The sequence below is a fragment of the Bacteroides sp. FSHCM14E1 genome (assembly GCF_019633785.1).
GTDB lineage: Bacteria > Bacteroidota > Bacteroidia > Bacteroidales > Bacteroidaceae > Bacteroides > Bacteroides hominis.
Map to the genome: position 1 here is coordinate 57,672 of NZ_JADKYL010000004.1, position 230,686 is coordinate 288,357.

General features: G+C 46.2%; 160 protein-coding genes, 1 tRNA gene and 6 pseudogenes (2 of these 167 only partly in view). 75 read left to right on the forward strand and 92 right to left on the reverse strand.

The annotated features are described in order from the left end of the window. Together ISX59_RS08020 and ISX59_RS08025 are read right to left on the reverse strand one after the other, a co-directional pair. A protein-coding gene (locus ISX59_RS08020; RefSeq protein WP_005807822.1) for a hypothetical protein crosses the window boundary here: on the reverse strand, positions 1 to 293 show its 5' end (the start). Its footprint begins 841 nt before the window's first position; the window shows 293 of its 1,134 coding nt (coding positions 1-293); it begins with the start codon at positions 291 to 293; the stop codon falls past the left edge of the window. Between the two features lie 33 nt (positions 294 to 326). After that, complete coding sequence (locus tag ISX59_RS08025) at positions 327 to 1,526, reverse strand: FimB/Mfa2 family fimbrial subunit (protein WP_032529987.1); 1,200 nt, start codon at positions 1,524 to 1,526, stop codon at positions 327 to 329. Between the two features lie 678 nt (positions 1,527 to 2,204). Between ISX59_RS08025 and ISX59_RS08030 the strand changes: the two genes are divergently transcribed. The 4 genes from ISX59_RS08030 (at position 2,205) to ISX59_RS08045 (ending at position 6,446) form a co-directional block, all read left to right on the forward strand. Then, positions 2,205 to 2,477, forward strand: a complete 273-nt coding sequence (locus ISX59_RS08030; protein ID WP_005780804.1) for a co-chaperone GroES — start codon at positions 2,205 to 2,207, stop codon at positions 2,475 to 2,477. A 42-nt stretch (positions 2,478 to 2,519) separates the two neighbouring features. Further along, positions 2,520 to 4,157: a chaperonin GroEL gene (gene groL, locus ISX59_RS08035; RefSeq protein WP_005780800.1), complete on the forward strand. Its 1,638-nt coding sequence runs from the start codon at positions 2,520 to 2,522 to the stop codon at positions 4,155 to 4,157. 243 nt (positions 4,158 to 4,400) lie between these two features. Then, the gene (locus ISX59_RS08040) at positions 4,401 to 5,672 is read left to right on the forward strand and encodes a carboxypeptidase-like regulatory domain-containing protein (RefSeq protein ID WP_032542947.1); all 1,272 of its coding nucleotides are present in this window, start codon (positions 4,401 to 4,403) and stop codon (positions 5,670 to 5,672) included. Between the two features lie 195 nt (positions 5,673 to 5,867). Beyond that, positions 5,868 to 6,446: a flavodoxin family protein gene (locus ISX59_RS08045; protein WP_005807817.1), complete on the forward strand. Its 579-nt coding sequence runs from the start codon at positions 5,868 to 5,870 to the stop codon at positions 6,444 to 6,446. 103 nt (positions 6,447 to 6,549) lie between these two features. Here the strand turns inward: ISX59_RS08045 and ISX59_RS08050 are convergent, their stop codons facing one another. After that, a complete protein-coding gene (locus ISX59_RS08050) occupies positions 6,550 to 8,289 on the reverse strand; it encodes a thiamine pyrophosphate-dependent enzyme (RefSeq protein ID WP_032529991.1) in 1,740 nt (579 codons plus the stop codon). 240 nt (positions 8,290 to 8,529) lie between these two features. Here ISX59_RS08050 and ISX59_RS08055 point away from each other — a divergent pair, with 240 nt between their 5' ends. Next, positions 8,530 to 8,748, forward strand: coding sequence for a winged helix-turn-helix domain-containing protein (locus ISX59_RS08055; protein WP_005780792.1), 219 nt, complete (start codon positions 8,530 to 8,532; stop codon positions 8,746 to 8,748). A gap of 68 nt (positions 8,749 to 8,816) precedes the next feature. Here the strand turns inward: ISX59_RS08055 and ISX59_RS08060 are convergent, their stop codons facing one another. Next, on the reverse strand, positions 8,817 to 9,242 hold the full coding sequence (locus ISX59_RS08060) for a DUF6249 domain-containing protein (protein ID WP_005807813.1): 426 nt from the start codon (positions 9,240 to 9,242) through the stop codon (positions 8,817 to 8,819). A gap of 134 nt (positions 9,243 to 9,376) precedes the next feature. Between ISX59_RS08060 and ISX59_RS08065 the strand changes: the two genes are divergently transcribed. The 3 genes from ISX59_RS08065 (at position 9,377) to ISX59_RS08075 (ending at position 11,591) form a co-directional block, all read left to right on the forward strand. Continuing rightward, positions 9,377 to 9,928: an RNA polymerase sigma factor gene (locus ISX59_RS08065; RefSeq protein WP_122330555.1), complete on the forward strand. Its 552-nt coding sequence runs from the start codon at positions 9,377 to 9,379 to the stop codon at positions 9,926 to 9,928. Then, positions 9,928 to 10,299 (forward strand): hypothetical protein, encoded by a 372-nt coding sequence (locus ISX59_RS08070; protein ID WP_050496807.1) that lies wholly within the window; start codon positions 9,928 to 9,930, stop codon positions 10,297 to 10,299. The genes ISX59_RS08065 and ISX59_RS08070 overlap by 1 nt, the downstream gene beginning before the upstream one ends. Positions 10,300 to 10,577: 278 nt before the next feature. Next, the gene (locus ISX59_RS08075; RefSeq protein WP_005807807.1) at positions 10,578 to 11,591 is read left to right on the forward strand and encodes a low specificity L-threonine aldolase; all 1,014 of its coding nucleotides are present in this window, start codon (positions 10,578 to 10,580) and stop codon (positions 11,589 to 11,591) included. Between the two features lie 114 nt (positions 11,592 to 11,705). Here the strand turns inward: ISX59_RS08075 and ISX59_RS08080 are convergent, their stop codons facing one another. Together ISX59_RS08080 and ISX59_RS08085 are read right to left on the reverse strand one after the other, a co-directional pair. Then, the gene (locus tag ISX59_RS08080) at positions 11,706 to 13,922 is read right to left on the reverse strand and encodes a TlpA disulfide reductase family protein (protein WP_032535623.1); all 2,217 of its coding nucleotides are present in this window, start codon (positions 13,920 to 13,922) and stop codon (positions 11,706 to 11,708) included. An 860-nt stretch (positions 13,923 to 14,782) separates the two neighbouring features. Next, the gene (locus tag ISX59_RS08085) at positions 14,783 to 17,293 is read right to left on the reverse strand and encodes a glycoside hydrolase family 9 protein (protein ID WP_220575798.1); all 2,511 of its coding nucleotides are present in this window, start codon (positions 17,291 to 17,293) and stop codon (positions 14,783 to 14,785) included. 284 nt (positions 17,294 to 17,577) lie between these two features. On the opposite strand from ISX59_RS08085, the gene ISX59_RS08090 reads away from it, so the two are divergent. From ISX59_RS08090 to ISX59_RS08110, 5 genes and pseudogenes are all read left to right on the forward strand, one after another. Further along, positions 17,578 to 18,798, forward strand: coding sequence for a BamA/TamA family outer membrane protein (locus tag ISX59_RS08090; protein WP_217737784.1), 1,221 nt, complete (start codon positions 17,578 to 17,580; stop codon positions 18,796 to 18,798). After that, positions 18,785 to 20,485: a phosphoethanolamine transferase gene (locus ISX59_RS08095; RefSeq protein ID WP_032540216.1), complete on the forward strand. Its 1,701-nt coding sequence runs from the start codon at positions 18,785 to 18,787 to the stop codon at positions 20,483 to 20,485. Before ISX59_RS08090 ends, ISX59_RS08095 begins: the two co-directional genes overlap by 14 nt. Before the next feature lie 141 nt (positions 20,486 to 20,626). Further along, positions 20,627 to 22,265 (forward strand): annotated as a pseudogene (locus ISX59_RS08100) (PAS domain-containing sensor histidine kinase). Between the two features lie 73 nt (positions 22,266 to 22,338). Then, entirely contained in the window at positions 22,339 to 23,280 is a 942-nt protein-coding gene (locus ISX59_RS08105) for a DnaJ C-terminal domain-containing protein (protein WP_005807793.1), read from the forward strand. A 15-nt stretch (positions 23,281 to 23,295) separates the two neighbouring features. Further along, positions 23,296 to 23,607: a chaperone modulator CbpM gene (locus ISX59_RS08110; protein ID WP_005780772.1), complete on the forward strand. Its 312-nt coding sequence runs from the start codon at positions 23,296 to 23,298 to the stop codon at positions 23,605 to 23,607. Positions 23,608 to 23,749: 142 nt separating this feature from the next. Here ISX59_RS08110 and ISX59_RS08115 read toward each other — a convergent pair whose 3' ends face one another. From ISX59_RS08115 to ISX59_RS08190, 16 genes are all read right to left on the reverse strand, one after another. After that, on the reverse strand, positions 23,750 to 27,775 hold the full coding sequence (locus ISX59_RS08115) for a glycoside hydrolase family 2 TIM barrel-domain containing protein (protein WP_220575800.1): 4,026 nt from the start codon (positions 27,773 to 27,775) through the stop codon (positions 23,750 to 23,752). A gap of 235 nt (positions 27,776 to 28,010) precedes the next feature. Continuing rightward, positions 28,011 to 29,714: an acyl-CoA dehydrogenase family protein gene (locus ISX59_RS08120; RefSeq protein WP_005780768.1), complete on the reverse strand. Its 1,704-nt coding sequence runs from the start codon at positions 29,712 to 29,714 to the stop codon at positions 28,011 to 28,013. Positions 29,715 to 29,717: 3 nt separating this feature from the next. After that, on the reverse strand, positions 29,718 to 30,737 hold the full coding sequence (locus ISX59_RS08125) for an electron transfer flavoprotein subunit alpha/FixB family protein (RefSeq protein ID WP_005780766.1): 1,020 nt from the start codon (positions 30,735 to 30,737) through the stop codon (positions 29,718 to 29,720). Between the two features lie 15 nt (positions 30,738 to 30,752). Further along, a complete protein-coding gene (locus tag ISX59_RS08130) occupies positions 30,753 to 31,625 on the reverse strand; it encodes an electron transfer flavoprotein subunit beta/FixA family protein (protein ID WP_220575801.1) in 873 nt (290 codons plus the stop codon). A 150-nt stretch (positions 31,626 to 31,775) separates the two neighbouring features. Continuing rightward, positions 31,776 to 32,987 carry a 6-bladed beta-propeller gene (locus tag ISX59_RS08135; protein WP_032540213.1) on the reverse strand — a complete coding sequence of 404 codons (1,212 nt, stop codon included), beginning with the start codon at positions 32,985 to 32,987 and terminating at the stop codon, positions 31,776 to 31,778. 192 nt (positions 32,988 to 33,179) lie between these two features. After that, entirely contained in the window at positions 33,180 to 35,060 is a 1,881-nt protein-coding gene (locus ISX59_RS08140) for an alpha-L-fucosidase (RefSeq protein ID WP_032540212.1), read from the reverse strand. A 79-nt stretch (positions 35,061 to 35,139) separates the two neighbouring features. Further along, on the reverse strand, positions 35,140 to 36,828 hold the full coding sequence (locus ISX59_RS08145) for a RagB/SusD family nutrient uptake outer membrane protein (RefSeq protein WP_005807773.1): 1,689 nt from the start codon (positions 36,826 to 36,828) through the stop codon (positions 35,140 to 35,142). 13 nt (positions 36,829 to 36,841) lie between these two features. Then, positions 36,842 to 39,997, reverse strand: coding sequence for a TonB-dependent receptor (locus tag ISX59_RS08150; protein WP_032540211.1), 3,156 nt, complete (start codon positions 39,995 to 39,997; stop codon positions 36,842 to 36,844). A 1,592-nt stretch (positions 39,998 to 41,589) separates the two neighbouring features. Beyond that, positions 41,590 to 43,512: a glycoside hydrolase family 97 protein gene (locus tag ISX59_RS08155; protein WP_220575802.1), complete on the reverse strand. Its 1,923-nt coding sequence runs from the start codon at positions 43,510 to 43,512 to the stop codon at positions 41,590 to 41,592. 20 nt (positions 43,513 to 43,532) lie between these two features. Continuing rightward, positions 43,533 to 46,343 (reverse strand): NPCBM/NEW2 domain-containing protein, encoded by a 2,811-nt coding sequence (locus ISX59_RS08160; RefSeq protein WP_122296694.1) that lies wholly within the window; start codon positions 46,341 to 46,343, stop codon positions 43,533 to 43,535. 17 nt (positions 46,344 to 46,360) lie between these two features. Next, a complete protein-coding gene (locus ISX59_RS08165) occupies positions 46,361 to 47,797 on the reverse strand; it encodes a sialate O-acetylesterase (protein WP_122296695.1) in 1,437 nt (478 codons plus the stop codon). Positions 47,798 to 48,022: 225 nt separating this feature from the next. Next, positions 48,023 to 49,696: a RagB/SusD family nutrient uptake outer membrane protein gene (locus tag ISX59_RS08170; protein WP_122296696.1), complete on the reverse strand. Its 1,674-nt coding sequence runs from the start codon at positions 49,694 to 49,696 to the stop codon at positions 48,023 to 48,025. A 17-nt stretch (positions 49,697 to 49,713) separates the two neighbouring features. Then, a complete protein-coding gene (locus ISX59_RS08175) occupies positions 49,714 to 53,049 on the reverse strand; it encodes a TonB-dependent receptor (RefSeq protein ID WP_255580141.1) in 3,336 nt (1,111 codons plus the stop codon). A gap of 235 nt (positions 53,050 to 53,284) precedes the next feature. Beyond that, the gene (locus ISX59_RS08180) at positions 53,285 to 54,250 is read right to left on the reverse strand and encodes a FecR family protein (protein WP_032540204.1); all 966 of its coding nucleotides are present in this window, start codon (positions 54,248 to 54,250) and stop codon (positions 53,285 to 53,287) included. 67 nt (positions 54,251 to 54,317) lie between these two features. Further along, complete coding sequence (locus ISX59_RS08185) at positions 54,318 to 54,866, reverse strand: RNA polymerase sigma-70 factor (protein WP_032540203.1); 549 nt, start codon at positions 54,864 to 54,866, stop codon at positions 54,318 to 54,320. A gap of 93 nt (positions 54,867 to 54,959) precedes the next feature. Further along, positions 54,960 to 55,640, reverse strand: coding sequence for a transporter (locus ISX59_RS08190; RefSeq protein WP_005780751.1), 681 nt, complete (start codon positions 55,638 to 55,640; stop codon positions 54,960 to 54,962). 233 nt (positions 55,641 to 55,873) lie between these two features. Here ISX59_RS08190 and ISX59_RS21415 point away from each other — a divergent pair. Continuing rightward, positions 55,874 to 56,991 (forward strand): annotated as a pseudogene (locus ISX59_RS21415) (sensor histidine kinase). Next, complete coding sequence (locus ISX59_RS08205; protein ID WP_005780748.1) at positions 56,988 to 57,725, forward strand: LytTR family DNA-binding domain-containing protein; 738 nt, start codon at positions 56,988 to 56,990, stop codon at positions 57,723 to 57,725. Before ISX59_RS21415 ends, ISX59_RS08205 begins: the two are co-directional and overlap by 4 nt. 91 nt (positions 57,726 to 57,816) lie before the next feature. Here the strand turns inward: ISX59_RS08205 and ISX59_RS08210 are convergent, their stop codons facing one another. Beyond that, entirely contained in the window at positions 57,817 to 59,001 is a 1,185-nt protein-coding gene (locus tag ISX59_RS08210) for an aminopeptidase C (RefSeq protein WP_005807760.1), read from the reverse strand. A gap of 119 nt (positions 59,002 to 59,120) precedes the next feature. Here ISX59_RS08210 and ISX59_RS08215 point away from each other — a divergent pair, with 119 nt between their 5' ends. Continuing rightward, positions 59,121 to 59,579 (forward strand): copper resistance protein NlpE, encoded by a 459-nt coding sequence (locus ISX59_RS08215; protein WP_220575805.1) that lies wholly within the window; start codon positions 59,121 to 59,123, stop codon positions 59,577 to 59,579. Position 59,580: 1 nt separating this feature from the next. Here the strand turns inward: ISX59_RS08215 and ISX59_RS08220 are convergent, their stop codons facing one another. After that, a complete protein-coding gene (locus ISX59_RS08220; protein WP_122330548.1) occupies positions 59,581 to 60,786 on the reverse strand; it encodes a hypothetical protein in 1,206 nt (401 codons plus the stop codon). After that, positions 60,783 to 62,108 carry a DUF4270 family protein gene (locus tag ISX59_RS08225; protein ID WP_220575806.1) on the reverse strand — a complete coding sequence of 442 codons (1,326 nt, stop codon included), beginning with the start codon at positions 62,106 to 62,108 and terminating at the stop codon, positions 60,783 to 60,785. The genes ISX59_RS08220 and ISX59_RS08225 overlap by 4 nt, the downstream gene beginning before the upstream one ends. Positions 62,109 to 62,303: 195 nt before the next feature. Between ISX59_RS08225 and ISX59_RS08230 the strand changes: the two genes are divergently transcribed. The 6 genes from ISX59_RS08230 (at position 62,304) to ISX59_RS08255 (ending at position 68,689) form a co-directional block, all read left to right on the forward strand. Next, positions 62,304 to 63,356 (forward strand): kelch repeat-containing protein, encoded by a 1,053-nt coding sequence (locus ISX59_RS08230; protein WP_220575807.1) that lies wholly within the window; start codon positions 62,304 to 62,306, stop codon positions 63,354 to 63,356. Then, entirely contained in the window at positions 63,343 to 63,669 is a 327-nt protein-coding gene (locus tag ISX59_RS08235) for a DUF4907 domain-containing protein (protein ID WP_232307369.1), read from the forward strand. Before ISX59_RS08230 ends, ISX59_RS08235 begins: the two co-directional genes overlap by 14 nt. A gap of 375 nt (positions 63,670 to 64,044) precedes the next feature. Continuing rightward, positions 64,045 to 66,234 carry a cation:proton antiporter gene (locus ISX59_RS08240; RefSeq protein WP_005780738.1) on the forward strand — a complete coding sequence of 730 codons (2,190 nt, stop codon included), beginning with the start codon at positions 64,045 to 64,047 and terminating at the stop codon, positions 66,232 to 66,234. Between the two features lie 37 nt (positions 66,235 to 66,271). Further along, on the forward strand, positions 66,272 to 67,111 hold the full coding sequence (locus ISX59_RS08245; protein WP_005780737.1) for a patatin family protein: 840 nt from the start codon (positions 66,272 to 66,274) through the stop codon (positions 67,109 to 67,111). Between the two features lie 136 nt (positions 67,112 to 67,247). Continuing rightward, complete coding sequence (locus ISX59_RS08250) at positions 67,248 to 67,958, forward strand: type 1 glutamine amidotransferase domain-containing protein (protein ID WP_217737772.1); 711 nt, start codon at positions 67,248 to 67,250, stop codon at positions 67,956 to 67,958. Between the two features lie 2 nt (positions 67,959 to 67,960). Then, positions 67,961 to 68,689: a nitroreductase family protein gene (locus tag ISX59_RS08255; RefSeq protein WP_220575808.1), complete on the forward strand. Its 729-nt coding sequence runs from the start codon at positions 67,961 to 67,963 to the stop codon at positions 68,687 to 68,689. Here ISX59_RS08255 and ISX59_RS08260 read toward each other — a convergent pair. From ISX59_RS08260 to ISX59_RS08290, 7 genes and pseudogenes are all read right to left on the reverse strand, one after another. After that, a pseudogene (locus ISX59_RS08260) lies at positions 68,686 to 69,950 on the reverse strand (MFS transporter). The gene ISX59_RS08255 and the pseudogene ISX59_RS08260 sit on opposite strands and share 4 nt — an antisense overlap. A gap of 217 nt (positions 69,951 to 70,167) precedes the next feature. Beyond that, complete coding sequence (locus ISX59_RS08265) at positions 70,168 to 72,480, reverse strand: ABC transporter permease (protein ID WP_220575809.1); 2,313 nt, start codon at positions 72,478 to 72,480, stop codon at positions 70,168 to 70,170. Positions 72,481 to 72,819: 339 nt separating this feature from the next. Then, positions 72,820 to 72,927, reverse strand: a pseudogene (locus tag ISX59_RS08270) (ATP-binding protein); the annotation flags it as partial. Positions 72,928 to 73,262: 335 nt separating this feature from the next. Continuing rightward, positions 73,263 to 74,300 (reverse strand): YhcG family protein, encoded by a 1,038-nt coding sequence (locus tag ISX59_RS08275; RefSeq protein ID WP_005821283.1) that lies wholly within the window; start codon positions 74,298 to 74,300, stop codon positions 73,263 to 73,265. A gap of 23 nt (positions 74,301 to 74,323) precedes the next feature. Further along, positions 74,324 to 74,962 (reverse strand): hypothetical protein, encoded by a 639-nt coding sequence (locus tag ISX59_RS08280; RefSeq protein WP_005821281.1) that lies wholly within the window; start codon positions 74,960 to 74,962, stop codon positions 74,324 to 74,326. Positions 74,963 to 74,979: 17 nt separating this feature from the next. Next, entirely contained in the window at positions 74,980 to 75,951 is a 972-nt protein-coding gene (locus tag ISX59_RS08285) for a hypothetical protein (protein WP_044301490.1), read from the reverse strand. A 187-nt stretch (positions 75,952 to 76,138) separates the two neighbouring features. After that, complete coding sequence (locus ISX59_RS08290) at positions 76,139 to 76,465, reverse strand: hypothetical protein (RefSeq protein ID WP_234058984.1); 327 nt, start codon at positions 76,463 to 76,465, stop codon at positions 76,139 to 76,141. 661 nt (positions 76,466 to 77,126) lie between these two features. Here ISX59_RS08290 and ISX59_RS08295 point away from each other — a divergent pair. Beyond that, positions 77,127 to 78,149 (forward strand): ISAs1 family transposase, encoded by a 1,023-nt coding sequence (locus tag ISX59_RS08295; protein ID WP_234060305.1) that lies wholly within the window; start codon positions 77,127 to 77,129, stop codon positions 78,147 to 78,149. Next, positions 78,146 to 78,676, forward strand: coding sequence for an IS110 family transposase (locus ISX59_RS08300; protein WP_005821273.1), 531 nt, complete (start codon positions 78,146 to 78,148; stop codon positions 78,674 to 78,676). The genes ISX59_RS08295 and ISX59_RS08300 overlap by 4 nt, the downstream gene beginning before the upstream one ends. A gap of 417 nt (positions 78,677 to 79,093) precedes the next feature. Here the strand turns inward: ISX59_RS08300 and ISX59_RS08305 are convergent, their stop codons facing one another. Beyond that, the gene (locus ISX59_RS08305) at positions 79,094 to 81,565 is read right to left on the reverse strand and encodes a hypothetical protein (RefSeq protein WP_005821271.1); all 2,472 of its coding nucleotides are present in this window, start codon (positions 81,563 to 81,565) and stop codon (positions 79,094 to 79,096) included. A gap of 1,337 nt (positions 81,566 to 82,902) precedes the next feature. On the opposite strand from ISX59_RS08305, the gene ISX59_RS08310 reads away from it, so the two are divergent. The 13 genes and pseudogenes from ISX59_RS08310 (at position 82,903) to ISX59_RS08370 (ending at position 99,929) form a co-directional block, all read left to right on the forward strand. Then, a complete protein-coding gene (locus tag ISX59_RS08310) occupies positions 82,903 to 83,088 on the forward strand; it encodes a hypothetical protein (RefSeq protein WP_044301493.1) in 186 nt (61 codons plus the stop codon). A gap of 419 nt (positions 83,089 to 83,507) precedes the next feature. After that, positions 83,508 to 85,196 (forward strand): hypothetical protein, encoded by a 1,689-nt coding sequence (locus ISX59_RS08315; protein WP_122296708.1) that lies wholly within the window; start codon positions 83,508 to 83,510, stop codon positions 85,194 to 85,196. 53 nt (positions 85,197 to 85,249) lie between these two features. Further along, positions 85,250 to 86,023, forward strand: a complete 774-nt coding sequence (locus tag ISX59_RS08320) for a BT1926 family outer membrane beta-barrel protein (RefSeq protein WP_203463124.1) — start codon at positions 85,250 to 85,252, stop codon at positions 86,021 to 86,023. A gap of 147 nt (positions 86,024 to 86,170) precedes the next feature. Then, on the forward strand, positions 86,171 to 86,527 hold the full coding sequence (locus ISX59_RS08325) for a helix-turn-helix transcriptional regulator (RefSeq protein WP_032535686.1): 357 nt from the start codon (positions 86,171 to 86,173) through the stop codon (positions 86,525 to 86,527). A 249-nt stretch (positions 86,528 to 86,776) separates the two neighbouring features. Continuing rightward, the gene (locus ISX59_RS08330) at positions 86,777 to 89,065 is read left to right on the forward strand and encodes a TonB-dependent receptor (protein ID WP_182424391.1); all 2,289 of its coding nucleotides are present in this window, start codon (positions 86,777 to 86,779) and stop codon (positions 89,063 to 89,065) included. 123 nt (positions 89,066 to 89,188) lie between these two features. Continuing rightward, entirely contained in the window at positions 89,189 to 91,057 is a 1,869-nt protein-coding gene (locus tag ISX59_RS08335; RefSeq protein WP_005807728.1) for a DUF4980 domain-containing protein, read from the forward strand. Between the two features lie 31 nt (positions 91,058 to 91,088). Continuing rightward, positions 91,089 to 92,255, forward strand: coding sequence for an MFS transporter (locus ISX59_RS08340; RefSeq protein ID WP_220575810.1), 1,167 nt, complete (start codon positions 91,089 to 91,091; stop codon positions 92,253 to 92,255). A gap of 172 nt (positions 92,256 to 92,427) precedes the next feature. Continuing rightward, positions 92,428 to 93,318 (forward strand): carbohydrate kinase, encoded by an 891-nt coding sequence (locus ISX59_RS08345; RefSeq protein WP_005780717.1) that lies wholly within the window; start codon positions 92,428 to 92,430, stop codon positions 93,316 to 93,318. 334 nt (positions 93,319 to 93,652) lie between these two features. Continuing rightward, a pseudogene (locus ISX59_RS08350) lies at positions 93,653 to 96,298 on the forward strand (substrate-binding domain-containing protein); the annotation flags it as partial. A 30-nt stretch (positions 96,299 to 96,328) separates the two neighbouring features. Continuing rightward, the gene (locus ISX59_RS08355; protein ID WP_044300992.1) at positions 96,329 to 96,664 is read left to right on the forward strand and encodes an MGMT family protein; all 336 of its coding nucleotides are present in this window, start codon (positions 96,329 to 96,331) and stop codon (positions 96,662 to 96,664) included. A 341-nt stretch (positions 96,665 to 97,005) separates the two neighbouring features. Continuing rightward, positions 97,006 to 98,232, forward strand: coding sequence for a glycine betaine/L-proline ABC transporter ATP-binding protein (locus tag ISX59_RS08360; protein WP_044300994.1), 1,227 nt, complete (start codon positions 97,006 to 97,008; stop codon positions 98,230 to 98,232). After that, positions 98,229 to 99,053, forward strand: coding sequence for a proline/glycine betaine ABC transporter permease (locus tag ISX59_RS08365; protein WP_005780712.1), 825 nt, complete (start codon positions 98,229 to 98,231; stop codon positions 99,051 to 99,053). Before ISX59_RS08360 ends, ISX59_RS08365 begins: the two co-directional genes overlap by 4 nt. Before the next feature lie 18 nt (positions 99,054 to 99,071). Next, positions 99,072 to 99,929, forward strand: a complete 858-nt coding sequence (locus ISX59_RS08370) for a glycine betaine ABC transporter substrate-binding protein (protein ID WP_032535692.1) — start codon at positions 99,072 to 99,074, stop codon at positions 99,927 to 99,929. 41 nt (positions 99,930 to 99,970) lie between these two features. Here the strand turns inward: ISX59_RS08370 and ISX59_RS08375 are convergent, their stop codons facing one another. From ISX59_RS08375 to ISX59_RS08400, 6 genes are all read right to left on the reverse strand, one after another. Then, entirely contained in the window at positions 99,971 to 100,474 is a 504-nt protein-coding gene (locus ISX59_RS08375; RefSeq protein WP_217737707.1) for a GNAT family N-acetyltransferase, read from the reverse strand. A 201-nt stretch (positions 100,475 to 100,675) separates the two neighbouring features. After that, positions 100,676 to 104,230 carry a pyruvate:ferredoxin (flavodoxin) oxidoreductase gene (gene nifJ, locus ISX59_RS08380; RefSeq protein WP_220575812.1) on the reverse strand — a complete coding sequence of 1,185 codons (3,555 nt, stop codon included), beginning with the start codon at positions 104,228 to 104,230 and terminating at the stop codon, positions 100,676 to 100,678. A 36-nt stretch (positions 104,231 to 104,266) separates the two neighbouring features. After that, the gene (locus ISX59_RS08385; RefSeq protein ID WP_022011288.1) at positions 104,267 to 104,839 is read right to left on the reverse strand and encodes a DUF4870 domain-containing protein; all 573 of its coding nucleotides are present in this window, start codon (positions 104,837 to 104,839) and stop codon (positions 104,267 to 104,269) included. 13 nt (positions 104,840 to 104,852) lie between these two features. Next, positions 104,853 to 105,380, reverse strand: coding sequence for a DUF4870 domain-containing protein (locus ISX59_RS08390; protein ID WP_005807718.1), 528 nt, complete (start codon positions 105,378 to 105,380; stop codon positions 104,853 to 104,855). A gap of 14 nt (positions 105,381 to 105,394) precedes the next feature. Then, positions 105,395 to 105,973 (reverse strand): DUF4870 domain-containing protein, encoded by a 579-nt coding sequence (locus ISX59_RS08395; protein ID WP_044300998.1) that lies wholly within the window; start codon positions 105,971 to 105,973, stop codon positions 105,395 to 105,397. Between the two features lie 18 nt (positions 105,974 to 105,991). Further along, complete coding sequence (locus ISX59_RS08400; RefSeq protein ID WP_165015586.1) at positions 105,992 to 107,170, reverse strand: ATP-binding protein; 1,179 nt, start codon at positions 107,168 to 107,170, stop codon at positions 105,992 to 105,994. A gap of 769 nt (positions 107,171 to 107,939) precedes the next feature. Between ISX59_RS08400 and ISX59_RS08405 the strand changes: the two genes are divergently transcribed. Next, a complete protein-coding gene (locus tag ISX59_RS08405; RefSeq protein WP_032529960.1) occupies positions 107,940 to 109,121 on the forward strand; it encodes a hypothetical protein in 1,182 nt (393 codons plus the stop codon). A gap of 8 nt (positions 109,122 to 109,129) precedes the next feature. Here the strand turns inward: ISX59_RS08405 and ISX59_RS08410 are convergent, their stop codons facing one another. Beyond that, on the reverse strand, positions 109,130 to 111,400 hold the full coding sequence (locus ISX59_RS08410; RefSeq protein WP_032535697.1) for an ATP-binding protein: 2,271 nt from the start codon (positions 111,398 to 111,400) through the stop codon (positions 109,130 to 109,132). 82 nt (positions 111,401 to 111,482) lie between these two features. Continuing rightward, the gene (locus tag ISX59_RS08415; RefSeq protein ID WP_032540179.1) at positions 111,483 to 113,000 is read right to left on the reverse strand and encodes a glycoside hydrolase family 10 protein; all 1,518 of its coding nucleotides are present in this window, start codon (positions 112,998 to 113,000) and stop codon (positions 111,483 to 111,485) included. A 266-nt stretch (positions 113,001 to 113,266) separates the two neighbouring features. Between ISX59_RS08415 and ISX59_RS08420 the strand changes: the two genes are divergently transcribed. The 3 genes from ISX59_RS08420 to ISX59_RS08430 are packed head-to-tail and all read left to right on the forward strand — an operon-like array spanning position 113,267 to position 115,440. After that, positions 113,267 to 114,712 (forward strand): carbon starvation protein A, encoded by a 1,446-nt coding sequence (locus ISX59_RS08420; protein ID WP_220575813.1) that lies wholly within the window; start codon positions 113,267 to 113,269, stop codon positions 114,710 to 114,712. Positions 114,713 to 114,719: 7 nt separating this feature from the next. After that, positions 114,720 to 114,950, forward strand: coding sequence for a hypothetical protein (locus tag ISX59_RS08425; protein WP_005807712.1), 231 nt, complete (start codon positions 114,720 to 114,722; stop codon positions 114,948 to 114,950). A 7-nt stretch (positions 114,951 to 114,957) separates the two neighbouring features. Further along, on the forward strand, positions 114,958 to 115,440 hold the full coding sequence (locus tag ISX59_RS08430; RefSeq protein WP_005807711.1) for an outer membrane beta-barrel protein: 483 nt from the start codon (positions 114,958 to 114,960) through the stop codon (positions 115,438 to 115,440). Positions 115,441 to 115,608: 168 nt separating this feature from the next. On the opposite strand, the gene uvrA is transcribed toward ISX59_RS08430, so the two are convergent. Continuing rightward, positions 115,609 to 118,386: an excinuclease ABC subunit UvrA gene (gene uvrA, locus ISX59_RS08435; protein WP_032540178.1), complete on the reverse strand. Its 2,778-nt coding sequence runs from the start codon at positions 118,384 to 118,386 to the stop codon at positions 115,609 to 115,611. 169 nt (positions 118,387 to 118,555) lie between these two features. Here uvrA and ISX59_RS08440 point away from each other — a divergent pair, with 169 nt between their 5' ends. Further along, positions 118,556 to 120,064 carry a glycoside hydrolase family 10 protein gene (locus tag ISX59_RS08440; RefSeq protein WP_005807709.1) on the forward strand — a complete coding sequence of 503 codons (1,509 nt, stop codon included), beginning with the start codon at positions 118,556 to 118,558 and terminating at the stop codon, positions 120,062 to 120,064. Positions 120,065 to 120,206: 142 nt separating this feature from the next. On the opposite strand, the gene ISX59_RS08445 is transcribed toward ISX59_RS08440, so the two are convergent. The 13 genes from ISX59_RS08445 to ISX59_RS08500 all read right to left on the reverse strand — a co-directional run bounded on the left by ISX59_RS08445 (position 120,207) and on the right by ISX59_RS08500 (position 141,434). Next, positions 120,207 to 120,755, reverse strand: coding sequence for a chromate transporter (locus ISX59_RS08445; protein WP_005780686.1), 549 nt, complete (start codon positions 120,753 to 120,755; stop codon positions 120,207 to 120,209). Between the two features lie 25 nt (positions 120,756 to 120,780). After that, on the reverse strand, positions 120,781 to 121,323 hold the full coding sequence (locus ISX59_RS08450) for a chromate transporter (protein WP_005807708.1): 543 nt from the start codon (positions 121,321 to 121,323) through the stop codon (positions 120,781 to 120,783). 29 nt (positions 121,324 to 121,352) lie between these two features. After that, positions 121,353 to 125,348 (reverse strand): two-component regulator propeller domain-containing protein, encoded by a 3,996-nt coding sequence (locus ISX59_RS08455; protein ID WP_032540177.1) that lies wholly within the window; start codon positions 125,346 to 125,348, stop codon positions 121,353 to 121,355. Between the two features lie 172 nt (positions 125,349 to 125,520). Further along, positions 125,521 to 129,225 carry a phosphoribosylformylglycinamidine synthase gene (gene purL, locus ISX59_RS08460; RefSeq protein ID WP_005807706.1) on the reverse strand — a complete coding sequence of 1,235 codons (3,705 nt, stop codon included), beginning with the start codon at positions 129,223 to 129,225 and terminating at the stop codon, positions 125,521 to 125,523. 238 nt (positions 129,226 to 129,463) lie between these two features. After that, the gene (locus ISX59_RS08465; protein WP_122200292.1) at positions 129,464 to 130,780 is read right to left on the reverse strand and encodes an LruC domain-containing protein; all 1,317 of its coding nucleotides are present in this window, start codon (positions 130,778 to 130,780) and stop codon (positions 129,464 to 129,466) included. Between the two features lie 274 nt (positions 130,781 to 131,054). After that, positions 131,055 to 131,831 carry an LruC domain-containing protein gene (locus tag ISX59_RS21215; protein WP_255580144.1) on the reverse strand — a complete coding sequence of 259 codons (777 nt, stop codon included), beginning with the start codon at positions 131,829 to 131,831 and terminating at the stop codon, positions 131,055 to 131,057. A gap of 6 nt (positions 131,832 to 131,837) precedes the next feature. Beyond that, complete coding sequence (locus tag ISX59_RS21220) at positions 131,838 to 132,344, reverse strand: DUF4841 domain-containing protein (protein ID WP_005807701.1); 507 nt, start codon at positions 132,342 to 132,344, stop codon at positions 131,838 to 131,840. Positions 132,345 to 132,572: 228 nt separating this feature from the next. Continuing rightward, complete coding sequence (locus tag ISX59_RS08475) at positions 132,573 to 133,847, reverse strand: TolC family protein (RefSeq protein ID WP_005807699.1); 1,275 nt, start codon at positions 133,845 to 133,847, stop codon at positions 132,573 to 132,575. 26 nt (positions 133,848 to 133,873) lie between these two features. Further along, entirely contained in the window at positions 133,874 to 136,909 is a 3,036-nt protein-coding gene (locus ISX59_RS08480) for an efflux RND transporter permease subunit (RefSeq protein ID WP_032543235.1), read from the reverse strand. Positions 136,910 to 137,051: 142 nt separating this feature from the next. Then, the gene (locus ISX59_RS08485; RefSeq protein WP_005807695.1) at positions 137,052 to 138,104 is read right to left on the reverse strand and encodes an efflux RND transporter periplasmic adaptor subunit; all 1,053 of its coding nucleotides are present in this window, start codon (positions 138,102 to 138,104) and stop codon (positions 137,052 to 137,054) included. Positions 138,105 to 138,381: 277 nt separating this feature from the next. Beyond that, complete coding sequence (locus ISX59_RS08490) at positions 138,382 to 140,697, reverse strand: family 65 glycosyl hydrolase domain-containing protein (RefSeq protein WP_217737735.1); 2,316 nt, start codon at positions 140,695 to 140,697, stop codon at positions 138,382 to 138,384. Positions 140,698 to 140,839: 142 nt separating this feature from the next. Continuing rightward, positions 140,840 to 140,935: a smalltalk protein gene (locus ISX59_RS08495; protein ID WP_005807693.1), complete on the reverse strand. Its 96-nt coding sequence runs from the start codon at positions 140,933 to 140,935 to the stop codon at positions 140,840 to 140,842. 28 nt (positions 140,936 to 140,963) lie between these two features. After that, the gene (locus ISX59_RS08500; RefSeq protein ID WP_370633247.1) at positions 140,964 to 141,434 is read right to left on the reverse strand and encodes an HU family DNA-binding protein; all 471 of its coding nucleotides are present in this window, start codon (positions 141,432 to 141,434) and stop codon (positions 140,964 to 140,966) included. Between the two features lie 371 nt (positions 141,435 to 141,805). On the opposite strand from ISX59_RS08500, the gene ISX59_RS08505 reads away from it, so the two are divergent. Further along, positions 141,806 to 142,051, forward strand: a complete 246-nt coding sequence (locus ISX59_RS08505; RefSeq protein WP_005807688.1) for a DUF4248 domain-containing protein — start codon at positions 141,806 to 141,808, stop codon at positions 142,049 to 142,051. 18 nt (positions 142,052 to 142,069) lie between these two features. Here ISX59_RS08505 and ISX59_RS08510 read toward each other — a convergent pair whose 3' ends face one another. The 5 genes and pseudogenes from ISX59_RS08510 to ISX59_RS08525 form a co-directional block, all read right to left on the reverse strand. Next, a complete protein-coding gene (locus ISX59_RS08510; protein ID WP_220575815.1) occupies positions 142,070 to 143,938 on the reverse strand; it encodes a bifunctional DNA primase/helicase in 1,869 nt (622 codons plus the stop codon). A 238-nt stretch (positions 143,939 to 144,176) separates the two neighbouring features. Further along, the gene (locus ISX59_RS08515; protein WP_220575839.1) at positions 144,177 to 145,127 is read right to left on the reverse strand and encodes an Rpn family recombination-promoting nuclease/putative transposase; all 951 of its coding nucleotides are present in this window, start codon (positions 145,125 to 145,127) and stop codon (positions 144,177 to 144,179) included. A gap of 408 nt (positions 145,128 to 145,535) precedes the next feature. Beyond that, positions 145,536 to 146,219 carry a hypothetical protein gene (locus ISX59_RS08520; protein WP_255580160.1) on the reverse strand — a complete coding sequence of 228 codons (684 nt, stop codon included), beginning with the start codon at positions 146,217 to 146,219 and terminating at the stop codon, positions 145,536 to 145,538. Positions 146,220 to 146,291: 72 nt separating this feature from the next. Continuing rightward, positions 146,292 to 146,513: pseudogene (locus tag ISX59_RS21225) on the reverse strand (Lin1244/Lin1753 domain-containing protein); the annotation flags it as partial. A gap of 115 nt (positions 146,514 to 146,628) precedes the next feature. Further along, a complete protein-coding gene (locus tag ISX59_RS08525; protein WP_234059284.1) occupies positions 146,629 to 146,943 on the reverse strand; it encodes a hypothetical protein in 315 nt (104 codons plus the stop codon). A gap of 338 nt (positions 146,944 to 147,281) precedes the next feature. Between ISX59_RS08525 and ISX59_RS08530 the strand changes: the two genes are divergently transcribed. From ISX59_RS08530 to ISX59_RS08540, 3 genes are read left to right on the forward strand one after another with little or no spacing between them, the layout of a single operon-like run. Then, a complete protein-coding gene (locus ISX59_RS08530) occupies positions 147,282 to 147,953 on the forward strand; it encodes a hypothetical protein (protein ID WP_044301008.1) in 672 nt (223 codons plus the stop codon). A 2-nt stretch (positions 147,954 to 147,955) separates the two neighbouring features. Continuing rightward, entirely contained in the window at positions 147,956 to 149,227 is a 1,272-nt protein-coding gene (locus ISX59_RS08535) for a DUF3575 domain-containing protein (protein WP_052510111.1), read from the forward strand. After that, positions 149,224 to 150,240 (forward strand): FimB/Mfa2 family fimbrial subunit, encoded by a 1,017-nt coding sequence (locus ISX59_RS08540; RefSeq protein ID WP_220575817.1) that lies wholly within the window; start codon positions 149,224 to 149,226, stop codon positions 150,238 to 150,240. Before ISX59_RS08535 ends, ISX59_RS08540 begins: the two co-directional genes overlap by 4 nt. Positions 150,241 to 150,379: 139 nt before the next feature. Here the strand turns inward: ISX59_RS08540 and ISX59_RS08545 are convergent, their stop codons facing one another. Next, positions 150,380 to 150,646: a hypothetical protein gene (locus ISX59_RS08545; RefSeq protein ID WP_137572281.1), complete on the reverse strand. Its 267-nt coding sequence runs from the start codon at positions 150,644 to 150,646 to the stop codon at positions 150,380 to 150,382. Positions 150,647 to 151,493: 847 nt separating this feature from the next. On the opposite strand from ISX59_RS08545, the gene ISX59_RS08550 reads away from it, so the two are divergent. From ISX59_RS08550 to ISX59_RS08565, 4 genes are all read left to right on the forward strand, one after another. Next, on the forward strand, positions 151,494 to 152,822 hold the full coding sequence (locus ISX59_RS08550; RefSeq protein ID WP_137572282.1) for a hypothetical protein: 1,329 nt from the start codon (positions 151,494 to 151,496) through the stop codon (positions 152,820 to 152,822). 133 nt (positions 152,823 to 152,955) lie between these two features. Next, the gene (locus ISX59_RS08555; RefSeq protein WP_137572283.1) at positions 152,956 to 155,607 is read left to right on the forward strand and encodes a hypothetical protein; all 2,652 of its coding nucleotides are present in this window, start codon (positions 152,956 to 152,958) and stop codon (positions 155,605 to 155,607) included. Positions 155,608 to 155,737: 130 nt separating this feature from the next. Further along, on the forward strand, positions 155,738 to 158,098 hold the full coding sequence (locus ISX59_RS08560; RefSeq protein ID WP_044301017.1) for a hypothetical protein: 2,361 nt from the start codon (positions 155,738 to 155,740) through the stop codon (positions 158,096 to 158,098). Between the two features lie 45 nt (positions 158,099 to 158,143). After that, positions 158,144 to 160,477: a BACON domain-containing protein gene (locus tag ISX59_RS08565; RefSeq protein WP_044301018.1), complete on the forward strand. Its 2,334-nt coding sequence runs from the start codon at positions 158,144 to 158,146 to the stop codon at positions 160,475 to 160,477. 155 nt (positions 160,478 to 160,632) lie between these two features. On the opposite strand, the gene ISX59_RS08570 is transcribed toward ISX59_RS08565, so the two are convergent. Both ISX59_RS08570 and ISX59_RS08575 read right to left on the reverse strand, forming a co-directional pair. Continuing rightward, the gene (locus tag ISX59_RS08570; RefSeq protein WP_220575818.1) at positions 160,633 to 161,949 is read right to left on the reverse strand and encodes an SLC45 family MFS transporter; all 1,317 of its coding nucleotides are present in this window, start codon (positions 161,947 to 161,949) and stop codon (positions 160,633 to 160,635) included. A gap of 151 nt (positions 161,950 to 162,100) precedes the next feature. Next, positions 162,101 to 163,111, reverse strand: a complete 1,011-nt coding sequence (locus ISX59_RS08575; RefSeq protein ID WP_005780657.1) for a LacI family DNA-binding transcriptional regulator — start codon at positions 163,109 to 163,111, stop codon at positions 162,101 to 162,103. A gap of 429 nt (positions 163,112 to 163,540) precedes the next feature. Between ISX59_RS08575 and ISX59_RS08580 the strand changes: the two genes are divergently transcribed. The 4 genes from ISX59_RS08580 to ISX59_RS08595 all read left to right on the forward strand — a co-directional run bounded on the left by ISX59_RS08580 (position 163,541) and on the right by ISX59_RS08595 (position 172,846). Then, positions 163,541 to 166,549 carry a TonB-dependent receptor gene (locus ISX59_RS08580; protein ID WP_220575819.1) on the forward strand — a complete coding sequence of 1,003 codons (3,009 nt, stop codon included), beginning with the start codon at positions 163,541 to 163,543 and terminating at the stop codon, positions 166,547 to 166,549. A gap of 11 nt (positions 166,550 to 166,560) precedes the next feature. Further along, the gene (locus ISX59_RS08585) at positions 166,561 to 168,180 is read left to right on the forward strand and encodes a RagB/SusD family nutrient uptake outer membrane protein (protein WP_022012327.1); all 1,620 of its coding nucleotides are present in this window, start codon (positions 166,561 to 166,563) and stop codon (positions 168,178 to 168,180) included. Between the two features lie 34 nt (positions 168,181 to 168,214). Continuing rightward, positions 168,215 to 169,813: a SusF/SusE family outer membrane protein gene (locus tag ISX59_RS08590; protein WP_220575820.1), complete on the forward strand. Its 1,599-nt coding sequence runs from the start codon at positions 168,215 to 168,217 to the stop codon at positions 169,811 to 169,813. 174 nt (positions 169,814 to 169,987) lie between these two features. Then, on the forward strand, positions 169,988 to 172,846 hold the full coding sequence (locus ISX59_RS08595; protein ID WP_220575821.1) for an alpha-amylase family glycosyl hydrolase: 2,859 nt from the start codon (positions 169,988 to 169,990) through the stop codon (positions 172,844 to 172,846). A gap of 208 nt (positions 172,847 to 173,054) precedes the next feature. Here ISX59_RS08595 and ISX59_RS08600 read toward each other — a convergent pair whose 3' ends face one another. After that, positions 173,055 to 174,581 (reverse strand): M48 family metallopeptidase, encoded by a 1,527-nt coding sequence (locus ISX59_RS08600; protein ID WP_005780648.1) that lies wholly within the window; start codon positions 174,579 to 174,581, stop codon positions 173,055 to 173,057. A gap of 202 nt (positions 174,582 to 174,783) precedes the next feature. Between ISX59_RS08600 and ISX59_RS08605 the strand changes: the two genes are divergently transcribed. Further along, the gene (locus ISX59_RS08605) at positions 174,784 to 177,144 is read left to right on the forward strand and encodes a HAMP domain-containing sensor histidine kinase (protein ID WP_032543182.1); all 2,361 of its coding nucleotides are present in this window, start codon (positions 174,784 to 174,786) and stop codon (positions 177,142 to 177,144) included. A gap of 90 nt (positions 177,145 to 177,234) precedes the next feature. Here the strand turns inward: ISX59_RS08605 and ISX59_RS08610 are convergent, their stop codons facing one another. Continuing rightward, complete coding sequence (locus tag ISX59_RS08610; protein ID WP_005780644.1) at positions 177,235 to 177,486, reverse strand: type B 50S ribosomal protein L31; 252 nt, start codon at positions 177,484 to 177,486, stop codon at positions 177,235 to 177,237. A gap of 362 nt (positions 177,487 to 177,848) precedes the next feature. On the opposite strand from ISX59_RS08610, the gene ISX59_RS08615 reads away from it, so the two are divergent. Both ISX59_RS08615 and ISX59_RS08620 read left to right on the forward strand, forming a co-directional pair. After that, on the forward strand, positions 177,849 to 178,868 hold the full coding sequence (locus ISX59_RS08615; protein ID WP_032540163.1) for an endonuclease: 1,020 nt from the start codon (positions 177,849 to 177,851) through the stop codon (positions 178,866 to 178,868). Between the two features lie 179 nt (positions 178,869 to 179,047). After that, positions 179,048 to 180,052: a class II fructose-bisphosphate aldolase gene (locus ISX59_RS08620; protein ID WP_005807673.1), complete on the forward strand. Its 1,005-nt coding sequence runs from the start codon at positions 179,048 to 179,050 to the stop codon at positions 180,050 to 180,052. 485 nt (positions 180,053 to 180,537) lie between these two features. Here ISX59_RS08620 and ISX59_RS08625 read toward each other — a convergent pair whose 3' ends face one another. The 12 genes from ISX59_RS08625 to ISX59_RS08680 form a co-directional block, all read right to left on the reverse strand. Beyond that, positions 180,538 to 182,133, reverse strand: a complete 1,596-nt coding sequence (locus ISX59_RS08625) for an MFS transporter (protein ID WP_005780639.1) — start codon at positions 182,131 to 182,133, stop codon at positions 180,538 to 180,540. Positions 182,134 to 182,137: 4 nt separating this feature from the next. After that, complete coding sequence (locus tag ISX59_RS08630) at positions 182,138 to 183,205, reverse strand: HlyD family secretion protein (protein ID WP_220575822.1); 1,068 nt, start codon at positions 183,203 to 183,205, stop codon at positions 182,138 to 182,140. Between the two features lie 14 nt (positions 183,206 to 183,219). Next, complete coding sequence (locus tag ISX59_RS08635) at positions 183,220 to 183,660, reverse strand: MarR family winged helix-turn-helix transcriptional regulator (protein ID WP_005807671.1); 441 nt, start codon at positions 183,658 to 183,660, stop codon at positions 183,220 to 183,222. 220 nt (positions 183,661 to 183,880) lie between these two features. Beyond that, positions 183,881 to 185,731 carry a glycoside hydrolase family 13 protein gene (locus ISX59_RS08640; protein ID WP_022012320.1) on the reverse strand — a complete coding sequence of 617 codons (1,851 nt, stop codon included), beginning with the start codon at positions 185,729 to 185,731 and terminating at the stop codon, positions 183,881 to 183,883. A 166-nt stretch (positions 185,732 to 185,897) separates the two neighbouring features. After that, positions 185,898 to 187,196 carry a tetratricopeptide repeat protein gene (locus tag ISX59_RS08645; protein WP_005807669.1) on the reverse strand — a complete coding sequence of 433 codons (1,299 nt, stop codon included), beginning with the start codon at positions 187,194 to 187,196 and terminating at the stop codon, positions 185,898 to 185,900. Between the two features lie 20 nt (positions 187,197 to 187,216). Next, the gene (locus ISX59_RS08650; RefSeq protein ID WP_005807668.1) at positions 187,217 to 188,551 is read right to left on the reverse strand and encodes a lipopolysaccharide assembly protein LapB; all 1,335 of its coding nucleotides are present in this window, start codon (positions 188,549 to 188,551) and stop codon (positions 187,217 to 187,219) included. Between the two features lie 152 nt (positions 188,552 to 188,703). Beyond that, the gene (locus ISX59_RS08655; RefSeq protein WP_005780630.1) at positions 188,704 to 189,864 is read right to left on the reverse strand and encodes a sodium ion-translocating decarboxylase subunit beta; all 1,161 of its coding nucleotides are present in this window, start codon (positions 189,862 to 189,864) and stop codon (positions 188,704 to 188,706) included. 2 nt (positions 189,865 to 189,866) lie between these two features. Continuing rightward, entirely contained in the window at positions 189,867 to 190,298 is a 432-nt protein-coding gene (locus tag ISX59_RS08660; RefSeq protein ID WP_005780629.1) for a biotin/lipoyl-containing protein, read from the reverse strand. Between the two features lie 25 nt (positions 190,299 to 190,323). Beyond that, entirely contained in the window at positions 190,324 to 191,238 is a 915-nt protein-coding gene (locus ISX59_RS08665; RefSeq protein ID WP_005780627.1) for an OadG family transporter subunit, read from the reverse strand. 19 nt (positions 191,239 to 191,257) lie between these two features. Next, positions 191,258 to 192,811, reverse strand: coding sequence for an acyl-CoA carboxylase subunit beta (locus tag ISX59_RS08670; RefSeq protein ID WP_005780626.1), 1,554 nt, complete (start codon positions 192,809 to 192,811; stop codon positions 191,258 to 191,260). A gap of 125 nt (positions 192,812 to 192,936) precedes the next feature. Then, a complete protein-coding gene (gene mce, locus ISX59_RS08675; protein ID WP_005780623.1) occupies positions 192,937 to 193,341 on the reverse strand; it encodes a methylmalonyl-CoA epimerase in 405 nt (134 codons plus the stop codon). 211 nt (positions 193,342 to 193,552) lie between these two features. Beyond that, positions 193,553 to 194,536: a GNAT family N-acetyltransferase gene (locus tag ISX59_RS08680; protein WP_005780621.1), complete on the reverse strand. Its 984-nt coding sequence runs from the start codon at positions 194,534 to 194,536 to the stop codon at positions 193,553 to 193,555. Between the two features lie 116 nt (positions 194,537 to 194,652). On the opposite strand from ISX59_RS08680, the gene ISX59_RS08685 reads away from it, so the two are divergent. From ISX59_RS08685 to ISX59_RS08710, 6 genes are all read left to right on the forward strand, one after another. Further along, a complete protein-coding gene (locus ISX59_RS08685; RefSeq protein ID WP_005780619.1) occupies positions 194,653 to 195,195 on the forward strand; it encodes a carbonic anhydrase in 543 nt (180 codons plus the stop codon). A 125-nt stretch (positions 195,196 to 195,320) separates the two neighbouring features. Next, positions 195,321 to 195,857 carry a nitroreductase family protein gene (locus ISX59_RS08690; RefSeq protein WP_005780618.1) on the forward strand — a complete coding sequence of 179 codons (537 nt, stop codon included), beginning with the start codon at positions 195,321 to 195,323 and terminating at the stop codon, positions 195,855 to 195,857. Between the two features lie 2 nt (positions 195,858 to 195,859). Further along, positions 195,860 to 196,192 (forward strand): hypothetical protein, encoded by a 333-nt coding sequence (locus ISX59_RS08695; protein WP_005780616.1) that lies wholly within the window; start codon positions 195,860 to 195,862, stop codon positions 196,190 to 196,192. Further along, a complete protein-coding gene (locus tag ISX59_RS08700) occupies positions 196,189 to 196,980 on the forward strand; it encodes a Rossmann-like and DUF2520 domain-containing protein (protein WP_005780614.1) in 792 nt (263 codons plus the stop codon). Before ISX59_RS08695 ends, ISX59_RS08700 begins: the two co-directional genes overlap by 4 nt. Before the next feature lie 18 nt (positions 196,981 to 196,998). After that, the gene (locus tag ISX59_RS08705; protein WP_005807661.1) at positions 196,999 to 197,520 is read left to right on the forward strand and encodes an HAD family hydrolase; all 522 of its coding nucleotides are present in this window, start codon (positions 196,999 to 197,001) and stop codon (positions 197,518 to 197,520) included. A gap of 31 nt (positions 197,521 to 197,551) precedes the next feature. Then, complete coding sequence (locus tag ISX59_RS08710; protein ID WP_005807660.1) at positions 197,552 to 198,133, forward strand: Maf-like protein; 582 nt, start codon at positions 197,552 to 197,554, stop codon at positions 198,131 to 198,133. A 152-nt stretch (positions 198,134 to 198,285) separates the two neighbouring features. Here ISX59_RS08710 and ISX59_RS08715 read toward each other — a convergent pair whose 3' ends face one another. The 5 genes from ISX59_RS08715 to ISX59_RS08735 are packed head-to-tail and all read right to left on the reverse strand — an operon-like array spanning position 198,286 to position 202,976. Then, entirely contained in the window at positions 198,286 to 198,678 is a 393-nt protein-coding gene (locus ISX59_RS08715; RefSeq protein WP_005807659.1) for a hypothetical protein, read from the reverse strand. Positions 198,679 to 198,721: 43 nt separating this feature from the next. Next, positions 198,722 to 199,792 carry a hypothetical protein gene (locus ISX59_RS08720; RefSeq protein WP_005807658.1) on the reverse strand — a complete coding sequence of 357 codons (1,071 nt, stop codon included), beginning with the start codon at positions 199,790 to 199,792 and terminating at the stop codon, positions 198,722 to 198,724. A gap of 18 nt (positions 199,793 to 199,810) precedes the next feature. Next, positions 199,811 to 201,193 (reverse strand): MBOAT family protein, encoded by a 1,383-nt coding sequence (locus ISX59_RS08725; protein WP_005807657.1) that lies wholly within the window; start codon positions 201,191 to 201,193, stop codon positions 199,811 to 199,813. 3 nt (positions 201,194 to 201,196) lie between these two features. Then, on the reverse strand, positions 201,197 to 201,439 hold the full coding sequence (locus ISX59_RS08730; protein ID WP_005807656.1) for an acyl carrier protein: 243 nt from the start codon (positions 201,437 to 201,439) through the stop codon (positions 201,197 to 201,199). A 13-nt stretch (positions 201,440 to 201,452) separates the two neighbouring features. Then, positions 201,453 to 202,976 (reverse strand): amino acid adenylation domain-containing protein, encoded by a 1,524-nt coding sequence (locus ISX59_RS08735; protein WP_005807654.1) that lies wholly within the window; start codon positions 202,974 to 202,976, stop codon positions 201,453 to 201,455. Between the two features lie 216 nt (positions 202,977 to 203,192). On the opposite strand from ISX59_RS08735, the gene ISX59_RS08740 reads away from it, so the two are divergent. Both ISX59_RS08740 and ISX59_RS08745 read left to right on the forward strand, forming a co-directional pair. Beyond that, positions 203,193 to 204,110 (forward strand): hypothetical protein, encoded by a 918-nt coding sequence (locus ISX59_RS08740; RefSeq protein WP_220575823.1) that lies wholly within the window; start codon positions 203,193 to 203,195, stop codon positions 204,108 to 204,110. A gap of 165 nt (positions 204,111 to 204,275) precedes the next feature. Then, complete coding sequence (locus ISX59_RS08745; RefSeq protein ID WP_220575824.1) at positions 204,276 to 205,112, forward strand: glycoside hydrolase family 16 protein; 837 nt, start codon at positions 204,276 to 204,278, stop codon at positions 205,110 to 205,112. A gap of 334 nt (positions 205,113 to 205,446) precedes the next feature. Here the strand turns inward: ISX59_RS08745 and ISX59_RS08750 are convergent, their stop codons facing one another. The 9 genes from ISX59_RS08750 to pheS all read right to left on the reverse strand — a co-directional run bounded on the left by ISX59_RS08750 (position 205,447) and on the right by pheS (position 216,064). Then, positions 205,447 to 205,956: a DUF3836 domain-containing protein gene (locus tag ISX59_RS08750; RefSeq protein ID WP_220390709.1), complete on the reverse strand. Its 510-nt coding sequence runs from the start codon at positions 205,954 to 205,956 to the stop codon at positions 205,447 to 205,449. Positions 205,957 to 206,173: 217 nt separating this feature from the next. Then, the gene (locus tag ISX59_RS08755; RefSeq protein WP_220575825.1) at positions 206,174 to 208,372 is read right to left on the reverse strand and encodes a tetratricopeptide repeat protein; all 2,199 of its coding nucleotides are present in this window, start codon (positions 208,370 to 208,372) and stop codon (positions 206,174 to 206,176) included. Between the two features lie 3 nt (positions 208,373 to 208,375). Beyond that, on the reverse strand, positions 208,376 to 209,566 hold the full coding sequence (locus ISX59_RS08760) for a DUF418 domain-containing protein (protein WP_005807643.1): 1,191 nt from the start codon (positions 209,564 to 209,566) through the stop codon (positions 208,376 to 208,378). An 11-nt stretch (positions 209,567 to 209,577) separates the two neighbouring features. Continuing rightward, the gene (locus ISX59_RS08765) at positions 209,578 to 210,612 is read right to left on the reverse strand and encodes a porin (RefSeq protein ID WP_005807639.1); all 1,035 of its coding nucleotides are present in this window, start codon (positions 210,610 to 210,612) and stop codon (positions 209,578 to 209,580) included. A 19-nt stretch (positions 210,613 to 210,631) separates the two neighbouring features. Next, a complete protein-coding gene (locus tag ISX59_RS08770; RefSeq protein WP_182423852.1) occupies positions 210,632 to 211,651 on the reverse strand; it encodes an ABC transporter substrate-binding protein in 1,020 nt (339 codons plus the stop codon). 7 nt (positions 211,652 to 211,658) lie between these two features. Beyond that, on the reverse strand, positions 211,659 to 212,918 hold the full coding sequence (gene pgk / locus ISX59_RS08775) for a phosphoglycerate kinase (protein ID WP_005807633.1): 1,260 nt from the start codon (positions 212,916 to 212,918) through the stop codon (positions 211,659 to 211,661). 89 nt (positions 212,919 to 213,007) lie between these two features. Then, positions 213,008 to 213,685, reverse strand: coding sequence for an endonuclease III (gene nth, locus ISX59_RS08780; RefSeq protein ID WP_005821162.1), 678 nt, complete (start codon positions 213,683 to 213,685; stop codon positions 213,008 to 213,010). Further along, positions 213,682 to 214,875: an MFS transporter gene (locus tag ISX59_RS08785; protein WP_005780580.1), complete on the reverse strand. Its 1,194-nt coding sequence runs from the start codon at positions 214,873 to 214,875 to the stop codon at positions 213,682 to 213,684. The genes nth and ISX59_RS08785 overlap by 4 nt, the downstream gene beginning before the upstream one ends. Positions 214,876 to 215,044: 169 nt before the next feature. Then, entirely contained in the window at positions 215,045 to 216,064 is a 1,020-nt protein-coding gene (pheS, locus tag ISX59_RS08790) for a phenylalanine--tRNA ligase subunit alpha (protein WP_005780578.1), read from the reverse strand. 546 nt (positions 216,065 to 216,610) lie between these two features. Between pheS and ISX59_RS08795 the strand changes: the two genes are divergently transcribed. After that, entirely contained in the window at positions 216,611 to 217,741 is a 1,131-nt protein-coding gene (locus tag ISX59_RS08795; RefSeq protein WP_255580148.1) for a hypothetical protein, read from the forward strand. A gap of 163 nt (positions 217,742 to 217,904) precedes the next feature. On the opposite strand, the gene ISX59_RS08800 is transcribed toward ISX59_RS08795, so the two are convergent. Further along, positions 217,905 to 217,978, reverse strand: a tRNA-Ala gene (locus ISX59_RS08800). 114 nt (positions 217,979 to 218,092) lie between these two features. On the opposite strand from ISX59_RS08800, the gene ISX59_RS08805 reads away from it, so the two are divergent. From ISX59_RS08805 to ISX59_RS08845, 9 genes are all read left to right on the forward strand, one after another. Then, positions 218,093 to 218,395 carry a DUF4286 family protein gene (locus tag ISX59_RS08805; RefSeq protein WP_044300076.1) on the forward strand — a complete coding sequence of 101 codons (303 nt, stop codon included), beginning with the start codon at positions 218,093 to 218,095 and terminating at the stop codon, positions 218,393 to 218,395. Further along, positions 218,392 to 218,958 carry a crossover junction endodeoxyribonuclease RuvC gene (gene ruvC, locus ISX59_RS08810; protein ID WP_005780571.1) on the forward strand — a complete coding sequence of 189 codons (567 nt, stop codon included), beginning with the start codon at positions 218,392 to 218,394 and terminating at the stop codon, positions 218,956 to 218,958. Before ISX59_RS08805 ends, ruvC begins: the two co-directional genes overlap by 4 nt. A 49-nt stretch (positions 218,959 to 219,007) precedes the next feature. Continuing rightward, positions 219,008 to 221,008, forward strand: coding sequence for a type I pullulanase (gene pulA, locus ISX59_RS08815; RefSeq protein ID WP_044300077.1), 2,001 nt, complete (start codon positions 219,008 to 219,010; stop codon positions 221,006 to 221,008). 179 nt (positions 221,009 to 221,187) lie between these two features. Further along, on the forward strand, positions 221,188 to 221,745 hold the full coding sequence (locus tag ISX59_RS08820) for an RNA polymerase sigma-70 factor (RefSeq protein WP_005807607.1): 558 nt from the start codon (positions 221,188 to 221,190) through the stop codon (positions 221,743 to 221,745). A gap of 89 nt (positions 221,746 to 221,834) precedes the next feature. After that, positions 221,835 to 222,833: a FecR family protein gene (locus tag ISX59_RS08825; RefSeq protein ID WP_044300078.1), complete on the forward strand. Its 999-nt coding sequence runs from the start codon at positions 221,835 to 221,837 to the stop codon at positions 222,831 to 222,833. Between the two features lie 137 nt (positions 222,834 to 222,970). After that, positions 222,971 to 226,408: a TonB-dependent receptor gene (locus ISX59_RS08830; protein ID WP_220575827.1), complete on the forward strand. Its 3,438-nt coding sequence runs from the start codon at positions 222,971 to 222,973 to the stop codon at positions 226,406 to 226,408. A 14-nt stretch (positions 226,409 to 226,422) separates the two neighbouring features. Further along, positions 226,423 to 228,288, forward strand: a complete 1,866-nt coding sequence (locus ISX59_RS08835; protein WP_005807600.1) for a RagB/SusD family nutrient uptake outer membrane protein — start codon at positions 226,423 to 226,425, stop codon at positions 228,286 to 228,288. A 104-nt stretch (positions 228,289 to 228,392) separates the two neighbouring features. Then, positions 228,393 to 229,949, forward strand: coding sequence for a beta-N-acetylhexosaminidase (locus tag ISX59_RS08840; RefSeq protein ID WP_005780558.1), 1,557 nt, complete (start codon positions 228,393 to 228,395; stop codon positions 229,947 to 229,949). Between the two features lie 15 nt (positions 229,950 to 229,964). Next, positions 229,965 to 230,686 carry the 5' end (the start) of an arylsulfatase gene (locus ISX59_RS08845; RefSeq protein WP_220575828.1) on the forward strand. The gene runs 793 nt beyond the window's last position, so 722 of the gene's 1,515 nt are visible here — the first part of the coding sequence; its start codon is at positions 229,965 to 229,967; its stop codon lies beyond the right edge, outside the window.

Genomic DNA, 230,686 nt, shown 5'->3' on the forward strand with positions numbered 1-230,686 from the left:
GCCAACAGAAATCGATAGATTCCTGTTGGCAATAAGATGTTTTTTTGCAAGTGTTCTTTCTCGGTAAACCATGGACTCTCTTGGATACTTTCTGTTTTGGTAAATTGGTTCTCTTCTTTTTTAAATATGAGAACTGACATTTCGTCGTCATCTCCTCCTTTGGTGGAAGGTGACTGTTGGGCCTTAAATGTGACATTGACGGAAGTATCTCCTTCGATTATTTCCCGGTGGTTAGTACAGGCACTTCCCAGCACAAGTGTTCCCAAAAGTAATTGTCCGATGTAGTGTTTCATCATATTAGGCTCTGCAGAAGGATTTTAGTGGATTTATTCGACATCAACATCCGTTTGATGGATACCGTCATAAGTTTTTTCTATTTCTACAATGAAAGTAGATTTTGGGTTGAATAGATGTTCGTCATCATTACCTTCACCATTGTTTTCGGCTTCAGTCGAAGAATTTAATTTAATGGTAATCACAGAAACATAGTTTTTGGTGACTGTGAACGAAGGGACTTTGATCGTTCTTTCCTGATTTGCTTTGTTAAGTTGAATGTTGGCGTTCAGCGTTTGAGAAACAGATGGTGAAAATGGTAGTAAGTAAGATCCCATAAAGTAGGCTCCACCGTTTGCTATACCATTTTTGATATTAGTTTCCATATTTTGGTTGATTGCATCTGCATCTTTAGGGAATGGTTGGTACTCTGTTGACTTTACTGCATCCGCGCCGGATTCTCCATATCGAAATGTAGGAGTATTGTAGGTTACTTCACATGGGATGCCTGCTGTATAGTCCGGATTTTCTCCATAAAGGTTATATTTGAGAGGGATATTTGTTGGCTTGAAGATCAACGATGTCAATGGGTTCGCCTCTGTACTTCCAAATATATTACCTGTTTTATATGGTACTTCTATTGTGGGATTGTTTGACGCTACTTTGATAAACTTAATATCTATGCGTGATACAATACGTGCCAAAGTTAATTCTATTTTTATTTCATTGTCATCTCCGCCTACACCACTGGAAATATTTATCTCTTCCGTATTACCACAGAAAATTTCATTCATGTCCGTTTGGTATTGGGAAGTGGTAGAGGGGTAATGGGTAATTACGATACTTTTTAATACAGTCTCCCAACTTATATTTTTTATGTTTTCTATAATTTCATTGAGATTAGTTCGGTTGCTTTCGTCCAGATTGTAAAATGCAATAAATTTATAGGTACCTACCGGAAATGCAGCATTATATTTCCAGGTTTCCCCATTAATGGCAGCTGCTGGGTGTTTAGCCTCTTCATAACTAAAGTTACCTTCTCCGTTTTTTTTGAATGCATACAGCACGAAATGGTCCTCGTCCAGACTTGTTGGTGCGGATCCTCTTGTTTGGGCGGAAGAATGAGTTGTTAATTGAGTGGTACAACTGATGTTTCTCAATTCTGTTTCAGGGATTTCTGTTGTAGCTTTTTCGCTGCAACTTAGAGTCATTGCAGACAATGCAGTAATAAACAATAGTTTTAATGTTTTCATAATGTTGAGTATTTGTTATTGCTTTGATGAATAATCGAATGGGAGATACTCCCCCCTTGTGTAAGTTGGCGTAATACAAAAACAGCAATGTTGAGGTTACAAAGCGTTTTGATAAGAAATTAAAAATGATTTGTTGATAAGGCACGCTACGCTCTTACCTCTTACAGAGGCGTTATACGATAACGTAATAATAAAGATTAGGAAAAGACTTTTCTCATACTTAATAGGTAAGAGAATTTATTTTATGGACATATGCTCTTACGGGTAGTTTTGAGTTAAATTCATAATCTCATGGCAAGAAACAGTCATATAGATATATATTATTTTATAATAAGGAATTATATTTACTTTAAAAATCATTCATAGATAACAATTTAATAAAAAGAACTGGTGTAAAAGGCAAATATTAAATAGTTTCATTTAAAAAAAAGAAAAGAAATATTTTGGATACATTAAAAATTATCCATACATTTGCAACGATAAAATGAATGACTTATCATTCTCTTACCTATTAAGTAAGCGCCTGTTTTTCCAATGTCATCAGTCATTTTGGCAGTCCTTCTCTGACAAACAATCATTCTTCCCTTTTGGCACACTTTTCGCAATAGGTTATTCGTCCTGCTAAAAGGACAAAATATTACTATAATAAGTATAACATATAAAAAATAAAAAGTAACTATGAACATTAAACCATTAGCAGACAGAGTGCTGATACTCCCTGCACCTGCAGAAGAAAAAACAATTGGTGGTATCATTATTCCTGATACAGCAAAAGAGAAACCTTTGAAGGGTGAAGTTGTGGCAGTTGGTCACGGTACGAAAGACGAAGAAATGGTATTAAAAACAGGCGATACGGTTCTTTATGGAAAGTATGCCGGAACAGAACTTGAAGTAGAAGGTACAAAATACCTTATCATGCGTCAGAGCGATGTTCTCGCTGTTTTGGGTTAATAAACGTAGTGTTTAATCAATTAATTAAATAGTAAAATCATTATGGCAAAAGAAATATTATTCAATATCGAAGCTCGCGATCAATTGAAAAAAGGTGTTGATGCTTTGGCAAATGCGGTAAAAGTAACACTGGGCCCGAAAGGACGTAATGTAATTATTGAGAAAAAATTCGGTGCTCCTCACATCACTAAAGATGGTGTGACAGTGGCAAAAGAAATTGAACTGACAGATGCTTACCAGAATACCGGTGCACAGTTGGTAAAGGAAGTTGCTTCTAAAACAGGTGACGATGCCGGTGACGGTACAACTACTGCAACTGTTTTGGCTCAGGCTATCGTAGCAGAAGGTTTGAAGAATGTAACTGCCGGTGCAAGCCCTATGGATATCAAACGTGGTATTGACAAGGCTGTTGTCAAAGTGGTTGATTCTATTAAAAATCAGGCAGAGAAAGTTGGTGATAACTATGACAAGATCGAGCAGGTTGCTACTGTTTCCGCTAATAATGATCCGGTTATCGGTAAACTGATTGCTGATGCCATGCGTAAAGTTTCTAAAGATGGCGTAATTACTATTGAAGAGGCTAAAGGTACTGATACTACTATCGGTGTGGTAGAAGGTATGCAGTTCGACCGCGGTTATCTGTCGGCTTACTTCGTGACTAATACGGAGAAGATGGAATGTGAGATGGAGAAACCTTACATCCTGATTTACGACAAGAAGATTTCTAACCTGAAAGATTTCTTGCCTATCCTCGAACCGGCTGTACAGTCAGGCCGTCCTTTGTTGGTTATCGCGGAAGATGTAGATAGTGAGGCATTGACTACATTGGTAGTGAACCGTCTGCGTTCTCAGTTGAAGATTTGTGCAGTAAAAGCTCCGGGCTTCGGTGACCGCAGAAAAGAAATGCTGGAAGACATTGCCGTATTGACCGGTGGTGTGGTGATCAGCGAAGAAAAGGGTCTGAAACTGGAGCAGGCTACTATCGAAATGTTAGGTACTGCTGACAAAGTGACTGTTTCTAAAGACAACACTACAATTGTAAACGGTGCCGGTGCTAAAGAAAACATCAAAGAACGTTGCGACCAGATCAAGGCTCAGATTGCTGCTACTAAATCAGATTATGACCGTGAGAAATTGCAGGAACGTTTGGCTAAGCTGTCAGGTGGTGTAGCTGTTCTTTACGTAGGTGCTGCTTCTGAGGTAGAAATGAAAGAAAAGAAGGATCGTGTGGATGATGCACTTCGCGCTACTCGTGCTGCTATTGAAGAAGGTATCGTACCGGGTGGTGGCGTAACTTACATCCGTGCAATCGATGCTTTGGAAGGTATGAAAGGCGACAATGCCGACGAAACAACCGGTATCGAAATCATTAAACGTGCTATCGAAGAACCGTTGCGTCAGATTGTAGCCAATGCCGGTAAAGAAGGTGCTGTAGTAGTTCAGAAAGTTCGTGAAGGTAAAGGTGACTATGGCTATAATGCCCGTTTGGATGTTTACGAAAACCTTCATGCAGCCGGTGTGGTAGATCCTGCTAAAGTGACTCGTGTGGCTTTGGAAAATGCAGCTTCTATTGCTGGTATGTTCCTGACTACCGAATGTGTGATTGTAGAAAAGAAAGAAGATAAACCCGAAATGCCGATGGGCGCTCCCGGAATGGGAGGAATGGGTGGAATGATGTAATTTATTCCCAGGATTGAAAAAAGGAAGCTGCTTTCGGAAACGGAAGCAGCTTTTTTTGTTGACCTTTGCGGATATTTTGCAGAACGTTTGGACGCGGTTATAGGATTGTGTATATTTGTAGATATAAACCAAAGCTAATTAAAATGGAGACACATAGTATTTCTCTATGGATTATTGCTTTTGTGGTGATTTTCATTTCTCCGGTTCGGGAATAATTGATGTGGATTATAATATAAAATGTGTATGCGTATAGTTTTATTCCTATGTATTCTTTTTTTAGAAATATCAGTCAGCAGGGCTCAGATCAGGGGGATTGTTGTAGATGGAAAAAAAGGACAGCCTTTGTCCGGTGTGAATATCTATATGCAGAAAGATTCCATAGGAATTGGAGTGACGGACATTAAAGGAGAATTTCGATTTGCACATAATAAGATGGGGCTCAGCGATACCATTATTTTCTCGTATGTCGGCTACTCGTCTTTTAAATGTACATTATCCGAGTTACGGCATCTTGAGTATAAAGTGTCCATGTATGAACTTCCCCAATTATTGCATGAAGTGGTAGTTAGTGGAGAGCGTCCACCCTTCTTTCTGGAATGGACTTCGTTGGCTTCTTTACCTAAACCTTTATATTCTTTTGGTGGGTTTCTGCACGATGGCAAAATTTATGTGGTTGCGGGGGATGAGACTCTTGTCCGAATGGTTTCCAATAAATACAGGCAAGGTACTGAAGCTTGGGAATATCGTTCCAATAATATGTATGTATATGACATTGCATCGGATGTGTGGAAAAAATGTGCGAAAGGTTTTGTGCCTCGTGCGGGACATACCGCTCAATTTTATAAGAATAAAATATTTGTTTTGGGTGGAAAAAGATTATCCACCAATCGACAGTTGGAATATACAGATGCTACAATGGAGGTTTATGATCTGAATAAAGATACTTTGTATGTTGATCCTGTGAATCCTCATCAGGCAGTTGACTTCGCTTCATTCATTTATGATGAATGCCTCTATGTGATGGGCGGGGCGGTAAAGGAGAAGATGTTTTCTAATCAGATACATATGCTTGACCTGAAAAGGGGTGTTTGGTATGAACAGGAAAACACAATTCCTGCCGAATGGTGTGGTAGGATGAATGGCATTCTGGTGGGAGATAAAGTTTACTTTTTTGGTGGTTACCGTACAGCACCGATGTGGTTTACAGTTAGTTATGACCTGCGGACAGGAAAATGGCAACGGTTATGTGATCTGAAAGACGGAGTTTCTTATCCCGGCCTGGCTTCTGATGGCGATTGTATCTATATTTTTGAGAATCGTAATTTACAAGTTTACGATATAAAAACAAATACCATGCGTATTTACGAACTGGCTGCTTTGGATTTAGAGAGCGCAGGACTTTTTTATTGGAAAAATACGCTTTACATAGTAGGCGGATGTACTCGCCGAGGAATATATGTAGCTCCTCATAAAGGTGTTATCGCTGTGGATGTGAGTCAGATAAATCCGCAATGAGGCGGGTACATTGCATCGTTTTCGTTTACCTTTATCTGGTTTGTAAATTTAGAGATCATCACGGTAAATTGTGTTAAATTGTGCCTGTGTATCAATAATAAAACAAAATAGGAGGGCCGGAACCAAGGGCACTTTTACTCTAACATATTTTACTAATTTATATTTGCATTTTAAACCTATAAAAGAACAGACAAAATGAAAATTGTGGCGTTTAACGGAAGTCCCCGTAAAGGTGGCAATACAGAGATGCTAATTAATGAAGTGTTTAAACCTATACAGGAAGCCGGTATAGAAACCGAATTGGTACAGTTGGGTGGGAAGTTGCTGCGTGGCTGTGCTTCATGTTATACTTGTTTCAAGACAAAGGACGGACAATGTGTCATCAAGACCGACCCAATGAATGAGTTTATCCGAAAAGCCCAGGAGGCAGACGGAATAATTCTGGCATCACCTACTTACTATGGTAGTGTGAGCGCGGAGATGAAAGCTTTTATGGACCGATTGGGGTTGACCACTATCGGACAAGGGCGTACACTGACACGTAAAGTTGGAGCTGCCGTGATTAGTGTCCGCAGAGGTGGTGCCGTAACGGTTTATGATGAACTTAACCGTTTTATGCTCGGAAGCGGAATGATTGTTCCCGGATCTACTTACTGGAACTTCGGTATTGGTGAAATGCCGGGAGAAGTTTATGATGATGCAGAAGGGTTGAGAAATATGAAAGACCTGGGAGTACAATTGGCGTGGTTGCTAAAGGCTGTACATGATAAATGATGAATGCTGAATGGTGTACGATGAACGCAAGGTGTGGATCATAATTATCCATTATTTGCCGTTCATCGTTTACCATTCATCATTCAACCAACCCTGTTCATCATTAAAATACCTCTCTGATATGTTTAAAGTTCGAATTGATCGTATCGATAACTTCCTGTGAGCGTCCGTTGATCAGTAGTTTATACATGGATTGGGCGAAGCCTACCATTTGGCCTAATTCTATTTTCGGAGGCATGGCCAAAGCATTCGGGTCGGTCATGATATTTACCAATACGGGACCTTCCAGTTCGAATGCATTACATAATGTATTTAATACCTCTTCCGGATCGGAAACATTGAAGCCTGTCATACCCATTGCTTCGGCTACTTGTGCAAAGTTAGGATTCAGCATATTCGTCTGCCAATCCGGCAGTCCGTCCACTTCCATTTCCAGTTTTACCATTCCCAAGGACCGATTGTTGAACACAATCACTTTTATAGGAAGTTTATATTGTACCACAGTCTCCAGATCTCCCAATGTCATGGATAATCCTCCGTCACCACAAAGGGCGATTACCTGTCTGTCCGGGCAAGCCAACGCTGCTCCTATAGCTTGGGGCAGGGCATTTGCCATCGAACCATGATTGAAAGAGCCCAGCATGTGCCGCTTTCCGGTCGCTTGCAGATAGCGGGCTCCCCATACACACGTCATACCTGTATCTACCGTATAGATGGCGTCATCGGATGAAATCTTATTGATTTCGGACATCACGTATTCCGGATGAATCTGATCCATTTTGCCTTTATCTTCCGTATAGGCAGCCAGATCTTTCTTTACTCCTTCGTAACGTTTCAGCTGTTTACGTAAAAAAGAGTCATCCTTTTTCTGTTGTAGCATGGGCAATAAGGCACGAAGAGTAGAGCGTATATCTCCACAAAGCCCCAGATCCACTTTGGCACGTCGTCCCAGTCTTTCGGGTTTAATATCCACCTGGACGATTTTTATATCATCGGGTAAAAAGGCGGAATAGGGGAAATCGGTTCCGAGCATGACAAGCACTTCTGCTTCGTGCATGCTGTAATAGCCGGAAGGCATACCCAGCAGTCCGGTCATACCTACTTCATAGGGATTGTCATATTGTACTTCCATTTTTCCTTTAAAAGTATACGCGACAGGAGCATTTAGAATCTCGGACATCCGGATGATTTCCTCATGTGCTCCTTTACAGCCTATACCACAAAACAAGGTGATGCGTCCGTAGTGATTCAGCATGCCGGCCATCCGGATCAGGTCTTCTTCGGCCGGACATACGGACGAAGCTAACGGATAAATCTGTTCAGAGGACTCTACTTGGGCTGCCGGTTTCTTTGCCAAGTCACCAGGAAGCCCGATTACGGCTACTCCTTTTCGGGTAGTGGCTGTTTGCAAGGCCGATTGCAGCATGCGGGGAAACTGTTGGGGAGTAGTAGCTACTTCGTTATAGAAACTACAGTCATTGAATAGCTTGATCGTATTGGTTTCCTGAAAATATTCAGTTCCGAATTCTCCGGTTGGAATAGTTGATGCAATGGCTATCACAGGAGCTCCCGAACGGTGAGCATCGTAAAGCCCATTGATTAAATGGACATGTCCCGGTCCGCTGCTTCCTGCACAACATCCCGGCAGTCCGGTCAGTTGTGCTTCCGCACCTGCGGCATACGCACCGGTCTCTTCATGACGTACATGTATCCACTTCATTGCTTCGTTTTGCCTGACGGCTTCATTCACTTCGTTCAGGCTGTCGCCTGTTACTGCATAAATTCTTCTGACGCCTGCCTCAATCAGAGTGTCGACAAGCTGTTCTGCTACCTTCTTTCCCATATCTATCATTCAGTTTAGGTTATTCAATGATGCAATAACAGGTGATTATATCAAAAAGTTGTATATTTAACGTATGCTAATAACCTTGGTATATTGGTATATAAGATAGATTTTATGTTAAAAATATCGTATGTAGTATGTTTTTAGTGTTTTTGTAGTAACAATGCTTACATAATTTTGTTAACTTACACCGCGTAAATAGTAACTTTATGTGTTTTAACCTTTAAACTTTTGTATCAAATGGATAAGAATGAAATTGGCTTGAATGCCGGAAAAGTTTGGCAATTGTTGAGCAACAATGACAAATGGAGTTATGGCAATCTGAAAAGGAAATCCGGGTTGAAGGATAAGGAATTGGGGGCAGCTCTGGGCTGGTTAGCCAGAGAAGATAAGATTGAGTTTGAACAAGAAGAGGAGGAACTTTATGTTTACCTCTGTGTAAATGTTTATATTGGGTAGATGATGCTGCTTATTGTGAAAAAAATCCCCGGAACAGTCCATTGGTATTGTATTCCGGGGATTATTTTTTATTCCTCTTTCTTTTTATTGCAGAAATTCCGTTCTATCAAAAAAGAAGTCACTAATCCAGCTCCTCCGAAGAGAAGTGTGCATGATCCGTAGATAACTCCTATCATTTCGCGGGTATATCCCCTGTCGAATCTACCAAAGTCATATGGAGAGATGCTTACATAACTGATAATGAAACCGGTTAATAGCCCCAGTCCTACTCCCAATAGCAGGCAGCCACCTTTCAAGGTTCCGAATGACAATTGAGAACGGTTATAGTCAGGCAAACAAATCTTCCCATTCAGTTCGAGATTGCCTTCTGACATTTTCTCTCCTAACTTTTCAATAAGAGTGATGCGTTCGCGTCTGCACGCAAAAAGTTCAAACAATTTGTAAATACCTAAGGTAATGATACCCACAACTAAGGGGACTGTAATGAAATCCATCATAATCGTATGTTTTTAAGTGAATAATTCCGTTCTTTGCACAGTTTGACGCAATAGACTACGGAAAGGTTACAAAGAAAAAAATATTTTTTTGCCTGTAACCTTTCTGATTCGTTTGCGTCTAACCGAATATCATGGTACAGAACGAAGAAACACAATACATAGCACGGATACTGAACGGGGACACAGAAGCTTTTTCTGTATTTCTCGACCGTTACAGCCGTCCGCTTTATGTGCTGATTGTGCAGATTGTCGGTTGTCCCGAAGATGCGGAAGAGTTGGTACAGGATGTTTTTCTGAAAGCCTTCCGCTGTCTTGACAGTTATAAGGGAGAGTGCCGCTTCTCTACCTGGCTTTATCGGATTGCTTATAATGCGGCTGTATCCGCTACCCGCAAAAAGAAACAGGAATTTCTTTATATTGAGGAAGGTACCATAAATAATGTACCCGATGAAAAGGCCGACGAAATACTTTGTCCTACCGATGACGAAGAACGGACTGCGAAACTGATGCAAGCCATCGACTTGCTGAATGTTGAGGAAAAAGCCTTGATTACACTTTTCTATTTTGAAGAGAAGTCGATAGAGGAGATAGGAGAGGTGCTGAAACTTTCATCGGGAAATGTCAAGGTGAAGTTGCACCGTACCCGCAAAAAGATTTATTTATTAATGAACGGAGATGAGTAATTATGGAAGCAAATAAGAAATGTACGGAAAATGCATTGAAGCAGGCCCTTCGGAAAAGACAACCTGGTAATCTGCCGTCCAATTTTAATTACCGGATGATGGAACAGGTTCGACTGGAGGCCGAAAAACAGCGGAAACGGAAAGAACGGACTATGCTTTGCGGCATGATTCTGGGTATATTGCTATTGATAGGGATGGCGGTCTATACACTCGTTTTCAAATTAGAATTCAACTTAAAGGAGTGTTTGTCCAGAGTCGATTGGTCCGATACCGCTTCTCCGATGATGGTTTTCTATAGCTATATTGCAACTTTGGTTCTGCTCCTGCTCGGATTGGATTATTGGCTGCGTAAGAAGAAGTTTCATTCCTGAGTGAGTTTGATTTCACTACAGATTACACAGATTTCCACAGATTAATAATTTATTCCGTTGATATTTAAAATTATTCGTTGATATTTAGGACTAAAGATTCGGTGAAAATTCGTGTAATCTGTGGTGGAACCGATTCATTCCTATTTTGGATTGTCCATTCATCAGCTGAGGATATAATATCAGAAAACCTCTGTGCCCTCCGTGTAGTCTGTGGGGAAATCTTTTCTTTTTCTGCGAATAATTTTCTTCCTTTGCAGAAAAATTTATCTTTATAGACTATGAGAAGTTTTGCCTCTGATAATAATTCGGGTGTACACCCTGCCATCATGGAAGCTCTGACACGGGCTAATCAAGATCATGCGCTGGGCTATGGTGACGATTCGTGGACAAAAGAAGCTGTCCGGAAAATTAAAGAAATATTTGTTGCCGACTGTGAGCCGTTGTTTGTTTTCAATGGAACAGGCAGTAATGTCATTGCTTTGCAACTGTTGACTCGTCCTTATAATTCTATTATTTGTGCTGAAACTGCACATATTTATGTAGACGAATGTGGTTCTCCGGTGAAGATGACCGGTTGCCAGATCCGTCCCGTAGCCACTCCCGACGGAAAATTGACACCTGAACTGATCGCTCCCTATCTGCATGGCTTTGGTGACCAGCACCATTCGCAGCCGGGCGCTGTTTATCTTTCGGAGTGTACGGAGTTGGGTACTATTTATACGCCGGAAGAGTTGAGAGCAATTACCTCACTGGCCCACCAACACGGGATGCGGGTACATATGGATGGTGCACGTATAGCCAATGCCTGTGCTGCCCTCGGCCTTTCACTGAAAGCATTGACCGTAGATTGCGGTATCGATGTGCTCAGTTTTGGCGGAACCAAAAACGGATTGATGATGGGAGAGTGTGTGATCGTATTTGATGATTCGTTGAAAGCGGAAGCTCGATTCGTACGCAAGCAATCGGCTCAACTGGCATCGAAGATGCGTTATCTTTCCTGCCAGTTCACGGCTTATCTGACAGAGGAACTGTGGTTGAAGAACGCAATGCATGCCAATGCGATGGCCAAACGTCTCTATGAAGCTTTGAAGCAGATTCCCGGTGTGCGTTTCACCCAAAAGGTGGAAAGTAACCAATTATTCCTGACCATGCCTCGCGCCGAAATAGATCGTATGCTGCAATCTTACTTTTTTTATTTTTGGAATGAAGAGGCGGATGAAATTCGTTTGGTTACTTCGTTTGACACAACGGAGGAGGACATCGATACGTTTATCCGGATATTGAAAAAATAGGATTGCATCCAATAGCGCCAGATGCTCACCACGGAGTAGCACAGAGTCTCACAGAGGGAGAATGATAGAAATTAAATTCTTTGGGATTCTGTGTTACTCCGTGGTGAAGTCTTCTTATTCTTTTCTTATTTTAGATTCTTTCAGGAATTGTTCGATGTTGTACATCGGAAAATCCCCGTTCAGCAGTTTTCCGTCCCGGTCCAGTAATACGTAACGGGGGATACCGTTAAAGTGGAATAGCTCCCTCAAATAGTTATAGTCGCTTTGCGGAAGGCGGAATATGACTTCTTCTTTCAGATTCTTCTCTACATAATCGTTGTAAGCTTTTTCAGGTGATTCACTGTCACTGGTGATGAAGATGAACTTGATATCCGGACTGTTCCGGTACTCTTTTCGCAAATCTGCATGATGCTCGATGCTGGCACGGCAAGGCCCGCAAGTAGTTGCCCAAAAGTCAATGACCACCAATTTTCCATGATAAGGTGCTACGATTTTGCGGATGATATCCGTTCCTTTCCCTGCCGGAAGTTCTTGTGGCTGGTTCCCTTGTGGCGGATAAATCTGACGGTACATACGTTCGGACTCTGCCATAAGGAATGGCTCGTGCAAATAGTTTTTCAGGATATTGAGTAGTGTGAAAGCTTTTTTCCCATCCTTGAGAGTTCCGGCCAGGAAGGGGTAAGAACGGGTGAGAATGAGTTCTCCGGCCATTGGGAATGGGATTCCTGTCGTGTCCTCCAATATCTCCTTTTTCTTTTGCCAGCTTTCCGCATATTTTTTCACATGGTCGTCTGTGCCGATCTTGATTTGCCAACTTGCCCGGTTTAAAGGGTTCATATACTCAAGTCGGTTGATGAAGGTTGAAAAAGAACTGCAACCGATGGCACGGACGTCATCGAGCGGCATTTCTTTCAGGAAATCATAATAGTCCGGAGCCTCTTTTATTTTTAATATCGCGTTGGTGGTATCTTTGTGGGCATTCATGTCTCTTTGCAGGATAAAATCGAGAAGCCAGCTGCCGTACATCATTTTCACATTATTCTTCAGCATTTGCATTCCTTCGGGTTGCAGCGTTTTTGATTGTTCCAACGAGTCGAGCCGATGCATCCACAGGTCGTACATCGGCTTTTGCTGTGCTTTAAATTCATCGGGAGTCAGCGTGCCGCATGCTTTCAACAGGATGTTGAAGTCTCTTGGGAAGAGCGGTTCACAAGGCATCAATTCTTGGTTGAAAGTGCTTGAAGCCCCCATATATTGAGTTTCTGTCAGCATGGGTTTCAACCTTCTTTGCCGGTTGTAGTCCAGCAGGTCTTCCCAACTGAGGTAAAGGATCAGTGTTTCGCCCGGTTTGACATAAAACCCTATCCAACAGCTGCCCAGACTAAGGTGATGTACCCCAGGATAATTGACAATGAAGTCCGACTCGAAACGTCCGTCCGGATGGATGGTCACCAGGGCGGGACTACTCTCGCGGGTGATATGATTGTCTGTATAGATCAGGGCGGTGGTAAATCCTAACTGCGGGTTGTATCCATCCAGAAAACCACGTATGTGAGCCGTATCTTTCCGGAAAAAATCAGTCCGGGGAGTAGTGGAAGCAGTTGTTACCGATGCGTAATTTCGATGGGGCAGTCCGGCGCGGATATACTTTTTCTCTTTTTCACCGTTTTTGCCGATGCGTATGTTGCCGTCTTTTTCTTGTGTTATTTCAAGTTGGCACTGTCCGTCAGTTTCATTCCTTAAATTCAGTTTGAGCTTTTTCCCCTGTTTCCGGCAAAGTTCATATTTCCAGAACCGGTTATCCATGATGGCAAGTGAATCGTAAATTCCGATGTCCCATCCGTTTCCTGCATCTGTCTGCTGCCAGTTTCCACGGATTTCGCGAAGGAAGGCCTGCTCTTTGGTCTCCTGCGGTTTCACCAGCAGAATGCCATAGGTGTTGGTTTCCGATTTAAGATCGTCCTCCATCCAATCTATCCGGGTTGTGCCTTCGGGCAGGGGAGGATAGGTGATGACACAGTCGTTTTCTATTATTCCTGAGGCGGGAGTCGTTACGCGTTCGCCAAATTTGCGCCCTTCTATGCGGAGAGGATAAAATTGCTTTCTGCTTTCGGGGGCATAAATATAAGTCAGGCTGTCGATGCTGGTCCACCATTGGGGGCGGAATACCGTCCGTATCGTGAGCCGGGTTTCTGTCGGAGATAGTTCTATCTTCGAGATGGTGTGTGCACTTCCCTGGCGTGTTTCGAAAGAAGGGTTTTCAATTACGGTTTGTGCTGCGGCATACGTACTTCCCAGAAGTAGCAGTAGCGGGAGTATCTTGTTTTTCATATCCGTATGATTAAAGTTGTGACGGTAAAGATAAATATTTCATGAGAGAAACCTTACTGTATAGCGTTTTATTTTTGTCCGGGAGGCAAATTCCTTCTCTTTTAGGAGATATGGCATACCAGTTGTGCAACTTGGCAAACAGATGTCTCGGAGAAACGGAGCCGGTCTTGGAGGGAAGGCATAATCACGGCTCTTTCATTTAACAACCGTCTTCCTCCCTTGCCCCCCACAAAACCTTCCATTCGCACACAGCCATGCGGAAGCAGCGCTTCGTTGTTTCTTTTTTAAGAAAGAATCCGGCCGACTATTACCGAAGAAATCCAGCAGATTAACCATTATCATATAACTCTTTATCCCAGCCCGTATACCCGGGCCGATGAGCCCGCATGCCCGGGCCGAGATAAGGATCCGACCATTTGCACTAAAGAGAGTAAGGGAAATGAAATGCTTTTAGAGAGATAAACGGATAAGAAATTGGACATATCCATTTGTTTTCCAAACCGTTACTACTGAAATATCCCCTAAAACAGCGGGTGGAAGATGGAAGATGGGGGTGGAAGATAAATGGCATAAAAACCGCATCTTCCACCAATCTATACATCTCACAATCAACGGAATGCACTCTAAAAGGTGGAAGATGGAAGATCGAAACGTGTTTTTTGTATGAGAAGAAGGCTGAGTATGAAAGAGCCGTGAGGGCATAATAAAGGTCCGGACCTTCGCAGGCGCGGACCTTCGCTTATTCAAACCACGCTCCTTGGGGGTGGAGGGGTTTGTTTACTGAAAACAATCCGGTCGATTGTCTACCTTAAATACCTATTATGATAACCTTCTTAACTAACCTTTATCTTGTAACTGAATTATATGCCAACGGCTTCTCGCAGTGGGACAAATTTATATCCTTTATTCTTCAGGACTTTAATCAACCGTTCAAGGTGACCTTTATAGAATTTATCCGTGCGGCGGGCGTCCGTCCCGAAATGGATCAGCATCAGGTGACCGTTCAATCCTTCGGCAGCTTCTACCGAAAGGATTTTATCGTAGATTGCCTGGCTGCTCCGGTAGTTCTTCATGTCCGGTGTGGTATAGTCGGCATTGCTGGCTGTGCCGGCGGTGAAGTTAACCACCTGGATGCCCATATTCTTTGCCCACGCTGCAATCTGCCGGTTGTAATATTCGTAAGGCGGTATATAGAGCGGAGCATCTTTAAATTCAATGCCGGCCTTTCGCATCACTTCGTAGCTTTTCAACAGATCTTTTTCAAACTCTTCGCGCGTCACCAGCAGCGAATCGCGGTTTCCCCACGGGCTGTACAGCAAATGTCCGTAACTGTGACTGCCGACGTAGTGCCCCTCTTTCAGCAGGCGTTGCACTACGTCCGGATAGAGTTCGTAAAATTCTCCGGTAAAGAAGAATGCCCCTTTGATACCTTGCTTTTTCAGGGTACTGATGATGGCGTCCGCTCCGTCCGCTCTATCGGCGGCGGTGAATACGAGCGTGATTTGTTTTTTGGACGGGTCGGTACGTACAATGCCGCCATTGCTGTAGATGTTCTTATCTGCTGCTGCGTTTGCCTGCTTCATTCCGTCTTTCTGCAAAGAAGATAAGTAGTAGGTCAGGCAAGCGGTTCCGTCCATGGTCGGTTCATTGGTCGAATAATCGTGGAGGGCGTCGTGATAGACCATTAAGTCCGGTTGGAAACGTTCGTAATCCTGTCCGGGCATTCCCGGAATGCCCTCCATGTTCACTCCCCGGAGACTTTCGAAAATGGTGCGGTATACCGGGCCGTCCACCAGTCCGCCGGTAGTGTTGCCTACTCCTGCGTTCAGCAATGAAGAGTGAGGCTGTATCGGATAATCTCCGGATAAAGGTAGCTCTACAATCATGCTGGTTCCCCACGGGTTGCACCCCAGGAGCCAGTCGCGCAGAGAGGCTTCCATCTCTTCATAAGTCGTGTCGCCTGTCAGCTCACGGTAAAGCCGGCATTGCGTAAGCATGGCGGTGGTCAGGTTATTCGAACACCAGATATAAGGTATGCCGTGCAGGAAAGGACTACCGACGGCTTTTTCATACGTTCGCTGTATTCCGGTTCGCAGGTTCCGGATAAATTCGTCGCGCAGGCGCTCGTTGCCCGAAGCTTTGGCTACCCAGTAGTGTCCCATGTTCATAAACGGATACCATTGGTAGTGGCGGGCACTGTCGGCACCCATCCACGGTGTCACCGGTTCACGCCTTCCGTATTCTACTGCCTGCTCCAGATATTTGGGGTCGCCGGTAGCTTTGAACAGTTCCATGGCTCCAAGTTCCATATCGTCCACCCAATTGTCTTCTTCATAAATATAAGGTGACTTTACCGAGGCCGTCTGGCAGGGACCGGGTTTCTTTATACCCTCCTGATAGGCGTTATCTGCTTTAGAGGCTATTTCTTGGGCGAAGTCCGGATAGAAATCTTTCAGTACCTTTGCCCCCAGTGCAAAGCAAGAGGCGAATTTGCCTGCGGTACTGGCCACTCCGGTGGTTGCATTCTTGAATTTGCCGCGAACCTGAGGCTCACCACTGCAAAAGTAAACCGGGCGCCCTTGTCCTCGTCCGTAGCCGTAGTCCACCGAATCTTTGCCGGGCAGGCGCATCCCTGCATGGTCCCGGTCATCGGCAATCTGGTTGTAAAGTTCTCCTTGGGCAGGGTTCATCCGGTTCAACCAGTCGAGCCCCCATTTTATTTCGTCCACAATGTCCGGGATGCCGTTAGCTCCAGGGTGTCCGGCAGCATCGTAAGCATCGCCGAAAGCTTCCGGGTTTTGCAGATAGGCAAACATCATCTGGTAAATGGCATTGGCCGAGGTTGTGGTATATTGCAGATAGTCGGTCGCGTCATGCCATCCTCCCCGGACATCGATGTGCTGTCCGGTCTTTGTGGGATGATACACGATAAAGCCGTCATGTACATGGCAACTGTCTTTCAGGAAGGGGTTGTAACCGCATCGCTGCTGGCGCATGTAATTCAGCAGGAAGTCGGCCGTTCCGTTGTATACGCGGTGGTTGATGGGGAAGTGAGGCGATACTGCTTTTCCGGCTTTCAGATAGTAGGTTCCGGGTGTATCAAAGGTACTGAAGTCCAGCCGGTAGGTTGATTTCATTTGTCCGATCGGGCCTGTCTTCCGGGGAGATGTGAAAGTGCGTACCGTTTTTCCGGTGAATACATCGACCAGTGAATAGTTGTTCACTTCAACCGGTACTTCACTCATAAATACGGCTACCTTTTTAGATTGGGGGAGGTAACCCAGTTGGTTGATCCGTATCCATTCACCTGCCTGAGCGTGCAGGGTGGAAAGCAAGAAAACAATGGCCAAAAGCCAGTAATTCCGTTTCATAATGGAAGCATTGTTTAAGGTTGGGGAATGTGTTAAGTTGTATAATGCAAATAAAGCGGATTTAATTTACTTAAAGAATAATAGGGTAGTTTTATTAGCTGATATTATGTGTCGTTTACAAGTTTTTAGAATTTGATGTTGCTTTATATGGCATATTCTGAACTTTTTTCGTTTATTAAGTGTTAAATGGAGGCAATAAATGATAAAAGAGAATGTAATATGATTGTAACAAGGAATGATAAAACTACTTTTGTAGATTGAGTTTTCTTAAGAGGGAACAATATATGAAACCTAAACACAAAAACTGGCTATTACTTGGATGCTTTTCCGCACTGTGGACTGTATCTTTGGCACAGGGGGAGAACTGCAACGATAGTCTCTCACCGATTACGTATATTCCTGTTGCGGAGGATTCCGCCTCTACTGCTGTCGTTGCCGACTCTGCTGCGGTGAAGCGTAGTTTTTTAAAGAAATTCCTTGATTACTTCAATGATGCCAATAAGGAGAAGAAGAACAAGAAGTTTGATTTCAGTGTAATCGGCGGTCCGCATTATTCCAGTGATACCAAGCTTGGGCTGGGACTGGTGGCTGCCGGATTATACCGTACCGACCGTGCCGATACACTTCTGCCGCTTTCCACCGTATCATTGTATGGCGATGTGTCCACTGTCGGATTCTATCTGCTGGGCGTTCGGGGCAATCATATCTTTCCGAAAGATAAATACAGGCTGAATTATAACCTTTATTTTTATTCTTTTCCCAGTTTGTATTGGGGAATAGGATACCGGAATGCGGTGAATGACGAAAATGAAAGCAGTTACAAGCGCTTCCAGGCACAGGTGAAAGTTGACTTTATGTTCCGTTTGGCAAAAAACTTCTATCTGGGACCTATGGCAAGTTTCGATTATATCGACGGACGCAACTTTGAGAAGCCCGAACTTTGGCAGGGGATGGACGCCCGTACGACCAACGTCAGTGCAGGGCTTTCCCTTGTGTATGATTCTCGGGACTTCCTCACGAATGCCTATAAGGGGTATTATCTGCGCATAGACCAGCGTTTCAGTCCTGCGTTTCTGGGGAATGACTACGCATTCAGCAGTACGGAGCTGACCACAAGCTACTATCGTAAGGTGTGGAAAGGTGGAATACTTGCCGGACAATTTCATACGCTGCTGACTTACGGCAATCCGCCCTGGGGATTGATGGCAACATTGGGAAGTTCGTATTCCATGCGCGGATATTACGATGGCAGATTCCGTGACAAGAATGTGGTGGATATGCAGGTTGAACTCCGGCAGCATGTATGGAAACGTAACGGAGTAGCTGTCTGGGTGGGAGCCGGAAATGTTTTTCCCGACTTTTCTTCGTTCGAGGTGAAACATATACTTCCCAATTATGGATTCGGCTACCGGTGGGAGTTCAAGAAGAGAGTGAATGTACGATTGGATTTAGGGTTTGGAAAAGGCCAGACCGGATTTATATTTAATATCAATGAAGCTTTTTAATAAGATAAAGAAATGGTTCGATAATCAGGAGAACTTGTTCTACCTGTTTTTGTTTGTGCTGATTGTGCCCAACATAGCACTGTGTTTCACGGAACCTTTACCGCTTGTGGCCAAGGTTGCCAACGTTCTGTTACCTTTGGGTTGTTATTATCTGATTATGACCCTGTCCAGGAATTGCGGAAAGATGCTCTGGATATTGTTTCTTTTTGTATTCTTCGGGGCCTTTCAGATCGTGTTGCTCTATCTGTTCGGGCAGTCCATCATAGCGGTGGATATGTTCCTCAATCTGGCTACGACCAATTCTTCCGAAGCCATGGAGTTGCTCGATAATCTGCTGCCGGCCCTCGTTACGATCGTGATACTGTATATACCCGCCCTGATACTGGGTATGATTTCCATAGTTCGTAAACGCAGGCTCTCTGTCGACTTTATTCGTAGGCAACGGAAACGTGCGTGGGGAGTACTTGCCATTGGCTTTCTTTCGTTGGGAGCTGCCTACTTGCTGGATAAGAAATATGAGATGACCACCGATTTATATCCGGTCAATGTGTGCTACAACGTGGTGCTTGCCGTAGAGCGCAACGCGCAGACCCTTGACTATGCAGAGACTTCGAAGGATTTTACTTTCCATGCTGTTGCCACCCATCCGGCGGAGGACCGCGAGATATACGTGCTGGTTGTGGGGGAGACATCCCGTGCTCTCAACTGGTCGTTGTATGGCTATGACCGCGAAACGAACCCAAAATTGTCGGAAACACCCAATCTTACGGCTTTCACGAATGTGCTGACCCAGTCGAACACAACCCATAAGAGCGTTCCGATGCTGATGTCCGCCGTTTCGGCAGAGAATTTCGACTCTATCTACCATCAGAAAGGTATTATTACGGCTTTCAGGGAGGCAGGTTTCAAGACGGCTTTTTTCTCCAATCAGCGTTACAATAATTCTTTTATAGACTTCTTCGGAAAAGAGGCCGATCATTGCGATTTCATCAAAGAAGATTCGCTGACCGCTGGTCAGAATCTTTCGGATGACAACCTGCTGGCATTGGTGAAAGAGGAACTTGCCAAAGGGAACCGCAAACAATTCATTGTGTTGCATACCTATGGTTCGCACTTTAACTACCGTGAGCGCTATCCTGCCGGGGCTGCGTTTTTCCGGCCCGACAGTCCGGCGGATGCCGAATTTAAGTATCGGGACAATCTGATTAATGCCTATGACAACTCCATCCGCTATACCGACGATTTCCTGGCAAGGCTGATCGGCTTGTTGCAGCAACAGGATGCCGGTTCGGCCATGCTCTATACTTCGGACCATGGAGAAGATATTTTTGACGACGACCGTCACCTTTTCCTGCATGCGTCGCCTGTGCCTTCGTATTATCAGTTGCACGTGCCGTTTATTGTCTGGACTTCGGATAAATACCGGGAGAAATATCCGGAGCATATCGCTGCTTTACAGCAAAACCGTCAAAAGTCTGTCGCTTCGAACCGGGTAGTGTTCCATTCGGTACTCGATCTGGCCGGAGTGACTACTGCCTATGTGAACGACTCGCTGTCCGTGGCAAGCCCGTCCTATACGGAGTTCCCCCGCTTTTACCTGAATGACCACAACGAGCCGCGGGCTTACGACGATATCGGATTGCGTAAGGAGGACTTTGAGATGTTCAGGAAAATGAATATTCGCTGAAAACGCATTTAAACTATAGACTCGGGGATATAAGTGTAGTATCTCGAAACTTTGTTCCCTACAGGTGCTTTTGTTTCATATTGTGGTGAAAGTCGGAGAATAATTTCTATATTTACCGTCAATTCATCACAATATGCAATTATGGCAACCAAACTACTATTGGTAATGGGGGGTAACCGATAATCTATGGCTTTATGTGTTATCCGTATTTTTGTTTCTGACCGTTTGCTTCCTGCTCTTTCAGAACTTCCGGCTTCGTAAATCGGCTTCGGCAGACGATGACTATCGTCGCTTCCTGTTTGAGATATTAGATAATCTTCCGTTTCCTATTATGGTGAAGGATATTCAGGAACAATTCAAGTACACGTACTGGAATAAGGAGGCCGAGTTGCAGTCGGGCATCAGCCGCAAAGATGCCGTCGGCTTTTCAGATGCCGATATTTTTGGTGAAGAACGGGGTAAACAGTACCGTAAAATAGATGAAGATCTCGTTAAAGCTGGAAAACCCTATAAAGCGGAAGAGAGGTATGTGACTGCCGATGGAAAAGTGCATGATACCCTTGTGGTGAAATCAATCATATCTTTGGGCAAACTGGGCAAATGGTTACTGGTGGCCCGTTGGGAGATCACTCAGCTTAAGATGTACGAAAGGGAGCTTTTGGCTGCCAAAGAGCAACTGGAGGGAGCCGTTCGTAAACAGAAACTGGCTTTAAGAAGTATCGATTTCGGCCTGATTTATATTGACCGAAATTATAAGGTGCAATGGGAAGAGACCAGTAATATAAAGAATCTGGTTGTCGGACGTCATTATATTCCCGGCACTACTTGCTACCGGACAACGGGGCGAGGGGACAAACCGTGTAAAAGATGTGCTTTTCAGGAGGCCATCAGTACCGGCAAAATGGTGAGGCATATTACCCATGTGGATCATGTAGACTTTGAAATTACCGCTACCCCCGTTTATAGTGATACGGGAGGTGAAATTATCGGTGGATTGCTGCGCTTTGAAGATATCACCGAGAAACTGAAAGTAGACCGTATGCTTCAAGAGGCCAAGGAGAAAGCAGAGGAGTCCAATCGGCTGAAGTCGGCCTTCCTCGCCAATATGAGCCATGAAATACGTACACCGCTCAATGCCATCATCGGTTTCTCCGACCTGATCTGCCAGACAGATGATGCCGAAGAGAAAGAGGAGTACATCCGGATTGTCACTTCGAATAACGAACTTTTGTTGCAGCTTATCGACGACATTCTCGACCTGTCGAAGATAGAAGCCGGAACGATGGATTTTTCCTATGCCCTGACGGATATCAACGAACTGATGGAGGACATCTGCCTGCAAATGCAGCAGAAGAACCAACACCCGGGGGTACAGATTCTGTTTACAGAAAAGGAGCCCTGCTGTGTGATCAATACGGATCGTTTGCGTTTGTCGCAGGTTATCATCAATCTGATGAATAACGCAATGAAGTTTACCGCCGAAGGTTCCATTACGTTGGGATACCGGCTGAACGGACAGAAGAATGAACTTTATTTCTTCGTGAAAGATACAGGCATCGGCATTCCCGCCGATAAAGCAGAAAAAGTCTTTGAACGTTTTGTCAAACTGAACTCCTTCGTTAAGGGCACGGGGCTGGGACTCGCCATCTGCCGGGTGATCATAGAGCGCCTGGGAGGAACGATCGGGGTCGATACGGCAGTAGAAGAGGGTGCCTGCTTCTGGTTCCGTCTTCCTGTTCAAGAGGACATACCGCTCGATATTCCTATTAATTTGTGCTAAAAATTGAACCTAAAACTCCGGTTGGCGTGTTGTTTGTATACACTTAATATAGAGGTTTAAATATATAAAAAACATGGCTTATATAGATTATTACAAGATTCTCGGAGTTGATAAGAATGCTTCTCAGGATGATGTCAAGAAGGCTTTCCGCAAATTAGCCCGTAAATATCATCCCGACCTGAATCCGAATGACCCAAGCGCCAAGGATAAGTTTCAGGAGATTAATGAAGCCAACGAAGTATTGAGCGATCCGGAGAAAAGGAAAAAGTACGATGAATACGGCGAACATTGGAAACATGCGGACGAATTCGAAGCGCAGAAGAAGGCCCGCCAGCATGCCGGTGCGGGTGGAGGCGGCTTCTCCGGCTTTGGCGGAGACGGTGGTTCCTATTGGTACTCGTCCGATGGAGAAGGATTCTCGGGTGGTGATGCCGGAGGATTCTCGGATTTCTTCGAGTCTATGTTCGGGCATAGGGGCGGAGGCGGACGAGGCGGCTCAGGTTTCCGCGGACAAGATTTTAATGCGGAACTACACCTGTCTCTTCGCGATGCGGCACAGACCCATAAGCAGGTGTTGAATGTGAATGGAAAGCAGGTTCGTATCACAATACCGGCCGGTGTAGCCGACGGACAGGTGATTAAACTGAAAGGATACGGTGGTGAAGGTATTAACGGTGGTCCGGCAGGCGATCTGTATATCACTTTCCGGATAGCCGAAGATCCTGTATTCAAGCGTCTCGGAGATGATCTGTACGTGGATGTGGAAGTCGATCTCTATACTGCCGTACTGGGTGGTGAAAAGGTGGTTGATACGCTGGAAGGTAAAGTGAAACTGAAGATAAAGCCCGAAACCCAGAATGGTACGAAAGTACGCCTGAAGGGTAAAGGTTTCCCCATATATAAGAAAGAAGGACAGTTTGGCGATTTGATTGTCACTTATTCAGTCAAGATACCTACGAGTCTGACAGATAGGCAGAAAGAACTGTTCAGAGAGTTACAACAGAGTATGAACTAATAATGAAAGAGCGCTATGCAGACCGAATTAATAATAGTCAGTGAATACTGTCACAAATGTCATATTGAGCCTTCATTTATCGACCTGTTAGAAGAGGGTGGCTTGATTGAGGTACGCACCGAGGGCGGCGAGCACTATCTGCTTGCGTCGCAACTTCCCGATGTGGAACGATACAGCCGTATGTATTACGACCTGTCCATCAATATGGAGGGTATCGATGCCATTCATCATTTGCTGGAAAGGATGGAACTGATGAGACGTGAAATCAGTACTCTCCGGAATCAGCTTATCGTCTTTAAAAGGGAAGGTGTAATGGAGGACTGGTAAAAGGTTTATTTTGTTGGATAAAGAGGCTTTTCCGGTTTCTATCAGAGCCTCTATATGATATAAACAGAACCTTTATCAAGGGTGGACAGAGTGTCTGTTCCGCCCCGATAAAGGCTCTGTTTTTTTATGCTTGGCCGTACTCTTATTCAGCCAGAATCGTCAGTTCGGCACCCGAAGCGTAGTCTTGTCCGCGTTGTTCACTCAGAGCGGTGAAGCGGATGTAACGGGCTTTTACAGGTTTCTCGAACATTACTTTCTTCTCTTTCAGGTCTCTTGCGAAAGTACCTTTCAGGATTGGTTCACCCCATTCTTTGCCATCCTGGCTTACGTGTATGGTGTAATCTTTCACATTACCGTTGCTGCTGTCCTGACGTGGAAGGTAAGTGAAACCTTTAATTGTTTTCACTTCACCGGCATCCAGGTCTACCCAGTGCGGGTGTTTAGCCACGGTTACAGAGAACATGGTGTGCCAGATGGTATTCGGGTCACCGTCGGTCAGGTTCTTGGCTTCGCCTCCATCCGATTCTTCGCTACTTGCATAGATCACTTCCGTCTGGATGCTTTCGATCTTGTCGAATGTCATGGTTGCTTTGATGAAAGGTGCATCTTTGAACCAGGCAGTCACTGTACCGCCATTGCGTAATGCGATCGGTTCGGTGTAAGTTTTGGGTTTACTCTTATCTACTGTGTAGAGGATAACCGCATCCTTTTTCTGTGATGATACAGATACTGCACCGGCACGGTTGCGGGTAATGGACAACGGCACCTCTCCGGCAGGGGCTACATTGGCTGTTGCAGTCAGGTCTTTACCCGCAGGGCGGATGATGAAACCTGTGTTGTGATGGCTGGCGAAGACACGGTCTTGTTCCAGCGGGCCACCTTGGCCGCAACTGTTGCCACCCAGGCCGGTTACGGCTGCATCCAGATGAAGATAAGTATCACCGGCTTTCGGCAACTGATACGGATGTGAAGCCAGGATCAGGTCGAGTGCGGAGTAGGGCAGAGCCGAAGCCGACAAGCGGTCGGTAGCTACAAACACAGCACCGTTGCCTGCGTTGTTGGTCAATGCACACCAGCGCACATCTTCGTGGTTACCCATATCCTGTGGTTTGGGGAAGTTGACGAATTCTCCGGCAACCGTGTTCTTATGTTGCTCGATGAACTGTCCTACCTTGCGGTCGGCATAGTTGTCAATAGGTCCGCGTCCGTAGTAAGTGAAGTTATCATATTGCTGAGGCACGCGTATCATATATCCCAGACGAGGTAATACGAGGCTCGGCTGATTGGATGTGATACTTGCTTCCAGTTCGATGGAGCCGTCTTTATAGACAGTCCATACCTGATTGGTGGTGAACTTGAAATCATTGCTGCCGAACTTCTTGTCCGTCAGTTCTTCAATTTTGTTCTTGCCGGAGCTCGTTCCACCCAAAATCTTAGCTGCGTTTGGAGCTTGGGATTTTACTGTGAATGACAATACGACTGTGCCATCTTCTTTGGTAGTCATATCGAAGCCGGTAGCTGAGTGCTTCAGGTTGTGCAGTCCGTTGTCGAACCACTGAGAGTAGAACCAGTTATCATTGTTCGTGAACGCGCGGAGCGCATCCAGTTTCGGACCGTTACCGTCAGTAATTACTTTTTCGTTTCCGTATGTCAGGCTGTAGATAGTACCTGTTTTGATGTCGAATTGAGCTGTGTAGCCATTGCCTTTAATGGTAATGATATCGCTCGCTTTAATCCTAATTATTTCCGGTTTGTCGCTTCCGGATGCTACAGTGTTGATGGCAGGACGTGCAGTAGCTTCCTTAACGAGTATCTGTTCTTCTGCCTGCGCAAAGTTCTTGTCAGCCCAAGGCATGCTGTCTTTCAGCAGGAACTGAATCTTCACGAAATATTCCGAATCGGCTTTCAGTTTACTGAACTGATAAGGAACCGTGATCTGCGTACGGGTACGCGGAGCCACTTCACCCATAGACAATATGCCCGATTGTGCTTCCTTACCGTTTTCGTAAAGTGACCATTTAACTTCATAGTCCGAAAGGTTTTTGAAGTAATACTTGTTGAATACTTCGAACTGTCCTTTTTCTACATCGATTGGTTGTACGCCGATGTGTTGGTACACTTTCTTCACTTCATAATATTGTGGTTTCGGTTCCAGGTCACCGAATACGATACCGTTCATAACGAACTGTCCGTCATTCGGAGTATCACCGAAGTCACCACCGTAAGCCAGATAGCGCTCTCCGGTTTTCTTATCGTAATTGTACATCGATTGGTCTACCCAGTCCCAGATAGCTCCACCACAGAAGAAGTTAGTCGACTCGATAGCTTCCCAATAGTCCACCAGGTTACCGCAGGCGTTACCCATAGAGTGAGCATATTCCGAAACATGGAACGGATATTTGATATCATAATTACCTTTCACGGCACCACGCATCCAGCCGATGGAAGGATACTGGTTGGAACCCATGTCGACGATGTCGTTGTTACGTTCGTACTGAACAGGGCGTGACAAGTCGAATGCTTTCAGTGCATCATAGGCTGCTACGAAGTTCTTTCCCGGTCCGGCTTCGTTACCCAATGACCAGATGACAATCGAAGGATTGTTTACGTTGGCATGAACCATTTCCATCACACGGGCTACGTGGGCGTTTTTCCATTCCACCGGATGAGACAGTGAAGCGGCTCCATAATAGTACTCGTGAGACTCGATGTTGGCTTCATCTTCCAGATAGAGTCCGTATTTGTTGCACAGATGGTACCAGTACGGATCGTCCGGATAGTGAGAGTTACGTACGTGATTGATGTTGGCACGTTTCATCAGCATTACCTCTTTCTCCATCATTTCGCGAGTGATGGCATGACCTACGGCAGGATTTGATTCGTGGCGGTTGACACCTTTCAGTTTCACGGTCTTGCCATTTACATAATAGTAACGGCCTGCCAGTCCGAATTCGTCTGCAGAAGCAGGGGTGTCTTTGATTTCCACTTTACGGAAACCTACAGTAGTTGAAACGGTTTCTATTGTTTTGCCTTTCTTGTCTTTCAATTCAGCAACGAGTGTATAGAGGTAAGGGAACTCAGCCGACCACTTGTTGGGTGACTGCACGTTCAATATCGCTTTTTCAGCCTCTGCGGTTTCGTTCGGGTTCACCAGGTCCACAGTAGCATTGGCAACCGCATTGGCAACGGGGGTATTTTCGTCCGAATACAGTTTGTTTGCATAAAGTGTATAAGCCATCTGGTATCCTTTGGCAGCTTTCTTGCCATAGTTACGGATGTCAGCGCTGATAGCCAATGAACCATTGGTGTATGTCTCGTCCAGATCGGGGATTACAACAAGGTCGCGTACCTGTACTTTCGGAGTAGAATAGAGGGCTACGGTACGGAAGATACCCGGCAGGCGGAACATATCCTGTGCTTCAAGGAATGAGCCGTCCGAGCTGCGGTATACTTCGGCAGCAACGGTGTTCTTTCCTTTTTGCAGGTAAGGAGTGATGTTGAAGTTGGCTGTGTTGCGTGAGTTCTTGGAGAAACCTACATACTGTCCATTGATCCAGAGGTAGAAGAAAGAGTCCACGCCGTCGAAGCTGATAAATACTTCACGACCGTCCCAGTCCTGCGGGATGTCGAAGTCGCGACGGAACGAACCCACTTCGTTACGGTCTTTATAAGTAGTCCAATTGGTCGGAGGGGTACGCATCACACCTCCGCGCCAGTCGTCTACTTTCACTTTGTGCATGAAAATTACAGGTTGGTTCACGTAGATGGGTACTCCGTATTTCAGGCTTCCGTCCTTCTGGATGCCATAAATATTCCAGCTTGAAGGAACAGGGATATTGTCCCATCCTGAAACATCGAAGGTTGTTTGATAAAAATCTTTAGGGCGGGAGTCCGGATCGGGTGCCCAATTGAATTTCCAGTCACCATTCAGTGACAACCAGTATTTACTGTTCTCAGGCAACACCTTTCGTGCGCTTTCCACATCCTGGAAGGAAAAGAACCAGGCGCGCGGTTGTTCTTTGTTGAGTGCTAAGTTTTCCGGTGATTCCCATTCGTTGCCCACCGGGGCTTTTTCCGAGGCATACTTAAATCCCTCTAAAGGTCTTTGACCGGCAAAGCAAAGCGTAACCATGCTGCATAGTATCAGACCTAACGTGATTTTCCGCATAATTGTTTTTCTTTTAATAGATTATTTACTGAAGTTTTTTCGTGTTATATTGATCCGTAATCCGGTATCTCTCTAATTTTGTTGCAATATTCGTAAAAACCAGTCACATAGCCAAATCATTTGACATTAATTGGGTATTTTCGGGAGATAAAAATAACTCGCCTCTCTCCGGTAGTAGAAAAAGAAAAGGGATTCGGTTGTCCGAATCCCTTTTTTTAGTCTTGAAGTAAACTCTTTACTTTCTGTAGTAAGCCAGATCGTCTTTATCGAATTTGCGAATAAAGTTGATATGTTTTTCTACTTCAGCCTCAGCATAACGTACGTATACCTGAGCCGATTCGGAGAACAGATCGCTCTTCGAAGCATCTTGAACCATCAGGTGACCCATGATGATGTGGGCAGCCATTTCTACCAGACGGCGTGCGCAGAAGTCGAGCAGTTCCTGGTCTTTTGCTTCTGTGATTTGAGTCACGCAGGCTGCATATTTGCTTGCCATACTTTTCAGGCGGTTCTGCAAGCCTTCCAGTTCTGGAGCTACCGGCATGTTCTCGTATTCTTGGATACGTGCCAGATAAGCACCCGTCGTTACGTAACGGATAGCAGCCACAACCTGCAACTGGGTGGTACCTTCGTAGATGGAAGTGATGCGTGAGTCACGATAGATGCGTTCGCAGGCGTAATCTTTCATAAAGCCCGAACCACCGTGAATCTGAATGCAATCGTAAGCGTTCTGGTTGGCAAATTCACTGCCCATGCCCTTGCCCAGCGGAGTAAAGGCGTCAGCCAGTTTGGCGAATGTTTTCTGTTCGGCACGTTCTTCCGGAGTCAGTTTGCGCTCCTTGGCAATGTCGTCCAGTGCTTTGTAAATGTCTACAAAACGAGCTGTCTCGTACAGCAGTGAACGGGAAGCATCCAGTTTAGCTTTCATCAAAGAAAGTATCTCGGCTACGGCAGGGAATTCGATGATTGCTTTGCCAAACTGTTTACGGTCTTTGGCATAAGCCAGGGCTTCATTGTAAGCTGCCTGTGACAAACCTACCGATTGTGCGGCAATACCCAGGCGGGCACCGTTCATCAACGCCATTACGTATTTGATAAGACCCAGTTTACGGTCACCGCAAAGTTCGGCTTTGGCATTTTTATATACCAGCTCGCAAGTAGGGGAGCCTTTGATACCCATTTTGTTCTCGATGCGGCGTACGTTAACTCCGCCATTGCGCTTGTCGTAGATGAACATAGACAGACCGCGTCCGTCGTGTGTTCCTTCTTCCGAACGTGCCAATACGAGATGAATATCGGCATCACCGTTTGTGATAAAGCGTTTCACGCCGTTCAGATACCAGCATTGGTCTTTTTCACTGTAAGTGGCTTTCAGCATGACAGATTGTAGGTCGGAACCTGCATCCGGTTCGGTCAGGTCCATTGACATGGTCTCACCTTGGCATACACGGGTGATGTAGCGCTGCTTCTGTTCTTCGTTGGCAAACTCGTAGATGGTTTCGGCACAGTCCTGTAGTCCCCAGAGGTTCTCGAAACCTGCATCACTGCGGCTCACGATATCGGCAGCCATGATGTATGGAGTGATTGGGAAGTTCAGACCTCCAAAGCGGCGGGGCATAGCCATACCCATCAGCCCGGCTTTACGGCAGGCATCCAGGTTCTGGGCAGTTCCGCTGGCATAAGTTACGCGGTTGTCGGCACAAACCGGACCTTCGTGATCGACGCCTTCTGCATTGGGAGCGATGATGTCACCACAGATTTCCCCTACAATTTCCAGTACTTTATCGTAGCTGTCCATTGCATCTTCGAAGTCTACCGGAGCATAGTCGAATTTATCTTTATCAGCATAGTTGCGCTCTTTCAGCTCAACAATTCTCTTCATTAACGGATGGTTCAAGTGATGCTTGAGTTCCGGAGTATCTAAATAAAAGTTAGCCATTTCTTACTTACTGTTTTGTTTATAATACTTAATCATCTTCGGTACAACTTCTTCGATTGTTCCGTTGATCACATAGTCTGCAATCGTATTGATCGGAGCTGACGGATCGTTGTTGATGGAGATGATGATACCGCTTTCCTGCATACCGGCAATGTGCTGAATTTGTCCGGAGATACCGCAGGCAATATAGAGTTTCGGACGTACTGTAACACCGGTCTGGCCGATCTGACGGTCGTGGTCAACGAAGCCTGCATCTACAGCGGCACGGCTGGCGCCTACTTCTGCGTTTAACACCTTTGCGAGATCGAACAGCAAGTTGAAGTTTTCTTTCGAACCTACACCGTAACCGCCGGCAATGATGATCGGAGAACCTTTCAGGTTGTTCTTGGCTTTTTCTACGTGGCGTTCGATGACTTTTACTACGTAATCGGTGTCGGCTACGTATTTCTTCACATCATGCTTAATGATTTCACCTTTGTAGTCGGCTGACAGAATGGCTTTTTTCATCACACCTTCGCGAACGGTTGCCATTTGGGGGCGGTGTTCGGGATTGACGATGGTAGCAACGATGTTACCTCCGAATGCCGGACGAATCTGGTAAAGCAGGTTTTTGTAAACCTTACCTTCTTTCTTATCCTCGTGATCACCGATTTCCAGTGAGGTACAGTCCGCTGTCAATCCGCTGGTCAGAGCTGACGATACACGCGGGCCGAGGTCACGACCGATCACGGTTGCACCCATCAGGCAGATTTGCGGCTGTTCTTCTTTGAACAGATTCACGAGGATTGAAGTGTGGGGAAGTGAAGTATAAGGATAGAGTCCTTCACCATCGAATACATGGAGTTTGTCTACTCCGTACGGGAGAATCTGTTTTTCAATATCTTTGAGACCGGTTCCGGCAACAACTGCTTCAAGCTGGCAGTTTAACTGATTGGCCAACGAGCGTCCTTTTGTCAGAAGTTCGAGGCTTACGTCTGCGACGATGCCGTCTTCTATTTCGCAATATACAAATAAGTTATTCATATCTTTTCTCTCCTCTTACCCTATAGTGTGGTTCTCCAACAGTTCAACAATCAGTTCTTCCACTTCACGGTCGCTGCCGCTGATGGTTTTACTCTCTTTCGCCTGGAACACGATGTTCTGGATAGCTTTTACCTTTGTCGGCGAACCGCTGAGGCCGCATTGTTTCAGATCACCGTTTACGTCTGCTACACTCCATTCCACCAGGTTCAGGTAGTCGCGGGTGTCGTAAAGGTCGGTATAGTCCAGGTTGCCCTGTTGCTTCTCGGTAACGGTTTTGGTGTGTTTGTACTTCTGAACCAGCTTTGCATTGCGCGGGCGGCAGGGAGCTGCACTTCCGTTGACAGTGATGACGATGGGCAGCGGGCCTTCTACGGTTTCCACACCACCGTCAATGTGACGCTTCACGGTAATGCTTCCGTCACCTACTTTCAGGATTTCTTCCGCATACGTAATCTGAGTCAGTCCTAACTTTTCTGCAACCTGCGGTCCTACCTGCGCCGTATCTCCATCGATAGCCTGACGACCACCGATGATGATGTCATATTCGCCTATTTTTTTGATGGCTGTTGCCAGAGCGTACGAAGTAGCCAGCGTATCAGCACCGGCAAAAGCACGGTCTGTCAGCAGATAACCATTGTCGGCACCACGGAAAAGTCCTTCACGAATAATGTCGGCTGCACGTCCCGGTCCCATGGTCAGGATGGTAACGGTAGAGCCTGGGTGGGCATCTTTCAGTCGGAGAGCCTGTTCAAGAGCGTTCAGGTCTTCGGGGTTGAAGATGGCAGGGAGTGCCGCACGGTTAATGGTTCCGTCGGCTTTCATGGCATCTTTCCCAACGTTGCGTGTGTCGGGAACTTGTTTTGCCAATACAACAATTTTCAAACTCATGTTATTAATTTTAGTATTAGTATTTCTACAAGTTAGCAGCCAGTAGTCAGTAGTAAGGTTCTTGCTATTCACTATCCGGTTAACTATCAGCCTGCAAATTTAAGCAAACGCTTGGTTCTGACAAGAAATCTGTCTGAAAAATGCACAAGTTTAAAGATTCTGAGCAACTTGTTTGGTTCTTACGATCATGAATACCGGGTTATCGTCGGCTTTCAGATCTTTTAATTCGGGGATGTTTTTCAGTTCCGGATCTTCTTCTGCCAACTCCAGTATGTCACTTGCTTCCCAATAATACAATAAAACATCATCTGCCACACGCATTGCCGGGTAGAAAGGGACTTTGCCATACATATCGTTCTGTATCATTCCGTCTTTTACACCGAATAGCTGTCCTTTCTGTTTGTCGTACATAGCCAGGCGGGGAGCTTCCGACTTGTCCGTTACGTTCCATGAAGTATAAGGGATGAACAGGTATCCGGGCGTTTCCAATATATCCGGACGGAGATAGTTGGAAGCCGTTGTTTCATAAACGTTCCAGTTGCCGTCGAGAACTTCGAAGCGTTTCTCTTTGGGCAATTTATATTTTCCAAGTTGTAGGATATAGCGGGGCAGGAGTGTATCCGGACGGACGGTAAATACTGTGTCATTATAGTATTCTTTCATGCAAACCTGATTCTGGAACTGGTATAAATATTTGTCGCATTTTCCCCATAAATAGAGGTTTAGTCCGCTGGGAATGGTGAAACGGTCGTATTGGGGAAATGAAGTCAGTGTATCGCCTTTAGAGTCGATTATTAATAATCTGAAAAGCCTGTTTCCCGTATTGTTGTAAATGTAGGACGCAAAAGTGCTGTCGTTCAGTGCCGAAAATTGCCAGGCAAATGGAAACTTACATTCATTCATGAACTCTCCGTTGCCGGAATATGCCAGTAGTTTTCCATGGTCCATCAGGAATACTTGTTTGGAAACATCGTCTGTTGATATAAAACGAATACCGGTATATTCTCCGGGGCCTTGTCCCATCCGGGCAACTGTCCGGACAAATTTACCTTCGTCCGTGAACTGAAAGACCTGTTTTTGCGTAGGGATGTATAAGTTATGTCCGCAGAGTGTAATGCTGTTTTTTATGATGGCCGGCAGTAAACATTGGTCGGTGGTTTCCAAAGGGATGATTTTCACTTCCCGGGCTATCTGGCTCAAGGTAACTGTTTGTTCCGTCCCGATTCCGGTTTCAAAAGGGAGAGTGACGGGAAATGTTGTTTCGGAAATTGGTTCTTGTGACGAAGAGGGTTTATTGGTACATCCCAAGAAGAGTAAACCGGAGGAAAGGAGTAAGCTGAAAAGGGTTGTGTTCGTTCTCATAGTCTATGCTTTTTAGTAAATGGCATAAAACTACGTAATATTCGTAACTTAAATCAAACCTGGTAGTTAAACTATGTTATCCTTCAGTGCTATCCTTCTTATAAGGAATATATAAAAAGGGAAAAAGGGTTGAATAATGGAGGTATGCCTCAGATTTATAATTACTTCTGACATACCTCCGGAGTACTGTTGTTATTGGATTCCTATTTCTGCAAATCCCATAGTTTCTCCTTCTGTTACCATTTTGGTAGGTTTCAGAGAAAGGTATCGTGCTTTCACCGGAGTGAAGTAGACAGACTGTAGAATCGGATTGTTTTTGATGTTTGAAAATTCCCCTTTAGCTACTATCTGGTTTACCGCATTTGCTTCGGTACCTACAGATAGTTCATAAGAGGAGATTAATCCTTTGTTATATTCGCTTTGATCCGGCAGATAATGGAAAGAGGTAATTGTGCGTTCTTCTCCCAGATCGATCACCAGTGCGTCCCCTTCAACAAAAGCAGTGGTGCTCTTGTCTTTATCCATACATTTCTTAGTCTCCTCTTCGGATACTCCTACGAGTGTAAATGGATAACTTTTTAATTCTTTGGCTTCTACGGTGAATGTGTCGGGTGTCTCACCTGCATAATAAGCCTCTATGTTGTTGATGCAAAGGCAGGCGCGTGCATCCGTGAAGCGTATGCGGAGTTTGTCGGTCGAAATGGTTTCAAAGCGCAACAAGCGTTTGTAGCCCACGGTCGTAGTCTCTTCATTCAGTTTCACCGGCAGCCATTTTCCATCTTTATCATATTCCACTACGAATGATTTGACACGTTGTCCCAACGGAATATATTCCTGGATCATCATACGGTTGACCTTCTCCGTTTTGGGGAAGTCGAACTCAATATCTGCGGCAGTCACATCGTCGTTGGTAGCCCAGTAAGTATCCCAACTTTCATCTGTTGCGGCTTTGGCTGAGAATTTTCCTCCACGTTCATCCGATACTTTCGGTTGGATACCTGCGAGCAGGTTGTGTGCCAATTGTTTCTGTACATTCTTGTGGAAGTTTACTGCGTTGGCCGAGTCGATCGGATGGATCAGCCCGTCGCGGTCAACCGGGAAGTTAAGCAAGAGGGTCGCGTTGTGTCCCACACTCCGGTAATAAAGGTCTGTTAATTGGTCTACGGTTTTTACTCGGTTGTCTTCTTCCGGATGATAGAACCACCCCGGACGGATAGAGACATCACATTCTGCCGGTACCCATTGGTTACCGTCAGCGTGTCCGTATTGCAGTTCGCGATATTTCGGATAGCCCGGATACACTTCGCCCGCACGCAGGAACGACCAGTTGGTAGCTCCGGCAAATCCGTTCTCGTTACCTACCCAACGGCAACCGGGACCTCCGTCGGAGAAAACAATGGCCTGTGGTTGGAGTTTATCCAGTATTTCATAGATACGTGGATAGTTGTAGTAAGTCTTGCGGTCGATGGTACGGCTGTCTTTGGCTCCGCCATACCATCCGTCACCGCCGTTGGCACCGTCAAACCAAACCTCGAATACTTCGCCATAATTGGTCATCAGCTCAGTCAGTTGTTTATGGAAATAATCTACATATTCCGGTGTACCGTAGTTAGCCTGGTGTCTGTCCCAGGGAGAGAGATAAACAGCGAATTTAATGCCGTATTTCTTACAGGCGGCTGCCAGTTCACCTACAATATCTCCTTTACCGTCCTTGTAAGGAGAGTTACGGATACAATATTCTGTCAGTTCGGTAGGCCACAAGCAAAAGCCATCATGGTGTTTGGCGGTAAGGATTACTCCTTTCATACCCGATTCTACAAAGGTTTTCACCCATTGTTCGCAGTCCAGCTTGGATGGGTTGAACGTTTTCGGGTCCGAATCTCCGTATCCCCATTCACGGTCGTTGAAAGTGTTCAGACCGAAGTGAACGAAAGCATATGTTTCCATTTTCTGCCATTCCACTTGTTTTTCTTCGGGAACAGGTAAGATAGCTTCGGGAGCTTTCACAGCAGGAGCACAAGCGCCAAGTAGGGTCAGGGCAGCTCCGGCATACAGTAGTTTGTTTATTTTCATGATATGTTAAAAGGGTTAATGATGCAAAGATAAAAAAATCCCCGGAAACTCGTTCCGGGGATTAACTAAAAAGCAATTATTACCATCCCGGATTTTGCGGGAGAAGGTTCTCGTTTCTCTGAAGTTCCCCGGTCGGTATCGGCCTCAGGTAAAGCCTGTCATTCCAGGTGCGGCTTTTGCCTGCTTCATAAGAGTAGTCGGCATTGGTATAGGCAGGATATACGACTGCGTACTTGCCTTCCTTATAAGGTTCACGTTTTCCGACGTATGTCTTCACATTATCACATATTTTTCCGGCTTTCCAACGGGCCAGGTCGTCCCAGCGGAATCCTTCACCAGCCAACTCAATGCGGCGTTCGCGGCGGATTTCCTGTAATAGCGGGCTAAGGCTGTATCCCCAGGCGGGCCAGTTCGGATCGGTGAAACCTACTTCCATAGTCAGGTGAGGCATACCTGCACGGTCGCGCAATACATTGATGGTCTTGTTCAAGTCCGCTTGTGTAATCGTACCCAGTTCGGCTTTAGCCTCTGCGTTGATCAACAAGGTTTCTGCATAACGATAGGCGATGCCGTCATAAGTATTGTTGTTTGCCTCAAAGGCTTTATCTGTCGGAATAAGGTATTTGATGGACTTATATCCGGTCAGGCAGTATTGCGAAATGAAATCTTCTTCCTTTTCAACATACGTACTGTCGTTGGTGGCCACAGTCACCCGTGTAGGGAAGTCCCAGGTCAGGATGGTCTGCTTCAGGCGTGGGTCGCGGTCGGTAGTTTCATTTTTCATATTGTCATCCCCTTTATATTGGTCGTTTCCTGTAATGGGTTTACCGTTGAGACACAGATAACTTTCTACAAAGTCTTTTGAAAAGCCGGTATTGGCTTCGGACAACGTACGGCTCATACCGTGTTTTCTTTTGCCATCCAGATAGATCACCGGTAAGATAGCCTCTTTCAGGTTTGTTTTGTCTTCCATTACAAATACGTCGTAATAGTCTTTTTCCGGATGTCCGGTGTTATAGATCTCGTATTTGCCGGTTGCCATGATTGCATCTGTTTCGTCGGCTGCCATTTTCAGCAGACGGTCTGCTTTGTCTGCCCATCCCAATTCGGTGTGATATTTATAATATGTACCTTCGTGCAGACAAGTCCTGGCTTTCAACTGGCGTGCTACATCTTTTCCGATGCGTCCGGTAGCCGGTTTCTCGGGTAACCATTGGATGGCAAAATCAAATTCTTCAATGATTTTATCCATCACTTCATACCGTTTCAGTTTCGGTCCGTAAAGAATATCCGTATCACCCGTGCCCAGGTCTTTATCCAGCCAGGGGATATCGCCGAACGTTCTCATCAATCCGGCATATTGCATCGCTTTGAAGAAGCGGACTTCTGCTACATATTGGTTGATTTCCGACTCCTTGCCGCTTACCGTCTGATAGTGGGTCAGGAAGTAGTTTACCAGCCGGATCGGCTGCCATCCGCCTTTGCTCCAGTTACACCAGCTTGCTGCCTCTGCGGGGGTGCTCAACTGATTCCAGAAGAACTGGGGGATGCTGTTAGGTACTTGATTATCGCTCTCACCGTCTGCTATTGAGGTTACACCTCCGGGGAGGTAACTATAGAATTGATTGGCATATGTTTCCAAATCTCCTGTGGTATTCCAGAAGGTTTTGTCATTGATTGCTTCCGGGGCTCTTTCCAGGAAACCGTCGTTACAGCCCGATAGGGCGAGTGTTGCCACTCCGATATAGAATAAATATTTGATTTTCATAAGATGCTTTGTATTAGAATGTGAGATTTAAACCAACAGATAATGATCTTTGCATCGGATATTTGTATGGGTTATCCAATTCCGGATCGAGTCCGTCGGGAGTGTCTGAAATAGTGAAAAGGTTTTCACCGGTAAAGTAGATACGTATCTTTTCGATCGAAGCTTTCTTGGTCAATACTTTAGGTAATGTATAACCAATGCTGAGCGATTTCAGACGACAGTAAGAAGCGTCAACCAGATAGCGTGTCTGAGCCTGATTGATGGCCGAACCACCATTGAAGCGAGCGCGTGGGAAGTAGGCTCCGGTGTTCTCTTCAGTCCAGTAATCGTTGTTGTAGGCTGAAGGTACCTGCCATTCGCTTCCGTAATGGCTGCGGAATGAAGTGCCCGGCAGATAGAGGTCACGTTTGCCCACACCCTGGAAGAAGATACCCAAGTCGAAGCCTTTCCAATCGGCTCCCAGATTGATGCCGTAATGATAACGCGGAGTGCTGTTACCGATAATTTTCATATCGCCCGGATTATCAACAGTGTTGTCACCCCAGTCAATAACGCCATCGTTGTTGCGGTCTACAAAACGGATGTCACCCGGCATCAGTTTGATACCTCCTGATACTTTATCCTGATTGGCGGCTCCGGCTATTTCTTGTTCGGACTGGAATAAGCCATAGGTTTCATAACCCCAGATTTCTCCTTGTTTCTGTCCCACATACCAGTTGCCCAGTTCTTTTGACTTATTATCGAACTTGGTAACTTCCGATTGATAGTCGGACAGATTGAATCCGACTGTGTAGTGGAACCCGCTTGCCAACTGGTCGTTCCAGCTGATCTCAAATTCCCAACCTTTCGTCAATGATTCGGCTGCATTTTCCTGAGGTTCGTTGGCACCCAGGATACCCGGCAGGATTTTACCTGCGGCAAGAATATCCGATGTACGTCTCTGATAATAGTCGAAAGCACCTTTCAACCGGTTGTTCAGGAAGTTGAAGTCAAGTCCCAGGTCCCATTGTGTTACGGTCTCCCAAGTGATGGACGAGCTGACAAGTCCACCCGGAACCACATACTGCGGTTGGTTGCTGCCCATAATCCAACTGGTCTGTCCGGTACTGTAATTAGAGAGATAAGCATACCATCCATTGTCGAGTGCCTGATTGCCTAAGCTACCATAAGAACCTCTGATTTTCAATTCGTCAAAGAAACTGTTTGTCCAGTTCTTGAACCAGCTTTCATTGGATAGCCTCCAGGCTGCCGAGAAAGAAGGATTGAACACGGCACGGTCGTGTTTGGGGAATTTGGAAGAGAGGTCGTAACGGCCGTTTACTTCAAGTAAATAACGGTCGTCATATCCATAGTTGAGGCGGAAGAAGCCGCTTCGGGTAGCCCAGGAGTTGTCATAGCTGCCTACCAAACGGTCGCCTGTGGCATAGCTCAATGAACCCAAGTCATTTGAGATCAGTTGTTCGCGTCCGGCATTGAATCCGGTGGTGTGCTTGCTTTCCTGATTGTAACCGATCATTCCCTTCAGGTAATGTTTGCCCAACGTCTTTTCATAATCGCCGAAAAAGTTGAAAGCATTGTAGGTATCGTTGGCTTGTGACTGGGACACAGAGTTCGGATTGGTCCATGCAAAAGTTTGCAGGAATTGTCCGTTGGCTCCATATTCGTCGAATGACTTCATGTGTACCTTATTATTCTCACTATAGTAATTGAACGTATAGTCCATGTTGATGCTCATACCTTTAATAGGAGTCAGCTTCATCGTGATCGTGTTCCAAAGGTCATTTTTGTTGGTTTGCCGGTTACCGCCGTCTTCAAGAATGGCAGGGAAGTTGGTAAAGTCGCCCTGTCCGGCCCAATTTCCGTCCGGGTGTTTCACCGGCATGATAGGACGCGTATCACCTCCCATAAAATTATCGCCATGCACGTTATCCTGATTCAATCCTCTCAGCTTGGTGCGGTTGAAGCTTGTTTTCATGGAGAGGTGCAACCATTCGTTTATGTCATAGTTGATGTTGTTCATCACATTGAACTTCTTGAACTGTTCGTTACCGAAACGAATTAGAGATCCCTGGTCGGTATATCCTAAAGAAGTGTAATAGGTAGCCTTCTTACCGCCGCCACTGATATTGACATTGTACTTCTGGACAGGATAATTCTTCTTATACATCTCTTTCATCCAGTTGGTGTTACCGGCATACGTGTATTTGGTGCCGTTTTTACTGATACTCGGATCTGAGTGGATAAATACCGGAGAGTTGTTTGCCGGATCTTTATAGTAAGCTTCAATGTGTTGCATCCATTCAGCATCGAAATAGTCTCGTCCCACTGTGTTTTGCTGTGCGGTGTTCATCCAGGTAGCATATTGCATGGAGTTCATATAGGTGGGGCGCGTAGTAGGTCCGTTGAAAGAAACCGAAGCATCGAATGATACTTGTGTCGGCTGGTCCTTGCGTCCTCCTTTGGTTGTGATCAATACAACGCCATAAGCCGCACGTGCACCATAGATAGATGCGGAGGCGGCATCCTTCAGTACGGAGACACTTTGCACGTCTTGCGGGTTAATGAGGTTCGGGTCCATTTCCACGCCATCGACCAATACCAGCGGTGAACTTCCACTCATGGCAGTGGTACCACGGATATTGAAACTTGAACCTTCGCCCGGACGACCACTGGTGGTTACGTTTAAGTTGGGGATAGCACCTTGCAAACCTTGTCCGAGATTGACAATCGGGCGGTCTTCCAGCACCTTACTGTCCACAGCTGATACGGCTCCGGTCAGGTTGGCTTTTTTCACGGTGGCATAACCAACGACTACCACCTCTTCCAATGCCTTGCTGTCTTCAGCAAGCTTCACTTGAATGGGCTTTCCGGTATAAGGAATTTCCTGTGTGACATATCCGATGTAAGATATTACAATAATATCTCCTTTTTTCACGCCATCCAACGAGAATTTACCTTCTAAATTTGTGATGACGCCGTTAGTCGTGCCTTTTATCATGACACTGGCACCAATAACCGGGCCCATCGCATCTTCAACCGTTCCTGTTACTTTTTCTTGAGTAACTTCAGGAACCAATGCTTCTGTGGCTTGCGTTGCATACGAATAAGCTGGGAAGCTTAGTGCACCGGCGAGCAAGAGCAGAGTAACTTGTCTAGTGATTTTTAACATAACAATTTTGTTTTAGATTAATAATAAAGGTTTTGTTCGGTTCTTTTACATTTCACTTTCTCCATTCATCTGCCTTTCCTTTTTCTTTAAAATAGGATTAGTTCTAACAGAACTTGGTGTACTGTAAGGCGTTTATTATCACAGGGTATGCGCATTTATGTACAGCTCTGCTTTTATTGTGAATAGTTTTGTAGACGGGAAATAAAAGATTGAAATGGCCTGTTGTTCTACTAAATGACCGATTATCTTGTTTGGTATTTAGTGTTTTATGACAAACTGAAGACTTTTTGCAATCCTCTCTGTCTACCCTGACATATATCGAAGTTTGTTTCTCTTGATTTGTTTCCGGAAGGAGCGTAGAGGGTGAGGAATATTGGGTTAGAATCACGGCTCTTTCATTTACCCCGCCTTCCTCTCATACAAAAAACACGTTTCGATCTTCCATCTTCCACCTTTGAGAATGCATGTCGTTGATTGTGAGATGTGTATATTGGTGGAAGATGCGGTTTTTATGCCATTTATCTTCCACCCCCATCTTCCATCTTCCACCCGCTATTTTAGGGGATATTTCAGCAGTAACGGTTTGGAAAACAAATGGATATGTCCAATTTCTTATCCGTTTATCTCTCTAAAAGCATTTCATTTCCCTTACTCTCTTTAGTGCAAATGGTCGGATCTTTATCTCAGCCCGGGCATGCGGGCTCATCGGCCCGGGTATGCGGGCTCATCGGCCCGGGTATGCGGGCTCATCGGCCCGGGTATGCGGGCTAATCAGCCCGGGTATGCGGGCTGGGATAAAGAGTTGTATGACAATGGTTAATCTACTACACTTCTCCGGTAATAGCCGGCCGGATTCTTTCTTAAAAAAGAAACAACGGAGCACTGCTTCCGCATCGCTGTGTGCGAATGGAAGGTTTTGTGGGGGGACAAGGGAGGAAGACGATTGTTAAATGAAAGAGCCGTGGGTTAGAATGAAAAAAACTTTTGTGATTATTATCTATTTTTAAAATAATCGCTATATTTGCATCATTATTAATCTAAAAAACAAAAAATATTCTGTTCTTTTTTAATACATTATAAAATGTATTTCTTTAAAACCGATTAATATGGTTATAGTTCTGTTAGGAATAATCTGTATTTTATTATTTTGTCTTTAGTTAATCTGTTGTGTAATAGGAGTATATGCGTTAGGTAGGGGGTGAATCGAATTCTGGTTCTGTATGTTGTAACAATCTGTCGGTTACAAGAAAGAAGGTGTGAATCTCGATGAAATATTCGAAATTTTTGTGATTGAATGTCCGATATTTGTTATGTTGGTTCTATTTGTGTGTTCTTTTTTCCTCTGGCGATCCTGTTTGAATTGCTAAATGTGTTCTGTTTACAGTGGGCGAAGTGTTTTTAATCTTGAAGGTGTGTCATAACTCTTTTTACCACGGAGTGCCACAGAGTATCACAGAGTATTTTGTTAATAATCAATAACTTTAAATCGCCTCCGTGTTACTCTGTGACCTCTGTGGTGAGTGCTGACACACACTCAGGTTGATAGATCACATTATTTCTTTGACAATGTGTTGCAGGGGATTAGTTTTATGCTATTTGTCGGTTCTTTCAAATTTGGCTAAATAACCTCCTCCCGATAATAATTTTATTTTTAGCGTTTTACCCGATTTTATTTTTCGATTGTTTATCACAATCTTTTTTCTGTTTTCTCCGTCATCGGATGCATAAGTCATGCGGTAGTTGCCTTTGGGCAAAAAGTCCAATTCGATTTCTTGGGTAACAGCCTTTTCTCCATTTAAGATGGAAAGATACCATATATCCCCTTTTCTCCTGGATAATGCGGCCAATTCGCCTATCCGGCTTTCTTTTAGAATTTTTGTCTGATCCCAGACGACTGGTACTTCTTCAATAAACATACGTCCCGGACATGTCAGCATATCTTCCATGTCGGCTGCAAAGATCAGCATGGGCGATGTGAACGTGTAGATACTCGCCAATTGATGCGTGAAAGTGACAGATGGAGGGCAGAATTGGCGGAAGTTCAATGGGGTATAGTCGGCAGGACCTGCCAGCCAGCGGGTAAAGGGTAACACCGTATTGTGATAAGGCCACGGTGGGCCTGGAGCCCAGTTATTTTCTCCACCTACGGACTCTAAACCGCGTACAGCCTCTTTGGCCAACAGGTTGGGATACGTATAGCTGTCGCCTGTAGGTTTATTCACCCCATGGAAAATAACCATCAGATGTGCTTTGGCGGCATCTTTCAATATATTCTCCATAAAATTGACTGTAAATAGATTCTCTGTGTGGAAGAAATCTATTTTTAATCCTTTTACACCGATTTCCGCACATCTTTTCATAAAATTGTTGCGTTCGTCCGCATCCAGCAAGCCGACATCGGATTTATTACCATATCTTGGAGAAGAAGGCCGCCATACCCAGATATCTACGTTTTTGCTGCGGGCATAATCGACTAACTCTTTGAGTAATTCCCATTTGGTACGTCCATTGGCATTTTTCTCTGTTTCCGGCCAAAGTTCCCAGCCATCATCCACCACAACAGATTCCAGACCTAACTCGGCTGCTCCGTCAACATATCTTTTGTGAGTCTCTACGCTCAGCCTGTTCTCTCCTTCCACTAACCAGGTGAAAACCGAACGTCCCGGTTTAATCCATTGGGTATTTTTTCCTTCGGGGAAAAGTGTACGCTCCGGCTGGTCTGATACTTGGGCTATGATACGATTATTAACCAATCCATCCAGATTCTCCGATAACATCAGGATACGCCAGGGAGTGATTATTTCCTTACTACCGTTGCGGGGAGAGACGATCCAAGGGGAGTTGCGTACTTCTTCATGCCAGTATTTACTGGCCGGAATACCTGTGATTATTCCTGTTTCCAGATGGCCTTTGTTGTCTACATAGCCTAATTGTACCCTGTTGTTTTTATGTCCAAACAATACTGCACCGTGAAAATTAAACAGATTGGCCTCGGTGATGGCAGCATAGGTACCGTTGGGAAGACGGAAAGTGGCGGGAGGGGCCAACAGCTCGTTTTCTATCTTGTCGGTGGTGCGATCCTGGTAAGCTTGTATCCATCCGTATTGAAAAGGGCCGCTGGCGTACCATACCCGGGTTCCCGCTGGAAATGTGAAAGACGTCTCTTCACCATATACACAACGGCTGCCTGTAGATGGAATGCGGTATCTTAAAGCTATTCCGTTATCAAATTCGCGGATGTCAAGGTGATAAATGTCCCCATCCTTTTTTTCTATTGTATACGTTTTGTACTCCGCATCTGTTTGTTCGACCGACTTTATTTCGACCGATTTACCCAGATCTATATTGTCAATGTTCATGCCCAAGGGCGATGAACTGATGGTTGGTTCGCCTTTATAGGTTACTTCGAAACAGAGTCGGCCGGTTGCCGTGCTGAGGTTTATCTTTGTCTGCTGGGCTCCGGCAAAACCGGGAAAGCAGAGGGAGAATAAGAAAATTGTTAGTTTACTTTTCATATATTAATTTTTATGTGTGGCTATTCAATGACATACCATGTGTATCCGCCGGCAGGAATTCTGACAGTCAGTTCTACTGAGTAATCCCGTTGTAAGGTATGGGTAGTGGGCGTTCCCTCCTGTTCTCTTATCTGTGCGGTTTTTGTCAGGCCGGTATAATATAAAGGTAACCGGATGCGGCGGATGATTTCTTTGTCTGTGGGATTGAAGAACATGGCTAACCCTTTTTCTTTTTCCGCAGGGTTGGCATGCATGATGCCATCCCAATCGCGCGCATCGGGTTTGCGTAGATGGATAATGTCGCTATTCAGTATGTTTCTGTATTTTTTATACCAGTTAATCACTTCCACGACTGCCTTCTTGGTTTCTTCCGTATCGTAAAGGCGGGGGCCGCGGTAGCAAGCTTGTATACCGGCACCGTAGTTTTGAAACATCAATGTCTTATACTCATACAAGTGTTCGCTCAACGGCTCTAATGTGGCAGCCGATCCGCCTCCTTGATATTCTACTAATGGGACAAAGCTCCAAAGTGAGGAAGGAATGCGTTCCCATGTACAGTCATAGTTCAACTGGCGGGTATGGATCAGCTGACGATCGCGTGGAAGCGACCAGTTGGCTTCGCGATAGCCGATACCTACTTTAGTAGAACCGTTCAGGAAGTAAAAGTCGGGTACATTGATGTATATTCCGTTCTCACACATCCAATGATAAAGCTCCGTAATCTTATAGAATTGGTTCCATTGTGAGTCCTCCAATCCTTTATGATGGGTATGGGCAGTGGAAGCACAAAAGTCTCCGGGATAAGAACCATCGTGCTCAAAACAACGCATGCCGGTTTTTTCAAAGAAAATTTTTATCTTACGGAAGTATTCGTAGCCCCAATCACTACTGAGGCAAGGAGAACTACCAAATCTCATGCCCCCACGTTTACCTGTCTTTGGATTGATAACGTCTGTCTCATCACTGATCCAGCGGCTGGCAAGTAGTGAGTAGCAACCCATTTCAATACCCTTGCTACGGGCGTAATCCACAAATGCTTTGTATTTTGCTATATTGGCATTAGAAATATCTTCTGCATTCAGTCCGGAGCCAAAGCTGAGGATAATCATTTCGTAACCTGTTTCGGCACATTGGTCGATGGCACGGTACACCACCTTCGGATCCGTGGAAGTGAGATGCATAAAGATTGGATTTTCTGTGCTCCACGGTGCTATCGTGCGGTATAGTTTCCGAGTGAATAAGCCTTTGCGCTCCCGGTCGTAGCTGTCGAACGGCATTTCGTATACACTGAAAGACTGGAATGTACCGTTGGGTTGCAAACGCTGGTCGGGACCTATCGGAGGAGAGACATCCAGCACGCAAGGGGTTTGTAACATATAGTTGCGCTGAGATGTATAGGCAGGATCGGTTACCCACTTTTCCGTAATATCCGTTTCTTTCTCAGTAAAACTTCCGCCGCAGGCGTAATCACTTTCTATGTGAATATTGGGTAAAAGGAATTTGGTGGGATCGCCCCCTCCGGGAGATTCCGGTTCGGAAAAGGCCAGGTATTCCACTTGAAAGGCATCGATATTGACAGGAAGAACAGAGTGGTTCACTAATTCAAAACGTTTGCGAATAACAGGAATCTTGTCATAAACGGAAACATGGAGCTTCACTGTGACATCCTTTAGTTCCTTATCGCCACGCAAAGTGAATATGATTTCGCAGCCTGTTGCCGCCTCCTTATTCAATGCCCAGCGGCTACGTGCCCATTTTATATCTTCTTTGATAGGGAGTATTTCAAAGTCTTCTATGAGGAAAGATTCGGGAATGGTGGTCATTTTTTCTATCCATTCTTCTTTTAAATAACCTCGTTCCGGTTGTCCGGTCAAGCCGCCTATCATCCATTTCTTGCCATCAATTTGTATACTCCCTTCACTGCTGACAGCGCGTAGCATACTCTCTCCTGTCATTCGGTTGATGAAGTTGGTCGTTGCCAGATTGGGGAATATCCGGAAAGTGCGTGACACCATCGGATTGGCCACAATGATACTCTTTTGATCTGCCGATGCGTAAATGCCCGCTTTTGACTTCTCGGAACTGATCAGCCAGTCAAAGTTGGTTTGACTGGAAACCGGTTCGGATAAAACAGGGAGTTTACTTATTTTTTTCGCCAACAGAGTGGAGATGGTCTTTGTCATTTCAGGACCTTTTCCGGCATATCCGGCATCGAGGGTGCATGGGCGATCGGATTGATATTCTATAGTTGGCGCAATCCATAAAGCGTTGTCGCCGCTTGCACCGTCATTGGTCGGTTCTACTGCCAATTCCAGAACCCGAACTCCCTTCAGGCTTACATCAATGGACTGGGGAGCCTCGTTACCACGCACAATGCCGCTATTGTAAAGTTCTTTGTTGTCGCCTTTCAAGACGAACCGAACTGATCCATTTTCTATTTTTCCACTTTTACCGGCCAGTCCTATGAACTGTTTGTCATCTCCTTCTTTGCGGAAATAGAGTTTCGTTCCATTAACTAACGGAAGGATGGTCAGGCTTTTGTCTGAGACCTCCACCTGAGAATCGGCAACTCCCACTTGGGCATGAAAGCGTGTGGCATTGCCGTGCAGATCTATTTTTAAGATACTTTGGGCATGGGTGCCTATCACGTCCTTAAAAGTCTGTCTTTGGATGGTGGCTGGTTCTCCGCTTACCGATTTCCCGGTTTGTACCTTTCCGTATTCTTGCCACAATTTAGATAAGTCCAGTTCGGACAGTTTGATGGTGTGCTGGGCTTGTCCACATAAGCATGTGAAAAGAGTACCCATAAGAAGTAATATTTTTTTATCCATATAATTTTAATGTGTTTTTATTGATTGTTACATCGTTTGTTACTATCCGTTCGGAACGGAGCGACAGGCAATCCTTCTTGATTGAATAAATTTCCGATAGTGGCATCATCGAAGCAATAGCGGACGGCTACCGGATGTTTTACTTTCGGTGAGTAAACCGTTATCTTGTTGCCTTTTATCTGCGCTTTGGCTTCTACGAAGCGCCCGTCTTCACCGGCTATGAGCAGTCCCCTGATTTCCTTCTCCGGACAGACCAACCCTTTGGAGGCATGTTTAAAAGTAAGTATGGCTTTTTTCTTGTCAACAACCATTTGTTCCAAGGTGGGGCTTTCGTATCCGTCTTTCAGTAAACCGTACTTTTTGCCCAGCGCCATGTTGGCTAATCGTACGCCTACTTCTTGTTTCTGAATCGGATGAATGGTTTTCGGATCGCCTTTGTCTGTGATAACGACGAGCGCCGTGTTGCGAACCTTGCGTGTTATCTCTTCTTGCGCTTCACGTATAAGCGCAGGTCCGTTATGGGTTGAACCGTAGTTGAATGGAGCTATTTGAACCATGTAAAAAGGAAATTCTTTGCCGAATCCACTTCTCCAGCTTTCAACCATTTTCTCTATCAACGTCGTGTATGAAGAGGGGTTGTCTCTGTTTGATTCACCCTGGTACCATATTGTTCCGGCTATGTCGTAAGGCATCAAGGGATGGATCATGCTGTTATAAAGCACACCGGGCTCTACCGGCCACCAGGGATATGTCTTGTCAATGATCGCGTCTTTTATTAGGGGGGTGCCCATGACTACCTCTCGTGGTGTCCATACTTCTGCCGGAGTTCCTCCCCAGGCTGAAACGATCAACCCTATCGGAACATTCAGCTTCTGTTGCAGGTGCTTACCGAAGAAATAGGCGACAGCACTTCGTTGTCGCATGACTTCCGGTGTACATTTTTCCCATTGCGCATAGCAGTCTTCCTGTAAGGTTCGGCTACCTTGCTTGTTCAGGCTGAAAAAACGAAGGTTGGGGTGTATGGCTGTCGCAATTTCCTCTTGTTGATTGGGGATGCCGTTATTGGGACACCATTCCATATTCGACTGCCCGCTGCATAGCCATACTTCTCCCAACATAACGTCTTTCAACTCGATTTTATTTCCTTTCATGTTGCTAGAAAATAGTTGTAGGGTATAAGGACCGCCATGTTGGGTGGTGGGTATTTGGGTTTTCCAATGCCCGCAGTCGTCAATAAGAGTCTCGATAGTGTCTTTTTGCGCCCAACTTCCTACTATTTTAACTTTTGTGCCGGCTTCTCCCCATCCCCAGATGGGGGCTGAACTTTGTTGCTGGAGTACGATATGATTCGAAAAGATGGCAGGCAAAGATAGCCGGGTAGAAGTTTGCCCTTTGATAATCAGGCTGCTGCATAGGACTAAAGATAAAAATGTAATTCTTCTGGAAACATTCATAATGCTATATTACTAAGGTGAATATATAAAGGTATTATTAAAGCAAACAGCTTTGCTTTAAATTCGTTTGTAAAGAAAGAGAATAGAATGATATAAATCAATGTACTTTTGTAAAAAAAAGATGGATGATTTTCTTTTTACCGGAGACTTTATTCTCCTTTTAGAAAGACAGAGATGTTTTTTCAAGGCATCTCTGTCTTTTGTCTACCGTTATCTTATTCTATATTATTCGTAAGGATTGAATGTCCCATTATCCCAGCCTTGTGTCTGCTGCAATTTAGAGTTTTGCTCCAGATGCTTGTTAGGAATGGCATAAAAATAGTAATTATCTTGAAAATCAATTTCATATTTCTGATCCAATACCACTATTGAGTCTTTAAAATAAGTGGTATAGTCTTTCTCTATATCTACTTTATCTTTTAGATTATCAAATTCTGTTGGAGATCCTTTTAGTTTGGGTAAAAGGCCATGGCGCTTGATTCCATTCATTTCGGAAGCAAACATGCGCCGACGGCGTAAGTCCCAATATCGTTTTCCTTCATAGGCAAATTCTATCTTGCGTTCCAGCATGATAGCGGCTATCATTTCATTGTGTGACATGTTTTCTTTTAATCCGTACATATTATTGTCTCCGGCTGTTATTCCGGCGCGTTTACGGATACGTTTCAATACACTATATGCTTCATCGTATTTCTGAGTTTCGGCAGCGCATTCGGCGTAATTCATCAGCACTTCGGCAAAGCGTATTTCCACCCAGTCCGTACTACTTCTTTCGGTATCATAAGGGGTGAAATTTACGTTGATGGCTTTCCGGCAGTAGAATCCGCTGGCAGAGGGGTTGAGGGTGGAACTGCCTTGGTAAGTCCATTGGATTCTGTCTTTTTTGCCACTAAGTTCCCATAGGCAGCCGTTGTAGGCTATCGTACTGGTAAACCGTGGATCACGATTTCTCCAGAAATGAAGCGGATCATAATCTGCTGATTCTGTGATAGGAACGCCTGTGATCATTGGGTAAGATTCTACCATTTCCTTAGTGGGTTGGTTGGCTCCCGAATAATTCTGAGCTTCCGATAACGGACGGGTTGCCGCATCCCAGTGATGTACGATGTCGGGTTCTTGATAGCGCGTCACGAACAAAACTTCCTTATTCATTTCATCGAACCAGATATTTTCATAGCTTTCATACAAATCATAACCGTTCGTTTCTATTTGTTCGGCAGCCTTCTTGTTATAGGCATAAGCTGTTTCCCAGCGTTCCGCTTTATTTTCCGGATTAAATTGCGGACTGGCATAATACAGCAAGATGCGACCTTTTAGTGCTATGGCTGTGGCTTTGCTGAAACGTCCTTCGTCATCGCCTGTCCATTTCCATGGCAAATCTTGAATGGCTTCATCCAAATCCTGAATGATCAAATTGATACACTCTGAGGTCTTGTTGCGGGTAACATACAAATCATCGGTCAGTGCCTGCGGTTCCATGATCATCGGCACGCCTCCATATTGGCGCACCATCTGGAAATACCGCCATGCCCTGAGCACTAAAGCCTGTGCCCTTAAGGAGGCTTTGGTTTCTGCATCCAGATCGCCGGTCTTAATGCTGTTCAGCATGATATTAATGTTACGAATGCTGCTGTAATTCCAAGTATCTATGGAATTGGTGGTAAGTTGTCCGTACAATATACCGGTCTCTCCATAAGCCTCGTCCGAATAACCTGCTACATCCTGATCCCATCCCGGCAGATTGTCACGATATAGCTTATTAAGATAGGCTGTGGCATATTGGGCATTATTCCATACGTCCTTTTCTGTGATGGCAGATAAGTCTTTCTTATTTAATACATCTATACAGCCAGAAAGAATGACTGTCAATACTAAGATTGCTATATATTTTGTTTTCATAATAATTTAATATTATATTAGAAACTAACATTAACACCGAATGAATAGGTTTTCATTAACGGGTAATTCATGATACTTGAATTTTCAGGGTCATAGTCTTTTATTTTATCTTGTAATAGGAACAAATTAGTTCCTATCAGGAAGAATCGCATTTGTGAGAGCCCCCATCTTGAAACCAATGGTTGCGGGAGTTGATAAGTGATGCTCACGTTCTTCAAGCGTAGGAAAGAAGTATCTTGAATCCAGAATGTTGATGCTTCTCCGGCTCCGTTTTCCCATCCGGCTGCGGGATATTTGGCATCCGTGTTCTCAGGAGTCCAGTAGTCTGCCCTGAATGCGTATGACGTTTCTTCCATTCCACCCCATTCTATACGTTTGTCATAGAAACGTTTTCCACCGGCTACACCCTGGAAGAACAGGTCGACGCTCAGTCCTTTCCATGATCCTCCTACGGAGAAACCGTAATTGATTGGAGATTTGGTGTGTTTGATTACCCATTCCTGATCATTACTATCGATCTTTCCATCCGGTTCATCAGAGTTGGCACCTCTGATATCTTTATAGTTCAACATTCCCAATTCGGGCTTTTTACCAAAGATGGTATATCCTTCGGGCAGGGCATCGAGTTCGGTTTGTGTACGGATAATGTCTGTAGCTACATAGCCCATTTGTCGGTCCGTATTGTATCCTAACTCTGATTTGTAAGGACGAATATTTTCAGCTTCGTCTTTGGTAATTAGTTCGTTGACTGCATATCCGAGGTTTCCGCTTATGTTGTAACTGAAATCGTCCCCTATCTTATCCTTATATGAGAGCTCTATTTCGAAGCCTTTGGTATCGATGGTGGCATAGTTTTCTTTGGGCATGGTGCCACCAAAAGTAGAAGGCAGGCTGGCCAGGCGTTCACCTAAAATGTCGTAGGTATGTTTGTAAAATCCACCGACACTTAATGACAGACGATTACGTAGAATTTGCATATCAAATCCATAATCTATATCCAATGATTTTTCCCATGTAATTTCTGTATTGGGGATTACACTGGCTGATACCCCGTTGCTCAACGAACCGAAGTAGGCGCCTGAGTTGAGGTTATAGCGTTGCATCCACTGCCAGCCGCCTACAGCATCGTTACCTAGCAAACCGACTGATCCGCGAAGTTTCAGGTAGTCTATAAACCCGATGTTGTTTTTAAAGAAATTTTCTTCTGAAATACGCCAGGCGACAGATGCGGAAGGGAAGAAGCCCCAGCGGTGTTTTGGATCGAAATTGACAGAACCGTCATAGCGGAAAGAGGCTTCCAGCAAGTATTTACTATCATAAGTATAGCCCAGCCGGCCTACATACGAAAGACGTCCGCCTTCTGAACCACTTCCGTTTAGTGTCGAATTCTTTGGATCGGAACTACCTGCGAATATTTGATCTACGGCAGAGGAGATGAAATAATTTCGTTGCCCGTCCAGCCAGTCGTTAGTACCTTCATACTGTTCGTATACAAACAATGCGTTGATATCGTGTTTGCCGAAGGTCTTGTTGTAGGTAACCATGGCGTTCAACTGATAACTGTTATCATTATTGTATTTCTCATACAGAAAGTCTCCATCATCTCTGGTTTTGACATAATCAATTTCATTGGTTGGGATATGATTGTGTGCGCCGGTTGTTTTAAATACGTACAAGTCGTAGGGGCGACTGAAACGTTTGATGAAAGTATGCCGCTCATACCGGTTGTATGACAGTTTCAGGCTTAAGCCTTTAATGAAAGGAATATCGTATTGGAGAGCTACATTTATCTCGTAGTTGGAATAACGCTTTTTATTATAACCGCTATTCCCGTTAATAACCTCCATGGGGTGCCATGCCAGGAATGTCCCGTTGGGTTTTCCATCGATATAGGGGGCAAAAAGACCACGGCGTAATAGTCCGTTATAGAGATTACCCATGTTGTCATTGTCGTTATCCCATTTCCAGTAAGGTTTGCGATCGTTTCGGGTGTCCATATTCAGGTGTAAAGAAGCCTTCAGTCCCTTTATAATATTGACATCGATATTGCTTCGGATGCTATATTTTTTGAAATTAAGATTGTCAAACGAACCTGTTTCATAATAATAGTTCCCTCCAATGAAGTATTGCACTCTGTCATTTCCTCCGTTTACATTCAAAGAGTGGCGGGTAACGATGGGAGATTTCCATGCTTCGTCAATCCAGTTGTAAGAATTGTCTTTAAAATATTGTAGTTCATCGTCAGTGTAATATTGCATGTCACCTTCGGGCACCCGGGCATGGCGCAAGGCATCGTTGGTATATAGCGCTTGTCGATACGTATCGAATACTTCAGGTATCTTAGTTGCATCTGAAATACCAACTGATCCGGTGTAGTTGATAGTCGGTTTTCCTATTTTACCTTTTTTAGTAGTTACCAGAATAACTCCATTGGCTGCGCGTGAGCCATAAATAGCAGCGGAAGCACCATCCTTTAGTACGGAAAGGTTCTCTACTTCGCTGGCATCCAATCCGTCGAATGCAAATTTATCGCGAACTACACCATCGATGACATAGAGTGGAGTCGTTTGATTCCACGTTCCATCGGCACGGATGGAAACAGACGAACCTCCGCCCGGTTTTCCGGCAGTTTGGGTGATATTGACCCCTGCCAACCGTCCGCTCAAAGCATTTGAGAGATTGGCGGCGGGAACATTTTCGATGGTTTTAGAATTAATGGAGGCTACCGATCCGGTCAGGTTAACCTTCTTTTGAGTTCCGTAACCTATTACGACTATTTCTTCCAGCTCCTGTGAATCTTCTTGCAGTGTAATTGTAATTGATTTCTTTCCATTCAAAGAAACCGTCTGGTTGACATAGCCTATATAGGAAATGGTTAGAGAAGCCTTGTGAGTTACTTCAAGATTAAATCGGCCGTTAATGTCGGTAACGGTTCCGTTAGCTTCTGTACCTTGCTCAAGCACGGTGGCACCAATAATAGCTTCTCCGTTTTTATCAAGAACGATGCCGGTTATCTTAATTTTATTTTGTTGTATTGTATGGATTCCATTTACTTTTTTTGAAAATATGATGTAATCATTTGTATGCTCATACTTCAAATCTGTATTTTTCAGCAGTTCTTTCAGCATGTCGCTCACTTTGGCCTTCTTGTGCGATAGCGTAATCATCGTTTTCACATCCAATTCATGGCTGGCGTATACCACCAGACACTTGGTTTGTTTTTCGATTTCAGAAAATAATGTCTCTATTGTTATAGAGTTAGAAGGCAGTTCGATTATTGCGTTTTGTGCTATTCCGCTCGAAGCATACAGTTGAAAAGCACAGGTGAACATCATAAACAGGGCTGTTTTCATAATATTTAATGTTCTGTTTTTCATTTTTAGGTACAAAAGATGTACTAACAAAGGTTTTATTTTCATATCTTTGTATTCAATTAAGTTAATGATTCTGTCTTTGAAAGAATTTCGGAATGCCTTGCTTAATCCCGGTCGGTAGGTGTTGGCGCACCTATCGACTTTTTAGGATTGCAATGGGTAGTGGTGTTTGTTTATGGACTCATAGTTTTTGATTTTTTAGTTTGACAATTAGTTAACGGTATAATATAATTTCATTCGTGTTTTCATTTTTCTTTATTTTGAACGGATGTATTTTCCGGATGATCTGCAATACTTCCATTACGCCATCGCGTTGTCGAAATTTTCCAGTGTATTCGTATTCCTGGATAGATGTGTCTTTGATGGTAATTTTTATATCGTAATATAATTCCAGCTTTTTCACTATATCTTTTAATTTCTGTTTCTCAAAAGTATAGAGACCTTCTTTCCAAAGGACAGGGTTTTGCGTGATAGGTTTCACAGAGAAGTGTCCTTGAGTTTCGGTCAGTTTCTGTTTAGGTTGCAATACCATTCCGCATTGTTCTTTGTGTGGGAGATAAACCCTCACGGAACCTTCGAGCAGGGATACTGTCAGATCTTCTTCCGGATAATTGAATACATTGAATTGTGTTCCCAATGCTTTTATGTCTACTTTCCCTGTGGATACTATGAAAGGTGTGGGGCTTTTGGCTACCTCAAAGAATGCTTCTCCAGTTAGCTTCACCCGACGCTCTTCACTGAATGCCGATGGATAAGTAAGGACCGAATTTGCGTTTACCCATACTTTACTGCCGTCCGGCAATGTGATATGTGCACGTTGCCCTGCCGGGACAGATAATTTCTGGGTGAGTGGATGGGGGGCATCTGCCTTGCCGGGTGAAAAGGTAGTCCACCACCATGTGACGCTTATACAGAGGACGACAATTGCGGCATAACGTAAAAAAGACAGCAACACTCTTCTTCCTTTTTCAGCTTGGCGCACTTGCAGGAAGTGCCTGAGGCTCTCTTCACCTATTATTTCCTGTTTCTCTTGCGGGTGTAGCTTCATCAGCGATTGCAGTTGCTGACAGTACATCATCTCCTTTTTCAATTCTTGGTTGGAAAAGGCTTCTTGCAGTAAAGTTCTCCTTTCTTCTTTGCTGAGTTCTCCTGCGTAATATTTTATAATTCGATTATCCATTTCGGGCTTGTCTATATTATGTAAACAATGGAAGTGAGAAAATCCGCTAAAATAAAAATAAAAAAAATTAAGATAGGACAAATAAAAAGAGAAATAGAGGTAGGTTATCTTTTAATTCTTCCCGTAACCTCTTGTAGGCAATGGCCATTTGAGACTCTACGGTATTGATGGAAATTTGTAGTTCTTCAGCGATTTGCTTTTGTTTTTTTCCTTCCAGTTTGTTCATGATGAAGATTTTCCGACATCGTTCAGGAAGTGTCTGAAAGGCATTGTCTAATAGTTCCTCTATGCAGGTTTCATCGGGGAAATGGGTGTTAAGTATTTCTAAAGAATCATATTTCATGCGCATAGCCATATTGAATTCATTTTGCATATCAAGTACAGCTTCTTGCTCGAGCATTCTTTTACGTAAATAGTTCAGACAGCTGTTTTTAATGGAAGTGAAAAGATAAGCTGTCAGGTTAGCGTATGCGTCCAGCAGGTCACGCCGTTCATATAAATGTAGAAATACATCTTGGACGATATTTTCCGCATCATCTTCGGAGTATACATATTCGTTTGCGAAGTGTTTGGCCCGTGAATACCACGTGGTATAAAATTTTTCAAAATCTATCATTTACCCGAATATTGAATTAGTATATGGCAATTTGCTTATATTGATAAGGACTGATGTTGCAAAGATAAAAAGAAATATGGAAATGCCAATTGTCTACAAACTTATTCCGAAAACAAAATAGAGTTGGTTTTCGTATGGATTAGCTATCAGTTTACCAAAAACAGATGGAGTGAATCCGGATGAAATATTCAATGTTTTGGTAGCCGAAAGTCCGACATTAACTACATTAAATTTGTCAGCGTATTCTCCTTCCCATGGGGTGAACCCGGCTTCGACAGCCAAGTCTACTCCCTTTACAGTGAATGGATAGCTGAGTTCGCAATAACTGGACCAGGCACGTCTTTCATTTTCCCGGTAATCGTTTCCGGCAAAGGTGGTATACCAGGCCAACGATAACGGGAAACTTTCACTAATGGTATAGACAGCTCCTGCTTCAAAGGTGTGACCTGTGGTGCGGGGAGTATAGTGGAAATAGTTGAATGGTTCGTCTTCACTTTGGTAAAAGTAGTTATTAAGGCACAGTTGGAGGTTTTTATATTCATACTCCAGCGTAAGGTCTATTTCATTATTCTCGTTTCTGAATTCTGTCGATCCCCATGCCGATAGGGTCCATCCTTTCCACTCTACACCGAGAGTAGGCTGTACGGAAGCATTTCCATTCTTCATTCCACGCCAGATGTAACTGCTTACCAGGTCGGCATTGATAAATACTTCTTGTGCCTGTATGGCAAAAGGGCAAAAGATGAAAGCTGCAAGTATGGCTAATTTCTTCATTAAAATGGCGGATTATTTTTTCGGGCTGCAAAGATAGGTAATTACTGGCAAAATTCGTGGCTGAGGGGCATCGATCTTTTCAGGGTAACGAATAAATGCACCGGCGGAGAAAAGGGAAGTTCATGATTTACCATGCTTTATCGTCAAAACGTCCCTCTTTGTCGAGTTCTTTTGTCGGGTATGGACAAAAGGGGGTATTTTTGTGGACTAATCTTCAGAAAGACTTTATCATAATGAAACAGATTAATAAGCAGCAATTACTGGAGCAGGTGGTTTATCTCGTCATCTGGCTGACTGTTATCTTCGTACCGTTGGTGGGCGACTATCTGTTTTCATCCATCAGTTCGATACATACCTTCAGTTGGCAGACCATACGGGTGGCATGGCTGTTGACGTTACCCTTTTTTCTGCTTTTTGTAGTGAACAACTATTTACTCGCCCCCTGATTGTTGCTTCGGAAGCGATATTGGCAGTATGCATTTTCGTTGATAGGAGTCATTGTTCTGCTTTTTTTCTTATATCCCTCCTTCAGCCGGCCGAGGCACAGGCAGTTCAACAACCCGATGCCCGTTCCTCCCGGTTATATTTATGAAGAACATTCGTCTCAACCACCCATGCCCAAGCGAGTGATGGATCCGCTCCGGCAGGGGCCTTATCCTTTGCCGGGCTATCTTTTTGGACGTTTCTCACTGGCTTTGCTGGTGGTGGGGTTGTGGCTATCAAGCTTCTATTCAAGTCCATGCGGGATGAAGAGGCACTGAAAGAGTTGGAACACCAGCATCTGCAATCGGAATTGCAATATCTGAAGTATCAGATCAATCCGCATTTTTTTATGAATACGCTCAACAACATTCATGCACTGGTCGATATGGATGTCGGGAAAGCCAAGAAGACCATTGTCGAACTCTCTAAACTGATGCGTTATGTGCTTTACGAAGCAAGTAATAAAACGATTTTGCTTTCGCGTGAGATACAGTTTCTCGATAACTATATTACCCTGATGAAGCTTCGTTATACCGATAAGGTTTGCATCATGTGCGACATGCCCGGCGAAATACCAAAAGTACAGATACCGCCTTTACTCTTTATCTCTTTTGTAGAGAATGCGTTTAAGCATGGAGTGAGTTATCAGAAAGAGTCGTTCATACGAGTTGCCATGACTGTAGAAGATGGGAAACTTGCGTTTCGCTGTTCCAACAGCAATTGGGGAAAATCCGGTGAACAGAATCATGGCATCGGATTGGAAAATGTCCGTAAGCGGTTGAGGCTTTTGTTCGGGCAGGACTATACCCTGTCTATCAACGAGCGCGAGGGTAGTTTTAACGTTTTATTAATCATTCCTCTGTTATGATAAAATGCATTGCTATTGATGACGAGCCGTTGGCGCTTGAACAATTGGTAGGTTATATTTCACGTGTCCCCTTCCTGCAACTAATTGCTTCCTGTCAGGATGCTTTCGGTGCCATGCAGGTGCTTTCTGAAGAAGAAGTCGACTTGATGTTCGTCGATATTCATATGCCGGACCTGAACGGACTCGATCTGGTGCGTTCATTGGTGGTGAAACCTCTGATTGTGTTTACTACCGCCTATCCGGAATATGCTGTTGAAGGTTTTAAAGTGGATGCGGTGGACTATCTGTTGAAGCCGTTCGAGTTTCAGGATCTCCTGAAGGCGGCGGACAAGGCACGCAGGCAGTTTGAGTATCATTTGCAGGATTACGGGGGAGGGGCGGAATCGGATTTGCTGGAACGGGACGGTTCGTTGTTTGTGAAGTCCGAATCCAGGATTATCCGTATCAATGTGGCGGATATTTGTTATATCGAAGGCATGAGTGAGTATGTGCGCATTTACACGAATATGGCGGATAAGCCGGTAGTCACTCTGCTGAGTATGAGAAGACTGGAAGAGCGTCTGCCGCAAGAAATGTTTATGAGGGTACATCGCTCCTATATCGTCAATCTCCGGAAAATAACGGAGGTCTCACGGTTGCGCATCATTTTTAATAAGAATATATACATACCTGTCGGCGATAATTATAAGGAGAGGTTTACAGAATATATCAACAAGATTTGTATCAGCAGTTAAGGTCGGGTTACAGGCCATAAGAACGGGCTGTAATCTACAAGTGGATTACACCTTGCAGACTACAGCCCGTGGCTCTGTAACTTGTAATTTCTTACTTGATTCCCAGTTTCTTTGCGATATCTTTAGGAAGCGCATCTTTGTGAACCAGAATATTCATAGTCTTGTAAGCAACGAAAGCTTTAGAAGCATACCAGGTACCTTTGTACTTGTTATTAGTGCCCCAAGAGTTTTTCACCATAAAGTATTCTTTTCCGTTCTGATCTTTGGCGATGCCGTAGATAATCATTCCGTGGTCATCGGTTGTTTCCCAGTTATCGAAAGCCGTCTGGCGCATTTCCTGAGTAACTTTAATTTCCGGCAGTGGCTTTGAAGTCAGTTCTTTGCGTTTGTCGGCGGCGGTCATTCCGGTCCAGCGGGCCATATCCGAACCTGTCAGTTCAGCACCTTTGGCTGCGTCCGGCATTACGGCGATACCGTCACGGGTAAATCCTTCTTCGCTGACGTCACTACCCCATGCGAACGTGTATCCGTTCTTTACAGCATTGTCCATTACAGCCATGAATTCGTCAAGCGGCAGGTTGTATGACAATCCGTTGCGCCAGTTGTCCTGAATTTCGATGGCAAACTGTGAATAGAAGGGGTGGTGTGTGTATGAAGTCAGAGATACATAGTCGTCCGGATTCAAACCCAGAGACTGTGCAAAAGTCATCGGAGTATATTCTTTACCTTTGTAAGTGAAGTTCTCCGGACATTGTCCGAGGTAAGTGTCATAGATGGCGCAAAGACCCTTTTTCCATACCGGAGTCAGTTTCTTCAGTTTGCCTTTGGCAATGGCGTTTACATAACCTTCCGCTGTTGCATCCAGTTCGTTGTGAACGGGCAGTGAGTCACCATACATGATACCCGGCATGGCTTCTTGCGGAACAAGTCCGTAGTTCTTCATACAGAACATGATGTCATAGAAGCTTCCTCCCGGAGAGAAGGAGCTGTCGCCATGATAGCGGACATAGTTAACGGCGCGGTCAACCATTGTGTGGTGTACAACGAACATTTCAGAAAGATCGTATTCGCCTTTTCCCGTACGGAGCAGTTCCGATTCGAGGAAGCCGAGGCTCGAGAAGCTCCAGCAAGTGCTTGAACGATTCTGGTTTTTGATGGATGTAATCGGGTTTTCTTTCACTGTCGTGAAAACGAAGCCTTCTTCTTTTGGTTTGTCTTTGCCCAATGCGCTCAGACTGATCAAGCCTAAAGCGGCCAGGAGGATTGTCTTTTTCATTATTATGTCGTTTTTATTAATATTTATGCGACAAAGATAGCTGAATATCCTTAAATATGGAAATGAACGCCTATCTTTGCTATCATATTTTAATGTTTCATTTATAAAAACTTAAACCGATGAAAAAGAATCTTTATTGGATGGCAGCAGCATTTATCACTTTAACTGCCGTAGGTTGTACAAATGCGAAGAAAGCCGATGTGTCTGCGGCGGGTAACGATACCACCCAAGTGGTAGATATGCACACTGCCGAAACCTCTCTCGATTACTATGGAGTTTACAAAGGTACGATTCCGGCTGCCGATTGTCCGGGCATAGAACTGACTCTGACCTTGAAAAAGGATCGCACTTATACATACCACTGGCTTTACATTGATCGCAAAGATGCCGAGTTTGATGAAACCGGCACATTCACGGTAAAAGACAATCTGCTGACACTTACTGAAAAAGGAGGCGAAGTCTCTTACTTTAAGGTGCAGGAGGGCAGCCTGGTGATGCTGAACAATGAGAAACAACCTGCTACCGGTGCTTTGACTGATGCTTACGTTCTGAAGCAGGAAGAAGTGTTCCGTGATTAGTCTATTGTATTTTCGCCCGGTATGTCCGTTCCGAGAAGGTAAAGTTGAAGAAGAGTGCCAGCCCTTGTTCCCGTTGCATACCGTTGGGCAGATGGAGTTGATCACTGTATTTCACTCCTAACGAGAGGACATTTCCGTTATAGAGAGTGAAGTTGCTTCCTGCACTGATGTAGTAGTTGGTTGCTTTCTTCTTCTGGATGACCATATATGAATTGTTGACGCCCGCTCCGAGTAACAGTTTCATCGGATTGCGGTAGATATTGCCTGCTGTGTAGGCCATACCTGCCGATAACCGGTGTTGGTTTTCGAAGCGGACGTTGCTTTTTGAAGACTTCATGCGGCTCCAATCCGTATATTTGTATTCGGCTGTCAGCATCCAGCGGAGGCTATTGTATGATAATCCCGCCCCGATAAACTGCGGGAGGCATTGGCGCACATAACGTTGGCTTTCATCAATCGACTCGCTGCCCGACGAACTGCTCACCGACAGGTTGTTGTCTTGTGCCAGATCTTGTGAGTACCCGTATACAAACCCTGCTACAATGGACTTATCCCTATTTAGAGAAAACTTGTATTGCACGCCGAAATCGACATAAAAAGCATGCTTGTAAGAACTCTCTTCCACACTGAGACTTCCCTGAGTCTCTGTTTGTTTGATGGTTCCGGTCACGTACGAAAGATTAGCACCGACAGAGAAACCTTTGAAAAGGCGGTAGGCGGTACTGATACCCATTTTAGATAGCCCCCCTTCTCCTTCAAAAAGTGATGATACGGTGGAATTTCCGGTTCCCGTGATGTCCTGATCCAGTGTGATAGCGTATCCCATACTGCTGACCGGTGCCATAAATACAGCCCCGTACCAATGGGGAGTGAGACGGCAACCGATGCTGAGGTTATTCAGGTTTCCCACTACCGAATGATTGCTTGTTCCGGTTTGGGTGTAGATTTTGTATGCCCCCATCAGTCCGGCGTCTATCAGAAAACGTTGTCCTTCGATGGCGGTAAGTGAGGCAGGATTGGCAGTATTCAGGAAGTTATAGCTTTGCAGGGCGATTCCCGCTCCGCCCAGTCCGGCGTACTGTCCGCCTTCTCCGGTTGAAAGTTCGCCCAGGCCGAACATGGATGTAGGGGAATTGGTTGTGTTCTGACTATATATTAATAAGGTGGAGTGACAAAGCGTAAGCAGTAGAATCAGCTGTCTTTTCATGGGTTATATGTTTTATAAAGTATGGTTAGTTTCACGGGGCTACTGTCCGGATGGCCGGCATCTCCGAATACGACTCCACTCAGGGTGGTGAAAAACAAATTGTCCGGAAGCATCAGCTGAAGGATTTTCCGGTTGTATCCCACCGTCCCCAGATTGCTTTGCAGGAAAGAGGTAATATCGAAAGAGTAATAGGTCTCTTCTCCCATCATTTCGTCCGTTACCAGGCTTCCGGTTTGTACCGAACTGCCTGAAATATCCGTCACGACATCTTCCGTTACATTGTTTTCGTCGGCTGTATATAGTGTCAGCGATTCGGGGAGAGGATACCGTTCGCCATACGTCTCTTTTACCGGATAAAGGCGGAGGAGCGCACTTTCGATAGTTACCAGTCTGCCTTCGGCGCGCAAGTCATTGAGGAATGGGAAGTCGATGTTGAGATACATTCCCGTCAGTCCTTGCAGGTAGGCCTGGTGGTCGGACTTTTCCGAAGGAAGCCCGTTATTGATTCCGCTTTGTAAGGAGGAGAGGGCTGTCCGGCTACGGTCACAACTGACTTGGTTGAACCTCAAGTCGCTGTTGGCCGGGAAACTGGCGGACAGTTCCGTTGCGTCTGTTTTCGTCTGGTGATAATAAAGTGTGATGCACAGGCTTGAATCATTCACCATGAAACCGTTGATACAACTTCCTCCCTCTTCGGGAATGAATGCAATGCCCTTGAAATAGTCGCGGAAGTATTCCTGTGACTCCATCTCGCGTGATCCGTTTTGGAAACGTTCGAACCACTTGAGTCCCCATTCGTCGGAGAGGCGGATTTCGTGTTCCCGGGTGGTTTCGCCCGGAGTGGGAGTGAAGGTGAACGAAGCTAAGGGAGTGGCATGGTAAGCCACTGTCGATTTGCTATACAGGTATCCTTCGTCCAGCGACAGATTTTCTGAGAGGCTGTGCAGTGAGATGCGTTGCGGATTCAGAGTATCTCCCAGATAATTGCCCGAAGAGTAGAACCGGATGGTAATGGAATCGAAACCATAATCGGCATCTTCGCTGAATGAAACTCCCGGTACGTCATATTCTGCATAGAAAGCGGTCTTTATTTTGCCCCAGACGGGATCGTCAATGGTTCCTATCTGGCAGACTGTGTCGCCCGATGTGGCAAGAGAATCACTCAGGATAGTGCTGATGCGGACCGTGCAAGTATCGGTCTGCACCGTCCGCAGGGAACTTTCCACCCATTTGCCTCCTACTGTCGACAGTTCGTCCCGGCAAGAGGCAAGGAGGGATATTAAAAGAGTGATGAATAAAAATGATAGGGTTTTCTGTTTCATTAATCGGATAATTTTGCCGCAAAAGAAGTCGATTTCTCTTCCCTGTTAAAAAACTATCGACTAACCGGAATGATTTATCGACTGCATTTTGGTTGGTAGAGAGAATGTGCCTGTTAGTCGATCCTTTTTTTCACCCTTACTGATGTCGTCTACATTTGCGGTCAGTAATTAACGATTAAAAAACAGAATAAAAGGATGACTGGAATAGAAAAAACTGTAGCGAGTAAGTCCGCGTCCGGAGTATTGGTGCTTTGTGCCATACTCTTTTGTTTGTGTGCCTGTACGGAAGATGCTTCCTATACGGCCGGAGTATGGTACCGGCGTTCGGACTTTGACGGGGTAGCACGGACCGATGCTGCCGGTTTCACCATTGGTAATAAAGGGTACATCTGCGGAGGCTATAACGGAAAAACGACCCGGCTCGCCGATACCTGGGAATATGATATCGACAATGACTGGTGGACTCAGCGTGCCGATATGCCCGGTACGGTCCGCAATGCTGCCACCGGCTTCTCGGTAGGTAGCAAAGGGTATGTCACTACCGGATACAATCCCGATCAGAAATACCTGTCCGATACGTGGGAGTATAATCCGGAAACGAATAGTTGGAGGCAGATGGACGACTTCAAGGGAGGAGCCCGCTATTATGCCCTTGGCTTCGGGATTGATAATTATGGTTATGTGGGAACCGGTTACAACGATAATTACCTGAAGGACTTTTATCGTTTCGACCCTACTGCCGCAGCCGGTTCACAATGGACTATCGTGAACGGTTTCGGAGGACAAAAGCGTCAGGGAGGTACGGCATTTGTCATCGACGGGAAAGCTTATGTCTGCGGAGGGCAGAACAATAATTCCGATGTATCGGACTTCTGGTGCTTCGACCCTTCCGCTGCTACACCTTGGACACAATTGAGAGACATCGCCAATACGAGTGATGATGATTACGATGATGACTATACATCTATTGTCCGTTCCTATGGAGTCAGTTTTGTGATCGATGGAAAAGCTTATCTGACTCTGGGTTCCACTGCCGGAGGAAGCTATTATTCGAATTATTGGATTTATGATCCGGCAACCGATCTTTGGGAAGGTGACGACCTGACGGCGTTTGAAGGAAGTACCCGTATCCATGCTGTTTGCTTCTCTACCGGGACCCGGGGTATTGTTGCGACGGGTGGCAGTGGTTCGAGTTCTTACTTTGACGATGCCTGGGAACTGAAACCTTATGAATATGAAGAGGAATAAGAAGCTACTTTGTATGATATGCGTTGCCTGCGCTGTTTCAGTCCTCTTTTTCTATGATCGGCATGAAGCTTGTACGTATCGTCTCAAAGTAATTGAAACAGAAAATGGGAACGGATATGGTTATCAGATTCTTTGTGGCGACCGGGTAGTGATCTGCCAACCATACATACCTTCCCTTCCGGAGCGGAAAGGGTTTGCTTTGGAAGAAGATGCCCGGAAAGTAGGCAACCTGGTATTGGAACGGATCAAGCAGGGAAATGATTTTACAATATCGGCTGCCGACCTGAAGGGGCAGGGAATTACCGGCGATTAGTGAACAGGTGTTTTAGGATACATTCGAAACTATGTTCCCGTTAGTTTAAAACCAAAGTCCTCTGGGTTTTTAACTAACGGGTTTTACCTCTTAAATCAACAAGCCTTTGGTTTTAAATCAATTTTGTGTGTTGTTATAATCTTGTTTTCCTGTTGGTTATCTTTCTCTTTTATTCTTTCTTATTCCTCTGTATCTTCGTTTTACTGATGACAAACAGGAACTTTGAAGCGGAAATAAGGAAAGTAAACAGAGTGTCCATATATTCTTTTCAGTGCCTTTTTATATGAATCAATATTTAAACCCGCTCTAAAACTATTTTTTCTTTTGGTTTGTTTTATCTTTGCATAGACACACTTCACACAAAAACATGCTTGTATGCAGAGAGCCAAAAAAAATTATCTTATTTATGTAATCATGTTGCTCCTTTTCGGGGCACTTATTTACATGGCTATCGAGGAAGGTGACCGTTTTTCACACCATGTGGTAGCATCATCAGCTGTTGCGGAGGAGACTCCTTTCGCTATGTTTTGTCAGTTTGTCACCGACAACCTGCATCATCCGTTAAGTATATTGTTGATACAGATAATCGCTGTCTTGTTGATGGTGAGGCTTTTTGGTTTTCTGTTTAAACATATCGGGCAGCCGGGGGTGATTGGTGAGATTGTGGCGGGAATTGTGTTGGGACCTTCCGTGTTGGGCTATTTCTTTCCGGATGTATTCCAGGCCCTGTTCCCTCCGGAGTCCCTTACGAATCTTGAATTATTGAGCCAGGTCGGTCTGGTACTTTTCATGTTTGTGATCGGAATGGAACTCGATTTCAGTGTACTTAAAAACAAGATCAACGAAACATTGGTCATCAGCCATGCAGGTATATTGGTTCCGTTCTTCCTCGGCATCGTTGCATCTTACTGGATTTATGAAGAATATGCCGCTGCCCAGACAAGTTTCCTGCCGTTTGCCCTTTTCATCGGTATCTCTATGAGTATTACCGCTTTCCCGGTATTGGCCCGCATCATTCAGGAACGGAATATGACGAAAACTCCTTTGGGAACTTTGGCCATAGCTTCGGCTGCTAATGATGATGTCACTGCCTGGTGTTTGCTGGCTGTAGTCATAGCCATTGCCAAGGCCGGAACATTTGCCAGCGCTCTTTATGCCATCGGGCTGACTGCCCTTTATATCATAATCATGTTTATGGTGGTACGGCCGTTTCTCAAGAAAGTAGGAGAGGTGTATGCCAATCAGGAGGTGATTAATAAAACATTTGTGGCCCTGATTCTGCTGATTTTGATTATTTCCTCTACGCTTACCGAGATTATCGGTATTCATGCCCTGTTCGGAGCCTTCATGGCAGGAGTCGTGATGCCTCCCAGCCTGGGATTCCGTAAAGTGATGATGGAAAAAGTGGAAGACATTGCTCTTGTCTTTTTCCTTCCGCTTTTCTTTGCCTTTACCGGGTTGCGTACGGAGATTGGATTGATTAACAGTCCGGCGCTTTGGGGAGTCTGCCTGTTGTTGATTACGGTTGCTGTGGCAGGAAAACTGGGTGGTTGCGCCGTTGCCGCCCGTTTGGTGGGAGAGTCGTGGAAAGACAGTTTTACTATCGGTACGCTGATGAATACACGGGGATTGATGGAGTTGGTTGCATTAAACATCGGATACGAAATGGGAGTGCTTCCACCTTCTATTTTTGTAATCCTGGTCATTATGGCTCTGGTGACTACCTTCATGACCACCCCGTTGCTGCATTTTGTTGAACAGATTTTTGCCCGTCGCGAAGAACGTTTATCGGCTAAGTTGAAGTTGGTCTTTTGTTTTGGACGCCCGGAGTCGGGACGCAGCCTGCTTTCCGTCTTTTTCTTATTATTTGGAAAAAAGATGAAAGCTGCCCATGTGGTCGCTGCCCATTTTACGGTGGGGACGGACTTAAACCCATTGAATGCAGAGCAATATGCCCGTGATAGTTTCTCGCTGGTGGACGAAAAAGCTTCCGAGTTGGGACTTAGTGTTGAAAACCGTTACCGGGTGACCGATAAATTGGTGCAGGATATGATCCGGTTGGCACGAAAAGAGCGTCCTGACATGTTTCTGCTGGGAGCAGGAAGTAAGTACAGACCGGATGCTGCCGGAGGCAGCGGAGTGTTATGGCTCTCTCTGTTTCGTGATAAGATAGATGATGTGATGGAACAGGTGAAATGTCCGGTAGCCGTTTTTGTCAACCGTGGTTATAGCGGAAACGTCCCCGTCTCTTTTGTGTTGGGTGGGGTGATCGATGCTTTTCTGCTTACTTATCTTGAGAGTATGCTGGAGGGGGGCGCACAGGTACATCTTTTCCTCTTCGATACGGATGATGAGGCTTTCCGGCAGTCTACAGAGCCGATACTGGCCAAATATTCCTCCCGGATACGAACGCAATCCTTTAATAGCGCCGTTGATCTGGCTTCGGTAGCAAAGGACGGCTTGCTTGTGATGAGCCACCTGTCCTATACGAAGTTGTCCGAAGAGGAAGAAGTGTTCCGTGATTTTCCTTCCTTGTTAGTCATCCGGCGGCCTAAGAAAAACTAAGGTACTACTAATTTCTAACGATTAATTATTCTGAAAGATGACAATCGATAATCAAACCGGTCTGGTGCTTGAAGGCGGAGGTATGCGCGGAGTGTTTACCTGTGGGGTACTGGACTATCTAATGGACCATGATATTCGTTTTCCTTATACGATCGGGGTGTCTGCAGGGGCTTGTAACGGCCTTTCGTATATGTCCCGACAGCGTGGGCGTGCCAAGTACAGTAATATCGACCTGTTAGAAAAATATCATTATATCGGGCTGAAACATCTGCTTAAGAAACGGAATATTCTGGACTTCGATCTCCTCTTTACGGAGTTTCCCGAGCATATACTTCCATACGATTATCAGGCATACTTCAATTCTCCCGGGCGTTATGTGATGGTGACTACCAATTGCCTGACCGGAGAAGCCAATTATTTTGAGGAGAAAGAGGATAAAAACCGTGTGATCGACATTGTCCGTGCTTCCAGCAGCCTTCCTTTCGTTTGCCCCATAGCTTATGTAGACGGTATTCCCATGCTGGACGGAGGTATTGTCGACTCTATTCCTTTGCAACGTGCCATAGACGATGGATATCGGAACAATGTGGTTGTCCTTACCCGGAACCGCGGTTATCGGAAAGAGAATAAAGACATCCGCGTTCCCTCTTTTGTTTATCGTAAATATCCGAAGATACGTGAAGCGTTGAGCAGGCGTTGTGCTGTATACAACGAACAGTTGGAGATGGTTGAGCGTATGGAAGAAGAGGGAAATATAACTGTTATCCGGCCCCGGAAACCGGTTGTTGTCGATCGCATTGAACGTGACATTCATAAACTGACCGATCTGTATGAAGAAGGATACGAATGTGCGAAGCAGAAGTTTGAAGTTGGCTGATATCCCGGCAAAGAATGTGGATGTTTTAAGAAGCCGGGTCACAAGTGGTTGAAAATAAAGTTAAAAGTCTGATTGGTAAAGTAACAAGTAGGTTACAGCCATGTTCCTATATAACGTCACTATAAAAAGAATATATATGGATACCTTGAAAATGCTGGCTGTTGTAACGGGAACGGATATGTATGCTGATGGAAATCTGGAAACAGGGTTGTGGCTCAGTGAGTTGACCCACATCTATCATTGTGCGGAAGAAAAGGGATATGAAATAATCATAGCAAGCCCCAAAGGTGGCAACGTCCCTGTTGATCCGGAAAGTTTAAAGCCGATGGTTTTAGACAAACTTACGAAAGGGTATTGGGATGATCCTGAATTTAGGAATGAGTTGCGACATGCGAAGAGTTTGGACGAGGTTGCCGGAGAGCTGTTTGATTGTATCTATCTGGCGGGCGGACATGGTACGATGTATGATTTTCCTAATAATACCACTTTGCAGACGATTATTAAGGAGCATTATGAGCATACTAAAATAGTAGCCGCGATCTGCCATGGTGTAAGTGGGCTTTTGAATGTCAAATTGTCCAACGGAGAGTATCTTATAAAAGATAAAAGGCTCACAGGATTTTCCTGGTTTGAGGAAAGTGTTGCCAGGAGAAAGAAGGAGGTACCTTTTGATCTTGAAGCAGAGTTGAAAAAGAGAGGAGCCGATTACGAAAAAGCATTGATTCCGATGACCTCAAAAGTAGTGGTGGACCATAATCTGATAACGGGGCAAAACCCGTTCAGTTCAAAAGAAATGGCGGAGGTGGTAATGCAACAATTAAATGGGAAAAATAATTTGATCAGATAAAAATGAATTTAGAGGAAGTCTTAAATTATCGTCGTTCTGTACGGGTGTTTGATAGAGAGAAACAGTTGGATCCGGAAAAGGTGAAACATTGTCTGGAACTGGCAACGTTGGCACCCAACAGTTCAAATATGCAATTGTGGGAGTTTTATCAGGTCACACAACCAGAGTTGCTGGCAAAGATATCCAAAGCCTGTCTTGACCAGACTGCGACTTCAACAGCTTCAGAGATTGTCGTTTTTGTTACACGTCAGAATTTATATCGGAGCAGGGCCAGGTTTGTACTCGATTTTGAAAGAGGGAACGTCAGACGAAACAGTCCCCGGGAGCGTCAGGAAAAACGTATCAAGGACAGAGAACTCTATTATGGAAAGTTAATGCCGTTTCTTTATGCCCGCTTCTTTGGCATACTGGGTTTTTTGAGAGTTTTATTGACTAAAGCCATCGGCCTTTTCCGCCCTATTGTGCGTGAGGTTTCCGAGGGTGATATGCGTGTCGTCGTCCATAAATCTTGTGCGCTTGCCGCTCAGACATTTATGATTGCAATGGCCAACGAAGGGTATGATACTTGTCCCTTGGAGGGCTTTGACAGTAAACAAATGAAGAAACTGTTGAAATTGCCTCATGGTGCCGGGGTGAACATGGTGATTGCCTGTGGAATACGGGATGGAAATAAAGGAATCTGGGGTGAACGGGGCAGAGTACCGTTTAATGAAGTTTATCATAGAGTTTAATGTTGCTTGTATCCGTTTAGGCCATAATACAAAATGTAAGCTTCTCCGGCAATGACCAACAGCCATGTCCAAAGCCAGTTGCCACCCATCACATCGGCAAAGATTCCTTGCAGAAGAGGAATAATACCTCCTCCGATGACTCCCATTGTCAGCACTCCGGATGCCTTAGTGGTATATTTCCCCAGTTTGTCGGTTGCCAATGTAAAAATGGCCGGCCACATGATAGAGTGAAAAAGCCTATCAACGTCAAGATCCAGGGATTGGCCGTCAACATCGCAAGCACGAGTAGTATGATGGCCCCGATAGAGGCTGTCACCAATTGCTTTTCAGAAGGGATTCGCCTGATAAAGGAGCCTAAGAAGCGTCCCAATAGCAGAAATCCCCAATATAAAGCGGCCATATGCGTGGCATTTGAGGCGAACGATCCTCCGAGTTCGGATGCATACATATTGACATTGGCTCCGACGGCAACCTCGATGCCTACATAGAAGAAAATTCCCCATACCCCTAATTTGAGATTTCTGAATGACCATACGCTTTTATCGAGGTTTTCTCCCGGTGCTTGGAGTACATTGCCGATAGAAGGCATTTGTATTCTGCCGACAAAAAGGGTGACAATCAACATGATCAGAATCAATACGATCAGCGGGATAATAAATTGCTTCGTCACGATGTCATGCAAGGGTGTTCCGTGAAATATCAGATAACTGATTACCAACGGAGCGATAGCCATGCCGATCGAGTTGCTCGTTCCACCGATCATCTGCCGCTGCAAGGCCGTCGTTTTACCAATCTGGCAAACCGTGAGATATAGATTGAGCACTACTTGCAGGATCGTGGCGGCTACACCGATCACGAAAGAGCCGATCAGAAAAATGAAAAAGCCGACAGAGATAGGGTTGCCGATGATGGTGACCTGCATGGGTGTATATATATGGAAAAGCACGGCTGCTTCATAGATCGCCAGTCCGGCGATAAGTATCAGCAAGGCAAGAAAAGACGTTTTTCGGTATCCGTATTTTTCCAGCCATCGTGTCCCGAATCCTTCGGATAGGGGATAGGCAAGGAACCATGAGAAATTCAGCATCGTCACCAATGCATTGGTGATATTACCATCATGGGGCAGCATAGCTGTTTGTAACGGTATCTGAAACTGTTGATTGATGACGGTGAAAAGTCCTACAATAAAATACAATATCAGCATTACCGTAAATACGGTAAATACGTTCACGACCTTGGCTTGATTACGCTTTTGATTCATAAGAGATCATTTGGATTACATGCTTTGGAAACAATCTTTCGTCTTGAAAGTTGAGTAAAAACATATTATTTACCCATATTATAATGAAATTTGAAAGACTTCTTCATTCTGGCAGCGAACTAAATATGAAGTGCCCCCAAAAGTCAGACACAAAACTTTTGGGGGACACTTTAGTTGGACACACCTTCATAACGGGCAGACGCAATAGAGGTCGTTTTTATTCCTTTTTCAAAACACTTGCCGGATTCAGGTGCATTATTTTATAAATCTTGTATGCCGTAACCAAGAAGATCAAAAGGGCCATCGTGAAGAACAACAAGATTCCCCAATTCCAACTATATATGCTTTTCAAACTACTTTTTTGTGCGATCCCTATCAACACCAATCGTACTAACGGATAGATAATTACGAAGACAGATAGGTAAATAATCAGATAGATTTTGCCGAATAACAGGGCAATCACTTTCGGGGTAGCCCCGTTTATTTTTCGGATGGCTACTTCCTTTTGACGGTTTACCACATCCATGGAGATTCCGGAATAAATACTTAATATCAACAAGAGTATACTGACTATTGCCAACAACAGGGATGCTGTCTGCAAGAGTGCTGCAGTTCCCATAACGGACTGTTTGGAATCACCCGTATTACGAATATCAAGAGGCAATGTCTCAGGTACATAACGCCGGCAGATCTCTGTTATTTTTTCCAGGGCGACCGGAGTAATATCCGAATGGAGGGTTTTAAAGTAATAGGTGTAGGCTTGCGGATTAACTAAAAAGACAGAACCGACTGCCCTGTTCTGAGCATTTTCCTTGTTCAGTGCGCGGTAAGTTCCGGCAATCCGGTATTCTTTGCCATCCAACGTGACACTGCCTTCTATACTATCCCTCTGCAATTGTTCTTTAAACTGTTCGCTTATATAAACAAAACCTTGAGCATCCTTATCCACCAATTTTCCGGAAAACGGGATCTTGAAGAACTCAAAATAATGGGGCTCTGCTTGGATCATCAGCACATTTCCTCTCGGCTTTCCGTTTTTCATGTAGGTCATGTAGGTATAAACATCGGCATCGAAAGTATTGAAAGCGGATGTCCGATCGGTTATCTCGGACAAGGACTGGATATCCGAAAGAATGGCATCCATGTTTTTCTGCATGCGTATGGTATTGACCGATATTGAAATCACCCGGTTCTCTTCTTCCGTGCTCAAAGGATGGTACATTCCTTCAAACATCTCATTGAATAAAAGCGTTATGCCAAATACACCGCCTGTGAAAAGGATGGAGATCGCCAATTGCAAAGCAATCATGAAATTGCGGAACACATGCCGCTTCTGTCTCTGTACGACCGAATGGAGGACACTCAACCGGCGTAACCGATAGATAGGATAAAGAATGGCGAGCATGCAGATCAACAACAAAACGAGATACAAGCCTAATTGTGAACCATATAGATCTACCAAGGAGAATGAGATCATGTCTTCCGGACGGATGTATGTATATGCCAAAGAGAGGGTGATTTCCGTCACGGCCAATGACAGAAAGAAAGCGACAGATAGCATCCAGAAGATCTCGGCGAAAAGTAAGGCAAACAATCCTTTGATGTCCGAACCGATACATTTGCGAAGCACCAGTTCTCGTTGCCGGTTATAGAACATCTGGATAATGAACTTCAGAAAATTGATCAAACCAGACAATAAAATCAGAGAAGCTATAAACCGGGCGAGCAGAATACTTATCGTTCTTTGGACGCTGTCATTCTGTTCCGACTCCAGGGAAGCATATAAATAGATATCCTGGTCTCCATGCTTCCAGGTCAGGTTCTTTAACTGTTTATTCAGGCTTTCCGTCGTGGTTTGTCCGGTGAGACGTGATCTGATACTGAGTGGAGTACGGGACTTTGCGGACAGGGGAAAATAACAATCGATTGTTTTTCCACGATGATCTTTTTCTTCTGTCAAAGCAACATTGACAATTTTATACACCATAAGATCAGACGAGTCGTTAGCCTCTGTCTCCTGACGGATGACTTGACCTATCGGATCTTCTTGTCCAAATGCTTTCCGGGCAAACGATTCGGAGACGATCACCTCATTGGGAGCTGTTATCTCTTGATTGCCATACTTCAATTTGAACGAATTATAGGTGAAATAATTAGGTGATACATTTTTGAACGACACCAAAAACGGCAGTTCCTGTTGTTTTTTGTCGATGGCCGTAATTTCTTTTCCATTGCTATAAGAGGAAGAAGCCACAAGGGTATCTATGCCCGCTATTGGCAACTCTTTCAGATAATCAAAATCCTCCTTAAACAAATAGATATCGGCGGCTGTCTGGGAAGATGTTCCGAGCAACCGGATGCTGTATTCATTATCATCGGACAGTTCAATCTTACCGGATACGGCATCAATAAAATAATTCATCATGCAGAAGCAGGTGATGCCTATCGCCAAACAAATAGCCGAAATAAGACTATGAACTTTAAAGTTCATTAAATTGCGTAATGCTACTTTCAAGTAATGCTTAATCATGTTCTATTACTGTTTTTTCTTTATACTTGCAAGAATCATGCCATATAGCTAAATAGCTATTATATAATACAATATATTCTCGAACGCTTTCTTGTTATTGTGCGAACACGCACAAAGGCAGTTCACTATCGCACAATTACATCCGGCTGCCCCTCTCGGAACAAAAAAGTGAATATATGCGTTAAGAACTGATTCATAACGCATTAAACAGAGAAGTTCGGAAATAGGAACAATGGCAATAAAGCAAGGGAATGTGGAAAAAACGGCTGATACCCACCCACTCAAAACGGTGATATCCGTTCACTTTTTATCATTATCATCCATGTTGGGCAAAAATAGTTATTTTTTTCTCATGCTTTCACCTTTTAGCTCAAAACGTATGCCTGTATGTACGATTCTGTCCAAAATGGCATCTGCCGCTGTGGTATTTGTACCCAGTATATCATACTAGTGGGCTATTGGCTAATAATCAGAATATAAACTACTTTTTAAGGGACGACTAATTACAGTTGAGTTATTTGAGAATATGCAAAAGAAGGCAATCGGTTGAAAATTAATCTATTATATTCATTTTTTTGAGTTTTGGAGGTGAGTTACGATTTAGTAACGAAACTATGTTTTAGATTTATCGTCCTGTTTATAAATAACTTCCGCATAAAGAAGAGCGAAACAGGTAACGGATTTGCAACAAGCGAACTTCGGTGAAGCTCTTCATTTTTCGAGTAGTTCTTTAGCTCGAATGTAAAGGTACAAAAGTTTTTGGAGTAGCAAAACAAAAGTTGCTACTCCTCGCTTAAATCACCACTCTCCTCGATGGAATTGATTTCTTGGATGAGTAATGCCTGAAGTTCGTCTTTGGGCAGCAACAGTTGATACTCGGCTACCCCAATCGGCTTGTTTATATCTTGCAAAGCAATCTCTACATCCAAGTGGTCCTTGTCGGCGCAAAGAATGATACCGATTGACGGGTTCTCATTCTCTCCTTTTTCCAAGCGGTCAAGCAGCGAAAGGTAGAGATTCATCTTGCCTACATACTCTGCCTTGAAGGCCCCGAGCTTCAATTCAATCGCAACGAGCGACCTCAAACCTCTGTGAAAAAAGAGCATATCCACTGCATATTCCTTATTGTTATACTCCAGACGATATTGGTTTCCGATAAAAGAAAAACCTTTGCCCAACTCCAGTATAAACGACTTGATTTTAGATACTAATCGCTTCTCCAGTTCCAACTCCTTAACAGGCTCTGTTATTCCAAGGAATCCCAAGTTGTACGAACTTTTAAATACTTCATTCGCATAGTCGGCTTGTGCCATCGGCAGTACGGCATCAAAATTATTCGTTTTGATTTTCGTCTGACGGGATGCGTAGGTATTCATCTTTATCGCATTGAGCAACATATCTCTCGACCAACCTTTCTGCAAGCACTCTTCGGCGTAGAATAGGGTTTCATTAGCAGGCAATGCCTTGTCTAAAAGTAGCAAGTTGTGTCCCCACGGCAAAACTGCTACAGCTTGTAGCAGTTTTGTATCTTCTTGATAATAACGCTCATATAATCGCTTCATGTTCCAAAGGTTACGAGGTGATAACCCCATATCAGGAAACTGCTCTTTTAAGTCCACCGACAGCCGCTTCACCACGCCACTGCCATATCCGCTCTCCAAGTTTCTATCAAAGAGTAACTTCCCGATATTCCAATATACAGAATTGACGGTAGTGTTTACTTGCCGGGCAACGGTAGTACGAGCAGTCTGGATTTCAGAAACTGCCTGCTGCAATATTTGAGCGTACTCGCTATCGTTTATTATTATTTCTTTTGCCATATCATGAATCCTTCCAATGCCAATTATACTATTTCAACCTGGATTTTTATATTAAATGCATTAGCGATGCGCTCAATATCCCGTTTTTTCGTAAGCGTACTACTACATGTCATCAGATACCAACCGTTGCCTACCGGCTTTTGTGAACTTTTATACTTCTTATCAAGCGTATTAGAAATCAAAGGTACTTTGTTTAGCTTCATTCCTAAAGAACGAACACGGTCTGCACCTGCTTCTATCACAAATTTACGGAAAGTCTCGGCAGCTTGCGGCTCTTGAATCATGCGACCATCAGCAAATGTAATCTTCAATCGGGTAGCCGGTGCTATTTCGCCTTTCGGCCCGATCTTACCTATTTCCTTATGCTCCACCTGTGGATCAGGAAGAATCTCTTTGGCATCCGCTATATCTGCTGTGAAATTTCGTTTACGAGACAAGTGTACACTAATAGGTGAACCGGGTACATAATCCACAACAAGCACTAATTCGCGCTGCACTTGCTTTAAAGCCGGTGCAATCGTCTCGGTTACAATCGGAAGAATTTCCTTTTTGATGATGTTCTCTTCCAAATCACTCACTTGCTTTTCAAGATCTTCATTCAATGAAAGACCTTCTTTGCGCAATGTTTCCATTGCTTTGTATAGGTCACTTAGTCGGGACATAGATGCTTCTATTTTTTCTATTTTGGAGAATTATTATAAAGTTCTTCTTCTAATTTGCTAATACGTTCTTGCATAAGTTTATTTTTACTTTCCTCACTTGAACTACAATATATTTGGATATATCCGCACAAAAGAAAGCAAATCAAACTCGTAATAAAGGCTAAAGACCTTAACTTATAATCATCAAAAAGATACTTTTTTGAACAAGTAGTTGCATGAGAAAGCAATCCCCTGTATTCTATAAGAACATATACAATACCTTCAAAATTCACATCTTTCTGTCTTGTTTTGCACTCATCCAAAAGCCACTTATAATTCCCTGTATTATTGTCTCTTTCTTTTATCATTGAGATTGCAGAAAGTACACAAAGCTTTAATAGGTTAGATTTCAAAAAACTTCCAGTCATTTTTTGCTTATGAAAATTCCCCTCAGCAAAACAAAATTCAAGCATCATAAAATAGTTTATAAATGCAAAATAGTAATTGCTATCATCGAAAAAAGCTTTAGCCTGCCTATAATAACTAAATGGAATATGAGCTTCCGGCAACATTCTTCTAAAAATAACAAGATTTGACAGATTACTGTTTGCTACATATTTTTCAGCTTTTCGTTCCTGCTTATTCCGTTTCAATGATGTAATAGGAATTTGTCCTTTTTCATCATCTGTCTCGTATATCCAATTAACTTCCAACTCATCAACATGAATTTTTGAGACCTCAAAATTGAATGCACCCATAGCCTCTATATAATAAAGCCATTCTTCCATATCTTTATATATTTCATGTTTTGTGGCTTCTATATGTGTAATTCCGTCCTTTACATATAACTTAGGTGCATATTTCATATAATCCTTAATGGATTTTGTTATACTAATAAAACGTTTCTCATCTTTTTCATATAAGGCAAACTCATAAGGATATAGTTTTGCAATTATCTCGCCTTTAAGTAAGAATAACCCTTCTATTTCTGCACATATTTGTAGTCTCATTTTTTACCATATATTTAATGAAGTAGATTGTGACGTTGTGAGTTCTCTGTCCAGTGCAAATATTCCAACAAGGGAAACAGCTTCTTCCCCATTTTCTTATTAACATTGGTTATTATAATCAATTGAATAAAGAGTTTAATGGTATCTTCTGGGACTTCATGGCCGCAAGTATGTACTCTCTCATTATTCATTTCTGATAAAGTTTTTTTGTGCGAATCTCTGTCGGTTCGTATCCATATGTACTATAACGTCCATTTGAGCTTTTTTTGTATTTCCATGTATAAACAAAAGAATCTCCAAATGCGCTCTCTGTAAATTCTGAAATTATTCTTCTCACTCTATACCAAAGAAACAGACAGTAGATTGCGTAACCCAAACCAAAAACTCCAACAAAAACAATTGACCATATCCATAAAGGAAGTTGGATATCCCATGTTTCTGTTAGGGTTGAGGTAATACAGAAAGTAATCAAACCTCCTGTTATTCCAATAATAATATCTTTAAAATAGTTCATATAATAATTACTTTTATAATTCATATTCTTCATGTGTGATTGGGGTCTCAGGGTCAACGATGAGGACTTCATCGTAGGTAAGGCCGTAAAGCTGATAGACCATTTTATCTATCAATTTCTCCTGCGCAATTTTATCTACATTCAACTCTTCTTTGTGATTTAGTATGTTATCAACCATCTCAATAAATGAAGACTGACTTTTACTTAGAGCCTGTTTAAAAATAGCTGAAATCTTTCTCTAAAGAAGTTTCCGTATCAGTCGGATAGTTTTTTTCTTTGAAGTGACCAAACTTAAAAAAAAAATGTATCATACTGATTTAACGGAAACAGAGTGGCAATATATAACAAAAGTACTGAACCTGCAAGAAAGAAAGCGAAAATATGATTTACGAATCACGGCTTTTTCATTTAAGAAATCTTGTTCATCGCTTTTTGTTGTAGTAAAAACCCTTATATTTGCGCACAGCGATGCGGAAGCACCGCCTTATGTGTTTCTTCTTATCGTTCATTTTAATTTTTTTATAGGCGGAATTCAATAGTGATATGGTCTTCCGCCTTTGTTTTTGCGACAGCAAAAATGCGGTTTATTTATCTGATATGCAACTTTTTACATACAATTCTACTAAAGAAGAAACACTTTGACTGTCTTCGTGGCAGCATCATGACTCATTTGAGAAAATTTGTATCCTCAGTCCCTGAATACCGCAGAACAAGCAGGGGAAACTTCAAGCACAAACTTGAAGACATACTCATGCTTGTCCTATTGGGGAGGCTCAGCAAGTGTATTACCAGGGCTGAAATACTTCAATTTGGCAAACATCACTTAAAACGCCTGCAGGCCAAAGGGCTATTCCCGTATGGGCTACCCTCAGAAGCTACGCTTTGCCGTGTGTTCCAAAGCATAGACGATGAAAAGATGGCTGATCGAATGTCTGCTTTTGCAGACTTTTTCCGCAAGGAAATATCCACTTCGGCAACTGACATCATTTGTATTGATGGCAAGGCCATGCGGGGTACCTTGTACGAGAACGGACGTAACCCTGATATCGTCTCTGCATATTCACTCCGTTCGGGCTTTACTTTGGCTACTGATGTTTGCACGGAGAAAAGTAATGAAATCAAATCCGTGCCCCGGTTGTTGGACAAACTAGACGTGTCAGGATGTGTAGTCACAGCAGATGCCATGTCATTCCAGAAGGTAATAATAGACAGGATTAGAGATAAAGGATCAGACTTCGTGATCGAACTCAAGGCGAATCAAAGATCTTTGCGCTATGACTTTTTGAAGAAGCACTATCCTGATGGTGAATACCATGCGGTTTACGAATCCGGCTTCAGCGGCTTTTCAACTTACTACGCATTGCAAGAAGTGGGTATCGATTGTATAGTCATTCATGCCGCGGATGTTCCCACTACGCAATATGAGGAAACGATGAAAACCGACAAGGTGGACGCGGTCAAACTCGTAAAGTCGCTCAAGGCAGGTCTGCTTACCGGGATTTATATCCATAAACGTGATGACATTGATGCACGGGCTGTGGTACGGTTGAGAAAAACCATACAGAAACAGTTGGGAGGTTACAAATCCAGAGTAAAGCATTTGCTGCATAGCAACGGGTGGTTTTCCCCGAACGGTTTTCCAAACCTGGCAGCCATTGGTCGAAAGTTTTCATCAACTGGTTGAAGAAAGAAGTTACCCTGCTTTCCAGCACACGTAACTCTCTTGATCTGCTGATAGCACAGGTGGAAAACATTCGTCAAACCTTGTTGATGGCGACAAGAAAGGTGAGGGAGCTTAGCCGTAGTGAACGCTATAGGAATGACTACGAATTGTTGACTTCCATTCCTGGTATTGGTATCAGTGTGGGCATGGCTCTTCTGACTGAAATAGGTGACTTTAAACGCTTCCGGAACGAAAGAGAGTTTGCCTCCTATTTAGGACTTGTTCCTACAAGCCACAGCAGCGGTGATAAGGTGGCACATGGCGAAAAGACATTCCGGGGAAACAAGAAACTCGGCCCGCAGATTGTGGAAGCTTCATGGATAAGCATTTACAGGGACACTGGGCTTGGCTGTGCATATATCAGTTACAAAAAGAGAATGGAACCGCAGGAGGCGATTGTGAGAGTGGCAAGAAAGCTGTCGAACATAATCTTCTCTGTGCTTAAAACCGGCAAGAAATATGAGCCATACCAATGGAATGAAATATAAAAGCATACAGACTAATAGGCAACTTCATAAAACGACTCCTGTTCATAACTGATGAGCCATTTGGCTTTATCTTAGATAAGATTGTTGCGTTTTTACCTATCTTCTGAAGAAGTAAATTGAGGTGCGGTGTAATCCCGTGTCCTCTTATAGAAGTTTGTCTGATAGGTCTGTTGCTTTTTTAGTCAATATCGAATTCACGTTAAGGTAGTAGTCTATTTATTGGGTTGGGAGAAAAAATAATGGACAACTAAGATCGTTTATAGAATCTTTTCATAATTCTGGAATAAAATTCTTATCGCCTTATTATAAAGGCTTTGGGAGGAGTACCCAATTTTAAGGTAATGAGTTGGCAACTAACCAAGTGGTATACTTTTCAATTATTATAGTGGACTACTTTGGGGCTATTATTTACACTCATTATAGGATGAAAATCATGATCAATACAATAAATAAGACCCAATATAGTATAGTTACTTTATTGAACCAAATATTCCACTTTTTCTTCGCTTTTTCTTTTCCATCCTCTGTTCTTGTATCTTCTGTGACTATCTCCTTTTGAGGAAACACATGATTCAACATCAGCACAAAAATACCCAGACAGAAAGTTATACTAAATATAACCCTAAGATAATCAATGGGATTCTCTGAAGCGCCTAACGCACCGATAGAGGTAGTAGCTAATGCTAAAAAGGCGGCAAAAATGCCCAACGTTTGTACCATATTCCTCTTGGTTTCTTCTGCCTTTTCATTAAATTCTTTAAACAGTTCATCGAATTTCTTCTCTTGTAGTTTGTTTTTATTCTCATAATGACTGAAATACAAGGAATAGAAATGTGCAATATAGTTGTTTTTTAGGAATTTGAAGTTCTCAAATTTATTTTTAAGTTCTTCTTTCCCAACCGGTCTCAACCAAGTAGAAGCTATAAAAATAGTTTCTTTGTTAAGCTTGGAAGTAAATAAATCGGCCTTCAAGTTTTCTATTACATTTGATTGGACAACCTCCACATAATCACCTTCTTTTTCTATAATATCTTTAGTATGATACTCTTGCCTGGTTATGGATAAAAATCTATTATCAGATGTATCTTTCCACGTAAAATTAAAAAAGCAATCTTGATATAGAGAGGCAAAATTCATACAATAGGTATTATTTTCTATGCTTTTTAATAGTCGCGAGAAAATATCCAGCAATGCTTCTATTTCCATACGGAGAGTAAAGCCGAAGCTATTATAGTTGTTTTTATCACAAAGTGCATTCAAAGCATTCAACACAAAATCTGTATGCTTTATAATGAATGAACAAGAATAGACTTCAATGTCAGTTTTGAGCAGCATATTCAACTCACGTAGATATTCAAATTTTGCATCAAGAGAGGCATTCTTCAGTCCTTCAAGTCGTTTTATATATTTTCCGTATTTAACAAATTGCACTTTTGCATGTTGTGCAATTTTGCGGTTATAGGAAGATATATCCTTATAATCGATTGGTATGTCTTCTTTTTGTGCCTTGTAGGCCAAAGGTATCTGTTCAAAATGCTTTGCAATCTTTTCAGCCTCTTTGTGATAGATCACTTTACAAAAATGTCTTTCATACCCCCTTAACGTTGGCTCGTTATCCAAATATATTTTCTCTTTCTTTAATAGCTGATTATATACACGTGCCTCTTTAAGCAGGTCATTGGAAGCGGTGTCGCAATACTTGTTCAAAAGCATATTAACATCCAGCGTATCTCTTTTCGTAAAGGTATCACAATCCTTTTTTGAATACAGTTCGTCCACCCTGAAATTTATAGTATTATGCCCGCCTATAAATGTATAATCATCTAATAAATTGGATTTATCGCTATTGATAGTTTTATATATAAGAAAGTCGTTTTTAAAATCCACCAACTGCAACACGTGCAAAAAGTTGGTTCTTATGCTCTTATCGATCAAATTCAACGGCAATTTGGAATCATTGTCAAAAAAAGAATACACTTGTTTGATGATAGTCCGTAGGGTAAGCAATGCTTCAAGTTCTTTCTTCCCGATGATAAAATTATGGTCGATATAAGTCATTTCCAAAATGTATAGAAAGAGATATGGATAAATAGAACTTATCTCCAGCAGTATGGCCAAATCATCAGGTTCATAAGTCAGTTTACCAATCCCCATTTGATATTTGCTCATTTCATCTGCCGCTTCTTCCACTTTCATCAGATGGAGTGTTGCATTGTTTTTATAGTCTATTACATTATCTATTTTCCTATTAAATTTGAAATATAGATCGCATAAGTTTTCAATATTTCTCAAGTAATAATTAGCATCACTTCTCGCTATAAACATCAGGACAATCTTATCCTTGTGCATTTTATAATTATTCCTTATATGTTGTCTTAGTGGGTCAATTCTTTTATTACTGAGATAATCATCATAAAGATATTCAGCTTTTAAAACGGAAAGGGTGAATAATGTAAATATATTCAATGATTGATTGGCAAAGATAGGACAGGTATACTCAGTATCCATCCAGACAAAAAGGGTTGCCCACAAAGCATCTCCTTTTAATTTTTCACTATCTTCATCAATTAAAAGATAAAATTTAGTAATATTCTGTTCTAAATATTCTAACAAACTGTTTTCATCGTTTTTTCTTGAAAAGTGAAGTTCTTCCAGTTCTTTTTTAATCTCATCATCATCAGCTTTAATTGAAACTTCTGACAAATACAGAATATGCTCTTTAAAAGCCTTTTCAACCTGTGTTAGAAATTTTGATGTAAAATGTCCTTTGGGGTCTTTCCCTGCATTAAGAATAAGCTGGACTGGAGAGAAAATAGCATTTTTTGCCTCATTATTGTACAAGCTCTTTTCAATCTGATCAAAAGGCGTTCTGCAATTGTGTGTATCCATAGTATAAAACCCCTGCTTTAGGCAGGGGTCATAAAAAATTAAAACTTTACCCCTTTTATCTAGGAGTAATTATTCTATTCTCTTGTAGGGCTCTTATCTGTCTTATAGCTTTCTTGTTAGCCTTAGCATTATATTGAATCTCTCTACTAACAATTCTCCCCTCTCCTTGAATGCAATTAACAGGAGAAAATGCGACTTGATTATCATTACGACAGATGATAGCTCTTTTTGTCCCAGGTTTGACAATACTTACTGAGACGCTTCTTTTAACACTCATGTTACTGCATATAGATTTTGTGAAGCTAAAGGTATAAAAAAAATGGCTTATTATACTTATAGCGCCAAAAATAAATATTGATTTAAGCGTAATTAACATTATGGCTTCTCATATCTATAAAAGCAGTTGTCTGAATAGGGGCTTGGATAGCCATTGAAAGCAGCATCCGTATCTATACTTACCGATTGATATTAAGTAAGTAATATCCCGAAATTTGTATTAAAAAGCGGCAAAAATGGAATCATCTTTTTTATTTACTTATATTTTTATCGGGCAGCAATAATTTTTTATAAACAGATGATATTCGATACTGTTTTCTTGATGCGTTGCTCTTTGAGAACGATATCGGTATATAATCAAATTCATCAACTGTCTCAAAAACAAGTTGACCTATCTGATTCTTCAATTTATTATTTGAAGCTATCGTAAACTTATTTTGTATTAGGATTATCAGCCGGAAGCATTAAAGATATTTAAGTTCAGGCTATATTCAGGTACGTTGTTTATTATGAGATTCAAGTAGTTTTAAATATATATAAATGTTTTAATCAACGTTTGGATATATGAATTAACAATATATGCCTTATAGTCCATTAAATTCAAACGACAGACTTTCATGCGCAACGACTTGAATTTATCCTTGCTGCCATAGTCGATCGGTTTATGAAATCTTGCAAATGGCGGGAATGTCACTTACCGGCAAAATGCACCTCATGGGGGGCATACAAAAAAAGGTTTTTCTTCAAACTTGGTGGTAAGTTTTCCTCTGTTCTTTTTTATCTAATTTCAGGTTTCGGAAGTAAAACTCGTTGTTTATAGTTGACAAAGAAGTAAGTATCCTGGTTTTCGCCCGAAAAGACCATCCGTGGGATGGAGAAGTGAATCCGGAATCTAACCATCTGAAAAACAGTATCCTTGAAGCGTGAAGTTTCTCTCCTCAAAAGCTTTGTTTTAACACAGAGTTAAAGCTTGTTCTTTAGATGTGAATAACAAGTTCTTTAAATGCAAAAGACTTGTTATTGGCGCATAAGAATAAGACAATCTGAAAAAGGCGTTAACAATGTTAATTGAAGAAAAATATAAGTATGAGGATACCGGTTCAAGCGGTGTAAATCCGCTTTCTAAACTTGAGTTATCCAATTCGGTTGGTGTCTGTTTTATTATCTCCGGAAGTGAATCTAAGGCCATATCTCCGGGAATTGCAGATTCTTTTTGTGATAACATCTTATATATTAGCGGCTTGTAAGATGTTCGTTTGATATGTATATAATGGTATACATTATTATATATGAAATAATTATACCCTTATTTTCTTTTATGTTGAGGACTCTTTTCACAGTTCTATATTACGTGGATATTTTCTTATTTTATTATTATATAGGTATGAAGAAGCTGTTTAGGCTTTTTCTTTTTACTTGGATTCCATTAAAACTCAGACTTATACAAAAAACTCTAATTTTTTTTCTCTTAACTCTTGCTTAGTATAATTATAATATCTACATTTGCTTCGAACAATTAAATATACCCAATTATTAAAGGGTTCTTTAAAAAGTATGTTAACCATTGGCAATTGGCAAATATAGCCAATTTTGATAGAATAGAGAAGAATTAAGGTATTACACACATATTGAATTATTTATATTATTAACACTAAAAATTGAGATTATGAAAAAGAAACTCATGATGGTTGCAGTGCTTTTGGGTGCGTTGTCACTGGGAGCTTGCGTAGACAACGACGAATCGGCATCGGTAACAGCGGTGCGTAACGCGAAAGCAGAACAACTGAAAGGTGCTGCTGCATTGGCTAATGCACAGGCAGAGGCTGAAACGATTAGAGCAAATGCAGAAGCTAAATTGAAGGAAGCGGAAGCTGCTTATCAAGATGCGAAAACTGAAGCTGATAAAGCAAAATGGGCAGCTAAATTAACTGTAATCCAAGCTGAGGCAGCTCGTGATATAGCAAAGGCTCAAAGAGATCAGAAAGATGCGGAAATGGCTATTATTACTAATCAGGATCAGTGGATTAACAATACTCTTTGGAATAATTATTCTAATGCAAGTAGTCTGTTAATTAACTTGAATTCAGAGTTAATCAACGCTACTGCTGATGAAATCGCTTTAAAAGCAGGTGTAGTTTCTGCTCAGAAAGCTGCTGAAAAGATTGCTGTAGTGAAGAATCAAATTATAGCACAACAGACGGAGAGAAAAGAGCAATTGTCGAAATTATCTTCGATTGCTTCTGACCGTGCTGCATTAGAAAAAAAATTCCAGACACTTAGAGTTGAATATACTGAACTTACAGCTGCAAAAGGAAAAACGGCAGATGCTAAAAAAGCTGCTCAGGCTAAATTTGACGAAGCACAGGCTAAAATTTGTTATGATAACTACGGAAATACTGATAAATTATCTTCTGATTTAGCTAAAGCAGGAGCGGAGTTAACAGATGTTGAGGTTGAATATAATAACCAAACTCACAGATTCTCAGTGACTACTTCTAATTCTGTAGAAGTTGGCGAGAACAGTAATAATGCTCAGTATGTTCGTTTTTATGAATTGGGTCTGAAGAGCCAAACTACATCTGCAACTCTTGCTTTCCAAAATAAAATAAAATATATTAAAGAGAATTTCGTAGGTGTACCTTCAAATACAGATAAGGGTATACAGGCTTCAGGTGCATATCGTAATATAGAATCTTTGGCTGCACAGAAAAAACAATTAGAGGCTGATAAGGCAGCAGCTACTACTGATGCTGAAAAAGCTGATATTCAAGCTGAAATTGATGCATTGCAACCTGACATTGAAAGAGCTGACGAGGCTTTAGAGGCTGCAAAAAAATATTTGGCTGAAGTTGAAGCTGAATTTAAAGCATTCCAGGATGCAGTAGCATTGTTTGCTAATGCAGATGCGAAAGCCGCATACGACAAAGATATCGCTGATGCAAAAACTTTGGCTGAGGCTTTGGTTGCAGCAAGTGACGCTGATGATGCAGCGCAGTTGCCGTTAAATGCCATGAGTACAACTCTACAGGATGTACAGACTCTTTTGAGCTCAACAGCTAATATTGATGAACTGATTGCTGATTGTGATGTTCAGATTGCTAACGCAAAAGAAGATATTGCTAAGGCGAATAGTACTAAAACTATTTATGTTTGGGACAATCAAGCTTACTGGTTAAATGGAAAATGGTATCCAGGTTATGTTGTTGACCAAAATAATATGGGAGAAGATACAGCTGAGGCTTTGCATGCTTATATGGTAGATCGTATTGAAGCTTTGAATGCTCAGATTGAAAGTCAGGGACAGATTGTGGAGAAATATAAAAAGCAACTGGATGATGCCATTGCTGCTTTGTAATATTCTTCATATTCAGTAACGGCAAATAAACAACAAATCAAAAAAAGTATCGTATGAAAATAAAAAGACTTTTAGTGTTGGCCGTTCTACCCATGATGTGTCTTGCAGCTAATGCGCAGAACTGTAGTAAAGACAATACTCCTAAAAAGGGTGACTTTACGGTAGCAGCTACTGTTGGATACAATAGTTACACAAATGTCACAGCCCCTTCGGGGCTGCTGACCGACTATGAAGTCAGAGCGCTCTCAACCAACTGGGCAGACAAAAAACTGATGGTTGGTTTCGAAGGGGGCTGGTTCTTCAAAGATCAGTGGAAACTAAATTTGGGTGGCGGTGTCAGCTTCACGAATAACCCCGGTTATCCGGCTGTTCCCGGCACGATAGACGATTTGAATAAGGATAACTCGGCAGACGAGAATATGGGAGAAATCCCTAATTACCGTGCCGTAGCCAGTGCTCAGTCGTTCGCCTATAATGTGTCGGCAGGTGTTGATCGTTATTTCAACATCAAGCGTGTTCCTAACCTGATGTGGTATACAGGTGTTCGCGTAGGTTTTGCTTACGGCGAAAATGAAATGAAGTATGATGAAGAGACCTCTATGGGCAAATCGGTTGCCGAGAGCTGGAATCTTCGTGGCGCCCTGACTATCGGTGTCGATTACTTTGTTCTTCCTGCCCTTTACATCGGTGCGCAGATCGATCCGTTTGCTTATACGTACAACAAGACTACGTATAATCCGCAAGCCGGTCTTGGCGATCTGTCGGCAGACAGCCATAACTACAGTGTTTTGGCGGCTCCGACGTTTAAGATCGGATTTAAGTTTTGACCTCTATCTCCATCCGGCCGATAGGTTATCGGTCGGGTGGGTGATTTTATAAATAAGTCCATTTATTTATACCTCCCCGGTGTCCGTGACGGCTGTCGGGGATTTTTACGTGATTGGCATTTGGGACGACTGAATGGTATTTAGAATATGAAGAAGAGTAATGTATACATAGGTGAAGTGATAAAACAGGTCATGGCCGAAAGGCAGGTGACAAAAGCCGAACTTGCCCGCAGATTGGGGGTGAGGCCACAGAGTGTGGACTATCTGCTGACACGAAAGAGCATTGATACAGATACGCTGTATAGTTTGTCATTGGCACTGGATTATGATTTTGCTGTTCTATATTCCATAAAAAAAGGAGTTGCTCTCCCTGTTGATGAAGAGGAGACGTTTAAAATGGGAAATGCAAAGATCACTTTAGAGATCGAGTTGCGACAGGATGAAATGTTGAAACTGAACCTGAAGCAGAAGATCGCAGATCTGCTGGAAGGAAAAGGAAAGTGATTTTGCGTATCTGATATCTTCTTTTATCTGTTCTTTCTATAAATCAATTGAAGGAAGAATGGTATCATCTCATATTTATTGCTGTAAACTGACTTTTTTCTGTTTTTGTAAACGATTGATAATTAATATGTAATGTGCCGGTGAATCAAAAGTAGCAGCCTTTGAAACAAATCTTTTAGTTGAGAAACGGGATTCCGCGTTCCTTTGCGGCATCAAAACAATCTCAATCAACTAAAAAATTTAAGTACCATGATGAAGAACAAAAAAAGGGCTGTTTGGTTGCTGGCTTGCTTCCTGATGGCCGGCTTCACAACCGCACAAGAAAAGAAAGAATCTTCCCGGACACCTTCCGGATCGAAAGAAGAAAGCAATCGCAACGTTATGCTGAACGCTTCGAGCGCCAATGGTCCCCGCGAAATCTCTATCGGCCTGCCTGGTGGAGACGTAAACGTACTCGAAAACGGACTTCCTGTAGTCTATACCTCTAATCCGCATAACGTAAATACCCACTGGCGTGGAGACAGCAGTCTTGGACACGTCGGACTGCTAAAAATCTCCGAAACCGCTATTACTACCGGAAATATCGGCTATGCCGTAAACTCTTTTACTCAGTTGGGGACTGAGAAATTCCGTGGAATCGTCAATTACAGCACCAACCACTTTGGCAAGCAGCAGTTCGATGCCAATATCAGCGGTGGTATGGGGAAAGGCTGGTTTTACAGTGGAAGTGTCTACCAGAACTTTGACCCGGGCAGTTTCAAACTGCGCTTTACTTCCAATCAGGACCGCACTCAAATTTATAAAGCAGCCTTGACCAAGAATTATAGCGAAGGGCGCGGACAGCTGTCGGCCATCTATCACTACAGCAACAGCCGTTGGCCGAGTAATGAAACGACTTCCGCTCCTTTCATCTATGTTGGAGACGGCAGCGTGAAAGAAATACCGGGATTCAGCCTCGGAACAAGTTCTTACCTGCCTGCCACGGGAGAAATGGTTTATCGTGATATGCGTACGGGGGAGCTGAAAAAGACCAATCTTTATGATGCCACTCTGAATAAAGGAAACCAGTTGACTTTGCTCAATACCTATACTTGGGACAACGGTCTGAACTGGAAGGTTAACCTGAAGTATGATCATGCCTTGGGTTCGTATGTCTATCAGACCCCGATGGCCATGGAACAGAAGGATGCCTCCGCCGGCTATTTTCTGAAAGGAACGGACGGTACGTTGAAACCGTATGAAGGGTATGTGCAAAGTCGCATGTCTTGCTTTAACCGGGGGACGATTGACGAGTTCTTCGCCACTTCCGAACTTTCACGCCAATATCGCAATATGACCTGGAGGCTCGGTGTGAACGAATGGCACTACAAAGTGGATTATGCTTCGAACACAACCATGTACGACCATACGGTAGAAGAGTATCCCGAGCGTCTGGTGCGTGAGGGGAATACGGACGGCGTGTACTACGATTTCAATAAAAATGCTTCGGAATACTACAAAGGGCACGAAAACAAGTTAGCTGTTTATGCCACCCACGACTGGGATATTTCTCCCCAATGGAATGTATATTATGGCGCACGTCTGGAATGGCAGCATCTGGAAGGAGAGAATGCGGCTGTGTATGACGCAGAAGGAAATGCCGTAGGCCGTTTCGCAGATTATTATCTGGGCGCCGTATCCGATAAAGGAGTCAGGATTACACCCCGCCCTTTCGATTACGACTGGATGAACATGGCATTCACTGCCGCCGCTACCTATAAACTGACCCGGGAGTTCGGTTTCACCGCCGACTTCACTTACAACACACAGCGTCCCGGTTTGTCGAACTTTTCACCTGCCACTATGCCCAATACCGATAAAATATCCGTTCCCCTGGGACGTGCCGGGGTCTATTATAACACGGACTGGATTAGCCTGACTTCTCTGTTCTCCTACATCTCGAAAACAAACAATAACTCGACGCTCAATCTGATTAACCCGAATGACCGGACCGAGATTCTTGCCGCTCCGTTGAGTTATGACATCAAGACTATCGGCTGGACGACGGATGCAGTGATCAAACCGTTCAAAGGCTTCAACTTCCATTTCCTGTTTACCTACCAAAGCCCGACTTACAAGAAATATGAAACGAGTGTGACTTTCAAGGACGGTACGATAGGTGAAATCAATGCCACGGGAAATATTGTGACGGAGATTCCGAAAGTGCTTGTCGAACTCGATCCCAGCTACAACATTACGAACGACCTCAGAGTCTGGGCCAGCTTCCGCTATTTCAGCAAGACGTACGCTAACATTAAAAATGCTTACTACTTCAACGGGCGTTGGGAAACTTTCGGTGGTGTCAACTGGACGGTGAACAAACATCTTGCATTGAGTGCCACAGTCGTTAATTTCCTCAATCAGACCGGAGCCAAAGGAAGTATTGCCGGTGCCGAACTGGTGGACAAAAAAGACGCGGCATCCTATAACGGTCATTGGATGGCAGGCAGCTATATTCGTCCGTTTACCGTGGAATTTGCTGCCAGCATTCGTTTCTGACGCGGTTTGGTATCAATCGTTATACTATTTGAAACAAAAATAATAGCCGGTGGCAGATAACTCCGCTATCTTTGCCATCGTAAACACAGCTATTGCATTACTAATAAAAAACATCCTGTTATCATGAAAACAACTTTTATGAATGTAAGTAGAAGAGTGATCGGCACTTTGGCTGTTTTACTCGGAATTTCGTCTTGCCAGAGCTCACAATCTGAAATGACATTTGAACAAGAAGGCGACAGCCTTACCGTAATTCATATTACAAATCCTACCCGATATTTACTTTTGCCCATCGAAGAACAGACTCCCGAAGCGCAGGTTTGCATTGCGTCAGATTCGGTTCCGGTAGAGATGGACGTGCGCCTGTCGAGGGCGAAGGTGGACTATTTCGTCCCTTACGCCTTACCTGAAGGAGAGAAAAAAGTAGCTGTGCGCATCCGCCACTTACCGAAAGATGCCTTGTGCTGGAAAGAGCTCAAACTCTCGGATACGTTTGATACCGCCAATACGGACAAATACCGTCCTGTCTATCATCATACTCCGCTTTACGGATGGATGAATGATGCCAACGGGCTGGTATACAAGGATGGCGAATATCATCTGTTCTATCAGTATAACCCTTACGGCTCTATGTGGGGCAACATGCACTGGGGGCATTCGGTAAGTAAGGATCTGGTACACTGGGAACATCTGGAACCGGCGCTTGCCCGCGATACGTTGGGGCATATCTTCTCCGGAAGTTCGGTGGTGGACGATGCCAATACAGCCGGTTACGGCGCAGGTACCATCGTTTCTTTCTATACCTCGGCCAGTGACAAGAACGGACAGATACAGTGTATGGCTTACAGCACCGATAATGGTCGTACGTTTACCAAATATGAAAAGAACCCCATCCTGACTCCGTTTGACGGATTGAAGGACTTCCGCGATCCGAAAGTGTTCTGGTATGCTCCGGATCAGAAGTGGGTGATGGTGGTATCGGCCGATAAAGAGATGCGTTTCTATTCGTCACCGAACTTGAAGGACTGGACGTATATGAGCGGTTGGGGCGAAGGCTACGGTGTTCAGCCCAGTCAGTTCGAGTGTCCCGATATGGTGGAACTTCCGGTGGACGGTGATCCGAATCATAAGAAATGGGCGTTGATAGTCAACGTGAATCCGGGATGCTACTTCGGTGGAAGTGCCACTCAGTACTTTATCGGTGATTTTGACGGCGAGAAATTTGTTTGCGACAATAAGCCGGAAACTGTGAAGTGGCTCGACTGGGGAAAAGATCACTATGCGACTGTCTGCTTCTCGAATACGGGTGACCGTACGATTGCCGTGCCTTGGATGAGCAACTGGCAGTATGCCAATATTGTGCCTACCCGCCAGTTCCGTAGTGCCAATGCGTTGCCTCGCGAACTGAGCCTTTATACTCAGGATGGAGATATCTATATGGCTGCCGCTCCGGTGGAAGAGACGAAGTCGCTGCGTAAGGAGTCGCGGGAGATTCCGGCCTTTGAGGTGGCGGACGCCTATCATGTGGATTCACTGCTGGCCGATAACCGGGGAGCTTACGAGATAGAGCTGGAATTGGCTGCCGGTTCGGCGGAAATCATGGGACTGAAACTGTTCAATGAGAAAGGGGAGAATGTAGATATCTATATCAGCCTTCCGGAGAAGAAACTGGTGATGGACCGCACTAAGAGCGGCATTGTAGATTTCGGAAAGGACAGCGCCCCTCATGCCATCGAGGCACACGACCGCCGGAAGCAGAACTCCATCAACTATGTGGACGATTTTGCCTTGGGTACCTGGGCTCCGGTGAAGAAGGCCGACAGCTATAAACTGGATATCTTTGTTGATAAATGTTCGGTGGAAATCTTTCTGAACGGTGGAAAGATTGCCATGACAAACCTGATATTCCCCACAACTCCCTATAACCAGATGAGTTTCTACAGCCGTGGGGGAGCTTTCAAGGTCAGCCAGTGCAAGGTGTACAGGCTGTAGCTTAAATCTGCTTTTTTTAAATTAACATATCATGGAAAATACCAAAAACAACTCTTACATGAAACTTATCCCGGTGATGCTCTGCTTCTTCGCCATGGGATTCGTAGACTTGGTGGGCATTGCCTCCAACTATGTGAAAGCAGATTTAGGACTGACGGATTCACAGGCAAATATCTTTCCGTCGCTCGTGTTCTTCTGGTTTCTGATCTTCTCGGTGCCTACGGGAATGCTGATGAACCGCATCGGGCGTAAAAAGACCGTGTTGCTTAGTCTGCTGATCACCTTTGCATCGTTGCTGCTGCCTGTCTTTGGCGACAGCTATCTGCTGATGTTGGTCTCTTTCTCGTTGCTCGGAATCGGCAACGCACTGATGCAGACATCACTCAATCCGCTGCTTTCCAACATCGTGAGCGGTGAACGCCTGGCAAGCACCCTTACTTTCGGGCAGTTCGTAAAGGCCATTGCCTCTTTCCTTGCCCCTTACATCGCTATGTGGGGAGCTACGCAGGCTATCCCTACCTTCGATCTGGGCTGGCGGGTACTGTTCCCCATCTACATGGTGGTGGCAATCGCTGCCATCCTGATGCTCAATGCCACGCAGATCACCGAGGAGCCTGAAGAGGGTAAGCCCTCTACTTTCGGGCAGTGTCTGGCTTTGCTGGGCAAACCTTTCATCCTGCTCTCGTTTCTGGGCATTATGTGCCATGTCGGGATCGACGTCGGCACCAATACCACAGCGCCGAAGATTTTGATGGAACGTCTGGGCATGACTCTGGCAGATGCCGGATTTGCAACCAGTCTCTACTTCATCTTCCGTACGGCAGGTTGTTTTCTGGGGGCATTTGTTTTGCAGAAGATGGCAGCCAAAACCTTCTTCGCCATCAGCGTGTTGTGTATGCTGGCGGCTATGACAGGGTTGTTTATTTTCCAGGATCAGACGATGATTTACGTTTGTATCGCCCTGATCGGGTTTGGAAATTCCAATGTATTTCCTATCATCTTCTCGCAGGCATTACTTTATATGCCGGGCAAGAAGAACGAGGTTTCCGGACTGATGATTATGGGACTTTTCGGAGGAACCATCTTCCCGCTGGCAATGGGAGTGGCTTCGGATGCAGTGGGACAGAGCGGAGCCGTGGCCGTGATGACGGTCGGGGTACTCTATCTGATGTTCTATACATTGAGAATCAGAAAGTAATTTATTTAATAACCATAATGAAGCGGTAACCTTGAGGGTGTGTTATAATTCACCACAGAGTTCCACAGAGAGAACTTAATCTGTTGATAGCTAATGGATATTTATCTGTGTAATCTATGGTGAATACGAGTTCCGACACACCTTCCTGAGGTGAGGCTTCCCAATTCATGCCATGAACAATATAATCGTAGGAATGGGCGAAGCACTTTGGGATGTGCTGCCCGAAGGAAAGAAAATCGGGGGAGCCCCGGCTAATTTTGCTTATCATGTGTCTCAGTTTGGCTTTGACAGCCGTGTGGTCAGTGCGGTGGGAAACGACGAGCTGGGGGATGAAATTCTGGAAGTATTCCGGGAAAAACAGTTGAAGCACCAGCTTGAGCGGGTCAATTATCCGACAGGAACCGTGCAGGTGACTCTTGACGGTGAAGGAGTGCCGTGTTATGATATTAAGGAAGGCGTAGCATGGGACAATATCCCCTTCACGGACGATTTGAAGCGTTTGGCACTGAACACGCGGGCCGTATGTTTCGGTTCGCTGGCACAGCGCAACGAGGTGAGCCGCGCCACCATCAACCGCTTCCTCGACACCATGCCCGACATGGATGGACAGTTGAAAATATTCGATATCAATCTCCGCCAGAGTTTCTATACCAGGGAAGTGTTGCGCGAATCTTTCCTGAAGTGTAACGTGCTGAAGATTAACGATGAGGAGCTGGTTACCATCAGCCGTATGTTCGGCTATCCGGGCATCGACCTTCAGGATAAATGCTGGATTCTGTTGGCCAAGTACAACCTGAAGATGCTGATCCTGACATGCGGTACGAACGGTAGTTATGTATTTACCCCCGGTGCGGTCTCTTTCCAGGAAACCCCGAAAGTGCCGGTTGCCGATACCGTGGGGGCAGGTGACTCGTTCACGGCAGCTTTCTGCTCATCTGTTCTGAAAGGAAAGAGTATACCCGAGGCACACAAACTGGCAGTGGAAGTGTCGGCTTACGTGTGTACACAGAGCGGTGCGATGCCCGTACTACCGGATGCTCTGAGAAATCGTTTAGATGATTAATGTGTTGGTTTATATAGGGTTATTGATTGGTTGATAGAGTCGTGGGGATGTGTCATAACTCTTTTCACCACAGAGTATCACGGAGTATCACAGAGTCTTTTTAATAACCAACGATTTAAAATCATCTCTGTGTTACTCTGTGTCCTCTGTGGTGAGTTTTGACACACATCCGTCTTGGTTTTAAACCGGCCGGATGGAAGATTTCGGAGGGAAATTGTTATATTTGCCTCCGGAACCTTTTATGTAATAACCAACCATGAAACGTGTACTTTTCTTACTTGGGCTGGTTTTGTCGGGACTGCTTGTCTCGTGTAGCCATGATGCTTCCCGGTACGTCATCGGCGTGTCGCAATGCAGTGATGATACCTGGCGGCATAAGATGAATGACGAGATACAGCGCGAAGCCTTATTTTACGGAGGCGTAGAGGTAGAGACGCGTACGGCGAATGACGACAGCCGGCGACAGATAGAAGATATACGTCACTTCATCCGGCAGAAGGTAGACTTGCTTATTGTGGCTGCCAACGAGGGAATGGCTCTCACTCCCGTTGTGGAGGAAGCTTTCGATAGAGGTATTCCGGTGATTATGGTGGATCGCAGGATACTTTCCGATAAATATACCGCATACATCGGAGCCGACAATTACGAGTTAGGCAAAGCCGTCGGCAATTACATAGCCCATCGCCTGAAGGGGCGCGGAAAAGTAGTCGAACTGAGCGGACTTGTCGGTTCCACTCCTGCCATCGAACGTCACCAAGGCTTTATGAGTGCCATCAGCCAGTATCCGGGCATCACCTTGCTTGCCCGGGAGGATGCGGGTTGGTTGAGGCAGCCTGCCGAAATAAAGATGGATTCTCTCTTGCAGTGTTTTCCGGAGATTGATGCCGTGTATGGGATGAACGACCGTATGGCCGCCGGTGCTTATCAGGCCGCCAGACGTCTGGGACGTGAGGAGGAGATGCTGTTTGTAGGTATCGATGCTCTGCCCGGCAAGGGTAACGGAGTGGAACTGGTACTGGACAGCGTGCTGGATGCTACCTTCATTTATCCCACCGAAGGAGACAAGGTGGTTCAGCTGGCGATGGATATTCTACAAAAGAAACCTTTTAAACGGGAGACAAAACTGAAGACAGCAGTAGTTGACGCGGTAAATGCGCACGTGATGGAATTGCAGACAGCCCATATCAGCGAGTTGGATGGAAAAATCGAGACGCTCAACAGCCGGGTAGGGACGTATCTTTCGCGGGTGGCCACGCAGCAGGTGGTGCTGTATGGGGGCTTTGTCATCCTGTTGTTGATCGTCGGATTGTTGATTGTCGTGTACAAATCTCTCCGTTCCAAGAATCGCCTGTACCGGGAACTTTCCCGCCAGAAGGAGCAACTGGAAGAGCAGAGAGACCAACTGATAGAACTTTCCCATCAACTGGAGGAAGCCACACATGCCAAACTGGTTTTCTTTACCAACATTTCACATGACTTCCGCACCCCTCTCACTCTGGTTGCCGATCCGGTGGAGCAGTTGTTGGCCGACCCGTCATTGGAGGGTGACCGGCGCAGGATGTTGTTGCTGGTGCAGCGCAACGTACAGATCCTGTTGCGTCTGGTCAATCAGATACTCGATTTTCGCAAATACGAGACGGGAAAGATGGAGTTTACCCCGGTCCCGCTCAACCTGTTGCAGTGCTTCGGAGAGTGGAACGATTCGTTTCAGGCAGCCGCCCGGCGGAAGCATATCCATTTTTCGTTCGACAGCATGCCCGGTGCCGATTACCACACTCTGGCGGATGCTGAGAAGATGGAGCGTATCTACTTCAATCTGTTGGGCAATGCGTTCAAGTTTACCCCCGAGAATGGTAAAGTCACTGTCCGGCTTTCGGCTTTGCAGAAAGAGGGCACTCCTTTCTTCCGTTTTACAGTCGCCAATACCGGGAGTCTGATTTCGGCAGAACATATCCGCAGCATCTTCGACCGTTTCTATAAGATCGACAGGCATCATACCGGTTCCGGTATCGGGCTGGCACTGGTAAAAGCGTTTGTCGAGATACATGGCGGAATCATCGAAGTGGAGAGCGACGAACGGCAGGGAACTGTCTTTACCGTCGATTTGCCGGTGCGGACATGCGAAGCGGGGACCGGCGTGGCATCTGCTCCGGTGGAGGCATCTGCTCCGGACCGGGTGGATAACCTGCTCCGGGAGGATGAAGCGGAGAACTTCAATGATCCGTCCAAACCTTCTGTACTTGTGATCGACGACAATGCTGACATCCGTGCTTATGTGCACACATTACTCAATTCGGAGTACTCCGTCATCGAAGCTGCGGACGGGACCGAAGGAATCCGTAAAGCGATGAAGTATGTTCCCGATGTCATCATCTCCGATGTGATGATGCCGGGGATTGATGGTATCGAATGTTGTCGGCGGTTGAAGGGGGAGTTGCAGACCTGCCACATTCCCGTGATCCTGCTGACAGCTTGTTCGCTTGACGAGCAGCGTATTCAGGGATATGCCGGTGGAGCCGATTCTTATATTTCCAAGCCTTTCAGTTCGCAGTTGCTGCTGACCCGTATCCGCAATCTGATTGAGTCGCGACGGCGCATGAAGCAGTTCTTTGGCGACCGGCAGACATTGGCCAAAGAGGATATCTGCGATATGGATAAAGATTTTGTCGAACGGTTCAAGTCTCTGATTGAAGCAAAGATGGGTGATTCGGAACTGAATGTGGAAGATTTGGGCAAGGAGATGGGGCTGAGCCGTGTTCAGCTCTACCGGAAGATCAAGTCGCTCACCAATTTTGCGCCGAACGAACTGCTTCGCATGGCACGGCTTAAGAAAGCGGCTTCGCTGCTGGCCTCTTCGGACATGACGATAGCAGAGGTTGGATATGAAGTGGGTTTTACGTCACCTTCCTACTTTACGAAATGCTACAAAGAACAGTTCGGTGAAAGCCCGACGGAGTTTTTAAAAAGAAGCGGATTATAAAAGAACCTGCTGCATAAAAGCGATACACCCATGAAAGATTATAAAGAAAATAAATCTAATTTGTCCGAAACTTTTTGCAATGAAGTATACAGTGTCGTGCGTGAAATTCCTGCCGGTAGCGTTCTTACTTATGGTGATATTGCCGCTTTGCTCGGGATGCCGCAATATTCACGTATGGTGGGGCGTGCATTGAAGCAGGTACCTGCCGGTTTAAGCCTTCCTTGTCATCGGGTAGTCAATGCCATAGGGCGATTGGTGCCCGGATGGGATGAACAGCGGCAACTGCTGTCCGATGAAGGTGTTTCATTCCGAAAAAACGGTTGTGTCGACCTTAAACTTCACAGGTGGAAGAGCGACAGTATTTGAGTGGGGTGATGCCGGCTTTCTTGTGGCAGTTTATGTACATGCGGCGTGTTCATCGAAAATAATGTGATGAACTATTTGAACGCTCGGCTTGTTTATTTAATTGTCCGTACACACATCTTTGGGTAATACCTGTGTATGGATGTGAATTTGACTTTCGGGATATAGTAACTATCTGTTGACAGGAATCCTGTCTGTAATAACCGGGTTAAGAAATCATATTTGACCGGGGGAACAACACAACCGTTGTTTTCCGGTATCAACTTTTTTACTATAAAGAAGTGTTTGTTTTCGTGTGTGTAGGCCGCCCGGTCCGTTTTTTAATAATCTAAACCCTATTATGTATGAGTAAAATAACGATTAAAGACTTGTATCTCATTTTTGGCAACGACAAGCAGCATGCTTTGCGTATGTTGAAAGAAGGAAAGAGCAAGAGTGAGATCTTAAAGGAAACCGGATGCACGGTTGCCGTAAAAGATGCAAACCTCTCTGTCCGGGAGGGAGAGATATTCGTGATTATGGGACTTTCGGGGAGTGGGAAATCCACTTTGCTGCGTTGTATCAACCGATTGATAAAACCTACTTCCGGTGAGGTAATCATCAATGGAAGAGACATTTCGAATGTTACCGATAAAGAGCTGCTCCGTATCCGGAGAAAAGAACTGGCTATGGTGTTCCAGCATTTCGGACTGTTGCCCCATCGTTCGGTGTTGCATAACATAGCTTTCGGGCTGGAGCTGCAAGGAGTGAAAAAACAGGAACGTGAGCACAGGGCGATGGAAAGTATGCAGTTGGTGGGTTTGAAAGGTTACGAGAATCAGATGGTCGGCGAACTGTCCGGCGGGATGCAGCAACGTGTCGGGCTGGCCCGTGCTCTGGCCAACGATCCTGAAGTGCTGCTGATGGATGAAGCTTTTTCTGCCCTCGATCCTTTGATCCGTATACAAATGCAGGATGAATTGCTGACTTTACAGTCTAAAATGAAAAAGACCATTGTGTTTATTACTCACGATTTGAATGAAGCCATCAAGCTGGGTGACCGGATTGCCATCATGAAGGATGGGGAAGTGGTGCAGGTAGGTACTTCGGAGGAGATTCTGACAGAGCCGGCGAATGCTTATGTGGAACGCTTCGTGGAGAGTGTGGATCGTAGCAAGATCATTACCGCCGCTTCGGTGATGGTTGATAAACCCCTCGTGGCCCGGTTGAAGAAAGAAGGGCCGGAAGTTCTGATCCGTAAAATGTTCGAACATAATCTGACCGTGTTGCCTGTGGTCGATGCAAACAATGTGTTGGTGGGAGAGGTGCGTTTAAAGGATTTGCTCCGGTTGCGTAAAGAGCAGGTGAAGTCAATAGAGTCGGTCGTTCGCGAAGAAGTGCATTCGGTGCTGGGAGATACGATATTGGAAGACATCCTGCCATTGATGACCAAAACCAATTCTCCTATCTGGGTGGTGAACGAAGGCCGTGAATTTCAGGGAGTCGTCCCCTTGTCATCGCTCATTTTCGAAGTGACCGGAAAGAACAAACAGGAAATCAATGAAATTATTCAAAATGCAATAGAATTATGATCAACATAGGACAATATATTGAGGAGCTCATCAACTGGATGATGATACACTTCTCCGCTTTTTTCGATGCGCTGAATCTGGGCATCGGCAGTTTTATCAATGGGTTTCAGCATATCTTGTTTGGTATCCCCTTTTATCTGACCATTGCTGCAATGGTGTTGCTGGCATGGATGAAAGCCGGGCGCGGGGTGGCGGTTTTCACCCTTTTAGGGTTGCTGCTTATCTACGGTATGGGCTTTTGGGAGGCCACCATGCAGACATTGGCACTGGTGCTGTCATCTACCTGTCTCGCCCTTATCGTGGGGGTGCCCATCGGGGTGTGGACGGCAAACAGTAACCGTGCGGAGAAAGTGATACACCCCATACTGGACCTGATGCAGACCATGCCTGCCTTTGTCTACCTGATACCTGCCGTCCTGTTTTTCGGGCTGGGGGTGGTGCCGGGAGTGTTTGCCACCATCATCTTTGCAATGCCTCCGGTGATTCGGCTGACGGGACTTGGCATTCGCCAGGTACCGAAGAACGTGGTAGAGGCTTCGCGTTCGTTCGGGGCCACCCGGTGGCAGCTGCTTTATAAAGTGCAGTTGCCTCTGGCCTTGCCCACTATCCTGACCGGAGTGAACCAGACGATTATGATGTCTCTTTCCATGGTTGTCATTGCAGCTATGATTGCGGCAGGCGGCTTGGGTGAAATCGTTCTGAAGGGTATTACCCAGATGAAAATCGGTTTGGGCTTTGAAGGAGGTATAGCGGTTGTGATACTGGCAATTATTTTGGACCGGATTACCCAAGGGATGGTTCGTCGTAAGAACAAAAAATAGAAAGGAGAAAGAATCGATATGCGGAAATATAGGATAATAGGAAGTTTGTTGTTGTTACTGGCCGTGATGTGTACGGCCTGTAACCCGGATACCGGGAAAAAGAAGATAAGCATCGCCTATGCCAACTGGCTGGAGGGCATTGCCATGAGTCATCTGGCCAAAGTGGTGCTGGAAGAGCAGGGGTATGAGGTAGAACTGCTCAATGCGGATGTGGCCCCCATCTTTGCGTCGGTTTCGCGTCGGAAAGCGGATGTGTTTATGGATGCCTGGCTGCCTGTGACGATGAAAGACTACATGGATCAGTATGGCGATCAGATCGAGTTTATCGGTGAGGTATATGACAGTGCAAGGGTCGGGCTGGTAGTGCCTCAGTACGTCAGTATCGACTCAATCGGAGAACTTGCTTCCCATAAAGGGCAATTCTCTTCCGAGATTGTCGGGATCGATGCCGGAGCGGGCATTATGAAAACTACGGATAAGGCTATTGCGGACTATGGGCTCGATGGATATAAGTTGCTTACTTCCAGTAGCTCTACCATGTTGGCTTCCTTGCAGAAAGCCATGGATAAAGAATCGTGGATCGTCATCACCGGATGGACACCGCATTGGATGTTCGATCGCTATCCCCTGAAGTTCCTGCATGACCCGAAAGGTACTTATGGGAATGTGGAATCTATCTATGTCGTCGGATGGAAAGGATTTACGGAGAAAGATCCTTTTGCGGCAAAGTTTTTCAGCAATATTAAATTCACTACAGAAGAGATCAGTTCGTTGATGAAAGCATTGAAAGATGCACGGATGGACGAAGAAGACCTTGTCCGAAAATGGCGTGACGAACACCGGGAACTGATAGAAAGCTGGATTCCTGAATCATAAGCGGTATATGTGTGTCCGGGAATCCAACTTCTGAGTTCTGTCTATCGGGTAACGGCGGTGCGTTGGTAGGCAAGCCGTTCCGTACCGTTCTTCACATAAATGATGCCACAATAGGTGAAACCGTTCTTCAAGAGAATGTTTTGGAGAACTTTATTGTCACGGTGAGTGTCTACACGCAGGTTCGGACAGTGGGACGAACACCATTCCAGGCATAAGTCCATCAATCCCTTTACCCGTCCGCCGGATGCGATGCGATGGATTACCCCGTAAGGAGCATTGTTGAGCCAAGCGCCGTCTTTGATAACTTTATAGTTGGGGTCCTCTCCCCGGATGAAGGTAAAGCAACCTTCCAACTCCCCGTTTTCATTTACAAATACATAACTGTCCCCGTTTTCGATGTCCTGCCGGATATCATCAGGGGAGGGGTATCCGTTGATCCACTGGTTAGCATTGCCATTGGCAGCCATAAAGCGGCGGGCACGTTCGTAGAATGGCATCACTTGGTCGAGTTCTTCAAGTCGGGTTGGTCGTATGGTTATGTTCATAATTATTCCGTTTGGGGGTCACCACAGATTACACGGATTAACACAGATTGATAATTTATCTCGTCAATATATCGAATTAAGAGTTCTGTGTTAATCCGTGTAATCTGTGGTGAAACCTATTCATTTCTATTTGACAAAAAAGGGGAAAAGAACCTATTTTAGTCCCTTCCCCCTTTGAGAGTTATATTATCTGATCAAAGATCATTCAGCAACACCCCAAGCCTGGTTGGCCAGACGCTTGTAGTTGTTGTAACGCCACTTAGCGTTGTCCTCGGCAGCCTGGAACAGTTCTTCTGCTTCTGCAGGATACTGTTTCATAACCGATGCGTAACGAACTTCGCCTTTCAGGAAGCCTTTGAAGTCATCCCAGTTCGGTTCTTTGCTATCCAGCGTGAACGGATTCTTGCCTTCAGCCTCCAGAGCCGGGTTGTAACGCCACAAGTGCCAGTAACCGCACTTAACAGCCTTGTCTTCTTCTTCCTGGCTCTTACCCATACCGGCTTTCAGACCGTGGTTGATACACGGAGCGTAAGCGATGATGAGTGACGGTCCGGGATATGCTTCAGCTTCGCGGATAGCTTTCAGAGTCTGAGCCTGGTCAGCACCCATAGCGATCTGTGCAACATATACATAACCGTATGTAGTAGCCATCAGACCGAGGTCTTTCTTACGTACGCGTTTACCGGAAGCGGCAAATTTAGCGATGGCGCCCACCGGAGTGGCTTTAGAAGACTGACCACCTGTGTTAGAGTAAACCTCTGTATCCAGAACCAGAATGTTAACGTCCTTACCCGAAGCGATAACGTGGTCGAGACCACCGTAACCGATATCGTAAGAAGCACCGTCACCACCGATGATCCACTGGCTGCGTTTAACCAAGTATTGAGTCAGACCTTTCAGCTCTTTGCTGATCGGGCAACCTGCCGCAATACCTTGTTCGATGATTGCTTCGATCTGCGGAGCCAGTTCTTTGGTCTTGTCTGCATCGTACATGTTTTCGATCCATGCTTTCAATACTTCCTTAGCTTCAGCCGGAGCATTGTCGGCTGCCAGGATTTCGTTGAATAACTTCACGATACGTGCACGCATCTTTTCGTTAGCCAGTTCCATACCCAAACCAAATTCGCAGAAGTCTTCGAACAGTGAGTTAGCCCAAGCCGGACCGTGTCCTTTTGCGTTTGTTGTATATGGAGTTGAAGGTACTGAACCTGAGTAGATAGAAGAACATCCGGTAGCGTTGGCAACCATTTCGCGATCACCGTACAACTGAGAAATCAGTTTCACATACGGAGTTTCACCGCAACCTGAGCAAGCTCCCGAGAATTCGAACAATGGAGTAGCGAACTGAGAGTTCTTCACGTTAGCCTTGATGTCTACCAAGTGTTGTTTGCTCTTCACGTTGTCTGCACAGTAAGTCCAGTTATCAGCCTGAGCCAACTGGCTTTCAAGGTGTTTCATAGTCAGAGCCTTGCCACCCTTCTTCGGGTTGCCCGGACAGATGTCGGCACAGTTACCGCAACCCAGACAGTCGAGAACGTCAACCTGGATACGGAATGTCATGCCGTCGAATGCTTTGCCTACAGCTTTCAGTTGTTCGAAGCTTGCACCTTTCTGCTCTTCTGCGTCGAGTACAAACGGACGGATAGAAGCGTGAGGACAAACGTAAGCACACTTGTTACACTGGATACAGTTTTCTGCGTTCCATTCCGGTACGAAAGCAGCTACACCGCGTTTTTCGTATTTCGAAGTACCCTGATACCAGGTTCCGTCTTCGATGCCCTTGAATGCAGATACAGGCAGCAGGTCTCCGTCCTGAGCGTTGATCGGACGAACCACTTCGTTGATGAATGCCGGGTCGTTGTTTTCAACTTTAGCATCATCCGGCAGGTTAGCCCAAGCCGGGTCAACAGCCAAAGTCTTGTATTCGCCACCGCGGTCAACAGCTGCGTAGTTCTTGTTCACAACGTCTTCACCCTTCTTACCATAAGATTTCACGATGAATTTCTTCATCTGTTCTACAGCCTGGTCTACGGGGATCACGCCTGTGATACGGAAGAAAGCAGACTGGAGGATGGTGTTGGTGCGGTTGCCCAAACCGATTTCCTGTGCAATCTGGGTTGCGTTGATATAATATACAGAGATGTTGTTCTGTGCAAAGTATTTCTTCACTTTGTTAGGCAGGTTCTTTGCCAGTTCTTCGCCTTCCCAGATGGTGTTCAGCAAGAACGAACCGTTCTTACGCAAACCACGGGTTACGTCATACATATGCAGGTAAGCCTGAACGTGGCAAGCCACAAAGTTCGGAGTGTTTACCAGATAAGTAGAACGGATAGGGTCGTCACCGAAGCGCAGGTGAGAGCAAGTGAAACCTCCTGACTTCTTAGAGTCATAAGAGAAGTAGGCCTGACAGTGTTTATCAGTGTTGTCACCGATAATCTTCACTGAGTTTTTGTTGGCACCTACCGTACCGTCAGCACCCAAACCGTAGAATTTAGCTTCGAACATGCTGTCGCCGCCCAAAGCGATTTCTGCTTCCTGAGGAAGAGATGTGAAAGTTACGTCGTCTACGATACCGATAGTAAAGTGGTTTTTCGGCATCGGCATAGCCAGATTCTTGAATACGGCGATGATCTGGGCAGGAGTAGTGTCTTTAGAACCCAGACCGTAACGACCACCTACGATAACCGGAGCATTTTCTGTGCCATAGAAGCAGTCTTTAACATCCAGATACAGAGGTTCGCCGTTAGCACCCGGTTCTTTTGTACGATCGAGTACTGCGATTGTTTTGGCAGTCTTAGGTACGGCAGCCATGAAATGTTTGGCAGAGAACGGACGGTACAGGTGAACTGCAACCAAACCTACTTTCTCGCCCTGGCTGGTCAGGTAGTCGATAGCTTCGCGGGCAGCTTCGGTTACAGAACCCATGGCGATGATTACGCGTTCTGCATCTTCGGCTCCGTAGTAGTCGAACAAACCGTATTTGCGTCCTGTGATCTTGGAAATCTCGTTCATGTATTCCTCAACGATGGCAGGAACAGCGTCATAGTAGTTGTTGCATGATTCGCGGTGCTGGAAGAAGTGGTCAGGGTTTTCGGCCATACCACGGGCAACCGGATTCATCGGGTTCAGCGCACGGGCACGGAATTCAGCAAGAGCTTCCTGGTCAACCAGCGGAGCGAGGTCCTCGTTTTCCAGCATTTCGATCTTCTGGATTTCGTGTGAAGTACGGAAACCGTCGAAGAAGTTCATGAAAGGAACGCGGGCTTTGATTGTGGCAAGGTGTGCAACACCGGCCAAGTCCATCACTTCCTGTACAGAGCCTTCAGCCAACATGGCGAAACCTGTCTGGCGTGCAGACATTACGTCCTGATGGTCACCGAAGATACACAGTGCGTGAGAAGCCAGTGTACGGGCCGATACGTGGAATACGCAAGGCAGGAACTCACCGGCAATCTTATACATGTTCGGGATCATCAAAAGAAGACCCTGAGAAGCAGTGTAAGTAGTAGTCAGTGCACCGGCCTGAAGAGAACCGTGAACAGCACCTGCCGCACCACCTTCAGATTGCATTTCCTGTACCAATACTGTTTCGCCGAAGAGGTTCTTACGTCCTGCGGCAGCCCATTCGTCTACGTATTCAGCCATCGTAGAAGAAGGAGTGATGGGGTAAATGGCAGCTACTTCTGAAAACATATACGAGATATGTGCAGCAGCCTGATTACCATCACATGTGATGAATTTCTTCTGTTTAGTCATAACTAAAAATAATATTTAAGTAAGTAATTTATTTGTTTATTTCAAAAACGGTATGGAAAGCGGATACTTCCATGTATGTTTATTCCATCCTTTGATTCCCCCGATGATGGGGAACAAAATGGACAGTGCGAACATTATACAACCAATTATAATCAAAATTCCCCCGATAGCAATTGAGGGACTTTCAAAGAACTTCTCAAAATACATAGGATAGAGATTAACATCATATCCTTCCGCTGTCATGGTATATTCTCTGATGAAGTTCATATTAGCATTCATGTTGAATCGCATACAGATATTGAACACTATGAAATACAGAATGCCACTGATGTACCAGTTCAGTATGTATTTTCCCTGTCTGTTAATTTTGGCTGATATGCTTTTGGCATTCATCCAAAAAAGAATTGGAGCGAGCCATCCAATCAAAGGAACCAGTATCAGGAAATTCATCAGTACCAGACACCAATGCTCTTCTACCCCAAGAGGAAGGGATAGCCTGGACGGGGCTTTTTCTCCGTCAGAAAACTTCAGTTTTTCGCGGTCGATCCCTACGGTCAGTGTATCCGATTGGCGTATCTGGTTTAATTCTTCTAATTTCTTGTTGTCCATATCCGGTATGGTTTTAGTTGTCAGAAACTGAGCTTTTCAAAAACGGTATGGAAAGCGGATACTTCCATGTTTTTCCGTTCAGTCCTTTGATTCCCCCGATGATGGGGAACACAAAAAAAACAGCTGATAAAAGGATAATAGGTAATGCCCTTAGCGTAAAGAAAGAACCGCTTAACAGTCCTAAAGGGGAACTCAACGAGCCGATAAGGGCTCCAAAAAGGTTTCCCGCAAGGGTAATTCCTACTATTATCATGTAAATGGCCCAACTGATCAGCCAGTTGATGATGTATCTTCCTTGTATGGCGATGGCTTCCGATTTATCTCTGCCGATGATCCATGCGACGATAGAAACAATCCATCCCCATGTCGGTATCAGGAGCAGAAGGTTTATCAAACCCAGATAGCTGCTGTCCGAAATGCCAAATGTATCTTTACGGGATTCACCATTCAGTATCTTTTGTTTTTCCTGTTCAAACTCCTCGTCGGTCAATGCGCCTGATTGGCGCAACCGGTTTAATTCTTCCAATTTCTTGTAATCCATAATCTGTCCTTGTTTTAGTTGCCAGAAGCTGAGACTTTAAAAAACGGTATGGAAAGCGGATACTTCCATGTTTTTCCGTTCAGCCCTTTGATGCCTCCGATGATAGGGAACAGCAGACACAGGAAACAGCCTACTCCGAGTATCAGGAGAAGCAGGATTCCGGCTCCTCCGCCGAATATGCTCAAGAGGACCGCCAATGGAGAACTCTGGTCGTTTTCATAATTCATATCGCTTATGGATACTATGCCGCTGAACATGAATATGATGAAGAGTACCGTCAGCACGATGCCGTACAGAAACCAGCTGATGTACCAGTTCAGGATGTATTTGCCTTGGCGGTTGACGGGTGCGGAACTTTCTTTGCCCATGATCCAAAGCACAATGGGGGCAATCCAGCCTACATACGGTATGAACATGGCGAAGTTCATCAGTGCCAGATAAGTATTTTCTGTCAGTCCCATGGGGAGTACGGTTGTGGGTTTGCCCGCATCTTCTTCATCCAATATCTTTTTCTTTTCTTTTTCAAATTCTTCATCGTTCAACGCTCCGCTGTCGTGGAGGCGTTTCAGTTGTTCAAGCTTTTCGTAATCCATAATGACTGAGATTAGATGTTAATATAAAAAACCGAACATCCAGAGAGGTATCTGGTTGCCACGGCCAATTTCGGCCTTATGCAAAGCATACGTCACTCCGGGGTTGTTCTTGATCTTCACCCCTTCGCAGCATATCTTGAAAGGCATCACTTCGTCTACCATGAACGAGGTGTTTTTGTCACCTTTATGCACTTTATGGTCTTTCCACATCGTGTTTACAAAGAAAGTGTCCAGCACATCTTGTTCTTCCACCTTTACAGGGTAGATGGAATACATCAGATTGGGGTTGTGCAGCATAATCTTCGATGGTTTCTTGGGGAATTCTTCCCCTTTGGGATAGACCAGGTTGATCAGTCGTGCGTCGGCCAGATATTTGATGTAATTCATCACCGTGGCGCGTGATGTTTGTATGTCGCTTGCCAATTGGCTTACGTTTGGGGCCTTCGGCCCGTCTACAGCCAACAAATATAATAATTTTTTTATCTTTGAGAGATATTTCAGCTCAATTTGTTTAATAAGCAGGATATCTACTTCTACCATCATGTTCATGGTTTTGAGCAGATTCTCCGAGAAATTGCGTTTCTCAAGGAAGAAGGGGTAGAAACCGTGGTGGAGGTAGTCTTGAAAATAATCCAACGGGCGGACTTTTGAAAGTACTCCCTTGGCTATCTGTTCGTGGCTGCTTAATATCTCTTCGAGTGTATAATGGCGGAATTTCATGCCTGTTTGCAGGTTCAGAAATTCGCGGAACGAAAAGCCCCGGAGGTTGTAGCTCTTCACAATGTCGCGCAACTCCAGATTCTCTTCTTTGAGGCGCATGACGGATGAACCGGTGAATACGATTTTCAGATTGGGGAAACGGTCGTAGCACATACGCAATTCGCGGCTCCAGTCGGGATGCTTGAATACTTGGTCGATCAGCAATACCTTTCCGCCCCGTTTTTGGAATTCATTGGCGAAGTCGACGATACTGTGTCCGGAGAAATAGAAATTGTTCATGTTGATAAAGAGGCATGAACGGTCGGTTCCGAATTTCTCTTTGGCGTATTGAAGCAGGAAAGTGGTTTTTCCCACGCCACGTGTTCCTTTGATACCAATCAGTCGGTCACTCCAGTTTATTTCGTCCATCAAGTCGCGGCGGACCGGGGCATTGGTGTGCTCAACAAGGTAGGCATGTGTGCGGTAGAATGTTTCCATCTCTTTTCTTGGGTTTTTCGGGGGGCAAATATAAGCCTTTTTTTAGAAATTGCAAAGTAGAGATAGCAAAATTGTAGTTTCGTTTAGCAAGTTTATCTTTTGCTTCATTTTGTCAAAACGGTATTCCTAATAGGTGGTAGAGGCGTTATTTCGGGTCAACGGCAAGCTGCTTCTGAAAAAACGCAGCCAGTTCAATCGGGCAATTATGCTTTTGCTTGTCTACTTCAGTGTTTGCTTGCAAATATAAATATAGTTTTTCATTTTCGGTAGTTTATGCCGGTATTTCTTTGAAAAAGGGTTTCTTTTGTTAGTTTGAAATACTTCGCCGGGAGAGAGGAAATAGAGTCGGGGAAGGGGAGAAGAGCCTTTGTTGATGGGCTGTCAATCGTCACTCCGGGAGATGTGAAGGCTTTGCTCCGGAGAAGTGAAGTCTTTTCCCGGGGGAAGTGAAGTCTTTGCCTGGCGGAAAGTGACGGTTTGCCCCGCAGAAAATGACTTGTTTCTCGGTTTTATATGCGTTTTTGTGCATATATTTGCAGGAAATTTCCCGGTTTTAATGTTAGTTGCTTCTTGGAGAACAAAGGGTTTGTAAGTGAAAAACCGGAAATGGCAACAAAAGGACAGGTGACGATACGTTTAAGGAATTAAATGATAGTTTCTATCCTCGGGCATGGATGTATCTTAGGGTGAAAAAACACGTAACTGTTCGTTGCTGTCACTCGTACAAGTCTCTGCATCCGGATGAATTCTGTTTAATTAATTGATGCTAATGTCGAATCTGCTTTACTTGTTTAATCCCGATCAGGATCTGGCTCTTGCCAGTGGCGAAGTCAATTATATGCCGCCTGCCTCCGCCCGCCGGATGGCGGAAGAGTTGGCGTTGCTTCCCGTATGGTTTACGGACGGGCCGTGCGGTGTGCTTGCTCCGTCTGCCTATAATCAGTCTTTTCTGGAAGAGATGCTCGACTTATTTCCGCTTCCCGCATCTTTGAGAACCCAGGCCGAAGATTTTTCGGAAGTACGTTCGGTGGTTCCCTGGGGATGGAATCCGGCACTCCGGAAACGTCTGCTTTCATTGGGAGTACCCGATGCTGCGGTACCTTCGGTGGAGGATATAGGGCGGTTGCGCAATCTGTCCCATCGTTTGCAAGCCGTGAAGTTGTTGTCCGGTCTGCAAGTGGATGAAGCGTTTTGTGGAGAGTCTTGTTACCTAACCGCTTTGTCCGATTGCCGAGCATTTGTAGAGAGTCTGGAACGCTGTCTGCTCAAAGCCCCCTTGTCCGGAAGCGGTAAAGGGCTGAACTGGTGCAAGGGAGTGTTCACTCCTCTGATAGAGCGTTGGTGTGCCCGGGTTATAGAGCAGCAGGGAGGAGTTGTCGGTGAACCTGTATATAATAAGGTAGAAGATTTTGCCATGGAGTTTTATTCGGACGGAAAGGGGCGGATTACTTTTGCCGGATACTCTTTGTTCCGTACCAACGCTGGTGGAGCTTACGAAGGAAACCGGTTGCTGTCCGATGTGGAGATTGAACGAAGATTGTCGGCTTATGTGCCTGTGGCGGCTTTACGTCGGCTTCGGGAAGAGCTGCAAAGACGATTGTCCGTCTCTTTAGGAACGGAGTATGCCGGTTATCTGGGAGTAGATATGATGATTTGCCGGTTCGCTCTCCTTCCGGTGTTTCGCATCCATCCTTGTGTGGAAATCAATTTGCGCATGAATATGGGGCTTGTGTCCCGCCTGATATACGACCGTTATGTACAATCCGGGGCTTCGGGGGTGTTTCGTGTCTCTTATTATCCATCCGACGGGCAGGCATTGCAGGAACACAATGCGATGAAGGCCGGGCATCCGTTGCATACGGAAGAAGGCCGGGTGGTGAAGGGGTATCTGCCATTGGTCCCCGTCCTGAAGACGAGCCGTTACCGGGCATATATCCTTGTGGAGGACTGAGACGGAGTTTATAAGGATTGCTTTTTGCAGGAAAAGAAAATGGAGAAGCGGCTTCCTACACCTGCTGTCGACTGTAATGACAGTCTTCCCTGAAGTTTTTCTACTATAACTTTGCAGATGGAGAGTCCCAGTCCTGTTCCTTGCGCGAATTCGTTCTGTTTGTAGAAGCGGTTGAATATCATTTTCTGTTCGGACTGCGGAATGCCTATTCCGCTATCTTCAACATAAATTTCAACTTCTTCATTCTGCGAAAGGTACTTCCAACCCAGTTTTATATAGCCTTCCTGAGTGAATTTTACAGCGTTGTTTAAGAGGTTGGTGATAACCTGAATCAATCGGTCTTTATCAAGATGTACGATAATGTCTTCGCCACTCTCTTCCAGTATGAAATTGATATTTTGAGAAATTAGAACCTTATGGGTCTGGTAAGTATCGTTGATAAGAGTAGCCAGCGGATAATCGTCGTATTTGAATGACATGTAGCCGGATTCAATCCGGGATATTTCCAATATATCATTGACAAGTTTCAGTAGCAGTTCGTTGTTGCGGTGGATGGTTTCTACATACAGGTCTTTTTCTTCTTGCGAGATGTCTGTATCATCAGGAGAAGCAAGCAGGGTGGAAAATCCGACGATAGCGTTTAATGGTGTACGTATTTCATGGCTCATGTTGGCTAGGAAAGACTCTTTGAGCTCTGCTTTCTCCGCCATCTTACGTGCTTCTATCAGTTCTTGTTCCCGTTTTTTATAATCTTCTATGTTCAATAAAAGTCCCGTGGTCTTCTGCCCTCCCAAAGCGCTTTCCATGGTACTGCATCGAAGTTCCCACCATTGATACCCCTTCCCGTTGAAATCACATTTCAGCTTTATGAAGTGTTTGCTGCTGATGGCGTTCTTTGCCAAAAGGAATTGTGCTGCGGACAGATATTCGGCATCTACAAAAGAGAGGAACTCCTGAATCGTCAATGGGCGGGGAGTTATGTCTAAGTTTTTCCAGAATGCATTTTCAAATACCATCATGTTGTTTTTTAACCGCCACGCATAAGTGTCGCTTCCTTCCACTGCCAGTGCCAATGATTCTTTTTCATCTTCCAATTCATAGAGGATGGAACGCTTCTTTTGGGTTTCACGCCAATACAAGTAGGTGATGCCTGACAGTAGGCCGAGAATAAAAAAGATACTACCCAATAAACCGGACCACCAAAGGACGGGATGCAAGGCTTTAAAGGGAATATTGATGATGGTATATTCATTGGGGATGTCTGCAATGGTCATACCCTCTTTTTGCATGACATTCCAGTCGATAAAATATCCTTTGGAGCTTTCTTGGATAGACATGTCAGTGATGTTTTTCCCTCTAAGGATCTGCACTGCTGCATGGACAGATTCTTGTGCCTGAATGTGGCTCGGAGTCATGTATCCGCCCAGAAAATTATATCCGCAGTCAAAAAGCTCATTGATGGCTGTAAAGCGCATCTGGGTAGAAAAAGATGCCATCGTGAGCGTCGTATAGTCTAATTTGGTTTGTAGATAAGGCATTTTGCTGTATTTACCGATAGCCCATAAAAAGTCTGCACCGTTTGTTGGGTCTTCAGTTTGTTCCTCGGATATTTTGCGTGCAGATAGGGCGGTAAATACTATGTTACCTTTGTGAGTTTCTTTCCATGATGCCTGTTTGTCCAGATGCCAGTCTAAGTTGGATATGATATCAGTTGACTCTAATTGACAGTTGATGTGGTTTCTGATTTTCCGGTCTAAAAAAGTATAATCCAATATCGTGTAAATATTAGTTATACCGGTTAGCCTTTTTATCATTTTCAGGTTTTTGCTAAAATCTATCTTGTCTTCAAATCCGGTCACATTATCATACTGCTTTATCAGTTCCCAATTGGGATAGTTGACTCCGGAAAACACGATGGGTATTTCTTTTAATATGGGATTGTGGCTTTTCAGTAACGAATAAGTGGCTTGATCATCATTCACAAGAATGATTTCGGGTTTCCATTTGGCAATAGAATCCATGAAAAGGTTGATTCGTTTTATTTCTTGTGGTTCGTTATAGCGTTCACAATTTAGATAAAAGAAAGAGAGTTTCACCGGTATACGGGCTTTTGAGAACTCCTTTTTTATCAGTTTATTGTATTCTGCGTATCCTTGATAATCGTTTTCATAAGAGTGGATTACCAATATCCGTCGTTCTTCTTCGAAAGAGCATGCTGTGAGTAAAAATATGGTGATATAGCAACTTATAAATAATAGGATGAACCGCATACTTTTAATTCAATGTTTTGATGGTTTGTTTGTTTGATTCGTTGTTTGTTTTGCAAAGATAGTGTATTAAATTGTATCATTAAAAAAAATGTCATTTTCCTCCTTGTGTCGCCTCACTTTCATTCCCGCAGCGGTCCACTGCCGTGACGGCAAAATACTTCCGGGCCATCCACGGACGGATGGGAGCATAGGTGTAGTGCGTGTCCCGCAGGTTTTGTACAAGAATGTTTTCCGGGTTCGTAATGTCCACCGGATAGGTGTCCGAAGCGTAAATTATGTACATCGGTGCATTCTGTCTGTCATTATCCGTGGCAGCTTTCCAGCTGAGCCGGGTATATCCGTCGCCGGTGGAAACTACATTTAGTTCCGACGGTGCGGTAGGAGCCGCGTTGTCGATCCACGGCATGGGCGGTTGCAGTGCCGGATATTGATAGAACTGCTCCCGGAGGATGTCGTATACTTCCTGGGTATTGTCCATCAGGTACTTTACCCGATAATGCGCTTCGCCTGCCAAGTGGTTGGCGCGGATGAAATGTATCTGGCGTTCCACTTCTTCGGAGGTCCAGTTACCCTCGTCGGGATGAAGGAAGTAGATTCCCAGTCCGGGCACGATGTGGCGTCCGTTGCTTTGCTCCTGCCAGTCGAGCGCAAAGGGGTAGAAGCCGTTGCCGCGGAAATACATCATCGGGTAGATCTGGTCTTGAATGCCCTCGCCCAGCCATCCCTGAGGATCCTGGTAGACGGTGAAAAAAGCATTCCAGCCTTTGGAGGAGTATCGTGACGTGTCGCGGTATTTCCCTACCGGACAGGTGCTCACCTTCACCCAGGGCTTCATGGCTTTCACTCCGTTATAGATGTAACGCACAATGTCCGTCAGGTTGTCACGGCGCCATTGTGCCAGCGAACGTCCTTTACCATAGCGGCGGAAGTCGTAACTGTCCGGGAAGCGGGGCGCGTTTTCGGGATAGCGGAGGTAGTCGAAGTGAACTCCGTCCACGTCGTAGCGGCTGACCACTTCACGTACCAACTTCATCAGATACTCTTTGGTGGCGGGATGTCCGGGGTTGAGGAAATATTCGTTTTTATAAGGCACGCAGATGTCCCGCTGGCGTTTGGTTACCGATTGTTTGCCGAGTGAGGCTACGTGTCTCTTGCCTCCAAGTGGGATGGTCACCATCCAGGCATGACACTCCATACCTCGTTTGTGGCACTCCTCGATGGCGAAGGTCAAAGGGTCGTATCCGGGATCGCCGCCGACCTTGCCGGTCAGTATGGAGTTAAAAGGTTCAATGTCCGAACGGTAGAGTACATCTCCACGGGTACGTGTCTGGAAAAGGACTGTATTGAAGTTGGCTTCTTTCAGGCGGTCGAGGATGTCGATCAGCTCCTCCTTCTGCCGCCGGATGCCTGCGGGAGTGGTTGCTTTGGTGCGTGGCCAGTCCAGTCCGTAGACGGCAGTGATCCAGGCAGCCCGTACCTCGTGTTTCGGGGAGGCCTGCGCATGGAGCGGAAGTAAGGAGAGGAGAAAAAGAAAGAGGAGGGATGTTCCTCTTCCGGCTCTCTTTTTCACTGAGAAAGAGTCGTTATGGCTTTTATAGATGGTGTTCATAAATATAATGGTTTTGATGTTCACCACAGATTACACGGATTAACACAGATTGATAATTTATTTCATTGAGAATCCGGTTAAAGAATCCGTATCAATCCGTATCAATTCGTATTAATCTGTGTTAATCCGTGTAATCTGTGGTGAAACGTCTTCTAAACTGCCTTCCGTGGCGAACAGAAGTCCGCAAAGTTAGCAAAACCCTTTGTAAAGTTGTGTAGTTTCCACAGATTATGTTACATTTGCGCTGATTAACAATTCAACACGCCATGATTACATTTACAATTTGCCTGCTGGCATTGGTTGCAGGTTACTTCATTTACGGACGATTGGTGGAGCGTGTCTTTGGCCCCGACGACCGAAAGACCCCGGCACTGACACATGCCGACGGAGTGGATTATATCCCTCTCCCCACCTGGAAGATTTTTATGATTCAATTTCTGAATATAGCCGGTCTCGGCCCCATCTTCGGAGCTATTATGGGCGCAAAGTTCGGTACGGCTTCTTACCTGTGGATTGTGCTGGGAAGCATCTTTGCCGGTGCCACGCACGACTACTTTGCCGGTATGCTTTCACTTCGCAACGGGGGTGAGAGCTTACCCGAAATTGTCGGCCGCTACCTGGGGCTGACCACCAAGCAGGTGATGCGCGGTTTCACCGTCATCCTGATGATTCTGGTAGGTGCCGTCTTTGTGGCAGGTCCGGCCGGACTGCTGGCAAAGCTCACTCCCGACAGCCTCGATACCACCTTCTGGATCATTGTCGTATTCATCTATTATATTCTCGCCACATTGCTGCCGGTCGATAAAATCATCGGAAAGATATATCCCCTGTTTGCCGTAGCTTTGCTGTTTATGGCAGTGGGCATCCTTGTGATGCTCTATGTCCATCATCCGGCGCTCCCCGAGTTGTGGGACGGATTGCAGAATACCCATCCGGATGCAGCCGCATTGCCTATCTTTCCAATCATGTTTGTCAGTATCGCCTGTGGGGCCATCTCCGGATTTCATGCTACACAAAGCCCGCTGATGGCCCGTTGCATGACTTCCGAGCGTCATGGCCGTCCCGTATTCTACGGTGCCATGATTACCGAGGGAATCGTCGCCTTGATCTGGGCTGCTGCCGCCACTTATTTTTATCGTGAGCATGGTATGGAGGAAAACAACGCTTCTGTCATTGTGGATGCCATCACGAAAGGGTGGCTCGGCGCAGTGGGTGGCGTGCTTGCCATTCTGGGGGTGATTGCTGCTCCTATTACGTCGGGCGACACCGCGTTTCGTTCGGCACGTCTGATTGTTGCCGATTTCCTGAAACTGGAACAAAAAAGCATTCGCTGCCGTTTGTATATTTGTGTCCCGATGTTTGTTGCCGCCATCGGGCTGCTGCTTTATAGTTTGCGTGATAAGGACGGATTCGACATGATCTGGCGCTACTTTGCCTGGGCCAACCAGACCTTGTCGGTATTTACCCTCTGGGCCATTACGGTCTATCTGGCGTGTGCCCGTAAGATGTATGGATTGACGCTGGTTCCGGCCCTGTTCATGACAGCTGTCTGCTCCACTTATATTTGCATTGCTCCCGAAGGATTGGGATTGTCACACACCGTTTCGTATGCGATAGGAGGTATTTGCACGCTGGGGGCGGCCGTTTGGTTTGCTGTTTGGAAAAATAGATTTAACTCGAATCAGGAGTTAAAGAAGTTATTACATAATTAACACTCGTATGAAGAAAGTAAAGAAATCAACCTGGGTTACTGTCGCCCTACTGATCTACGTGTCTGTGACAGCAGCTTATCTGCTGCCTCGCAATAATGAAGTAAGCGATACAGAGAAGTATCTCACCCTGGCTGCTTCGTATGTCATTGTTCTCGTTCTTTGGCTGGTGCTGAGGAAAAAGGAACAGATGCAGCAACGCCGCCGGGAGGAAGAACATATGAACAACCTGAAAAAATAGAAATGTTATGAAGAAATTAATGTGGATGGTATGTCTGCTTGTTGTTTCAGTGACGGCACAGGCACAGTTTGAGAAAGGAAAGTGGATTGTGAATCCCTCGGTGACGGGGCTGGGACTCTCTTACAGCAAGTCGGAGAAAACACAGTTCGGATTGCAGGCGCAAGGCGGAGCCTTTCTGGTGGACAATGTGGCGTTGATGGTTACAGCCGGTGCCAACTGGAGCAAACCTGAGGATAAATACACGCTGGGTGTCGGAGGAAGATATTACTTTGATAAGTGTGGCATTTATTTAGGTGCCGGATTGAAGATGAACCGCTATAACTGGAAGGTGGGAGACACCACCGACTTTGCGCTTGGTGCAGAGGCCGGTTATGCTTTTTTCCTGACACGGACAGTGACCATAGAGCCGGCTGTTTACTATGATTTGAGTTTTAAAGACAGCGATTGGTCGAAGTTCGGACTGAAAGTCGGCTTCGGCTTCTACTTCTGATTTTTCCTTTAAAAGGAACTCACCACAGAGGGCACAGAGTAACACAGGGTGAATTTTAAGTCATTGATTATCCATATTGATAATCTGTGTATTCTGTGGTGAAAAGACTTTTGACAGCCCCTTTGTGGTGAGTTCCCGATAAAATTGATTAGAGAACCCTTACTTGTTTTACAAGTGGTTCAGTTTCTCCTGCAGGAATTGTCCCGTATAACTTGCCGCACAGGCAGCCACCTCTTCCGGTGTCCCGACTGCCACAATATTACCGCCTTTGTCTCCGCCCTCCGGTCCGAGGTCTATCACGTAATCGGCACATTTTATGACATCCATGTTGTGCTCGATGATCACGATGGAGTGTCCGCGACGGATCAGCGCATCGAATGCGTCGAGCAGCTTGCGTATATCGTGGAAGTGCAGTCCGGTGGTCGGTTCGTCGAAGATGAACAAAGTCGGGTCCGCTTTCTCCTGACTCAGGTAATAAGCCAGTTTCACGCGTTGGTTCTCTCCTCCCGAGAGGGTGGACGATGATTGTCCCAGCTTGATATATCCCAAACCGACATCCTGCAGGGGGATCAGCTTCTTTACGATCTTCTTTTGCCCGTGTTCCGTGAAGAACTCGATGGCTTGGTTGACCGTCATCTCCAGTACGTCATAAATGTTTTTATCCTGGAACTTCACTTCCAGCGTATCGGCTTTGAAGCGTTTGCCGTGGCACGATTCACACTCCAGCACCAGGTCGGCCATGAACTGCATCTCTACTGTGATGGTTCCGTCGCCTTTGCACTCTTCGCAGCGTCCGCCCTCGTTGTTAAAGCTGAAATAGCCTGCCGTATAGCCCATCTGCTTGGCCAGTGGCTGATCTGCCCAGAGCTTACGGATTTCGTCGTATGCTTTGATGTAGGTTACCGGGTTCGAACGGGAGGACTTACCGATGGGGTTCTGATCGACAAACTCCACGTTGCGCAGGTTGCGCAGGTCGCCTCCGATGGATGCAAACTCACCCGGGCGTTCAGTGCATTCATCCAGTTCACGCTTCAGCGCCCGGTAGAAGATGTCACGTACCAGTGTGCTCTTTCCCGATCCGCTGACTCCTGTTACGACGGTCATCACATTGAGCGGGAAGCGTACGTCTACTCCTTTCAGGTTGTTTTCGCGGGCACCTTTTATCTCGATATAGTTGTTCCACGGGCGGCGGTGTTCCGGTACGGGAATGTTTTCCTCGCCCAGCAGGTATTTCACAGTGTAACTGTTGCTGCCTTTCTGTAAATCTTTCATATCCCCCTGATAGACTACCTGTCCGCCCAGCCGGCCGGCATTCGGGCCGATGTCGATGATGTAGTCCGCTGCACGTATGATCTCTTCGTCATGTTCCACCACCACTACCGTATTGCCCAACTGTTGGAGTTGGCGGAGTACGTGGATCAAGCGGTCCGTATCCCGGCTGTGAAGCCCGATACTGGGTTCGTCGAGGATGTAGAGACTGCCCACCAGACTGCTTCCCAGCGAAGTGGCCAGGTTGATGCGCTGGCTTTCACCGCCCGAGAGCGAATTACTGAGCCGGTTCAGGGTGAGATACCCCAATCCCACATCGATCAGGAAACGGATGCGGCTGTTGATCTCTGTCAGGATGCGGCGTGCTACGGCTTGGTCGTGTTCGTTCAGTTCAAGCGAATCGAAGAACTTCTGCAGTTCGGTGATGGGCAGGTCCACCAGTTCCGAGATGTTTTTTCCACCTACGCGCACGTATCCCGCTTCGGGTTTCAGGCGGGTACCGTGGCATTTCGGACAAAGCGTCTTTCCACGATAGCGTGCCAGCATCACACGATATTGAATCTTGTACTGGTTCTCTTCAAGCATCTTGAAAAAGTCGTTGATGCCGTGGAAATATTGGTTTCCTTCCCACAACACCCGGCGCTGTTCATCGGTCAGCTCGTAGTAAGGGGTGAAAATAGGGAAGTTGAATTTTTCTGCATTGTGAATCAGTTCTTCGCGCCATTCACCCATCTTCTCGCCCCGCCAGCAGACGATGGCTCCGTCGTAGACCGACAACGAACGGTTGGGCACTACCAGATGTTCGTCGATGCCGATCACCTTGCCGAATCCTTCGCATACCGGACAGGCACCGATCGGTGAGTTGAACGAAAACATCTGGTCGTTCGGTTCTTCAAATATGATACCGTCGGCCTCGAACTTGGTGCTGAAGGTGTGAAGCCGGGTTGATCCATCTGGTTGATAAAAGCGAAGCATACACATGCCATTGCCTTCGTACATGGCTGTTTCGGCCGAGTCGGTCAGGCGGCTGACGGCATCCTTGGTTGTTGCCACCGTCATTCGGTCGACGAGAAGGTAGACTACGTCGTCTTTGCCGGCAGCGTATTCGTCGATACGCACCATCTCACCGTTCACTTCAAGACGGTTGAAACCTTGTTTCTGGTCGATCTCCAATTGCTGTTCAAGTGTGCGTCCGTCGTGCAGAAAAATCTGCGTCAACACCGTGTAGCGGGTTCCTTCGGGATATGAGAGCATGCAGTTTACAATGTCCTCGATGGAGTGTTTTTTCACTTCTTCACCGCTGACAGGGCTGTAGGTTTTGCCCACACGGGCATAAAGCAGGCGCAGGTACTCGTAGATTTCGGTCGAAGTACCCACCGTGGAGCGCGGGTTGCGGCTGTTTACCTTCTGTTCGATGGCGATGGCAGGCGGAATCCCTTTGATAAAGTCACATTCCGGTTTGCTCATTCGGCCCAGGAACTGGCGGGCATAACTGCTGAGGCTTTCTACATAGCGGCGCTGTCCCTCGGCATAGAGGGTGTCGAAAGCAAGCGATGATTTTCCGGAACCGGAAAGGCCGGTTATCACCACCAGTTTATTGCGGGGAATGTTTACGTCAATATTCTTCAGGTTGTTGACTCTGGCCCCCTTTATGGAGATGTATTTACTGTCAGTCATAAGCGTTTTCGTTACTTGGACTGCAAAGATAACGAGTCGGAAACGTTTAACCTAACAGAGAAAGGAACTTTTATCTTAAAAACACCTTGCGAATAGTGAATTGCTCGCTTAGCCGTTGCAAATGAGGAGCAAAATTGTATCTTTGCACCACATTTTTATGAAACCGATTATGAACCTGAGAAAATTGATTCTTCTTTTAGCTCTCTTCCTTGCAACAGGAGTGGGGGCACAAATCCAACAACAAAGCCCTTATCCGAAGAGAGAATTCCGCGGAGCGTGGATACAGGCAGTGAATGGTCAGTTCCGTGGCATACCTACCGAGAAGCTGAAACAGACACTCATTGATCAGCTCAACTCTTTGCAGGGAGCAGGTATCAATGCAATCATATTTCAGGTGCGCCCCGAAGCGGATGCTTTGTATGCTTCGCAATTGGAGCCGTGGAGCCGTTTCCTGACCGGTGTGCAGGGACAGGCACCTTCGCCTTATTGGGACCCGATGCAGTTTATGATTGACGAATGCCATAAACGGGGAATGGAGTTCCATGCGTGGATCAACCCTTATCGGGTAAAGACATCGCTCAAGAGTGAACTGGCAGCCAATCACCTGTACAATATCCATCCTGAATGGTTTGTCACCTACAATAATCAATTGTATTTTGATCCGGCATTGCCCGAGAGCCGCCGTCACATCTGTATGGTGGTGGCAGACATTGTTTCGCGTTACGATGTGGATGCCATCCATATGGACGACTACTTTTATCCTTATCCGGCAAAGGGTGTCGACTTCCCCGATGATGCGAGCTTTGCCCGTTACGGCGGAGGATTCACCAACCGTGCCGACTGGCGCCGAAGCAACGTGAACATACTGATCCAGAAGATTCATGAAACCATCCGTGGCTTGAAACCCTGGGTGAAGTTCGGTATCAGTCCGTTCGGTATTTACCGTAACGAGAAGAACGATCCGTTGGGTAGTAAAACAAATGGTTTGCAGAATTACGATGACCTGTATGCCGATGTATTGCTCTGGGCGCGTAATGGCTGGGTGGATTATAACATCCCGCAGATATACTGGCAGATAGGTCACCCCGCTGCCGATTATGAAACCCTGGTGAAGTGGTGGGCAAAGAATACGGAGAACCGTCCTTTGTTCATCGGCCAATCCGTAATGAATACGGTTCAGAATGCCGATCCGAAAAATCCGTCCATTAATCAGTTGCCTCGCAAGATGGCTCTGGAAAGAGCTTATCAGACTATCGGCGGAAGTTGCCAATGGCCGGCAAGCGCTGTGGTGGAAAATGCCGGGAAGTATCGGGACGCACTTGTGCAAGAGTATCATAAGTATCCTGCTCTGGTTCCTGTCTTTGATTTTATGGACGATAAGGCTCCGGGCAAGGTGCGTAAAGTGAAAAAAGTGTGGACGGAAGATGGCTATATGCTTTTCTGGACTGCTCCGAAAGCAAAAGACGAGATGGACCGTGCCGTGCAATATGTGGTTTACCGTTTTGATGGAAAAGAGAAAGTGAACATTGATGACGCTTCGCATATCGTTGCCATTACCCGAAACAATTTCTATAAACTTCCCTACGATGACGGAAAGACCAAATACCGTTATGTTGTGACAGCACTCGACCGCTTGCACAATGAATCGAAATCGGTAAGTAAGAAGGTGAAATTATAAAGTAGTTCACCACAGAGTAACACAGAGCTTTTTTTAGACATAAGAACAAAAGAACAGGCTATTCTTTATTTGTTCTTATGTTCTTTTGTCTGAAAACTCTGTGGTTCATCAATGTGTCATCCTGTGGTTCATCAATCCTCTCCTAATATAATATCAGTCCTGCTATTCCGCAGGCAATAATCATCAGAATCGGGTTGGCATTGTACTTTTTCGTTCCGATAAAGGCCACTAAGAAGATGATAATGCTGATTACAAATGTATAAGTATCCCCTGTCGGTGAACCGAAATTCTCCGTATTCATCAAGACCAGTGCTGCCGACGCCAGCAGTCCTACTACGGCAGGTCGGAGTCCGCTGAAAACAGCTTCTACGGCAGGATGTTTTTGGTATTTCAGAAAAAACTTACTGATGGTGAGCATCAGGATAAAAGAGGGGAGCACTACTGCAAACGTGGCGATGACAGATCCCCAGACACTGCCCGTAGCCGTAAAACCCACATAAGTGGCGGCATTGATACCAATAGGTCCGGGAGTGGATTGACTGATGGCTACAATGTCGGTAAACTCCTGAGTGCTAACCCAGTCATAGCGTGTCACGACTTCACCCTGAATCATTGAGAGCATGGCATATCCGCCTCCGAAGCCAAATAGTCCGATCTTGAAGAATGTATAAAAGAGTTGCAGGTAGATCATAATGTTTAAATGTCAAAGTGGATGATTAGCGATGTGACTGTTTCCATTTTCCCCAGCAAAAGCCACCTACGCCTGCCGCGATAATAATCCAGATAGGAGAGAAGCCCAGTAACCAGATAAGCAGGGCAGAAACAACCGGAATCCAGATTGTATACCGGTTGACTTTGGCAGATTTCGCCATACTGAAAGTGGGTGCCGCAATCAGTGCGACCACTGCCGGGCGGATACCCTTGAAGATACGTTCTACGATGGGGTTATCTTTGAAGTTATGGAAAAACATGGCAATGGCCAGTATGATGATAAACGACGGGAGCACCGTTCCAAGGGCAGTTACAAGGCTTCCGCGTATACCGCGCAGTTTATATCCGATAAAGATGGAAATGTTTACCGCCAGGATGCCCGGTGCCGACTGGGATATGGCAAGCAGATCAACGAAGTCATCCTTGGAAATCCAGTTCCGTTTGGTTACGATTTCGTTTTCTATCAGAGGTACCATGGCATAGCCACCTCCGATAGTAAAGGCACCAATCTTGAAAAAGATGCCGAACGCTTCAAGATAAATATTCATTTGATATGTTACTCTTATTCTCTTTTTTCTTACTCTTGTGGGTCTTCTTCCTTATCCTCTTTGCCGCCCTCTTTAGAGTACTTGCTGGGACTCACATTGAAATGTTTCTTAAATACTTCACGGAAATACTTGACGTCACTGAATCCCGTCATCTCGGATATTTCGGTGATGGAGTGTTGTCCGGTCTTTAATAATGTTGCAGCCCGTTTCAGGCGGATCAGTCTGATATAATCTCCGGGAGCCTGATCGGTCAATGCCTTTAGCTTATTATAGAAGCTCGTGCGGCTCATATTCAAAAGGTTGCAGAGTACATCTACATTGAAGGCGGGATTGTCTATGTTTTCTTCGACACTCTTCTTGACCGTAGCAATGAATTTCCAGTCGAGATCTGTTGCACAATTAGGAGAGGCCTCTTCCTCTTCGCTGACTTCAAGGTTGGCATATTTGCTTTTCAGCAGTGCGCGGTTTGTCAGCAAGTTGGCAATGGTTGCTTTCAGAATGCCGATGTTGAACGGCTTGACTATGTATTCGTCTGCTCCTATTTTCAGTCCTTCCAGGATATTCTTCTCATCATTCAGCGCCGTAAGCAGGATGATGGGAATGTGTGACGTTTCAATGTCATTTTTTATGGCGGCGCAAAGTTCGTCTCCCCGCATTTCCGGCATCATGATATCCGAAATGATCAATTCCGGCATATACTCTTTTACGATAGTCAGTGCCTCTTTGCCATTGGAACAAGTTTGGATGGTGTAATTATCCGATAACGTGTGGGTGAGGTAATTACGCAATTCATCATTGTCTTCAACGATCAGTAAACGTTGCAGGTTCTGGTCATGCTGCTTTTTCGCCTTTTCGTAAATATCGGCGGGAGAAACAGGAGGTACTTGCTCCGTGCTGAGTTCGCGTGCGCGGGTAGCCAGATGTGCTTTATGGAAATGCTTGTTATCCTTCGGGAAAGTCACTTTGATAGACGAACCCTGATGTTCTACACTGTTAAGGTTGATTTTTCCTTTGTGCAGATGAACCAGTTTCCATACAAGCATCAGCCCGATGCCGCTTCCGGTCACTTTGGAGTTGATTGCGTTGCTTCCCCGGAAATGTATCTTGAATAGCTTCTTTTGTTCATTGGCAGGGATTCCGATACCAGTATCATTCACCTCAACGCTCCACGTATCGTTCGTTTCGGAAGCGTAAATGTGTACGCTGCCGTTTTCGGGAGTATATTTCAAGGCATTCGAGATGATGTTTTTCAGGATTGAATCCATCTTTTCTTTGTCGATCCATACATTCAGGTAACGGAAATTGCTTTCATAAGTGAAGTTGATGTGTTTCACGGTAGCGTATGGACGGAACGCATTGAAGGTCTCCGTCAGGTAAGTATTCAGTTCATATTCCGAAATATAAAGTTCCGACGAGTATACGTCTGCCCGTTCAAAGTTGATAAGATTAGTGGTGAGGCGCAACAGTGCATTCACGTTTCGTAAAGCCGTGTTCATGTTGCTGATACCGTCTTTGGTCAATGCTTCCCGTTCGCGTATCTCTTCGAGCGGAGCTTTGATCAGTGTCAGCGGAGTACGGATGTCATGTGCCGTATTGATAAAGAAGTGGATCTTTTCATCCGATATTTTCCTTTGTTTCCGGAGGATGATCATACGTAGGGCAATGATGGCTATCACCGCCAGTACGACGGCATAAATCAGCATAGCCCAAAAACTGAGCCAGATGGGTTGGGCAATACTGATTTCCATGGTACGCTCTTCAAGTACGACGCGTTTGTCTTCATTGGATACCGCACGGATGTGGAGGGTGTACTCACCCGGGCTCAAGTTCGTAAAGCGAATGATGTTTTCATTTCCGGGACGGCTCCATTGGTCGTAGAACCCCTCCAGTTTCCACGAGTATAAAATGTTCGACGGATAGTCGTAGTTGATAGACGATACTTTGAGTGAGAATATATTCTGGCTATAGCTCAGTTTCAACTCCTTGGTGTCATCAATATCCATATTTAGCGGAGAACTTTCTTCGCCGGGATAAACAGTCTGGTAGAAAATCTTCAGATCGCTGAGTACCATTTTGGAATAATACTTTCTGGGTATCTTCATCGTTCGGTTAAATTCGATGGCACCGTCGGAACTGCCGAATATAAAGTTGCCGTTTTTACGCAACGTGCCTGCTCCGGCATTGAAATGACTGGCCATCAATCCCTGATCCTTGGTCCAGTTATGGAACAGCTTCTCTGCCGGATAATAACTGGTCAGCCCGTTTTCGGTACTCATGACGATGTCTTCATCCGCATCCGAGAGGATTGCGTATATATTGTTGGAAATCAATGCACAGTTATCTTTGTGGTAATGAGTGAAGCTTCTCTTTTCCGGATCGTATATCAATAGCCCCGAACCACTTGTCCCGATATATAAAAGTCCATTCTTTGCTTGGTACAGCGAATAAATATACATAGACTCTACCGGCAGGTCGATGCGTTGATACTTACCGGATTCTTTCTCGAGTAAATAAAGCCCGGTTGCCGTACCTATCCACATTTGTTTGCTGTCTTTTTCGATAATGGAGGTGATGGAGTTGAGTCTTGGGTACAGGCGGAGAGTTCTGTTTTTAAAGTTGATGCGCTTCAAGTTGTAATAACCTCCCGACCATATATCGCCATTGGCTGTTTTCATGATAGAACGGATATATTTGTCCGGCTGGATATTGATTCCATACAGTGAAGACGGAGTAACATACTCCACAGACAGGGTCCGTTTGTTTATCTGGTAAATCCCCGAACTATAGCCGGCAGCCCAGATGATCCCCGGTTCTACCTCACATACAGTAAGGAAGATATGATTCTTATTACGTTCGTCCTTTTCGAAGGAACTCATGAACGAATGCCATGTTCCGTTGGCGGAGTTGTAGTAACTGATTCCATTGTTGGTACCATACCATAAATCTCCGTCACTATCTTCAATGATTGAGTTTACTTGGTCATTGATTAGTGATTGTTTGTTGCCAATGGAATGCTTTATCCAGTTATAGCCCGAATAGCGGTTGTTGCGTACCGTGATGCCGATTGGATAGTTTGCAAGCCAGATGCGCTGTTCGTCATCCACATAAAAGTCGGGGATGTTGTTGCCGTTCATTTCGTTGTGTTGGTTGTAGTCGGCTACGATGTATGGAGTGGTCTGATAAGAGTTTACATTTATCTTATATACTCCTGCACCGTCTGTTGCAACAAGCAGTTCCTTATTGTTCAGTGGCTTTATGCGTGTGATGCTGACGTCTGTCAGGCTCATTCGGGGTTGGGTACTTCGTTTGGTGTTCATGTCATAGACATATATGCCGCGTTCGAAAGTACCGATGAATAATTTGCGTGAAGGGCGGTGGAAATAAAGTTCGTTGATCTGTATCGGGAGATTGTCCAGTTTGTCACACGGAAGCAGATGCAATGCCCGATTTTTTAGTTCGGCGTGATGAATGCCTTGTTCCGTACCGATAAAGAAATGTGTTTCGTCTATTTGTTCGATATCAGTGATATCTTCTTCAATTTCATTTCTGATCTGCAGGGTTTGCTGCGTATGGGTGTTGTATAGATAAAGATATTCATCGTTGCACAGCCAGATGTTGTTATTCTTGTCGATGAAGCTGTAGCTGATGGGAGCGGGGCGGTCTTTGACCACGTCTTCCGGTAGCTTGTAGACAAGTGTGAATTCATCCCGTAACGGGTCGTAACGGAACACCTTTCCTTTCTTTCCTATTTCCCATAAGGTATTTTCGTGGTCCAGATATAGCCAATTCAGGTTAAGCAGTGAATTCAGTTCTTCACCGTTATCCATCAATTTATATCGTTTGAACTCTTTGCCATCATATCTGTCCACACCTTCATGGGTAAGGAACCACATATATCCCTTTTTATCTTTTTGGATGTAATATACCCTCCGGTTGCTTAACCCATCCTCTACACCGATATATTTGTAGGTTTGTGCAGAGACCATAAGAGGCAATAAGAGCAGAAGAAAAAGAATTTTTTTCATACAAGCTGGAATCCTTTAATGATTATTCTTTCGGGGGGCGAATGATTTTACAAAATTAATAAAAAGAGTGGAGAAGTGCAAACTTTACGAAAGGATTTGTTACGGACGCTGAATGACGAAAAAGGGCGGACCTCACTTTGAGACCCGCCCTTCTTTATTGTTGCATATCCTGTTATTTAGTCTTTTCTTCGATCCACTTACGTGCATTTACGAAAGCTTCAATCCATGGAGTTACCTGATCGCTGTGTACGCGGTCGGCAGGATAATTGGCGTTTTGCCATGGGAAGATGGCACGCTCCAGGTGAGGCATCATTGCCAGATGGCGGCCGTCTGTGCTGGCCAAGGCAGCTATCGAATAATCGGAACCGTTCGGGTTGCCCGGATATTCGTCGTAGGAGTATTTGGCTACTACGTTGTATTGGTCTTCATCGTATGGCAGAGAGAATTTTCCTTCTCCATGTGCTACCCAGATACCCAGTTTGCTGCCGCTCAGTGAGCCGAACATAACGCTGCGGTTGGTAGGGATAGTGACTCCGATGAAGGTCGATTCGAACTTATGTGATTCATTGTGCAGCATTTTTCCTTTCTTCTCGTGTTCCGGATTTACCAATCCCAGTTCCATCATCAACTGACAACCGTTGCAAATGCCCAATGAAAGTGTGTCTTCACGTGCGTAGAACTTATCGAGCGCCTCTTTTGCTCTTGGATTGAACAAGAAACCTCCGGCCCATCCCTTGGCAGAACCCAATACATCTGAGTTAGAGAACCCTCCGCAGTAAACGATCATATTTACATCTTCCAGTGTTTCGCGTCCGCTGATAAGGTCGGTCATGGTGACATCCTTCACGTCGAAACCTGCCAGATAGAGCGAGTATGCCATTTCACGTTCGCCATTCGTACCTTTTTCACGGATGATGGCGGCACGTATACCGCTCGGAGTACGACGTTCCGGAGTGATGCCGTATTGAGACAGTTTGCCTTTGAAGCCCGGCATGAATGCGAATTCAAGCGGTTGCATCTTGTAGTTCTCAAAACGTTTCTTGGCGCATCCGTTCATTGACTGTTTGCGGTCGAGCAGGTAAGAAGAAGAATACCACACATCACGCATATAGTCTATACCGAATTGGTAAGTAGCACCGTCCTTGTTTACCAGAATATGACGTTCGTCCGTCGGTTTACCCAACTTGATGAAGCCTACGCCGGCATCTTCGAGGATTTTCTTCACTTCGTCTTTGTGCTTGTCGCTGATCTGGATAACGATACCCGGGTTTTCGGCAAACAGAATCTTCACGATATCCGTTTCCTTCATCTTGTCAAGTTCGATTTCCAGGCCACCTTCTACGTTGGCAAAGCACATTTCAAGCAGCGTAGTGATCAGACCACCTGCCGAAATGTCGTGTCCGGCAAGAATCAGTCCTTTGTTCACCAACTCCTGTACTGCCAGGAAAGCGTCGCGGAAGTATTCGGCATCCTGTACACAAGGCACTTCGTCACCTACCTTACCCAATGACTGCGCAAATGCCGAGCCACCCAGTTTCAGGCTGTCGAAACTGAAGTCGATATGGTAGAGTGTAGTTTTGGCATTGTTGACAAGGACGGGAGAAACCACTTTCTTCACGTCCGAAACCTCACCGCCGGCTGATACGATTACCGTTCCCGGAGAAACTACTTTCTCTCCATTCGGATACTTCTGAGTCATAGACAAAGAATCCTTTCCGGTCGGAACATTGATCTGCAATGCACAGCAGAAATCGCTCAGTGCTTTAACGGCTGTATACAAACGGGCGTCTTCCCCTTCCTGAGAGCGGCAAGGCCACATCCAGTTGGCGGAAAGTGATACGCTGTCCAAACCTTCGGCCAGCGGAGCCCATACCAGATTGGTCAGCGCTTCGGATACGGAAAGGATGGAACCTGCTGCCGGATCGGCCAGTGCGGCCTGCGGAGCATGTCCGATAGAAGTAGCGATACCTTTCTCGCCACGATAGTCGAGTGCAACGACACCACAGTCGCTCAAAGGCAACTGGATTTCTCCCTGGCACTGCTGGCGGGCTACTTTACCCGTAACCGAACGGTCCACCTTATTAGTCAGCCAGTCTTTACAAGCCACGGCTTCCAGCTGCAACACCCGGGTCAGATATTCGTGAAGTTTGGATGTTTCATATTCCGGCATTGTATAGTGACGTTCTACGGTCTTGTCTATCATGTAAGTTTTGGGAGAAGAACCGAACATCTGGTCTACGGCCAGGTCGAACGGACGGACGCCGTCGGCTTGCTGGAAAGCAAAACGATGATCTCCGGTCGTTTCACCTACCACGTACATCGGAGCGCGTTCACGTTCGGCAATTTGGCGTACGTGTTCGATGGCCTCTTCTTTAATAAGGAGTCCCATGCGTTCCTGGCTTTCGTTTGCTATAATTTCTTTGGCCGACAACGTTTTGTCACCGATAGGCAGCTTACTCATGTCAATAAGCCCGCCGCACTCTTCCACCAGTTCGGAGAGGCAGTTTACGTGTCCGGCCGAACCGTGGTCATGGATAGATACTACCGGGTTTTCGTCCTCTTCGCAAAGGGCACGAACCACATTGTTGGCGCGTTTCTGCATTTCCGCATTGGCGCGCTGTACGGCATTCAGTTCGATACCGCTGCTGTAACGGCCTGTATCTACCGACGAAACCGAACCGCCGCCCAATCCGATACGGTAATTGTCACCGCCGATCACTACTACTTTGTTTCCGGCTTCCGGCTGTCCTTTCAGGCAGTCGCGTTGTGTGCCGTAACCTACGCCTCCGGCAAGCATGATTACTTTGTCGTAACCATAAGTTTCATTGTTTTCCGTATGTTCAAAAGTCAGTACCGAACCGCAGATCAATGGTTGGCCGAACTTGTTGCCAAAATCACTCGCTCCGTTGGAAGCTTTGATCAGGATCTGTTCCGGAGTCTGGTATAACCATTTGCGTACCGGCAGGATTTCTTCCCATTCGCGTCCTTCTTCCGTGCGTGGATAAGAAGTCATGTAGACGGCTGTTCCGGCAATCGGCCATGAACCTTTACCTCCGCCCATACGGTCGCGAATCTCTCCTCCTGTACCTGTCGATGCACCGTTGAAAGGTTCTACTGTGGTGGGGAAGTTATGGGTTTCCGCTTTCAGCGAAATGACGCTTTTGATATCTTTTATCCGGAAGAAATCGGGTTTGGAGTGGTCTGCCGGGGCAAACTGTTCAATTACCGGACCTTCGGCAAAAGCCACGTTGTCTTTGTAAGCTGAGATGATTTTGTTCGGATTCTCCTGAGTAGTCTTTTTAATCATCTGGAAGAGGGACGATTCCTGCTCTACGCCGTCGATGATAAATGTTCCGCCAAAGATTTTGTGACGGCAGTGTTCCGAGTTGATTTGTGCGAATCCGAAAACTTCCGAGTCAGTCAGGCGGCGTCCAAGATCCGATTCTACCTTTTTCAGGTAGTCCATTTCTTCTTTTGACAGGGCGAGACCTTCTTTTTCATTGTAGGCTTCCAGATCGTCTATATAGATAATGGCTTCCGGTTGGCGGTTGGTCGTGAATACGTTTTGGTCGAGACCTTTGTACATGCGTTGCAGCATTGGGTCATAGTCGGCATTTTCATCTTTTACAGGGAAATACTCCTCGATACGGCTGATACCTTCGAGTCCCATGTTCTGGGTGATTTCTACTGCGTTGGTACTCCATGGAGTAATCATCTCACGTCGTGGCCCAACAAAGCAGCCTTGCAGGTTTTCTTCACTTTCCGGCACGGCTTCACCAAAAAGCCAGCAGAGTTTGTTGTTGTCGTTCGCGTTAAGTTCATGGTTGCTCTCTACGGCAATCACGCTCTTGGAAGGGGTTCTGAAAAAAAGAATCATGTGTGTATATACGATTTTGTTTTCTTTGCGTGCAAAGATAAGCAAATTCGTTGGTGGTGAGAAAGAAATGCAATAAAAAAACTTCAGCCTGCCGTGGAATGAGACAACGGGCAGGCTGAAGGCAAAAACTAATCTGATTTGTGATTCTGAAAGTTGCCGGCTTGAGGGCGAATTCTGCCAACAACTTTCGCGCAATCCTTAGAAAACCGATACTAATTTTTACTATTGAGATGAAGGATTAGTGTTTTTGGGGATCGATGTATAAACTACTAATTTGGGGGTAATTATACCATTTAGATTCTTCTACATTATTTTCCAACTCATATCCTCCGGTCACCAACCAGCTCTTAAATTTCGGATAAACTTTCAGTAAATCTTGTTTCTCTATTGCCCATCCCATTTCAACAGGTGCTTTCAGTGCCCATACAAAACCGTCTTTATTGCAATAATAGTTCTTTCCAGCCTCTTTCCGGTCAGTTTCATAACCTTTATATAATTCAGTAGGCTTGAATCCGACGAAGTGTATTTCACGTCCGTTCTCGGTGTTTTGGAGGAAATAGTCAAAGTCGTATGCGGTAGAGAAATTGTTGAATATGAAATTAGAATCATCTAACGTCACTTTCAATTTGAATGAAAAAATGATAGTCGGTGTTTCCGCACTGGAGGAGATCAATTTACCTGCTTGTGTGTTGTAGAATTGGGTTCCGTCTGAGCCTTTTAGGTTATCAAGTCCTGTCAAGGCAAATATGGGACTTGAAGCATTTGCGAGAAACTCTACACCAATACCTTTAGTAGCCGATTCAATTTTAAAATCTGTGATCTTATCTTTGGTTATTGTGGGGGAATCAATGAGATCTCCATTCATGTCCGTTGCTTTACCCGGCAACTGGATGCAGAAACGATAAGGCAGACTTCCTCCCATTGCACGTAGCTTCAGGCTGATGGTAATATCCAAATAGTCATTTTTTCTGTCAGAGGATCCGCTCCAAGTCGTTTGTGCCCGATAGTTTATCACGAAGTCGTTGAAATCATAGTCTCCCAATTCAGGCCACATGTCTTCAAACATAAGTGTACCATATTTATTTTTAGCGGGTTTATATATAGTGGAAGTAGGCCAGCCACCTTCTGATACTCCTCTATCCGGAAACAAGCAGTCGGCTTCCCAACGGTTCGCTAAACTTCGTGTGAGGTTTTTTGACTTGATGCTTATCTTTTGAGTTTCGTATCCCCCGTTGGTTACCGGATATTTGATCCAGATGGCATTATTGGCGCTCGGCACTTCCAAAGAAGTGTTCTTGTCTCCTTCCGGGATCGCAAGGTCTGCTATCTGTTCGGAACATGCTTCGTCCAGATAGATGGAAGCGGAAACGGCATGCGGCGCATTGGTCGCAAGGGTGACGGTGCGTGTTGTAGACCAGTCGAAACCATCCGGTATAACCAGGTCAGTGGTATTTCCGGTGGGTGGTACCGAAAGGTCTTTGTCGTCGTCTACACAAGATGTCAAAAGACACATTAGTCCTGCTAATGTGTACATTGCGGTTTTCATTCTTTTCATAATTTTATTGTATATTCATGTAAGTTTGCTGTGTGTTCTGTTTGAATCCTGATACAAACTTATTGTATATATTGTCAAATCACGCAAAGAATGTGGCAAAAGTGGTTGAAATGTTCAACTTTTAAGGGTCTGATAGTCTATTCGTGCGAAGAGAATCAATAAAGAAAAACTTCAGCCTGCCACAGTCAAGGGGGGAATGACCGGACAGGCTGAAAAATAAATCAAACAAATACCTATTTGAATAATAGGATTAGGGTATGAAATGTTTGATGGCTTATTTTATTGCTTGAGATGAATCGAGATATTTGAACCAGTTTTCGTTGAAGTCCGGACTGTCCGGTGAGAGATTCGGATTAGTGATCCAGCTTCTGAACTTGCCGTAAACCTCCATGATATCTTTCTTTTCGCGTGGATGTGCAAGCTTAACAGGCACTTTGATACCCCACACGAAATTGTCGGTACTGCAATATTTGATGTCACTGCGCATATTGTTTCCGGCTTCACCGGCGTATGAATCGCTGTAGTAAGCAGTCGGTTCGTAACCTCTCAGGTGAATTTCACGTCCTCCGTTCTTTTCTTTCTGGAGGAAGAAGTTCTGATTTTCTGAGATTGCCGCCGCCCATAATGCCTTTGTTCTTTCTAAGCTGTTGAAACAGTTGATCTTTAATCTGTATTTAATCGTTACCAGGTCATTGGCTGCTATCTGATGGTCAGCTTCGGTATTATAGAATGTTCCGTCGTTATTCTGTTTCCGTAATTGATCGGTGCCGGTGAATATGAAGATAGCAGGAGCGTCTTCTCCGGGATTCTGAAGTTCCATCTTAACAAGGTCGTTCCCGTTTATTTCGATCACCTCGTCGATATATTTGGCAGATGTTTGGTCCAATTGCAGTCCCAGGCGATAAGGCAGATAGCCTCCCATTGCACGGAAAGTGATTTCAAATTCAATTCCGTCTGCCTCATAAGAATCTTTGCTTCCGTTGCCGCCGTCAAAGAAGATCGCTTGCGTGTGATACCAGATAACGAAATCATTGAAATCATAATCTCCCATTTCGGGCTAGTTATCTTCCATCATCAGGGTTGCCGTTTCTCCTTTTGCGGGATACCATTGATATCTGTATGCACCCTCTCCTCCGTTTGTGTCAAATCCACTCACGTTTTCCGGCAGTTTGACCAAGGTCTCTGCACGTGTAGAAGCCGTATTGAGGGGGATGTTCATCATTTCTTTCCCTTTGCTTGTAGCATACTGTACGTATAATGCCCGGTCTGCCTTGGCTACATCCAGCCGGATGTTTTTGGCAACTTCGGATACAGGCAGTTCTGTCAGTAAACTTGCGTCGGTGCATGATTCGTCGGTATAAATCGCCACTCGTGTTGCCACGGGCGAAGTAATGGAGAGATTGACACTCCTTGTAGTGGTCCAGTCCGCATCATCCGGTATGACCAGGTCTGTCGTTTTTTCCGGTTCTTTGGGTTGTGAGAGGTCTTTGTCATCCTCAACACATGCTGTTAAAGCAAGTGTTGCTCCCAGTAGGGTGTACATCATCCAATGCGTTGTTTTCATTATTTTTGTGATTAGGATTATTTACTTGTTCGTTTGTGACTGCAATATACAATGAAAAGTTGTATATTATGTTACTTTGTGTCTTGTTTTTATATAAAATGTTGATTTTCTATGTGTATATGTGGTTGGAATAGTCAACTTTTGGCAGAATAGAGGCTGCGTATATACGAAACAGAGGCTCTATTCACTCGGAATAGAGCCTCTGTCTGTATAAAATAGAGCTTTCGTTTATTCGCTGATAACCTTTCTGTATTCTGCCACTGCCATTTTCTCTGCCAGGTAAGCATTAATCAGGCTGGTATGTGCCTGTGTCCACGAAAGTTGTGCCGAGAGTACGTCGACCATATTTGCTTTTCCTTCGTTGTAGGAGAAGGTGATCAGGTCCAGGTTTTCTTCTGCCAGCTCTTTATTTTCTTTGGCTGTCTTCACCTGCTCTTCCGTTTCCTGCAGCTTGGTCAGTGCGGCAGCCAGTTCCTGGTTGATCTGGTCTACTACGTAGCTTTGCTGCAACTTCTGTATACCCGTGTAGGCTTTCTGTTGCCGGTTGGTCTTGAACCTGGCTCCCCAGCGTAGCACGGGGATATTTACGCTCATGCCTACGATGGGGGTAAACTTCACGTCATATCCCATGTTGGGAGAAGCGGTGGTCCATCCGCCGGTGACGTACATGCTTACTTGCGGATTGTACTGGCTCAGGGCTGCCTTGCGTTGCGCCTCGCTTTTCTGGATGTTGACTTCTGTGCTGGCAAAGTCGGCACGGCGTTGCAGTACGTCGTCCAGTGGGAGCAAGGTGACAGGCGGACACACGACACCGATGGAGCAAAGGCTGTCTACGGGAGCGTTGGGTTCTTCTCCCATCAGGATATTGAGTTTCTGTAGAGCCAGTGTATAATTCTGGCGTGCGCTGATGTATTGAAGTTCGGCTTCCTTACGGCGTGTCGAAATCATCAGCAGGTCGGTGCGGCTGATAGCGCCGTCTTTAAAACGGTCTTGGATGATTTCATATTGTTTTTCTACGATTTCCTGATATTGTGCCGAAGCATTGAGCATGGCACGGGCTGAAGAGGCGTTCCAATAAAAGGCGTCACTCTGATAGTGAATCTGGTCGCGTGTCAGCTCTTCGCTCAGCTGATCGAGTTTTTCGTCAGCTTGGGCTATACGGTTTTGGGCTTGCAGGGCGCCGCCTGTATAGAGTGGCTGCGACACGACGAATACCCCTTGATAAGTGTGGTTGCGGTATTGTCCGGCCGGTCCGTCCCAGGAGTCCATCTCTTTCAGGTTCAGTGTTCCCTCGGCGGAGATGTCCACTTTGGGCAGGAATCCTGTAAAGGCTATTTTCCGTGCGTCCGTGCTTGCCATTGATTTCAGATGCTGCTGTTTCAGCACCTGGCTGTAAGCTTCCACACGGTCACGATATGCCTCACGGCTCAGATGCGGGGCTTGTGCCTGCACTTGTGTACAAAGTCCCAATGCAAACAGAAGTATAAGTTTATTCTTCATCATATACTTTTAAATTTTAGTTCATTTCTTTATCCCTTAATCCTGTGGATGGCGCAATAAGCTACCGGAAGCACAAACAGTGTCAGTGCCGAAGCCACAAGCAGTCCGCCCATGATGGTAGCCGCCATTCCGCCGAACATGGCGTCGAACAGCAACGGAAGCATACCTAAGATCGTTGTACCCGAAGCCATGGCCACCGGTACGATACGGCTGACGGTTGCCTTTATCACGGCTTCGCGCGGATCGAGTCCCGATCGACTTTCGATGTCGATCTGGTCCACCAGTACAATGGCATTTTTGATGTTCATACCGATCAGTCCCAGCAAACCGAGGATGGCGAAGAAGTCGAACGACTTGCCTAACAGCAGCAATCCCAGTACGATACCGATAAATATCAGCGGCAGCATCAGCAAGATTACCGTCGGCTTACGGTAGGTTTTAAACAGCAGCAGCAGGGTGGTGAACATCAGGAAGAAGGTCAGCGGCAGGTTTTTTGCCAGAGCTTCGTTCGATTCCACCTGGCTTTCCTGTTCGCCGAAGTATTTCAGGGTGTATCCTTCCGGAACCTTGATCTCTTTTTGCACCTGCGACCATATCTGGTTGAAGGCCGCGATGGCATTCACTCCCCTCCGGGGATCGCATTGCGCCATCATCACCATCTGGCGGTTGTAGTCCTTCACATTTGAGAAGCGATAGCGGAAGTCGAACTCCGACACTACCTGCTCCAGGCTGGTGGTTTCCGGCCCGTTGCCGAATACCGGTAATGTACGCAGGTCGTTGATGCGGAAGGAATCCGTCACACTGTTGCCTTTCAGCAGAATCGGCAGCACCTGGTCTCCTTCGCGGAATTCACCGAGAGTCATGCCGTTTGTCCCGATCTGGATGCTTTGAGCCATGCCTTGGCGGGAGACTCCCAGGGGTTGTGCCCGTTCCGGGCTGTAGATCGGTTTCCAGATGGGTATTTTATTTCCCCACGAGTTACGTATATTAATAAGGTCAGGGTTCCGGTGCATGATCTCCAGTGCCCGGTTGGTCAGTGCCACCAGCGTGTCCACATTGGGCCCGATGAAACCGATTTCGATGGCTGCATCCACAGCCGGCGACAGTTTGAAGAGGCTCGTACGGGTGATGGCGTTCGGAAAGTTGGCTTTCATGTAACCGTCGAACTGTTCTTCATACTCTTTGGTATACTTGCTGTCGTTCAGTTCCACCAATACATTGGCAAAGTTCGGCTTCGGCCCTACGGAGGTAGACGCCAGGTAGTAACGCAGCGGAGTGCTTCCGAAGGTGATCGATACTTTTTTCACTTCCGGCAGTTTTTGCAGATGGGCTTCCACTTTCTTCATCTCCCGGGCCACGTCGTTCACCCCATATCCGTCCGGATAAAACACGTCGGCGCGGAAGTAGGGCTTGTCCAGTGACGGGAAGAAGTTTTGCGGCATCATTCCCATCACCACCAGTGAGACGATGAAGAGCACGATCATCGACCCTAACGTCACAATTTTGCGCCGGATCAGGACGCTCAGTATCTTTTCGAATTTGTGGTAGAACGGTTTGTCGTACGGATCTTTGCCTGCATTTTTGGCCTTGGCTTTCAGGATAAAGTTTCCGAATACGGTGGTTTGTGTCAGTGCCAGCACCCAGCTCAATCCCAGTGAGATGGCCAGTACGACGAAAAGCGGCTTCACGATTTCCGCCACGGACGAAGGTGCCAGATAAAGCGGCAGGAACGAGCAGATGGCGATGAACGTGGCTCCCAGCAATCCCCATTGTGGTCCGGTGGCTCCGTCGATCAATGCTTTCCGGCGGTCCACTCCGCGGGCGATGGCTATCTGCGCATTGTCCGTCACCACGATGGCGTTGTCCACCAGCATACCCATGGCGATGATAAATCCCGCCAGTGACGTACGGTTGAGTCCTACACCCATGAAGGACATGATAAGCAGCGTACCTCCGATGGAGAAGACCAGTGAAGAGCCGATCAATACTCCGGCACGCATCCCCATCACCAGCATGATGATGACAATTACGATCAGGATCGACTCAATCAGGTTGATGATAAATCCGTTGTTCGCCTCTTTGGCTATGACGTTTTCAAGATAAAGGCTTTCCAGGTCCAGTCCCACAGGCATCAGTGGGAGGAGTTCGGCCAGTTTCTGGTCTACCATCTCACCCGTCAGCACCACGTCGCGTTGCGGGTCGGTAGATACGCCGATACCGATGGCACGTTTGCCATTGACACGCATGATGGTGCCCGGCGGGTCCATGTATCCTTTCTCTATGACGGCGATGTCACCCAGTTTTACCTGTCCGGCGCGGGTGGTGATTACCTGGTTCCGGATGTCGTCCACCGTGGTATACATACCGTTGGCTACTATGCGCAACTGTTGTTCGCCGGCGCTGATTTCTCCGGTGTTGATAATCTGGTTCTGCGATTGCAGCAGGCTTGCCAGCTGTTTGGGATCGATACCCATGCCTGCCAGCTTGTTCACCGAGACGAATATATTCACCACCTCGGTCTGTGTGCCGAACAGTGCGACTTTCATCACCCCGTCGGCAGTGACCACCTGTGTCTTGATGCGTTCGGCCCAGTCCCTCATTTCTTCGTAGCTGAATCCGTCGTCGGCTGTCAGTCCGTAGTAGATACCGAATACGTCACCGAAGTCGTCCGATACTGTGGGTACCGAAGCTCCGCTTGGCAATTGGGGTTGTATGTTGAGCACTTTGCGCCGCAGTTCGTCCCATTTTTGGGGGATGGAGGAAGCCGGTAGCGAGGGGAGCAGTTCGAACGTGATTTTGGAAATGCCGTACATGGATTCGGACTTGATCTTGTATACTCCGCTCATGCTCTGTATCTCACGGGAGATGGGCTCGGTGATCAGCCGTTCCACTTCGGCGGGCTCGGCACCGGGATAGCGCGTCATGATGACGGCCGATTTGATGACAAAAGGAGCATCTTCCTTCTTGCCCAGGCTGCTGAAAGAGGAGATACCTCCGATCAGCAATACAGCCAGAAAGAAGTAGATGACTTTGGTATTGTCTAATGAATATTTGGCTAAATTCATGATTGTATATGGTTTTGAGTGCACCACAGATTACACGGATTTTCACAGATTAATGATTTATATTATTGATAATAAGATTAAAAAATCTGTGTTAATCCGTGTAATCTGTGGTGAAATTAATTATTGCGTTGAGTGGGCACTCTTATTTCAGTTCCTTCACCGTTTCGCCTTCCACCAGTTGTGTTACGCCGGCTATTATTACCGTTTCCCCTGCTTTCAGTCCTTTCGAGATAAAGGCCTGTGCGTCTCCCGTCGGAGAGTAAACGGTTACTTCACGGCGGTTTACCTGATTCCCGTTCAGTACCCACACGTAGGTTTTGTTTCCTTCGCTTTCACCGAATATGGCACTCAGGGGCACTACCGTCATGGTTTCTTCCAGGAACGGACCTACATCGGCCGAGAAGCGGATGCTGCACGTGAAACCCGGTTTCACCTCATACAGGGCATGGTCGAAAGCGGGATCGTCGATGGTGATCGTCACCGGGATACCCGTACCGTCCGTCGAGATGTCGAGATATTCCTCCAGTTTGGCATTGAAGATGTGTCCGCGGTATGTATCGAACTCCACGCGGAAATGTTGGTCTTTGGAACGGAGCAGATAAAGGTAAGCATCGGGGATGGTGAACTTGATGCGCAGTTTCTTGGTGTTGACCAGCTGCACAATGCCTTCGCCCGAGTTCACGCGCTGATAGTTCTCCACTAACCTTTTCTCGATAGACCCGTCGAAAGGGGCGGTCAGTTTGGTGTCGCGCATATTGTTGCTCGAAAGTTCGTAAGCCGATTTCTTTTGTTGGAAAGTCGATACGCTGATTTCATATTCTTGTACCGAGATAGCCTGCCGTGCCAATAATCGTTTGTTACGTTCCACTTGGGCAGCGGCGGTTTCGTAAGCCGATTTGTCTGCTGCATACTGTAAGGCCAGGTCGCGCGGATCGATGGCCGCAATCAGTTGTCCTTTTTTGACCCGCTGGCCTTCTACCACCGGCAGGTTGATGATCTGTCCGCTCACGCGGAAGGCCAGTTTCACATAATCTACAGCTTCTACAATGCCCGAAAAGTCCTTTCTGATTTCCGACCGGGACTCTACCCTGGCCGTCTTTACGGGGCGTACTGTTGCCGCATTGTCTTCTTTCTTTTGTCCGCAAGCCGTTAATAGAATAAGTGCTGCGAGGATACATCCATAGTTTTTTCTCATATTTCCCATTGATTAAGAGTCTGTTTAGTCTCATTTTGAGGGGGCAAAGATATGAAACTGAAAAACTATAAACAGTTTTCCGGTTTGATAATTTAATATTATTAACAACCTGAGGCGGGTGTGGCGAGGCTTGGCGACGATGAACGAGAACTCACCACGGAGGACACAGAGGACACAGAGTTTTAATCTCTTGTTTATAGGATTATTTTAAGAGAAAATCTTCTCTGTGTCCTCTGTGTCCTCTGTGGTGAGCCCTCGTTCATCGTTGAAAACCGTTTTATTTCTGCCTCGGTACAGTCAAATCTTTACCCTTTTTCAGGTTATAAACAACTTCGGAGATACGGATGTTCAACTCACATCCTTCTAAAAGAGAGATTTTTATCGCCTGTTTTTCGACTTTCATCTGCAGGGTGCATCCACGGAAATTTACTTTGAATGTATAGCTGTCCCACGCTTGGGGGATGATGGGGTTGAAGTCGAGCTGTCCGTCCAGTATTTTCATTCCCGCAAATCCGCGTACGATGACCTGCCAACTTCCCGCCATGCTTGTGATGTGCAACCCTTGGTGTACCTCATTATTATAGTCGTCCAGATCCAGGCGCGTGGCATGCAGGAAGAGGCGGTAGGCTTCTTCCGTGTCGCCTATCCAGGCAGCCAGAATGGCGTGGACAAAAGGTGACAGGGATGATTCGTGTACGGTACGGGGTTCGTAGAACCGGAAGTTCCGGAGAATCGTTTCACGGTCAAAGTTTTCGTAATACAGGAACAGTCCTAACAGCACGTCGCTCTGCTTGATGTAGCACGAACGCAGGATACGGTCCCATGACCACCATTGGTTGATCGGCCGTTCGTTTGCCGGGATATCGTCCACCGTGGTCAGCTCCTTGTCCGGATAGCCGTCATCCTGTATGAAGATGCCCTGTTGTTCGTCCCGGGGGAGATACATTCCATCGATGATCTTCTGCCAGCGCGAAGTCTCTTCGGCATAATTGAAGCGGGTGACACGGCGCACCCGTGCATACTCTTCCGGAAATTCGTGGGCCACCATCTCGATGCTGTCTATGGTGCTTTGCAGGCATTGCACGCAGGAGAAGTTGGTGTACCAGTTGTTGTTGACGTTGTTTTCGTATTCGTTAGGCCCCGTCACTCCCAACAGTACAAATTTTTGCCGTTCCTGCGAGTAGGATACCCGCTGGCTCCAGAACCGGCAGATGGCAATCATCACCTCCAGTCCGTAGCGGGCAATGTACTCTTTGTTGCCTGTCACCCTGGCATACTGCATGATGGCATATACTATGATGTTGTTGCGGTGTATCTCTTCGAAAGTGATTTCCCACTCGTTGTGGCATTCTTCTCCGTGGATGGTCACCATCGGATAGAGTGCCGCCCCGTCGGTAAATCCCAGTTTACGTGCGTTTTCGATGGCTTTGGGCAACTGGTTATAGCGGTAGAGCAACAGTTTGCGGCACACTTCTCTCGGGGTGGACAGCAGGAAGTAGGGCACACAGCACAATTCTGTGTTCCATTGCGTGTTGCCGCCGTATTTTTCTCCCGTGAATCCCTTCGGACCGATGTTCAGCCGCTCGTCGTCTCCCTGATAGCTCTGGTTCAGCTGGAAGATGTTGAACCGTATGCCCTGCTGTGCTTCCGGGTCTCCTTTGATCTCCACGTCCGTCTCCTCCCAGATTTTTGCCCACCGTTCCTTATGGGCTGCCGTCAGCGATTCCCATCCCTGCTCCCTGGCTGCTTTGGCTTCGTTCACAGCGCGCTCTACCAACTCCTGACGGTCACATTGCAGCGACGACACGATGGCGGTGTACTTGATAAGAGTCACCTTCTCGCCGGGCTTCACGTCTGCTCCGGCGCTGAATCCTGTCAGTTTTTCTTTTTCTATCTTGATGGGGCTGACGCTTATCTGTTTGCTGTTCCTGAAAAAACGGTACGTCAGTGCGCAGCAGATTTGTGAATCTTCCCGCCGGGTTTGCGCCCAGAGGTAAGCGTAGTCGTTGGTGGTTTCGGCGCGCAGGATGTTCCACATCTTTTCGTCGAAATTGGCGCTTTCGTGCTTTACGTCGCCGTTCAGATAGGGTACCAGCGAGATTTTGCCTTCATAGTTCACCGATGTCACACTGTATTTTATCAGACACAGGTTCTGGTTGTCCATGCTGTTGATGTGCTCTACGTGCACTTCCAGCGTGTTGCCTTTGGGCGAAGTCACCCTGAAGTCACGGTACGAGATTCCCGCCTTCATGTCCAGCCTGCGTTCATAGCTCTCCACATCCCAGTGTGCCAGATCCAGTTCCTCGTCGATCAGGCGCACGTAGATGCCGCTCCAGTCCGGAGTGTTCGGTATGCGTGAGAAGAATCGCGGGTAACCGTTTTTCCACCATCCCACACGGGTGCGGTCCAGAAAAGTGATTCCTGCTACGTATGATCCCTGCAGGGAGTCGCTGCTGTAGGACTCTTCAAAATTGCCTCGCTGTCCGAAACGTCCGTTACCGAGGCTGAATATACTTTCCGAAGCGCGAAGGTTGTCGGCGTGAAAACCTTCTTCTATGATGTTCCATTCGTCTACCTTGAGGAATTTTTTCATGGTCATTGGGATTGTGTTTTTTAGATCGGCACCTAAGATACAAAAAAAACTTCTGATGCACAATCATTGTGCATCAAAAGTCTTTTTTTTACCGTGGAGGGACACAGGGTCCCGCAGGGTATTCATGTCGATAATCGATCGTCTAAGGATTCATTGCGTTGACTCCCAATGCTCCGAGTATGGCAGTAGCCACGGCTATCACCACTTTCAGCACTTTGTGCCAGATTGTTTTTTTCATTGCTTCGTGTGTTTTAAAATATTCATTTTTATGCCGTCGGATCATCTACAATATCTCCGTCGCCGGAGGGCGTTTCACTCTTGATGTAGAACGACACATTGTTCTCTCCTCCGCGGGTGGTAGCCGTGCTGTCGTTTGCCAGTCGCAGACTGTTGTCCACGGCAAAGCGGATATGCACACGCCTGATACCCTTTACGGTACACTCTTTTTCCGTTTCCGTTCCGGCGGAAGTCAGCGTGATGTAGAACGTACCGAGCCCGTCCACCTTCACTTTGTTTCCCTCCACCAGCGACTTTTTCAGTTGCCGGACGAATGCCTGCATGACGTGTGTCACGTCTTCCGCGCTCAGGGATCCGGTGATTTCTATCTCTTTGGCGATGGAGGCGATGGTAGCTGTTTTGGAGCTGCCCGGCTCTTGTTTCAGATAATACTTTTGGGGCGACGATTTGTCGCTCAGATCTTTGTAGCGCTGATAGCGCATCACAGGTACTGCCATAATAAAATGTTTTTTGGATTCATAAAATGTTTTCTTTCTGTAATACATCAAGGCCTTTCTGATTACGATGTAAAGGTAGTACTTATGCTTTATCCCACAGGCTGTCCGGGGCAAGATGCGGGCATTGGCGGCTCTTTGGTTCCGTAAGTGCCTTTTTGAAGATAAAAACGGACAAGAAGCCTTGCCCGTCCACTGCTTTTTTAGTATCTTAGTACTCTGAATCAATAAGTGTCACAAAGCAAAAATGAATCCGGTTCACCACAGAGTACACGGAGGACACAGAGTTTTAAATTCTTGTTTATTAAGATATTTAAGAGAAAAATATTCTCTGTGTCCTCTGCGTCCTCTGTGGTGAACCCAACTCAAAAAACAGTATGGAAAAGAAACCAGAAACCACAGAGAAAAAGTTCCGGATAAAGAGTTATGGCAAGTCCGAACTGGCCTCGCTCTATATGCCCGAAATCAGTCCTAAGAGTGCCGCAAGCGAATTGCGCAAATGGATCGGCAAGTCTCCCGGTCTGACGGAGGCCCTTTCCGCTACCGGGCTGCGTACTAAAGACAAGCGCTATACGCCCGCCCAGGTGGAACTGATCGTAGAGGCGATCGGCGAACCGGGATGACGATGGCGGGGCGGCCTTTCACGGCAGGAAATCGAGTGTTTTTTCGGTCTCCGCATTTCCGCCCATTCCGAACCAGTGTTTGGAGTCGAACTGTGTGTTCCGTATCCGGTCGCCGGTGCGTTCCGCCGTGGCGTCCTCTTCGCAGGGTGAGTACCGCCCGTTGACCGGGTTGAACACAAAGCTGCACTCGCCGATATTCCCTAAGTGGCGGAATTTCACTTTTTTCACGTGTACCCGTGTCACCCCTGCCTGCCGGTCGCGCTCTATCACCAGTCCGAAGTCACATTTATTGACGAATGCCGCCGATCCGTTGATGTCCTGCAGCGTGGGTACGGGCAGGCGTTTCGTCAGCGGGTCTGTCTGCATCTTGCGTGGATGCGCCACGAGGATGACGAGGCATTGGTGCCTTTGGGCGAAGTTTGCCAGCAGGTCGAGGAATGCCGAGATATATTGCGTTTCCGTCTGTCCGCCCGGGATGCGGTGTTCCAGCCGGTTGAAAGGGTCCAGTACCAGTATGCGGATGCCCCGCCTCCTCACCAGTTGGCGTGCCCGTTCCAGTATCGATTCTACGGTGAAATCTTCTTTGGGCAGGATGCTCGAAATGTTTTCCGCCAGATAGCGTTGCGCTTTCTCGTAGAGCATTTCGGTCATCAGTCCCTTGCGGAAACGCTGTCCGGTCAGTTTTTCGGTCAGTTTGGCCAGGTGATAGGGGAGGGGTTGGTTTTCGGGGCTGAAATAAGCTGTCCGCCATTGGTGGTTGAGGCAGAGGCGCAGCACCAATTCGTCCGTGAACTCCGATTTTCCGTCGCCCGGGTGTCCCGTGATGACGCAGAGCCTTCCGGTCTCGAAGGTGCAGAGGTCGTCCAGGTTCTTCAGTCCCGTTTCCGCTCCCCGTGACAGTCCGTTTTCAAAAAGTATGCGCATCTCTTCGTCCACATCGGCCGCTGTATATACGCCTTCCAACGGCATCTCCGGGGCGTCGGCAAGCGCCTGCGACAATGCTTCCGGACCTGCCTTTACCAACAGCTCGTTGGCGTCTTTGCACCCTTCGCCGTAGCTGACCACCCTGCAACGTTCGCGTCCCAGGCGGCGGAGCAACTCCTGTTTCAGTTCTTCCCCTTTCGGGTCGGCATCGCCGGCTATGTAGATCACCCGCTTATCTTCGAAATGGCTGTCCACAAAGCGGTCCATCCACTTCAGGTTACGGTTGGCACCTCCGGGCACCGATATCACGTCAGTGCGCCCTGCCGTGACAAAGGCGGCTGCATCCAATTCTCCTTCGGTGATGATACATTCCGGGGTGCCTTTGATGCCGTCGATGTTGTAGGGAATCAGTTCCGCTCCGGTGAGCATTTTGAAGTGTTTATGGAGCGTGGCACGGAACTTGATGTTTACCAGCCGTCCCTCTTCCAGATAGTTGAAGCAGAGACAGGGTTCTTCAAGTCCGCTTTGGGGCATGTATTGCACCGACGAGGTGATGTGCAGTTGTTCCGCCGCGTGTGCACTGATGTGGCGTTCGTCCGCCAGCCATTTCAGTTGCACCGGAGTGAGAGGGGTTTCGTTGGCAGGTTTTTGGGGACGTTGGGGGACAGCGGTGCCGTCCGGGGCTGTTGTCCGGGGGCTTGTCCGGTTTCTTTCGGCGGGGAAGTCCACCAGCGGATCTCCTGTCTTTCGTCCGCCATGCTTTCCGCTTCCGTCGTCTGCCACTCCGCTCCATCCGCAGTAATGGCATTTGTAGAGTCCTGAGTCCAGGTCCACCGAAAGGGACTTGTCACTTTTGTTGCTTCTCTGCCCGATACATCGGGGACATTTGGTCTTGATGTGGCCTGCTGTGCGGCCGTAGGCATCAAATTCGATGCCGAGTTCACGAAAATTAAATGATTTCATGGTCGATTTCCATTTGTTTTTAGGCGTTTGCTCTAAACTTGCCGGAAACGGAAATCTGGGTAATGGTTTTGATTTCACCACAGAGGACACAGAGGGCACAGAGAGATTAATTGGCTGCGCTCTGTAGTAAGTTTTCAGACAAAAGAACAGAAGAACAAACAAATAAAGGATAATTTGCTCTTTTGTTCTTTTGTCTAAAAAAACTCTGTGTCCTCTGTGTCCTCTGTGGTGAGTATCCTTAAGATAGCTTTTCTATTTCTTCAATGGGCAGACCCGTTATTTGGTGAATGGTTTCGGGCGGGAGGTTCAGTGATTTCATCTTTCGGGCGTTTTCTCTTTTCTCTTCGATCCGTCCTTTCTCAAATCCTTCCTGTCTGCCTTCTGCCAGCCCTTCTTGTCTGCCTTCCGCCAGCCCTTCCTGTCTGCCTTCTTGTCTGCCTTCTTGTCTGCCTTCCAGTGCGGCTGTACTCAGCACGTCATTTTGTATCATGACAGCATTGATATGCTCGTCATACGCCAATCGTTCTTTTTTATCCATGTTGTAATAAATCAGTTTCCGGCGTGCCTCTTCCAGTCCGGGTGCTTTTGTATCCGGGCGGATGATACCGGTTTTGAGATATTCAATCCATTCTTCGAGGGGAGTGACGGCTACTTTATTGAATTCGTTCACCCGGATCAGGAAGTATTCGGGGAAGATTTCGGCAGGCAGTTTCCGTATGATGGCGTTCTTCTCTTTAGTGGTCACTTCAAGGAAGTCGCCTGTATGTACCCCCACGAAAGTGTTCTGCCCGTGATACAGGTAGTCGTTTCCCCGTCCGATGTCGAAATAGAGTATGCTGACGGAGTACACCTTCTTCACCTCCGAGTAGAGTTCTCCCAGTTCGATATGCTCTGTGATGGCCTTTGCCACTCCGAAGAGGATTCGCTCCAGATAATAGATTTCTCGGGTGTTCTGCACCTCTACGATGATGATTTCGTCTTTGCTGTTCCGGGCCTTGATGTCCACGCGGTTGAATTTCTCGTTTTCGCGCTGTTGGTTTCCTTCACTTTCCAGTATCTCTACGATGCGTATCGGTTCGTTCAGCAGCACTGTGAGGAAACCCTCCAGCACGCCGAAGTTGGCTTTATTGCGCAACAGCCGTTTCACCGCCCAGTCAAATCGGATATATCTGTCTGTATAATCCATTATCGTACCTCCTCTTTGTATTCATATCCCGCAAATATAGCTTTTAAAAGGGATGATTCCAAATTAGAGCCTGTTTAATTTACCACAAAGTCTCACACAGAGATTAATTGGCTGCGCCCTGTCTGTTTTCAGACAAAAGAACACATAAAGAATCTTTTGTTCTTTTGTTCATCTGTCTAAAAAACTCTGTGATACTTTGTGGTGAGTTTTCAGACAAAAGAACAAAAGAACAGATGAACACATAAAGAATAATTTGTTCTTTTGTTTATCTGTCTAAAAAAACTCCGTGTCCTCTGTGTCCTCTGTGGTGAATGTCCGTTTCCGATAAGTCAAAGAGCGATATTGGTTTTCTTTATGTTTCCTGCCGGCAGAGACCGTTCTCCCTGCCACCATTAGTCTCCGGTGGTGCCGTCATTCCGTCCACTTCCCCGACTCGGAGCTCCACACGGCGTTCTCCGACGGGCGGGGCGGTGCTTCGTCCGGGATGTGCTCTCCGCAATAAGAGCGGGCTCCTGTCAGCGGGTCGTGCTGCTCAAAGCGGTAAGCGTCTGCTCGGCGTTCCGTTGCTTCCAGGCGGTTCAGCACAGTGTCCAGCGCCTGCCGGGTGGCAGAGCCGCGACGGATGAAGTTGCTGAAGTAACTTTTGGCATCGGCTATGGAGAAGAGGGTTTGCTCTTTGCCATACGTCACGATATGTTGCTTGAAGAATGTCCGGATGTGTGGCAGCAGCTCCATGAAGCGGAAGCCCATGCCTGAGTGCATGGCCTGCACCTCCAGCCACGACTGTTCGCCGAAAGCACTCTCCACGTATGTTTCCCATCTTTGCGGCGAGGGCTGTCGGGGCGGTTCCGTTATTGGGACGGAAGGAGGCTCGGGGGCAGCCCTGATTATCTCTTCTTCTTCTTTTTCTTTTAATATATTCTTTTTCTTACACCGTGTTGCGGTGAAACGCCCGTTGGCAGCACGTTTCACGGTGACTTTCACCCCACCCGCGGTGGTGGCTCCGGCAACCGCAGTCCCGGTTGCAGCGGATTCTTGACGGTCCGTCCCGGTTGAAATGCGGTTCCGGACGGGGGTATCCGGTTCGGTGTTCATCTCTTCGTCGAGATAGATGCTTGAGAAGCTGCGCCCGCTTTCGTCTTCCGCGTAGAGGCGGAACAGGCGGAAGTCGCACACTATCTTTTGCAGCTTTTCCAGGGATACATTCCAGCGGCGTGCCAGTGCAGGCAGTGAAGCAAAGGCGCAGCGATACCCCTCGTGTTGTCGTAACTCGGCCAGCAGGACGGTATAGATGCCTATGCCTTCTATGCCGTTCTGTTCGCATAGGGCGATCACCCGGTCGTCGGACATCATGCTGACGCGATAGCGGAAAAATAATTCGTATTTCATAATAGTGCAAGTTAAATGATTTGATTCTGTGCAGAGTGCTTTCTTTCAAACCTATTCTGCAGCAGCAAAGGTAGGGCTTCGGGTGCGTATTTCCATATAATCCTCCGGAGGCGTTCTACGCCTTCTGGAGTGTTTCTTCATTGTTTTTCTCTTTCATCTCGTTCCAGAGCTTAAATAGCTCTCTTTCAATGTATTCCTCCGATACGGACTGTTGAGGACGGTAGATGCTCCGGAAGTCATAGGCACGGCATAGCTGGTGTGTCAGATGGGGGATGAACGGCTTGTCCGGATCGAAGGTATCGAGGCTGACCGCATTCCGGAGAGCAAACGTAAGTAACTGATTTCTTTCTCTTTGTATGACAATGCGATCCTCTTTCGTAGAGTAAATCTTGTTACATACTTCCAGAATCTCTTCCGGGTCTTCAAACACTAATTTCAGGCTTCCTTCGTTGATTTCAGCCTCACATTTAAAAAAAATTCTTTCTTCATAATTTTATTATTATTTACAATAAGTAAGGCTGCAAAATTAAGGTATATTAGTGAAAAACGAACAGATTAAGAGGAATGATAACATTGCTTAACAATTTTGAAAACTTCATATACATTATTATATATCATTGATTATAAGTGTAGTATTGAAGTATTTGTGTTTCAAAAAACGTACGTCTTTTGGCACAAAAGTAATGTCTTCTTTTTGTTTATCCAAATAATTTATAAATAATATTTTTTGAAAAATATATTTTATTCTGTCAAAAGCCGTGTTGGTGGGTGTTTTCGCTTGTTTGGAACTTCTGCTCAATGGCCGATGGACTTGAAAAGCTGATACAGAGAGATACAGGCGAAAAGACGAAAAACAGTGTTTCAAAAGACGTACGTTTTTTGAAACACAAACGAAACGGTATGAATTATAGTTTTGAGACTAAGTGGATTGAATATCAAGATGTTAAATCCGATTTTCGATTCTGTGAATACACTTGTCCTGCACAAAACTGCATGGAAGAGAACTCAGGTGAACAGTTCCTCCTGCTTTTTTTGCAGCGGGGAGTGGCAGTGGTATCTTTTCCGGATAGCGGCATGGAGACGGAAATCAGATCCAAACAAATGGTATTCATTCCTTCGTATACCCGTTGGTTGGTTTCTGCCCAAGAGTGCTGTTATTTTCTTTGTGTCAGTTTCCGGCATTTGCGTCATGCTCCTTTCCGTCCTTTTTTACAAGCACTTGAAATGGTGGCCGATCAGATAACCTATCGGTTTGGAGTTTTGCGTATGTGCCCTGCAGTGTGTGAACTGGTGACCGATTTACGCCGGCAACTTTGCACCGGCAGTTCCGATTGGCCCTTTGACCCTTTCGATATGTTTCTCGCAGTGTATGTGCACTATCCTTTCGAAGACTTGGCACGTTTTCATTATCCCTATCTGAAAAATCTGAAAAACGAGTGAATATGAACCGGATACTTATCTCTATTCTTATGTTGGCAATCGGGGTGTTACCCTTTCGGGCCCAGCAACGGTTGGCGTTGAAGGTGAACTTGCTGCATGCGGCTACCACCACGCCTAACCTCGGAGTGGAGTATGCCTTTTCGCCTCGTATGAGTGCGGAGATCTGGGGCGCCTACAATCTGATTGATTTCCGGGGAGACTTCAGTTTGAGGCATTATCTGGCTGAAGTGGAGACGCGTTATTGGTTCGATCGTCCGTTTAGCCGACACTTTGTGGGGGCACATGCTTTGGCGGGGCGGTTCGATGTGGGCGGCATCCCTTTTATACATGCGCTGAAAAACCATCATTATCGGGGTACTGTCTATGGAGGCGGGCTCACTTATGGATATTATCACCGACTGGCGGGACGTTGGGGGATAGAGGCGTCGCTCGGTGTGGGATATGCCCTTCTGAAGTACGATCGTTATCGTTGCCGGGGATGCGCTGTGATGGAAGCGCGTTTTAAGCGACATTATTGGGGACCTACCCGTGCGGCGGTTTCCCTGGTTTATCGTCTGGGATGCCCGCCTGCCGCTACGGCTCCGTCCGATGCACGTACTGCCTACGAAATATCGCTCCGCGACCGGCGCGAAGCGGATAGTCTCCGCCTGGTGCTGAGTCGGATAGAAGAACAGAACGAACGTTATCGCCGGGCATTGGACAGCCTGCACGCCGGACGCGATACACTCACGGCATCGGGCAACCTGCGGTTAGAGTCGGGGCGGGGCGTGATGTATATCCAATACCCGGTCAATGTGACCCGGGTGTTGCCTGCTTTCTCCACTAACCGGAGGGAGCTGGCGCGCATCGACAGTCTGCTGCGTCCTCTGCTGGCGGATACTACAGTGACGGTGCGCTCCATCCGGCTCACCGGCTATGCTTCGCCCGAGGGACGTTATGATCATAACGTGAATTTGGCTAACCGCCGCATTGTGGGTGTGATGGAATATCTGAGCGAGGTATATGATTTGCCTAATCATTCGGTATTCAATCTGAAAGCGGTTGCCGAGGATTGGGAAGGGCTTGAAGAGATGGTGATCCGCCGAAATCCGTCGTGGGCGGCGGATGCCTTGCGTATCATCCGTGAAGTGCCTCTTTTTGACGGACGTGAGCTGCGGCTGATGGAGATAGGACACGGTGATCCTTACCGGACGATGTTGAAGGATTGGTTCCCCGGACTGAGGCGCACTGAGTTTGTGGTGGAATGGGAAAGAAAAAAAAGTGAGCAACCTTGAAAACAACGACAGACATATTTGCAACTTTAAGCGCTTCTCCTTCCGCTTTCCTGCGGCGGAAGGAGGTGTGGAGGCATTGGAAGTGGCCGGCTTTTGTATACCTCCTCTTCTTGGCTTCATGTACCCTGGAGTATGAAATGCGGACATGTCCCTACAATGTGCTGATACATTATGTGACTTCCGACGGGCGCGGCTTTGCTACGGGAGATTATCCGGTGGAGGACTTCCGCCAGTTTGTTTATACCGAGGACAGTGTGCTGGTGGGAGAGTTTCCGGGTGATTCGTGCGAGGCGGGGGTGGGCATGCTTACACTGCCGCCCGGCACCTACCGGCTGGTGGTGTGGGGCAATGCGCCCGGCGGAAGTTGCCGTATGGAGGAGATAAATCCGCACGGTAGCCGTATGGAGGACGGCAGGCTGCATGCCTTGTCCTATGGTGGCAAAGAGGCTTCGGCGGAGTATGCCAACGTAGGCAGGCTTTATTATGGAACCGCTACATTCAAGGTATCCAAATATGGAGTGAACGAGTTGACCGTGGGGCTGATGCATGCCCACGCCCGGCTTAACCTGACAGTGGAGTGGAAAGACGACATCCCTGCGGAGGTACGTTCGGCCCGGTCGCCGGTGATGCGCCTGCGCGGATTGCATACCGCCTACCACTTCTGCGGCGGCGAAACCTGGGGAGATTATACCTTCCCGAAGCAGGATACCGGTGTACCTCTGTCGGCCTATCGGGCTGCTGCCGTCATCGAGTCCGGTTTTCAGGTCAAGGCATCCTTTGTCACCCTCCGCCTCACCGACAGGAGCCGTCTCGTACTGGAGCTCACCGAACAAGGAGAAGGGTTGATGAAAGAGATAGACCTCAGCCGCTATTTCGATGTAATGGGCATCGGGCTGAGCCGGAACATTTGTCAGGAGTTCGATCTCACGGTACGGATCGGCAAAGACCAGACGCTGATTATGCAGACCCACCCCTCCGGATGGCAGGAGGGAGGAAGCATAGGGGCCAATTAGACGGAATGGAAATGAAAAACTAAAATAGAAATGAATACAACTCACCACAGAGGACACAGAGGGCACAGAGTTTTAATCTCTTGTTTATATGGATGTTTAAGAGAAATATATCCTCTGTGTCCTCTGTGGTGAATAATACTCAAAACCAGATGAAAATGAATACGAAACGATCTTTACTAACATCCCTCTGCTGTTTTCTGCTTGCCGCCTGTACGGTAGAGGTGGAGCAGGGGGGAGCGTCCGGGAGCGGACAGATAACGTTGCGCCCCGGAGAGATGGAAGCCAGTATCCGGCTCTCCGGCCTGGGTGGAGGTGGCGGAGTGCCCGTCAGCCGGGCGGCTACGGATGCGGTGGTGCTGCCGGGCGAAAACGAGGTGAAAGAATTGCTGGTGTATTGCTTTGTCAATATCCAGCGGGACGGGACGGTATTCTCCGAAGAGGAGCCGACAATGCTGGATTCTTTTGAGGCATCGACCCTGGAGCGTGTCTACCACTATAAGGAGGGAGCGGCGGACAATGACCTGTTGCTGACCTCCGACGGGGATGGCTACCGGGTCACGTTTGGCGTGCCCAGGGACGAATACTGCCGTTACTTCAAGCTGGTGGCGAATGGGGGCGGTGTGCCTGCCGATGTGGTGGCGGTCTCCATTAAGGACAGCGGCACGGGCGCGCTTGCCGACCGCAGCGCGGCCACCCGTTTCGTGAGTGTGGGTTGCCCGCAGTTCTTCCCGGCCGGAGGGCGGGGTGGGACCCCGCTTAGCCTGACCCCCATCGCCTGCCCCCTCTGCATGATGGGAACCGGATACTGGCGGCAGGAACTGACGGGAGGAAGCTATCAGGAGAAAAACTGTTTTACCGCCGAAAAGCTGGCGCAAGGCGTCCGGGTGGATCTCGCCCGGCAGGCGGCGCGCTTTGACATTGACAATCCCGCCGCCTCCGGTTTCGAGCTCCGCTCGGTCAAGGTCAGCGATATCGGCGAGTGGAAATTCAACGAGGAAGGGAGAGAACAGATTTCCACCCGCGGATACTATCCTGATCTCCCTGTGGAGAACGCCGAATTTCTCCCGGCGGTGTTCTATCTGCCCCAGCTTCAATATTGGGGCGGAACAGGCAATGACGGCGGCACGCTCAGGATCGAACTGGCGGGCGTGCTCTACGGGGTGGAGACGACGCTGGTCATTACCGACGGCCGAAGTTGGTTCAAGCCCAACACCCGCTACCTGATAACCATTAAGAATTCCGCCGGAAACGCGGTGGCGTCTCTCCGTGCCGTGCCCTGGCTTGATGATGGGAGCGGCATCGAGGGCGATGTTTTCGGGAAACTGAACGCCGGGGTGACGGTGGCGCTGAATGCCGATATGCCCGAGGCCGGCAGCATAGCGGAAATAGATGCCGACAACCGGGTGATCCATTTTTCCCGGCTTTCGGGCAGCCGCGGAAGGGCAGCGACAGACCTTTTGCCCCTGATCACCTTTACCGGAGCTGCCGGAGACGCGAACCCTATCGGCGTGATCATGCCGGCGGATGCCCCCCTGTTTTCGATGGGAACGGCAAGTACCGCTACAGGCACCTACGTCGTGCCGTTGAGGCTGGCCAAGTCGGATGCCGCTTCGGGAAAGCAGTTGATGGAAAGTTTCCGGGCTCCCGAAACCTATAAGATCAGCCTCGTGACTCACCGTACGGACGCCGCTACCGGGGCGAAAACCCAGCAGGTGGACGAATATACCCTGAAGGTGGACTATCTGCTGCCATCCCTGCTGAATACTGTTTTGGGCGATGCTGCGGGGGCTGCGCAATACTTTCCGCCTGTCACCATCACTCCGCCCGACGACACGTGGCGGGTGGACGAGGTGAATCATAAAATCACTCTTCCCGTCTTTCCCTATTCGGGAAGCATGCCTTTCGTGCTGGAAGATGCGGGATTCGCGTCCGGCTGGACAGAACAGGCCGGATGGCTGGAGTGGCAGAGGAAGATAATGATGGGTGGGGGTCAGAGTCAGAACTTCCTCCTGATGTCCGACAATTTCCACAGCTCCGTGCCCCGCACCGGGAGCCTGACACTCCGGTGCTGGAACAGTGCTACCAACCGGTTGGAGACTACCGTCTATACCCTGGAGCAGGAGGCGGGAGGGGGAGATGTGACGAAACTTACCTCTGCCGGTTATGAAGTGGATTGTTCCCAGACGGCGAATAGCGGAACGGTCACCGGTATCTCCTGCTCCGGAAATACGCTGAGCATTGCCGATAATGGAGGGGTGGCTAATCCTGATGGGTATTGCGTAAGTATCCGCAGCAAAGACCGGTACCCCATCCTGGTGGAGATTGTGCAGGGGGCCGCGTGGATGAAGTTGGTACCTTGTTCGCGAAGGATGGGCGGAACGTCTGGTGGCGATGCTAATGATGCCGATGCCGGTCACTACATGATGGGACTGTATATAGATGCCAACAGCGCGTCCTCAGCCCGCACCGGACGGATCAACATCAGCTACCACGACGGGAGCGGCGGACTGAAAACCGAAACGCTCACCGTCAGCCAGGGGAAGAACAGCGGGGCCGTCGGTACTTGGAGCGGCTTTTCTTAATGATAATAGAAATGAATCAGGTTCACCACAGAGGACACAGAGAATATATTTCTCTTAAATATCCTAATAAACAAGAGATTAAAACTCTGTGTTCTCTGTGTCCTCTGTGGTGAACATCAAAAACATACATATTATGAAACAAACTACGATGGCTCTTTTGGCAGGTATCTGCCTGCTGCTGTCCGGGTGCACTGCCGATGGCATACCCGGATCGGAAATCAACGGGGATGTCCGCCTGCGTCCCGGAGAGCAGGCGGTGATGTTCAGCCTCGACGGAATTAGCTCCGGCGAAGGCGTGCCTGTCAGCCGTACGGAGGCGGATGCGGGAGAGACGATCGCCGGAGAGAACGAGATACAGACGTTGCGGATATACAGTTTTGTCAATACTTCGGGCAGCGAGTCCGATGCTTCGTCGCTCACTTTGGAGCGGATTTACAGTTATGAGCAGGGCGGAGCCGCCAATGACTTTACGCTCAGCCCCCAGGCGGGTGGCTATAGGTTTGGTATCGGGGTGCCCGAGGATGCCTACGAGCGACGCTTCCTGATGTTGGCGAACACATCCGCGCTGGCGGGCGTCACCGCGGTGGCTGCTACGGAGGGCGACCGTTCAGCGGCTACCCCATTGAGCGGGGTCCTGACACAGCAGACCACCACCGCCGGGACGTCCGCCGCGCTGGCGGCTCCTTTCCCGATGTCGAGCAACGTGCCCAAACCGGTGCTGATGAACGACGGAACCTATCGGTATGATGACGGGGCAACCTTCACCACGGCCGACCTTGCCCGGGGGCTGAAGGTGAAACTCAGGCGGCGGGTGGCACGCATCGACATCAGTAACCCGTTTGTCAGCCAGTTTGTCCTGAGCGGGCTGAGCTATACCCGGCAGGACAAGGCAGACTTGTTCGACGGAGCAGCGGGAGGTACGTCAACCACTGTCGCCATTGAGTTGCCACTGACGGATGCCGAATGGCTGCCCGCGGCGGTATACAGTTTTCCGGGAGCCTTCACTCTCACCTTGAAGGGGACTTATCTGGGCGCGGAGACCACCGTGTCCATCCCTGCCGCTGTGCTGGAGGCAAATTCCCGTTACGTGGTGCGCGTCAAAAGTGCCGAAAACAATGTGGCCGCCACCCTTGAGGTGTTGCCTTGGGACGAGGGGGCGGATATCGATGCCGAGGTGACGGCAACGACCTACAATACCGCAGTGGCCTCTGTTACGGGGCAGTTGACAACTTCGGGTGGCTACTCCGCTTCCTGCTTCGGACTGATAGAGTTGCAGAAGCGGATAGTCCGTGTGGCGCAAAATTCGTATACCTGCGTTGCCGCGAGTGGAGGATTGGAAACCGCGAGGGCGCTGCCCGATGCCGATTTGGCTGCGGAAGAGTGGGTGGTGAAGGAGTTCGTGTCTGCGGGTTCCGGCGGTACGTACCAGATCAAAAGTTATCCCTTCGTCCGCTTTACCGGCGCGTCGGGCAATTCCGCTCCGATAGGTGTCATCCTGTCGGCACCGTTACAGGGTCGCGTCAAGGTGGTGCACAGTCAAAAGACCGATGATAATACCGCTGAAGTGAGGCTTTACCTGATACCCACCGAGGAAGAGATGACAGACGTGATAGAAACGGGAAGCGGCTTTTTGAATACTGTCTTTATGCGGCAGAGAACAGTTCCTTCGGCTCCTGCCACCGTCACCTTGGTGGTGCAGGATGGTGTTACCGGTGCTTTGCGCTACGAAGACTGGAGGGTGGTGGAAGACTGTTTCGACTATGAGTTGGCTGGAATGGGCAAGATATGTACGTCCATACCCGGGGAGTGGCCCGCGGACGTAAGATTGCGCAACACCTCTTCGTGGCTATCCCGGCCTTGGACACTGGACGAAGCCACTCCCATCCTGCTCTCCCCGTATGTGGGAGAGGTCAGCCTGTGCCTCGATCCCGAAAAGGCCCAGAGTGGTGGAGTGCTGACAAGAGCGGCGATAGAAGTGGATTTGAGCTCCCGGACAGACGGATCGGCGTATATCGAAGCGCAAGGCGAGCCATGGGCGGCGGTCTGCATGGAGGATGTGCTGGACATCAGCGGGCAGAGCCAGAGCGTCCTCGCAGGACGCGCCCGGATACCTTCGCAGCGGATACTGACCACGGTGCAGGACAACATGACCGGTGCCGAACGCCGGGCTACGCTTGTGGTGCGTCGTAATACGTATTCCGGATCCTCCGACAGTGGCGGCGGAGGTGGAGTTTTAAACTCTCGCGCGGCAACCGTTGCCGACCCGACCGTGCTGGATGGCACGCAATTGGAAGAGCGGCGCTACACGTTGGTGCAACCCCCGGTGTCTGCCGCGGTGTACGCGCAGATGGCGTCGTCGGCCGGGCTCCGGTTGGGAAACGGCTATCCGGTGGACGAACTCTATATGGATGGAAATACCATCTACGTAGGCAAGAAAAATACGAAGAGGGCCATACTCAATCCCTGCTGCGTGGTCAGCGAAGGCAGGAAGCCGGTGCGGATCATCATCCCCGTGGGATGTAACTGGTTGTACGAGAGCCTTGTGTATGGAAGCCAGAGCAGTCAGGGCATTTTAACGAGGGGACGGATTGAGAGAGATGATCCCCCTTCCGGCTTTGTCCGCCAGTTGCGGCTGCTTCCCAACGAGATGAATGGGGATCGCAGTGTTAGCTTCAGTGTGCAGACTTATGAAGGAGGAGCAATCCGGACATCGACTTATACGCTGGTGCAACGCCCCACATACCAGGCGGATTCTTCGGGAGGCGAAAGCGCGCTTTCTCGGTAACGGAATAGAAATGAATCAGGTTCACCACAGAGGACACAGAGGGCACAGAGCTTTAATCTCTTGTTTATATGGATGTTTAAGAGAAAGATATTCTCTGTGCCCTCTGTGGTGAATAATACTCAAAACAATTATGAAACAGACTATACCTATTATTTTTCTCACCGCTTTGCTCACCCTGGGCGGTTCCGCCTGTTCCGACGTATCGGAGCAGGATGGTTTCCCCCCGGTCTCCCCGGCGGACGGTGAGCGGATCGTGAATCTTTCGCTTACCGGGCTGGCAGGTGGAGGAGCCGTGCCTACCCGTGCGGGTAACGAAAGCCTGACACTGGAGGGAGAGTGTGAGGTGAGGTTGCTCACCGTCTATTGCTTTGTGAGCTGGGACGGAACTACGGAGCAGACAGATGTGACGAACTTCAAGCACGAACGGACGTACCACTATGAGGCGGGCGGAACAGACAATGACTTCCTGTTGCTGCCCGATGCCGACGGATATCATGCCGGTATCGGGGTGCCTGAAGGGGACGCGCACCAACGGGCCTTCCTGGTGTGTGCCAACCGCGGGATAGCCAACCCGCCTGGGGATTGGGCAAACCTGACTTATGGCACTGCAATCAGCACCTTCAAGTGGATACCCGATCGGGAATCGGGCGGGACGGCGTATCTGCCTCCGGCATGTCCGCTGCTGCCCATGAGCGCGAAAGTGACCCACCGGGTGATCAGTTCCGACGGGGTGATAAGCGATGATCCCGTTTTCAGCCCACAGCAACTCGATCGGGGGCTCTCGGTGCGGCTGGTGCGCGGGGTGAGTCGCATCGATATTGTGAATCCCGACATTACGGGATACCGGGTGGAGGGGATACAGGTGAAAGCTGCGGCGGAAATGGCTCTTTTCGCTGAACCGGCGGGCGCTGCTGCAACGGAATATAAGGCCGTTCCGCTATCCGTCACTGCCGCACAGACTGCCGGAGCCTGTTACCTTTTTCCGCTCAAAGCAGATATGGAGGTGGAGATCGGCCTCACCGGGAAGTTGATGAACAACGAACTGCCGCTGACGGCACGGGGCATCATGAAGCCCAATACCCGTTACTTGCTGCGGGTGCGGAACGACGATGCCAACCTGGGGGTAAGCCTCGAGGTGGCGGACTGGGACGAAGGGAACGGAATAGATACCGGCGACCTTTCGGACAGGCTCAACGCCGGATGTACAGTGGAGGTGGCACCGTCGGCAACGGGTGTGACGGTGGCAGGTACCACTATCACACTGAGGGACGGTATTCTGAGGGAAGCGAATCCTGCCATTGTCACCCTGACCGGAGCCTCGGGAGATACGAAACCGATCGGGATTCAAATTCCCGAGGGATGTGACTGGCTGGTGGCCGGGACGGGACAGGTAACCGGCAACCCTTCATCGGAAACGTTTCAGACTACTTTAGAGATGAAGCAACCTGCCGTAACCCGTACGGTTAGAGCCGGAATAGGCGGAGGTTCTTTTGTTACCGTCGGCAACGATTATCCGTTGCGTGTGCCTGTCAGCTTTGTGTACGAAAAAGACGGGAAGACCTGCTTTGTGGAGTATACGGTCTGTCTGGAACCGGCAGCGGCGTCCAGTCCTGCGTTGGCTTCGGTGGAGATCCGGGGAGTGGGGTTGATGAAAGATCTGTGTCGTGTCGATCCGGACGCGCGGGTCATCCGTTTTCCGGCGTTTGGAGGTGCTGCGTTCCGGGTGATCGGGCACGAGGTGGTTACGAGAGCGGTAGTCGGGGGCGGCGGTTCTTATCTGGAATTTTTTGCCCGGGAAGATTATGACTGGGTGAAGAAGGTATCGGTGCCATCACCCGGTGCGGTTAGCTTATACTTCCGGGTGGATGAAAACAGGACCGGACACCCTCGTGAAGCCACCTTCCGGATGCGCTATCGGGATGCGAACAACGGTGACGCACCGGTGGAGGCCGATTGGCTTGTGGTGCAGGAAGCCGATCCGGACCCGGCACAGATGGCCGATGACGTGGAGGTGAGACTCCCGCTGCGCGAAGCCGGCGAACTCCGGATGGAGGGAAGTGAAATCCGGGTTGCCATGCGTGATCCGATTCGTGTGGGAGATGATGGATTCAATGAGGTAAAATTCTATGAAGCGTACATCCGGACCCTTCGGGAGAGTGGGCCTGCCGCAGCCGGAAAGCAATTAAAGGCCATTGTGAACAGGATTGAGTTGACTGTCACCGAGGGTGGGGTGAATGATAATCCCTTCTGCGTAGGCTTGCTCTATCCGGCGTTGTCCGCACCGGTGAAGGTGACTGTCGATGCGTCCTGGCTGCATGCCGGTTACGAAGTGACCGCTCCTTGCATCAGCCTGAAGGCGGATTTGTATGTGCCTGTGACGGTAGAGGAGATAGGCAACCTGCCTCCCCGCACGGCGACGGTCAGCGTGGAGCTGCGCAATGGTGAAACACGCAAGCTGACTGTGAGGCAAGAACCCCACGGCGTAAAATGATTCTTTTACAACAGATAGTATTAACACACTAAAAAACGAACGTGTATGAAAAGAAGTTCTTTGTTTAAATGGATGGCTTTCACCTTTTTATTGGGATTGGCATCTTGCAGCAACGAAGAGTTGCAGAATGAAAACCGGCCGGATGTCCCGCTGAAGAGTGGCGAACAGTTGGTAAGTATGAAAATCAATGGGTTAGGAGGGACTGTGGTCACCCGTGCGGCAGGCGACAACATCATCGCTTTGCCCGGTGAAGTGAAAATCGAAAAGCTGGACCTGTACAGTTTTGTGGACCTGGACAACCAGAGTTCAAGTGCGGCGATTACCGGGACCAGTGCGGATAACTTGAAGGGATATACCCTGGAACGTATCTACCGGTATAAAGCTTTGGGCGACGAAAACGACCTGGTGCTCACCCCCGTGGGCGACGGATACCGGGTTTCGTATGGCGTGCCTAAGGGCGACGAGCGCACCCGCAGATTTGTGCTGGTGGTGAACGACATAGATCGTACCTCCACAGCGCTGACGGCTCTCGCCGTCGCCACCGCCGGCGCGGGGAGTAACCGCAGCTCTGCGGCGGTCTTTTCCGACTTGGATAATTTGAAAATCCTTGAAACCGCACTCAGCGCAAGTGGCAATAACATCACTGCTGACAAGGGGTTGCCTATGACTGCTATCATCGGGCGTAATGAATACGATGGCTCAGGGGCGCAGAATTTCAATACATTGTATACCAATCAGGACGTTGCCGGAGGCACGGCTCTCAATGCCACGCTGGTGCGCCGTGTGGCTCGTATCGACATCAAGAACCCTGTAGGTACAGGCTTCACGGTGAAAAAGGTAACACTCTCGGGAGCGAAGAACTCTACGATGTTCGGCAATGTGCCGCAGGCAACCACCTCCGGGGACTACGATATTGTAGCTTTGGCGGCGGCAGACGTGGTGAACGCGGAACTGATTCCTGCCGCACTGTATGCTTTGCCGATAGCGGCGGAGACTGCTAATGATTATATCCCAAGTGTCAAAATTACAGGCAGCATAGGCGGTAGCGGTGATATCGAGGTGGAAGCCCAGTTCGGTAGCAGCATGACCGGTACTTTCAAAGGTATGGATGTCAATACCCGCTACATTGTCAACCTCAACAACAGTGCCGGTAATGTCACTGCCGACATCACCATTGCCGAATGGAACTACGGAGAATCTGTAGAAACGGAGGACGTGATGGGGAAATTGAATGCGAATGCCCAGTTGACAGCGGAAACTGCTAATGCGACTTTGGATGCCGGTGCAAAGACGCTGACCATCAAGTATCCTGCTTCAAGTTTCTCAGCAGTGAAGATCGCCGCTATCGAAGGCACGAACAATAGCGATATCAATCCGATCGGTATCGTATTGCCGGAAGATTGTGATTGGCTGGAAGTTGAGTTAGGGAGTGCCGGAGCTTCGGGAATGAGCAATATCTCTTACAACCTGAAAGTCACGAAAGCGAACAATACCGGACGTCCGCGTACGGCAAAACTGTCCCTCGTGACGTACAATACTACTGATAGCAAGCAGAAAGTTGATGAATATATCGTTTACCAGGATTATCTGGACATTACGAAGTATACGGAAGAATTCACTGGCTTTGGTCCGCTGATGGCAAACATGTTTTTAAAGCAGGGTGAGGACGTTTACAAATGTTCGCCTTTTGGTCTGGACGTAGCGTTCGTGTTTGGATTGGAACAAGGGGGAGTCCTGACAGCAGTGGATGTGGTGATTCCTGAAGATTGCGACTGGATACAGAAATCTAATATTCTATTAGGCTCCCAAAGCATACATGCCCTTTCCATGACCGATAATATCGGTAAAGAAGAGCGCCGTGCCACGCTGACGCTGAGACGCTGGAATGCGTCCGCCAACATGGGCAGCGGAGCAATGGAGACCAAGGACATGACCATTATCCAGAGTGGCACGGTAGACAAGGCGACGCTTTGCCAAAGCGCCGAGATACAACTGAATGCCGATCTGGCAGCGGCTGGCTGCATCAAGATGGACGGAAACACGATTATTATAGCGGGAGAGATTCCTGATAATCTTGGGCTTTCTGAAGAGCAAAAAAAATATATGTTTACCATCAGCGGCACTCCTTCTACCGATAAAAATGAGATACGTCCGGTGCTTGTCTCATTTGGAGAGGCAGATAACCGATGGGTAGAGTCGGAAGGAAAAGTCAGTATGGTAACAGCTAACGGTTCGTATGATGTAAAGGCACGTTTCCCTCAGAATTTCGGAAATGCCCGCGAAATGAACTTTACCGTGACTACGTATGCCAATGGGGCACCGGTGGTGAAAACTTACCGTCTGATCCAGAAAGCATCGGGTACTGTCCATGTGAATTAATGGTATTCATGCAGACCGATAATTGACTTCCCTGTCGGGAGACACGGACAGTATTTGTTTTGTTTGTATAATTCCTCCGGACAAGTGAGTCCGGAGGAATTACTTTTTAGGGATTTTTTTTGATTACCAAGTATTTATCGCACTGCCTCTCCGGCTTACCCTTCGTGATGCACCACCGTCTCTTTGATGAAATAGACGCAAACGGCTCCCACGATCAGCAGTACGCCCGCCAATACCAGCATGTTCACCTGATGTCCGCCGACAAGGTGGAGGATGCCTCCGCCGACGAGTGCCGCTACAATTTGCGGAACGCAGATTGTCCCGTTAAACAATCCCAGGTAAGCACCCATGTTCTTGCCCGAAACAGAATTGGTCAGGATGGTGAACGGCAGGGCGAGCATGGCTGCCCAGGCACAGCCGATCAGCAGGTAGGAGGCAAACAACAGGTATTCGTTGTGGAAGAAGAGGGTGGATATAAATCCGGCGCCACCCAGCACGAGGCTCAGTGCGTAGGCCTGCTTGCGTGCCTTGAACAGGGGGAGCACCACTGCCCAGATGACCGAGCCGATGGCCTGTACGGCAAACAGCACGCCTACCCAGTTGCCCGCTTCCTGATAGCCTGCGCTCTGCACGTCGGTGGTGCCCCATACGGTGGCTGCGATGGCACCGTTGGTATACGTCCACATGTACATGAAGGCCGCCCAGCAGAAGAACTGTACCAGACCTACCGTCCAGAATACTCTCGGGGCATGCTTCAGCAGAGAGATGAAGTCGGTTTTCTCTTTCTTTTCGTCGGCTGTGATACCGTGGAATTCTTCAAACTCTTTCGGGGGCATCTCTTTCACTTTTACCGTGGTGTAGATGACGCACAGGATCAGGATGGCGGCACCGATGTAGAACGAGTAAATCACCGAATCGGGTACCGTCCCCTTGCCCGCCGTATTGCTGATGCCGATAAACGTGAAGATGAACGGGAACAGATAACCTACCAGGCTGCCGGCATTGCATAGGAAGCTCTGGATGGAGTAGGCCAGTCCCTTCTGTTTCTCGTTTACCATGTCGCCCACCAGCATTTTGAAAGGCTGCATGGCCATGTTGATCGAAGTATCGAGGAACATTAGCGACACCAGTCCGAAGGTCATCGCCGTGCCCACTGCCATGCCGAAACTGCCTGCATTGGGCAGCAGGCACATCACGAGCACCGCGATCAGCGAACCTACAAAAAGGTAAGGGATGCGCCGCCCGAAGCGTGTCCAGGTTTTGTCGCTTGCCGAACCGATGATGGGCTGTACGATGATTCCCGCTAACGGAGGGAGTATCCAGAAATAGCTCAGACTGTGCGGATCGGCGCCTAATGTAGCAAATATGCGGCTGATGTTGGCGCTTTGCAGTGCGTATGCAATCTGTACGCCGAAAAAACCAAAGCTGATGTTCCACAGCTTCCAAAAACTTAAGTCAGGTTTTACTTTCATGATATTTATGATAAATGATTTCGTTAGAAATGGATTCACCACGGAGGACACAGAGGGCACAGAGAAGATTTTCTCTTAAAATAATCCGACAAACAAGAGATTAAAACTCTGCATCCTCTGTGTCCTCCGTGTCCTCTGTGGTGAACCCGGTTTATTTCGTTGTTCCTCGTACCACCAGGTTGGTCCGCACGATTTTGTTGCTGCTTTTTCCTTCATCGTTTCCCTCCAGTTTTTCTATCAGCAGCTTGATGGCACTTTTGCCTACCTCCTCGCCGTGCTGCTCTACCGTGGTCAGTTTCGGGTCTGTGCTTTGGGCAATGGCTCCGTCTGTGAACCCGCAGATGGACACTTCGTCCGGCACTTTCCGTCCCACCAGTTTGCAGGAATAGAGGATGCCCGATGCTGTTTCGTCGTTGATGGCAAAGAAACCGTCCGGACGGTCGGGGCCTTCCAGCAGGGCGGGAGTAATGGCAATTGCTTTCTCGCGGGTATCACACAGCTTGATCATGCTCTGGTCTACCGGAATCCGGTACTTCTTCATGGCATCCAGATAACCGTTCCGCCGGTTCTTGGAGATTTCGAGGTGAGGGGCGGCGCTGTAAAAAAAGATGCGTTTGCATCCGGTCTGTATCATATACTCCACCGCCGCAAACGAGCCCGCGTAATCGTCCACCACCACCCGTTCGGTATTGATTCCGGTACAGATACGGTCGTAAAACACGATGGGGATATTATTGTCCAGCAACTCCTGGTAATGGTCGTATTGGGAGGTGTCTTTGGCCAGGGAAGTGATGACCCCGCAAACCCGTGCCGCGAGAAAAGAGTGGACGATTTTCACTTCCCGTTCATACTCTTCGTTGCTCTGTGCCACCAGGATGTTGTATCCGGCTTTTGCCGCCGTCTCCTCGATGCCGCTCAGCACACACGAAAAAAAGTGGTGCACGAGTTGTGGAATGATGACCCCGATGGTGTTGGAACGGCTCGTGCGCAGGTTCAGTGCCAATACATTAGGCTTATAATTATGTTCGCGCGCGTACTTATGTATAGCGTCCCTTGTTTCCTGGCTGATGTCGGGATTGTCCTTCAAGGCCCTCGATACGGTGGAGGGGGAGACTCCCAGTTCGCGGGCGATGTCTTTGATCGTGATTTGCGGTTTATTCATGGTTGATTGGTTTTATTCACCACAGATTACACAGATTTTCACAGATAAATGATTTATTTCATTGAGAATTAGATTAAAAGAATCTGCGTTAATCTGTGTAATCTGTGGTGAACTTGATTCGTTTTTCACCCAAAGGTAAATGATTTTATATAAAAACAAAACCAATGTATTTACGGATTTGTTTAATATGATACAAAAATAGTGTAAAGGAGGCTAAAAAGTTCGGTGACAATGTGCTATAACCCCGCTTTTACGGTGCAATCGTTTGCGTAGTTGCGGGAGCGGATTTGTCGGACATTAAATAAGTGGCTGTCGCTTAATATACTATTTTTGCTACGTAATCAAGAACGGGAATGGAGTCGTTCATTCTCTATGTAAAGTTTAGAAATCATATTAATATTTATATTGTTAACTTTAATTTTTAAATGCATGAAGCAAGTTAATCTTAGAATCTGTCGTATGATTCTGCCCCTGTTGTTTGGGCTATTCTTGTCATTGAGCGCTTATGCACAGCAAGTCTCTGTCAAGGGACATGTGAAAGATTCAACGGGTGAACCCGTAATCGGCGCGAATGTGGTTGTGAAGGATAATTCTTCTATCGGTACGATTACCGATCTGAACGGAAACTTTGTTCTGAGTGTTCCTCAACATTCTACCCTCGTGATTTCTTTCATCGGTTACAAGCCGGTTGAAGTGAAAGCTGCTCCCAGTGTGACGGTGACCCTCCAAGATGATGCGGTGATGCTTCAGGAAGCGGTGGTGATCGGTTATGGTTCCGTGAAGAAGAATGACGTGACCGGCTCGGTGATGGCAATCGATGCGGACAAGATGGTAAAAGGTATGGCTACTTCGGCTTCCGACCTGTTGGTGGGTAAGGCCGCAGGTGTCAGCGTGATTACCGACGGCGGCGCTCCGGGAGCCGGGGCTACGATCCGTGTGCGCGGAGGTTCGTCCATGTCGGCCAGCAACGACCCGCTGATCGTTATTGACGGGGTGCCTGTCGATAACACCGAAATCAAAGGTATGGGCAATCCGCTCTCTACCGTCCACCCCAATGACATCGAGACGTTTACGATTCTGAAAGATGCCTCTGCTACTGCTATTTACGGTTCGCGTGCCTCCAATGGTGTTATCATCATTACCACCAAGAAGGGACAGTCGGGACGCGTGAAGGTGGACTACAGCGGCACGTTTTCTATCAGTACGAAGTCGAATACGGTCGATGTGATGAAGGCAGACGATTTCCGTAATTTCGTGATCGAGAAGTTTGGCGAGAATAGTCTTCAGGCCAACGCTTTGGGCAAAACCTCTACCGACTGGCAGGATGAAATATTCCGCACGGCTTTCAGCACCGACCATAATGTAAGTGTATCCGGAGCCGTTCCGCATATGCCTTATCGTGTGTCTGTGGCGTATACAAACGAAAACGGTATCCTGAAGACTTCGAACATGCAACGTCTGACAGGTGCCATTAACCTGAACCCCAACTTCTTCGACAAGAAGCTCAACATCCAGCTGAATGTGAAGGGAGTGTACAACAAGAACCGTTTTGCCGACCGTGCAGCTATCGGTCTGGCTACCCAGTATGACCCCACACAGCCTGTCTATATGGAAGGCAACCCTTATGGAAACGGATACTTTATGTATATGAAGCAGGAGGGAGACAAGATTTCTCCGATTGATATCGGTCTGGCCAACCCTGTTGCCATGCTTGAAGAGAAAGATGATAAATCGACCGTTTACCGCAGTATCGGCAACGCGCAGATCGATTATAAATTCCACTTCTTGCCCGAACTGCGCGCTAACCTGAATTTAGGTTATGACGTATCGAAGAGTAAGGGTGACGTGATTATCGCCGACAATTCACCGCTGACTTACTGTACGGGTAACTTCAAAAGCGGTTTTGGCGAAAACAGCCATTATACACAGTTGAAACGCAACACCTTGCTCGATTTCTACCTGAACTATACCAATACGTTCGGAGTCAACTACATCGACGTCATGGCAGGTTACTCCTGGCAGCATTTCTATAATTCGACTACCAACTCTTATCCCTACTCGGCCGCTTATGTAGAGAAGACCGGGGAAGAATTCTATAAGAAGGGGGATGACTATGCGAGCGAAAGCTACCTGGTTTCTTTCTTCGGACGTCTCAACTATACATTGTTGAACCGTTATCTGGTGACATTCACCTTGCGTAACGACGGTTCTTCACGTTTCAGCCCGGACAACCGCTGGGGATTGTTCCCGTCCGTAGCACTGGCGTGGAAACTGAACGAGGAGTCATTCCTGAAGAATGTGAACGCTATCTCGGACCTGAAGCTGCGTTTGGGCTATGGTGTGACCGGACAGCAGAACCTGGGTAACGGAGACTATCCGTATATGGCCCGCTATATGTACTCCAAGGCAGGTGCCAACTATTATTTCGGTGACACCGAATACTCTCTGATTGCCCCGCAACCTTACGACCAGAACCTGAAGTGGGAAGAAACCACTACCTGGAACGTAGGTATCGATTATGGTTTCCTGAATGGACGCATCACGGGTACAATCGACTATTACTTCCGTAAAACGAAGGACTTGCTGAACACCGTTACAGCTCCTGCCGGAACCAACTTCAGCAATCAACTGCTGACCAATGTAGGTACATTGGAGAACAAGGGTTTTGAATTCAGCATCAATGCCCATGCCGTTTCAACCAAAGACTGGAACTGGAACATCGGCTACAACATCTCTTACAATAAGAACAAGATCACCAAGATGACCTTCAACGACGACCCCAACTATGCCGGTGTCATCCATGGCGGTATCGACGGTGGTACAGGATACAACGCCCTGATCCACCGGGTAGGCGAGGCATTCAACTCCTTCTACGTGTTCGAGCAGATTTACGGTCCCGACGGTAAACCTATCGAAGGTGCTTATGTAGACCAGAATGGCGATAACCAGATTAACGACGCCGACCTGATCTGCTTCAAGAAAGCTGCTCCCGACGTGTTCATGGGGCTGACCTCACAACTTTCTTATAAAAACTGGGACTTTTCATTTGCTTTGCGCGGCAGCTTTGGTAACTATGTTTACAACAACGTACAGTCCAACCGTGAAGCATACGAAGGCGCCAATATGTATGACCAGACCGGATTCCTGAAGAACCGTCTGACCTCTGCCCGCAGCACCGACTTCAAGAACGCTCAATACCGTTCGAGCTATTACGTTCAGAATGCTTCGTTCGTGCGTATGGACAACATCTCTTTAGGGTATACGTTCAACAAGCTCTTCAATGATAAACAGAGTGCACGCGTATATGCTACGGTACAGAATCCGTTTGTCATCACTAAGTACAAGGGACTGGATCCGGAAATCAGTGGTGAAGGAATCGATAACAACATCTATCCTCGCCCCCGTGTATTCATGATCGGCCTTAATCTCAATTTTTAAATCTGTAAAACATGAAAACAATAAAATTTAAATATCTTCTTCCCTGTGCATTGCTGGGAATGATGTTAGGAGTAGCGTCTTGTGTGAACGACCTCGATACGGTTCCACTGGACAAAGACGAATTGGTTTCCGATGTTGTTTTCGGGAACGAGCCTTTAGCCTATGAACAGAGCCTCGCTAAGATTTATGCGGGTATGGCCATCGGTGGTAACAGCGGAGGTGACTCCGATCAGGATGTGGTAGGTATCGACGGCGGTAGCCAGGCTTCCTTCCTCCGTGTATTGTGGAATATGCAGGATCTGCCTTCGGACATCGCACACTGTGCATGGAACGACCCCGGTATCCCTGAATTCAACCACATCTCTTGGGGTGCATCCAGTCCGTGGATCAAGGGTTCATATTACCGCCTGTTCTATCAGATCAACGTAGCCAACGCCTATCTGCGCGAGACGACCGAAGATAAACTGGATGCCCGCGGTTGCGACGCTTCACTGAAAGCCTCGATCAAGACATGGCGTGCCGAAGCCCGTTTCCTGCGTGCACTGAGCTATGAGTATGCGCTCGACCTGTATCGCAATGTACCGTTTGTAGACGAAAACAGCCCGATCGGAAGCATTCCGCCGAAGCAGATCATGGCTGCCGACCTGTTCAACTGGATTGAGAAAGAGCTGACTGAGTGTGTGGAAGATATGTCGGAACCGACAGTGGGATACAGCCAGGACTACGGACATGCCAACAAGGCTGCCGCATGGGCACTCTTGTCACGCTTGTACCTCAATGCGGAGACTTACGTCGGCCTGAACAAATACACCGAATGTATCACGTATGCAAAGAAGGTGATCGAAGTGGGCTATCAGTTGGAACCTGTTTATGTGGATATGTTCAAGGCAGACAATCACTTGTCTAACGAAATGATCTTCCCTGTACGCTATGAAGGCGACCAGACGATGACCTGGGGTGGTATGACCGCCTTCTTATGTTGGGGGGCTACGGCAACTCAGGATGAAGTCAACGCCAAAGGAGCATGGCAGGGTGTGAGGGCAAAATCTTCACTCTACAACCTGTTCCTTAAAGAGAGCGGCAGCGATGCGGATACCCGTAAGGCAATGCTTCGTACCGATCTGACAACCAGTATTGAAATTATTGACGAAAATACATTCCAGAATAATGGTATTCCTGTTACCAAATATTTCAATGTGAACAAGGACGGAACGCTGCCTCCTTCTAAGGAAGCTTACGTTGACTTCCCGCTCTTCCGTCTGGGTGAGATCTACCTGACGTATGCGGAAGCTGTGCTCAGAGGCGGTCAGGGTGGCGACAGAGCTACTGCTCTCCGTTATGTGAACGATCTGCGTAAGAGAGCATACAGTGATAAAACGCTGGCTCCTATCTCCGATTCCGATTTGACATTGAACTTCATCATTGACGAGCGGGGACGTGAATTCTTCTTCGAAGGACAACGCCGTACGGACCTGGTACGTTTCGGACTGTTTACTACTGCCGGTTATGTATGGCCCTGGAAGGGCGGTGCTGCTAAAGGTAAGGCTGTAGAGAACTTCTACAACGTGTTCCCGATTCCGTCAGACGATATCGGTTCTAACACCAATCTTAAGCAGAATGAAGGATACTAAAATCGAATGACCATTAAAAACAACGAATAAGATTATGAAAAAAATATATTTCTATACACTGTTGTTAGGGCTCCTGGCTTTTACGGCTTGCGAAGACGAGAAGTCGCCCGTCATGGAGTTGCAGAAAGCCTCTGCTTTTGAGCCTTTCTCTCAAAGCGACTTTACTTTCAACGATGAAAATGCTGCGGCGGAGTTCCCCGAGATTAAATGGACGCCGGCGGACTATGGAGTGAAGGCAGTGGTGAACTATGACGTTACGCTGACGAATGACGCGAATGCGAAAACCGTTTTATTAGGTGAAACCGGGGCTACCGTCCTGAAGTTTACCAATGCACAGATGAACGCTATGATGGCCAAAGTGGGCGCTTATCCGGGACAGACTTATAACTTTACGATTACGCTGACTTCTAAGGCGTATGACTTGACAGCTGATCCGGCTTCGAACTCGATTACTTTCAAGGCTACTCCTTTTGATCCGAATGCGGTTGACTGGAAATTTGCTTATGTAGCCGTGGGTTATCCCGACTGGGACTATATGAATGCTTACCTCCTGGGCGACCCGGATGGCGACGGGGTATATCAGGGATATGCCAACTTTGACGCGGACGGCGCTTCGTATGCCATTGTGGACGGAAGTGATCTTACCAAGGTTCTGGCAAAGGACCTGACGGTTGCGAAAAAAGGATTTTACGGAATCAAAGTAGATGCCGAAGGTAAGGTAGAACAGACCGAACCCCTTGTATGGGGAGTGGTGGGAGACGCTACTTCCGGTGGTTGGGATAAGGACACGCAAATGGATTATGATGCCACTACCCGCTTATGGACGGTGACTACTCCGTTGCTTGACAAAGAGTTTAAATTCAGGTCGAACAATAGCTGGGATTCCGATAACTACGGAGCAGTGCCCGGTAAGGAGTCTGAGCTTGAAGGCGAACTGGTGGCAGGGCCTACTAACTTCAAGGTGCTGAAAGCCAGCCCGTACGTGATTACCCTGAATCTGACAAATGCCGGTAAATATTCTTATAGCATGGTGGAAACCACCGTTGAACTGTCCAGTGCGGAAATGGCGCTGCCGGGAAGCTATCAGGGATGGGACGCCGAGAAAGACGATTGCTACAAAGTAGTGTCTGCCGCCCGCGACTTTATCTATACCGGGACACACTATTTCGATGCCGATACCAAATTCAAGTTCTGGGATGCCGGAGTATGGATCGGTATAGTAGGCTCTATCAATTGGGATGGAGATAAGAACGTAGGGACATTTATTCTGAAACCCAGCGATGGCGATAACATCAAGATTGAAACAGCCGGTTACTATCGGGTAGGTGCCGATATGAAGAAGCTGACAGCCTCGTTGACCAAGACCGGATGGGAAGTGATCGGTGACGCTACGCCCGGCGGATGGGATAAAGGAACCTTGATGAATTATGATCCGGCAACCAAACTCTGGTCGGTGGATGTTGTTCTGGTGGCCGGTGAGATAAAGTTCAGATGGGATGGTGCATGGACTGTCAATCTGGGCGGCACTCTGGGAGCACTGACTCAAGATGGTGACAATATGAAGGTGACAGCCGGAACTTATACCATTGTGCTGAATCCGGATGCCAAAACGGCTACCATGACTAAGAAATAATCCTGTATTTTTTACCACAGGTAATTTTCTCACCACAGAGAACACAGGGTAACACAGAGTATTCATGTCGATAATCAGTGACATAAAAATCGACTCTGTGTTACGCTGTACCCTCTGTGGTGAATTTTTATATATCCCTCTCTTCTTTTTATATACAATAATACCTTTTAATCTATGAAATATTTATCTTTTCCGTTTCTGCTTCTCCTGCTTCCGCTGATTGGTTTCGGTTGTTCGTCGGATGAAGAAGAAACCGATTCTCTGATCCTTTCGTCTGATAGTGAAACTTATTTTGAGCAAGGCATTGACTTTCCCGCTGTTTCGGGAACACGGACTTTGTCGTTTTCGGCAGGGCGTCCGTGGCGGATCTCGCTGACCGGTGCGGATATACGTACGGCGGCAGACTGGTGTACGGTGACCCCGTCTTCGGGTGGGGCGGGCGACGCTTCCGTCACTGTCAGTACACAGGAAAACACCGGTTATGACAGCCGGAGCGTGAAACTGACCTTGGTGACAGGAGGAATTGAAAAGAGCTTTACCGTTTCACAAAAGCAGAAAGATGCGCTGACACTGACGGCCTCCCGCTTCGAAATAGGCAAAGAAGGAGGAAATGTGCAGGTGGAAGTAAAAGCCAATATCGCATTTGAGGTCGAAATCCCGGAAGCGGGCCGCAGTTGGATTTCTCAGGTCAATACCCGCGGGTTGGTGTCTGCCAACCTGACTTTTGCGGTGGCTCCCAATCAGGGGCCGGCTGGGCGTGAAGGAGAGATTGTGATCAGGAGCGGCAGCCTTTCGGAAAAGCTCCGGATCACACAGGAGGGGAGCTGTGACGACGGGCTGAGTTTCCGGCCCGGGGCTCCGGATGCCGATCTCCCACTGACCCTGTACTTTAAAGCAACGAAGGATTCTCCGCTTTATGACTATACGGGTGATGTTTATGTACATGCGGGAGTGGTGTCGGAAGGGAGCTGGATGCATGTGCCTGCGGACTGGAATACCAATGTGGACAAGTGCAAAATGAACCGGGTGGCAGATAATATCTGGAGCATTACGCTGGAGCCTTCGATACGCCAATGGTTCGATTCGGGCGAGACTCCGGTCCGGCAGCTGGGCATCGTCATCCGCAGTGCCGACGGCAGCAAAAAGGGACTGGACGGGGACTCGTTTGTCACTGTTACCGATCGTTTGTACAAACCTTTTGAGCCGGCGGCTGTCAAATATGCCTCCATGCCCGGCGGTTTGCAGGAAGGCATCAATCCGGTGGACCCGTCGACTGTCACACTGGTGCTGTATGATAAAGACAAAAAGGGAGGACATAAGGACTTTGCACATGTCGTGGGCGACTTTAATGACTGGAAGCTGAGCAATGAAAGCAACAGCCAGATGAACCGGGATGACGCTGCGGGGTGCTGGTGGATTACGCTGACCGGACTTCAGCCCGCCCGTGAATATGCTTTTCAGTATTATGTAGGTACGAGGGAAGGGGAGACCCTTCGTCTGGCCGATGCTTACAGCCGTAAGATACTCGATCCGGATAATGATAAATACATTTCCTCTTCTACCTATCCCGATGCGAAAGAGTATCCTTCGGGGGCTGTCGGCATTGCTTCTGTGTTCAAGATACGGGAGGATGCTTATGACTGGAAGGTCAAAAACTTCCGGATACCCGATAAAGAGAACCTGATGATCTACGAACTGTTGTTGCGCGACTTCACTGCTACAGGCGACCTGAACGGGGCGATGGAGAAGATAGGGTATCTGAAAAGTCTGGGCTTCAATGCCGTCGAACTGATGCCGGTGCAGGAGTTCGACGGAAACGACAGTTGGGGATACAATCCTTGTTTCTATTTCGCTCTGGACAAGGCTTACGGTACGGACCGCATGTATAAGGCTTTCATCGATAAATGCCACGAAGCGGGTATGGCTGTCCTTTTTGATGTTGTCTACAACCATGCCAGTGGTTCGCATCCTTTTGCCCGTTTGTATTGGGATACCAAAAACAACCGTACGGCAGCCGATAACCCCTGGTTTAATGTGAAAGAGCCCCATCCTTACGGTGTCTTCCACGATTTCAACCATGAATCGCCCTTGGTGCGTGCATTTGTAAAACGGAATCTGAAGTTCCTGCTGGAAGAGTATCACATCGATGGTTTCCGTTTCGACATGACGAAAGGGTTCACGCAGAACAGCAGTACGGAGGCCACCGCCGGAAAATATGATGCTTCGCGTATTGCCATCCTGAAAGATTATAACGGGGCAATTCGTGAAGTGAATCCGCAGGCTGTCGTCATCCTTGAGCATTTCTGTGACGAAAAAGAGGAGAGCGAGTTGGCGGAAGAAGGCATGCAGCTTTGGCGCAACCTGAACAATGCTTATTGCCAGTCGGCAATGGGCTATCAGTCGGACAGTGATTTTACTCCGTTGGTCACTTTCGGAACTACCATGCCCTACGGAGGATGGGTTGGTTTTATGGAAAGCCATGACGAAGAACGGACAGCCTTCAAGCAGATTGCTTACAGCGGGGAGCCTTTAAAATCGGATCTGAATGCCCGTATGAAACAGCTTGCCACGAATGCTTCATTCTTTTTCACGGCACCCGGGCCTAAGATGGTCTGGCAGTTTGGTGAAATGGGATATGATGTATCGATTGAAGAGGGAGGGCGGACCGGTAAGAAACCCCTGCATTGGGAATATCTGGATAATGGAGCCCGGAAAGAATTGTGTGATACGTACGCAAAGCTGTTGAAACTGCGGCGGGAACATGCTGAACTCTTTGATCCCGGAGCCACCTTCTCCTGGCTGGTGAAGACGGCCAACTGGACCGGAGGACGTTTTCTCACCCTCGAGGCAGCCAACGGCAAGAAGTTGGTGGTGGTGGGCAATTTCACCGCTAAGCCGATAGAGGCAATCACTACCTTCCCGGCAACGGGAGTCTGGACGGAGTATCTGAATGGTACGAAACTCCATGTGACCTCGATGCAGACCGGCCTGACGATACCTGCCCATGGATGTCGCGTCTATACTAACTTCTGATTATAAAAAGGGAGATGTGTCATAACTCTTTTCACCACGGAGTAACACGGAGTATCACAGAGTCTTTTATTAATAATCAATAACTTAAAATCGCCTCTGTGTTACTCTGTGTCCTCTGTGGTGAGTTTTGACACAGCCTCATACACAGCAAAGGGTGTAGCCATCCGACCGCTGTGGCTACACCCTTTGAAATATTGGTGACTGGGCTTTACAGCAGGCTGATCTTCGACAGCATCTTCTCTGTCCAGTTCATCTCTTCACCGATCCATCCGGATTCTTCCGAACCGAGCGCGTTCTGCTGTTGGTATTGCATCAGCAGATCCCTGTATTCCTTCAGCTTATCGGCAGCCTTTACCTGTTTGTTCATGCGCATCAGCAGCAGGATCTCCTGTTTGTTGATGTCCAGGTTGCGGGCGGTAGCGATCTCTTTGGCTTTCTCCAGCAGTTTCAGGCAGGATTCATTGCTTTCGGGAGTGTTTTCCTGTGCCATGCGTGCTTTCACCAGAATTACGTAATCGTGGTCCGAAGCCACCTTGTTGTCTATGTTCTTGCATACAAGCTGTTCGGCCATTTTGTAGCGTTTGTCTCCCTGGTACATGGCTGCGTTGAACGTCACGATATCCGATGTCGCTTTCTGATAAGCATGGCTGTGGATGCTTTCTTTTTCTCCCAGTTTGGCAAGTCGTTCTTTCAGTCGTGCATAGCTGTCATATCGTGTCAGGTTGTTGTAACGGTGCGTTGAACCATAGAAATCTTTTATTTTTGCGATAGCCGAGGATAATGCATCGGGGTTCAATCCTTTGAACGCCAGATAGTCTCTTGCAATCCGGTCGGCCTGTATCTCTTGTTTGCTGTTGTAATCCATTCCCAGGCGGTTTACTGTCCGTACGTTGACCAATGCCGCAATGGTTCCGATGCTGGCGGCCAGTTCAATGGCGCCCACCCGTTCGTCGTATCCGTACATCCAGTTGGTGTCATCGGCCGCCATGGCTACCGTACCGAGCACGTCTGCCCAGAAAGCGGCACGTTTGGCACGGGTTTCGGCACGTGACACGTTGTTCACCTGATGATCGAGGATGAAGTGAACCATTTCGTTGGCAATGACGGCTTCCAGCTCCTCTTCGGAGTCGAGTGTGCACAGTAAACCGGTACTTACCAGCATAGCGCCGTTGGGCAACATATAAGCATCCGGTTCGGGCGACTGGATGATGCGTACATTCAGGCGTTCCGGACGTTTGGAATCCACCTCTCCCGGATTGACTTTGGCAAAAATGGCTTGTACGTAATCCTCGATGTAAGCGTCTTTATAACTGATTTCGTTTAATTTGTCCAGATAGTCCAGGCACTCCTCGTCCAGCTCTTGCCGCATGTCATAGCGGTATCCTTTCCGGTCGTAGTAATCGTACATGCCTTGGGACAGGTAAATCCCCTGCCAGTATTCAAGGACCGTTTCCGGTTTCAACCGGATGATTTTGTTGGCTTCTTCCTCTCCGATAGGATATTGCAGTCCGTCGATTTCCACTCCGTAAGTGATGCCCACCGCATCGTTGGGCGAAATTCTCATCTTTCTCACTCCGCGTATGACGACCGGAGTCCCTTTTGAGTAGTTTTGATATTTCTCCGTCAATTCGCCTTTCAGCGCGATAGGACCGCTGAGATTATCCCCTTTTCCACTTCTGGCATACAGGATGCACGATGTCAGAACAAGCACAAACAGAATAGCAAGTCGTTTCATAGTCGTATCTTTTTTAGTAAATTTATTATTTAGATGTTACGAAGATACAAAAGAAGTTTCCTCTGTCACAGCTTTTTTCCCTATTGTGCAATAGGATTTTCCCTATAAAGAATATGCCTCTTTGTATTTATATATAAATAATATAGTCTATATTTGTAGTTTTTAAAATTGAAAGGGAAAACAAACGTCAGCAAGGGTCTTAATGAAACGTTCCAGAATTCTATACATCGCCGTTATCGGCTTTCTTCTGATTTTAACAGCCGGTTGGGTGTATTCTGCACAAAGTCGGCGGACGGAACAGATGGAGAAGAATATACAATTGGTTTATTCGTTCGGTCCAAATGATATAGGATATGGTAAGTTCCGGCAAAATCTGGAAGAGGAACTGAAAGCAAAAGGGATTACTCCACGGATTACAGAATTTTATTTAAATTGTGAGTTTTACAACGAGCAGGAAGAAGTAGAACGCATGCGCGGTTATCTGGATTCTGTTGGTGACGAAAGTGTGGATATGCTGCTGGTTGTAGGAGATCAGGCTGCTTATTCAGTTTTGAAGTCGGCACACCCTTTGCTGCGGAAGCGTCCTGTTGTGCTGAGTAACATTCATTTTCCCAACGAAGAGCAGTTGAGGCAATACGAGGATGCACCGGTATATTTACTTTCCGATAGACCCGATTTCAAAACGAACATCGAATTCATGAAGCGGCTGTTTGACCGTAACAATATCACTGTGGTATATAACCTGGATTTAACATTTTTGGGAAAATGTTCTATGAAGAGGTTACTGGAGGAGGAGGATAAAAAGAATATTGTTATATGGGGGAGACAGAAAGGTATTTTTGATTCGAACATCTATCAGACTCTTTATGGTCTGGCTCAGAAAGAAAATCTGGCCATAATGGACCGTTTTTCCCGAAATGAGGATACCAAGGATTTTACGATAAAGATGTTTCCTTTCCGTTATATGGCAGGGTTGTCTCTGCTTGTGATTACCGGCATGCCCGAAGAACGGCAACATGATACGGCTTTTTTGCTGGATAAATGGGATGTTTCGACCATGCCTGTTTCCCGCGTGCTGAATATTCCTTCATTCAGTTGCATCCGTGAGGGGTTTAACGAAAATATCGGCATTGTAGGTGGATATATGGCTACCGATGCAATATCGGCAGGGGCCGTAGCTTTGCTGGCAGAAGAATTTTGGGTGGGGAATGGAGTTAAAGGGCCTAAACGCCGCGAGCTTGCCAAGGAATATATCTTGGACTGGCCCCCTTTTTCTGCTTTTAAAGTTTTTGATGTAGCCAATGTACCGGAGAATGTAAAAATACTCAATCGGCCTTTTTACGATAAATATCGTCGTGAAATATATGTCTCCGGAGCTGTCTTTGTCTGTTTGTTTATTGTCTTGTTTATTGCCCTGCTGCGCATCCGCCGCAAAGTCCGTTGTGAACATGAAGATATACAGGCTTTGAAGAGCGCACACGAGCATCTGTCTCTTTCCACCTCGGGAGGAAATATCTCTTTGTGGTATATACGCAGGGGAGAGCTGAACCTGGACGAGAACTTTATACAGCTCACCGGTATCAAGTGCCGGCGCTATGCTTTCAGGCAATTCTTAAAGTATCTGCATCCCGATGACATGCAGTGTATTGAGAAATTATTCAGGGAGACGAAAGAGTTGCAGGTGATGGCTCTGCAGCGGCTGCGGTTCTGCTTTGAGGAGGCGAAAGGGTACGAGTGGTTTGAATGCCGTTGCGACAGCCTGAAGGATAATCAGGGAGAATTGGTGATAGCAGGTGTCATACAGAATGTACAGGAACTGGTACGAAGGGAGGACGAACTGATCAAGGCGAAAGAGATTGCGGAAAACGCTGAACTGAAGCAGTCGTTCCTGGCTAATATGAGCCATGAAATACGTACACCGCTAAATGCCATCGTCGGCTTCACCAACATCCTGGTAGACGAGACGGCCGGGGAGCTTGACGAGGAGGAGAAGAAGGATATGATCGGAATTGTGAATCATAACAGTGAGTTGTTGCTCAAGCTGATCAGTGATGTGCTGGATATTTCGCGACTGGACTCCAATAATCAGGAATTTGTCATAGAACGGTATGACCTGGCGAAGATTGTTTCTGAAATTTATCGTACCCATCAGGTGATCATCCATCCTCCTGTAGAGTTCCGGTTGAAGATGGACGATAGCTGGACTGTGTATGTGGCAGTGGATAAGCTCCGCCTGATACAGGTCATTTCCAACTTCCTCAGCAATGCGAACAAGTTTACTGCGGAGGGTAGCATTACGCTGGGATGCGAAGTGGATCCCGGGCGGGCCGAAGTAGGCATTTATGTGGAAGATACCGGCAAAGGGATCGACACCGGACACCTGAACGCCATTTTCGACCGTTTTTATAAAGCGGATGAATTTGCGCAGGGCACCGGATTGGGATTGTCTATCTGCAAGGTGATTGCCACACGGCTGTCCGGACGTGTCGAAGTGCAGTCTCAGGTTGGAAAAGGCAGTCGTTTTACTCTGGTGCTTCCGTTAATAAGGAATTCGGAAGGATGATTTCCATAGTCTCTTCTTCCATATAGGCAAAAAAATAAGCTGCCTCCGCAAAGGAGGCAGCTTATTTTTATCAATCGGAAGTCCGTTTGATTATTTCTTACGGTTACCGTAACGGCTCATGAACTTGTCAACACGTCCGGCTGTATCTACCAATGTAGATTTACCTGTGTAGAACGGGTGAGAAGTGCTTGAGATTTCGACTTTCAGCAACGGATAAGTTTCACCTTCGAATTCGATGGTCTCTTTAGTTGCCACAGTTGATTTAGACAAAAACATATCACCGTTTGACATATCTTTGAATACTACCGGACGGTATGATTCAGGATGAAGACCTTTTTTCATTTCAATATTTGTTTTTTAAATTATTATATCGTTTACTATTTGGTAAGAATAGTGTAATGGTCATTTTTCAGAGCGCAAAGATAATGCTTTTTTGTTTCTTAGGAAAAAAGTTTCGGAAAAAAAGTCGTATTCTCGCTTTTTTTTAAGACTTTTGCAGGGTTGACGGAGAAAATCCGTTGGTTTAAAGTCAAGGTCCCGCTGGTTTGAAATCCCAAAAGGACATTAAATAGTTAAGAAATGAACTAAATTCACCACAGGGCAACACAGAGTTTTATAGAGATTTTTTCTTCTTTCCAATATCCTGATAACAAGAACTTAAGGCTCTGTGTTGCTCTGTGGTGAATCAAACTTAAAACAAAATTATGAAGAAACTGATTATTGCATTCGGCTTTTTAGTGTTGCTGTCTGTCGGTGTCCGTGCGCAGGAGCACAAAGACGGGCTGTACAGCGTTGCCTTTTACAATCTTGAAAACCTGTTTGATACCATTCATGATGCCGGAAAAAACGATTATGAATATCTGCCGGATGCTGCTAAGGGATGGAACTCGGAGAAGTATCACTCCAAACTGAACAAGCTGTCCAAAGTGCTGGGTGAACTATCGCGCGATAAAGTGCCTGCCGGACCTGCCGCCATTGGGGTGGCCGAGGTTGAAAACCGGAATGTACTTGAAGACCTGATTCGCCAACCGGAAATGGCTGCGGGAGGTTATCGCTACATACATTACGAAGGACCCGATAAACGGGGAATCGACTGTGCGTTGCTGTATGATCCCAAACAGTTTACTCCCCGTACGACGGCATTGGTTCTTTCCACTCCGTTCGAAGGAGATACGATTCACAAGACCCGTGGATTCCTGATCGTCGGTGGTGAACTGGCAGGCGATAAGGTATGTATGATTGTAAACCATTGGCCATCCCGTGGGGCGGAAGAGCCTGTGCGTATGCATGCCGCCATGCAGGTGAAGGCATTGAAGGATTCGTTAATGCGTTCGGACAAAGACCTGAAACTGATTATTATGGGTGATCTTAACGACGACCCGATGGATCAGAGCCTTGCCGTGCTGGGAGCTAAGAAACACGTCGAAGATATGACGGAGGATGACCTCTATAATCCTTGGTGGGTGACGCTGGAAGATAAAGGAGTCGGCACTTTGCTGTATCGCGGCAAATGGAATCTGTTCGATCAGATTATTATTTCACCCAGTCTGCTTCAGGCTGCAAAAGGACTGAAATATGATCATAACGAAGTCTTTCTGCGTGAATACCTGTTCCAGCAGGAGGGCAGATACAAGGGTTCACCGTTGCGCACCTACGGCGGTAAGGTATGGTTGGACGGTTACAGTGACCACTTGCCTACCATAATATATATGAGGAAACAATAAAACCCTTTATTTGCCACGTAGACATTACAAACGGCTCTTAAAGGATGGGAAATAAATTGAAATAGGATTGAATTGCACCCGTCGGGCGGATATTTCCGTCCGACGGTTTCTCTATTCAAAGGATTATTCTTACTTTTGCGTAGAATTTTTGATTCACTAACAATAAACTTTTAAACAAAATGGTTAATTACAAAGATTTAGGTCTGGTAAACACTAGAGATATGTTTGCTAAGGCTATCAAGGGTGGATATGCAATCCCTGCATTCAACTTCAACAATATGGAACAGATGCAGGCTATCATCAAGGCTGCTGTAGAAACTAAGTCTCCGGTTATTTTGCAGGTATCAAAAGGTGCTCGTCAGTATGCTAACGCTACACTGTTGCGTTACATGGCTCAGGGTGCTGTAGAATATGCAAAAGAATTGGGCTGCAAAAACCCTGAAATCGTTTTGCACCTCGACCACGGAGATACTTTCGAAACTTGCAAAAGCTGTATCGACTCAGGCTTCTCTTCTGTAATGATCGACGGTTCTCACCTTCCTTATGATGAAAACGTTGCTCTGACTAAGAAAGTTGTTGACTACGCTCACCAGTTCGATGTAACTGTAGAAGGTGAACTCGGCGTATTGGCCGGTGTAGAAGATGAAGTTTCTTCAGACCACCACACATATACTGAACCGGATGAAGTAGTTGATTTCGTAACTAAAACAGGTTGCGATTCATTGGCTATCTCTATCGGTACTTCTCACGGTGCTTATAAATTTACTCCGGAACAGTGCCACATCGATCCGAAAACCGGCCGTATGGTTCCTCCTCCGTTGGCATTCAACGTATTGGATGGCGTAATGAAAGAACTTCCGGGATTCCCTATCGTTCTTCACGGATCATCTTCAGTTCCTGAAGAAGAAGTTGCAACCATTAACCAATTTGGTGGTGCGCTGAAAGCTGCTATCGGTATTCCTGAAGACGAGTTGCGTAAAGCTGCTGCTTCTGCTGTTTGCAAAATCAACATCGACTCAGACTCTCGTTTGGCTATGACTGCTGCTATCCGTAAGGTATTTGCAGAAAAACCGGCTGAGTTCGACCCACGTAAATACCTGGGACCGGCTCGCGACAACATGGAAAAACTCTACAAGCACAAAATCATCAATGTGCTGGGTTCAGACAATAAGTTGGCTGAATAAAAAAACATGATGTTGTTCATGTTTATTTAATTTACATTTTTGGAAGGCCACTCAAGCGATTGAGTGGCTTTTTTTAGGCCGGTCCGAAAATCCGGTTGCCATCCGGTTCGGGTTTTGATTCACTACGAAGGGGTACAGAAGGCACAGAGTTTTCATCTTTTGTTTATGAAAGATTCCGGAGAGAAATTCTCTTCTGTGAGACGTTATTCTCCTCTGTGGTGAATAATCAAATCCACCGGGTTTTCGGGACTGGCTTATCAAAGTTTTACATGCCGGGATAAATGGTTTTACGTACCGGGGTAAATGGTTTTACATGCCGGGATAAAAGCCTTTACATACCGGAGATAATGTCTTTACATACCGGGATAAATGGATTTACATTGAAAGAAAAATATTGGTAAATATAATCTGTTGATTATCAAATTTATCAGGACGGTTGTCAAACTACATATTTGCCGGATGAATCTTTATTATTTCCTCGTTCATTATACCATATCGTCTCCCGTCTTTACGACAGCCACTTTCAATGTCTTATGGAAAGGGATAAAAGCTGCAACGACTGCAACCACCAGTGCCAGTATCAGCACATAACCGATCAGTGTTTTCAGTGCCAGTAACAGAGATTGCTGTTGCAAAGTGGAGTACAGGCTGTTGGTTGCCAACTGGCCGGCTTCGCTGAATTCGTGCCCCTGTGCCAGAGCGCTGTTCAGTGCCTGGTTATATTTCTGTTCGGCTATTGGATTGGTCAGCGTCATATTTTCCGAAAGAACATTCATGCCTTTCACCTGAAGATAATAGAGCATGTTATTGAAAAACGAGGCCGACAGGACCGGTGCCAGTGCCGACCGGAAGGAAATCAGGAAGAAAGCGTTGGACAGTGTCAGGCGCGGGTCTAAATCTTCGACGACAAAAACGCCGAATGCGATAAACAGGACCATCATGCCCACTCCCCGGAATAAGATAGGAAGGTAGAGCATTTCGTAAGTGCCATACGGGGTTATGCCAAAGTAGAGAATTGCCAGATAAATGACGTAACAGAACATGCCGCCTGAAATCAGAAAGCGAAACCGCCACCGTTGCCATCGGAACCACCAGAAACAAATAATCGCTCCCACGACATAGCCGGGCAACAGCCACAGGCTGAGTGAATTGGCATGAATGCTGTCTACCCGGATAATACTGTTCATGTAGTTGGTCACCAGTGAACTGGTGGCTGTCAGAAACATGGCGAGTACCATGAAGCCGTATCCGATGATGGATTTATGCAGAGTAAGTGGTTTCAGACTGACGAAAGGCTTCGGCTGTGTCCGTTGCCGGTAGATGAAAAGAGCTATCAGGAGAGGGATGATGAATACGTATACTCTTATTTTAGGGGATGCGAACCAGTCGAGTGTTTTGCCATAAGTGAAGGTATAGAGTGTCAGCAGATAGGCAGAGGCAATGATGAACATGCTCTTTCCGTCCATCTCCTTGAACGGGATGTGGACGGGACGTTGTGCGTAACGAAAAAAACACAATACAAACAGAATGGCAACCAGTAGGAGGATGGTGACGAAATAGTACATGTGCTGCCATTGATAATGATAGGCCAATTGTGCCGTGATAGCCATTGACAACTGTCCTCCGGAGAAGACAATGGGATAGAAGTAGGCGTAAAATTCACTTCGTATGTTTTTGGGACTGAAGAGTGGACGGATCAGGATGATGAACTCAAGCATGACGAAACCTTTGAGGAATCCCATGAAGAAACAGCATCCCATGATGACGTCCATGCTGCCTGTCTGTGCACAGATCAGGCTGAAGAAAACCTGTAGCAATAAGTCTGTGAGCAACAAGGTCTTCGAAGTGGCTATAGCACGTATTTTCGGTACGATGGGGTAGGCTACAGCCATCCCCACCGAAGCTGAATAATAGGCCATCGTGATATCTTCGCTCATCACTCCCAGCGTGTTCGACACTTCGATCATACTGCCTGTGTAAGCTCCGTTGAGCAGGGTGATGGGAAAAATGACGATGAACATCGTTACGATGCCCAACCATTGGGGCACCCAGGGGCGGGTAGGGAGGTTGAGCTTTACCATAGGCTTATGGGCGGACCGCCTCCGTTTCTACCATCATTCCGGCACGGAGGCATTCCATCTCTTTGGGTGAGGCATCGTTGAGGTCAATGCGGACAGGAATGCGCTGCTGTACTTTGACAAAGTTCCCGGCCGAATTGTCGGTAGGCACCAGGGAGTATTTTGACCCGGTAGCTTCGGAAATGGCCGTGACGGTTCCATGAAAAGTCCGGCCGCTGAAAGCATCTACTTTAATGCGAACCTTTTGTCCGATGTAGATGTGGGCTATCTGAGTCTCTTTATAGTTGGCAGTTACCCATTTATCATTGCCTCGTACCAGGTACGAGAGAGTCTGTCCCCCTTGTACGAACTGTCCCGGTTCAAGGGTGCGCCGTCCCATGTATCCGTCATAAGGTGCGGTGACGATGGTATATGACAGGTTCAGTTTAGCCATATCCACTTCGGCCTCTTTACGGAGGATATTGGCTTCGGCACTGGTACTGCGTTTACTGGTTTCAGAGTACTGCGATTGGGCGGCTTCTTTCTGGCGCAGGAGGGCATTGTAACGTGCCCGGGTCTCTTCAAAATTTGCTTTTGACAGTTCGTAATCCTGTTGGCTGATGGCCTGTTTTTTCAGGAGCCGGGTGTATCGGTTCAGTTCGGCTTCCTGCTGTGAAAGCCGTGCTTGGGTTTCGGCTATGTTGGCGTCCTGTACGGCAATGTTCACCCCTGAGGTCCGGATGCCGGAGTTCAAAACCTCTCTGGAGCCTAAGGCATCCATCAAAGCGGCTTCCGCATCTTTGAGTCGGATCCGGTATTCACGGTCATCCAGAATCAGGAGCGTGTCGCCGGCATGTACATACTGGTGCTCGGTGAAACGTACTTCTTTGATATATCCCGGTATCCGGATGTTGAGCGGAGCGATGTATTGGTCTACTACGGCATCATTGGTTATTTCGTAGCGGGCATATTTCCAGAAATAGTTTACTGTCCACGAGATACCTGCCAGTGCTAATAATATGCATACCGTGTTGAGAAAGATGTTTCTGTACTTCAGCTTTCTTAATTCTTTTTGTTTCGCTTGATGGGTGGACATGGCCTGAGTTGATTTTAGATTTCGTTGAGAACTTCGTACAGTCTTTTTAAATCTTCGGTACATTCGTTTATCCGGCTGACCTCCATCTCTATTCCCGTTTGGGTATAGATATCGTTGATCAGCGGTTTCACTGTAAGGGCAAGTTCCTCGCCCTGTACTGTAAGAAAAATCAGCCGGTTTCTCCGGTCGGATGAATCTTCTTTCCGTATCACCCAATTCTTTTTCTCCAGGTTATTGATCAGGTTAGTCAGGCAAGCTTTGTCTTTTGCCGTTTTCTCTGCCAGAGACTGCTGGCTGATGCCTTGTTCGTTCCACAGGCAATTCATTACTTGCAGCATTTCGAAGGTCATATCTACGTTGTGCCGTTTGAGCACCCGTTGAAGGGTTTGACGGAAAGCCATCCGGGTTCGCAGGATTTGTAGAATAAGCTCGCGTGCCGATTCGTTGTTTGTCATCGTTGTATTCTTTTGGTCGGTGCAAAGGTAGCAATATTCTTCGATAATAGTCAAATGTTTGACTATTATTATTCGTGACAAAATTCACCACGGAGTAACACGGAGTAATACAGAGGTGATTTAAGTTGCTGATTATTATTGCAAACACTCTGTGCTACTCTGTGTTACTCCGTGGTAAAAAGACTTTTGACACCCCGAGCCTGCTTTGGGGTGAACGGGGCTAAAGCTCTATGACCATTGACTGGCGTGGAGCCATTGTCAGTTCCTCGTTCAGCATTATCATTTTTCCGCTAATGACGTCTTTGCCTTGAGTTTTATCTTTCAGTACTTCAGCGTAATATTTCAGAGGGAGTTTCACCTCCTTATCCGTACCGTTCAACAGGACAAATACTGTTTTTCCGTTATATTCGCGTGCATAGGCATATACACCGTGCTGAACCATGAACTGTTTCATGCTGCCTTTGGCAATCACATCGTTGCCTTTGCGCCAGTTCAGCAGATTGCGGTAGAAATTATAGCTTTCGTTCTGTAGTTTGGTACGTCCCTCCGGAGTAAGAGCGTTTTCTTTATCATTGGCCCATCCGCCGGGGAAATCTTTTCTGACATAACCGTCGCTTTTGCTCTTTACTCCGTTCATCATGACTTCGGTTCCGTAATAAAGCTGCGGAATGCGCCGGGTGGTCAGCAAAAGGGTAGAGGCCTGTTTCAGCATGTCGAGATTTTCACCTTCACCCAGAAAGCGGTCGGTATCGTGATTCTCTATGAAAGCCAGCACGGATGCGGGATCGGGATACAGATAATCGTATACAAAGTTGTTGTATACCCGATCCAGACCTTTGAACCAGGTGTCGGTCTCTTCGTTCTTGGCTGTGTTGATTTTGTCGAAGAAACTGAAGTCCATCACAGTTTTCAGGTTACTGTTGCGTGGGGCGGAGAGTTTGGAATCTTTTTGCCACCAGGCTGTGTAGGCAGGTTCGGTTACCCAGGTTTCGCCTACCGTGTTATAGTTGGGATATTCTTCATTCAGTTCCTTCATCCAGTTGCTCATGGCATCGTAGTCGGCATACGGGTAAGTATCCATCCGGATGCCGTCGATATCGGCATATTCAATCCACCACAAACTGTTTTGCAGGAGATATTTGTATACGTGAGGGTTCTTCTGGTTCAAGTCGGGCATGGCTTCCACAAACCAGCCGTCATTCATCTGGTCGAAGTCATACTGTGAGGCGTACGGATCTACGTGAGGAGTCAGTTTGTAAGATGTCTGTACGAAGTTGTCTTTAAAATCGGAGTGGTTGAACCAGTCCTTCGAAGGCATATCCTTGATCCAGGGGTGTTCTACTCCGCAATGGTTGAAGATCATATCCATTACGACTTTAATGCCCCGGTTGTGAGCTTTGTCTATCAGCGAACGATATTCTTCGTTGGTACCGAAACGTGGGTCTACTTTGTAATAATCGGTCGTGGCATAGCCGTGGTACGAACCGCCTTTCATATTGTTCTCAAGTACCGGGGTGAACCAGAGTGCGGTCACTCCCAGGTCGGTAAAGTAGTCCAGGTTTTGTTCAATACCGGCGAGGTCACCGCCGTGGCGGGCGTTCGGGTCATTGCGGTCTACTTTATATTCTGCCATGCCTTCTATCTGGTCGTTGTCCGGGTTTCCATTGGCAAAGCGATCCGGCATTAACAGATATAGGGCATCCGATGCGTCAAAGCCTTTGTGGTCGGCTCCTGCTTTGCTACGTGCTCTCAATTCGTAATCCTTAACCAGCTTTTTCTTTCCGAGAGTGAATGTAATAGGCATTTTCCCCGGTTTAACATCTTTATCGAGATGAAGATAGACAAGCAGATAATTGTTGCTTTCCAGCTTCACGACGCTGCTGAGTGATACTCCGGGATAGTTTACTGATACGGATGCCTGGCCGATGCCTTCGCCGTATACCATTAACTGGAGTTCCGGATTGTTCATGCCGGTGAACCAGAAGGGCGGATCGATTTTTGATACGTTCATGGCTGCATAAGTACTTAATGAAAGTAAGAGAGAACCTAAGAAGAACAATAATTTTTTCATGATATTAGCTCGTTATTATTTAGATGCTGCTAATATAGGATAAATCATCGGATTGGTTCCTGTTTTCTTCCTTACTGTCCGCCATCTATTTATGCAAACGTTTTCATAGGAGATGCTTAAACCTGAATCGGGCATTTGTAATGTGCACAAAAGCCACTTTGGATACCTACTTTTCTCCTTTGAAGAATTTTTCCTTTCGGATACTTTCCAGTTTATTGGCGGCACTTTTATAATAGTCTATGCGAGGTGCGGGCTCCTCCTCTTCGACGTCGCTATCTTGTTGCAGCTCTATTGCCTTCTGTTGGGACTTTGTTCGTAAAAAAGCTTGCAAGTAGCGCTCTGTGGCTTTTGTATCTTTGATTTTATCGGATAGAAAGGCCATGTTATAAAGCAATATATGCCTGTCGGGGGCATACTTATATTGTTCTTTGATTGCTTTTATCTGCTCGCGGGTCTGTTTGGCCTCTTTATAACAATCCGCAAGTCCGAAATAGAGACGTTCCATTATACTGTCGGTGGGGATAGTCTGGTCGATGGCCTGATTCAGATACTCAATCCCATCTTGTTTCCACAAAGTCTTGGAGCAGGAGCGTCCCAAGTAGTAGAGCAGGTTGGCGCTGGGGGACTGGCGGGATTTTGCTTTAAGCAGCCAATCGCGTGCTTTAAAGTATTCTTTCGTGGCATAATAGCTGACTCCCAGATAATAACATGTCAGCAGGGTACTGTCTCCCTGGCTTGTCAGATCTTGATAACGTTTGATTGCCATGGGGTAGTTTTTGTGCAGACAATAAGCCAAGGCGTTCTGTCGGTTTACCTCTACATTGGTACTATCCATTTGGCGATATCCTTCTGTCAGGGAGATTGCCCCTTCATAATCCTGCATCGTATTGAGTATGCTGCCCAATCTGGCAACAGACAGATAGTCGGAAGGATATTTTCTGATGATGGAAATGTAACATAACATGCTTTCTATCGGCATGTTAAGTCCTTCCATACTTTCTGCCATTAATCGTAATACGGTAGCGGAACTGTCTTTCTTGGCCAATGTGACGCTTTCGTGCAGTGCATCTCCATATCGCTGCTGGTTGTATAGTAGACGGGTGTATTGCAGGTGTGCGTAAGTATGTTCCGGATTTAACTTCAAAACTTTCCGATAGTATTCCAAGGCCTCGTTGTACTTGCTCAGTTGCCTGCAACATTCAGCGGCTTCTATCAATGCCTGCTGGTTTTCGGGTAATTCGGAAATGATATGTTGTAAAGTGGACAAGGCTTCGGCAGTGTGTCCCAATCCCTTTAAAGCCTTGGCTTTTTGTAACAATAATTGCGATGAAGCAGTTTCTCCATCGATCAGTCTGATGGCCGTTTTGTAGTCATAGTTTGCCATTGCTTCCTGGATAGAAGTTACGTTCTGAGCGGACAATGCTACATTGAAGCCCAGACAGAGGAGGATCAGGAGGTATTTCATATGAGTAAATATAGGTTCTGTTATTTCGGGCTTTGTTCCGGTATTCCCTCGTTGAAGAATTTTTCTTTCTGTAAGTCCTTCAGCCACTTATCGGCAGCGTTGTAGTAGTTTTCAAGTCCCAGAACGAGTTCTCCTGTTTCGGCGGTGGCTTCCTCCTTTTTGGCATCTTTGTTCCGGGTCTTTAAGAAGGCCTGCAAATAACGTTCGGCTGATTTGTGGTCTTTTAGCTGATATGAATAATTCCAGGCGATGTCATAAAGTAGTTTATGGTTCGTCTTATCATATTTATACAGCTCTTTGAGGGCCTGGATTTGTTTGGGTGTGTCTCTTGCCAGTTTACAGCAATCGACCAAGCCTTTGTAAAGACGGATCATGGTACTGTCTTTGGGGATGGTAAGTTCGATGGCTTTCTCCAGATGTTCTATGCCTTCCTTTTTCCAGGAAGTCTTGGCGCAACATCGTCCCAGATAATAGAGCAGGTTCGGATCTTCTTCCATATCTTTGTACAGTTTGCTGAAGCATGCGTGTGCTTCATAATAATATTCATCGGCATAATAGCTGATTCCCAGATAGTATAATGTTTGTGTACTGCTGTCTCCCTGCTGGCATAGATTTTCGTAACGCTTGATGGCCATCGGGTATTGTTGGGCACGACAATAGGCAAGTGCGTTTTGCTGGTTTACGATCAGGTTGGTTGAATCCCGTTCTCTGTAGCGTTCGGTTGCTTTGATCGCGTATTCGGGATATCCTGCCGCTATGTTCAGATTTCCCAGTTTGGCCGCTGCTAAATAGTCGTCCGGGTATTTGTCCTGAATGATTTCATAACAGCCGATGGCAGGCAGTATTTGTTGCATTCCTTCAAGGCTCTGTGCCTGTAGGTGGAGTACCACGGCCGAACTGTCTGTTTCGGACATCATTGAGCTCTCTCCAAAAGCTTCGGCATAATTTTTCGTATTGCAAAGCAAGTTGATAAATTGCAAGCGGGCATACTTGTTCTTGGGATTCAAGGTGATGGTTTTCCGGTAATAGTCCAATGCATCGTTATATTTAGCCATTGCTTTGCAACATTCCGCGGCTTCGATGTGTGCCTGTTGGTTGGTAGAATCTGCCGTAATTACTTGGCGGATGACACGGAGAGCCTCGGCGTTGTTGCCGATTCCTTTCAGGGCTTTGGCTTGCTGCATCAATAGCGGGATGGTAGGCTTCTCTTTGTTGATCAGTTCAATGGCAGTCTCGTAATCATAGTTTGCCATTGCTTCCTGAATCTTGTTTTGATTCGTGTTCTGTGCCGTTAGTATGGGGCTAAGACACAAGCAAAAGATAAAGATGAGTGGTTTCATAGCTTTTGTTTTCATAGGACGTATGTTTTATTGCCTGCAAGTTAGTAAAAATATCGTTTCTACGAAGGGTTCGTAACGTCTTTTAGATAGATTAACGTAAAATGCAAGGCGCCTCTCTTTTCGCAAAGAGAGACGCCCCGGTTCTATTTTATGAAAAAGCTTTTAAACTACATAAGGAATCCGAGCAGGATACCGGCAGCTACGGCTGAACCGATTACTCCCGCCACGTTCGGACCCATAGCGTGCATCAGCAGATAGTTGGTCGGATCGTATTCCAAACCGACCACTTGTGAGATGCGCGCCGAGTCGGGTACGGCAGATACACCTGCATTACCGATCAGCGGATTGATCTTGTTGCCTTTCTTCAGGAAGAGATTGAAGAACTTCACAAACAAGACACCCGAGGTAGTGGCAATGATGAAAGAGAATGCACCGAGGATGAAGATCAGGATAGAATCCCAGGTGAGGAATTGTGAGGCTTGGGTAGAAGCTCCCACAGTCAGTCCCAACAGGATAGTGATGACATCGATCAACGGACCGCTGGCAGTATTTGCCAAGCGACGGGTTACACCGCTTTCTTTCAATAAATTACCAAAGAACAGCATACCCAGCAAAGGCAGACCCGACGGAACCAGGAAGCAAGTGAGCAACAGACCCACGATGGGGAAAATCACTTTTTCGGTATGCGATACGATTCTTGGTGGTTTCATGCGGATCAGGCGTTCGTGTTTAGTGGTCAGCGCACGCATGATGGGCGGTTGTATCACCGGTACCAGTGCCATGTAAGAATAGGCTGATACGGCGATGGCACCCATCAGGTTCGGAGCCAGTTTAGACGAAAGGAAGATCGCCGTCGGTCCGTCGGCACCACCGATGATACCGATAGCACCGGCTTGGTTAGGCTCAAATCCGATGAGGAGGGCAATGATGTAAGCGCCGAAGATACCGAACTGTGCGGCAGCTCCGATCAGCATCAGTTTGGGGTTGGAGATCAGTGCCGAGAAGTCCGTCATGGCCCCGATGCCTAAGAAAATAAGCGGCGGATACCAACCGGAGGTTACACCTTGATAAAGGATGTTCAGTACCGAACCTTCTTCGTAAATACCCACTTTTAATCCGGCTTCCATATTGAATGGAATATTACCGATCAGAATACCGAAGCCAATGGGGATCAGCAGCATCGGTTCAAATTCTTTGGCTACGGCAAGGTAGATAAAGAAAAGACCGATTAGCAACATGAAAAGATGTCCGGGTGTCGCGTTTGCGAAACCAGTGTATCCCCAGAAGTCAACAAGGTTATTCCCTAAGAATGATACGAAATCTCCCATAATTATTCAATGATTACGAGGTCTGTACCTTCAAGTACAGAATCTCCTTTATTAACTTTAATTTCTGCTACTTTTCCATCTTTATTGGCATTGATGTTGTTTTCCATCTTCATAGCCTCAAGGATGATGATAGTCTGGCCTTTCTTGACAGTGTCTCCTGCTTTCACCTTGATGTCGAGGATGACACCCGGCAGCGGAGATTTCACGCCGTCTCTCTTGGAAGCTGTCGGCTGTTTGGTCACTACCGGAGCTCCCGATTCGGTTTTCGGAGCGGCTGCCGGACGGGTAACCGGTTTCGGAGCAGCTTTGACGGGAGTATCCAACTCTACTTTGTAAGAGGTTCCGTTTACTTCAACATTGGCTATGTTATCTTCTACATCGTTCACTGTAACGTTGTAAAGGTTGCCGTTGATTTTATATTTATATTGTTTCATTGCTTCATTTTATTAGGGTTAGTAATTATCTTCTCGGAGTCTGACGCAGTGTGTAGATCTTCGAACTCCACGGTGAGTAGGTGCGTTTCACTTTGTTGATAGTCAGAATCATGTCTTCAACGTCGTGAGCGTCATTCAGGTATTCGTGCAAAGCCATGGCGATAGCGGCGGTCTCTTCACCTGTGTGGCTACCCAGGTTCTTCTCCTTCGCTTCCGTCTTGTCGGTGATACCGGTGGCTTTCATTGCGTTTTTCTTACCCAGTCTGACAGCGATATTACCTACCGCCTTGAATGAAAGATACAAAAGTACCAAACCAATGAATACGACTGACATGGCAATGATGGCCATACCAATACCGATAGAGTCGTGCTTTTTGAAGTTCTCGATCTTCGGGTTTTTGTCGATAGTCATATTGTTGGTGCTTGGAGTGACATAGCTATGTTCTCCACCACCTTTTACTACCCAGTTAGCACTTCCGTCTTTTTCACGGGCGTATGAACGGTCGGCAAGCTGACCGGCAGGGATGGTTACCTCGTCAATCAAAGTTTTACCGTTGGAATCATACAGAGCAATGTAGTTCTCTTTGTCCGGATCGAGCGTAAAGTTTACATGAAACGTACCCCGGTTAGGCATCCCGTCTGCCCAGAACAAAGCATGTTGGCGTGGCTTGATTAACGTCAGCACGTCGCCTTTGGGAATAGGATATTTGGTCGGATTGTTTTTATCGTTCGTCAGAAAGCAACCTTCCAGATTTACCGAAGCGAAAGAGGTATTGAATATCTCTATCCACGCATTGTGCAGTCCGTAATCATCCTGATAGTTCTGGTCGTTGATGACCAAAACTTCATTGATTTTCAGACTGGTGGCACTTTGCGCCCTGAGCCCCATGCAAACCATTGCCAGCAGAGCGATAAATATCCCGATTCTTTTCTTATTCATAACAATCGATTTTTATTTGTTACAATGGAATATTACCGTGCTTTTTAGCAGGGTTGGTTAATTTCTTAGTTTGCAGCTGTTGCAAAGCGCGGATCACGCGGAAACGAGTGTTTCTCGGTTCGATAACGTCGTCGATGTAGCCGTATTTGGCCGCATTGTACGGGTTTGCGAAGAGTTTGGTATACTCGGCTTCCTTGTCTGCCAGGAATTGAGCAGGGTTTTCCTGATCTTTGGCTTCCTTGGCATACAATACCGCTACTGCACCGGCACCACCCATTACGGCGATTTCGGCTGTCGGCCATGCATAGTTCATGTCACCGCGAAGTTGCTTGCAACTCATTACGATGTGTGAACCGCCGTAAGACTTACGCAGGGTTACGGTCACTTTAGGTACAGTGGCTTCGCCGTAAGCATACAGCAATTTGGCTCCGTGCAGGATCACACCATTGTACTCCTGACCTGTGCCCGGAAGGAATCCCGGAACGTCTACCAATGTTACCAGCGGGATGTTGAATGCGTCGCAGAAACGAACGAAACGGGCGCCTTTGCGTGATGCGTTGCTGTCGAGCACGCCTGCCAGATATTTAGGTTGGTTGGCAACCACACCTACCGACTGTCCGTTCATGCGGGCAAAACCGATGATAAGATTTTTGGCGTAGTCTTTCTGTACTTCCAGAAATTCACCGTTGTCGATGATGGCACCGATCACTTCGTACATATCGTACGGTTTGTTCGGGCTGTCGGGGATAATTTCGTTCAACAGGTCATCCATACGGTCGATCGGGTCGGTACAGTTCACCAATGGGGCTTCTTCCAGATTGTTTTGCGGGATAAAGCTGAGAAGTTTGCGGATGATCGCCAGACCTTCTTCTCCGGTTTCGGCTGTGAAGTGGGTTACACCCGACTTGCTGGCATGTACGCTTGCACCTCCCAGGTCTTCCTGAGATACGTCTTCACCTGTTACTGTTTTTACTACAGCAGGTCCGGTGAGGAACATGTAAGATGTACCTTCGGTCATCAGCGTGAAGTCTGTCAGGGCAGGAGAGTAAACCGCACCTCCGGCACACGGACCGAAAATACCCGAAATCTGTGGAATAACACCCGATGCCATGATATTACGCTGGAAAATTTCAGCATAACCGGACAGAGCGTTGATACCTTCCTGAATACGTGCGCCACCCGAGTCGTTGATACCGATAACAGGAGCACCCATCTTCATGGCCATGTCCATTACTTTACAGATCTTCTGTGCCATGGTTTCCGACAGTGAACCACCGAATACGGTGAAATCTTGTGCGAAAACATATACTAATCTACCTTCTATTGTTCCATAACCGGTTACTACACCGTCGCCGAGGAAATGTTTCTTTTCTTGTCCGAAGTTAGTACATCTGTGTTGAACAAACATATCCAGTTCTTCGAAACTACCTTCGTCAAGCAACTGTGCAATACGCTCGCGGGCCGTATATTTGCCTTTGGCGTGTTGTTTTTCAATAGCCTTTTCGCCACCACCTAAACGAGCCTGAGCGCGAAGTTCAATAAGCTCTTTTACTTTTTCAAGCTGGTTACTCATGAGTTTTTCTTAATTTAAAGGGTTATAATATTTACGATTAGACGATTTGCGATGTACGGTTGAAAATTGATAACCAAAGGTGTTTTCAATCATACATTCTGTGCTTGTCAAGTCGTATCTCTTTTTTAGTGTTCACAGAGTTCGGTCAGTACGCCCAAAGTTGATTTCGGGTGAAGGAAAGCGATATTTAAGCCTTCGGCTCCTTTGCGCGGGGCTTTGTCGATCAGGCGGATTTCCTTGCTTTCGGCTTCTGCCAGAGCGTTAGCCACACCGTCTTCAACGGCAAATGCAACGTGATGAACACCTGCGCCTTTGTTTTCGATGAATTTGGCGATGGTACTTTCCGGACATGTCGGTTCCAGTAATTCGATTTTGGTATCACCTACCTTCAGGAAGGCTGTTCTTACTTTTTGATCTTCTACAGTTTCGATGTTGTAGCATTTCAAACCTAATACGTTTTCATAATACGGAAGGGCTTCCTCGATACTTTTTACGGCAATGCCCAAGTGTTCAATGTGTGAAATCTTCATAACTATATTTTTTAATTTTGGTTTTAATCGTCTTTTTGGAATGGTATAAAACAGCACAAAGAAAATCAATTCTTGTTTAATAAAGAAATTTTTCTGCAATTAATTATGGTGAAAATAGATTTAAAACCCAAGGGGCGTTACTTTAAAAGGTAGGCATTGTTGGTTTCAAGCCAATTCTTCTTTGGTTTTAAACCCAGAGGATGCTTGATTTTTAGACATATATTTTGATCAGCAGATTGTTCAGCCACTGCCAGCGGAAGCGGAACCAGCGCCGGGTACTGCTTTGTTTGCCGCCGAAGCGGAGTACGAAGTCGCGGTAACCGTGTTTCTTGAAGGGGAGTCCGGCATCCATGAATTCCATGTGACGGAACCCGTTTTGATGTGCGTCTTGTAAAGCTTTCCATACAGCCAGTATACCCGGGTATTGCAGAGCATAGGTTTTCCGCATACCTCCCGAGAACCACAGGTAGGCATCGTTGCCTGAATAGATACAGGCAGATCCTCCGATGATTTTTCCTTTGTAGCGGACAATGAAAATTTTACCTTGCTTGCTGTGGATCAGCCGTGTGTCCATGTGCTGGAAAAAGATGATATTGGGAAAGTGTTTACGGATGCGGGACGAGTAGAGATGTCGCAGCATGTTCGAGAATTCGCGGATTTCTTCTATCGTGTGTGCTTCGTCTACCGATGCGCCATTTTTCAGCCCTTTCTTGATTTGGCGGATACGGGAAGGGCTGAAACGCTGTTCCGCACTTTCGGTGCCGTGTAGTGAATTGCGTACCCGCAGCCAGTTGACAGGGAAGTATTTGTTCGACCGGAAGTATTTGTAACCGAACATGGCATTTTCAAGATTGCGAAATTCTATCAGGAACGAACTCCGCAATACTTCTGTGGTGAGATGCTCCAGCATTTCACCGAATATTTTTTCCTTATCGGCTTCTGCTGTCAGATATTCGCCGGTGCCATAAACTTCACATCGCTTGATAAGGGAAGGAGGAAACATGCGTATGCTTTTGCGGATGGCGGCAAGCAGCCGGGCAATTGGTTTTCCATCTTCCGAAGCCATGATCAGGAGCGGAGTGTAGCCCGGAGTTTCTTCATAAATCTGAAATAACTCCTTTGAATGAAATGTATTGGTTCCGGGAAAATCCGGAATTTCACTCCCTCGGTAATATGTAGTCAGTTTTAATGGCATATCGGGACAAATTTACATTTTTTATTTCTCTTTACAACATTTGCGGGGCTTATTTTGTTGACCTGTTATTTTGTGATTATCTTTGTAGATATACTACAATAAAATCCGTTTCGATTATGTTAGAAGAAATTCTTGAATTCAACAAAAAGTTCGTTGAGAACAAGGGATACGAAAAGTATATTACTAACAAGTACCCCGATAAGAAGATCGCCATCCTTTCATGCATGGATACCCGTCTGACTGAGTTGCTGCCTGCTGCTTTGGGAATCCACAACGGAGACGTGAAGATTATAAAGAATGCCGGTGCCGTCATTTCCCATCCTTTCGGCAGTGTCATCCGTAGCTTGCTGGTAGCCATCATCGAACTGGGGGTGGAAGAAATTATGGTCATTGCCCATTCGGATTGCGGTGCTTGCCACATGAACAGTGATGAAATGATTGCCCACATGAAAGAGCGGGGAATCAAATCTGAAACGATCGACATGATACGCTACTGCGGTGTTGACTTCAGTTCGTGGCTGGGAGGTTTCGACGATCCGGTTGAGTCTGTCAGGGGGACGGTCCGTTCTATCGAGAACCATCCGCTGATCCCGAAAGACGTCCGGGTGCATGGCTTTATCATCGATTCACTGACCGGTGAATTGACGAGAGTGGAATAAATTGCCTATCTTTGCAGGGAAATCATTACCGGTTATGCAGATTCATACAGATCGGACTTTTTATTATGATTCTGTATAAGTCTGCGGTAAATGTTCGTTTATTAAAAACAATGCATTTATAGTATATGGAAAATTTCAGTGAACTGATAAAGAAACGCCGCAGTATGCGGAAATTTACAGGAGAAGAACTTTCTCAGGAGGAGGTAGTCGCTTTGCTGAAAGCGGCTCTGATGGCTCCCACTTCTAAACGTAGCAATAGTTGGCAGTTTATCGCGGTCGATGATAAAAAGCTGCTTGGCGAACTCTCGCACTGTAAAGAGCAGGCTTCTGCTTTCATAGCCGATGCCGCGCTGGCAATTGTGGTTACTGCCGATCCTTTGGCAAGCGATGTTTGGATTGAAGATGCTTCCATTGCTTCCATCATGATTCAGCTTCAGGCCGAAGACTTGGGATTGGGCAGTTGCTGGGTGCAGGTACGCGAGCGTTATACTGCTGCCGGAATGCCTTCCGATGAGTTTGTGCGTGGTGTGCTCGACATTCCTTTGCAATTACAGGTGTTGTCCATTATTGCGATCGGGCACAAAGGCATGGAGCGCAAGCCCTTCAATGAAGATAATCTGCAATGGGAGAAAATCCATATTAATAAGTTTGGAGGCAAGTAGCGGTGAGTGCGGTAAAAGCAAACAATAAAGATACATATAAAGCCACGGCAGTCACCCTTATTGTGATAGGGATGCTCTATCTGATAGACAAACTGATACACTTTTCTGCATTGGGTATACCCTGGGTGATGAATAAAGATAATCTTTTGCTCTACACTGCGGTTATTTTCCTGTTTATCAAGCGGGACAAATCCGTCGGCCTGGTGCTGCTCGGATTGTGGCTGGTGCTGAATATCGGCTTGATTGTCTCACTGCTTGGTTCGATGTCCGGTTACCTGCTGCCCTTGGCTTTATTGATAATCGGAGGTATATTGTATTTGATTTCAACACGATGAAAAGAAGTATAGAAGATACACCGATTGTGTTTATCGGTGCCGGGAATCTTGCCACAAATCTGGCAAAGGTTCTTTATCGGAAAGGATTCCGTATCGTACAGGTATATAGCCGTACGGAAGAGTCGGCCCGTGAGCTGGCGCAGAAAGTAGAAGCTGAGTATACGACGAGCCTTGAAGAGGTGAATCCATATGCAAAGTTGTATATCATTTCGCTCAAAGATTCCGCCTTTGCCGAACTTCTTCCCGCTATCGTAGCCGGTAAACGGAAAGAGGCATTGATGGTGCATACGGCAGGCAGCATTCCGATGAGTATTTGGGAAGGACATGCGTCACATTATGGGGTGTTCTATCCCATGCAGACTTTCAGTAAGCAACGGGAAGTCGATTTTAAGGAGATTCCTTTCTTTATAGAAGCTTCGTCGACCGAAGATGCCGCATTTCTGAAAGCTATTGCGTCTACCTTGTCGAACCGTGTATATGATGCCGATTCGGAACAACGCAAGAGCCTTCATCTGGCTGCTGTGTTCACATGCAATTTCACTAATCACATGTATGCCCTTGCCGCCGAACTGCTTAAGAAATATAACTTGCCGTTCGACGTGATGTTGCCGCTAATTGATGAAACGGCTCGTAAAGTGCACGAATTGGAACCTAAAGCAGCACAGACGGGACCTGCGATCCGTTATGACGAGAACGTCATCGGCAATCATTTGCGGATGCTTGCCGATGATCCCGGGATGCAACAATTATATGAATTACTTAGCCGAAGTATCCACGAAAGACATTAACCCCAAATATAAATAAGAATGAGTACTATCAATTACGACCTCACCCGGATTAAAGCACTTGCTTTTGATGTAGACGGAGTGTTGAGTGCAGATGTGATTCCACTCCATCCGTCGGGTGAACCGATGCGTACGGTAAATATAAAAGACGGCTATGCGATCCAGCTGGCTGTGAAAAAAGGTCTTCATATTGCCATTATCACAGGTGGACGGACCGATGCGGTGCGGAAGCGCTTTGCCGGATTGGGGGTATCCGATCTCTATTTAGGCTCTGCCATAAAGATACACGATTATCGTGATTTCCGTGACAAGCATGGACTCGCGGACGAGGAGATACTCTACATGGGCGATGACGTTCCCGATATGGAAGTGATGCGTGAGTGCGGATTGCCCTGTTGTCCCAAAGATGCCGCTCCCGAGGTGAAAGCCGTTGCCCGCTACATTTCATATGCCGACGGCGGATACGGTTGCGGACGTGATGTGGTGGAGCAAGTACTTAAAGCGCAAGGCAAATGGTTGTCGGATGATGCTTTCGGGTGGTGATTTTTAGTATATAACTCTTTAATTTATTAGTATGCTTGCTAACTTGAATCGTTATAAAATCGTATTGGCATCTAATTCTCCACGGCGGAAAGAGTTGATGACCGGCTTGGGGGTAGATTATGTGGTAAAAACATTGCCTGATGTCGATGAGTCTTATCCCGACTCTCTGCAAGGCGAAGAGATTCCGCTGTTCATAGCCCGTGAGAAAGCGGCCGCTTATCAGTCTGTGATGCACCCGGAGGAACTTTTGATAACTGCCGATACCATAGTCTGGCACGAAGGTAAGGCACTTGGGAAACCTTCCGGACGTGAAGATGCCATAGAGATGTTGCGAAATCTTTCCGGTAAGTCCCATCAGGTGATCACTGGGGTATGCCTCACCACCTGTGAGTGGCAAAAGAGTTTCGCTGCTGTGACAGATGTCCGTTTCGCAACACTTGATGAAGACGAAATTATTTATTATGTCGATCACTATCAGCCAATGGACAAAGCCGGTTCGTATGGCGTGCAGGAGTGGATCGGTTTTGTCGGGGTTGAGTCCATTTCCGGCAGTTACTTCAATGTAATGGGGCTTCCTATCCAGAGGCTATACCGGGAGTTGAAACAACTGTAGGAGGCTGTTTCTGACGCTAACTTCATATCGCTTGATTTCGTATGGCATTTTCCTCGTTCATCGGAAGGAGGAGAATGCCATACGTGTTTATTGCTTTGGAGGGATCAGGATGGTAACTTGAGTTGTGTAACGGTCATTATCCTGAGAGTTGATTATTTGTTTTCTGTATTCTCTTTCTCCATTTCGATGTTGATAATCGTGTTGTCCCATTTGTTCATCTTTTGCGTGCCCAGGTCGACTAAGAAGCCGGGCCAGAATAAAATATTCCACAGGCAGGCATTGTTGAAAGTAGATTCCAGGACAAAGGGAGTGGTTTGGTATCCTTCCTTTTTGGCCAATAACTGTTTGTCTTCTCTTTTCTTTTTGATCTGGACGGTAACACTGTTGTCTTCTTTGATTTCCGCTATTTTCTGCTTGGTCGATGCTTCGTAGATTTTAGTTCCATTCATTCCCGTAAAAGTGATGTCTTGTTTGGAACTGCTGAATAGTGTACAGCAAGATGAACATGAAATGCAGATGGATACTAATAATAAAATCTTTTTCATAAATTAAGTTTTTGATGTTATATAATTATTTTCTCTGATATATTTATCTGTTTTGTGTAAAAGACGTTTTGGGGTTGTTTTCATTGCCGGCAGGTGCCGAATCTTGATAAATAACTTTCAGCAGGCGTGCCCCCAGCAGAGGACGATAATGACCGGGATCATAGTAATGATGTATATCGGCTGTATATTCATTAGTTCCCGTGAAATCCCATACGGCAGAAGCACCCAGTATCTCTTTCATTCTTTTGATGTCTTCCCGGTTCGTTTTTTTCTGAAAATAATCCGGGCCGATGATGAATTTCAGGTTTGTATGATGCTTATCACAAATTTTTTTAATGGCACGAAGTACTTGAATCTGGCTGACAGACACAGCCGGCAGTTCTTCTTTGCCTGCATCCGTTCGTTTTTTGAATTCTTTTTCATGACGGGTCCAGTACAATTCGCCATCCTGTCCGATCTCTTTTTCTCTGGGATTGATAAAGTTGTTCGTGTAAGGTTCCCGAATGGGATCTCCCGGGTTTATGACCCCTTTCATATAAGGAGCATACTTATGTCCGATCAGGTAGCCTATGTAAGGAATCGTTTTGTCAGGATAGAGGAATTCCTGCAAAAATCTCAGATGGAATCCCAACTGGCTGATACCGGCTGCCTCAGCCGAAAACAGATGGTCGTTGCCCGACAGGGGCTTACTTCTGTCCAGTGCTTTTTTATCCAAAACGACTAATACATTTTTCAGAGGGGCACCTACGGAATCGAGTGCTTGAAGCTTCTGGCGCACACCGCCCAGGCTTTCCCAGTTGTCATAAAAGCGCACGGCATGATCGTCCTTATCCAGATACTTCTCCCATTCTCCTGTCAGGAATGCCATGGTACAGGAGTTGCCGAGTATAAACGAGTTATAGGCTATCGAATCACGATTCTGAAGATAATTCTGCCATCCCACATGCGCTTCGTTGAGCAGCACGGGAGAGTTATCGAATCGTTTGTAGGAGTGCAGCACCATATAAGGGTCGAAAATGAAATAGATGGCCACTATCGGGAAAAGCGGTAATGCCAATAACAGGAGTTTCAGGCAGAAACGTGTTTTGGGAGAGATTTTCGGTGAATGTAGCATGGGTGTAATTGGTTTCGGTTAAAATTGTAAATAGATAAAAGTTTCCGTATCGAACTTACCTAACATCAGCAGGGCGAATACCAGCAGATAGTAAACACTCCACCGTAGCCATGCGGGCTGGCGTTCGAGTGTTTCCATCAGGTTATATTTAGATGCATAATATTCATAGATCAATACCAGTAACAGGGCCGAACCTGCTACAATGCAATTGTGGTCGCGTATGCCGATGTTCATTTCCTTCCAGGAAGAATGTACTTCGAACGAGATGTTCCGTAAAAAATACCAGGCATCGCTCAATGATTGTACACGGAAGAAAATAAGTGACAGCGCAAACAACAGATAGGTACGGATTATCAACAGGCTGTCGGATGCATATTTCCCGATATATTGGGGCAACTTATTGCGAAAAGCAGAGGTTTTCATTTCCCAGCAGATCAATATGCCCTGAATCAGTCCGTATATGGCGAAGGTTAATCCGGAGCCATGCCATAATCCCAATGCCAGAAAGGTGATGATAAGGCTGAAGTAGACTCCCCACTGTCCCCAGTTACGGGTACCGGCGGTTAACGGCACATAGAGATAATCGCGTACCCAAAAAGAGAGTGACATGTGCCAACGGCGCCAGAAATCGGCGGTGGAACGTGCGGCAAACGGGCGGTTGAAGTTTGGCGATAGCTTGATGCCGAACAGGTAGGCTCCTCCGATGGCAATGTCCGTATAGCCGGAGAAATCGGCATACAGTTCGATAGGATAGAGCAGGCAGGTCATCAGTAGTTGGACACCCGAAAGGTCATGGATCGAATGAAACATGATATCCGTCTGCGGGGCTATCTGATTGGCTATAAGCAGTTTCTTTATCAGTCCCAGCAAAATATATTTCAGTCCGGTCACTGCGTTCGAGTAGATGAACGGGCGAGGATCTTTCAGCTGTGGCAACAAGTCTCCACCCCGTTCGATGGGACCGGAGAGGAATTTCATGAAGAAAAGCATATAGATCAGGAAATCTACCCAGTTTTTTTCGGCACGTTGCTCCTGCCAGTACACATCTGTCAGATAACCGATGGCCTGGAATGTGTAGAATGACATTCCAAGTGGAAAGATGATGTCATCTATCACTGTGCCATGGAGTAGGAGCCATCCGCCTATCAGACCGATGATTCCTGCGATATAGATTACTTTGGTCTTTTTCCCGGATTTCGCCCTGTTTTCCATCCATTGTGCCCAGAAGAAGGTGAACAGTGCCACCACTACTGCTGTCAACAGGAATGGCAGATAATACCATCCGATGAAGATGCAACTGGCTGCCAGTAGTATGAAGTTGCGGGCACGTCCTTTGACTGCATAGTAGAGAAAGAAACAGAGAGTAATCAGAGCCAGGAAACTAAAGGAGAGAAACTGCATGATTTATTCCATTTTGGTTAATAAGGCACTGCATAGGTCGCCGACATTCTTGAATTTAATTACTTCCCGAAAGTTGAAACGTACTCCGAAACGTTTCTCGATTTGGGCTATAATTTGCATATGGGTCAGTGAGTCCCAGCCATCTACGTCTTGAGAGGTGGATGATTCGCTGATACAGACGTTGTCCTTCTTTAAAATATCACGGAAAATGCTTTGTAGTTGTTTTAATACTTCTTCTCGGTTCATATTTATATTGTTTTTAGAGTTCCTTCTCTCTTATCAGTTCAACAATTTTTTTTCGGTCTGTTTTATTGCTATTGGTTACCGGAAACTGAGGGATACAATGAATTTGTTTCGGCAACATGTATTGTGGCAGCTTTTCTTTCAGATATTCTATCAATGTGTTTTGGTCACATTCGGTCGTTTCGACTGCCAGATGCAGTTCGTTGCAAATTCCGTCACAGATTAACGGAAGGGCAGCCACGTTGCAAGGAGTCTTGAAAAACGACTGGGCAGTGTATTCTATTTCGCTTAGTTCTATTCTGAAGCCCTGTATTTTCACTTGATAGTCCTTACGGCCGCAATAAATGATATCTCCATCGTTGTCTAAAATACACAGGTCTCCGGTCCGGTAATAAATTTGTCCGTCAGGACGGTGTATTAGAGCCGATGCCGATTTTTCCGGATCATCCAGATAGCCTTTCATTACTTGCCGACCGGATACCCAAAGTTCTCCCGTCTCTCCCTGAGGCAGATCATTTCCTTCTTCGTCAACAATGATGACGCGGATACCGGGAAATGGTTTTCCGATAGCCACCATTCCGTTGTAATGCTTGCATGTGCCGGAAGCCGGAATACGGTAACAGGTACAGTAAATCGTAGCCTCTGTCGGGCCGTACAGGTTGACGAACTCTGCGTTGGGTGCCGATTTTCTGAATCGTTCCAACAGTTCGGTTTGCGACGCCTCTGCCGATACTCCCAGATATTTCAGAGCAGGCAGGCTGATTTCATCGAAATAGGGTGAAAGAAGTTGTAATAGAGAGGGGGTGACCGTGGCGAAGGTCAGTTCGTACTTCTCCAGAAGTTCGAACACCTTGAAATGCTTTACATCCTGATGGGCCACTGTATAAACGGAAGCTCCTAAAGTCAGGGGATAAAGTAATGATACGACGGATACGTCAAATGTCAGCTCAAACATTTGTAACATGCGGTCGTGTTCATCCAGGTTCCAGTTAAGAGAATCGTATGCCTGATAAAAAGTGTTCAGATTGGCACGTGTGATGGGGACTCCTTTGGGTTCGCCTGTGCTTCCCGATGTAAAAATGATATAAGCGTTTCTTTCTTCTTCCGGCGGGTAGAATTGCAGCCTTGACAATTCCGACGGTGCTTTTTCCGACAGCTTGTCTGTGTTGATTACTCTGAAGAGGTCGGTTCCGAATGCCGGGCGTTCGACATGGCTTGTGCAGAGCAAAGTATGCAATCCGGCCAGTCCGGCTATTTTGAGATTACGTTCTTCCGGGTAAGCAGGATGCAGAATGACATATGTTTTTCCACTGGCCAGTACCGCCAGAATGGCTGCGTAGGTTTCAATCCGGTTTTCCGCAATGATCCCGATTCTTTCATCTTCTATCTCTGATAGCGAATGGGCGACGGAGGCTGTTATTTTGCCAAGTTGGGCATAAGTATAATGTTTATCGTCAATGATAAATGCTTCGTTTTCGGGATAACGTTGCATGGCGGAAAGAATATCATTGGTAATATCCTTCCGGGGAGATGTTGTCATATCCATTAGTTTTTATTCATGTTTTGGGTTTAGGAATTCCTTCTATCTTCTTGAGATCATTTATTAAAAAGACAGGGAAATGAACTGATCTCCCTACGGGCAATGAATTAAAGAACGTTAATTGTGTGATAACGCATTCTTAACCTTGCTTTCCTTCTTTAATTCGTTATATTTGCATTTTATCCGAATAGGGATTTTACTAAAACTGAAAATAATATGAAACCTGTAACCTTACCCTTATTTAAAAGTCTGTACTATGTTCTCTTTGCTACGGTAGTTGTGATAGTGCTTAGCGGTTGTGAGAAAGATGATGAAAATGAAATTCGTTTTTATACCAGTAATGGTTCTGAAGAGCGTCTCCTGGGAGAAGAGGGACTCTTGATGGATGTTTTGCAAACACCGGCTATGATTTTTCTGAAAGCTGCATCCGGAGATCAGATAAAAGTCCGTTCGGAAGATACTGCGGTGGTCGACGCTACGTATAATCCGGATTACTTAGGAAAAAGATGCATTGAAGTTCGTGTGGCTGGGGTTGGAAAAACTCATATCTGTGTATCTTATCGGGGAGAAGAGCATATTATTCCGGTGGCTGTTGCGTCCCGGTCTGTGGCTTATAGCGGACAATACCGCCTTGAAGGTTTCAGATGCTATCAAGGCAGTAGTAAAGGAGGCGTAGAAATCTTTCCGGAGATGGACAGTTATTGGGAAAGCCGTTTCAATAGTTCGGATGGATTTATTAAGGGTTTTCCAAATGATAAGATTGAGTTTATATCTGTTGATAAGTTGAGATTCTTTTCCGACTTTGAAGATGGTACTTCACTTTCATACGAAAAGTATTTTCAGATGCGGAATGATTCTCTTTTCATGCGTTCCCATGCCGAAAATCGTTGGGAATTTTATGGTAAGGTAAATCATAATGTCAATAGTGATCAATTACAGCTGACCTACTCAATTCATTTCTGGACTTACAGTTCAACCGGGCATTTCACTTCTTTTGGGAGGGGACATGATGGCGGCTTTATAGCCAACTATTCTGATTTTTTTTATTATTATCCTGTATTTGAAGATCTTAATCAGATGACATCTGAGAATGATGAAATAGCTTGGTGTAATGTTTCTTATAGTTTTGAATGACATAAACGACGCTCTCTTTATTGATACCTTTTATGGATTCTGGTAAGTCAGATTAGATTGTCCCTATTAAATCGTATAAAAAATCACAGAGAGTTGATGAACTAAATAAATATACAGTTTGTTATTTATCAGTAATTTTATGTTTAACTCTAAAACCTTAGTATTATGAAAAGATCTCTTGTCTTATTATGCGGTGCTGTCATGTCGGTACTTTCTTTCTATGCTTGTTCGTCTTCTGATGATTCGATGGTTACACCTCTGACAAGGTCAGATGCTGTTTCGGAGAAGATAGTTTTTCAAGATGACTTCAACCAGACAGATAGTATTCCCGACAAAACAAAATGGGGCTTGTGCAAAAAAGGCAGTCCTGCCTGGAGCAAATATTTATCCGAAAGTTATGATCAGGCTTATGTACACGATGGGAAGTTAGTACTGATTGCCGAGAAAGTGAATGGAGTATATAAGACGGGAGGGGTGCAGTCATTAGGTAAAGCAGAATTTCAATATGGTAAAATAGAGATATGTGCCCGTTTCACCAAGACGGCAAAGGGTGGATGGCCTGCCATCTGGATGATGCCTGCCAAACCCGTTTACAGTGGATGGCCTGCTTGCGGTGAAATAGATATTATGGAGCAGTTGAATCATGACGGCATTGTATATCAAACAATTCACAGCCACTACAAAAATGACTTGGGATTCACTAAGCCTGTTCCAACAAAAACAGTTCCTTACAATAAAGGGCAATTCAATGTATTTGGTATCGAGTGGACTCCCGAGTCTCTTACTTTTAAAGTGAATGGAGCTACCACTTTAGTCTATCCTAACTTGCATTTGGCCGATGAGAGCGTCAAAAAGCAATGGCCGTTCGATACTTCTTTTTATTTGATTTTAAATTATGCTTTGGGCGGTGCAGGTACTTGGCCTGGTACTATAATGGATAGTGAACTGCCTGCGAAGATGGAGATAGACTGGGTAAAAGTAAGTCAACCTGTGGATCGTTAACATTGTTAATGCATAATTTCCGTTTTTACTTTCACGAATATAAACAACAAGTCTTTTGCATGCAAAAGACTTGTTGTCTGTGTTTGAAGAACCAACTTTAATACAGTGTTAAAACTAACTTTCTATACTTAGATACCAAGTGTATTTATCTGTTTGGTTATAAATGCTTTGTCTTGATTCGATGTCTTGAACTCCCAAGAGAGTCTTGGCAAAGAGGAGATGGGGATAACTACTTTTTTATCAACTTCCGGATTTAAATTCTTTCTCTTTGATGTTCTGGTTTCTTTGATTATGTTACCTGATTTTTCCGTATCTGTGAAATCCGGAATCTCCATTAACGGGTTGTTGCATAAATGTTCTCGTAAATGGGTACTAAGGCGTCTTTCTCCAATATCCATTGGTTGGTGCGGGAGTTCATTTTGTATGCGTATTGGGCTATCAGTTGGTTATCACTGTTGGTGATGTATATATATTTTTCTGATGGGCTAAATGATTCTTTTTCTTTATTCCATACAGAATACTCTACCGAAGTTTCTGTTTCATACCGGGAGACAACCGTCAAAGATTCTTTTTCCCATGCGTTTTTAAATACATTCCATGTATAGGTGGATTTCACCGTTCTCTGATGGTCGGTATCGTAGCTGTATTTATGCATTTTTACCGGACTGAGTATGCCGGAAACAGGATTGTCCATAGAATATATTTCACGGCAGACGAGTCTTCCCTTTTCCATCGTATCATTATGGACAAACTGTTTGCCGTTGTTTGTTGCACAAGCAAATCCACATACCGAAACTAATGCTGCAGAGGCTAATACTCTTTTGAAAAATGTAATTGTTTTCATATCCTTTATTATTTAATTAGTTTATATCTTTCTTTGTTTATTAGACGTTGTTACTTGAATTTAAGTTGCACGGGTATACAATCTTTTTTCAGATTATTTTCTGTAGAGTAAGAATCAATAGGTATGCCAGAATTTAGAAGCTTCATTATTAATAGATTATAAAAAAACAGGGTGTCCACAATCGGACACCCTGTTCGTTTTTTCTTTCTTGTTTGTTCTAAATCAGATCGAGAACCAATGGAATATCATCGGAGGTAATACCTTTTCCTATGATGATATCCTCGTCCTTGCGGAACATCTCAAGGAACTGCTCTTTACTGCCATAGAGTTCTGCGGCTTTGGAGTAGAAAGGCACGGCTTTCTCTATATCTCCCAATGACCATGCCACATGACCGGCATTCAGGTAGTCTACCGGCATCGGCTTTTGGGCAATCACTTTATCATAGTACTTCATGGCTTGTTCACGTTTTCCTGTCATGAACGAACACCAACCGATGGCACGCCATGCTTTGATGCAATCACTTTCCAGGAAATCGAGTTTGAAGAAGTAGTTCAGTGCTTCTTCGTAGTTCCATGTCTCTGCCAGGCAGTTGCCAATATAGAAAATTACTTTTGTGTCTTCCGGCAATACTTCTTCCACTTTTCGGTAATATTCCAAAGCTTTGCGGAATTGTCGGTCGAGACGATAACAAATGGCTAAATGGCGATTAGTCCATAAGTTGTTCGGTTTGAGGGTATCTGCTTTCCGATAGGCTTCGATGGCTTGTGCATATCGTTTTAGTTTTTGCAGAGAGTAGCCCTGCTTTTGGTAAACTTCAGCTTCATTCTCTCGTGGGACCATGTAGGCGACTTTGTCATAGGCTTCGGCTGCTTTTTCCCAGTGCTCTTTTCTGAAGTGAAAGTTGGCTAAAGCCAGCAGGGCATCCGGGTTGAACAACATGTCTTCCAATGCCGGATTGCTGTACAGGCAGATGGTCTCTTTGAACAAGTCGCGAAATTCCTGTCTTCGCATATTCAATTTGAAGAAGCGGTATAAGTCGTGCAGATATTGGTTACTTACCGTATCGGGGCGTTCGGAAAATTTCTTCAGTGTTTCGGCTTTCGACTGATCTGCCAATTCTTCCATTTGTTGTTCCGTGAGTTGGCTCAACATCATGTCACGCTGTGATTGCGGCAATTGCTGCATGGTGAAGAACAGCGAATACTTGTCACTGTTACAGAAGAAACCAGACTGCAGGATGATTTCCAACAGACTTCCTCCTTCTGTTTCCCGGTTACGAAACTCTTTAATGACAGCCGATTGTTGCCTGTCGAAAGGATAGAACCAATTGGAAATTTCCCTGAAGAACGGATAGCTTTTAAGTTGTGCAAATGTGCTCATATATACATCGGCACCTTCCAGTTGCAATTCGTTCATTTCACGCAACTTGTCACCCAGTCCGGATTTCTCTATAGCATCGGCCCAGTCGGGATTGGTGTCATCTTTCTCTTCATCGGACTCTTCGAAACCAAACTTCATGTTGCGCATGGGAGACATGCTTTTCAGCATTTCGGGAATGATTTCCTCACGCATTTTTTTGTCGATTTTTTCCGTTTCCTGACTGAGAAGTATTTGGATATGTACGCGTAGCAGTTCTTTTTCGAACGCGGTTTCTTCCATCAGTGCCGTGATACGTAAATTGATTTCCGGATAGAAATCGATACGTGGTGAATAGGCATGGAGAATAAAAGCGATTCCTACCAGAGCCCGCTGGCTGATCTGTACATTGGGGTGACGGTAAGCATCTATCAGCCACAGAAGTTTTCGGAGATCGAAACATTCCATCAGACTAAGGGTAACGGCACTTGTAAAAAGGCAAAGATCGTTCACCGGAAGTAACTCGGACTGAAGCATGGATTGTGCAGTTGTACTTTCTTCCGTACTCCAGTTGCTATTGGTCCAGGTTTGCAAGAACAGAATCCGCAGATTATCTTCGTGACGTTTCAAAACTTCATCCATGTTTTGATCCGAAATGAATCCGCTTACGGCCAGGTCATCATTGAACGATTCAAGCGTGTGTATCAGCATCTCCAGGGTAAGGGGAGAAAGTTCCTCAGTACGTCGCGTACGATATTGATGATAATAATGGCTTGATACGCTGTCGAGTAGTGTAATACGTGCCTGATCGGTGATTTCAAGAGTATCGGCCAGCAATCTTTGATATAATTTCTTACGCTCCGGGTCTTCTATCCCCTGGCGCATGTATTGCAGCATATAGTTGTACGAAGTCTGTATCTGCTCCAGGCGGGTACGGAGCGACCATTCCGGACACTTCCAGAGGAATGATTCCAGTTGAGTCAGCGCCTCCTTCAGTCGTTTTTGTCCGATCAGGCGGAGGATGTATTGATATTGTTCGTTGATAAGTTGTTCGTTCATAATTTACTTTCGTTTATTGTTTCCAATCCAAGTGAGGCGTTTCCATAGGCCTTCGAAGGGACCATGTTTGAAGTGACCGAGCCACCAGGAACAGAAGGTCATTTGAAGAAGTACAAAAAGAATGCCAAAAAAGAAACTGTAAGTAATTCCTAAGAAACGTCCCAATTCAAACCCCCAGTGGTAGAAAAGAAGTGAGCCAATGACGGATTGTCCGATGTAGTTTGTCAGACTCATCTTGCCATACGAGGTGAAACGCATCAGGAATCTGCGGTCTTTGACACGGTAGAAAGTGATAAGCAGTCCGCTGACCAGCAATACCATGAAGCTGAGGTTGCTCAAAGAGCTTATGATCAGTTGCAAGGGAATCAGGAGGGCATCGCGCGTGATGAATCCCGGCAGCATGTTATTCAGACCATATAATGGAAAGAAACATAAGAGTGACATACCTAATGCTTTGAGCCAGCGTTGTTCGTTCTGTTCGCTATAAAGGAATAGTCCCTTACGTCCCACCAGCATACCGAAGAGGAAGAGGGCAGGCGTTTGCAGAATGCGTCCGTGCTCCAATGCCCAAGTCAGGTTGGCAAGTTGCCCTTCCCAGAGGTTCATGCAGATCGTTTCAAGGAAGGTACCGTTTTTCTGCACGTCGAAAGCAATCCCGAAGTAGTGGGAAGCCAGGCTGGGACCGGGTACATAATCCGGGTTGCAGAGAGCATAGATGACTTTGAACCAATCTATCGGTTGCAGGATAAGCAGGGTAGCGAAGATGGTTACACTGCGGCTACCGAGGCGACAGAACAGAGGGAGTATCAGACCGAGCATGGCATACATCGTCAGTATTTCACCTGTAAAAAAAGCAGCGTTGAACTGTCCGATGATGAACAGTAGCACCATCCGCCAGATGAACCGGAGGCGAAAATCTTTACCACGGCGTTGTTGGTTGTTATCCTGAATATAGAAACTGAAGCCGAACAGCAGGGCAAATACGGCATAAGCTTTGTTGCTGAAGACAAAAAAGAGCCCGTTCCAGATAGCTCTGTCGGTAAACTTCATCCATTCGCCGGGGATGGCATCCGGAAAGGAGTAGAAATTAAAATGTTCGATACTATGCAGGATGATGATCCCCATCACAGCCAGTCCTCTCAGTACATCGGCCACGTCTACACGGGCATTGGGTTCGCTGATTTTATGTTCCATTGATTATCGTTTTAGAATCTTACCTGTACCTGCGCCTGAAACAGGTTACTGTCTTTTCCCTTATTCCGGTCGCAAAAAGTATATTGTGCTTGCAGTCTGCATTTGGGATAGAACCAATATTGCAGTCCGGCTATGTAATTCGTCTGTTTTCGGCCGATGGCTTTATCTGCGTTGAAATAGTCATATGAAACTACGAGGTCGAAGTTGCGTAGGAGCCGGCAACTTCCGGTGGCATAAAAACCGTCACTTTTCACAGTTCCGTCCTTTCCCGCCAGATATTCGGAACGGAGGCTGAACGGGCTTGTCGTGATGATACCTCCTATACTCCAGCGATTTTTGGTGTAGTTTTCCCCTGCCGGGATACCGGTTATTTCCGAATCGGCGACGGCATGTCCTGTTCCTTTTATAAACGAACCGCCTACCGACAGCCATTTCAGTGGATTTACCATCAGATTGCCGATGATATCTTTTTGATTGTTTTTATCTTTGATATTGAGTCCTTGTCCGTTCATCACCGCCAGTTTGTAGTATAGCAGGTCGTTCAGTAGTCCTCCGTGGATCATCGCACCGATGTCGCGTCCCGATGTCATGCCACAAGCTACGTCACTGCCGCTTACCCCTGCCAGATAACACACAGACTGTGAGTAGCAGTTAATCAGTTCCACTGTCGTGGGTGATAATTCGTTCTCGATCGTATAAGGGACTTTAAATTCTCCGATGCGGGCTTTCAGTCCGGGTAGAATCTGATAATCGGTATAAACCTCGAGCAGCATACCTCCATTGTAAAAGTCGTACATGAAATCGCAGGTCCAACGGTCGGTGATTCGTCCGTGAGCCATGAAAATGATTCGTTTGATGTCGAATGTATTGGTTTTCTTCGCTGCATCGTCATAAGTATATCCCAGCTGCGCATATCCGGCAAGGGTGATCCGTTCTTTTAGCGTATTGACGACTTTGTTTACCGTCATACCCTCTTTTTTTTCCTGTGCATTCAGGTTGCCGCTTGCCAGTAGCAGCACAAGTGTTAATAGGAATGTGTTTTTCATCTTTACTTTGTTGTATTTATTATGGTTTGAATTGGCCGGGAATGAAGGTCGTATCTACTAAGTTTTCACCCTGATAGTTACCGGGGATTGCTCCTTTGTTCTTCAGCCAGGCAATAGCTTTTTTTATGTCGTGAGAAGACGGACACATGGCAGGTCGATAATCGGGCAAGTCCACCTGGGCAGCCACTGTTTCCGGCAGTCCGAATTCTTGTGTTAATATCTCCCCCCATTTATCCCGGGGATAAGTTTGCAGGTATTTCACGCCGAGATTGTATCCGGTGATAAACCTCCTTATTTCTTCGTTTTTTTCTTTGATGGTCTCTTCTGTGAAAGCCGTTCCGGCGGAATGTATCCCCATTTGGATTGTATTCAGCAATACTGTGTGTCCGTCGTTTACCGCGATTGCCGTTGCCGGACCGGGCAAGAAAGATGCTGTGATCTGTCCGTTTTCCAACATCATCAGCCTCAAAAAAATGTTGTTGATTTCGGGTTTGTTCGCTTCACCGGGAGTAAGACGGGCCTGTTTCATTACTTCGTCGGTGGCATACTCTATCAGGGTATTGCAAGAGATGGCAATGTTTTTCCCTTTTAGGTCTTCCGGATTCCTGACATCATATTTTTTGCTTGTTATCAGGCTAAGGCAGCCATCATTTTCCATAACCAGACGCAAACGGACTCCTTTGGTCTGTAAAAGGGCGGCACATGGATAGTCGGTGAGCATACCATCCAGTTTGCCCGATAAGAAAGCAGCGTCACGATCGGTTGCCGAGGCATAAGTGATGAAGTTGACTTTTATATCCAGCGAATCATAAACACCGTAACGGGCGGCAATCAGATGAGGCAGTCCGTCGAAAGAAGGCATTAGTCCGAAAGTCAGAGGCTGAAGTTCGGATGACAGTGTATGTCCCTCTTTTTTGTCTGCACAGGCTGATAAAAGAAGCAGTAGTATGATGCTGAAAAAGAGTTTCACTCTTGACTTTTTCCTTTTAAAAAAGGCAACTCCGTGAGGGGCTGCCTTTTCTGTTTTATAGTGATTCACTTTAGTCTTATTCCTGAATAGCGGCAATACCCGGAAGAACTTTTCCTTCGATTGCTTCAAGCAATGCTCCACCGCCGGTAGAAACATAAGATACACCGTTTGCCAGGCCGAACTTGTTGACACAAGCTACAGAGTCGCCACCGCCAACGAGTGAGAAAGCTCCGTTCTTAGTAGCTTCTACGATAGCTTCGCCTACCGAGCGTGAACCGTGAGTGAAGTTTTCGAATTCGAATACGCCTGTCGGGCCGTTCCAAAGGATAGTCTTGGAATTCTTGATCACTTCGGCAAAGATTTCTTCTGATTTAGGACCGATGTCAAGACCTTCCCATCCGTCAGGAATTTCATTCACAGGACAGAATTTAGTGTTGGCATCGTTAGAGAAAGAGTCGGCGATCTTAGCGTCAACAGCCAATACCAGATTTACACCTTTGTCTTTAGCCTTTTGCATCAGTTCGCGGGCGAGATCCAGTTTGTCATCTTCGCAGATAGACAGACCGATCTGTCCACCCATAGCTTTGGTGAAAGTATATGTCATACCGCCTGTGATGATCAGGTTGTCTACCTTGTTCAGCAGGTTTTCGATGATTTCGATCTTAGAAGACACTTTAGAACCACCCATGATGGCTGTAAACGGACGTTTGATATCGTTCAATATCTTGTCAACGGCCTTCACTTCTTTCTCCATCAAGTAACCGAACATCTTATTGTTCACATCGAAGTATTTGGCGATCAATGCCGTAGAAGCGTGTGCACGGTGAGCCGTACCGAATGCGTCGTTTACGTAGCAGTCAGCGTATGAAGCCAGTTTCTTTGTAAATTCTTTCTGGCTTTCTTTCACGGCTTTCTTGGCAGCGGCTTTTTCTTCGTCGGTTGCGTCTTCAGCCAGTCCTCTCGGTTTGCCTTCTTCCTCAGCGTAGAAACGGAGATTCTCGAGCAACAGCACTTCGCCCGGTTGTAAAGCGGCAGCTTTCACGGCAGCTTCTTCGCCCATGCAGTCGTTAGCAAACTGAACTTCAACGCCCAGCAGTTCTGACACGTGCTTAACGATATGTTTCAGAGAGAATTTGTCGGCAACGCCTTTCGGACGGCCCAGGTGAGAGCCGATGATGATGCTGCCACCGTCTGCCAGAATCTTCTTTAGCGTAGGAAGTGCAGCACGGATACGAGTGTCGTCTGTAATGTTGAAGTTTTCGTCCAAGGGTACATTGAAGTCCACGCGAACGAATGCCTTTTTACCGGCAAAATTGAAATTGTCAATTGTCTGCATAATACTTTATTTATTTACTTTAAAAGTGTTAGTTTCTTTTATGATGACCGCAAAGTTAGTATTAATTTCTCTTTTTTGCTATGAAATCGTTATTTATTCTTCCTCTTCGGTGTGTCTTTGCTAACTTTATACTTCTCACAGTAATATTTACACATTAATTGCAAACCACAGGTTTCACATTTGGGTGTACGTGCCTGGCAGACATAACGTCCGTGTAGAATAAGCCAGTGGTGAGCAATGGGAATCAATTCGTTGGGGATGTTTTTCGTCAGTTCTTTTTCTACACTGAAAGGAGTCGTGCAGGCATCACCCACGAGTCCGATGCGGTGGCTCACTCGGAATACATGTGTGTCTACAGCCATGGCCGCCTTGTTGAATACGACAGACTGGATGACGTTGGCTGTTTTGCGTCCCACTCCGGGCAGTTTGATCAGTTCTTCAAGGGTACCGGGCACTTTGCTGTTAAAGTCACTCACCAGCATTCGTGCCATGCCTACCAAGTGTTTTGACTTATTGTTAGGGTAAGAGACACTGCGGATGTACTCGAATATCACTTCCGGAGTAGTAGCGGCCAGTGCTTCCGGGGTGGGGAAGTCTTGATAGATTTTCGGGGTGATCATGTTCACCCGCTTGTCAGTACATTGTGCGGAGAGGATAACGGCAATCAGCAGTTCGTACGGGTTGTTGTAATGCAGTTCCGTTTCGGCTACGGGTACATTCTCCTGAAACCAGGCGATTACTTTTTCATAACGTTCTTTCTTTGTCATCTTAATTTGTTCTTATGATAATGAGGTGCGACTTTCAAGTTAAAATAGAAGGTGGAGATCACTGTCAGGCAGGCTCCGAAGAGATAGGCCATGTCAAACGAGGTAAATTGGGCGATATAGCCGCCCAGAACCAGACCGATTCCGATGCCTACATCCCACGAGGTGAGATAGGTGGAAGTGGCTGTGCCGCGTTGGCTGTTCGGAGCCAAGTTGACAAACAGCGTGTTGAAGGCTGGAAACATGGTGCCAAACCCGACTCCCAGCAGCAGTGCTACCATGAAGAAAAGCACATCGGTTAGTTCGGGATTTATCTGCATCAGTTTGTCACAGGCAGAAAGAGTGAAGAAACAAATGCACACCAGATAAAGTCCCAGAGTGATAACCTGCGTGATGTGTCCCTTGTCCACCTGCCGTCCGGAGAACATACGTGAGACGGCCATGCCTATTGCCATGAACGTAAAGAACAGACCGGAGCTGAGTGTGATTCCTATTTCTTTGGCATACATGGCTATGTAAGTGCTTGTCATGCCATAGGGGATAGATAGCAAGAGCAGGGCAACGCCGGCCGGTATACCTTTTATTAATACGAAGCGGTCAAGTGAGATTGGCTCCCGCTTGACCGGTTGCTTGACAGGAGTCTTCACCAGACATGCAGCTACAAAACCGGCTGTGCCGGAGAGAAGTGAGCAGAGGAAGATGGTTTCGAATGAACAAGTGTCGTGCATGAAAAGCCCGATCATCGGTCCGAAACTCATGGCGGTGTTGTTCATCAGTCCGTAGTAGCCTACTGCTTCTCCTCGTCGTGAAGAAGGAGTGATGTCGATTACAATGGTGTTTCCTGCTACGGTCACCATACCGAAGGCCAGTCCGTGCACTACACGGAGCATAATGAATAATGACAGTACTCCCGCCAGGATATATCCCGCGAAGACGGTTATGAACACGAAATAAGCGATCAGATAGAGCGGTTTGCGTGCCAGTGTGTCCAGTAGATAGCCTGAAAAGGGGCGAATACAGAGCGAGGCCACAGTGTAGCATGATAAAATAACGCCTACTGCCGCATTTCCGGTTTGGAAAACTTCAGTCAGATAGAAAGGCAGTACAGGCAGAATCAAGTAGAAGGCAAAGTACAAAAGGAAGTTTGCTGCCAGTATCAAGACATAACCGGGAGTGACAAGCCTATCTTTCATTATGGTTTCATAATTAACAGTTGGACGATTTGCGATTGGAAGCCACTTCATCCTGTGAAGAACACGAAGTTTGAAGCGAATTAGACGATTTACTCTCTACACATCTTTCTTACCTCCTTCATGTCGGGAAGTAATTTCAATTGTAAATTGTAAATCGCCTGATCGTAAATCAATATGCCGCTTCGAATTCCTTTAGGAAACGGGTATCGTTTTCGGAGAACATCCGGAGGTCCTTCACCTGATATTTCAAGTTTGTGATACGTTCGATACCCATACCTAAGGCATAGCCACTGTAGACTTTGCTGTCAATTCCGTTGGCATCAAGCACATTGGGGTCTACCATGCCGCATCCCAGGATTTCCACCCATCCGGTATGTTTGCAGAAAGGGCAACCTTTTCCGCCGCAGATGTTACAGCTGATGTCCATCTCAGCACTGGGTTCTGTGAACGGGAAGTAGGATGGACGCAGGCGGATTTTTGTATCGGCACCGAACATCTCCTGGGCGAAGAGAAGCAACACCTGTTTCAGGTCGGTGAAAGAAACATCTTTGTCCACATACAGCGCCTCCACCTGGTGGAAGAAGCAGTGTGCACGATAGCTGATGGCTTCGTTACGGTAAACGCGTCCCGGGCAGATGATGCGGATAGGTGGTTGTGAAACTTCCATTACGCGACTCTGCACCGACGAAGTGTGTGTGCGTAGTAGCACGTCGGGGTGTGATTCGATGAAGAATGTATCCTGCATGTCGCGTGCCGGATGATCTTCGGCAAAGTTAAGTGCTGAGAACACGTGCCAGTCATCTTCGATTTCCGGACCCTCGGCGATGTTGAATCCCAGACGGGCAAAGATATCGATGATTTCATTGCGTACAATGGAGAGCGGGTGACGTGTGCCCAGTTCCACAGGGTAAGCCGAACGGGTCAGGTCCAGATCGTCCTGTCCGTTGTCTTGGTTGTCGAACTGTTCTTTCAGTGCGTTGATTTTCTCTTGTGCTTTAGTTTTCAGCTCGTTGAGCCTCATGCCGACTTCTTTTTTCTGTTCGGCAGCCACGTTACGGAAATCTGCCATCAAGTCGTTGATGGCTCCTTTCTTGCTAAGGTATTTGATGCGGAGAGCTTCGAGTTCTTCGGCATTGGCAGCCTTCAAGGCTGCTACCTCTTCAAGAAGTTGATTAATCTTAGCTATCATATCTTGCGATTTATTGTTATTCGGTTTTTCTTTAAATTGCTGCAAAAGTAACAATAATATTGCAATCAAAGGAGATAGAAAGAAATAAAATGTGTCAGTCGGCTGAATTCATCACAGAGTACTTGGGGTACACAAAGGAGAAACAAAGAAGTGAAACTCTATGATAAAGGAAAAAGATGTTTCTTTGGTAATTGCTTTATGACTTTTGTGGCTTTTCAGTTTTTCATTGGTGTATAATAATCAGAAGGGTAGAGATATTTTTCTTTCTTTTTTCGGTTTGTTGATACTTCAAGATAAGTTCGGGCAGTGAGTCGGTAACGTGCATGCCTTTCAATGGTTTTCCAACCGCTACCATATTGACATATATAAGAGATAAAATAAAAATAACTTTCTTTTTTTACAAATAATAGGTTGTTCTGTGAAAAATGATTATTTTAGCCGATGCGGGGGAGTGATTGGGCACGATAGCTATTCTTTTCGTCATAAGGTGAATTACGGATGCTTCGGATCTTATGTACAATCTTGCAGACCTTAAATTGTATGGATATGGCCGATTGGATGTCAGTAAAAAGTATATCTGATAAGTATGGGATCAGCGAATCGCGGGTGCTCGGATGGATACGGGAGTGTGAGATAACCTCTTCGACTGTGGGCAGCGTGGTGTTGATTGACGACGAGAGTGTGCAGAGATTGATCGGAAACGAGAAGCGGTTGGCGCGCCTGACCACTAATTACGAACAACTTTGTGGGAAGTTTGAACGGCGCATCGAGGCGGAACTTGAGAAGGACGAAGATGCCGCGCTTAAGATGCGCCTCTTTGATGACTTTGCGCCCATCGTGCGCCGGATATTGTCTATGGTGGTGGGTGGCTTGAGTACCGAAGAGCAAAAACTGTTTAATAGTGCCTTTGCCGCCTCTCCTCTTTCAAAGGTAGCCGCCAGAATGGGATTCGATTCTGTATGCGAATACATCAAGGAATTCAGGAAGACGTTGAGTGATCTGCCCGCAAGTACAAACGAAATCATCCATGGGCTTCAATCAGAACTTTCCAGAAGTCGGAAGAGCGTTGAGTGGTTCAAGAAGCAACAGATGGAAGAGTGGCAAATGATAGAAGCTGCGCGCAGACGTAATACCGATTTGTGGAACAGAAATGAGAGTCTGTCCAAGCAGAATAGATGCTTGGAAAAAGAGAAAGATGAATTGTCTAATCGTCTAAAAACACTGGAAGAGGTACTTGGCGGACGGGAGCGTATAAAAATAGCCGGGCCGGAAAAGGACGAAGATGCCGCAAGCTCCGGAGAAGCGCTTGTAGAGACATCGGAGGTGCCGACAGACCTGCGCAGTCAACGTTCTGAAGTGGGGAAATTGCAATGCTGCAAATCAAAGCTGTATGACCGGATCATTAGTTTGCGTGAAGAGGTAAGAAAAATCGAGTGGGAGATACAGCTATTGGAAAATCATTTGAAAATTATACGCAGTTGGGATTATGCCGGAATAGTCCTTGAAGTTTGGATTAAAAGGAATTTTGAGAAAAAGGTGAAGGTCTCTATACAAGAAGTGGTAACAGAAGTGGAAGCAGAGACCACGACACATACAGACTCCGAGGTTGCATCGGTGGAAGGAAAAAAGAAAGAAGATGGCTTTTGGCATAAACTTCGTTTCCGGTTCGGTCATTAATTGTGTAGTTGCTCTAGGGGAGAGGCTATCGAGTCTGGGAGGAACATTGGTCCATGATCTGTGGCAAACTGATGTAGAACTGGATAAAAAACAAAATGGGGGAAGTCCTCACGGATTTCCCCATTTTAATGATGAAATATTTACTATTTTTATTAATTGGGTGTGGAGAGTATCGGACTCGAACCGATCACCTTAACACTGCCAGTGTTACGCTCTAGCCAGATGAGCTAACCCCCCGTTGTTTTCATGATAACGTTTGCGAACGTTTATCTGTTTTGATGCGACAAATATAATGCATTATTCTGAAATAATTGCTATGTTTGCGGAAATAATCATCAAAAGATAAAAAATATGCTGATATACAATACCACTTTTCAGGTGGATGACGAGGTTCATGACAATTTCTTGATCTGGATCAAAGAAAGTTATATCCCTGAAGTAGAGAAACACGGAGCACTCCGTGCACCACGTATCTGCCGTGTGTTGAGCCATCGTGACGAGGGCACTTCTTATTCACTCCAATGGGAGGTGGATAATTCCAGCCTTTTGCATCGCTGGCATCAGGAACAAGGTGCACGGCTTAACCAAGAGTTGGTAAAGATATTCAAGGATAAAGTAGTCGGATTTCCGACATTGATGGAGGTATTGGAGTGATTCAGCCGGTTAAAGAGAAGATTATTCTGGGCATCGATCCCGGTACAACGATCATGGGATACGGAGTGCTGCGTGTCCGGGGGACTAAGCCGGAGATGATTGCTATGGGGATTATCGACCTGCGTAAATTCGGCGATCATTACCTTAAACTGCGCCATATACATGAACGGGTACTGAGCATCATTGAAAGCTACTTGCCGGATGAACTGGCGATTGAAGCCCCTTTCTTCGGGAAAAACGTGCAGTCTATGCTGAAACTCGGACGTGCACAAGGAGTGGCAATGGCTGCCGCGCTGAGTCGAGATATTCCTATTACCGAATATGCTCCGCTTAAAATAAAAATGGCTATTACCGGTAACGGGCAGGCTTCAAAAGAGCAAGTGGCCGACATGCTGCAACGCATGCTGCATTTTGCCAAAGAAGACATGCCTGTCTTTATGGATGCTACCGACGGACTAGCAGCTGCCTATTGTCATTTCCTGCAGATGGGGCGTCCTGTGATGGAGAAAGGGTATAGCGGTTGGAAAGATTTTATAGCCAAAAACCCGGAAAGGGTGAAGTAGCCGTGGGCTACTCAATTAATCAGATAATAATTTAATAGAGAGAAAAACCATGAAAATGAACTATCTTGCCTTTATCGGAGTGACTGCGGCCACGGCTGTAGTCAGTTGTACTCCTGCCAAGAAAGAATATGCGTCTTACGAGCTGTATCCGGTGCGTTCGGGCAGTCTCACGGAGATGGAGTATTCACCGGAGGCTACTAAGTTTATCCTTTGGGCACCTACCGCCGATGAAGTTCGTCTGATGTTGTTTGATTCGGGTGAAGGAGGGCATGCTTACGAAACAATTCCTATGGAGCCGGGTGAGGAAGGCACTTGGACTGCAACGGTCAGTAAAGATCTGATGGGGAAATTCTATACATTCAATGTCAAGGTAAACGATAAATGGATGGGAGATACGCCGGGTATCAATGCCAAAGCGGTGGGGGTAAACGGAAAGCGTGCCGCCATTATCGACCTGAAATCCACCGATCCGCAGGGGTGGGAAAACGATCAGCGTCCGCCGTTGAAATCACCTGCGGATGCAGTCATCTACGAGATGCACCATCGTGATTTTTCTGTTGACTCCACGTCGGGCATTCGGAACAAAGGGAAGTTTCTGGCTCTGACCGAACATGGGACACTGAATCCTGCCAAGTTGCTTACCGGTATTGACCATCTGGTGGAACTGGGAGTCACCCATGTACATCTCCTGCCATCTTATGACTATGCCTCAGTGGATGAAACCAAACTGAATGAAAATAAATACAATTGGGGATATGATCCGCAAAATTACAATGTGCCCGATGGTTCGTATTCTACTGATCCTTATGATCCGGCTGTTCGCATCCGTGAATTCAAACAGATGGTGCAGGCGCTCCACAAAGCCGGTATTCGGGTAGTACTCGACGTGGTGTACAATCACACGTACAATACTGACGGAAGCAACTTTGAGCGTACGGTTCCGGGATATTTCTATCGTCAGAAACCCGATGGTTCGCTGGCAAATGGTTCGGCTTGCGGCAACGAAACGGCAAGCAACCGTCCCATGATGCGTAAGTATATGATCGAATCCGTGCTCCACTGGATTAAAGAATATCATATAGACGGTTTCCGCTTCGACCTGATGGGCATTCACGACATCGAGACAATGAATGAAATCCGCAAGGCAGTCAATGCCATTGATCCTTCTATCATTATTTATGGTGAAGGTTGGGCTGCGGAGGCACCACAGTATCCGGGGGATTCGCTGGCTATGAAGGCCAATACTTTCGAGATGCCCGGTATTGCCGCTTTCTCCGACGAACTGCGTGATGCGTTGCGTGGTCCTTTCAATGATAACCATAAAGGGGCTTTCCTCGCCGGAATTCCCGGTGGAGAAGAAAGCATTAAATTCGGAATTGTCGGAGCTATCCAGCATCCTCAAGTCAACAATGACTCTGTGAATTACAGCAAAGCTCCTTGGGCTGCCCAGCCGACTCAAATGATCAGTTACGTGTCCTGCCATGATGATATGTGCCTGGTGGACCGTCTGAAGTCAAGTATTCCCGATATTACTTCCGAACAGCTTGCACGGCTCGATAAACTGGCACAAACGGCGGTGTTTACCTCGCAAGGTATTCCGTTCATTTATGCCGGTGAAGAGGTGATGCGCGATAAGAAAGGGGTGCATAATAGTTTTGAAAGCCCCGATTCCATTAATGCCATCGATTGGAACCGCAAAACCCTCCATGAAGATGTGTTCACTTACTATAAACGTCTGATCAGTCTTCGTAAGGCACATCCCGCTTTCCGTATGGGCGATGCGGAGATGGTGCGTAAATATCTGGAATTTCTTCCGGTGGAGGGCACTAACCTGATAGCTTTTCGTTTGAAAGACCGTGCGAACGGAGACTCTTGGGACAATATAATCGTAGTGCTCAATGCTCGTTCCGTTCCTGCCAAACTGACAATACCTGAAGGCAAATACACCGTTGTCTGCAAAGATGGGGTAATTGATGAGCGAGGTTTGGGGCTGTTGTACGGTCCGGAGATAACGGTTCCGGCACAGTCGGCACTGATCATTCACCAGTAGTATCAGTGATATGGAGAAAGCCCGGAGATAATCCGGGCTTAACTTTGTAAATGCTGATAATAAAAAATTGTAAGGGCATAAAAAACAAATATAAAGTTAACCTAAGTGGATTATCTCTAAAAAAACTGTCCTGATTTGTGGGATATGTGTGCATAGAGCAATCTTAAAATATCTGTATGATGAAATTTATAAGGAAGTCTCCGGCCGATATGGATAATCTGGAAAGTCCTCAAAAGTTTGAGGCTTTTTTTCTGGATTATTACCCTCGAATAAAAGGGTTCATTAATGGCTTGTTGCAGAATGCTGAAGAGGCGGAAGATATCTCTCAGGATATTTTTGCATTATTGTGGCAGAATCGGGGAAACTTGAAATTGATAGACAATCTGGATGCATACCTGTTCCGTATTGCCCGGAATGCGGTTTTCCGGCATATCGAACGTTCCCTGCTATTTCAAAATTATCAATCCTGGCAAACATCGGATGATCATCCGGAACATTGTGAAACAGAGGCGGAACTTGATGCAAAAGAATTGGAACTGATCATAGCCATCGCTGTGGAGAGAATGCCTGCCCAAAGGAAAAAGATCTACCGGATGAGCCGCGAACAGGGACTGAGTAATGAGAAAATAGCCCGTGAATTAAACATTAGTAAGCGTACGGTTGAAAATCATCTGACCCAGGCTCTGGCCGATATACGCAAAATATTGCTCTTGGTTATTATGGCTACCATCGTATAAACTTAGTAGTTTATTCCAAAAAAATCTCTTTCGGACTGTGTGTGTTTGGCGGGTTACGTATCTTATATACATAACCCATAAAATATACTATGTCTGACGCATACAAAATTATACGCAACTTTATGGCTTTTACAGCCAGTCCGGATCTTAAAAGCAAAGTCTGGACATGGCTCCTTGATTCGTCCGGCAAGGAACGGAAAGAAAAAGCACTCCATCAGATATGGGATGATTATCATCCTGCGGCAGATGCCTGTACCCGACATTCTTTACGGAAGTTTCAAAAAAAAGCAGGCTTTCCTTTATGTAAGCCGTCAAACCTTTATCGGTGGGCACGCATAGCAGCTTTTCTACTTATTCCGTTGGTGTCCATTGCTACTGCCTATGTATATGTCAGGCTGCATACGCACGATGTCCGTTTTGTCGAATGTATTGTCCCCAAGGGTGAACAAAAAGAAGTCACACTTCCCGATGGTTCGGTCATCACCCTGAATTCCGGGTCTGTATTTTTATATCCCACACATTTTACAGGCGATACCCGTTCCGTATATCTTTCGGGCGAGGGGCATTTTAAGGTTGTACCAGACAAGAAACTTCCTTTTGTGGTAGAGACTAATCACCTGGATGTCTGTGTGCTGGGTACTCAGTTTAATGTGCAGGCGTATCCTTTGGATAAGAGAACGATTACCACATTGGAGACCGGTTCTGTTGCCGTTAGGAAGAAGAATCAGACGGATTGTTTTGTTACTTTAGAACCCAACCAGCAACTGGAGTATGAAAACCGGGATGGAAAGTTTTATAAAAGGAATATAGACGCCTCCGTCTATTCGGGCTGGACCAAAGGTGAAATGAATTTTGTCTCTCAATCATTTAGGGAAATCCTGAAAACGCTGGAAAGAAGATATGCCGTATCCATCCGGTTATCATCCGATCTGACAGAATCGGACCGTATCAACTCGGATCTTTATACAATAAAGTTTAAGTATCGTGATAGTATCTTTCATGTTTTGGACATTGTGACAAAAACTGTAGGAGGTATCACCTATAAAGTGGGGAAGGACGAAACCATATCTATTTGTCCGCTAAAATAAAAGAAAGGAGAGCTGCCATATGAAAAAAAGGGAACCGGAAACAAATTACCACACCCATTTCCGATCCCCGAAATCAATCAAAAACTTTTTAACCTTTAGAGACTTTAAACAGTATTAATTGATTAACTCACAAAATTATGAAATTAAAAATCAATTTAAGGAATATTCTATCCGTAAAAATTCATAAAATAGTCCTTTTACTTCTCGCTTTATGCATTTATAACACTGCTTACGGGCAGAATCAGCGAATAAGTGTATATGGTAACAATCAATCTTTGCAAAAAGTATTCGAACAGATAGAGCAGCAAACCAAGTTAAGTGTGACATACAATCAGACCAAGCTGGATGTAAACAAGAAAATTAAGGAAAACTTTATAGACAAAAAGCTTTCTTTTGTGATGGATGCTCTTTTGAAGAATACCGGGTTTACTTGTAACTATGAACCTGAACATATAGTTATTACTCCTTCTGTGCAGCCAAAAGAGAAAGCTGCTGCCAAACAAACTGTCCAGATGAAAAAAATAACGGGTAAGGTAACCGGCATTACCGGTGAACCTCTCATAGGGGCCAATGTACTTGCCATAGGCAGTAAGCAGGCTACGATCACGAATCTCAACGGAGAGTTCACGTTAGAAGTTCCTGCGGACGGCAAACTGCAGGTTACGTATATCGGTTATCTGCCACAAGAGGTCAGTACCAATGGGAAAACCCAACTCGTCATTCAGTTGAAAGAGGATTCAAAGTTGATGGATGAAGTGGTAGTGGTCGGCTTTGGAACACAAAAGAAAGTCAATCTGACGGGAGCCGTTACCTCCGTCAATATACAGGAGACACTGGGTGACCGTCCGATAACGAATGTTACGGCAGCTCTGCAGGGAGTTGTTCCGGGATTAAAAATTGAAGGTACAACCGGTACACCCGGTGACAATTTGTCGTATAACATCCGTGGAACTACTTCTATCAATGGTGGCGGTCCTCTGGTATTGGTTAATAATGTTCCGATGGATATCAATATGATCGATCCGCAGGATATTGAATCGGTCTCTGTCTTGAAGGATGCGGCTTCTGCAGCCATTTACGGGGCGCGTGCAGCGTTTGGAGTGATTCTTATCACCACTAAGCAGGGAAAAAAGGACATGGCGCCTAAGTTTAATTATAATAACAATTTCTCGTTCTCCAAGGCATTGGAATTACCGCAAAAGGCGAACCCGCTGGAGTCCATATTGGCATATAAGGAAATGGGATGGCCTAATGATACGTATGTGGATGGTAAGAATATACCTCAGTGGGAAACGTATATACGTGATTATATGGATAATCCTTCCAAATATCCTCAAGGGTATGTTTTCGACGAAAACGGGAATCTGTTCCTGATGAGAGAAAACGACATGTTTGCGGATATGATGGACAATTATGGCTTTATGCAAAACCATAGCTTCTCGGTTTCGGGAGGAGGGTCCAGAACGAATTACCGCATCGGTTTGGGATATACCAACGAAGACGGAATCCTGATTACCGATAAGGACCGATATGAACGTGCCAATCTGTCGAGCTTCCTTAGTGTGGAGGTCAACAAATGGCTGACGACCCAATTGGATATACGGTATGCCAATTCTACCCAGAACAAAGTGGAACAAGGCGGAAGGAACGGAATTTGGGGAAGTGCCATGCAACTCCCTTCTTATCAGAATATTTCGCCTTATGAAGAGGATGGGATTACTTATCCCGCTGAAACTTCTGCCACTTACATCCGTTATGGAGAACCGCACATCGTTAAAAAAACTGACTTCAGAGCTTTGGGACGTATTATTATTTCACCTCTGAAGAACCTGAAGATAACAGGTGAATACACATATAACAGGGTGACGAATTACAACCGCATGTATGTGAACCAGTATAAATACATCGGAATGAATTTTACCGGTGTCCTGAATAATACGGAGAACACGCGGTATGCACTGACTCAGGGATTTAACAACTACAATGCGATCAACGTTTTTGCAAATTACGACTTTTCAATAGGTAATCATAATATAGGGGTGATGGGTGGATTCAACCAGGAAGAGAATCATGCTGAATCACAGTGGACGGAAAGAAAAGATGTGTTGTTGAGCAACTTGCCGTCCATATCGGGAGCTACCGGAACTACAACGGCTACAGACACATTCAATGAATATGCCCTTAGGGGACTCTTTTACCGCGTTAATTATTCGTACAAGGATCGGTACATGGTCGAAGCTAACGGACGTTATGACGGAACTTCACGTTTCCCTAAAAACAATCGTTTCGGTTTTTTCCCTTCTTTCTCGGGAGGGTGGCGCATTTCGGAAGAGTCTTTTATGGCAGGAACCCGGAGTGTTCTGTCTAATTTAAAGTTTCGTGCGTCCTGGGGATCGATAGGAAATCAGATCATTTTGCTGCCTAACGGTACACCGGACAATTATCCGTATATACCGGAAATGGCTCCGGGACTAACCAATTGGCTGGTAGACGGCAAAAGACCTACGACTCTGTCTACGCCGGCTATGGTCAGCAATGCGTTTACCTGGGAGAAAGTATATACGCTTGACTTCGGTGTCGACTTCGGATTTTTTGATAACAGGCTGAACGGAACTTTCGACTGGTACCGGCGTGATACGAAAGGTATGCTGGCACCGGGTATGGATTTGCCTTGGGTGGTGGGAGTAGCTGCCGCCAAGCAAAATGCCGCGGATCTGAAGACCTATGGCTGGGAACTGGAACTCAACTGGAGAGACCGTATCAAAGATTTCAGTTACCGTATCGGATTTAATCTCTATGATTCACAGAGTGAGATTACTAAGTTTAACAATGAAACCAATTTGTTGGGTACTTATCGGAAAGGACAGAAGATTGGTGAGATCTGGGGATATGTAACCGACCGTTTTTATAAAGAAGACGATTTCAATGCCGACGGAACCCTTAAAGAAGGTATTCCTATCCCGAAGGGAGTTGGAAAAGTGTATCCGGGGGATGTGCTTTATAAGAATTTTGATGATGATGCCAGTACCATCTGGACTGGAAAAGGGACAGCAGACGATCCGGGTGACCAACGTATTATCGGTAATTCTACACCGCGTTTCCATTACGGAATCAATGCAGGTTTGAGCTGGAAGGGATTCGATCTTTCCATTTTTCTTCGTGGTGTGGGTAAGCGTGACTTTTGGCGTACTGACCAGATTGCATGGCCTACAGGTACATGGGGAAGTTTGTTTAAAGAAACCCTTAACTTCTGGACACCGGAGCATACAGATGCTTATTTTCCGAGAGTATATGCAAACAATGGTGTGAATACCGGTTCGAATCGCTGGAAGCAAACCAAGTATCTGGCCAATGCGGCTTATGTGAAACTGCAAAATATCACCTTGTCTTATACATTGCCTAAAGCGTGGTCTAAACAAGTTTACTTTGACGAAGTCAAGGTCTTCTTCAGTGGGGAAAACCTTCATACATGGGATCATTTACCGGAAGGTCTGGAGTCGGATATGCTTTCAAAAGGAGCATGGGAGTATCCGTTTATGAAGAAATTTTCACTTGGATTTAATGTCACATTCTAAATAACCGAAATAGTATGAAGAAATATACATTTGCCTTGTTTATACTCAGTGCGATCGCTTTTACCGGTTGCCTGAACAATGATTTTATGGAAAGGTATCCGTTGGGCAATCCGACGGAAGAGACGGCCTTTGTGACGTATGATAACTTTAAGGCATATGCCTGGGGATTGTATGAAACACTTCCGAAATTAGGATACGGTGATACTTCAACAGACGATATCTCGTATAATCAGACGCGGGGAAGCAGCGAAAGCAACTGGATCAGGGGACTGGTCACTGTGCCTGATAAGAGGAATAATACGACTTGGGATTATTATGGTTTTATCCGTCGTGTCAATCTGATGTTGGGACGGATAGACGGTTCCCAGATGACTGAGACTGAGAAGGCGCATTGGAAAAGTGTCGGATACTTCTTTCGTTCATACCGCTATTTTTCATTACTGTCTGCTTACGGCGGCGTACCTTGGATAGACCGAGTATTAAGTGATAATGATACAGAGTTGATCAACGGTCCCCGTGCTTCCAGAGACGAAATCGCGAAGCATATTCTTGAAGATTTGCAATATGCCGAGCAGCATATCAACGTCAATGGTGATGGCAGTAATACGATTAACAGAGCCGTCGTACAGGCATTTATGTCCCGTTTCTGTCTTTTTGAAGGAACATGGAGAAAATATCATGGATTGAATGATGCCGAAACTTTTCTGAAAGAATGTAAACGGGTGTCTGCCGAGGTTATGAGCAGCTATCCTGAAATTTGCAGTAACTACGATGATCTGTTTTGTTCACTCGACCTGAAAGATGTACCGGGAGTCATACTCTATCGGGAGTTCTCGAATGCGGAAAACGTAGTACATGATACCAGCATTCAGGGAACAACCGGATCGTCCTACTATAACCCGACTCGTGACTTGGTGGACAGCTATCTCTGTTCGGATGGGAAAACCCGCTGGAACAGTCCGTTGTTCCAGGGAGATAAGGATATGTACAGTGAGTTCAGTTGCCGGGATCATCGACTCTGGCTGCAAGTGACTCCTCCATACAGAATTGACCGATCGGCTTCTACCGATGCTTGGGGGAATAAGTGGGAATTTACCGATGTCGCTAAGGACAGGAGCTTTATCGATAGCCTGAATATCCGGTTGGGAATAGGGTATGGAAGCGGCAAAGAGAGACAGAAGACGTTACCTTTCCGCCAGGGGTATGACGGAGGTATTCTGGGAGCAGTTCCGCATTTCGATTTCTATTTGGAAAATCAGCCTTGGTACAAGTCGGCTTTCGGGTATAATAATTGGAAGTATTATTGTACTTATTTGTCGATGGGATCGCAGCGAAATGAAGAGACCGATATGCCCATCTTCCGGGTAGAAGAGGTGATGCTGAATTATGCTGAAGCAACGTGTGAGTTGGGTGAATTCGATCAGTCCGCGGCCGATCAGACAATTAATAAACTGCGTATCCGTGCTAACGTGGCACCTATGAAAGTGGCGGAAATCAACGCCGCTTTCGATCCTAAGCGCGATCTGGGCGATCCTGCTTATCCGGGTGACTATGCTGTCAATCCTTTGTTATGGGAGATTCGCCGCGAACGGCGTATCGAGCTATTCTCCGAAGGGTTCAGGTTCGACGATCTGCGGAGATGGAAGAAGTGCCATTACGCGTTAAAGAAGAAGTTGGGTATGTATGTCAAGACATCGGACTTTCCCGCTGGAACGAAGGTGACGATTGACGGAGGTGGCGCAGAGGGATATCTTGAATTCCATCCTGTACAAACCCATACTTGGCCCGAATATTATTACTTGAATCCTATTCCACGTAATGAAAGGGTGCTGAATCCTCAGCTTGCTCAAAATCCGGGTTGGGATGACGGAGTAGAGTAGCCCCTTCCTGATTGATAAATGGTTTTAACCGTGTGATAAGAAACTGTCCCGAGAAATTCTTATCTTTGGACAGTTTCTTGTCACACTATAAATACTATGTTTAGATGAAATACCTGATTTTAATACTGCTTTTCCTCGGTTCGCACGCCGTCCGTCTGTGCGGACAAACGATCTTACCTACACCTGATTACCTCGAAAAAGCCAATGGACAGTTGCAACTCCAAGGCAAGATACGGATGCATGCTCAAGATGCTTCCGCTTCTTTCCTGCATTTGTTTTATGAAAAACTGATACCGAAAAGTGCCGTGGAATGGTGTAGTGAAAAGGGGCACAGCCAAATCTCCTGGGAGAAAGATGCCACACTTCCCGCAGAGGGTTATCGCATTCTTGTTACTCCCGAGAAAATGACTGTTCGTGCGGCAGATAACGCCGGTTTTATTTATGCCGTTCAGAGCCTGAGACAATGGGGTACACGGGAAGGGGACAAACTTATATTTCCTTGTGCGGAAATCACTGACTTTCCGCGAGTGAAATGGCGTAGCTTTATGCTGGATTCGGGACGCCAGTACCAAAAGGTCTCTACCATCAAGAAATATATCGATATGGCTTCGATGCTGAAAATGAATTATTTTCATTGGCATCTGACCGAGGGTCTCGGTTGGCGTATCGAGATAAAACGCTATCCGCTTTTGACACGGATCGGAGCTTTCGTAGGACAGGGGCCGGAGCAACAGGGATTTTATTCCCAGGAAGAGGTAAAGGAGATTGTCAGCTATGCGGCAGACCTCGGTATCACGGTTGTTCCCGAGATCGACATGCCCGGACATGCGGAGGCCGCACTTAATTCGTATCCGCGGTTGGGATGTTTCAACATTCCGGTGAAAGTGCCCCAAAGCGGTTTTACACAGAATATTTTTTGCGCCGGCAAAGACAGTACACTCACCTTCCTGCAGAATGTACTGGACGAAGTGTGCCGGATGTTTCCATCCGCTTATATTCATCTCGGAGGCGATGAGGCTCCTAAGGGAAACTGGGATAAATGTACGGATTGTCAGGCACGGATTGCGAAAGAAAAACTGAAGGACAGCCATGACCTGCAATTATGGTTTTCGGCCCGAATGGCAAATTACCTGAAACAGAAAGGACGGAAGGCTATCTTTTGGGGCGATGTGATTTATAAGGACGGTTATCCGTTGCCGGATAATGTGGTTATACAGTGGTGGAACTGGAGAGGGCACAAGGATCTGGCTTTGAAGAACGCTGTCAGGCATAATTACCCGGTGATTTGCGGTACGAACTATTACACCTATCTGAACTTCCCGCTCACTCCTTGGAGGGGATATGCCAAAGACCGCACTTTCGATCTGGAAGATGTGTATCTGCATAATCCCTCTTACAGGCCACGGGAAGAAAACCCGCTTATCCTCGGAATGAGTTCTGCACTGTGGACAGACGATGGAGTAACCGAAGATAGGATCGACCGTCGTGTCTTTCCGCGTATTCTTGCGCTTGCCGAACAAATGTGGTATTCCGGCAAACCGTTGAGTTTCGATGAGTTTTACGGTAAAGTTCTTCTGAAGCAACCATGGTTCGAACAACAGGGGTATTCATTCGGCCCTGCCCTGAAAAAGGAGGTAGACGTAAATTATAAATGGGATTAAAAAAAGAAACTTAGCATGAAAAGAATAGAAATCTATATCGGACTATCCGTATTTGCTTTATCGGCAAAAAGTCAGGTTAAAGAATCTCAACCCAATATCATCTATATTATCATGGACGATTTAGGGTATGGGGATATTGGTTGTTATGGTTCCGGAAAAATAGAAACTCCGAACATAGACCGGCTGTGTAAAGACGGCATCAGTTTCACCCAGCACTATACCGGATCGCCTGTTTCGGCACCGGCACGCTGTGTGCTGATGACAGGTATGCATTCGGGACATGCACAGATACGGGCCAATGATGAAATGGCATACCGGGGAGCCATCATGAATTATGACTCCATGTATGTGCATCCGAATCTGGAGGGACAGTATCCTCTGAAGGCCAATACAATGACTATCGGAAGGATGATGCAGCAGGCGGGATATGCCACCGGATGTTATGGGAAATGGGGGTTGGGTGCTCCGGGATCGGAGGGTACTCCCAATAAACAGGGATTCGACAGTTTTTACGGATATAACTGCCAGCGGCAAGCGCACAGTTACTATCCGGCATTTCTGTATAAGGATGAAGACCGTGTATATCTGAACAATAAAGTGCTCGACCCTCACACTGCCCGGCTGGATCCCGGAACAGATCCCCGCGATGAAGCCAGTTATGCCAAATTTTCACAGAAGGAGTATGCTAATGATCTTATTTTTGATGAACTGATTTCGTTTGTCGGACAGAATAAGAA

Bases quoted from the DNA above. Each gene is read 5' to 3' on its own strand.
- ISX59_RS08025 (WP_032529987.1), bottom strand. From the start codon at position 1,526: ATGAAAACATTAAAACTATTGTTTATTACTGCATTGTCTGCAATGACT.
- ISX59_RS08030 (WP_005780804.1), top strand. From the start codon at position 2,205: ATGAACATTAAACCATTAGCAGACAGAGTGCTGATACTCCCTGCACCT.
- groL (WP_005780800.1), top strand. From the start codon at position 2,520: ATGGCAAAAGAAATATTATTCAATATCGAAGCTCGCGATCAATTGAAA.
- ISX59_RS08040 (WP_032542947.1), top strand. From the start codon at position 4,401: ATGCGTATAGTTTTATTCCTATGTATTCTTTTTTTAGAAATATCAGTC.
- ISX59_RS08045 (WP_005807817.1), top strand. From the start codon at position 5,868: ATGAAAATTGTGGCGTTTAACGGAAGTCCCCGTAAAGGTGGCAATACA.
- ISX59_RS08050 (WP_032529991.1), bottom strand. From the start codon at position 8,289: ATGGGAAAGAAGGTAGCAGAACAGCTTGTCGACACTCTGATTGAGGCA.
- ISX59_RS08055 (WP_005780792.1), top strand. From the start codon at position 8,530: ATGGATAAGAATGAAATTGGCTTGAATGCCGGAAAAGTTTGGCAATTG.
- ISX59_RS08060 (WP_005807813.1), bottom strand. From the start codon at position 9,242: ATGGATTTCATTACAGTCCCCTTAGTTGTGGGTATCATTACCTTAGGT.
- ISX59_RS08065 (WP_122330555.1), top strand. From the start codon at position 9,377: ATGGTACAGAACGAAGAAACACAATACATAGCACGGATACTGAACGGG.
- ISX59_RS08075 (WP_005807807.1), top strand. From the start codon at position 10,578: ATGAGAAGTTTTGCCTCTGATAATAATTCGGGTGTACACCCTGCCATC.
- ISX59_RS08080 (WP_032535623.1), bottom strand. From the start codon at position 13,922: ATGAAAAACAAGATACTCCCGCTACTGCTACTTCTGGGAAGTACGTAT.
- ISX59_RS08085 (WP_220575798.1), bottom strand. From the start codon at position 17,293: ATGAAACGGAATTACTGGCTTTTGGCCATTGTTTTCTTGCTTTCCACC.
- ISX59_RS08090 (WP_217737784.1), top strand. From the start codon at position 17,578: ATGAAACCTAAACACAAAAACTGGCTATTACTTGGATGCTTTTCCGCA.
- ISX59_RS08095 (WP_032540216.1), top strand. From the start codon at position 18,785: ATGAAGCTTTTTAATAAGATAAAGAAATGGTTCGATAATCAGGAGAAC.
- ISX59_RS08105 (WP_005807793.1), top strand. From the start codon at position 22,339: ATGGCTTATATAGATTATTACAAGATTCTCGGAGTTGATAAGAATGCT.
- ISX59_RS08110 (WP_005780772.1), top strand. From the start codon at position 23,296: ATGCAGACCGAATTAATAATAGTCAGTGAATACTGTCACAAATGTCAT.
- ISX59_RS08115 (WP_220575800.1), bottom strand. From the start codon at position 27,775: ATGCGGAAAATCACGTTAGGTCTGATACTATGCAGCATGGTTACGCTT.
- ISX59_RS08120 (WP_005780768.1), bottom strand. From the start codon at position 29,714: ATGGCTAACTTTTATTTAGATACTCCGGAACTCAAGCATCACTTGAAC.
- ISX59_RS08125 (WP_005780766.1), bottom strand. From the start codon at position 30,737: ATGAATAACTTATTTGTATATTGCGAAATAGAAGACGGCATCGTCGCA.
- ISX59_RS08130 (WP_220575801.1), bottom strand. From the start codon at position 31,625: ATGAGTTTGAAAATTGTTGTATTGGCAAAACAAGTTCCCGACACACGC.
- ISX59_RS08135 (WP_032540213.1), bottom strand. From the start codon at position 32,987: ATGAGAACGAACACAACCCTTTTCAGCTTACTCCTTTCCTCCGGTTTA.
- ISX59_RS08140 (WP_032540212.1), bottom strand. From the start codon at position 35,060: ATGAAAATAAACAAACTACTGTATGCCGGAGCTGCCCTGACCCTACTT.
- ISX59_RS08145 (WP_005807773.1), bottom strand. From the start codon at position 36,828: ATGAAAATCAAATATTTATTCTATATCGGAGTGGCAACACTCGCCCTA.
- ISX59_RS08150 (WP_032540211.1), bottom strand. From the start codon at position 39,997: ATGTTAAAAATCACTAGACAAGTTACTCTGCTCTTGCTCGCCGGTGCA.
- ISX59_RS08155 (WP_220575802.1), bottom strand. From the start codon at position 43,512: ATGAAAAGTAAACTAACAATTTTCTTATTCTCCCTCTGCTTTCCCGGT.
- ISX59_RS08160 (WP_122296694.1), bottom strand. From the start codon at position 46,343: ATGGATAAAAAAATATTACTTCTTATGGGTACTCTTTTCACATGCTTA.
- ISX59_RS08165 (WP_122296695.1), bottom strand. From the start codon at position 47,797: ATGAATGTTTCCAGAAGAATTACATTTTTATCTTTAGTCCTATGCAGC.
- ISX59_RS08170 (WP_122296696.1), bottom strand. From the start codon at position 49,696: ATGAAAACAAAATATATAGCAATCTTAGTATTGACAGTCATTCTTTCT.
- ISX59_RS08175 (WP_255580141.1), bottom strand. From the start codon at position 53,049: ATGAAAACAGCCCTGTTTATGATGTTCACCTGTGCTTTTCAACTGTAT.
- ISX59_RS08180 (WP_032540204.1), bottom strand. From the start codon at position 54,250: ATGGATAATCGAATTATAAAATATTACGCAGGAGAACTCAGCAAAGAA.
- ISX59_RS08185 (WP_032540203.1), bottom strand. From the start codon at position 54,866: ATGATAGATTTTGAAAAATTTTATACCACGTGGTATTCACGGGCCAAA.
- ISX59_RS08190 (WP_005780751.1), bottom strand. From the start codon at position 55,640: ATGAAGAAATTAGCCATACTTGCAGCTTTCATCTTTTGCCCTTTTGCC.
- ISX59_RS08205 (WP_005780748.1), top strand. From the start codon at position 56,988: ATGATAAAATGCATTGCTATTGATGACGAGCCGTTGGCGCTTGAACAA.
- ISX59_RS08210 (WP_005807760.1), bottom strand. From the start codon at position 59,001: ATGAAAAAGACAATCCTCCTGGCCGCTTTAGGCTTGATCAGTCTGAGC.
- ISX59_RS08215 (WP_220575805.1), top strand. From the start codon at position 59,121: ATGAAAAAGAATCTTTATTGGATGGCAGCAGCATTTATCACTTTAACT.
- ISX59_RS08220 (WP_122330548.1), bottom strand. From the start codon at position 60,786: ATGAAAAGACAGCTGATTCTACTGCTTACGCTTTGTCACTCCACCTTA.
- ISX59_RS08225 (WP_220575806.1), bottom strand. From the start codon at position 62,108: ATGAAACAGAAAACCCTATCATTTTTATTCATCACTCTTTTAATATCC.
- ISX59_RS08230 (WP_220575807.1), top strand. From the start codon at position 62,304: ATGACTGGAATAGAAAAAACTGTAGCGAGTAAGTCCGCGTCCGGAGTA.
- ISX59_RS08235 (WP_232307369.1), top strand. From the start codon at position 63,343: ATGAAGAGGAATAAGAAGCTACTTTGTATGATATGCGTTGCCTGCGCT.
- ISX59_RS08240 (WP_005780738.1), top strand. From the start codon at position 64,045: ATGCAGAGAGCCAAAAAAAATTATCTTATTTATGTAATCATGTTGCTC.
- ISX59_RS08245 (WP_005780737.1), top strand. From the start codon at position 66,272: ATGACAATCGATAATCAAACCGGTCTGGTGCTTGAAGGCGGAGGTATG.
- ISX59_RS08250 (WP_217737772.1), top strand. From the start codon at position 67,248: ATGGATACCTTGAAAATGCTGGCTGTTGTAACGGGAACGGATATGTAT.
- ISX59_RS08255 (WP_220575808.1), top strand. From the start codon at position 67,961: ATGAATTTAGAGGAAGTCTTAAATTATCGTCGTTCTGTACGGGTGTTT.
- ISX59_RS08265 (WP_220575809.1), bottom strand. From the start codon at position 72,480: ATGATTAAGCATTACTTGAAAGTAGCATTACGCAATTTAATGAACTTT.
- ISX59_RS08275 (WP_005821283.1), bottom strand. From the start codon at position 74,300: ATGGCAAAAGAAATAATAATAAACGATAGCGAGTACGCTCAAATATTG.
- ISX59_RS08280 (WP_005821281.1), bottom strand. From the start codon at position 74,962: ATGTCCCGACTAAGTGACCTATACAAAGCAATGGAAACATTGCGCAAA.
- ISX59_RS08285 (WP_044301490.1), bottom strand. From the start codon at position 75,951: ATGAGACTACAAATATGTGCAGAAATAGAAGGGTTATTCTTACTTAAA.
- ISX59_RS08290 (WP_234058984.1), bottom strand. From the start codon at position 76,465: ATGAACTATTTTAAAGATATTATTATTGGAATAACAGGAGGTTTGATT.
- ISX59_RS08295 (WP_234060305.1), top strand. From the start codon at position 77,127: ATGACTCATTTGAGAAAATTTGTATCCTCAGTCCCTGAATACCGCAGA.
- ISX59_RS08305 (WP_005821271.1), bottom strand. From the start codon at position 81,565: ATGGATACACACAATTGCAGAACGCCTTTTGATCAGATTGAAAAGAGC.
- ISX59_RS08310 (WP_044301493.1), top strand. From the start codon at position 82,903: ATGTTAATTGAAGAAAAATATAAGTATGAGGATACCGGTTCAAGCGGT.
- ISX59_RS08315 (WP_122296708.1), top strand. From the start codon at position 83,508: ATGAAAAAGAAACTCATGATGGTTGCAGTGCTTTTGGGTGCGTTGTCA.
- ISX59_RS08320 (WP_203463124.1), top strand. From the start codon at position 85,250: ATGAAAATAAAAAGACTTTTAGTGTTGGCCGTTCTACCCATGATGTGT.
- ISX59_RS08325 (WP_032535686.1), top strand. From the start codon at position 86,171: ATGAAGAAGAGTAATGTATACATAGGTGAAGTGATAAAACAGGTCATG.
- ISX59_RS08330 (WP_182424391.1), top strand. From the start codon at position 86,777: ATGATGAAGAACAAAAAAAGGGCTGTTTGGTTGCTGGCTTGCTTCCTG.
- ISX59_RS08335 (WP_005807728.1), top strand. From the start codon at position 89,189: ATGAAAACAACTTTTATGAATGTAAGTAGAAGAGTGATCGGCACTTTG.
- ISX59_RS08340 (WP_220575810.1), top strand. From the start codon at position 91,089: ATGGAAAATACCAAAAACAACTCTTACATGAAACTTATCCCGGTGATG.
- ISX59_RS08345 (WP_005780717.1), top strand. From the start codon at position 92,428: ATGAACAATATAATCGTAGGAATGGGCGAAGCACTTTGGGATGTGCTG.
- ISX59_RS08355 (WP_044300992.1), top strand. From the start codon at position 96,329: ATGAAAGATTATAAAGAAAATAAATCTAATTTGTCCGAAACTTTTTGC.
- ISX59_RS08360 (WP_044300994.1), top strand. From the start codon at position 97,006: ATGAGTAAAATAACGATTAAAGACTTGTATCTCATTTTTGGCAACGAC.
- ISX59_RS08365 (WP_005780712.1), top strand. From the start codon at position 98,229: ATGATCAACATAGGACAATATATTGAGGAGCTCATCAACTGGATGATG.
- ISX59_RS08370 (WP_032535692.1), top strand. From the start codon at position 99,072: ATGCGGAAATATAGGATAATAGGAAGTTTGTTGTTGTTACTGGCCGTG.
- ISX59_RS08375 (WP_217737707.1), bottom strand. From the start codon at position 100,474: ATGAACATAACCATACGACCAACCCGACTTGAAGAACTCGACCAAGTG.
- nifJ (WP_220575812.1), bottom strand. From the start codon at position 104,230: ATGACTAAACAGAAGAAATTCATCACATGTGATGGTAATCAGGCTGCT.
- ISX59_RS08385 (WP_022011288.1), bottom strand. From the start codon at position 104,839: ATGGACAACAAGAAATTAGAAGAATTAAACCAGATACGCCAATCGGAT.
- ISX59_RS08390 (WP_005807718.1), bottom strand. From the start codon at position 105,380: ATGGATTACAAGAAATTGGAAGAATTAAACCGGTTGCGCCAATCAGGC.
- ISX59_RS08395 (WP_044300998.1), bottom strand. From the start codon at position 105,973: ATGGATTACGAAAAGCTTGAACAACTGAAACGCCTCCACGACAGCGGA.
- ISX59_RS08400 (WP_165015586.1), bottom strand. From the start codon at position 107,170: ATGGAAACATTCTACCGCACACATGCCTACCTTGTTGAGCACACCAAT.
- ISX59_RS08405 (WP_032529960.1), top strand. From the start codon at position 107,940: ATGTCGAATCTGCTTTACTTGTTTAATCCCGATCAGGATCTGGCTCTT.
- ISX59_RS08415 (WP_032540179.1), bottom strand. From the start codon at position 113,000: ATGAACACCATCTATAAAAGCCATAACGACTCTTTCTCAGTGAAAAAG.
- ISX59_RS08420 (WP_220575813.1), top strand. From the start codon at position 113,267: ATGATTACATTTACAATTTGCCTGCTGGCATTGGTTGCAGGTTACTTC.
- ISX59_RS08425 (WP_005807712.1), top strand. From the start codon at position 114,720: ATGAAGAAAGTAAAGAAATCAACCTGGGTTACTGTCGCCCTACTGATC.
- ISX59_RS08430 (WP_005807711.1), top strand. From the start codon at position 114,958: ATGAAGAAATTAATGTGGATGGTATGTCTGCTTGTTGTTTCAGTGACG.
- uvrA (WP_032540178.1), bottom strand. From the start codon at position 118,386: ATGACTGACAGTAAATACATCTCCATAAAGGGGGCCAGAGTCAACAAC.
- ISX59_RS08440 (WP_005807709.1), top strand. From the start codon at position 118,556: ATGAACCTGAGAAAATTGATTCTTCTTTTAGCTCTCTTCCTTGCAACA.
- ISX59_RS08445 (WP_005780686.1), bottom strand. From the start codon at position 120,755: ATGATCTACCTGCAACTCTTTTATACATTCTTCAAGATCGGACTATTT.
- ISX59_RS08450 (WP_005807708.1), bottom strand. From the start codon at position 121,323: ATGAATATTTATCTTGAAGCGTTCGGCATCTTTTTCAAGATTGGTGCC.
- ISX59_RS08455 (WP_032540177.1), bottom strand. From the start codon at position 125,348: ATGAAAAAAATTCTTTTTCTTCTGCTCTTATTGCCTCTTATGGTCTCT.
- purL (WP_005807706.1), bottom strand. From the start codon at position 129,225: ATGATTCTTTTTTTCAGAACCCCTTCCAAGAGCGTGATTGCCGTAGAG.
- ISX59_RS08465 (WP_122200292.1), bottom strand. From the start codon at position 130,780: ATGAAAAGAATGAAAACCGCAATGTACACATTAGCAGGACTAATGTGT.
- ISX59_RS21215 (WP_255580144.1), bottom strand. From the start codon at position 131,831: ATGGGAGATTATGATTTCAATGATTTCGTTATCTGGTATCACACGCAA.
- ISX59_RS21220 (WP_005807701.1), bottom strand. From the start codon at position 132,344: ATGAAAACAACGCATTGGATGATGTACACCCTACTGGGAGCAACACTT.
- ISX59_RS08475 (WP_005807699.1), bottom strand. From the start codon at position 133,847: ATGATGAAGAATAAACTTATACTTCTGTTTGCATTGGGACTTTGTACA.
- ISX59_RS08480 (WP_032543235.1), bottom strand. From the start codon at position 136,909: ATGAATTTAGCCAAATATTCATTAGACAATACCAAAGTCATCTACTTC.
- ISX59_RS08485 (WP_005807695.1), bottom strand. From the start codon at position 138,104: ATGAGAAAAAACTATGGATGTATCCTCGCAGCACTTATTCTATTAACG.
- ISX59_RS08490 (WP_217737735.1), bottom strand. From the start codon at position 140,697: ATGAAAAAATTCCTCAAGGTAGACGAATGGAACATCATAGAAGAAGGT.
- ISX59_RS08495 (WP_005807693.1), bottom strand. From the start codon at position 140,935: ATGAAAAAAACAATCTGGCACAAAGTGCTGAAAGTGGTGATAGCCGTG.
- ISX59_RS08505 (WP_005807688.1), top strand. From the start codon at position 141,806: ATGGAAAAGAAACCAGAAACCACAGAGAAAAAGTTCCGGATAAAGAGT.
- ISX59_RS08510 (WP_220575815.1), bottom strand. From the start codon at position 143,938: ATGAAATCATTTAATTTTCGTGAACTCGGCATCGAATTTGATGCCTAC.
- ISX59_RS08520 (WP_255580160.1), bottom strand. From the start codon at position 146,219: ATGAACACCGAACCGGATACCCCCGTCCGGAACCGCATTTCAACCGGG.
- ISX59_RS08535 (WP_052510111.1), top strand. From the start codon at position 147,956: ATGAACCGGATACTTATCTCTATTCTTATGTTGGCAATCGGGGTGTTA.
- ISX59_RS08555 (WP_137572283.1), top strand. From the start codon at position 152,956: ATGAAACAAACTACGATGGCTCTTTTGGCAGGTATCTGCCTGCTGCTG.
- ISX59_RS08560 (WP_044301017.1), top strand. From the start codon at position 155,738: ATGAAACAGACTATACCTATTATTTTTCTCACCGCTTTGCTCACCCTG.
- ISX59_RS08565 (WP_044301018.1), top strand. From the start codon at position 158,144: ATGAAAAGAAGTTCTTTGTTTAAATGGATGGCTTTCACCTTTTTATTG.
- ISX59_RS08570 (WP_220575818.1), bottom strand. From the start codon at position 161,949: ATGAAAGTAAAACCTGACTTAAGTTTTTGGAAGCTGTGGAACATCAGC.
- ISX59_RS08575 (WP_005780657.1), bottom strand. From the start codon at position 163,111: ATGAATAAACCGCAAATCACGATCAAAGACATCGCCCGCGAACTGGGA.
- ISX59_RS08580 (WP_220575819.1), top strand. From the start codon at position 163,541: ATGAAGCAAGTTAATCTTAGAATCTGTCGTATGATTCTGCCCCTGTTG.
- ISX59_RS08585 (WP_022012327.1), top strand. From the start codon at position 166,561: ATGAAAACAATAAAATTTAAATATCTTCTTCCCTGTGCATTGCTGGGA.
- ISX59_RS08590 (WP_220575820.1), top strand. From the start codon at position 168,215: ATGAAAAAAATATATTTCTATACACTGTTGTTAGGGCTCCTGGCTTTT.
- ISX59_RS08595 (WP_220575821.1), top strand. From the start codon at position 169,988: ATGAAATATTTATCTTTTCCGTTTCTGCTTCTCCTGCTTCCGCTGATT.
- ISX59_RS08600 (WP_005780648.1), bottom strand. From the start codon at position 174,581: ATGAAACGACTTGCTATTCTGTTTGTGCTTGTTCTGACATCGTGCATC.
- ISX59_RS08605 (WP_032543182.1), top strand. From the start codon at position 174,784: ATGAAACGTTCCAGAATTCTATACATCGCCGTTATCGGCTTTCTTCTG.
- ISX59_RS08610 (WP_005780644.1), bottom strand. From the start codon at position 177,486: ATGAAAAAAGGTCTTCATCCTGAATCATACCGTCCGGTAGTATTCAAA.
- ISX59_RS08615 (WP_032540163.1), top strand. From the start codon at position 177,849: ATGAAGAAACTGATTATTGCATTCGGCTTTTTAGTGTTGCTGTCTGTC.
- ISX59_RS08620 (WP_005807673.1), top strand. From the start codon at position 179,048: ATGGTTAATTACAAAGATTTAGGTCTGGTAAACACTAGAGATATGTTT.
- ISX59_RS08625 (WP_005780639.1), bottom strand. From the start codon at position 182,133: ATGGTAAAGCTCAACCTCCCTACCCGCCCCTGGGTGCCCCAATGGTTG.
- ISX59_RS08630 (WP_220575822.1), bottom strand. From the start codon at position 183,205: ATGTCCACCCATCAAGCGAAACAAAAAGAATTAAGAAAGCTGAAGTAC.
- ISX59_RS08635 (WP_005807671.1), bottom strand. From the start codon at position 183,660: ATGACAAACAACGAATCGGCACGCGAGCTTATTCTACAAATCCTGCGA.
- ISX59_RS08640 (WP_022012320.1), bottom strand. From the start codon at position 185,731: ATGAAAAAATTATTGTTCTTCTTAGGTTCTCTCTTACTTTCATTAAGT.
- ISX59_RS08645 (WP_005807669.1), bottom strand. From the start codon at position 187,196: ATGAAATACCTCCTGATCCTCCTCTGTCTGGGCTTCAATGTAGCATTG.
- ISX59_RS08650 (WP_005807668.1), bottom strand. From the start codon at position 188,551: ATGAAAACAAAAGCTATGAAACCACTCATCTTTATCTTTTGCTTGTGT.
- ISX59_RS08655 (WP_005780630.1), bottom strand. From the start codon at position 189,864: ATGGGAGATTTCGTATCATTCTTAGGGAATAACCTTGTTGACTTCTGG.
- ISX59_RS08660 (WP_005780629.1), bottom strand. From the start codon at position 190,298: ATGAAACAATATAAATATAAAATCAACGGCAACCTTTACAACGTTACA.
- ISX59_RS08665 (WP_005780627.1), bottom strand. From the start codon at position 191,238: ATGAATAAGAAAAGAATCGGGATATTTATCGCTCTGCTGGCAATGGTT.
- ISX59_RS08670 (WP_005780626.1), bottom strand. From the start codon at position 192,811: ATGAGTAACCAGCTTGAAAAAGTAAAAGAGCTTATTGAACTTCGCGCT.
- mce (WP_005780623.1), bottom strand. From the start codon at position 193,341: ATGAAGATTTCACACATTGAACACTTGGGCATTGCCGTAAAAAGTATC.
- ISX59_RS08680 (WP_005780621.1), bottom strand. From the start codon at position 194,536: ATGCCATTAAAACTGACTACATATTACCGAGGGAGTGAAATTCCGGAT.
- ISX59_RS08685 (WP_005780619.1), top strand. From the start codon at position 194,653: ATGTTAGAAGAAATTCTTGAATTCAACAAAAAGTTCGTTGAGAACAAG.
- ISX59_RS08690 (WP_005780618.1), top strand. From the start codon at position 195,321: ATGGAAAATTTCAGTGAACTGATAAAGAAACGCCGCAGTATGCGGAAA.
- ISX59_RS08700 (WP_005780614.1), top strand. From the start codon at position 196,189: ATGAAAAGAAGTATAGAAGATACACCGATTGTGTTTATCGGTGCCGGG.
- ISX59_RS08705 (WP_005807661.1), top strand. From the start codon at position 196,999: ATGAGTACTATCAATTACGACCTCACCCGGATTAAAGCACTTGCTTTT.
- ISX59_RS08710 (WP_005807660.1), top strand. From the start codon at position 197,552: ATGCTTGCTAACTTGAATCGTTATAAAATCGTATTGGCATCTAATTCT.
- ISX59_RS08715 (WP_005807659.1), bottom strand. From the start codon at position 198,678: ATGAAAAAGATTTTATTATTAGTATCCATCTGCATTTCATGTTCATCT.
- ISX59_RS08720 (WP_005807658.1), bottom strand. From the start codon at position 199,792: ATGCTACATTCACCGAAAATCTCTCCCAAAACACGTTTCTGCCTGAAA.
- ISX59_RS08725 (WP_005807657.1), bottom strand. From the start codon at position 201,193: ATGCAGTTTCTCTCCTTTAGTTTCCTGGCTCTGATTACTCTCTGTTTC.
- ISX59_RS08730 (WP_005807656.1), bottom strand. From the start codon at position 201,439: ATGAACCGAGAAGAAGTATTAAAACAACTACAAAGCATTTTCCGTGAT.
- ISX59_RS08735 (WP_005807654.1), bottom strand. From the start codon at position 202,976: ATGACAACATCTCCCCGGAAGGATATTACCAATGATATTCTTTCCGCC.
- ISX59_RS08740 (WP_220575823.1), top strand. From the start codon at position 203,193: ATGAAACCTGTAACCTTACCCTTATTTAAAAGTCTGTACTATGTTCTC.
- ISX59_RS08745 (WP_220575824.1), top strand. From the start codon at position 204,276: ATGAAAAGATCTCTTGTCTTATTATGCGGTGCTGTCATGTCGGTACTT.
- ISX59_RS08750 (WP_220390709.1), bottom strand. From the start codon at position 205,956: ATGAAAACAATTACATTTTTCAAAAGAGTATTAGCCTCTGCAGCATTA.
- ISX59_RS08755 (WP_220575825.1), bottom strand. From the start codon at position 208,372: ATGAACGAACAACTTATCAACGAACAATATCAATACATCCTCCGCCTG.
- ISX59_RS08760 (WP_005807643.1), bottom strand. From the start codon at position 209,566: ATGGAACATAAAATCAGCGAACCCAATGCCCGTGTAGACGTGGCCGAT.
- ISX59_RS08765 (WP_005807639.1), bottom strand. From the start codon at position 210,612: ATGAAAAACACATTCCTATTAACACTTGTGCTGCTACTGGCAAGCGGC.
- pgk (WP_005807633.1), bottom strand. From the start codon at position 212,918: ATGCAGACAATTGACAATTTCAATTTTGCCGGTAAAAAGGCATTCGTT.
- nth (WP_005821162.1), bottom strand. From the start codon at position 213,685: ATGACAAAGAAAGAACGTTATGAAAAAGTAATCGCCTGGTTTCAGGAG.
- ISX59_RS08785 (WP_005780580.1), bottom strand. From the start codon at position 214,875: ATGAAAGATAGGCTTGTCACTCCCGGTTATGTCTTGATACTGGCAGCA.
- pheS (WP_005780578.1), bottom strand. From the start codon at position 216,064: ATGATAGCTAAGATTAATCAACTTCTTGAAGAGGTAGCAGCCTTGAAG.
- ISX59_RS08795 (WP_255580148.1), top strand. From the start codon at position 216,611: ATGGCCGATTGGATGTCAGTAAAAAGTATATCTGATAAGTATGGGATC.
- ISX59_RS08805 (WP_044300076.1), top strand. From the start codon at position 218,093: ATGCTGATATACAATACCACTTTTCAGGTGGATGACGAGGTTCATGAC.
- pulA (WP_044300077.1), top strand. From the start codon at position 219,008: ATGAAAATGAACTATCTTGCCTTTATCGGAGTGACTGCGGCCACGGCT.
- ISX59_RS08820 (WP_005807607.1), top strand. From the start codon at position 221,188: ATGAAATTTATAAGGAAGTCTCCGGCCGATATGGATAATCTGGAAAGT.
- ISX59_RS08825 (WP_044300078.1), top strand. From the start codon at position 221,835: ATGTCTGACGCATACAAAATTATACGCAACTTTATGGCTTTTACAGCC.
- ISX59_RS08830 (WP_220575827.1), top strand. From the start codon at position 222,971: ATGAAATTAAAAATCAATTTAAGGAATATTCTATCCGTAAAAATTCAT.
- ISX59_RS08835 (WP_005807600.1), top strand. From the start codon at position 226,423: ATGAAGAAATATACATTTGCCTTGTTTATACTCAGTGCGATCGCTTTT.
- ISX59_RS08840 (WP_005780558.1), top strand. From the start codon at position 228,393: ATGAAATACCTGATTTTAATACTGCTTTTCCTCGGTTCGCACGCCGTC.